At 71.8% G+C, this 223,575-nt stretch carries 201 protein-coding genes and 6 pseudogenes (2 of these 207 cut by a window edge); 107 read left to right on the top strand and 100 right to left on the bottom strand.

Going from position 1 to position 223,575, the window contains the following annotated elements:
- Both ACIA5D_RS08285 and ACIA5D_RS08280 read left to right on the top strand, forming a co-directional pair.
- On the top strand, positions 1 to 722 hold the 3' portion of the coding sequence (locus tag ACIA5D_RS08285) for a PP2C family protein-serine/threonine phosphatase (RefSeq protein ID WP_396029169.1). The gene continues 502 nt to the left of window position 1, outside the view; the window shows 722 of its 1,224 coding nt (coding positions 503-1,224); its start codon lies beyond the left edge, outside the window; the stop codon is at positions 720 to 722.
- 20 nt (positions 723 to 742) lie between these two features.
- The gene (locus ACIA5D_RS08280) at positions 743 to 1,270 is read left to right on the top strand and encodes a DUF6328 family protein (RefSeq protein WP_396029168.1); all 528 of its coding nucleotides are present in this window, start codon (positions 743 to 745) and stop codon (positions 1,268 to 1,270) included.
- A gap of 7 nt (positions 1,271 to 1,277) precedes the next feature.
- On the opposite strand, the pseudogene ACIA5D_RS08275 reads toward ACIA5D_RS08280, so the two are convergent.
- The 9 genes and pseudogenes from ACIA5D_RS08275 to ACIA5D_RS08235 all read right to left on the bottom strand — a co-directional run.
- Positions 1,278 to 2,201, bottom strand: a pseudogene (locus ACIA5D_RS08275) (glycosyltransferase family 9 protein); the annotation flags it as partial.
- The gene (locus ACIA5D_RS08270; protein WP_396029167.1) at positions 2,198 to 2,878 is read right to left on the bottom strand and encodes an SDR family oxidoreductase; all 681 of its coding nucleotides are present in this window, start codon (positions 2,876 to 2,878) and stop codon (positions 2,198 to 2,200) included. The gene ACIA5D_RS08270 and the pseudogene ACIA5D_RS08275, both read right to left, overlap by 4 nt.
- A 6-nt stretch (positions 2,879 to 2,884) precedes the next feature.
- Positions 2,885 to 4,270 (bottom strand): PfkB family carbohydrate kinase, encoded by a 1,386-nt coding sequence (locus ACIA5D_RS08265; protein ID WP_396029498.1) that lies wholly within the window; start codon positions 4,268 to 4,270, stop codon positions 2,885 to 2,887.
- A 12-nt stretch (positions 4,271 to 4,282) separates the two neighbouring features.
- A pseudogene (locus tag ACIA5D_RS08260) lies at positions 4,283 to 4,837 on the bottom strand (SIS domain-containing protein); the annotation flags it as partial.
- Positions 4,837 to 6,042, bottom strand: coding sequence for a glycosyltransferase (locus ACIA5D_RS08255; protein ID WP_396029166.1), 1,206 nt, complete (start codon positions 6,040 to 6,042; stop codon positions 4,837 to 4,839). The gene ACIA5D_RS08255 and the pseudogene ACIA5D_RS08260, both read right to left, overlap by 1 nt.
- Positions 6,027 to 6,953: a glycosyltransferase gene (locus ACIA5D_RS08250; RefSeq protein WP_396029165.1), complete on the bottom strand. Its 927-nt coding sequence runs from the start codon at positions 6,951 to 6,953 to the stop codon at positions 6,027 to 6,029. Before ACIA5D_RS08250 ends, ACIA5D_RS08255 begins: the two co-directional genes overlap by 16 nt.
- On the bottom strand, positions 6,950 to 8,524 hold the full coding sequence (locus ACIA5D_RS08245) for an HAD-IIIA family hydrolase (protein WP_396029164.1): 1,575 nt from the start codon (positions 8,522 to 8,524) through the stop codon (positions 6,950 to 6,952). The genes ACIA5D_RS08250 and ACIA5D_RS08245 overlap by 4 nt, the downstream gene beginning before the upstream one ends.
- Positions 8,521 to 9,582: a glycosyltransferase family 2 protein gene (locus ACIA5D_RS08240; RefSeq protein ID WP_396029163.1), complete on the bottom strand. Its 1,062-nt coding sequence runs from the start codon at positions 9,580 to 9,582 to the stop codon at positions 8,521 to 8,523. The genes ACIA5D_RS08245 and ACIA5D_RS08240 overlap by 4 nt, the downstream gene beginning before the upstream one ends.
- A complete protein-coding gene (locus ACIA5D_RS08235) occupies positions 9,579 to 11,207 on the bottom strand; it encodes a carbamoyltransferase (protein WP_396029162.1) in 1,629 nt (542 codons plus the stop codon). The genes ACIA5D_RS08240 and ACIA5D_RS08235 overlap by 4 nt, the downstream gene beginning before the upstream one ends.
- A gap of 134 nt (positions 11,208 to 11,341) precedes the next feature.
- Between ACIA5D_RS08235 and ACIA5D_RS08230 the strand changes: the two genes are divergently transcribed.
- Positions 11,342 to 12,748: an aldehyde dehydrogenase family protein gene (locus ACIA5D_RS08230; RefSeq protein WP_396029161.1), complete on the top strand. Its 1,407-nt coding sequence runs from the start codon at positions 11,342 to 11,344 to the stop codon at positions 12,746 to 12,748.
- A gap of 15 nt (positions 12,749 to 12,763) precedes the next feature.
- Here ACIA5D_RS08230 and ACIA5D_RS08225 read toward each other — a convergent pair whose 3' ends face one another.
- On the bottom strand, positions 12,764 to 13,981 hold the full coding sequence (locus ACIA5D_RS08225; protein WP_396029160.1) for an MFS transporter: 1,218 nt from the start codon (positions 13,979 to 13,981) through the stop codon (positions 12,764 to 12,766).
- Positions 13,982 to 14,177: 196 nt separating this feature from the next.
- On the opposite strand from ACIA5D_RS08225, the gene ACIA5D_RS08220 reads away from it, so the two are divergent.
- Complete coding sequence (locus ACIA5D_RS08220) at positions 14,178 to 15,293, top strand: SigB/SigF/SigG family RNA polymerase sigma factor (RefSeq protein ID WP_396029159.1); 1,116 nt, start codon at positions 14,178 to 14,180, stop codon at positions 15,291 to 15,293.
- Positions 15,294 to 15,300: 7 nt separating this feature from the next.
- On the opposite strand, the gene ACIA5D_RS08215 is transcribed toward ACIA5D_RS08220, so the two are convergent.
- From ACIA5D_RS08215 to ACIA5D_RS08180, 8 genes are all read right to left on the bottom strand, one after another.
- Entirely contained in the window at positions 15,301 to 16,029 is a 729-nt protein-coding gene (locus tag ACIA5D_RS08215) for an STAS domain-containing protein (RefSeq protein WP_396029158.1), read from the bottom strand.
- Between the two features lie 5 nt (positions 16,030 to 16,034).
- On the bottom strand, positions 16,035 to 17,912 hold the full coding sequence (locus ACIA5D_RS08210) for a CheR family methyltransferase (protein WP_396029157.1): 1,878 nt from the start codon (positions 17,910 to 17,912) through the stop codon (positions 16,035 to 16,037).
- A 42-nt stretch (positions 17,913 to 17,954) separates the two neighbouring features.
- Complete coding sequence (locus ACIA5D_RS08205) at positions 17,955 to 18,944, bottom strand: chemotaxis protein CheB (RefSeq protein WP_396029156.1); 990 nt, start codon at positions 18,942 to 18,944, stop codon at positions 17,955 to 17,957.
- A 116-nt stretch (positions 18,945 to 19,060) separates the two neighbouring features.
- Complete coding sequence (locus ACIA5D_RS08200) at positions 19,061 to 19,315, bottom strand: hypothetical protein (protein ID WP_396029155.1); 255 nt, start codon at positions 19,313 to 19,315, stop codon at positions 19,061 to 19,063.
- A complete protein-coding gene (locus ACIA5D_RS08195; protein WP_396029154.1) occupies positions 19,308 to 19,676 on the bottom strand; it encodes a hypothetical protein in 369 nt (122 codons plus the stop codon). Before ACIA5D_RS08195 ends, ACIA5D_RS08200 begins: the two co-directional genes overlap by 8 nt.
- A gap of 1 nt (position 19,677) precedes the next feature.
- Positions 19,678 to 20,898 carry an NRAMP family divalent metal transporter gene (locus ACIA5D_RS08190; protein WP_396029153.1) on the bottom strand — a complete coding sequence of 407 codons (1,221 nt, stop codon included), beginning with the start codon at positions 20,896 to 20,898 and terminating at the stop codon, positions 19,678 to 19,680.
- Entirely contained in the window at positions 20,895 to 21,347 is a 453-nt protein-coding gene (locus tag ACIA5D_RS08185) for a hypothetical protein (protein WP_396029152.1), read from the bottom strand. The genes ACIA5D_RS08190 and ACIA5D_RS08185 overlap by 4 nt, the downstream gene beginning before the upstream one ends.
- 20 nt (positions 21,348 to 21,367) lie before the next feature.
- Positions 21,368 to 22,384, bottom strand: a complete 1,017-nt coding sequence (locus ACIA5D_RS08180; protein ID WP_396029151.1) for an SDR family oxidoreductase — start codon at positions 22,382 to 22,384, stop codon at positions 21,368 to 21,370.
- A gap of 95 nt (positions 22,385 to 22,479) precedes the next feature.
- Between ACIA5D_RS08180 and ACIA5D_RS08175 the strand changes: the two genes are divergently transcribed.
- On the top strand, positions 22,480 to 23,673 hold the full coding sequence (locus ACIA5D_RS08175) for a globin domain-containing protein (RefSeq protein ID WP_396029150.1): 1,194 nt from the start codon (positions 22,480 to 22,482) through the stop codon (positions 23,671 to 23,673).
- 41 nt (positions 23,674 to 23,714) lie between these two features.
- Here the strand turns inward: ACIA5D_RS08175 and ACIA5D_RS08170 are convergent, their stop codons facing one another.
- On the bottom strand, positions 23,715 to 25,361 hold the full coding sequence (locus tag ACIA5D_RS08170; RefSeq protein ID WP_396029149.1) for a methyl-accepting chemotaxis protein: 1,647 nt from the start codon (positions 25,359 to 25,361) through the stop codon (positions 23,715 to 23,717).
- Between the two features lie 106 nt (positions 25,362 to 25,467).
- On the opposite strand from ACIA5D_RS08170, the gene ACIA5D_RS08165 reads away from it, so the two are divergent.
- The 4 genes from ACIA5D_RS08165 (at position 25,468) to ACIA5D_RS08150 (ending at position 28,407) form a co-directional block, all read left to right on the top strand.
- Complete coding sequence (locus tag ACIA5D_RS08165; RefSeq protein ID WP_396029148.1) at positions 25,468 to 25,788, top strand: hypothetical protein; 321 nt, start codon at positions 25,468 to 25,470, stop codon at positions 25,786 to 25,788.
- An 11-nt stretch (positions 25,789 to 25,799) separates the two neighbouring features.
- Complete coding sequence (locus ACIA5D_RS08160) at positions 25,800 to 26,522, top strand: hypothetical protein (protein WP_396029147.1); 723 nt, start codon at positions 25,800 to 25,802, stop codon at positions 26,520 to 26,522.
- Positions 26,523 to 26,600: 78 nt separating this feature from the next.
- Entirely contained in the window at positions 26,601 to 27,791 is a 1,191-nt protein-coding gene (locus tag ACIA5D_RS08155; RefSeq protein WP_396029146.1) for a hypothetical protein, read from the top strand.
- Entirely contained in the window at positions 27,775 to 28,407 is a 633-nt protein-coding gene (locus ACIA5D_RS08150) for a hypothetical protein (protein ID WP_396029145.1), read from the top strand. Before ACIA5D_RS08155 ends, ACIA5D_RS08150 begins: the two co-directional genes overlap by 17 nt.
- Positions 28,408 to 28,411: 4 nt before the next feature.
- Here the strand turns inward: ACIA5D_RS08150 and ACIA5D_RS08145 are convergent, their stop codons facing one another.
- A complete protein-coding gene (locus tag ACIA5D_RS08145) occupies positions 28,412 to 29,878 on the bottom strand; it encodes an MFS transporter (protein WP_396029144.1) in 1,467 nt (488 codons plus the stop codon).
- Between the two features lie 100 nt (positions 29,879 to 29,978).
- On the opposite strand from ACIA5D_RS08145, the gene ACIA5D_RS08140 reads away from it, so the two are divergent.
- Both ACIA5D_RS08140 and ACIA5D_RS08135 read left to right on the top strand, forming a co-directional pair.
- A complete protein-coding gene (locus ACIA5D_RS08140) occupies positions 29,979 to 30,590 on the top strand; it encodes a TetR/AcrR family transcriptional regulator (protein WP_396029143.1) in 612 nt (203 codons plus the stop codon).
- Positions 30,591 to 30,863 carry a winged helix-turn-helix transcriptional regulator gene (locus tag ACIA5D_RS08135; protein WP_396029497.1) on the top strand — a complete coding sequence of 91 codons (273 nt, stop codon included), beginning with the start codon at positions 30,591 to 30,593 and terminating at the stop codon, positions 30,861 to 30,863. It begins immediately after the preceding gene.
- A gap of 11 nt (positions 30,864 to 30,874) precedes the next feature.
- Here the strand turns inward: ACIA5D_RS08135 and ACIA5D_RS08130 are convergent, their stop codons facing one another.
- Positions 30,875 to 33,256, bottom strand: coding sequence for an acetyl-CoA acetyltransferase (locus ACIA5D_RS08130; RefSeq protein ID WP_396029142.1), 2,382 nt, complete (start codon positions 33,254 to 33,256; stop codon positions 30,875 to 30,877).
- A 94-nt stretch (positions 33,257 to 33,350) separates the two neighbouring features.
- Here ACIA5D_RS08130 and ACIA5D_RS08125 point away from each other — a divergent pair, with 94 nt between their 5' ends.
- Positions 33,351 to 33,950, top strand: a complete 600-nt coding sequence (locus ACIA5D_RS08125; protein ID WP_396029141.1) for a TetR/AcrR family transcriptional regulator — start codon at positions 33,351 to 33,353, stop codon at positions 33,948 to 33,950.
- The gene (locus tag ACIA5D_RS08120) at positions 33,947 to 34,987 is read left to right on the top strand and encodes an MBL fold metallo-hydrolase (RefSeq protein ID WP_396029140.1); all 1,041 of its coding nucleotides are present in this window, start codon (positions 33,947 to 33,949) and stop codon (positions 34,985 to 34,987) included. Before ACIA5D_RS08125 ends, ACIA5D_RS08120 begins: the two co-directional genes overlap by 4 nt.
- An 88-nt stretch (positions 34,988 to 35,075) precedes the next feature.
- On the opposite strand, the gene ACIA5D_RS08115 is transcribed toward ACIA5D_RS08120, so the two are convergent.
- Complete coding sequence (locus ACIA5D_RS08115) at positions 35,076 to 35,990, bottom strand: LysR family transcriptional regulator (RefSeq protein ID WP_396029139.1); 915 nt, start codon at positions 35,988 to 35,990, stop codon at positions 35,076 to 35,078.
- Positions 35,991 to 36,145: 155 nt separating this feature from the next.
- Here ACIA5D_RS08115 and ACIA5D_RS08110 point away from each other — a divergent pair, with 155 nt between their 5' ends.
- A complete protein-coding gene (locus tag ACIA5D_RS08110; protein ID WP_396029138.1) occupies positions 36,146 to 38,455 on the top strand; it encodes a CoA transferase in 2,310 nt (769 codons plus the stop codon).
- Positions 38,456 to 38,475: 20 nt separating this feature from the next.
- On the opposite strand, the gene ACIA5D_RS08105 is transcribed toward ACIA5D_RS08110, so the two are convergent.
- Positions 38,476 to 39,048, bottom strand: a complete 573-nt coding sequence (locus ACIA5D_RS08105; RefSeq protein ID WP_396029137.1) for a TetR/AcrR family transcriptional regulator — start codon at positions 39,046 to 39,048, stop codon at positions 38,476 to 38,478.
- Positions 39,049 to 39,131: 83 nt separating this feature from the next.
- Here ACIA5D_RS08105 and ACIA5D_RS08100 point away from each other — a divergent pair, with 83 nt between their 5' ends.
- Together ACIA5D_RS08100 and ACIA5D_RS08095 are read left to right on the top strand one after the other, a co-directional pair.
- The gene (locus ACIA5D_RS08100) at positions 39,132 to 39,776 is read left to right on the top strand and encodes a DsbA family protein (protein WP_396029136.1); all 645 of its coding nucleotides are present in this window, start codon (positions 39,132 to 39,134) and stop codon (positions 39,774 to 39,776) included.
- The gene (locus tag ACIA5D_RS08095; protein ID WP_396029135.1) at positions 39,763 to 39,936 is read left to right on the top strand and encodes a hypothetical protein; all 174 of its coding nucleotides are present in this window, start codon (positions 39,763 to 39,765) and stop codon (positions 39,934 to 39,936) included. Before ACIA5D_RS08100 ends, ACIA5D_RS08095 begins: the two co-directional genes overlap by 14 nt.
- Positions 39,937 to 39,949: 13 nt before the next feature.
- On the opposite strand, the gene ACIA5D_RS08090 is transcribed toward ACIA5D_RS08095, so the two are convergent.
- From ACIA5D_RS08090 to ACIA5D_RS08080, 3 genes are all read right to left on the bottom strand, one after another.
- Positions 39,950 to 40,423, bottom strand: a complete 474-nt coding sequence (locus tag ACIA5D_RS08090) for a universal stress protein (RefSeq protein ID WP_396029134.1) — start codon at positions 40,421 to 40,423, stop codon at positions 39,950 to 39,952.
- 71 nt (positions 40,424 to 40,494) lie between these two features.
- Entirely contained in the window at positions 40,495 to 41,409 is a 915-nt protein-coding gene (locus tag ACIA5D_RS08085) for an NAD(+)/NADH kinase (protein WP_396029133.1), read from the bottom strand.
- 9 nt (positions 41,410 to 41,418) lie between these two features.
- Positions 41,419 to 42,708, bottom strand: coding sequence for an MFS transporter (locus tag ACIA5D_RS08080; protein ID WP_396029132.1), 1,290 nt, complete (start codon positions 42,706 to 42,708; stop codon positions 41,419 to 41,421).
- 143 nt (positions 42,709 to 42,851) lie between these two features.
- On the opposite strand from ACIA5D_RS08080, the gene ACIA5D_RS08075 reads away from it, so the two are divergent.
- The 4 genes from ACIA5D_RS08075 (at position 42,852) to ACIA5D_RS08060 (ending at position 47,776) form a co-directional block, all read left to right on the top strand.
- Positions 42,852 to 43,853 carry a YbhN family protein gene (locus ACIA5D_RS08075; RefSeq protein WP_396029131.1) on the top strand — a complete coding sequence of 334 codons (1,002 nt, stop codon included), beginning with the start codon at positions 42,852 to 42,854 and terminating at the stop codon, positions 43,851 to 43,853.
- Positions 43,854 to 44,299: 446 nt separating this feature from the next.
- The gene (locus ACIA5D_RS08070; protein WP_396029130.1) at positions 44,300 to 44,755 is read left to right on the top strand and encodes a MarR family winged helix-turn-helix transcriptional regulator; all 456 of its coding nucleotides are present in this window, start codon (positions 44,300 to 44,302) and stop codon (positions 44,753 to 44,755) included.
- Positions 44,752 to 46,380 (top strand): MDR family MFS transporter, encoded by a 1,629-nt coding sequence (locus ACIA5D_RS08065; RefSeq protein WP_396029129.1) that lies wholly within the window; start codon positions 44,752 to 44,754, stop codon positions 46,378 to 46,380. The genes ACIA5D_RS08070 and ACIA5D_RS08065 overlap by 4 nt, the downstream gene beginning before the upstream one ends.
- An 88-nt stretch (positions 46,381 to 46,468) precedes the next feature.
- Positions 46,469 to 47,776 carry a radical SAM protein gene (locus tag ACIA5D_RS08060; RefSeq protein WP_396029128.1) on the top strand — a complete coding sequence of 436 codons (1,308 nt, stop codon included), beginning with the start codon at positions 46,469 to 46,471 and terminating at the stop codon, positions 47,774 to 47,776.
- Positions 47,777 to 47,939: 163 nt separating this feature from the next.
- Here ACIA5D_RS08060 and ACIA5D_RS08055 read toward each other — a convergent pair whose 3' ends face one another.
- Complete coding sequence (locus ACIA5D_RS08055; RefSeq protein ID WP_396029127.1) at positions 47,940 to 49,466, bottom strand: M4 family metallopeptidase; 1,527 nt, start codon at positions 49,464 to 49,466, stop codon at positions 47,940 to 47,942.
- Between the two features lie 233 nt (positions 49,467 to 49,699).
- Here ACIA5D_RS08055 and ACIA5D_RS08050 point away from each other — a divergent pair, with 233 nt between their 5' ends.
- Positions 49,700 to 53,323: a S8 family serine peptidase gene (locus ACIA5D_RS08050; protein WP_396029126.1), complete on the top strand. Its 3,624-nt coding sequence runs from the start codon at positions 49,700 to 49,702 to the stop codon at positions 53,321 to 53,323.
- Between the two features lie 105 nt (positions 53,324 to 53,428).
- Positions 53,429 to 54,553, top strand: a pseudogene (locus ACIA5D_RS08045) (MFS transporter); the annotation flags it as partial.
- A 21-nt stretch (positions 54,554 to 54,574) separates the two neighbouring features.
- Here the strand turns inward: ACIA5D_RS08045 and ACIA5D_RS08040 are convergent.
- On the bottom strand, positions 54,575 to 55,435 hold the full coding sequence (locus tag ACIA5D_RS08040) for an ATP-binding protein (RefSeq protein WP_396029496.1): 861 nt from the start codon (positions 55,433 to 55,435) through the stop codon (positions 54,575 to 54,577).
- Positions 55,436 to 56,113: 678 nt separating this feature from the next.
- On the opposite strand from ACIA5D_RS08040, the gene ACIA5D_RS08035 reads away from it, so the two are divergent.
- Complete coding sequence (locus ACIA5D_RS08035) at positions 56,114 to 57,337, top strand: amidohydrolase (protein WP_396029125.1); 1,224 nt, start codon at positions 56,114 to 56,116, stop codon at positions 57,335 to 57,337.
- Here ACIA5D_RS08035 and ACIA5D_RS08030 read toward each other — a convergent pair.
- Entirely contained in the window at positions 57,334 to 57,522 is a 189-nt protein-coding gene (locus tag ACIA5D_RS08030) for a hypothetical protein (protein WP_396029124.1), read from the bottom strand. The genes ACIA5D_RS08035 and ACIA5D_RS08030 overlap by 4 nt on opposite strands.
- Positions 57,523 to 57,621: 99 nt before the next feature.
- On the opposite strand from ACIA5D_RS08030, the gene ACIA5D_RS08025 reads away from it, so the two are divergent.
- The 4 genes from ACIA5D_RS08025 to ACIA5D_RS08010 all read left to right on the top strand — a co-directional run bounded on the left by ACIA5D_RS08025 (position 57,622) and on the right by ACIA5D_RS08010 (position 61,311).
- Positions 57,622 to 59,415 (top strand): discoidin domain-containing protein, encoded by a 1,794-nt coding sequence (locus tag ACIA5D_RS08025; protein WP_396029123.1) that lies wholly within the window; start codon positions 57,622 to 57,624, stop codon positions 59,413 to 59,415.
- Positions 59,416 to 59,512: 97 nt separating this feature from the next.
- The gene (locus tag ACIA5D_RS08020) at positions 59,513 to 59,890 is read left to right on the top strand and encodes a DUF2255 family protein (protein WP_396029122.1); all 378 of its coding nucleotides are present in this window, start codon (positions 59,513 to 59,515) and stop codon (positions 59,888 to 59,890) included.
- 11 nt (positions 59,891 to 59,901) lie between these two features.
- Entirely contained in the window at positions 59,902 to 60,924 is a 1,023-nt protein-coding gene (locus ACIA5D_RS08015; RefSeq protein ID WP_396029121.1) for an aldo/keto reductase, read from the top strand.
- A gap of 18 nt (positions 60,925 to 60,942) precedes the next feature.
- Entirely contained in the window at positions 60,943 to 61,311 is a 369-nt protein-coding gene (locus ACIA5D_RS08010; protein ID WP_396029120.1) for a cupin domain-containing protein, read from the top strand.
- 177 nt (positions 61,312 to 61,488) lie between these two features.
- On the opposite strand, the gene ACIA5D_RS08005 is transcribed toward ACIA5D_RS08010, so the two are convergent.
- From ACIA5D_RS08005 to ACIA5D_RS07995, 3 genes are all read right to left on the bottom strand, one after another.
- The gene (locus ACIA5D_RS08005; protein ID WP_396029119.1) at positions 61,489 to 66,954 is read right to left on the bottom strand and encodes a carboxyl transferase domain-containing protein; all 5,466 of its coding nucleotides are present in this window, start codon (positions 66,952 to 66,954) and stop codon (positions 61,489 to 61,491) included.
- A 61-nt stretch (positions 66,955 to 67,015) separates the two neighbouring features.
- The gene (locus ACIA5D_RS08000; RefSeq protein WP_396029118.1) at positions 67,016 to 67,459 is read right to left on the bottom strand and encodes a hypothetical protein; all 444 of its coding nucleotides are present in this window, start codon (positions 67,457 to 67,459) and stop codon (positions 67,016 to 67,018) included.
- 44 nt (positions 67,460 to 67,503) lie between these two features.
- The gene (locus ACIA5D_RS07995) at positions 67,504 to 68,868 is read right to left on the bottom strand and encodes a YncE family protein (RefSeq protein WP_396029117.1); all 1,365 of its coding nucleotides are present in this window, start codon (positions 68,866 to 68,868) and stop codon (positions 67,504 to 67,506) included.
- A gap of 166 nt (positions 68,869 to 69,034) precedes the next feature.
- Between ACIA5D_RS07995 and ACIA5D_RS07990 the strand changes: the two genes are divergently transcribed.
- Genes ACIA5D_RS07990 through ACIA5D_RS07980 form a run of 3 tightly spaced genes read left to right on the top strand, consistent with a single transcriptional unit; the run spans position 69,035 to position 70,776 of the window.
- On the top strand, positions 69,035 to 69,880 hold the full coding sequence (locus ACIA5D_RS07990; RefSeq protein WP_396029116.1) for an RNA polymerase sigma factor: 846 nt from the start codon (positions 69,035 to 69,037) through the stop codon (positions 69,878 to 69,880).
- Entirely contained in the window at positions 69,873 to 70,598 is a 726-nt protein-coding gene (locus ACIA5D_RS07985; protein ID WP_396029115.1) for a hypothetical protein, read from the top strand. Before ACIA5D_RS07990 ends, ACIA5D_RS07985 begins: the two co-directional genes overlap by 8 nt.
- A 10-nt stretch (positions 70,599 to 70,608) precedes the next feature.
- A complete protein-coding gene (locus ACIA5D_RS07980; protein ID WP_396029114.1) occupies positions 70,609 to 70,776 on the top strand; it encodes a pentapeptide repeat-containing protein in 168 nt (55 codons plus the stop codon).
- On the opposite strand, the gene ACIA5D_RS07975 is transcribed toward ACIA5D_RS07980, so the two are convergent.
- Together ACIA5D_RS07975 and ACIA5D_RS07970 are read right to left on the bottom strand one after the other, a co-directional pair.
- Positions 70,773 to 72,131 (bottom strand): DUF1996 domain-containing protein, encoded by a 1,359-nt coding sequence (locus tag ACIA5D_RS07975; RefSeq protein ID WP_396029113.1) that lies wholly within the window; start codon positions 72,129 to 72,131, stop codon positions 70,773 to 70,775. The genes ACIA5D_RS07980 and ACIA5D_RS07975 overlap by 4 nt on opposite strands.
- A gap of 350 nt (positions 72,132 to 72,481) precedes the next feature.
- Positions 72,482 to 73,309, bottom strand: coding sequence for a MurR/RpiR family transcriptional regulator (locus ACIA5D_RS07970; RefSeq protein ID WP_396029112.1), 828 nt, complete (start codon positions 73,307 to 73,309; stop codon positions 72,482 to 72,484).
- A gap of 92 nt (positions 73,310 to 73,401) precedes the next feature.
- On the opposite strand from ACIA5D_RS07970, the gene ACIA5D_RS07965 reads away from it, so the two are divergent.
- Together ACIA5D_RS07965 and ACIA5D_RS07960 are read left to right on the top strand one after the other, a co-directional pair.
- Entirely contained in the window at positions 73,402 to 74,424 is a 1,023-nt protein-coding gene (locus tag ACIA5D_RS07965; RefSeq protein WP_396029111.1) for an ornithine cyclodeaminase family protein, read from the top strand.
- On the top strand, positions 74,421 to 76,241 hold the full coding sequence (locus ACIA5D_RS07960) for an aromatic amino acid lyase (protein WP_396029110.1): 1,821 nt from the start codon (positions 74,421 to 74,423) through the stop codon (positions 76,239 to 76,241). The genes ACIA5D_RS07965 and ACIA5D_RS07960 overlap by 4 nt, the downstream gene beginning before the upstream one ends.
- A 136-nt stretch (positions 76,242 to 76,377) precedes the next feature.
- On the opposite strand, the gene ACIA5D_RS07955 is transcribed toward ACIA5D_RS07960, so the two are convergent.
- Positions 76,378 to 77,361 carry a LacI family DNA-binding transcriptional regulator gene (locus ACIA5D_RS07955; RefSeq protein ID WP_396029109.1) on the bottom strand — a complete coding sequence of 328 codons (984 nt, stop codon included), beginning with the start codon at positions 77,359 to 77,361 and terminating at the stop codon, positions 76,378 to 76,380.
- Positions 77,362 to 77,526: 165 nt separating this feature from the next.
- Between ACIA5D_RS07955 and ACIA5D_RS07950 the strand changes: the two genes are divergently transcribed.
- Together ACIA5D_RS07950 and ACIA5D_RS07945 are read left to right on the top strand one after the other, a co-directional pair.
- A complete protein-coding gene (locus tag ACIA5D_RS07950) occupies positions 77,527 to 78,420 on the top strand; it encodes an amidohydrolase family protein (RefSeq protein ID WP_396029108.1) in 894 nt (297 codons plus the stop codon).
- The gene (locus ACIA5D_RS07945) at positions 78,417 to 78,917 is read left to right on the top strand and encodes a cysteine dioxygenase (protein ID WP_396029107.1); all 501 of its coding nucleotides are present in this window, start codon (positions 78,417 to 78,419) and stop codon (positions 78,915 to 78,917) included. The genes ACIA5D_RS07950 and ACIA5D_RS07945 overlap by 4 nt, the downstream gene beginning before the upstream one ends.
- Before the next feature lie 63 nt (positions 78,918 to 78,980).
- Here ACIA5D_RS07945 and ACIA5D_RS07940 read toward each other — a convergent pair whose 3' ends face one another.
- Positions 78,981 to 80,411: an aromatic amino acid ammonia-lyase gene (locus ACIA5D_RS07940; protein ID WP_396029106.1), complete on the bottom strand. Its 1,431-nt coding sequence runs from the start codon at positions 80,409 to 80,411 to the stop codon at positions 78,981 to 78,983.
- A 116-nt stretch (positions 80,412 to 80,527) separates the two neighbouring features.
- On the opposite strand from ACIA5D_RS07940, the gene ACIA5D_RS07935 reads away from it, so the two are divergent.
- From ACIA5D_RS07935 to ACIA5D_RS07920, 4 genes are read left to right on the top strand one after another with little or no spacing between them, the layout of a single operon-like run.
- Complete coding sequence (locus tag ACIA5D_RS07935; RefSeq protein ID WP_396029105.1) at positions 80,528 to 81,541, top strand: ABC transporter ATP-binding protein; 1,014 nt, start codon at positions 80,528 to 80,530, stop codon at positions 81,539 to 81,541.
- Positions 81,538 to 82,188, top strand: coding sequence for an ABC transporter permease (locus tag ACIA5D_RS07930; protein WP_396029104.1), 651 nt, complete (start codon positions 81,538 to 81,540; stop codon positions 82,186 to 82,188). The genes ACIA5D_RS07935 and ACIA5D_RS07930 overlap by 4 nt, the downstream gene beginning before the upstream one ends.
- A complete protein-coding gene (locus tag ACIA5D_RS07925; protein WP_396029103.1) occupies positions 82,185 to 82,841 on the top strand; it encodes an ABC transporter permease in 657 nt (218 codons plus the stop codon). Before ACIA5D_RS07930 ends, ACIA5D_RS07925 begins: the two co-directional genes overlap by 4 nt.
- A 13-nt stretch (positions 82,842 to 82,854) precedes the next feature.
- Positions 82,855 to 83,778: an ABC transporter substrate-binding protein gene (locus tag ACIA5D_RS07920; RefSeq protein ID WP_396029102.1), complete on the top strand. Its 924-nt coding sequence runs from the start codon at positions 82,855 to 82,857 to the stop codon at positions 83,776 to 83,778.
- Here the strand turns inward: ACIA5D_RS07920 and ACIA5D_RS07915 are convergent.
- Complete coding sequence (locus tag ACIA5D_RS07915) at positions 83,773 to 86,019, bottom strand: ATP-binding protein (protein WP_396029101.1); 2,247 nt, start codon at positions 86,017 to 86,019, stop codon at positions 83,773 to 83,775. The genes ACIA5D_RS07920 and ACIA5D_RS07915 overlap by 6 nt on opposite strands.
- Between ACIA5D_RS07915 and ACIA5D_RS07910 the strand changes: the two genes are divergently transcribed.
- Positions 85,994 to 86,215: a response regulator transcription factor gene (locus ACIA5D_RS07910; protein WP_396029100.1), complete on the top strand. Its 222-nt coding sequence runs from the start codon at positions 85,994 to 85,996 to the stop codon at positions 86,213 to 86,215. The two genes, ACIA5D_RS07915 and ACIA5D_RS07910, sit on opposite strands and share 26 nt — an antisense overlap.
- Here ACIA5D_RS07910 and ACIA5D_RS07905 read toward each other — a convergent pair.
- Complete coding sequence (locus ACIA5D_RS07905; RefSeq protein ID WP_396029099.1) at positions 86,181 to 86,828, bottom strand: sensor histidine kinase; 648 nt, start codon at positions 86,826 to 86,828, stop codon at positions 86,181 to 86,183. The two genes, ACIA5D_RS07910 and ACIA5D_RS07905, sit on opposite strands and share 35 nt — an antisense overlap.
- 74 nt (positions 86,829 to 86,902) lie before the next feature.
- Here ACIA5D_RS07905 and ACIA5D_RS07900 point away from each other — a divergent pair, with 74 nt between their 5' ends.
- Positions 86,903 to 88,105: an FAD-dependent monooxygenase gene (locus ACIA5D_RS07900; protein WP_396029098.1), complete on the top strand. Its 1,203-nt coding sequence runs from the start codon at positions 86,903 to 86,905 to the stop codon at positions 88,103 to 88,105.
- A 234-nt stretch (positions 88,106 to 88,339) separates the two neighbouring features.
- Here ACIA5D_RS07900 and ACIA5D_RS07895 read toward each other — a convergent pair whose 3' ends face one another.
- A complete protein-coding gene (locus tag ACIA5D_RS07895; RefSeq protein WP_396029097.1) occupies positions 88,340 to 88,864 on the bottom strand; it encodes a hypothetical protein in 525 nt (174 codons plus the stop codon).
- Between the two features lie 100 nt (positions 88,865 to 88,964).
- Between ACIA5D_RS07895 and ACIA5D_RS07890 the strand changes: the two genes are divergently transcribed.
- Positions 88,965 to 89,546 (top strand): TetR/AcrR family transcriptional regulator, encoded by a 582-nt coding sequence (locus ACIA5D_RS07890; protein ID WP_396029096.1) that lies wholly within the window; start codon positions 88,965 to 88,967, stop codon positions 89,544 to 89,546.
- Here ACIA5D_RS07890 and ACIA5D_RS07885 read toward each other — a convergent pair.
- Positions 89,528 to 90,217, bottom strand: coding sequence for an amino acid permease (locus ACIA5D_RS07885; protein ID WP_396029095.1), 690 nt, complete (start codon positions 90,215 to 90,217; stop codon positions 89,528 to 89,530). The genes ACIA5D_RS07890 and ACIA5D_RS07885 overlap by 19 nt on opposite strands.
- 79 nt (positions 90,218 to 90,296) lie before the next feature.
- Positions 90,297 to 90,671, bottom strand: a pseudogene (locus tag ACIA5D_RS07880) (amino acid permease); the annotation flags it as partial.
- Positions 90,672 to 90,940: 269 nt separating this feature from the next.
- Here ACIA5D_RS07880 and ACIA5D_RS07875 point away from each other — a divergent pair.
- From ACIA5D_RS07875 to ACIA5D_RS07835, 9 genes are read left to right on the top strand one after another with little or no spacing between them, the layout of a single operon-like run.
- The gene (locus ACIA5D_RS07875; protein WP_396029094.1) at positions 90,941 to 92,191 is read left to right on the top strand and encodes a cytochrome P450; all 1,251 of its coding nucleotides are present in this window, start codon (positions 90,941 to 90,943) and stop codon (positions 92,189 to 92,191) included.
- Positions 92,188 to 93,141, top strand: coding sequence for a PDR/VanB family oxidoreductase (locus ACIA5D_RS07870; protein ID WP_396029093.1), 954 nt, complete (start codon positions 92,188 to 92,190; stop codon positions 93,139 to 93,141). Before ACIA5D_RS07875 ends, ACIA5D_RS07870 begins: the two co-directional genes overlap by 4 nt.
- 9 nt (positions 93,142 to 93,150) lie before the next feature.
- Positions 93,151 to 94,143 (top strand): aromatic ring-hydroxylating dioxygenase subunit alpha, encoded by a 993-nt coding sequence (locus ACIA5D_RS07865; RefSeq protein WP_396029092.1) that lies wholly within the window; start codon positions 93,151 to 93,153, stop codon positions 94,141 to 94,143.
- Positions 94,140 to 94,940: an acetoacetate decarboxylase family protein gene (locus tag ACIA5D_RS07860; RefSeq protein ID WP_396029091.1), complete on the top strand. Its 801-nt coding sequence runs from the start codon at positions 94,140 to 94,142 to the stop codon at positions 94,938 to 94,940. Before ACIA5D_RS07865 ends, ACIA5D_RS07860 begins: the two co-directional genes overlap by 4 nt.
- Positions 94,937 to 96,403 (top strand): aldehyde dehydrogenase, encoded by a 1,467-nt coding sequence (locus tag ACIA5D_RS07855; RefSeq protein WP_396029090.1) that lies wholly within the window; start codon positions 94,937 to 94,939, stop codon positions 96,401 to 96,403. The genes ACIA5D_RS07860 and ACIA5D_RS07855 overlap by 4 nt, the downstream gene beginning before the upstream one ends.
- Entirely contained in the window at positions 96,396 to 97,325 is a 930-nt protein-coding gene (locus ACIA5D_RS07850; protein WP_396029089.1) for a 3,4-dihydroxyphenylacetate 2,3-dioxygenase, read from the top strand. The genes ACIA5D_RS07855 and ACIA5D_RS07850 overlap by 8 nt, the downstream gene beginning before the upstream one ends.
- A 14-nt stretch (positions 97,326 to 97,339) precedes the next feature.
- Positions 97,340 to 98,188: a fumarylacetoacetate hydrolase family protein gene (locus tag ACIA5D_RS07845; protein ID WP_396029088.1), complete on the top strand. Its 849-nt coding sequence runs from the start codon at positions 97,340 to 97,342 to the stop codon at positions 98,186 to 98,188.
- The gene (locus tag ACIA5D_RS07840; RefSeq protein WP_396029087.1) at positions 98,188 to 99,717 is read left to right on the top strand and encodes an aldehyde dehydrogenase family protein; all 1,530 of its coding nucleotides are present in this window, start codon (positions 98,188 to 98,190) and stop codon (positions 99,715 to 99,717) included. The genes ACIA5D_RS07845 and ACIA5D_RS07840 overlap by 1 nt, the downstream gene beginning before the upstream one ends.
- On the top strand, positions 99,710 to 100,390 hold the full coding sequence (locus tag ACIA5D_RS07835) for a gamma-glutamyl-gamma-aminobutyrate hydrolase family protein (RefSeq protein WP_396029086.1): 681 nt from the start codon (positions 99,710 to 99,712) through the stop codon (positions 100,388 to 100,390). Before ACIA5D_RS07840 ends, ACIA5D_RS07835 begins: the two co-directional genes overlap by 8 nt.
- Here ACIA5D_RS07835 and ACIA5D_RS07830 read toward each other — a convergent pair.
- Positions 100,356 to 100,865, bottom strand: coding sequence for a MarR family winged helix-turn-helix transcriptional regulator (locus tag ACIA5D_RS07830; protein ID WP_396029085.1), 510 nt, complete (start codon positions 100,863 to 100,865; stop codon positions 100,356 to 100,358). The two genes, ACIA5D_RS07835 and ACIA5D_RS07830, sit on opposite strands and share 35 nt — an antisense overlap.
- A 109-nt stretch (positions 100,866 to 100,974) precedes the next feature.
- Between ACIA5D_RS07830 and ACIA5D_RS07825 the strand changes: the two genes are divergently transcribed.
- Genes ACIA5D_RS07825 through ACIA5D_RS07815 form a run of 3 tightly spaced genes read left to right on the top strand, consistent with a single transcriptional unit; the run spans position 100,975 to position 103,628 of the window.
- Positions 100,975 to 102,327: a glutamine synthetase family protein gene (locus ACIA5D_RS07825; RefSeq protein ID WP_396029084.1), complete on the top strand. Its 1,353-nt coding sequence runs from the start codon at positions 100,975 to 100,977 to the stop codon at positions 102,325 to 102,327.
- Positions 102,305 to 103,030 carry a type 1 glutamine amidotransferase gene (locus tag ACIA5D_RS07820; protein WP_396029083.1) on the top strand — a complete coding sequence of 242 codons (726 nt, stop codon included), beginning with the start codon at positions 102,305 to 102,307 and terminating at the stop codon, positions 103,028 to 103,030. The genes ACIA5D_RS07825 and ACIA5D_RS07820 overlap by 23 nt, the downstream gene beginning before the upstream one ends.
- 31 nt (positions 103,031 to 103,061) lie before the next feature.
- Positions 103,062 to 103,628: a GNAT family N-acetyltransferase gene (locus tag ACIA5D_RS07815; protein ID WP_396029082.1), complete on the top strand. Its 567-nt coding sequence runs from the start codon at positions 103,062 to 103,064 to the stop codon at positions 103,626 to 103,628.
- A gap of 56 nt (positions 103,629 to 103,684) precedes the next feature.
- Here ACIA5D_RS07815 and ACIA5D_RS07810 read toward each other — a convergent pair whose 3' ends face one another.
- A complete protein-coding gene (locus tag ACIA5D_RS07810) occupies positions 103,685 to 104,215 on the bottom strand; it encodes a TetR/AcrR family transcriptional regulator (protein WP_396029081.1) in 531 nt (176 codons plus the stop codon).
- A 105-nt stretch (positions 104,216 to 104,320) separates the two neighbouring features.
- On the opposite strand from ACIA5D_RS07810, the gene ACIA5D_RS07805 reads away from it, so the two are divergent.
- Complete coding sequence (locus ACIA5D_RS07805; RefSeq protein WP_396029080.1) at positions 104,321 to 105,199, top strand: SDR family NAD(P)-dependent oxidoreductase; 879 nt, start codon at positions 104,321 to 104,323, stop codon at positions 105,197 to 105,199.
- A gap of 50 nt (positions 105,200 to 105,249) precedes the next feature.
- Here ACIA5D_RS07805 and ACIA5D_RS07800 read toward each other — a convergent pair whose 3' ends face one another.
- Positions 105,250 to 105,417 carry a hypothetical protein gene (locus ACIA5D_RS07800; protein WP_396029079.1) on the bottom strand — a complete coding sequence of 56 codons (168 nt, stop codon included), beginning with the start codon at positions 105,415 to 105,417 and terminating at the stop codon, positions 105,250 to 105,252.
- A 109-nt stretch (positions 105,418 to 105,526) separates the two neighbouring features.
- Between ACIA5D_RS07800 and ACIA5D_RS07795 the strand changes: the two genes are divergently transcribed.
- Together ACIA5D_RS07795 and ACIA5D_RS07790 are read left to right on the top strand one after the other, a co-directional pair.
- Positions 105,527 to 106,513: an ATP-binding cassette domain-containing protein gene (locus ACIA5D_RS07795; protein WP_396029078.1), complete on the top strand. Its 987-nt coding sequence runs from the start codon at positions 105,527 to 105,529 to the stop codon at positions 106,511 to 106,513.
- The gene (locus ACIA5D_RS07790) at positions 106,510 to 107,337 is read left to right on the top strand and encodes an ABC transporter permease (protein WP_396029077.1); all 828 of its coding nucleotides are present in this window, start codon (positions 106,510 to 106,512) and stop codon (positions 107,335 to 107,337) included. The genes ACIA5D_RS07795 and ACIA5D_RS07790 overlap by 4 nt, the downstream gene beginning before the upstream one ends.
- A 10-nt stretch (positions 107,338 to 107,347) precedes the next feature.
- Here the strand turns inward: ACIA5D_RS07790 and ACIA5D_RS07785 are convergent, their stop codons facing one another.
- A complete protein-coding gene (locus ACIA5D_RS07785; protein ID WP_396029076.1) occupies positions 107,348 to 110,845 on the bottom strand; it encodes an AfsR/SARP family transcriptional regulator in 3,498 nt (1,165 codons plus the stop codon).
- A 160-nt stretch (positions 110,846 to 111,005) separates the two neighbouring features.
- Here ACIA5D_RS07785 and ACIA5D_RS07780 point away from each other — a divergent pair, with 160 nt between their 5' ends.
- On the top strand, positions 111,006 to 112,133 hold the full coding sequence (locus ACIA5D_RS07780) for a hypothetical protein (protein ID WP_396029075.1): 1,128 nt from the start codon (positions 111,006 to 111,008) through the stop codon (positions 112,131 to 112,133).
- Between the two features lie 16 nt (positions 112,134 to 112,149).
- Here ACIA5D_RS07780 and ACIA5D_RS07775 read toward each other — a convergent pair whose 3' ends face one another.
- The 6 genes from ACIA5D_RS07775 to ACIA5D_RS07750 form a co-directional block, all read right to left on the bottom strand.
- Positions 112,150 to 112,866 (bottom strand): TIGR03943 family putative permease subunit, encoded by a 717-nt coding sequence (locus tag ACIA5D_RS07775; RefSeq protein WP_396029074.1) that lies wholly within the window; start codon positions 112,864 to 112,866, stop codon positions 112,150 to 112,152.
- The gene (locus ACIA5D_RS07770; RefSeq protein WP_396029495.1) at positions 112,863 to 113,870 is read right to left on the bottom strand and encodes a permease; all 1,008 of its coding nucleotides are present in this window, start codon (positions 113,868 to 113,870) and stop codon (positions 112,863 to 112,865) included. Before ACIA5D_RS07770 ends, ACIA5D_RS07775 begins: the two co-directional genes overlap by 4 nt.
- A 318-nt stretch (positions 113,871 to 114,188) precedes the next feature.
- On the bottom strand, positions 114,189 to 114,590 hold the full coding sequence (locus tag ACIA5D_RS07765; protein WP_396029073.1) for a YidB family protein: 402 nt from the start codon (positions 114,588 to 114,590) through the stop codon (positions 114,189 to 114,191).
- Entirely contained in the window at positions 114,587 to 115,246 is a 660-nt protein-coding gene (locus tag ACIA5D_RS07760) for a nucleotidyltransferase family protein (RefSeq protein WP_396029072.1), read from the bottom strand. The genes ACIA5D_RS07765 and ACIA5D_RS07760 overlap by 4 nt, the downstream gene beginning before the upstream one ends.
- 18 nt (positions 115,247 to 115,264) lie before the next feature.
- Entirely contained in the window at positions 115,265 to 115,948 is a 684-nt protein-coding gene (locus ACIA5D_RS07755; RefSeq protein ID WP_396029071.1) for a DUF6766 family protein, read from the bottom strand.
- An 83-nt stretch (positions 115,949 to 116,031) separates the two neighbouring features.
- Positions 116,032 to 116,415 carry a hypothetical protein gene (locus ACIA5D_RS07750; RefSeq protein WP_396029070.1) on the bottom strand — a complete coding sequence of 128 codons (384 nt, stop codon included), beginning with the start codon at positions 116,413 to 116,415 and terminating at the stop codon, positions 116,032 to 116,034.
- Between the two features lie 346 nt (positions 116,416 to 116,761).
- Here ACIA5D_RS07750 and ACIA5D_RS07745 point away from each other — a divergent pair, with 346 nt between their 5' ends.
- The 4 genes and pseudogenes from ACIA5D_RS07745 to ACIA5D_RS07730 form a co-directional block, all read left to right on the top strand.
- Entirely contained in the window at positions 116,762 to 117,085 is a 324-nt protein-coding gene (locus tag ACIA5D_RS07745) for a plasmid stabilization protein (protein ID WP_396029069.1), read from the top strand.
- Positions 117,086 to 117,089: 4 nt separating this feature from the next.
- Positions 117,090 to 119,327 carry a molybdopterin oxidoreductase family protein gene (locus ACIA5D_RS07740; protein WP_396029068.1) on the top strand — a complete coding sequence of 746 codons (2,238 nt, stop codon included), beginning with the start codon at positions 117,090 to 117,092 and terminating at the stop codon, positions 119,325 to 119,327.
- Position 119,328: 1 nt separating this feature from the next.
- Positions 119,329 to 119,787 carry a hypothetical protein gene (locus ACIA5D_RS07735; RefSeq protein WP_396029067.1) on the top strand — a complete coding sequence of 153 codons (459 nt, stop codon included), beginning with the start codon at positions 119,329 to 119,331 and terminating at the stop codon, positions 119,785 to 119,787.
- A gap of 151 nt (positions 119,788 to 119,938) precedes the next feature.
- Positions 119,939 to 120,493: pseudogene (locus ACIA5D_RS07730) on the top strand (catalase HPII); the annotation flags it as partial.
- 41 nt (positions 120,494 to 120,534) lie between these two features.
- Here ACIA5D_RS07730 and ACIA5D_RS07725 read toward each other — a convergent pair.
- Both ACIA5D_RS07725 and ACIA5D_RS07720 read right to left on the bottom strand, forming a co-directional pair.
- Complete coding sequence (locus tag ACIA5D_RS07725) at positions 120,535 to 121,098, bottom strand: hemerythrin domain-containing protein (RefSeq protein ID WP_396029066.1); 564 nt, start codon at positions 121,096 to 121,098, stop codon at positions 120,535 to 120,537.
- Between the two features lie 34 nt (positions 121,099 to 121,132).
- On the bottom strand, positions 121,133 to 121,441 hold the full coding sequence (locus tag ACIA5D_RS07720; protein WP_396029065.1) for a hypothetical protein: 309 nt from the start codon (positions 121,439 to 121,441) through the stop codon (positions 121,133 to 121,135).
- A gap of 60 nt (positions 121,442 to 121,501) precedes the next feature.
- Between ACIA5D_RS07720 and ACIA5D_RS07715 the strand changes: the two genes are divergently transcribed.
- Together ACIA5D_RS07715 and ACIA5D_RS07710 are read left to right on the top strand one after the other, a co-directional pair.
- Complete coding sequence (locus ACIA5D_RS07715) at positions 121,502 to 122,437, top strand: TIGR03557 family F420-dependent LLM class oxidoreductase (RefSeq protein WP_396029064.1); 936 nt, start codon at positions 121,502 to 121,504, stop codon at positions 122,435 to 122,437.
- Positions 122,438 to 122,504: 67 nt separating this feature from the next.
- Positions 122,505 to 122,678: a CsbD family protein gene (locus tag ACIA5D_RS07710; RefSeq protein ID WP_396029063.1), complete on the top strand. Its 174-nt coding sequence runs from the start codon at positions 122,505 to 122,507 to the stop codon at positions 122,676 to 122,678.
- Positions 122,679 to 122,736: 58 nt separating this feature from the next.
- On the opposite strand, the gene ACIA5D_RS07705 is transcribed toward ACIA5D_RS07710, so the two are convergent.
- Positions 122,737 to 123,150, bottom strand: a complete 414-nt coding sequence (locus ACIA5D_RS07705; protein ID WP_396029062.1) for a CBS domain-containing protein — start codon at positions 123,148 to 123,150, stop codon at positions 122,737 to 122,739.
- Positions 123,151 to 123,248: 98 nt separating this feature from the next.
- Between ACIA5D_RS07705 and ACIA5D_RS07700 the strand changes: the two genes are divergently transcribed.
- Positions 123,249 to 124,316 (top strand): NAD-dependent epimerase/dehydratase family protein, encoded by a 1,068-nt coding sequence (locus ACIA5D_RS07700; protein WP_396029061.1) that lies wholly within the window; start codon positions 123,249 to 123,251, stop codon positions 124,314 to 124,316.
- Here the strand turns inward: ACIA5D_RS07700 and ACIA5D_RS07695 are convergent.
- Positions 124,290 to 125,588: a sodium:proton exchanger gene (locus tag ACIA5D_RS07695; RefSeq protein ID WP_396029060.1), complete on the bottom strand. Its 1,299-nt coding sequence runs from the start codon at positions 125,586 to 125,588 to the stop codon at positions 124,290 to 124,292. The two genes, ACIA5D_RS07700 and ACIA5D_RS07695, sit on opposite strands and share 27 nt — an antisense overlap.
- Positions 125,589 to 125,705: 117 nt before the next feature.
- Between ACIA5D_RS07695 and ACIA5D_RS07690 the strand changes: the two genes are divergently transcribed.
- Positions 125,706 to 126,896, top strand: coding sequence for a zinc-dependent alcohol dehydrogenase (locus ACIA5D_RS07690; protein ID WP_396029059.1), 1,191 nt, complete (start codon positions 125,706 to 125,708; stop codon positions 126,894 to 126,896).
- 10 nt (positions 126,897 to 126,906) lie between these two features.
- On the opposite strand, the gene ACIA5D_RS07685 is transcribed toward ACIA5D_RS07690, so the two are convergent.
- A complete protein-coding gene (locus ACIA5D_RS07685) occupies positions 126,907 to 127,362 on the bottom strand; it encodes a MarR family winged helix-turn-helix transcriptional regulator (RefSeq protein ID WP_396029058.1) in 456 nt (151 codons plus the stop codon).
- A 76-nt stretch (positions 127,363 to 127,438) separates the two neighbouring features.
- Here ACIA5D_RS07685 and ACIA5D_RS07680 point away from each other — a divergent pair, with 76 nt between their 5' ends.
- Complete coding sequence (locus ACIA5D_RS07680) at positions 127,439 to 127,858, top strand: nitroreductase family deazaflavin-dependent oxidoreductase (protein WP_396029057.1); 420 nt, start codon at positions 127,439 to 127,441, stop codon at positions 127,856 to 127,858.
- Here ACIA5D_RS07680 and ACIA5D_RS07675 read toward each other — a convergent pair.
- Entirely contained in the window at positions 127,845 to 129,038 is a 1,194-nt protein-coding gene (locus tag ACIA5D_RS07675; protein ID WP_396029056.1) for a family 1 glycosylhydrolase, read from the bottom strand. The two genes, ACIA5D_RS07680 and ACIA5D_RS07675, sit on opposite strands and share 14 nt — an antisense overlap.
- Before the next feature lie 55 nt (positions 129,039 to 129,093).
- Here ACIA5D_RS07675 and ACIA5D_RS07670 point away from each other — a divergent pair, with 55 nt between their 5' ends.
- Together ACIA5D_RS07670 and ACIA5D_RS07665 are read left to right on the top strand one after the other, a co-directional pair.
- Positions 129,094 to 129,573: a DNA polymerase ligase N-terminal domain-containing protein gene (locus tag ACIA5D_RS07670; protein ID WP_396029055.1), complete on the top strand. Its 480-nt coding sequence runs from the start codon at positions 129,094 to 129,096 to the stop codon at positions 129,571 to 129,573.
- 14 nt (positions 129,574 to 129,587) lie between these two features.
- Positions 129,588 to 130,427, top strand: coding sequence for a Ku protein (locus tag ACIA5D_RS07665; RefSeq protein ID WP_396029054.1), 840 nt, complete (start codon positions 129,588 to 129,590; stop codon positions 130,425 to 130,427).
- Here the strand turns inward: ACIA5D_RS07665 and ACIA5D_RS07660 are convergent.
- A complete protein-coding gene (locus ACIA5D_RS07660; protein ID WP_396029053.1) occupies positions 130,424 to 130,840 on the bottom strand; it encodes an ROK family protein in 417 nt (138 codons plus the stop codon). The two genes, ACIA5D_RS07665 and ACIA5D_RS07660, sit on opposite strands and share 4 nt — an antisense overlap.
- Before the next feature lie 4 nt (positions 130,841 to 130,844).
- Here ACIA5D_RS07660 and ACIA5D_RS07655 point away from each other — a divergent pair, with 4 nt between their 5' ends.
- The gene (locus tag ACIA5D_RS07655; RefSeq protein WP_396029052.1) at positions 130,845 to 131,051 is read left to right on the top strand and encodes a hypothetical protein; all 207 of its coding nucleotides are present in this window, start codon (positions 130,845 to 130,847) and stop codon (positions 131,049 to 131,051) included.
- Positions 131,052 to 131,191: 140 nt separating this feature from the next.
- On the opposite strand, the gene ACIA5D_RS07650 is transcribed toward ACIA5D_RS07655, so the two are convergent.
- The 3 genes from ACIA5D_RS07650 to ACIA5D_RS07640 form a co-directional block, all read right to left on the bottom strand.
- Positions 131,192 to 131,548, bottom strand: a complete 357-nt coding sequence (locus ACIA5D_RS07650; RefSeq protein ID WP_396029051.1) for a copper resistance protein CopC — start codon at positions 131,546 to 131,548, stop codon at positions 131,192 to 131,194.
- 173 nt (positions 131,549 to 131,721) lie between these two features.
- Positions 131,722 to 132,339, bottom strand: coding sequence for a dihydrofolate reductase family protein (locus tag ACIA5D_RS07645; RefSeq protein WP_396029050.1), 618 nt, complete (start codon positions 132,337 to 132,339; stop codon positions 131,722 to 131,724).
- Between the two features lie 140 nt (positions 132,340 to 132,479).
- Positions 132,480 to 133,289 (bottom strand): IclR family transcriptional regulator C-terminal domain-containing protein, encoded by an 810-nt coding sequence (locus ACIA5D_RS07640; protein ID WP_396029049.1) that lies wholly within the window; start codon positions 133,287 to 133,289, stop codon positions 132,480 to 132,482.
- A 298-nt stretch (positions 133,290 to 133,587) separates the two neighbouring features.
- Between ACIA5D_RS07640 and ACIA5D_RS07635 the strand changes: the two genes are divergently transcribed.
- Genes ACIA5D_RS07635 through ACIA5D_RS07610 form a run of 6 tightly spaced genes read left to right on the top strand, consistent with a single transcriptional unit; the run spans position 133,588 to position 141,149 of the window.
- The gene (locus ACIA5D_RS07635) at positions 133,588 to 135,282 is read left to right on the top strand and encodes an amidohydrolase (protein ID WP_396029048.1); all 1,695 of its coding nucleotides are present in this window, start codon (positions 133,588 to 133,590) and stop codon (positions 135,280 to 135,282) included.
- Between the two features lie 10 nt (positions 135,283 to 135,292).
- Positions 135,293 to 136,528 (top strand): amino acid ABC transporter substrate-binding protein, encoded by a 1,236-nt coding sequence (locus tag ACIA5D_RS07630; RefSeq protein ID WP_396029047.1) that lies wholly within the window; start codon positions 135,293 to 135,295, stop codon positions 136,526 to 136,528.
- 54 nt (positions 136,529 to 136,582) lie between these two features.
- Positions 136,583 to 137,452 (top strand): branched-chain amino acid ABC transporter permease, encoded by an 870-nt coding sequence (locus tag ACIA5D_RS07625; RefSeq protein ID WP_396029046.1) that lies wholly within the window; start codon positions 136,583 to 136,585, stop codon positions 137,450 to 137,452.
- Entirely contained in the window at positions 137,449 to 139,326 is a 1,878-nt protein-coding gene (locus ACIA5D_RS07620; protein WP_396029045.1) for an ATP-binding cassette domain-containing protein, read from the top strand. Before ACIA5D_RS07625 ends, ACIA5D_RS07620 begins: the two co-directional genes overlap by 4 nt.
- Complete coding sequence (locus ACIA5D_RS07615; protein WP_396029044.1) at positions 139,319 to 140,041, top strand: ABC transporter ATP-binding protein; 723 nt, start codon at positions 139,319 to 139,321, stop codon at positions 140,039 to 140,041. The genes ACIA5D_RS07620 and ACIA5D_RS07615 overlap by 8 nt, the downstream gene beginning before the upstream one ends.
- Positions 140,025 to 141,149, top strand: a complete 1,125-nt coding sequence (locus ACIA5D_RS07610; RefSeq protein WP_396029043.1) for a hypothetical protein — start codon at positions 140,025 to 140,027, stop codon at positions 141,147 to 141,149. The genes ACIA5D_RS07615 and ACIA5D_RS07610 overlap by 17 nt, the downstream gene beginning before the upstream one ends.
- 38 nt (positions 141,150 to 141,187) lie before the next feature.
- Here the strand turns inward: ACIA5D_RS07610 and ACIA5D_RS07605 are convergent, their stop codons facing one another.
- The gene (locus tag ACIA5D_RS07605; RefSeq protein WP_396029042.1) at positions 141,188 to 141,625 is read right to left on the bottom strand and encodes a MarR family winged helix-turn-helix transcriptional regulator; all 438 of its coding nucleotides are present in this window, start codon (positions 141,623 to 141,625) and stop codon (positions 141,188 to 141,190) included.
- Between the two features lie 83 nt (positions 141,626 to 141,708).
- Between ACIA5D_RS07605 and ACIA5D_RS07600 the strand changes: the two genes are divergently transcribed.
- The 3 genes from ACIA5D_RS07600 (at position 141,709) to ACIA5D_RS07590 (ending at position 145,511) form a co-directional block, all read left to right on the top strand.
- Positions 141,709 to 142,320: an FMN-dependent NADH-azoreductase gene (locus ACIA5D_RS07600; protein WP_396029041.1), complete on the top strand. Its 612-nt coding sequence runs from the start codon at positions 141,709 to 141,711 to the stop codon at positions 142,318 to 142,320.
- A 54-nt stretch (positions 142,321 to 142,374) separates the two neighbouring features.
- Positions 142,375 to 144,009: a LuxR C-terminal-related transcriptional regulator gene (locus ACIA5D_RS07595; RefSeq protein WP_396029040.1), complete on the top strand. Its 1,635-nt coding sequence runs from the start codon at positions 142,375 to 142,377 to the stop codon at positions 144,007 to 144,009.
- A 119-nt stretch (positions 144,010 to 144,128) separates the two neighbouring features.
- Entirely contained in the window at positions 144,129 to 145,511 is a 1,383-nt protein-coding gene (locus ACIA5D_RS07590; protein ID WP_396029039.1) for an FAD-binding oxidoreductase, read from the top strand.
- 1 nt (position 145,512) lies between these two features.
- Here the strand turns inward: ACIA5D_RS07590 and ACIA5D_RS07585 are convergent, their stop codons facing one another.
- The 8 genes from ACIA5D_RS07585 to ACIA5D_RS07550 form a co-directional block, all read right to left on the bottom strand.
- The gene (locus tag ACIA5D_RS07585; protein ID WP_396029038.1) at positions 145,513 to 146,316 is read right to left on the bottom strand and encodes a GNAT family N-acetyltransferase; all 804 of its coding nucleotides are present in this window, start codon (positions 146,314 to 146,316) and stop codon (positions 145,513 to 145,515) included.
- Positions 146,317 to 146,351: 35 nt separating this feature from the next.
- Positions 146,352 to 146,510: a 2Fe-2S iron-sulfur cluster-binding protein gene (locus tag ACIA5D_RS07580; RefSeq protein ID WP_396029494.1), complete on the bottom strand. Its 159-nt coding sequence runs from the start codon at positions 146,508 to 146,510 to the stop codon at positions 146,352 to 146,354.
- 136 nt (positions 146,511 to 146,646) lie between these two features.
- Positions 146,647 to 147,873 (bottom strand): MFS transporter, encoded by a 1,227-nt coding sequence (locus tag ACIA5D_RS07575; protein ID WP_396029036.1) that lies wholly within the window; start codon positions 147,871 to 147,873, stop codon positions 146,647 to 146,649.
- Positions 147,870 to 148,154 (bottom strand): FCD domain-containing protein, encoded by a 285-nt coding sequence (locus ACIA5D_RS07570; protein WP_396029035.1) that lies wholly within the window; start codon positions 148,152 to 148,154, stop codon positions 147,870 to 147,872. The genes ACIA5D_RS07575 and ACIA5D_RS07570 overlap by 4 nt, the downstream gene beginning before the upstream one ends.
- Positions 148,151 to 148,840, bottom strand: coding sequence for an SGNH/GDSL hydrolase family protein (locus tag ACIA5D_RS07565; RefSeq protein WP_396029034.1), 690 nt, complete (start codon positions 148,838 to 148,840; stop codon positions 148,151 to 148,153). The genes ACIA5D_RS07570 and ACIA5D_RS07565 overlap by 4 nt, the downstream gene beginning before the upstream one ends.
- Positions 148,837 to 149,853 carry an alpha/beta hydrolase gene (locus ACIA5D_RS07560; protein WP_396029033.1) on the bottom strand — a complete coding sequence of 339 codons (1,017 nt, stop codon included), beginning with the start codon at positions 149,851 to 149,853 and terminating at the stop codon, positions 148,837 to 148,839. Before ACIA5D_RS07560 ends, ACIA5D_RS07565 begins: the two co-directional genes overlap by 4 nt.
- On the bottom strand, positions 149,850 to 150,500 hold the full coding sequence (locus tag ACIA5D_RS07555) for a hypothetical protein (protein WP_396029032.1): 651 nt from the start codon (positions 150,498 to 150,500) through the stop codon (positions 149,850 to 149,852). Before ACIA5D_RS07555 ends, ACIA5D_RS07560 begins: the two co-directional genes overlap by 4 nt.
- Positions 150,497 to 152,221, bottom strand: a complete 1,725-nt coding sequence (locus tag ACIA5D_RS07550; protein WP_396029031.1) for a phosphatidylglycerol lysyltransferase domain-containing protein — start codon at positions 152,219 to 152,221, stop codon at positions 150,497 to 150,499. Before ACIA5D_RS07550 ends, ACIA5D_RS07555 begins: the two co-directional genes overlap by 4 nt.
- Positions 152,222 to 152,518: 297 nt before the next feature.
- Here ACIA5D_RS07550 and ACIA5D_RS07545 point away from each other — a divergent pair, with 297 nt between their 5' ends.
- Entirely contained in the window at positions 152,519 to 153,517 is a 999-nt protein-coding gene (locus tag ACIA5D_RS07545; protein WP_396029030.1) for a glycosyltransferase family 2 protein, read from the top strand.
- Positions 153,514 to 155,871 carry a hypothetical protein gene (locus tag ACIA5D_RS07540; RefSeq protein ID WP_396029029.1) on the top strand — a complete coding sequence of 786 codons (2,358 nt, stop codon included), beginning with the start codon at positions 153,514 to 153,516 and terminating at the stop codon, positions 155,869 to 155,871. Before ACIA5D_RS07545 ends, ACIA5D_RS07540 begins: the two co-directional genes overlap by 4 nt.
- A gap of 557 nt (positions 155,872 to 156,428) precedes the next feature.
- Here ACIA5D_RS07540 and ACIA5D_RS07535 read toward each other — a convergent pair.
- Positions 156,429 to 157,016, bottom strand: coding sequence for a hypothetical protein (locus ACIA5D_RS07535; protein WP_396029028.1), 588 nt, complete (start codon positions 157,014 to 157,016; stop codon positions 156,429 to 156,431).
- Between the two features lie 286 nt (positions 157,017 to 157,302).
- The gene (locus tag ACIA5D_RS07530) at positions 157,303 to 158,208 is read right to left on the bottom strand and encodes an NADP-dependent oxidoreductase (protein ID WP_396029027.1); all 906 of its coding nucleotides are present in this window, start codon (positions 158,206 to 158,208) and stop codon (positions 157,303 to 157,305) included.
- A 294-nt stretch (positions 158,209 to 158,502) separates the two neighbouring features.
- Here ACIA5D_RS07530 and ACIA5D_RS07525 point away from each other — a divergent pair, with 294 nt between their 5' ends.
- A complete protein-coding gene (locus ACIA5D_RS07525; RefSeq protein ID WP_396029026.1) occupies positions 158,503 to 159,279 on the top strand; it encodes a BTAD domain-containing putative transcriptional regulator in 777 nt (258 codons plus the stop codon).
- On the opposite strand, the gene ACIA5D_RS07520 is transcribed toward ACIA5D_RS07525, so the two are convergent.
- From ACIA5D_RS07520 to ACIA5D_RS07505, 4 genes and pseudogenes are all read right to left on the bottom strand, one after another.
- The gene (locus tag ACIA5D_RS07520) at positions 159,247 to 160,188 is read right to left on the bottom strand and encodes a pentapeptide repeat-containing protein (protein ID WP_396029025.1); all 942 of its coding nucleotides are present in this window, start codon (positions 160,186 to 160,188) and stop codon (positions 159,247 to 159,249) included. The genes ACIA5D_RS07525 and ACIA5D_RS07520 overlap by 33 nt on opposite strands.
- A 55-nt stretch (positions 160,189 to 160,243) precedes the next feature.
- On the bottom strand, positions 160,244 to 168,499 hold the full coding sequence (locus ACIA5D_RS07515; protein ID WP_396029024.1) for a DNRLRE domain-containing protein: 8,256 nt from the start codon (positions 168,497 to 168,499) through the stop codon (positions 160,244 to 160,246).
- Positions 168,500 to 168,673: 174 nt separating this feature from the next.
- A pseudogene (locus ACIA5D_RS07510) lies at positions 168,674 to 169,462 on the bottom strand (NmrA family NAD(P)-binding protein); the annotation flags it as partial.
- A gap of 87 nt (positions 169,463 to 169,549) precedes the next feature.
- Positions 169,550 to 170,887: an FAD-binding oxidoreductase gene (locus ACIA5D_RS07505; protein ID WP_396029023.1), complete on the bottom strand. Its 1,338-nt coding sequence runs from the start codon at positions 170,885 to 170,887 to the stop codon at positions 169,550 to 169,552.
- A gap of 68 nt (positions 170,888 to 170,955) precedes the next feature.
- Here ACIA5D_RS07505 and ACIA5D_RS07500 point away from each other — a divergent pair, with 68 nt between their 5' ends.
- Complete coding sequence (locus ACIA5D_RS07500) at positions 170,956 to 171,735, top strand: BTAD domain-containing putative transcriptional regulator (RefSeq protein WP_396029493.1); 780 nt, start codon at positions 170,956 to 170,958, stop codon at positions 171,733 to 171,735.
- 40 nt (positions 171,736 to 171,775) lie between these two features.
- On the opposite strand, the gene ACIA5D_RS07495 is transcribed toward ACIA5D_RS07500, so the two are convergent.
- From ACIA5D_RS07495 to ACIA5D_RS07470, 6 genes are read right to left on the bottom strand one after another with little or no spacing between them, the layout of a single operon-like run.
- Positions 171,776 to 173,797 (bottom strand): glycoside hydrolase family 27 protein, encoded by a 2,022-nt coding sequence (locus ACIA5D_RS07495; RefSeq protein WP_396029022.1) that lies wholly within the window; start codon positions 173,795 to 173,797, stop codon positions 171,776 to 171,778.
- A 2-nt stretch (positions 173,798 to 173,799) separates the two neighbouring features.
- Positions 173,800 to 174,396: a bifunctional 4-hydroxy-2-oxoglutarate aldolase/2-dehydro-3-deoxy-phosphogluconate aldolase gene (locus ACIA5D_RS07490; RefSeq protein WP_396029021.1), complete on the bottom strand. Its 597-nt coding sequence runs from the start codon at positions 174,394 to 174,396 to the stop codon at positions 173,800 to 173,802.
- Positions 174,393 to 175,109: a hypothetical protein gene (locus ACIA5D_RS07485; protein WP_396029020.1), complete on the bottom strand. Its 717-nt coding sequence runs from the start codon at positions 175,107 to 175,109 to the stop codon at positions 174,393 to 174,395. Before ACIA5D_RS07485 ends, ACIA5D_RS07490 begins: the two co-directional genes overlap by 4 nt.
- Positions 175,103 to 176,245 (bottom strand): galactonate dehydratase, encoded by a 1,143-nt coding sequence (gene dgoD, locus ACIA5D_RS07480; protein WP_396029019.1) that lies wholly within the window; start codon positions 176,243 to 176,245, stop codon positions 175,103 to 175,105. The genes ACIA5D_RS07485 and dgoD overlap by 7 nt, the downstream gene beginning before the upstream one ends.
- Positions 176,226 to 176,975 carry a FadR/GntR family transcriptional regulator gene (locus ACIA5D_RS07475; protein WP_396029018.1) on the bottom strand — a complete coding sequence of 250 codons (750 nt, stop codon included), beginning with the start codon at positions 176,973 to 176,975 and terminating at the stop codon, positions 176,226 to 176,228. Before ACIA5D_RS07475 ends, dgoD begins: the two co-directional genes overlap by 20 nt.
- Positions 176,972 to 177,688 carry an SDR family NAD(P)-dependent oxidoreductase gene (locus ACIA5D_RS07470; RefSeq protein ID WP_396029017.1) on the bottom strand — a complete coding sequence of 239 codons (717 nt, stop codon included), beginning with the start codon at positions 177,686 to 177,688 and terminating at the stop codon, positions 176,972 to 176,974. The genes ACIA5D_RS07475 and ACIA5D_RS07470 overlap by 4 nt, the downstream gene beginning before the upstream one ends.
- A gap of 134 nt (positions 177,689 to 177,822) precedes the next feature.
- Between ACIA5D_RS07470 and ACIA5D_RS07465 the strand changes: the two genes are divergently transcribed.
- The 5 genes from ACIA5D_RS07465 to ACIA5D_RS07445 are packed head-to-tail and all read left to right on the top strand — an operon-like array spanning position 177,823 to position 184,121.
- Entirely contained in the window at positions 177,823 to 179,100 is a 1,278-nt protein-coding gene (locus ACIA5D_RS07465) for an ABC transporter substrate-binding protein (protein ID WP_396029016.1), read from the top strand.
- Complete coding sequence (locus ACIA5D_RS07460) at positions 179,097 to 180,002, top strand: carbohydrate ABC transporter permease (protein ID WP_396029015.1); 906 nt, start codon at positions 179,097 to 179,099, stop codon at positions 180,000 to 180,002. The genes ACIA5D_RS07465 and ACIA5D_RS07460 overlap by 4 nt, the downstream gene beginning before the upstream one ends.
- On the top strand, positions 179,999 to 180,877 hold the full coding sequence (locus tag ACIA5D_RS07455; protein ID WP_396029014.1) for a carbohydrate ABC transporter permease: 879 nt from the start codon (positions 179,999 to 180,001) through the stop codon (positions 180,875 to 180,877). The genes ACIA5D_RS07460 and ACIA5D_RS07455 overlap by 4 nt, the downstream gene beginning before the upstream one ends.
- The gene (locus ACIA5D_RS07450; RefSeq protein ID WP_396029013.1) at positions 180,874 to 182,103 is read left to right on the top strand and encodes a cellulase-like family protein; all 1,230 of its coding nucleotides are present in this window, start codon (positions 180,874 to 180,876) and stop codon (positions 182,101 to 182,103) included. Before ACIA5D_RS07455 ends, ACIA5D_RS07450 begins: the two co-directional genes overlap by 4 nt.
- Positions 182,104 to 182,105: 2 nt before the next feature.
- Entirely contained in the window at positions 182,106 to 184,121 is a 2,016-nt protein-coding gene (locus ACIA5D_RS07445; protein ID WP_396029012.1) for an alpha-galactosidase, read from the top strand.
- A 243-nt stretch (positions 184,122 to 184,364) separates the two neighbouring features.
- On the opposite strand, the gene ACIA5D_RS07440 is transcribed toward ACIA5D_RS07445, so the two are convergent.
- Complete coding sequence (locus ACIA5D_RS07440) at positions 184,365 to 184,769, bottom strand: iron chaperone (RefSeq protein ID WP_396029011.1); 405 nt, start codon at positions 184,767 to 184,769, stop codon at positions 184,365 to 184,367.
- The gene (locus ACIA5D_RS07435) at positions 184,766 to 185,074 is read right to left on the bottom strand and encodes a carboxymuconolactone decarboxylase family protein (RefSeq protein ID WP_396029010.1); all 309 of its coding nucleotides are present in this window, start codon (positions 185,072 to 185,074) and stop codon (positions 184,766 to 184,768) included. Before ACIA5D_RS07435 ends, ACIA5D_RS07440 begins: the two co-directional genes overlap by 4 nt.
- A 169-nt stretch (positions 185,075 to 185,243) precedes the next feature.
- On the opposite strand from ACIA5D_RS07435, the gene ACIA5D_RS07430 reads away from it, so the two are divergent.
- Entirely contained in the window at positions 185,244 to 187,499 is a 2,256-nt protein-coding gene (locus tag ACIA5D_RS07430) for an ATP-binding protein (RefSeq protein WP_396029009.1), read from the top strand.
- Here the strand turns inward: ACIA5D_RS07430 and ACIA5D_RS07425 are convergent.
- Positions 187,483 to 188,103 (bottom strand): DUF4352 domain-containing protein, encoded by a 621-nt coding sequence (locus ACIA5D_RS07425; RefSeq protein WP_396029008.1) that lies wholly within the window; start codon positions 188,101 to 188,103, stop codon positions 187,483 to 187,485. The two genes, ACIA5D_RS07430 and ACIA5D_RS07425, sit on opposite strands and share 17 nt — an antisense overlap.
- Before the next feature lie 194 nt (positions 188,104 to 188,297).
- Positions 188,298 to 188,717 carry a DUF805 domain-containing protein gene (locus tag ACIA5D_RS07420; protein ID WP_396029007.1) on the bottom strand — a complete coding sequence of 140 codons (420 nt, stop codon included), beginning with the start codon at positions 188,715 to 188,717 and terminating at the stop codon, positions 188,298 to 188,300.
- A gap of 110 nt (positions 188,718 to 188,827) precedes the next feature.
- On the opposite strand from ACIA5D_RS07420, the gene ACIA5D_RS07415 reads away from it, so the two are divergent.
- The 4 genes from ACIA5D_RS07415 (at position 188,828) to ACIA5D_RS07400 (ending at position 191,191) form a co-directional block, all read left to right on the top strand.
- Complete coding sequence (locus ACIA5D_RS07415) at positions 188,828 to 189,496, top strand: cytidylate kinase family protein (RefSeq protein WP_396029006.1); 669 nt, start codon at positions 188,828 to 188,830, stop codon at positions 189,494 to 189,496.
- A gap of 34 nt (positions 189,497 to 189,530) precedes the next feature.
- Positions 189,531 to 189,950: an MmcQ/YjbR family DNA-binding protein gene (locus ACIA5D_RS07410; RefSeq protein WP_396029005.1), complete on the top strand. Its 420-nt coding sequence runs from the start codon at positions 189,531 to 189,533 to the stop codon at positions 189,948 to 189,950.
- A gap of 231 nt (positions 189,951 to 190,181) precedes the next feature.
- A complete protein-coding gene (locus ACIA5D_RS07405; RefSeq protein ID WP_396029004.1) occupies positions 190,182 to 190,940 on the top strand; it encodes an alpha/beta fold hydrolase in 759 nt (252 codons plus the stop codon).
- Positions 190,941 to 190,981: 41 nt separating this feature from the next.
- The gene (locus ACIA5D_RS07400) at positions 190,982 to 191,191 is read left to right on the top strand and encodes a dodecin (RefSeq protein WP_396029003.1); all 210 of its coding nucleotides are present in this window, start codon (positions 190,982 to 190,984) and stop codon (positions 191,189 to 191,191) included.
- Here ACIA5D_RS07400 and ACIA5D_RS07395 read toward each other — a convergent pair.
- A complete protein-coding gene (locus ACIA5D_RS07395; protein WP_396029002.1) occupies positions 191,146 to 191,481 on the bottom strand; it encodes a hypothetical protein in 336 nt (111 codons plus the stop codon). The genes ACIA5D_RS07400 and ACIA5D_RS07395 overlap by 46 nt on opposite strands.
- 245 nt (positions 191,482 to 191,726) lie before the next feature.
- On the opposite strand from ACIA5D_RS07395, the gene ACIA5D_RS07390 reads away from it, so the two are divergent.
- Together ACIA5D_RS07390 and ACIA5D_RS07385 are read left to right on the top strand one after the other, a co-directional pair.
- Positions 191,727 to 192,266, top strand: coding sequence for a hypothetical protein (locus ACIA5D_RS07390; protein ID WP_396029001.1), 540 nt, complete (start codon positions 191,727 to 191,729; stop codon positions 192,264 to 192,266).
- 4 nt (positions 192,267 to 192,270) lie between these two features.
- Positions 192,271 to 196,446, top strand: a complete 4,176-nt coding sequence (locus ACIA5D_RS07385) for a hypothetical protein (RefSeq protein WP_396029000.1) — start codon at positions 192,271 to 192,273, stop codon at positions 196,444 to 196,446.
- A gap of 43 nt (positions 196,447 to 196,489) precedes the next feature.
- On the opposite strand, the gene ppk2 is transcribed toward ACIA5D_RS07385, so the two are convergent.
- Complete coding sequence (gene ppk2, locus ACIA5D_RS07380; protein WP_396028999.1) at positions 196,490 to 197,428, bottom strand: polyphosphate kinase 2; 939 nt, start codon at positions 197,426 to 197,428, stop codon at positions 196,490 to 196,492.
- A gap of 197 nt (positions 197,429 to 197,625) precedes the next feature.
- Between ppk2 and ACIA5D_RS07375 the strand changes: the two genes are divergently transcribed.
- The 4 genes from ACIA5D_RS07375 to ACIA5D_RS07360 all read left to right on the top strand — a co-directional run bounded on the left by ACIA5D_RS07375 (position 197,626) and on the right by ACIA5D_RS07360 (position 202,617).
- On the top strand, positions 197,626 to 198,555 hold the full coding sequence (locus tag ACIA5D_RS07375) for an anti-sigma factor RsbA family regulatory protein (RefSeq protein ID WP_396028998.1): 930 nt from the start codon (positions 197,626 to 197,628) through the stop codon (positions 198,553 to 198,555).
- Between the two features lie 66 nt (positions 198,556 to 198,621).
- A complete protein-coding gene (locus ACIA5D_RS07370; RefSeq protein ID WP_396028997.1) occupies positions 198,622 to 200,067 on the top strand; it encodes an MFS transporter in 1,446 nt (481 codons plus the stop codon).
- A 70-nt stretch (positions 200,068 to 200,137) separates the two neighbouring features.
- Complete coding sequence (locus tag ACIA5D_RS07365) at positions 200,138 to 200,923, top strand: YhjD/YihY/BrkB family envelope integrity protein (RefSeq protein WP_396028996.1); 786 nt, start codon at positions 200,138 to 200,140, stop codon at positions 200,921 to 200,923.
- A 269-nt stretch (positions 200,924 to 201,192) separates the two neighbouring features.
- Positions 201,193 to 202,617 carry a DUF2252 domain-containing protein gene (locus ACIA5D_RS07360; protein WP_396028995.1) on the top strand — a complete coding sequence of 475 codons (1,425 nt, stop codon included), beginning with the start codon at positions 201,193 to 201,195 and terminating at the stop codon, positions 202,615 to 202,617.
- Positions 202,618 to 202,787: 170 nt separating this feature from the next.
- Here the strand turns inward: ACIA5D_RS07360 and ACIA5D_RS07355 are convergent, their stop codons facing one another.
- On the bottom strand, positions 202,788 to 203,678 hold the full coding sequence (locus ACIA5D_RS07355; RefSeq protein WP_396028994.1) for a phosphatidylinositol mannoside acyltransferase: 891 nt from the start codon (positions 203,676 to 203,678) through the stop codon (positions 202,788 to 202,790).
- Between the two features lie 66 nt (positions 203,679 to 203,744).
- Between ACIA5D_RS07355 and msrA the strand changes: the two genes are divergently transcribed.
- Positions 203,745 to 204,260, top strand: a complete 516-nt coding sequence (gene msrA / locus ACIA5D_RS07350) for a peptide-methionine (S)-S-oxide reductase MsrA (protein ID WP_396028993.1) — start codon at positions 203,745 to 203,747, stop codon at positions 204,258 to 204,260.
- A gap of 35 nt (positions 204,261 to 204,295) precedes the next feature.
- Complete coding sequence (locus tag ACIA5D_RS07345) at positions 204,296 to 204,541, top strand: hypothetical protein (RefSeq protein ID WP_396028992.1); 246 nt, start codon at positions 204,296 to 204,298, stop codon at positions 204,539 to 204,541.
- A gap of 1 nt (position 204,542) precedes the next feature.
- Here the strand turns inward: ACIA5D_RS07345 and ACIA5D_RS07340 are convergent, their stop codons facing one another.
- The 3 genes from ACIA5D_RS07340 to ACIA5D_RS07330 all read right to left on the bottom strand — a co-directional run bounded on the left by ACIA5D_RS07340 (position 204,543) and on the right by ACIA5D_RS07330 (position 206,804).
- Positions 204,543 to 206,150: a RecQ family ATP-dependent DNA helicase gene (locus ACIA5D_RS07340; protein WP_396028991.1), complete on the bottom strand. Its 1,608-nt coding sequence runs from the start codon at positions 206,148 to 206,150 to the stop codon at positions 204,543 to 204,545.
- An 11-nt stretch (positions 206,151 to 206,161) separates the two neighbouring features.
- Positions 206,162 to 206,263, bottom strand: a complete 102-nt coding sequence (locus ACIA5D_RS07335; RefSeq protein WP_396028990.1) for a hypothetical protein — start codon at positions 206,261 to 206,263, stop codon at positions 206,162 to 206,164.
- 292 nt (positions 206,264 to 206,555) lie between these two features.
- Complete coding sequence (locus ACIA5D_RS07330; RefSeq protein WP_396028989.1) at positions 206,556 to 206,804, bottom strand: hypothetical protein; 249 nt, start codon at positions 206,802 to 206,804, stop codon at positions 206,556 to 206,558.
- 97 nt (positions 206,805 to 206,901) lie between these two features.
- On the opposite strand from ACIA5D_RS07330, the gene ACIA5D_RS07325 reads away from it, so the two are divergent.
- Positions 206,902 to 209,877, top strand: coding sequence for a tetratricopeptide repeat protein (locus ACIA5D_RS07325; protein WP_396028988.1), 2,976 nt, complete (start codon positions 206,902 to 206,904; stop codon positions 209,875 to 209,877).
- A 36-nt stretch (positions 209,878 to 209,913) separates the two neighbouring features.
- Entirely contained in the window at positions 209,914 to 211,284 is a 1,371-nt protein-coding gene (locus ACIA5D_RS07320; protein WP_396028987.1) for an FAD-binding oxidoreductase, read from the top strand.
- A 58-nt stretch (positions 211,285 to 211,342) separates the two neighbouring features.
- Here the strand turns inward: ACIA5D_RS07320 and ACIA5D_RS07315 are convergent, their stop codons facing one another.
- The 4 genes from ACIA5D_RS07315 to ACIA5D_RS07300 form a co-directional block, all read right to left on the bottom strand.
- A complete protein-coding gene (locus tag ACIA5D_RS07315; RefSeq protein ID WP_396028986.1) occupies positions 211,343 to 211,678 on the bottom strand; it encodes a DUF3618 domain-containing protein in 336 nt (111 codons plus the stop codon).
- A complete protein-coding gene (locus ACIA5D_RS07310) occupies positions 211,675 to 212,103 on the bottom strand; it encodes a phage holin family protein (protein ID WP_396028985.1) in 429 nt (142 codons plus the stop codon). The genes ACIA5D_RS07315 and ACIA5D_RS07310 overlap by 4 nt, the downstream gene beginning before the upstream one ends.
- Before the next feature lie 101 nt (positions 212,104 to 212,204).
- The gene (locus tag ACIA5D_RS07305; RefSeq protein WP_396028984.1) at positions 212,205 to 213,104 is read right to left on the bottom strand and encodes a PfkB family carbohydrate kinase; all 900 of its coding nucleotides are present in this window, start codon (positions 213,102 to 213,104) and stop codon (positions 212,205 to 212,207) included.
- A complete protein-coding gene (locus tag ACIA5D_RS07300; RefSeq protein WP_396028983.1) occupies positions 213,101 to 213,949 on the bottom strand; it encodes a Rieske 2Fe-2S domain-containing protein in 849 nt (282 codons plus the stop codon). Before ACIA5D_RS07300 ends, ACIA5D_RS07305 begins: the two co-directional genes overlap by 4 nt.
- A 136-nt stretch (positions 213,950 to 214,085) precedes the next feature.
- Between ACIA5D_RS07300 and ACIA5D_RS07295 the strand changes: the two genes are divergently transcribed.
- The gene (locus ACIA5D_RS07295) at positions 214,086 to 214,268 is read left to right on the top strand and encodes an antitoxin (RefSeq protein ID WP_396028982.1); all 183 of its coding nucleotides are present in this window, start codon (positions 214,086 to 214,088) and stop codon (positions 214,266 to 214,268) included.
- A 177-nt stretch (positions 214,269 to 214,445) separates the two neighbouring features.
- On the opposite strand, the gene ACIA5D_RS07290 is transcribed toward ACIA5D_RS07295, so the two are convergent.
- From ACIA5D_RS07290 to ACIA5D_RS07280, 3 genes are read right to left on the bottom strand one after another with little or no spacing between them, the layout of a single operon-like run.
- On the bottom strand, positions 214,446 to 215,507 hold the full coding sequence (locus tag ACIA5D_RS07290) for an alpha/beta hydrolase family protein (protein WP_396028981.1): 1,062 nt from the start codon (positions 215,505 to 215,507) through the stop codon (positions 214,446 to 214,448).
- 11 nt (positions 215,508 to 215,518) lie between these two features.
- Positions 215,519 to 216,835 carry a dihydrolipoamide acetyltransferase family protein gene (locus tag ACIA5D_RS07285; protein ID WP_396028980.1) on the bottom strand — a complete coding sequence of 439 codons (1,317 nt, stop codon included), beginning with the start codon at positions 216,833 to 216,835 and terminating at the stop codon, positions 215,519 to 215,521.
- 1 nt (position 216,836) lies between these two features.
- On the bottom strand, positions 216,837 to 219,005 hold the full coding sequence (locus ACIA5D_RS07280) for a thiamine pyrophosphate-dependent enzyme (protein WP_396028979.1): 2,169 nt from the start codon (positions 219,003 to 219,005) through the stop codon (positions 216,837 to 216,839).
- A gap of 120 nt (positions 219,006 to 219,125) precedes the next feature.
- Here ACIA5D_RS07280 and ACIA5D_RS07275 point away from each other — a divergent pair, with 120 nt between their 5' ends.
- Genes ACIA5D_RS07275 through ACIA5D_RS07260 form a run of 4 tightly spaced genes read left to right on the top strand, consistent with a single transcriptional unit; the run spans position 219,126 to position 222,760 of the window.
- On the top strand, positions 219,126 to 219,620 hold the full coding sequence (locus ACIA5D_RS07275; protein ID WP_396028977.1) for a VOC family protein: 495 nt from the start codon (positions 219,126 to 219,128) through the stop codon (positions 219,618 to 219,620).
- Positions 219,617 to 220,261, top strand: coding sequence for a GntR family transcriptional regulator (locus tag ACIA5D_RS07270; protein ID WP_396028976.1), 645 nt, complete (start codon positions 219,617 to 219,619; stop codon positions 220,259 to 220,261). The genes ACIA5D_RS07275 and ACIA5D_RS07270 overlap by 4 nt, the downstream gene beginning before the upstream one ends.
- A complete protein-coding gene (locus tag ACIA5D_RS07265; RefSeq protein WP_396028975.1) occupies positions 220,261 to 220,707 on the top strand; it encodes a (2Fe-2S)-binding protein in 447 nt (148 codons plus the stop codon). Before ACIA5D_RS07270 ends, ACIA5D_RS07265 begins: the two co-directional genes overlap by 1 nt.
- Positions 220,700 to 222,760, top strand: coding sequence for a molybdopterin cofactor-binding domain-containing protein (locus ACIA5D_RS07260; RefSeq protein WP_396028974.1), 2,061 nt, complete (start codon positions 220,700 to 220,702; stop codon positions 222,758 to 222,760). Before ACIA5D_RS07265 ends, ACIA5D_RS07260 begins: the two co-directional genes overlap by 8 nt.
- Before the next feature lie 10 nt (positions 222,761 to 222,770).
- Here ACIA5D_RS07260 and ACIA5D_RS07255 read toward each other — a convergent pair whose 3' ends face one another.
- A protein-coding gene (locus ACIA5D_RS07255; protein WP_396028973.1) for an NAD-dependent succinate-semialdehyde dehydrogenase crosses the window boundary here: on the bottom strand, positions 222,771 to 223,575 show its 3' portion. It continues 623 nt past the right edge of the window; 805 of the gene's 1,428 nt are visible here — the last part of the coding sequence; the start codon falls outside the window, past its right edge; it ends in the stop codon at positions 222,771 to 222,773.

Raw genomic sequence — 223,575 nt, 5'->3', positions numbered from 1 at the left:
AGCTGGAGCAGGCGGCCGCCCTCGCCCTGCAGCGCAGCCTGCTGCCGAGCACGCTGCCCCAGGTGCCCGGCGTCGATCTCGCCGCCCGCTACGTGCCCGGCCACGAGTTCGGCATCGGCGGCGACTGGTACGACGTGTTCACGCTGCCGTCCGGCTGGCTGGGCGTGGTGATCGGCGACGTGTCGGGGCACGGCCTGGCCTCGGCGGTCGTGATGGGCCGGGTGCGCAGCGCGCTGCGGGCGTACACGCTGATCACCGACGATCCGGCCGAGGCCCTCAGCCTGCTCGACCGCAAGGTCCGGCATTTCGAGGCGGGCAGCCTCACCACCGCGCTGTACGCCATGATCTCGCCGGACCGCGGCACGGTCCGGATCTCCACGGCCGGCCACCTGCCGCCGGTGCTGGCCCTGCCCGGCGCGCCGGCCACGGCGGTGCGGCTGCCGGCCGACCCGCCGCTGGGCGTCGACATCCGGCACCGCCCGCGCCGCGCCACCACGATCGAGCTGCCACCGGGGGCGGCGCTCGCGTTCTTCACCGACGGCCTGGTCGAGCGGCGCGGCGAGCTCATCGACATCGGCGTTCAGCGGCTGACCGCGGCGGTGACGGCCGAGCCGGCCGAAACGGCCGAGACGCTGTGCGCCACGATCATGACGATCATGGACCTCGATCGCCCCACCGACGACGTGGCGCTGTTGGTCGTACGGCGTTTCGATGATCATTGAAATGGGCATTCCCGAGCGGCATGACCCCGGAGAAACGCCGCATCCGATATGAGGACGAGAAGCACCGCTGGGACCGCAACTTCGCCGATCTGCTGCAGGAGCTGCGGGTCGCCCAGACCGGCATCCAGATCCTGTTCGCGTTCCTTCTGACCCTGCCGTTCAGCAACGGGTTCCCGCGCACCACCGCGTTCCAGAAGGACGTGTACGTCGTCGCGCTGCTGGCCGCCGCGGCCTCCACCGCGATGATCATCGCGCCGGTCGCGTTCCACCGCGCGCTGTTCCGCCAGGGCCGCAAGCCCGAGCTGGTCCGGTACGCCCACCGGATGGCCAGCGGCGGTCTCGCGTTCCTGCTGATCTCGATGGTCGCCAGCGTCTTCCTCATCGTCGACTTCATGCTCAGCCGGCCGATGGCCCTGCTGCTGGGCGGCGCGACGGCGGTGTTCTTCCTGATCTTCTGGGCCGGCATCCCGTGGTACCGGCACAACTGGATCGACGAGGACGCCGAGGAGGAGGACGAGCAGGCCGAAGGCGAGCCGGCGAGCCGCTGAGACGCCCGGTCCGGGTCGCGCCGGACAGCTCCGCGACCGCGTCGAGCACCTCGTTCTCGCCGACGGCGAGCAGGGCGGGATGCACGCCGGGGCCGGGCCGGTCGCCCGGCTCGCTCCTGGCGCCGTGCCAGATCGGGCGGTGGTACGGGCGGTGCGGCGGTCCCCAGCGCGCCGGCGACATCGGGCCGAACAGGGTGACCGACGGCGTCCCGTACGCGGTCGCCAGGTGCGCGATCCCGGTGTCCCCGCTGATCACGAGGCGGGCGTGGGCGACCAGCGCCGCCAGCTCGGCCAGGCCGGTCGGCGGCAGCGACGACGCGGGCAGGCCGGCGCGCTCCGCCACCCGTACGCGCAGATCCCGCTCGGAAGCGGAACCGGTGATCACCACTCGGTGTCCCGCCTGGCGGAGTTGCCGCGCGACGGCCGCGAAGCGGTCGGCCGGCCAGCGACGCGCCGGAACCTTCGCGCCCGGATGAACGATCGTCACGCCGCGCGGCACGGCGAGACCCGGAACCGCCAGCGACAGGTCGGTCTCGTCGCAGGTCACGCCGTAGTGGCGCAGCAGACGGCACCAGCGGCCGACCTCATGCTCCTCCTCGATCCACTCGGGACCGCCGAGGTGGCCGGCGTCGGCGTTGTCGAAGGCCCACAGCCGGCCGGGGGCCGCGGCGTGCAGCAGGAGGTGCGACTCGGGGCCACGCCCGTGCAGGTTGACCGCCAGCCGCGGCGGCTCGATGTGCCAGCGGCGCGGGACCAGCCCGTCGGTGGGCACGACCCGGCCGACGCCGCCGATCAGGTCGATCAGCGGCGTCAGCCATGCGGGGGCCGCGAGGGCGATCGGCTCGCCGGGGAAGGCGGCCCGCAGGCCGCGCAGGGCGGGCACGCCGGTGAGGAGGTCGCCGACGCCGAGCGCGCGGAGGACGAGGATCACGGGTACGACGTCTCCCGCTCCGACGCGACGACCAGCTCGCGGACCGAGCAGCCGGGTGGCTGGCTCAGCGCGAAGACGACCGCGGCGGCGGTGTCGGCCGGCTCGTTGAGCGACGCGTCCGGGCCGGGCTTGTACTGCTCGTCGCGGTCGTCGAAGAACCTCGTGCGCATCCCGCCGGGGATCAGCAGGGTGACGTTGACCCGGCCGGCCAGCTCGGCGGCGAGCGACCGCGTGAAGCCGACGACGCCGAACTTCGCGGCGCAGTACGCCGTGGCTTCGCCGACCGCCTTGATGCCCAGTGTGGACGCCACGGTGACGACGCTGCCGTGGGTCTGCTCGAGCGTGGGCAGCGCCGCGCGGATGACCGCGGCGGTGGCGAGCAGGTCGACGGTGACGATCCGCTCCCACACCTCGGCCGGGATGTCGGCGAGGGCGCCGGGCACGTCGAAACCGGCCGCGGTGACCACGCCGTCGAGGCGGCCACCGGCCCGCTCGATCGCGCGGCGGGTGGCGTCCTCGGCGGCGCGGGTGTCCGCGAGGTCGCACTCGACCCAGTCCAGGCCGTCGGCGGGCCGCTTCCGGTCGACGACGATCGGCCGGCCGCCCTGTTTGAGAACCGCGTCGGCGACGGCGGCGCCGAGGCCGCTCGAACCGCCGGTGATCAGCACTGCTTCCATGTTCTGTTACCTCCCACTACGGGCCGCGGCGATGGTTCTGGTCGTGGAGCGTCCGTCCAGGTACGGCACGATCACGGTCTGGCCGCCCCAGCGCGCGACGAGCTCGGCCTCGGGCAGCTCGGGGCCGCCGTCGGCGTAGTCGCCGCCCTTGACCCAGACGTCGGGGCGAAGCCAGGACAGCACCGCCTCGGGGGTGGGCTCGTCGAAGATGACGACGGCGTCCACGCAGTCCAGGGCGGCGAGCAGGCGGGCCCGGTCGGCCTGTGCGGTGAGCGGGCGGTCCGGGCCCTTGAGGGCGCGCACCGAGGCGTCGCTGTTGAGGCAGACGACCAGGCAGTCGCCCAGTTGGCGGGCGGCTCGCAGGGTGGCGAGGTGGCCGGTGTGCAGCAGGTCGAAGCAGCCGCCGGTGGCGACCACGACGCCGCCGCGGGCGCGCGTCCCGGCGATCAGGCGGCCGGCGTCCTCCTCGCCGATCCCGCCCGGCACGCCGGCCTGCCCGGACCGCTCGGCCGGCGCGAGGGCGGCCGAGACACCGCCGGCCAGGACGAACGTGGTGGCCGCCTCGACCGCCTGCTGCACGGCCTCGGAGACGAGCGCGCCGTCCGCCAGGGCGAGCGCCGCGGCGGTGGCGAACCGGTCACCGGCGCCGCAGGTGTCACCGGCGGCTTCGGCCGGGGCGGGCACGACCAGCGGGGTCGGGCCGGAATGACAGAGCACCGCGCCGCCGGGGCCGCAGGTGACCGCGACCGCGGCGGCCCGCCAGCGCTGCCGCAGCAGGTGGCCGGCGCGCTGTGCGGTGGTGAGCGTCGAGCCGTCCCCGGCGTCGCCGGCGAGTGTGCACACCTCGGCAAGGTTGGGAGTGACCAGGCGTGAGTCGCGCACCGGGGTGGGGCCGTGGGGATGCGGGTCCCATATCACCGGCGCGGCGGACGCCTCGATCGCGGCCCGCAGAGCCGGATGCCGGGCGACCCCGCGGCCGTAGTCGCTGACCAGGATCGCCTTGGCGTCGCGCAGCGCGTCCAGCGCGGCCTGCGGCGCGTCGCCCGGCGGCGCGGGGGCGCCGCCGCGGTCGAGGCGCAGCAGAACCTGGCCACCGGCACGCAACCGCACCTTCTCGGGCGTCGAGCCGGGCAGCGGCAGCGCGTGCAGCTCGACGCCGGCCAGCATCTCGCTCAGCCGCGCCCCGGCGGCATCCGAGGCGATCGCGGTGATCAGTGTGACCTCGTGCCCGTCGGCGGCCGCCAGCAGCGCGGCCAGACCGGCGCCGCCGGGGCGCTCGTGGACGCTCTCCTCGTCGAGCACCGGTGCCGGAGCGTCCGGCGCGATCCGGCGGACGGCGCCGTCGACATCCCGGTCGAGCAGCGTGTCACCGACAATGACCAGTCTTTTCATCGTCCGTCCTTTCAGGGTCAGGTCGAGGTGCTCGCACATCACATGGACCGCGACGAGGTGCAGCTCCTGCACGACCTGGCTCTCCGGCGACGGGCAGCGCAGAACCTCGTCGCAGGCGTCGCCGACCGGGCTCGGGCCGGCGCCGGTCATCGCCCAGGTGCGCAGGCCGCGCTCGCGGGCGGCCCGCACCGCGGCGACCAGGTTGGGGCTGCGGCCGCTGGTGGAGAGCACGAGCAGCACGTCACCCGGGCGGCCGTGGGCGCGCACCTGGCGGGCGAAGACCTCCTCGTACCCGTAGTCGTTGCTGATCGCGGTCACCGCCGACGAGTCCGGGGTGAGCGCGATCGCCGACAGCGGCATCCGGTCCTCGCGCAGCTTGCCGACCAGCTCGGCGGCCAGGTGCTGCGCCTCGGCCGCGCTGCCGCCGTTGCCGGCGACCAGCAGCCGGCCGCCCGCGCCGAGGTGCCGGGCGAGCTCGGCGCCCCAGCCGGCCAGCCGCGCGCCGACCGTGCGGAACGGGCCGATCGCGGCGGACAGCGCGGTGAGGTGCAGGTCCAGCGGATCCATCAGGCGACCGCCTCCGCGGGCGCGCCGGCCACCGACGAGTAGACGCTCGCCAGGCGCCCCGCGATCCGGGGCCACGAGTACGAGTGGACGGCCCGGTCCTGGGCGGCCGCGCCGTACGAGATGCGGCGGGTCTCGTCGGCGAGCAGGCGGCGCAGCGTGCGGGCGAGCCCGGCCGGGTCGCGGGGCGCCACGAGATCGCCGGTGATGCCGTCGACGACCGTGTCGACCAGGCCGCCGACCGCCGAGGCGACCACCGGCACACCGCAGGCCATCGCCTCGAGGACGGTCAGGCCGAACGGCTCGTACCAGGGGGTGGCGGCCAGCAGGTCGGCCGAGCGGTACCAGGACGGCATCTCGTGGGCCGACACGGCGCCGGCCAGGCGGACCCGATCGGCGACGCCGCATCTGCGGGCGAGGGCGCCCAGCTTGCACGCGTACGGGTCGGCCGTGATGTCGCCGTCAGGGGGCCCGCCCACGACGACCACCTCGGCGTGCGGCACCGTCGGCAGCGCCCGGATCAGATCCTCGATGCCCTTGCGCTCGACCAGCCGGGCCACGGTGAGGATCCGCGCCATGCCGGGCCGGCGCGGCACGGCCGGCCCCTCCGGGCGGAAGCGCCCGGTGTTGACGCCCGACGGCACCAGCGCCATCCGGTCCCGCGGGACGCCGATCCGCACCAGCTCGGCAACCTCGTCCTGGCACTGCACGACCACCCGGTCCACGGCCCGGCCCAGCGCCCGCTCGTAGCCGATGCGCTGCGCCGGGCTGGTGTCCGCGGCACCCTGGTGGCGGCGCTTCACCGAGCCGAGCGCGTGGTACGTCTGGAGCGCCGGCACGCCGAGCTCGCGCGACGCGGTGACCGTGGCGAGCCCGCTCATCCAGAAATGCGCGTGCGCCACGTCCGGCTTCCAGGTGTCGCGCCAGTCCGCGGCCAGCCACCGGGCGAACGCGCCCATGTGCGGCAGCAGCTCGTCTTTCGGCAGCGGCTCGGCCGGCCCGGCCGGCACGTGCACCACTTCGACGCCGGCGCCGATCGGCACCACCTCGGGCAGGTCCGCGTCGCGGCGGGTGTAGACCCGCAGCTCGTGGCCGTCCGCGGCGAGCGCGGCCGACAGCTCGGCGACGTGGGTGTTCTGCCCGCCCGCGTCCACGCCGCCGAGCGTGGCCAGCGGGCTGGCGTGCTCCGAGATCATCGCGATGCGCATGTCGCCTCCTCCAGCAGCCGGTCCCAGTCCGCGAGGAACCGGTCCAGGCCGTAACGGGTCAGGGCCACCTGGCGGGCCCGGTCGCCGATCCGCCGGGCCGCCCCGGGCTCCTCCAGCAGCCACCGGGCGGCCTCGACGAGCACGCCGACGTCGGTGGACAGGACGCCGGCGTCCGGCGGGACCGCCTCGACGGCCTCGGTGGTGGCCAGGCCGATCACCGGCATGCCCATCTGCATGGCCTCGATGAGGCTCAGCCCGAGCGAGGTCCAGCGGCACAGGTGCAGATAGGCGCCGCGGCGCGCGACCTCGGCGTGCATCGCGTGCTGCGGCGGATCGTCGTGGGCCGCGATCCGGTCGCCGGCGAGGCCGGCCACGCCCATCCCGTACACGTCGAGCGGCGCGACCGCCGCGAACCGGCCGAGCAGGTCGGTGCCGGTGACCCGGCCGCGGCGGATCGGCTCGTTGGTGACCACGGCGAGCCGCCGGAGCTCGCCGGTCCAGCGCGGCGCCGGCTCGACGACGCCGTGCTCGATCACCGCGGTGCGGGTGCCGCCGCAATCCCAGAACAGGTCGTTGAAGTGGGTCACGTGGACGACGACCACGCCGTCCCGGTCGGCCATCGGGTGCCGGGTGTCGGGCACGTCGCCCTTCGGGGTGTTGTGCTCGACGTAGACGATCGGGACGCCGGGCGGGATGAGCGCGAGCTCCTCGGGACGTTGCACGATGGCGATGTCGGCGTCGCGGATCGCGGCCAGGGGCTTCTCCTCGACGGACGGCGGCCAGTCGTAGGTCTGTGCCCGGCCGCGGCCCCACGCGTCGCGGGCCTCGTTGACCGGGATCAGGTAACGGTGTTTGCCCTGGACGAAGGCGGTTGTCCAGGCGCCGTGCACATGCCAGAGCATGATGTTCACGCGGCAACCTCGCGCTGTGTGCGGGGCCGGGCGCCGAGCTGGGTGACAGCGGCGAGCACCTCGGCCGGGTCGATGGTGGACAGACAGGGGTGGCCGGGGACCGCGCAGGCGCTGGCGCGGGTGTCGCGGCAGGGCGCGTCCGGGACGCCGAGGCGCACCACCGGGACGCGGTAGGGTCCCCACCGGCCGAAGGGGACGGTCGGGGCGTAGAGGCTGACGATCGGGGCGCCGACCGCGGCGGCGAGGTGCGCCGGGCCGGTGTTGGCGGCGACCAGGCAGGACGCGCCGGCGAGCAGGCCGGCCATGGCCTCGAGCGACGGCGGGGCGACTCGCGCCGCGGCGTCGCCGGCGACCTGCGCGGCGAGCAGGTCCTCCCCCGGACCTGCGCTGACCAGCACCTCGTGACCGGCGGCGGCCAGCGCGTCGACGACGCGGCGGAGGGTCCCGGGCGGGCAGGCGCGGGCCTCGGCGGCCGCTCCGGGATGGACGACCACATAGCCGCCGTCGCCGGTCCATCGTGTGGCGGCGGTCAGGTGCAGGGCGCCGTCGTCGTCCTCCGGCAGGGCGAAACCGGCGGCCGCGGCGAGGCCGCGGGCACGTTCTGGCTCCGGCAGGTCGTCCGGTACGCGATGCCGCACGTCGAGCAGGGAGCCGGGGTAGTCCTCGCTGATCGCGGTGATCCGGCCGATCCCGGCCAGCCGCAGGAGCAGCGCCAGGGGCAGCGCGGACTGGTGGAAGGAGGTGAACACGATCGCTTCGTCCGCCTGCGCCGTGGCGATGCGGGCGGTGAGCGCGGCGATGTCGCCGGGATCGACCGGGCCGGGGTGCGGGTCGATCCACGGGAGCCGCCACTCGATGATCTCGTCGACGCCGGGCAGCAGGCCGGCCGCGGCCCGGCCGCGCGGGCCGCAGAGCAGCACCACCCGGTCGGCGCCGGCCGCGACGGCGCGGATGGCCGGGCCGGTGACCAGCACGTCGCCGGCCGAGTCGGAGCGGGCCACGAGCACGGTCCGGGCCTTCCCGGGGCGCGCCGCGGGGCGAACGAGGTCCTCGCGGCGCAGGATCCGGTCGGCCGCGCCGGCCAGGCTCGTGGCGACGGCGGGCGCGGCGGCGATCTCGGTGGCGCGGGTCACCGCGGTGGGCACGAGGATGCCGGTCGCCCCGGCCGCGAGGGCGGCGCTCATGTCGCGGCCGATGTCGCCGACCAGCACACAGCGGCCCGGCGTGGTGCCCAGGGCCGCGGCGGCCGCAGTGACCAGGCCGGGTGCGGGCTTGCGGCAGGCGCAGCGGCCGCCATCGTCGTGCGGGCAGATCTGCCAGGTGCCGAACGGGCCGAGCAGCTCCTCGACCCGGCGGTTGACGGCGTCCAGCTGGTCGCGGGTGAAGCGGCCGCGGGCGAGCCCGGACTGGTTGGTGACCACGCCGAGGCGCAGGCCGGCCGCGCGGAGACGGTCGAGGGCCGCGCGGGCGCCGGGCATCGGAACGACCCTGCCGGGGTCGCCGTTGTAGGGGACGTCGACGATCAGCGTGCCGTCCCGGTCGAGCAGGACGGCGTCGAAGAGCCGGCTCATCGGCGCGCCCCCGCGCGCCGATACCGCGTCGGTGTCATCGCGGGCGGCGTGAGCTGCTCGCGTTCCGCGGGCGGCGTCAGCGGCGCCGGTCCCGCCGGCGGGATGGGCCTGGCGCCGCGCCAGCGCCACCAGCCGCGTAGCCAGTGTGCGACGGCCACGGGCGGGATGGCGACGCTGGTGGCCAGCATGACAGCCACCTCGCCGGGGTCACGCGGGCCGGGCGCGATGCGGGACGCCGCGAAGTCGGCGGTGCCGGCCGCCCACACCGCCGCGGCGAGCATGGCGGCGCTGGACCAGCCGCGGCGGCCAGTGGCGATGGCGGCTCCACCGCACGCCAGCGCCACTGCCCCGGCCGAGGCGACCGCCGCGTGCCGGCGGCGCCGTCCGGCCGGGATGCCCAGCTGCTCCCGCCACCGACGCCCGTGGAGGCGTCGCAGCAGGGCGTCGTCGGCGTTGCCACGCTGGGCGCGGACGCTCACCCACGCGCTTTCGGGGCGCACCGGATGGGTGACGCGCCGCGCGCCGCGCCGCAGGGACCAGCCCGCCCGGCGTACGCGAAAGGCAAGCTCGGCGTCCTCGCGGAAAGCCCGCGGCAGACGCTCGTCGAAGCCGCCGGAGCGCGCCAGCGCGGCGCGGCGGTAGGCCATGTCCGCGGTGATCCACTCACCGGTGGCCAGGCCCGCCGTGACCCGCTCCCAGTCGGTGCGGCGACGGCCGGACGGCAGCGGCACCCGCAGCTCGCCCTGCACGCCGCCGGCCTCCTCGGGCGCGGCGGCCAGATCCTCGGCCAGCCGGTCGAGCCAGCCGGGCTCGGGCACCACGTCGTCGTCGAGGAAGGCGACCCACTCGGTCTCGGCGGTCTGCCAGCCCAGGTTGCGGGCGGCGGCCGGGCCGCGCGCCGGACCGGGCAGCACGGTGACCCACGCGGGCACGTCCAGCTGCGGTGATTTGTCGCGCCGATCGTCCACCACGAGCACGTCGGCCGGTCGGTCCAGCGCCGCCAGCAGCCGCGTGAGGCTGGGCCGGCCGACCGTCGGGATCACGATGGTGAAGCTCATGCGCCGAACGCCTTCCGGCGGTGCACCGCGAACGGACCCATGGCGAGCAGGTCGACCGGGGCGGAGCCGAAGAGCTCCATCGCTTCGCGCGGGGTGTCCACCATGGGCCGGCCCGCGGTGTTGAGCGAGGTGTTGACCACGACCGGCAGGCCGGTGAGCCGGTCGAACTCGGCCAGCATCTCGGCGACCAGCGGCTCGCTCCCGGGGTGGACGGTCTGCACCCGGGCGGTGCCGTCCACATGGGTGACCGCGGGGATACGGTCGCGCCAGCCGGGCTTGACCCGGTGGACGAACAGCATGTAGGGGCTCGGGCAGACGCCCTCGAAGATCTCGTCGAAGCGCTCGGCACGCACCATCGGCGCGATCGGCCGGAACTGCTCGCGGCCCTTCACGTCGTTCATCCGCCGCTGGGTGTCCTGGTCGCCGGGGTGGGCGAGCAGCGAGCGGTGGCCGAGGGCGCGCGGGCCGTACTCGGAGCGGCCCTGGTACCAGGCGACGATCCCGTTGGCGGCGAGCACCCTCGCGGCCTCGGCGGCGATCGACGCCGGCCGCTCGTAGGGCAGCGCGGCCCGGCGCAGCTCGGCCTCCAGCTCGTCGTCGCTCCACCCGCGACCGAGCGCGGCGGTGGTGAACACGCTGGGGGCGCCGGTGAGGGCGAGGGCGGCGCCGAGCGCGGTGCCGGAGTCGCCGGCCGCGGGCTGGACCCACACCCGCTCGAACGGCCCTTCGGCGGCGATCCGGGCGTTCGCCACGCAGTTGAGCGCGGTCCCGCCGGCCATGGTCAGTGTCTTCGGGCCGCCGGCCGCGTCGTGGGTCCAGCGGACGAGGTCGAGCATGACCTCCTCGAGCCGGGTCTGCACGCTGGACGCCAGGTCGGCGTGCGCCTCGGTGAGCTCGCCGTCCGCCGGGCGGTGCTTGGTCAGGGCCGTCCAGTCGATCCGCTCGACCGTGAAGCCGCCGTCGCCGGTCGCCCGCACCAGCTCGCGGAACAGGTCGAGGAACCGCGGCCGGCCGTAGGAGGCGAGCGCCATCACCTTGTACTCGTCGCTGGAGTGCAGGAAGCCCAGGTGGCGGGTCAGGTCCTCGTAGAGCAGGCCGAGCGAGTGCGGCAGCTCCTGGGCGCGCAGCACGCTCAGCTCGCCGCCACGGTAGACGCCGGCCAGGTGGCTGGCCACCTCGCCGCGGCCGTCCAGCACGAGCACCGCGTTGTCCTCGGCCACCGACAGCCCGGCCGAGGCGGCGTGCGCGACGTGATGCGGCACGAACCGCACCCGATCGGGGTCGAGGCCCGGCAGCGCGGTGGCCAGGAAGTGGGGCGCCCGGCGGGCGTAGTCGACCCGAAGGTGGTCGGACGGGTCGGTCACGCCGAGCTCGTCCAGGTCGCGGGTCAGGCCCGGGTCGAAGGAGTACGCGACCGCGTCGACGTCGCCGGGCCGGAGTCCGGCCTCGCTCAGGCACCACGCCGCCGCCAGCTCGGGCAGCTCCCACGCCGCGAACGGCACCGGCCGCTTGCCGTGCTTGCGCCGGCTGAACCGCTCCTCCTCCGCGGCGGCCACCACGTGCCCGTCGACGACCAGCGCCGCCGCCGGGTCGTGGAAGATCGCATTGATTCCCAGAACACGCATGGGGCGGCGGGTACCCCTCGATCCAGGACCTACTCCGGATGATCAGCGACTTCTCCAAAAAATCTTGAGAAGACCACTGAGCTGCACTGGTGGCGAGCCGGTTTGGTTCGGCCCCGGCGGGGCACCCGGCGGCCATGCTCGAAGTCGAACAACTTGTCGCGGGCGCGCGGTCGCCCGGAAGCGCCGGCCGTGAACTGACGGTCGTCAATCCCAGGGACGACGTGCCGGTCACCCGCGTGCTCTGCTCCGCTCCCGCCGACGTGGCGGCGGCGGTGCGGGCCGCACGCTCATCCGCGCCCGCGTGGGCTCGGGTGCCTGCGGCCGGGCGGGCCGCCGCGCTGCACGCGGCCGCCGCCGCGATCGAGGCTTCCGCCGACGTGCTCGCGGAGACGATGTCCGCCGAGATGGGCAAGCCCGTCGACGAGGCCCGCGACACCGTCATCGCCGGTGTGGGCACGCTGCGGCAGTACGCCGAGCTCGGCCCGGTCCACCGCGGCCGCACCTTGGCCGGCGACCCTTCGGCGATCGACCTGATGGCCTGCGAGCCGCGGGGGGTGGTCGCGGTCATCACGCCGTGGAACGACCCGGTGGCGGTCGCGTGCGGCCTGCTCGGGGCGGCCCTGGTGACCGGCAACGCCGTCGTGCACAAGCCCAGCGAGCGCACTCCCGGAACCGGCTGGCGGCTCGCGCGCCTCCTCGCGCCCCATTTTCCCGACGGGGTGCTCAACCTGGTCAACGGCGACGGCCTGGTGGGGGCCGCGCTGGCGGCCGCGCCGGTCGACGTGGTGGCGCACGTCGGATCGACGGCCACCGGGCGGGCGATCGCCGCGGCCTGCGCCCGGACCGGCGCGAAGGCGCTGCTGGAGAACGGAGGCTGCGACCCGCTGATCATCGACTCCGACGTGGACCCCGGATGGGCGGCGTCGCAGGCGGCGTTGGGGGCTTTTGCGAACTCGGGCCAGATATGCGTGTCGGTCGAGCGGATCTACGCGCATCGCGCGCTGGCTTCGCCCTTCCTGGAGGCGCTGGCGGCCGAGGCGGAGGCATGGCAGCCGCGGCTCGGGCCGCTGGTCGACCGGCGGATGCGCGACGCGGTGGACGAGCAGGTGCAGCGGGCGGTGAAGGCGGGCGCCTCGGCGCTGCGCGGTGGCGCGGCGCCGGCCGGGCCGGGCGCCTGGTATCCCGCGACCGTGCTGGCCGACTGCACGGACGACATGGCGGTGATGCGGGAGGAGACCTTCGGGCCGGTCGCTCCGGTGGCGGTCGCCGACTCCTTCGACGAGGCCCTCGATCGTGCCGCCGACTCCCGGTACGGCCTGGCCGCGACCGTGCTGACCGGGTCGATGAGCCATGCGCAGCGGGCGTGGCGCTTCCTGCCGGCCGGCACCGTGAAGATCAACGCGGTCTTCGGCGGGGCGCCGGGCGGCGCCGCGCATCCGCGTCGCGCGAGCGGGCAGGGATTCGGGTACGGTCCCGAGCTGCTCGACGAGATGACGGCGGCCAAGGTCGTGCACCTCTCCGCCCCGCCGACCGGCTGGTGAGCGGCCTGGAGCCGGTCAGGCGGGCTGCTCGGCCGGGCGGCGCGCGCCGGGCAGCACGACGCCGTTGACGCGGGCCAGGGCGACCGCCCCGCCGACCGCCGCGGCAGTGGTGACGACCCCGCACAGGATCAGGCCGCCGCGCGGACCCAGGGTGTCGGCGAGCCAGCCCACCGTGGGGGCGCCCACGATGCCCGAGAGCGACGAGACGATGCCCATCGTGGCCAGGACGCGGCCACGCATGTCCTCGCGGGTGTCGAGCTGGACGCGGGTGGAGACGACCGTGTCGAAGACGACCGCGCCGGCCGCGATGGGAAGCAGGACGGCGGCGAAGCCGAGGACGGTGGGGGCGAAGCCGGCGGACAGCTGCAGGACGCTGATGGTCACGCCCGCGCCGATCAGGACCTTCAGGGTCGAGCGGCCGCTGCCGGCCAGCAGCAGGCCGCCGGCGACGGCGCCGACGGCGAAGACGGTGGAGAGCAGGCCGTAGGTGCTCGCGCCGCCGTGCAGCGGGCCGGACGCCATCGCCGCCATGCTGACCTGGTAGTTGCGGCCGAGCGAGCCGAGCACGAACGACAGCGCCAGCACGATCAGCACGACCGGGCGGCTCAGCACGTACCGCAGGCCGGCCACGACCCCGCCCTCGCCGGCCGCCGCCCGCGGCAGGGAACGCAGATCGCCGGCGCGCACGGCGGCCAGCGCCGCGATCACGGCGACGTAGGAGACGCCGTTGATCAGGAACAGGACCGCGGGACCGGTGAGGCCGGCCAGCACGCCGCCCAGCGCCATGCCGCCGATCCGGCCGGCCGAGCTGAGCACCGAGCCGAGGGCCAGGGCCGAGCCGAGCGCCTCGCGGGGCACCAGCGCCGAGCCGAAGCGACCGAGCAGCGGGCCCTCGAACGCGCTGATGATCCCGGAGGCCAGCGCGACCCCGAAGATCAGAAGGTGAGCGTCGCCCGCGAGCAGAGCGAACGCGAGGCCCGCTCGCAGCGCCTGGCAGAGGATCAGCGCCGGCCGGGCGGGCAGCCGGTCGGCGAGGGCGCCGCCCCAACTGCCCAGCAGCAGCACCGGCAGCGACTGGGCCATCACGACCGCGCCCATCATCGCGGCCGATCCGGTGGTGGCCAGGATGACCCAGTTCAGGCCCAGCACCTGCATCCAGGTCCCGGCGGTCGACACCAGGTCGGCGCCGGCCCACAGCCGGTAGTTGCGCTCCCGAAGCGGCGCGAGCAGCACGCAGAACCCCCAACAAGCACGAAGCGCCGTCCCTCGGCGCCACGTGCCTGTTCGGGAAGCGCGTCCGGACCGCTTCGCCCGGCGGCGCGCGCACTACCGAATCGCAACTTCCCCTGCCGGATGGTTTGGATTCCGGAGCGCGGGGAAACGGCGAATCGGTGCCATACAGCAACTGATTTGGATCGAGGGAGTTCGCATGTCGATCACTGACGCGCTCGAGCCGCTCGAGGACCTCGACCTCGCGGCGGACGCCCGCACGCGCGCGTGCGCCGGCGCCGACATCCACACCCGCGAGCGGCTGCGTGCCGAGTTCGTGGAGCAGGCGTTGCCGCTCGCCCGGCGGCTGGCCCGGCGCTACCGGGGCCGGGGCGAGCCCATGGAGGATCTGGAGCAGGTGGCGCGGCTGGGGCTGGTGAAGGCCGTCAACCGCTACGATCCGGAGCGCGGCTCGTTCACGGCGTACGCGATCGTCACCATCACCGGCGAGCTCAAACGGCATTTCCGCAACCACGGCTGGGGTATCCACGTCCCCCGGCGCCTGCAGGACCTGAGCCTGGAGGTCGGCCGGGCCCGCGGCGCGCTGACCGCCACGCTGTCCCGCCGCCCCACCGACGAGGACATCGCCGAGCGGCTCGGCATCGACGTTGCCGAGGTGCGCGAGGCGGAGATGTCGGGCGCCGCCTACGCGCCGGAATCACTGAACGCGCAGGCCGACGGGTACGACGGCCTGGAGGTGGGCGACCTGGTGGGCGCCCCGGACCCCGGCCTCGACCTGGTGGACGATCGGGTGACCGTGGAGCGGCTGATCTGCCGGCTCCCGGAGCGCGAGCGCCGGATCCTTGGGCTACGGTTCTACGGCAACCTGAGCCAGGCCGACATCGCCGAGAAGCTGGGCGTCTCGCAGATGCACGTGTCCCGGCTGCTGGCCCGGGCGTTGACCTGGCTACGCCAGGCGATGCTGAGCGACAGCCCGCCGCCGTGGACGGGCGCCGATGACACCGGCCATCGCCTCGCAGTGGCCACCACCTACCAGGGGGAGGTCATCGAGACGCTGGTCACCGGAGAGATCGACCAGGACAACGCCGGGCGCCTGCGCGACGATCTGCTGGCGGCGCTGCGCGATGGCGGGCGGATGCGGCGGATGCGGCTCGACCTGACCGGCGTGCCGCTGCTCGACGCGGCCGGGATCGGCGTGCTGGTCGCTATGCACGAGGCGGCCCGGGTCAGGAACGTCGAGATCCGGGTGGTGGGGCTTCAGCCGTACGTCGAGAAGGTCGTCGCCGCCTCGGGCCTGCGCGACCTGATCGGTTGACGGCCCGTCAGGCGGCGAGCGTGGCCCAGACGACCTTGCCGTCCCGCGAGGGCAGCGCGCCCCAGCGCACGGCGACGCTCGCGACGAGCATCAGCCCCCGCCCCCGGTCGGCGAGAACACCGCGCGTGGCGGCCACCGGCAGCTCGGGCGAGCCGTCGCGCACCGTGACGTGCACATAGCGGTGCCGGCGGGTCACCTTGACGGTCAGCATGGTGCCCGCGTGCTCGACCGCGTTGGCCACCAGCTCGCTCACCACCAGGCTCGCCGGCCCCACCAGCTCCAGCAGATCCCATGCCAGGCAGGCCTCGGTGACCAGATCGCGGGCATGCCGGGCCGCGCCGGCGACCGGAAGCAGCTGGTCGCTGATCGAGGGCACGGGTGCCCGGCCGCCGGCCACCGCGCTGCGGGCGTCCGCCACGCTGGCGAGCACCGGCACGGCGCCGTGCCGGCCGCGCCCGAGCAGCTGGGCGACCGGTGGCGACGGGGAGCAGAGCAGCAGTGGCGTGCCCGGCCACTGGGCGGCCTGCCGGGCCACCGCCGCGAACAGGGAGAGCACGGTCTCCTCGCCGATCTCGAGGGCCGCCAGGTCGATCAGGAGGGCGTCCGGCTGCTCGGCGAGGCACTTCAGCAGCGCCGTGCGCAATCGTGGCGCGCCGCCGAGATCGAGGAGGCCGCGCACCGTGACCACCGCGAGCCTGTCACTCTCGTCGATAGTCCACGCCAGCGCCCCCGCCATCGCGCCTACACCTCCGTTCGGTCCGAGGAATGCCCACAGCCTCCGGAGGTAAACTCCACAGCCTCCATGGCGAGGATCGCCCCGGCGTTCCCGCCCGCGCTCGTCAGTGGGCTGCACGAGACGCGCACGGTCACCGGCCGCCCCCGCCGGTTGACCGCCTCCAGCAGCTGCTCGCCGGTGTCGGGGTCGCCGCCCAGCGCGCTGCGCATCAGCGGGCGCATCTTGTCGACCGGCAACCCGATGTCGAGGTTGAGCAGGTGCTGCCCGACCGCCTCGGCCGAGCGCACGCCCCACAGGTTCTCCGCCTCCTGGTTCCACACGCGCACCCGCAGGTCGGCGTCGACGACCGCGATGCCGGCGCGCAGCCCGGACAGCACGGCGTCGAGGAACGCGTTGACCTCGTCGAGCTCGGTGCCGCTGTCGTGCAGCTGCTCGTTGATGGTCTGCAGCTCGTCGTTGGTGGACTGGAGCTCCTCGTTCATCGTCTCGAGCTCCTCGTTGGTCGACTGGAGCTCCTCGTTGGTGGTCTCCAGCTCCTCGACGGTCGACTGGAGCTCCTCGTTGGTGGTCTCCAGCTCCTCGTTGGTCGACTGGAGCTCCTCGTACGCGGCCTCCAGCTCGCGTTTGGCGTCCTCCAGCTCGGCACGCAGTCGCCGGGCAACCGTCACATCGTCGAAAATCAGCGCGAACCCCAGCAGCTCGGCGTCCGCGTCCACCAGCGGGGCCAACCGGACGTCCAGGTTGAGGACGTCGCCGGGGCCGCGGGCGTACTCGACGTCGCCGATCTGAATCGGAATGCGCTCGGCCTGCGCCTGCTCGAGGTGCTTGCGCAGCTCGATCGGCCGGTACGACACCTCCAGGTCGCGCAAGGGGCGGCCCGCGTCGCGGGCGGTCAGCCCGAACATCTCGCTCGCCTTGCGGTTGGCGAGCGCGACCAGCCCATCGGCGGTGACCACGATCTGCGCCACCGGGTCGGCCAGCATGGCGGCGTCGCGGAGCTGGTCGAGGCCGGTGAGCCGGCTGCGGTCGGGAATCGGCGCGTCGGCGAGGGCCGAACCGATCGGCGCGATCAACCGCGGCACCTTGCGGAAGATGCGCCGCTTGAGGTCGGACGGCTGGAACAGGTGGGGGTGGCTGAGCAGCATCTCGGCCTTGCCGAGGAAGAGCGCGCCGCCACCGAGCAGGGCGAAGTGGAATCGGCCGAGGATCCGCGCCTGCGTCTCGGCGTTGAAGTACATCAGCGTGTTGCGGCAGGTCAGCACGTCGATCCGGGAGATCGGGGCGTCCTGCACGAGGTCGTTGCGCCCGAAGATCAACGAGCGGCGGAGGTCCTTGCGGAACACGTACCGGTCGCCGGCCCGCTCGAAGTAGCGTTCCAGCAGCTCGGGCGGGACGGCGGCGACCGCCTGCTGCCCGTAGCTGCCCTGCCGGGCCTCGGTCAGCTGTTCTTCGTCCACGTCGGTGGCGTAGAGCTTCACCCGGTCGCGGAACGCCTCCGGCCCGAGGATCTCGCAGAGCAGCATGGCGAGGGTGTACGCCTCCTCGCCGGAGGCGCAACCGGCGCTCCACAGCCGGATCGGCGTGCCGGGCGCCTTGGCCGCCACCAGCGGCTCGAGCACCTCGGCGCGCAGGTGCTCCCAGGCCTCGGGGTCGCGGAAGAAGGCGGTGACGTTGATCAGGATGGTGTTGAACAGGGCGGTGAACTCCTCGGGATGGACCTCGAGGTAGTCCTGGTACTCGTGGTAGGACGCGATCGGGATCTGGGCCATCCGCCGGTCGACCCGGCGCGTCAGGCTCGAGCGCTTGTAGCCGGTGAAATCGAAGCCCCGAAGCTCCCGCATGTGCAGCAGCAGCGCCTCGAACTGATTGTCGGCTCCATCCATGGCAACGCCTTCCCGATACCCGGCAGTCACCGTACCTCAGCCCTATTCCTGCTGCGTGGCGGTGGACGTGGCGAGCCGGGCGAGCAGGGCCCGGATCAGCTCGACGGCGCCATCGGCGTCCTCCGCCATGTGGGTGAACCGCGCGCGGTCGAAGCGTTCCCGCTGGGCCAGCCGGCGGCTGAGCGCCGACTTCTCCTCGAGGGCGCGCAGCGCCGTCCACAGGGCGCCCTCGGTCGCCACCGCCTGCTCCTCGATCAGGCTTTCGGGCGACCAGGCGTGCCCGACCCGGCAGCGGTAACGCGGCCCCGGCCGGTTCTCCAGCTCGAACATTCCCCCGCCGCAGCTCGGGCAGCCGTACACCGGCGGGATTTCGACGATCCGATCGATGGTGGGGCCGGCGAACCCGTCGATCGCGATCTCGGCGTCGGTGAGCCGGTCTTCCGCCGTCGCCGGCGGGTCGGGGATCCTCTCGGAGGTCAGCGCGGCCAGCAGCGCGCCCAGGGCGGCGGCGTCGACCACGTGGTCGGGGTCGACGCGGGCCATGACGGCGCGCGGCATCGACGGGTTCAGCGCGTCCTCGGGTCGTTGGACCACCACGACGCCGCCGTTGGCGGCCACGATCTCGGCGCCCACCGCGCCGTCGTCGCGGCTGCCCGAGAGCACGACGCCGATGACGCGCGGGCCGGCCGCGCGGGCGGCCGAGCGGAAAAGCGGGTCGACGGCGGGCCGGTGCCCGTTCTCCGACGGGCCTCGGCTGAGCCGCGCCCGGTGGTCGAGGACGAGCAGGTGATGATCCGGCGACGCGACGTAGACGTGGCCGGGGAGGAGGGGCTCGCCGTCGACCGCGGGGTGGGCCGGCAGCCGGCCGTGCCGGGTCAGGATGCGCGGCAGAGCGCTCGGGGCCTCCCGCGGCACGTGGAGCACGATCAGGACGGCGGCCGGCAGGTCAGCGGGCAGACCGCCGACCAAGGCTCGGAGCGCCTCGACCCCACCGGCCGAGGCGCCCACCACGACGATGTCGCGATGTGCCACGCCCTAAACCTCAGCGCCCCGGCAACCGGTCTGTCAATGGGACCGCTCGGCCGCCGGCGCCCGGGCCACCGCAGTGAGATTGCCGCATTGCTGAGGAATGCCCCCCGATCGCCGCGCTACACCTGCAGATCCTCCCAGGGGACCTCGACGGCGTTGCGGCGCCAGATCCGGCGGGCGAACTGTTCGAGCAACCATGGGCCGGCGGTCTCGTCACGCTCGTAGCCGAGCAGCCGGCCCCAGCGGCCCCGCACCACGATCGCGGCGACGACCCGGTTCCGGTCGTCCGTGATCAGATCGGCGATCCGGCCGTCCCCGACGCGACGGCCGATGAGGTCGCCGGCCCGTCCCCTCTTCGCGGCCGGCTCAGTCATGCCGGGCTCCGGGGATCCGCCCGATGAGATGGTCGCGCAGCCAGGTCTCCAGCGGCGGCTCGGGCAGGAGTTCGCGCGCCACCGAGAGGTGCACGGCGCTGTCGATCCTGGCGACCAGGTCGAAGCCGATCCGGATCGGCGGCTGGCCGGGCGGCTCGGACATGCGGCGGGCGATCGCCGAGATCCACCGGCCGAGGCCGCCGCCGATCCGCTCGCCGAGCGCCTGCTGGCCGAGCAGCAGGCCGGTGACGGCCGGGACGCCGCGCGCGTCGTAGGTGAGCTCGACGTCGTCGACCTTGCCGACGGGCTCGCCGTCGCGGTCGACGATCTGGCGGTCCAGCAGGTCGAAGCCGATGAGCATGTCAGCCGCCTCCCATCCGGGTGATGACCATGAGCGGGATCGCCGCGACGGCCGCGGCGAGCACGATGACGAGGAAGACGACGCCGAGGACGTTGGCCAGCTTTCCGTTGACCCGGTCGCCGAGATAGCCGCGGTCGTTGGCGACGACCAGGATCGGCAGGTACGTCAGCGGGAGCGCGACCGCGCTGAACAGCAGCGTGTACTCGGTGAGCTGAATCGGGTCGATCGTGGTGAACAACACCGCGACGCCGACCAGGATGCCGACGATGACCACGGTGTGGAAGCGGGCGGCCTCCCGCGGCCGGCGCAACTTTCCCCAGTTCCAGCCGAGATACTGCGCGACCGTGTAGCCGGTGGAGAGTCCGGTTTCCATCGCGGCGCCGAAAGTCGCCGCGAAGAAGCCGAGGATCACCACCGCCAGTCCCAGCTTGCCGAACGTCATCGCGGCCGGCAGCGCCACCTGTGACAGCGTGTCCACCGAGGTCTTCAGCGGGTGGAAAACGGCGGCCGAGGTGAGCATGAGCGCGAAAGCCAGCAGGCCACCGAGCGGGAATCCCACGAAGACGTTGACCCGGGAGGTGAGCAGATCCTTGCGGGTCCAGCGCTCCTCGACGGCACCCGACGAGAAGAAGAAGACCTCGTACGGGGTGAGCGCCGACGCGAACAGGGCGACCGCGAAGAACCAGTACGTGCCCCAGTCCTCCCCCTCGGGCGGGCCGGAATGCCACAGCTCGCCGGGATTCACGCCGAGCTTGAAGTAGGCGATGACGAAAACCACCAGGGTCAGACCGGTCAGCCCGAACACGTTCTCCAGGACGCTGAACTTCGCCCGCCACAGCGCCACCCACAGCACGAACGCGACCACCGGCACCCACAGCAGGTAGCTCACGCTGGTCGCGAGCTGCAGCGCCAGGCCGACGCCGCCGATCTCGGCGCCGAGCGTGAGCACCGTGACCAGCAGCGAACCGCCCAGGTTGGCGAGGGCGACGCGCGGGCCGAGCCGTTCCCGCACCAGATCGAAGACCGGACGGCCGCTCACGGCGCTCACCCGGCCGCTCATCTCCGCGTACGCGCATATGCCGATCACACCGACCAGCAGCACCCAGGCATGGGCGATGCCGAACCGCGCGCCCGCCTCGGCGTTCGCCACGATGTCGCCGATGTCGACGAAGCCCCCGATCGCGGTCAGGATCCCGAGGGCGACGGCCAAAAAGCGCTTCATGACGCGTACGCCGTGACGAAGTCGTCCAGTTTCCCGGCGAGCACGTCCAACTTTCGTACGCCATCGCGCAAAGCCCGGTCGTCGCGGGCCTGCGCCGTGTCGCCCAGGGTGAGCACCGCATCGGACAGCAGCGGGCTCAACTGGTCGCGCAGGGCCGCCGAACGGTCGTCGGGCGGGCCCTCGCCGGCGAACTTCTGCTGCGCGCCGGCGAGGGCTTTCGTCGCGTCGTCGTAGGCGGTGATCGCGTAGGCGGCGGTCACGTTTCCGGCCAGCTCCTGCTCGCCGACCAGCCGGCCCGTCTGGGTGGCGTCGTACGCGGCCTCGGCGACCTGGAGCATCGTCCGGCGGTACTGCTTTCCGTCGGCGGGCCGCGACATGTCGTAGGCGAATCCCGCCCACAACAGCACGACGGCCACTGCGGCGATCGCCGCCCTGCCACGCGTCTTCACGAGGCGGTCTTACCCAATGATCACCGGCGCGAAGCGCCGAGCCCGATCGCCCCGAGCCCGACCGCCAGCGCCGTGGCGCCCGCCGCGCCCAGCAGACCGTGGTGCTGTGAGGCCCAGACCTGGAGGCTGCGCTGCTTGGAGCGGTCGTCGAACTCGCCGTGGGCGCCGTAGTCCTCGCCGCTCTCGCCGTCGGCCGGCGTCCACAGGTTGCCGGGGTCGGAGGGGTCGTGCGGCTGGTCGGTCTGCTGCGAGTCGACGCCGGTGCGGGCCAGGTAGCGGTCCAGGATGCCGGGCGCGACGGCGTTCGCGAGCAGCGTGCCCGCCGTGGAGGCGCCCACCCAGTACTCGCGGCGTCCCGGGTGGTCGGCCGCGTAGACGATCGCCCGCGCCGCCACCTCGGGCTGGTAGATCGGCGGGACCGGCTGGGCGTGCCGGCGCAGCCGGGAGCGCAACCACGTGAACTGCGGGGTGTTCACCGCCGGCAACTGCACCATCGTGGTACGCACGCCGCTGCCCTCGTGCAGGAGCTCGCAGCGCAGCGCCTCGTTGAAACCCTGGATCGCGTGCTTGGCGCCGCAGTACGCGGTCTGCAGCGGGATCCCGCGGTACGCGAGGGCCGACCCGACCTGCACGATCGCGCCGCGGTCGCGGGGCTTCATGCGGGTGAGGGCGGCCCGGGTCCCGTACACGTAGCCGAGATAGGAAACCTCGGTGACCCGGCGAAACTCGTCCGGCGCGATGTCGCCGAACGGCGCGAAAACCGACGAGAAAGCGGTGTTGACCCACACGTCGATCGGGCCGAGCTCGCTCTCGACCTTCGCGGCGGCGGCGTCGACCGCTTCGAAATCGGCCACGTCGACCGGCATCGGCGCCGCCCGGCCGCCGGCCCGGGTGATCTCGTCGGCGGCCGCGTCCAGGCCCTTCTCGCCGCGCGCCAGCAGGGCGACCCGGTCGCCGCGCGCGCCGAACCGCCGTGCCACCGCCCGGCCGACGCCACCGCTCGCGCCGGTGACCACCACGACTCGCGGATCGGACATGTTTCCTCCCTCATCGGCTCTTTGTCCTCCGACGTACCCGCCCGCGGTTCGCCGAACACCAGCGCGGGCCCACCGGCCGTCATTACGCTCGGCTCGTGTTGTCAGATCGCGCCCGGCCGATCGTGAAGGCCACGCTGCCCGTGGTGGGGCAGCACATCGAGGAGATCGCCAACCGGTTCTACGCGCACATGTTCGCGGCGCATCCCGAGTTTCACGACGGCATGTTCAACCGGGGGAACCAGGCCGCGGGGTCGCAGCCGAAGGCGCTGGCGGGGTCGGTCGCCGTGTTCGCGTCGGCGATGCTGGCCGACCCGCCCGAGATCCCGGACCGGCTGCTGACCCGCATCGCCCACAAGCACGCCTCGCTGGGCATTCGTCCCGACCAGTACCAGATCGTCGGCGACCACCTGAGGTGGGCGATCGGCGACGCGCTGGGCGACGCGGTCACGCCCGAGGTGGCGGCGGCGTGGGACGAGGTCTACTGGCTGATGGCGTACGCATTGATCCGCCAGGAGCGCGGCCTCTACAGCGCCCGCGGCGTCACCCCGGAACGGGTGTGGCGGCAGTGGCGGGTGGCCGGCAAGGTGCACGAAACCGATGACGTGGTGACTTTCGTGATGCGCCGCATCGACGACCGGCCGGTGAAGACGTCGCTGCCCGGGCAGTACGTCAGCGTGCTGGTGCGGATGCCCGACGGGATGCGGCAACCGCGGCAGTACAGCCTGGTGCGGGCCGACGACGGCGAGCACCGGTATCTCGCGGTCAAGCGGGCGCAGCGCGGCGAGGTCTCGAACTTTCTGCACGACCAGGTGCACGTGGGCGACGAGTTGACGATGAGCGTCCCGTACGGCGACGTGGTCCTGGACGACTCGGGCCGGCCGGTCGTCTTCGCCAGCGCGGGAATAGGCATCGCCCCGATGGCCGGGATGATCTCGCACCTCGTGACGGCCGGCTCGCACCTCGACGTGACGGTGCTGCACGCCGACACCGAGGAGCGCTCTTTCCCGCTGCGCCGGCAGCTGGTCGAGGATCTCGCTCACCTGCCGAAATCCAACCTCTACCTCTGGTACGAGAACGGCGCCGAGACCGATCTGCCGGTGACCGCCGTCTTCGACGGGACGATGAGCCTGGGCCAGGCCGAGCTGCCCGAGGACGCCGTGTACTGCCTGTGCGGGCCGCTCGGTTTCCTGCAGGCGGTGCGCGGCGCGCTGATCGAGCGCGGTGTCGCCCCGGCCGACATCCAGTACGAGATGTTCGGCCCGGATCTCTGGCAGGCGGACAGAGAATGACCGCCGCCCTCGGATAGGACAGCGGTCATCTTCGACGGAGATCAGAGGCGGAAGCGGCCGATCACCTGCTGGAGCTCGGCGCTGATGCCGGCCAGCTCGTTGACCGCGCCGGTCGTCTCGAGCAGCGAGGACGTCGTGGCCTGCGTCGCGTTGGCCACGCCCGAGATGGTGCCGGCGATCGCCGAGCTGCCCTGGGCCGCGTCGGCGACGCTGCGGCTCATCTCGCCGGTGGTCGCGGTCTGCTCCTCGACCGCCGACGCGATGGTCAGCTGGTAGTCGTTGATGCGGGCGATGATGTGCGAGATCTCGCCGATCGCGACGACCGCGCTCTCGGTGTCGTTCTGGATCGCCTCGACCCGGCGGGAGATGTCCTCGGTCGCCTTCGCGGTCTCCTGAGCGAGGTCCTTGACCTCGGAGGCCACCACGGCGAAGCCCTTGCCGGACTCGCCGGCCCGCGCCGCCTCGATGGTGGCGTTGAGGGCGAGCAGGTTGGTCTGCTGGGCGATCGCGGTGATCGCCTTGACCACGTTGCCGATCTCGGCGCTCGAGACGCCCAGCTTGCTGACGGTGGCGTTGGTGCTCTCGGCGACACCGACCGCCTCGGACGCGACCCGGGCCGCCTCGTTCGCGCTCTGCGCGATCTCGCGGATGGAGGCGCCCATCTCCTCGCTGCCGGCCGCGAGCGTCTGCACGTTGGAGGAGACCGCGTTGGCGGCGTCGGCGACCGCGTCGGCCTGCCGCGCGGCCTCGCTCGCCGACCCGCCGATCCGGTCGGTGCTGCCGGTCAGCTGCTGGGTGCTGTGGCCCAGGGCGGCCGAGCTGTCGGTGAGTTTGCCGACGACCTCGCGCAGGCCGTCGCGGGCCTCGTTGACGGCCACCGCCATCGCGCCCAGCTCGTCGCGGGCCCGCACCTCGGCCGGCACCGACAGGTCGCCCTCGGCCACCGCGGCCAGCGAGTCCGAGACGCTGCCCAGCTGGCGCATGATCACCCGGCAGACGAACGTCGCGATGCCGAGCGCCGCGATCAGCGCCACCACCATCACGATGACCAGCTCGGTACGGCCGCCGGTGTACTCGCTCTCGGCTTCGGCGGCCATCTGCGCCGACTCGTTGTCCTCGACCTGCTGGAGGTCGCCGACGGCGGTCTTGAGGTCGGTCTGGGTCTGTCCCCAGACGGCGGCGATCTTGTCGGCCGCCGGGCGTTCGAAGCCGGTCGGCGCGGTCTCGCCGAACAGCACGACGTCGCGCATGGCCTGGTAGTACTGGTACTTCTCGCCGACCGTGGCGGCCGCGGTGGTGCTCGCCGCCGAGCCGGCCGCCAGCGTCTGGTAGTTCTCCAGCGCCGCCAGGAACCGGGCGTCGGCGTCCTCGATCTGCGAGCGGTACTTGGCCTTGCCCTCGGCGGTCGTGTTCATCTTCCAGCCGAACAAGAACTGGAAACCGTCGCCGGAGGCGCCGCGCAGCGTGCTGAGCTGGACGAGCGCGTCGACGTGCCGCGCCTTCATCTGCTTGATCTCGTCGTTGAGGCTGTCCATCCGGGCGATCCCGAGTGCGCCGATGGCCAGTGCGGCCACGGCGACGACCAGCACCGACACGTAAATCTTGGTACCGACGCGGAAGTCGGCAAGCCGACCTGCTATCGGGTTGCGCCTGGCCGTGACCTGCACGGTGCCCAGATCGACCTTCATCCCGCTCGACCCTTCCCGGAGTCCGTTTTCGCCCACATTGATCGGCACCGGGCGAGCTCGGTTGAGGGGTCAGACAAATCGCGGACTTTTGATACTGTCCTCCGCTATGGCCGAGTTCTTCCAGGTCGAGCTGGACACGCTCGCCCAGTACGTGACGACGTTGCAGCAGGCGCAGCAGCAACTCGCCGACCTTCCGAAGCTGCTCTCCGGCAACGACACCCAGCTGGGCAACGGCAAGCTCAACGACACTGCCGAGGATTTCCAGAAGTGCTGGGAGTACGGCGCGAAGCAGCTGGGCGAGCTGGTCACCGAGACCACCGGCGCGGTGCGCGACGTGCAGCAGGCGTACACCGGCACCGACAAGGCGGTCTCCGACGCGGTGACCACCCTCAAGCAGCCCCTCGGCATGATCAACCAGGCTTTCTAGGAGCTTCCGCGATGGCACCCGTCGACATCGTCCGGCCCGGCTCCGCGCTGGCCACCGAGCCCGGCCTGGCCACCGCGCTCGCCGCCGCCATCCCGCCGCTCGAGGCCGCGGCCGCGTCCGGCGGCAAGGCGGAGAAGAGCGCGCTGGCCAACGCGAACGACACGTACTCGCTGCTGGCGGCTCTGCCGTGGCAGCGGGCGAACTACCGGATCGGGCACTGGGCGTCCGAGGCGACCGTCTGGAAGGCGTTGCTCACCTTCGACGCCTGGGAGTCGTACCGATGGCAGCGCAACGAGGAGCGGTTCCAGGTGCTCGACCCCCACGGCGGGCGGCGGCTGGGCGAGCTGTACTCGCAGGCCGAGCTGCGGCGGATGAACGGCAAGCCGTACGCGGCGCCCGAGCTGATCGTGCCGCCGGGCGGGACCCTCGAGTTCGCGGGCGACCCGGCCACCATCGGCGTCTACCGGCCGCCGGGCGGCGGCGCCGACTCGATCCGGTTCAGCTGGAACCCGTACCTCAACAACGAGGTGCTGAGGGACGGCATCGCGGCGCTGCGCGCGGGCACGGCCGACCGCCTGCCGCCGCCGTACCAGTTCGTCGACTGGGACCTGCTCGACAAGTACCGGGTGTGGTTCACCGAGTCGCGCGACAAGCCGGGCGGGAAGGCGCCATGGGCGTCCGAGGCGCGGCTCTACCGTCCGGGCGGCCCGCCGCGATTCGGCAAGTCTCGCTAGAAAGGCGCGGTATTCATGGGGGCCACCACGGCGTACCCAAACCTGGGTTTTGATCCTTGCCCGGGCTCGGTCGAGAGCGTGTCGTCGCTCGAGCAGCGCATCTCCACCGCCGCCGCGTCGATGCGGCAGGCGAACGACCTGATGAGCCGGCTGCGCTCCGACAACTCCTCGGTGTGGCAGGGGCAGGCCGGCGAGGCCTTCCGGCAGCACCTCAACTCGACGCTGATCGAGGACCTGGGCAAGGCCAACCAGTCGCTCAACCAGGCGGTCACCACGCTGCACGGCTGGGGCGTCTCGCTCGGCGGTTTCCGGCAGCGCGCGACCGCCCTCGAGCAGGAGGCGGCGCAGGCCAATCAGGAGGCCGAGGCGGCCCGGTCACGGCATCGGCAGGCCGCCGGCAATCCCGACCTGCAACTCGCCGGGCAGTACTTCAGCACCGACGCCGAGCTGCAGAGCGCGCAACGCCGGCTCGACAACGCCGCGCTCGCGCTGCGCAACGCGACGACGGACCTCAATGCGGCCGAAGACAGACTCGAGGGCGTACGCCGCAAGGCGCGCGACCTCAACGACGAGTGGGACGACGCGTCCAACCGGGCGGCCGGCGAGCTCCAGCACGCCGCCGAGTTCGCGCCGCACAAGCCCGGCCTGCTCAGCCGGCTCGGGCACGGCATCGCGCACGCGGTCGACGCGGTCGGCGACTGGGTGACCGACCACCTCGACGACATCCACGCGGTGCTCAGCACGGTCTCGGCGGTCGCCGGCCTGATCGCGCTCTGCACCCCGCCGCCGATCGACGCGATCGCGCTCGGCGTCTCGCTGGTCGCCGGGGCCGGCGCGCTGGTCACCACGCTCGCCGACCCGAAGGTTCGCGGCGACCTCGGCGAGATCCTGCACGGAAACTTCTCCGGAAACTGGGGCTCGATGCTGCAACTGGGCGGTGACGTGATCGGCCTGGTGCCCGGCGTCGGCGTGGCGACCAAGTCGGTGAAGGCGGGCGGCGAGCTGTTCGCCGAGGGCGCCCGCGGCATGCCGACGATCGTCGACATCGCCAGCAACGTGGCGCACGACCCCGGCATCGTGATGAGACAGGTCGCCAAGATCCCGAAGATCGGCGACGCGCTGGAGGGCATGAAGCTGCTCGAACCGGGCGCCGCATCGATACCGGGGGCGACGGCGGACATGCTCAACTTCGTCAACAAGACCGTCGGCTCGGCCAAGAAGACCATCACCACGACCTGGGACGGAGTGACCGGTGGCGGAGACAACTGAGATCCCGGTCTGGCTGTCGATCCCGACGGGGTACGCCGAGCTGCCGCTGGACGACATCGCGTCCACCGTCGACGTCACCCGGCGCCTGGTGGACGAGCTCGGTACCGACGAGCAGCGCGAGGCGGGCGAGTTCGTGTTCAGCTCGCTGTACTTCTTCCTGTCGGCGCTGGCCGAGCGCAACGCCGTCTACTGCGGGATCGGCCGCCACCTGTCGGCCCTGAACAACCAGCTGATCACGTCGTCGCTGGTCGTCACCGTGATGGACTTCCCGGGCGAGCGCAACCCGCGGCTGGTGCTGCGCGACCTGCTGATCGGCAAGACCCGCGCGCACGAGACCGGCCAGGCCGACATCGTCGACCTGCCGCGCGGGCCGGCCGCGTTCTTCGAGCACACGCTGGCGCTGCCCAATCCGGCGACGGCCGGGGCCGAGGTGCCGGTGTGGCAGCTGGAGGCGTTCGTCCCCTCGCCCGCCGGGGATCGCCTCGTGACGATCGAGCTGTCCACGCCGTTCGCGGAGCACGGGCCGCAGTACCGGACGATGGTGGTCGAGATGGCCAACGGGGTGGCTTTCGAGCCGCCGGCGCCGGCCGACCCGCTCGCGGCGCTGCTCGGCTGAGCTTTCAGCTCGCGGACTTCTTGACGAGCTCGGCCGGGATCTCCAGGCCGGCCGCGCCGAACACCTCTTCCTCCTCGACCTCGCGGACGCTCAGCGCCACCGGGCGGCTGCGCGGCAGCGCCAGCGCCACCAGGATCGCGGCCGCGCCGGCCAGGGCGGCGCCGACGATGAAGATCCAGACGTACTGTGACTCGTGCGGCAGCGGCGCGCCGGGGATCAGGTTGCGGGTGAGCATGGTGACGACGAACGCGGTGCCGATCGACATGCCGACCGAGCGGGCGATCGAGTTCACGCTGTTGGCGATGCCGGTCTCCGCCGGGGTGACGTGCTGGATCAGCAGGGCGGGCAGGGCCGCGTAGCCGAACATGACCGCCGTGTTGACGATCGCGGCGCCGGCGATGACCTCCCAGGTCTCGTCGTGCAGGACGGCCAGCATCGCGAAACCGAGCAGGGCGAGCGCACCGGAGATGACCAGCGCGGCCTTCGCGCCGAAGCGGCCGACCAGGCGGCCGCCGAGCGGGGCCGTGATCACGCCACCGGCGGTGCCGGGCAGCAGGTAGACGACGCCGGCGGCGAGGACGGTCGAGCCGAAGCCGTAGCCGGTCGGGCCGGGCGGGGTCTGCACCAGGTACGACACCGCGAGGAACACCGCGAACATCGAGAAACCGAGGAACAGACCGGCCGCGTTGGCGATCACGATCGGGCGGTGGGTGAGCATCCGGGTGGTGACCAGTGGCTGGCTGATGCGGCGCTCGATGACCACGAAAATCGCGAAGACCACGATCGCGGCGACGAGCGATCCGATCACCCGGGCCGAGCCCCAGCCCCAGTCGTTGCCCTCCTCGAGCGGCAGGATCAGCAGCACGAGCGCCAGGCCCAGCACGGCGGCGCCGACCCCGTCGAGGCGGCCGGTCGCGACGGCTTTCCGCCTCGGAAGGCAGGAGACGCCGGCGATGCCGACGGCGCTGAGCACGGTGGCCAGCCAGAACAGCTGGTGGTAGTCGCCGCCGTTCTGCATCAGCAGACCGGTCACCGTGAGCCCGAGGCCGGCGCCGACCGCGAGCATGCCGCTGACGATGGCCATCGCGCCGGTGAGCTTCGCGGGCGGCAGCTCCTCGCGGAGCACGCCGATCGACAGCGGGAACAGCCCGAAGCTGGTGGCCTGCGCGACGCGGGCGACGATCAGCAGCGGCAGGCTCGTGGTGGCGGCGGCCAGGACCGAGCCGGCCAGCACGACCACCAGCACGCCGAGCATGACCGGGCGGCGGCCGTGCAGGTCACCGAGGCGGCCCAGCATCGGCGTGAACACCGCGGCCGCGAGCAGGTTGGCGGTCACCACCCAGCTCGCGGCGGTGGCCGAGACGCCGAGGTCCGCCTGGATGTTCGCGACGACCGGGACGACCAGCGTCTGCAGGGCGGAGACCAGCAGGACGGCGTACGAGGCGACCGGGAGTGCCAAGCGCTTGGGCATGCGCCGAACCTAGATCCGCTGCCGACGATTCTCAACACCGTGTCGAAAACACAGGATGTGACGTCGATTGCACCCGACAGGGGAAATGTACGATCGTCGCGTGCCTGCCGCCGGAAGCCGCCGCGCCCCCACCAAGGGCGATCAGCGTGAACTCGCCCTGCTCGACGCCGCCCGGTCCGTCTTCCGCGAAAAGTCCATCAGCCAGGTCACCATCGACGAGCTGGCCGGCGCGGCCGGGATCGCCCGGTCCGGCTTCTACTTCTACTTCGAGTCCAAGCAGGCGCTGCTCGCCGCGCTGGTCGATCAGGTCGTCGGGGAGGCCGACGAGGAGATGGCCGAGTGGCTGGCCGCCGACGGGCTCGACCGCGGGGCCCTGCGCCGCGGGTTGCAGCAGGCGCTGGCCCGCTGGATGGTGGACGGGCGGTGGCTGCGCGAGGCGTTCATCGCGCCCGACCCCGGCCCCGACATGCTTCAGGTGCGGGAGCGGCTGTTCACCACCGGCTGCACGCTGTTCCGCGCGCGCATCGAGCGCGACGTGCGGGCGGGGCTGCCGGTGAGCGGCCCGCCCGAGTTGGTCGCGACGATGGTGCTGCACCTGCGCAACATGACTTTCGCCGACGCTTTCGCGAAACCGTCGCAGTACACGCCGGACGAGTTGCTCGACACGCTCACCGACGCGATCTTGCGATTGGTCTACGGCACTACGCCGTAAATACCAGGAAACCCGCGCCACCAGCAGGCCGATGTTGAGGCCGATCAGGCGGGCCTCGCCGCGCGCATGCTGACCCTGACCTTGCGAAACCTGGAACGCGACGGCCTGGTCTCGCGGACGGTCCACGCCGAGGTCCCGCCGCGCGTCGAGTACGAGCTCACGCCGACAGGCCGGAGCCTGCTCCCGCCGGCGCTGGCCCTCGCGGGCTGGGCGATGGAACACGTGCCGCACATCGAGGCCGGCCGCGCGGCGTACGAATCCAGAAAACCCTGAGCGGCGGGGGCTCAGCGGTTGCGCCACCGGGGCTTGCGCTTCTGGGCGAACGCGGTCAGGCCCTCCATCGCGTCCTCGCTGATCATCAGGTCGTCGAGGGCGGGGCTGTGGTGGGTGACCGCGTCGACCACGTCGGGGATGCCGCGGGTCTCCTCCATGACCTGGAGCGAGATGCGCACGCTCGTCGGTGACGACTCGAGGATCTCGGCGGCCAGCTCGCGCGCGCCGTCGAGGGCCCGGCCGGCGCCGGTGACCCGGTTGACCAGGCCGTGGGCGAGACTTTCCGCGGCGGTCAGGCGGCGGCCGGTCAGGATCATCTCGTTGGCGAGCTTCGCCGGCACCGTACGCGGCAGCCGCACCACTCCCCCGGCGCCGGCGATGAGGCCGACCTTCACCTCGCTGAGCGCGAATTTCGCGGTCTCGTCGGCGACGACCAGGTGGCAGGCGAGCGCGATCTCGCAGCCGCCGCCCATGGCGAAGCCGTTGACCGCGGCGATGACCGGCTTGGGCATGCTGCGCCGGCTGGTCAGACCCGCGAAACCGTTCTTCGGCACCCACATCGGCTTGCCGCTCGCCGAATAGATGAGGTCGTTGCCGGCGCTGAAGGCCTTGTCGCCGGCTCCGGTGAGGATCGCCACCCACAGGTCAGGATCGGCGAAGTAGGCGTTGAACGCATGGTCGAGCTCGTCGTTCGCCATCGGGTGCAGGCTGTTGCGCGCCTCCGGCCGGTTGATCGTGACCTCGAGGAGGTGCCCGTCCTTCTTGACCAGGATGTGCTCGTAGCGCTCGCGCAGCACGGCCGGCGGGGCCGGGAACAGCGAGTCCATCGTGGACGGGTCGAGCGTGACCCGATTGCCGAAACCGAACGACCTTGCGTACACGCGCTTGCCGATCGGCTCGTCGGTGGCGAGGAGGTCGAGCGTCGCGGCGTCGCGGTCGTCGGTGCGGGCGACGAACCGCCGCCCGTCGTCGTCGAGGCGGCCGATCACGATGCCGGTGCGCTTCCCGTCGCGGCCGTGCTTGATCGTGTACGTCTTGACGGTCGCCCAGCCGTCCGCCTGCCGGGCCTGTTCGGGCGCGGGCCACGCGTCGATCTCGGCCTGCAGCGCCGCGCTCCGGTCGGCTCGCCACGGCGAGGGCGTGGTCGTGTAGACGCCCACCGAGTACTTGCTCATGCTGCCGCCGTTGGCGCCCACTAACCCGTAGCTGCCTTTTGTTTCCCGCGCGCGCCGGACAGTTTCAGCGATAGCGTGCATAGAGTAGTTGTTGCCGGCGCCGCCGAAGAACGGCAGCCCGCCGGTCAGGGTCAGCCCGCGCGGGTCGTCGGCCGCGAGCCCGAAGGCGTCGGCGACATTGAAGACCGGCGCCGGGAAACAGCTGTACAGGTCGATGGTCGCGATCTCGTCCATGCCGACGCCGGCCACCTCGAGGGCGTGCCGCGCGGCCATCGCCGAGGCCGGCGAGACGGACAGGTCGGCCCGGTCCATCAGGTTGCGTTCGCGCAGGTCGGCGTGGCCGGGCAGGAAGACCCACTTCTCGGCCGGGATGCCCAGCCGGCGTGCCTCGGCGACCGAGGTCAGCAGCACCGCGGCGCCTTGGTTCACTTTTTCGCGGGCGACCACGTAGCGGGTGTACGGGTCGGCGATGGGACGGTTCGCCCCGGTGGGCGTGACCAGTTCCGCCGCGGTGCGCTCGACCGGCGCCGAAGAGTGCGGATTTTCCGCGGCCACGCGCGTGAACGGGGCGAAGAGCGCGCCGATCGCCGCCGCGTACTCGTCGCGCGAAAGCTTGAGCCGCGCACGCCGCGCGTTGTCGAAGAGCGCGTACTGGCTGGGCGCGTCGGTCAGCCCGTGCGCGGCCTGATGCATGCTGACCAGCCCGCGCAGCCCATAGCCTCGGTCTTCCAGGTCGCCGTCGGCGTGCTCGGAGAAGTCGGGCTTGTCGCCGGCATTGGCCAGTTTCTCGATGGTGGAAATCGCCTCGGAGCCGAAAATCAGCACGGTGGTGGAGGCGCCGCCCGCCGCGATCGTCGCGGCGAACTCGTTCACCAGGTGCTGCGGACTCTGCCCGCCCGCGACCTCCAGCACCGCGCGCCGGGGCTCGGCGCCGACGCGGCGAGCGACCGAGCGCGGAAAGTTGTCCGAGCGTCCCAGCGGCGCCCGCGCCATCGGCATCGAGTTCTCGAACTGCCGCGTGCCGGCCACGGTGTCGATCGCGGCGGCCACCTCGGCCGGGTCGGCGCCGGTGTCGGCGATCGCCTCGCGGGCGGCATCTGCGGCCAGTTCCACCGGCGATCGCCGCTGGTAACCGGGATCGTCGAGGCGCTCGGAGGACTGCCCCACACCCACCACGATCGGGGTGCGCGGGTCGAGGTCGTCGAGGTCCGATGTCATGCACGTCTCCAATATTGAACGCTTCCCGTTCACTTATTCCGACTGTATCCTGACGGGAACCGTTCAGCAATGAACAGCCCGAAGGATGGCCACGATGAGCGTCACGCCGTCACAGCCCGGAAGGCCCCGGGACCCGGAGGTCGACCGGCGGATCGGCCAGGCCGCCCTGGACGTCTTCGGCGACGCCGGCTGGGCGGGTTTCGCGATGGAGGCGGTCGCGAAGCGCGCCGGCGTCGGCAAGGCGTCCCTCTACCTGCGCTGGAACAGCAAGGAGGCGGTGCTCACCGACGCGCTGACGCTGGGCCTGCCCAAGGTCGCCGACGTCGACACCGGCACCCTGCACGGCGACCTGGTCGAGCTGGCGACCCAGATGCTCGACCTCTACCTCGGCCCCTGCAGCCGCGCCGCGATGCGCCTGAACCTCGAGGCGGCGAGCATCCCGGGCGTCGCCGAGCACTACGAGGCCATGCGTACGGCGCAGGTCCTGGCCGCCCGCGCGATCGTGCGCCGCGGCATCGACCGGGGCGAACTGCCCGCCGGCACGCCGGTCACGCTGCTGCTCGACACGCTGGTGGGCGGCGCCATGATGCACGTCCTGACCACCCCCACCGGCAAGCGAGCGGCGCTGGCGAACGACACGGCCTCGTACGCCCAGCGCCTGGTCGACTTCCTGCTGCATCCGGTCAGCGCATGATCATCACCGGAACGGACCAGCACGAGGCCTGGCAGCGGCGCGTCCTCCCGCCGGTCGAGCAGGTCCGGCCCGGCGTCTGGTCGATCCCCGTCCCGATCCCCGGCAGCCCGCTGCGATACACGCTGAGCTACGCGTTCCTCGACGACGGCGGCGTCCTGCTGGTCGACCCGGGCTGGGACTCCGCCGAGAGCCGGGCCGCGCTGACCGCCGGCCTCGGCATCGCGGGCGCCTCGGTCGCCGAGGTCACCGGGGTCGTGGCCACCCACGTGCACCCCGACCACCACGGGCTCAGCGGGTGGGTGCGCGAGCGCAGCGGCGCCTGGATCGGCATGCACCCCGCCGAGGCCCGCGCGCTTCCGGGACGCATGTGGCGCGATCTCGATCCGGCAACCGACCGCGCTTGGCTGCTGCGGCACGGCGTACCCGAAAGTGTCGTTCCGGAAATCACCATGGACCCGGCGAAGATGGCGACCGTCCTCGGCATGGCCGAGCCCGACCGCGCCATCGAGGACGGCGACCTGCTGCCGCTGGCCCGCCACGAGGTGCGCGCGGTGTGGACGCCGGGGCACACGCCCGGCCACCTCTGCCTGCACGACGCGGCGGCGGGCGTCCTGCTGACCGGCGACCATCTGCTGCCCCGGATCAGCCCGAACATCGGCGTGCACGACGACGACGGCGACCCGCTCACCGACTACCTCGACTCGCTGGAGCAGGTCGCCAAGTTCGCGGCGGACGAGGCGTTGCCGGCGCACGAGTACCGATTCCGCGAGATCGACGACCGCGCAGCCGCCCTGATCCGCCACCACGACGAGCGCGGCCTCGAGATCGTCCAGGTGATCGGCGACCTCGGCGCGCCGGCCGCGTGGCAGATCGCGGCCGGGCTCACCTGGTCGCGGGGCTGGGACGCGCTGCAGGGCATGCTGCGGCGGATGGCCCTCGCGGAAACCCTCGCCCACCTGCACCATCTGGCCGCGACCGGCGTCGTCCGCGCCTCGGACGACGAGAACGGCGGGCCGGCCCGCTGGCGTACGCGTTAGGCCGGGTTTCGCGCCGCGGCGCCGGTCGCGAAACCCGGACGCGGGTGGCGTGTTTCGCGTCGGCAGCGCCTCGCGGGCCGGCTTGACCTCAGATTTCGAGAACGCCGGACGCCCAGCGCTCCCGGACCGCGCCGACCAGGCCGCCGACCACCCGGTCGGCGGCGCGGGCGGCCAGCCAGACCAGGCCCAGCCGGAACGCCGGCCCGTCGATCAGCGGCACGATCGCGAACGCCGGATCGTCGAAGATGCGCGACGAGCCGCCGGTGTCGGGGTGCAGCGTGAACGTGAGGTCGCCGGTGCGGCGCACGTGGCCGGCGAGCATCGCGGAGTCGGCCCCCGCGAGCAGGCGGAAATGCCGCAGGCCGCGGCTCACCAGATCGTCGCGCAACTGCTGCATCGCCAGCGGCTGAAGGGTGATCGGGAACGTCACGACGATCCGCTCGGTCAGGTCGGCGAGGGACAACTCGTCGTGGACGGCCAGGGGGTCGTCGCGGCGCATGGCGACGAAGAAGCGGTACGACGCCAGCGGCAGCGCCGCCATCGCCGGATCGTCGACCGGCAGGTGCACCACGGCGGCGTCGAGCTCGCCGCGGCTCAGCGCGGGCAGCAGGTCGGAGGAGGGCGCCAGCGTGACGTCGACGCGGCGGCCCGGGTTTCCCTTCTCGGCGCACTCGACCACCGCGTCGAGGACGCCGGGCGGCGAAAGGTGCGAGCCGCCGAGGTGGACCACCCTGCTCTCGCCGGCGGCGACCAGCTGGATCTCGCTGCGCAGGCGGTCGAACTCCGCGAGCAGCGGCGGCACGCGGCGGGCCAGCTCGACGCCGGCCGGGGTGAGCTCGATCTGGTGGTAGCCGCGGACGAAGAGCTCGGCGCCCAGCTCGCGCTCGAGGTCCTTGACAATGCGGCTGACCGGGGAGGCGGTCATGTGCAGCCGCTCGGCCGCCCGGCCGAAATGCAGCTCCTCGGCGACCGCGAGGAAGCAGCGCAGCTGCGGGATGTCCATGGCAGCCAGTCTGACGTTACTGAACGGTGACCGGCAAAGAATTCAGGTGACACGTTGCCGGGAGCGGCACGTAACGTGCGCGAAACAGTTCTTTACGAAAGCCCGGCGTCGCGGCGACCCTGTGACCTACCGCACCACGCCGCTGGGAGGCCGCCATGGACGACAATCTGCCGCTGACCGGGGTCCGGGTCATCGATCGCACCGACGGGCTCGGGGAGACCACCTCGCGGCTGCTGGCCGACCTGGGCGCCGACGTGATCCGGGTCGAGCCGGCCTCGGGCGCCGCATCACGGCGGCGGGAGCCACTGGTCGACAGCGTGAGCCTCTACTACGCCACGCACAACGCCAACAAGCGTGCGGTCGTCGTCGACGACGAAAACTTTCTCCGCCTGATCGACACCGCCGACATTCTCGTCACGAACGCGAAAGACGACATCGCCGCGCTGCGCTCCCGGAAACCCGGCCTGGTCATCGTGGCGATCACCGACTACGGGCTCACCGGGCCGTACCGGGACTGGCAGGCCACCGAGTGGACGCACCTCGCGCTCGGCGGCGTGCTGTCGCGCTCGGGGCTGCCGGGACGGGAGCCGCTGCTGCCGCCCGGATCCATGGCGTACGAGTCGGCATGCGCGCAGGCGGCGTGGGCGGCGCTGGCCGCATACTTCGGCGGGACCGGCGACCTGGTCGACGTGTCGGTCTACGAGGCGACCGCGCAGGTGCTCGACCCCGGCTTCGGCATCGGCGGCAGCGCCACCGGCGGGGTGCCGGCCGCGAACGGGCCGCGCGGGCGGCCCGACGCCCGGCACCTCTACCCGATCTTCCGCTGCGCGGACGGCTGGGTGCGGATCTGCGTTCTCGCGCCGCGCCAGTGGCAGGGCATGTTCACGTGGCTCGGAAAGCCGGACGAGTTCGCCGACCCGGCGCTGGCGAATCTCGGCAGACGTTTCGCGGCGGCCGGAAAGATCTACCCCGCCATCGGAAAACTTTTCGCCGCCCGAACCCGCGACCAGATCGTCGCCGAGGGACAGGACCATGGCGTCCCTACGGCCGCGCTGCTCTCCCCCACCGAGGTGTTGCAGGCCGCGCAGTTCACGGACCGGCGGGCGTTCACCTCGGTTGACGGGGTGCTCATGCCCAACGGGTACGTCGAGGTGGACGGTCGCCGCGCCGGGATCCGCACGCCGGCCCCCGCGCACGGCCAGGACACCGCGGCGGTGCTCGGTTCGCTGACACCCGTCGCTCCCGGCGCCGCTGGGACAGACCGGAAACGGCCGCTGGCGGGGCTGCGCGTTCTCGACCTCGGCGTCATCGTGGTCGGCGCCGAGCTCGGCCGCCTCTTCGCCGACATGGGCGCCGAGGTCATCAAGGTGGAGAACAAGGCCTTCCCGGACGGCAGCCGGCAGACTTTCGACGGCTCGGCGATGAGCCCCTCGTTCGCGTACGGGCACCGCAACAAGCTCGGCATCGGGCTGGATCTCCGCTCACCCGAGGGCATCGCGCTCTTCAAGCGGCTCGTCGCCGAGTCCGATGTGGTGGTCTCCAACTTCAAGCCCGGCACCATGGAGTCGCTGGGCCTCGGGTACGAGGAGCTGGCCGCCATCAATCCCGGGATCGTCGTCGCCGACTCCAGCGCGTTCGGGCCGACCGGGCCGTGGAGCCGGCGGCTCGGGTACGGGCCGCTGGTGCGGGCGTCGACCGGGCTCAGCGGGCTGTGGCGCTACCGGGACGACGAGGACAGCTTCAGCGACGCGTCCACGATCTATCCCGACCACGTCGCCGCGCGGATCGAGGCGGTCACGATTCTGGCGAAACTTGTGGCGCGGCGCCGCACCGGGCGCGGCGGGACGGTCAGCGTGGCCCAGGCCGAGGTCATTCTGGGGCAGCTGTCGCACCAGCTGGCGCTCGAATCGGTACGGCCGGGGTCGCTCGCCGGCGGCGCGGCCGGCGACGCGCCGCAGGGGCTCTATCCGTGCGCGGGCGACGACGAATGGTGCGTGGTGACCGTGCGCGGGGACGACGATTGGCGACGGCTCGCCGCCGTACTGGAAACTGATCTTGATCTGCCGGCCGCGGGTGACCGGATCGCTCACCGCGAGCAGATCGATGCCCTGGTTTCGGCGTGGACGTCGGCGCGGTCGCCGCGCCGGGCGATGGCCGAGTTGCAGGAGGCCGGGGTGCCCGCCGCGATGATGCAGCGGGTACCGGAGCTGCTGGACGACCCGCATCTGGCCGACCGCGGTTTCTTCCGCACGATGCGCCATCCGCGGATCGCCGAGCCGATGCCGGCCGAAAGCGCGCCCGCCGTCTTTCAGCGCGTCGAAAACCCGGAGCTGAAGCCGGCGCCGCTGGCCGGGGAGCACTCCCGCGAGGTCCTCGCGCGGGTGCTCGGCATGGCGGCCGAGGAGATCGACGCGCTGATCGCCGCGGGCGTGGTCGAGCAGCACGCCGACATGGAGCGGATCTGAGGGGCTGGACGACCGAGGTCTCAAGCGTCTCGGGCAAGCCAGGCCGAGTCGAGCGCCCGGTCGATCACTCGGCGCCAGCCGGCCGGGACCGCGGGGTCCCGGCTGGCGGTGCCGGCCAGCCAGAGCAGGCTGAGCAGATCGTCCTCGGTGAAATCCGGCGAGAGCGAACCGTCGCGGTGCGCGTCGCGAACCAGGGAACGGCCCAGCTCGGTCGAGACCGCGCAGATGTCGTGCAACGCCACCGCGTCGGGAAAACGCCGCAGGAGAGCGTCGCTGAGGGCCGGGTCGCCGTGCTGCAGCTCGATCATGCCGCGGACGAAAGTTTCCAGACGGGTGCGCGGCGTGGGCAGCGCGGTCACCTCGGCGGCCAGGTCGCGCAGGCGGGCGCCGACCACGTCGGGGACGACCGCGTCGATGAGGCCCTCGCGGCAGCCGAAGTGGTTGTACAGCGTGCCGATGCTGACCCCGGCCATCCGCGCGATCTCGTAGAGCGACGCGTCGAGGCCTTTCGCCAGGAACTGTTCGAGGGCGGCCAGGCGCAGCCTGGCAGCATTGTCGCGCGCGTCGCGCCGTGGCGCTCTCGTTGCCGGCATGCCCGCCCCTCATGTTGAGTAGGTGCTCAAGTTAGTGCTACTTTTTTCTTGAGCGGTACTCAACTTTACCGGAAGGCGGCCGCATGCTCACCATCGACGTCTGGGCGGATGTTCTCTGCCCGTGGTGCTACCTCGGCGAGGAGCGCCTGAGCAAGGCCGTCGCGCAGTCACCGCACGCCGCCGATATCAGCCTGAAGATCCACACGTTCCAGCTCGACCCGGGGTCTTCCACGGTCGCCACCCCTCTGCTCGACTACCTGTCGAAGAAGATGGGGATGTCCACGGCGCAGGCCCGCTCGATGGAGGAGGGCATGGCGCGGATGGCGGCCGAGGACGGCCTGGCCTACGAGCTCGATCGCCCGGCCGCGAGCACCCTCGACATGCTGCGCCTGGTGCAGCTCGGCAACGAGCACGGCGTCGGCTGGGACTACCTGCGGGCGATGCAGGCCGAGGTCTTCGGCGGAAACTTCGACGCGTACGAGCACGGCACGCTGACGAAACTCGGCGAGCAGCTCGGCATCCCCGCCGACGAGATCCGCGACGTGCTGGCCACCGACCGGTACGCGGACGCCGTACGCGCCGACCACAACGAGGCCATCAGCCTGGGCGCGCGGGGTGTGCCGTTCACGGTGCTGGGCGGGCGGCTCGGCATTCCGGGCGCGGTCGCCACCAAGCAGTACGCCGCGGCGATCAAGCAGGCGTGGGGACAGGTCAATGCGGCCGGATGACGCCCCGCCGCTGCAGCTCATCGTGGTCGAGGGCGGCAGCTGGTGCGACCCGGAGACCGGCGTGTGCGCGCCCGCGGACAAGCAGCTCCTCGACCGGGCGAGCGAGCCGGCCAATGCCCCGGTGGAGGCCGCCGAGGCCGACCCGCGAGCGGAGGCCTAGCGGCCTCCCCGGATCAGGGGACGACCGTCACCGGCCAGCGGCCGGCGCGCACGAGCTTGACGGCGAGCGATCCCATGACCCGGTGCAGCAGCTTGGTCGAGCGGCCCACGATCACCGCGTCGGCGTGGACCTGCTCGGCCACCTCGATCAGCTCGGCATAGGGCTCGCCGGTGCGCACGACCAGCTCGACGTCGAGCGCCAGCAGGGAGACGCGCTGCTCGACGGCCGTGCGCAGTTCCCGCTCGATCTGATCCTGCGCGTCGATCACCGCGACCACGGCGCCGGCCAGCGGCAACGCCGGCGAGGCGAGCTTGCGGACGTAGACGACGACCAGCCGTGAGCCTTGCCGGCGGGCGAGGCCGGCCGCGTACGCGGCGGCGTGCAGCGACGAGTCGGACCCGTCGATGCCCACGACGATGGTGCCGGGCCCATCGGCGCACCGGTCGGGAATGGGCCGGGCCCGTGGCCGCAGCTCGTCGTCGATCATGGCCTTCTCCGCTCGGAGGCGACGATCCACTGTATTACGGACGAAAGGCGTTCAACAACAGCCCCGGCGGGTCAATCGCCGAGACTCGGCGGATGCGGGCGCCGCAGCTCCGGTGGGATCAGCTCCACCAGCTGGTCACGCCGCACCGGCAGGTCGAGCAGGCTCAGCTTGATCCGGCTCCGGCTGGCGTGCTCGCTGGCCGACAGCCGCACCACCTGTGCCGCATTGGCCCGCAAGGCCGCCGTCACCCGCTCGCCGTGCGCCGGCTCCCCCGCCGCGATCCCGTCCACATCAACGGCGATCGGTCCGCTCTCCCTGGCCACCGACAGCGTCACCCGGTCTCCCGCGCCCAGCACCACGGGACGGCCGATCCCCGCCATCGGCGCGACCGGAGTGATCACGAACGACTGCGACGACGGCGACAGCACCGGCCCGCCCGCCGCGTAGTTGTAGGCCGTGGACCCGGTGGGCGTCGACACGATCACGGCGTCGCCGCGGTAGTACCCGTACCGCAGCCCGTTGACGGCCAGGTCGACCGAGACCGCCCCCGAACGGCCCGCCCGGCCCAGGACCAGGTCGTTGAAGCCGTACCGGATGGGCAGCGACCCGACGTCGAGGCAGGCGTGCTGCTCGATGGTGAAATCGCCCTCCTCGAGGCGCGAAAGCGCCGACGGAAGTTGCGCCGGCGCCACCTCGACGAGGAAGCCGAGATTGCCGTGGTTGACCCCGAGCACCGGCACCGGCCGTCCGACCGTCAGCCGCAGCGCGCCGAGCATCGTGCCGTCGCCGCCGAGCGCGATGATCGCCTCGACCTCGGAAGCGAAACTTTCCTCGGTGACCAGCTCGACGCCGGCCGGCACCCGGTCGCGATCGGCCTCGCGCGCCAGCACCCGGAGAGGATGCCGGCGCGCGAAGGCGAGCACCGTGTCCACGGAGGTGTCGACCAGCTTGGTCGGGTGGAGGACGAGGCCGACCGAGCTGACCATGACCTCACCCTAACCGCGCTGGACCTCGTGCTCGTAGTCAATCGCGTCGGGGGCCCCGCCGAACTCGTCCGCGATCTCGCCGGCCACCTCGTCGGCCTCTCCCGCGCCGTGCGGGCCGGCCGCCATCGCGGCGTCCGCCACGGCCAGCGGGCGGTGCCCGGTGGACAGGACCAGGACGCCGAGCAGGACCGCGATCGCGCCGACCACGAACGGCACGTGGATGTTCCAGTGGTCGACCATCTTTCCGGCGGCGTACGGCGCGAGCCCGCCGCCGATGAAGCGCACGAAACCGTACGCGGCGGAGGCGACCGGCCGCTCGACCGGCGAGACCAGCATGACCGCCTGGGTGGTCAGCGTGTTGTTGATGCCGGCCACGATGCCCGAGGCGACCACGCAGACGATCACCGCCCAGCGGTTGTCGGTGAAGACGCCGATCAGCAGGATGAGCACGGCGAACAGCGAAAGCGCGCCGTACAGCGAGGGCGCGGTGCCGAACTTTCGCTGCAGCCAGGGCGCGCCGGTGATGGAGAAGAACGCCAGCAGCAGCCCCCACGCGAAGAACACGAAACCGAGCTGCACGGCGCCGAGCTCCATCGGGTACGGCGCGTAGCCGAGCATCGTGAAGAAGCCCCAGTTGTACAACAGCGCCGTGATGCCCATGGTCAACAGGCTGCGATGCCGCAGCGCCTTGATCGGTGCGGTGATGGACGTCTTCTGCGCGGGTTTCGGGGTCTTGTCGAGCAGGGTGGCGGTAGCGAGCAGGGCGATCGCCATGAGCACCGCGACGCCGAAGAACGGGCCGCGCCAGCTGATGTCGCCGAGCAGGCCGCCGACCAGCGGCCCGGCCGCGATGCCGAGACCGAGCGCCGCCTCGTACATGACGATCGCGCCCGCGAAACCACCCGAGGCCGAGGCCACGATGACCGCGAGGGAGGTGGCGATGAACAGCGCGTTGCCCAGGCCCCAGCCGGCGCGGAAGCCGACGATGCCGTTGATCGAGCCGGACAGGCCGGCCAGCGCGGAGAAGACGACGATCAGCGCGAGGCCGGTGATCAGCGTCCGCTTGGCGCCGATCCGGCTGGAGACCCAGCCGGTGAACAGCATCGCCACGGCCGTGACCAGCAGGTAGCTGGTGAACAGCAGGCTGACCTGGCTGGGCGTGGCGTTCAGCTGCTTGGACAGCGCGGGCAGGATCGGGTCGACCAGGCCGATGCCCATGAAGCTGACGACGCAGGCGAACGCCACCGCGTACACGGCCCGGGGCTGTTTGAAGATCGCATTTCCGGCAGCTGCGCTCACCGGTTCACCTCCACAGGAAAGATTCAGCGTCTCCATGTTAGCTGCATAATGCAGCTATACGACGAGAGTCGTGGATCACACCTGTGATTGCTTTCTCAACGAGAAAACTTGCGCGTTGTGAAAGTTTGACCGACGCTTGACGTGTGCGGGGAAAACTTCGCGCCGTAGCCGTCGGCGCCGTGCTGATCCTGCTCGGCGCCGAGCTGGTGCTGGGCTGGTCGTCGCTGGCCGACGCCCTCCAGCAGCTGCGCACGCCGCACCTGGGATGGCTCGCCCTGGCCGTCGTGGCCGAGCTGATCGCGATGAACGCGTACGGCCGGATGCAGAGTCACCTGCTGCGCTCGGCCGGGGTGCGCGCCCCGCTCGTCGACCACCTGCGGCTGGCGTACGCGGCCCACTCGCTCAACGAAACTTTGCCAGGCGGCCCGGCGTTCTCCATCCGCTTCAACTACCAGCAGATGCGACGTTTCGGCGCCAGCCCCGCGATCGCATCATGGGCCATCGCGCTCAGCGGCATCCTTTCCTCCTGCGCGCTCGGCGCGGTCACCCTGGCCGGCGCGCTGGCCGCGGGCGGAAAGACCGACTGGCAGAATCTCGCCGGGCTGACGCTCGCCGCCGCGGCTTTGATCTTCGGCGTACGGCACATCGCCCGTCACCCCGAAATCTTTCGCCCGCCGCTCGCCGTGCTCAACCGCGTACGCCGCCGCCCCGCCACCGACGGCGAGGACCGCCTCCGCGGATTCGTCGCGCAACTCCATGCCGCGAAACTTTCCCCGGGACACGGCTTCATCGCGGCCGCGCTGGCCGTACTCAATTGGTTTCTCGATGCGGTTTGCCTGTGGCTCTGTTTTCGCGCCGTCGGCGAAACTCCGGCCGGCCTGACTGTCGTGCTGCTCGCCTTCTGCGCCGGTATGGCCGCGGGAACCATCACGATCGTCCCGGGCGGCCTGGGCATCATCGACAGCGCCCTGATCCTCGGCCTGATCGCCGGCGGCGTCGGGACCCCGGTCGCGGTCGCAGTGGTCGTCCTCTACCGCGTCATCACGCTCGGTTTCATTCTCGGCATCGGCTGGCTCTCCTGGCTCGGTCTCCGCGCGCCCACCTCCCTGGAACCCCGCCGCACCGTCGCGGAGGCCCTCAGCTAGCCCGATCTTGATGACCACCCGCGATCGCGAACAGCAACTCTTCAGCCTTGCCCGCACCCGCTCACACCCGCCCGCAACCTTGATGAGTTGGCGCGCGCCACGAACGGCAAGACTTCATCCCCGCCCTCGCCCCAACGCCCCGCCGCGCCCCGCCGCGCCCCGCCGCGCCCCGCCGCGCCCCGCCGCGCCCCGCCGCGCCCCGCCGCGACCTTGATGAACTGCAGCGCAGCGCAACGCGAACAGCAACTCATCAACGCCACCCGCGCTTACAGCGTGCAGCGGCGATCTTGATGAACGGACGCGCGGCGCGAGCGGCAAATCTTCATCGCCGAAAGCGCTGTCGACCCGAGAGTGATTCTCGTTGAGCAAACTTGCGCAGTGAGAAAGATCGGAGGATACTTGGGTTCGGCACCCATCGATCGATCGTTCCGGGAAAGGCATCCGCGGTGGACGACATCGGCTCACGACTTCACGACCTTCTGCGGGTGATCCGCCTGACCAAGCAGCGCCGCTCGGAGGAACGGACCGCGGTGCCCAGCGGTGCCCTCGGGATGCTCGCCCTGATCGACCGGCTCGGCACGGGGTCGCACGCCCGCGAGCTCGCCGCCCAGGCCGCCCTCGACCCGTCCACGGTCAGCCGGGCCGTGGCCGCGCTCGTCGCGGGCGGGCTGGTCGCCCGCAAGCCCGACCCGTACGACGGGCGGGCCACTGTCCTCGCCGTCACCGACGCCGGCCGGGCCGCCCTCGACGACGCCCTCGACTGGTACGAGCGGCTGGTCGCCCGCGCGCTCGCCGACTGGACGCCGGACGAGATCGCGGCATTCGACCGGCAGCTCGGCCGGTTCACCGAAGCCATGGACAACGCGCTGCACAGAACAGAAAACTTGGAGGTCGCGCGATGAGCGCACCCACCATCACCGCGGAGACCGCGGCCGCGGAGCCGATGAACCACCGGCAGACCCTGGAGGCCCTCAGCGGCCTGCTGCTGGTGCTGTTCGTCGCGATGCTGTCGAGCACCGTCGTCTCCACCGCGCTGCCGAAGATCATCGGGTCGCTGAACGGGTCGCAGACCCAGTACACCTGGGTGGTCACGGCCACCCTGCTCGCGGCGACGGCGACCACGCCGATCTGGGGCAAGCTCGCCGACCTGTTCAACAAGAAGCTGCTGATCCAGCTCTCGATCGTGATCTTCGTGATCGGCTCGATGGTGGCCGGCCTCAGCCAGAGTGCCGGCCAGCTCATCGCCGCCCGCGCCTTCCAGGGCATCGGCGTCGGCGGCCTCCAGGCCCTCGTACAGGTCGCGATCGCCGCGATGATCCCGCCCCGCGAGCGCGGCCGCTACAACGGCTACCTCGGCGGCGTCATGGCCCTCGCCACCGTCGGCGGCCCGCTGCTCGGCGGCCTGATCGTCGACACCAGCTGGCTCGGCTGGCGCTGGTGCTTCTACATCGGCGTTCCGGTCGCCGTCATCGCCCTCGTCCTGCTCCAGGCCACCCTGCACCTGCCGACGATCCGCCGGGAGAACGTGAAGATCGACTACCTGGGCGCCACGCTGATCGCCGCCGGGGTGAGCGTGCTGCTCGTCTGGGTCTCGTTCGTCGACAGTTCGTTCGCGTGGCTCTCCTGGCAGACGTACGCCATGGTCGGTGGGTCTTTGATCTTGTTGGCCCTGGCCGTGTGGGTCGAGAGCAGGGCGGCCGAGCCGATCGTGCCGCTGCCGATCGTGCGCCGGCGCAACACCGCCCTCGCCATCCTCGCCAGCCTCGCGGTCGGCATGGCCATGTTCGGCGGCGCCGTCTTCCTCGGCCAGTATTTCCAGATCGGCCGGGGCTATTCCCCCACCGAGGCGGGCCTGCTCACGATCCCGCTGATGGCCGGCGTGCTGGTCACCTCGATCGTCAGCGGCCGCCTGATCACCCAGACCGGCAAGATCAAGCCATACATCATCGCCGGTACGGCCGTACTGGTCGCCGGGTTCGTCGCGCTCAGCTTCATCGATCACGACACCCCGCTCTGGTACGTCGGCGCGGGCATGTTCCTGGTCGGCGCGGGCGTCGGCATGTCGATGCAGAATCTCGTGCTCGCCGTGCAGAACACGGTCGCGCTGAAGGACATCGGCGCGGCCAGCTCCACGGTCGCTTTCTTCCGTTCGCTGGGCGGCACGATCGGCGTCTCGGTGCTCGGCGCGGTGCTGGCCCGCCGGGTCGCCGACCAGGTCACCGAGGGGCTGAGCGCGGCCGGCATCCCCGCGACCGGCGGCGGCGGATCGAGCAGCCTCAACCTGAGCGCGCTGCCCGAGCCGATCGTGCACATCGTGCGGGCCGCCTACGGCGACGCGACCGGGCACATTTTCTTGATTTCCGCGATAATCGCCGTCGTCGGCGTCATCGCGGCTCTCCTGCTGCGTTCGGTCACCCTGCGTGACAGCCTGGACCTGCCGGAGGAGCTCAAGGCGGCTGCCGTCGCGGCGGACGCGGTCGATGGGGCGCCGCCGATCGATCAGGTCGGCGTCACGCGGCGGGGGTAAGGAACGTCTCCATTCCGTGGGGCGAAGACGACGTGTCGATGTGATGACATGGGATACGTCGGTGGAACAGTCAGCATCGGAGAAGCGCATGCAGTCGCGTACGGATCTTGTCGAAGACCTGATGGGCCGCTTCCCGCACGTGCCGCGCGAGGCCGTGATCAAGGAAGACCTGCTGCGGGGCGGGCTGGCCTTCGACGAGTCGGCGCTGACCGACAACGAGAACGGGGACGTCAAGCCCAAGTCGTACTTCATCTTCTCGTTCGACCACCGCACGCTGCCGGAACTGGGCGAGGCGGCCCTGCGTCGCCCGCCCGAGGAGATCGTGCTGCTGGGCGGGCCCTACGACCTGCGCCGCACGGTCGTCTCGGTGCGAATCAACCCCGACTCGCCCTATCGGGTCAAGGCGGGCGAGGACGGGCAGCTCAAACTCTTCCTCGACGACCGGCCGATCGCCGAGGTCGGCCTGCCGCCGATGCCCGACTACTACCGGCACACGCTCACCAACGGCAAGCAGGTGATGGAGGTGGCCCCGACCATCCAGTGGGGCTACCTCGTCTACCTGACGGTGTACCGGGTCTGTCAGTACTTCGGCGCCTCGGAGGAATGCCAGTACTGCGACATCAACCACAACTTTCGCCAGCACAAGGCGGCCGGACGCCCGTACACCGGCGTCAAACCGGTCGAGGAGGTCCTCGAGGCCCTCGAGATCATCGACAAGTACGACGCCGGAAAGACGTCGCAGGCGTACACGCTGACCGGCGGCAGCGTCACGCGGAAAGTCGACGGGCTCGCCGAGGCCGATTTCTACGGCCGTTACGCGCAGGCGATCGAGGAGCGGTTCCCCGGCCGGTGGATCGGCAAGGTGGTCGCGCAGGCGCTGCCCCGGGCCGACGTGCAGCGTTTCCACGACTACGGCATCCGCATCTACCACCCGAACTTCGAGGTGTGGGACAAGCGGCTGTTCGAGCTCTACTGCCCGGGCAAGGAGCGCTACGTGGGTCGCGAGGAGTGGCACCGCCGCATCCTCGAGTCGGCCGAAGTGTTCGGCCCGCGCAACGTCATCCCGAATTTCGTGGCCGGCGTGGAAATGGCGGAGCCGTTCGGTTTCCGCACGGTCGACGAGGCCATCGAGTCGACCACCGAGGGCCTCGAGTACTTCATGTCCCGCGGCATCCTGCCCCGCTTCACCACCTGGTGCCCCGAGCCGACCACTCCCCTGGGCCGCACGAATCCGCACGGCGCGCCGCTGGAATACCACATCCGGCTGCTGGAGGCGTACCGCGCGACGATGGAGTCGAACGGCCTGTCCACCCCGCCCGGCTACGGCCCGGCCGGCGCCGGTCGGGCCGTCTTCTCGGTGAGCTCGTTCATGGACAGTCTTCCCGCCGAGGATTAACTTTCGCGTACGCCTTCGTGAGCGCGACGAAAAAGGGGGCCGGCACCCGCGCCGGCCCCCTTTCGCGTGCTCGTGGCTCCTGGAGTGGGGGGGGGGGGGGGGGGGGGGGGGGGGGGGGGGGGGCCCCCCCGCCCGCCCCCCCCCCCCCCACTCGACGGACGGATCAGCAGGTGGCCTCGCCGGACTGCGCCGGCACGTTCACTGCGCTCCACGCCGCCTTCACGGAGTTGAACTGGGTGCAGCTGCCCGGGAACAGGTTCTTCGCGGCCTGCAGCGTCCACTTCCGGTAGTTCAGGTACGACGAGCTGGAGGTCTTCAGCAGCATCGCGTTGTACATGATCTTGATGGCGTTCTGGATGCCCACGCCGGTCACGGAGCTGCCGTTGCAGGTCGGGCTGGACGGCTGGCCGTTGCCGCTCGAGCCCTGCGCGAGCAGGTAGAACCAGTGGTTGCCGGGGCCGGCCGCGGCGTGCACTTCCTGGTTGGGCGTGCTGCTGGAGTAGCAGTTCGAGTCGCCCAGCGCCGACGGGTTGTACATGTTGCGGATCGGGCCGCTGCCGACGAGGTTGACCTCCTCGCCGACCAGGTAGTCGGGGGCGTCGTTCGGGCTGTTGATGAACCACTCGGTCGCCGCGCCGAACGTGTCGGCCACGAACTCCTGGGTGCCCCGGCGGGAGATGCCGCCCGGGGTGTGGTCGTCGATGCCGTGGCCGAGTTCGTGGCCCACGACGTCGGCCGAGGAGATCCACTGATTGGCGGTGTTGTGGCCGATCTGCACCTGGTTGCCGTCGTAGTACGCGTTCTCGTCGTTCAGGCCGATCCGGATCGGCCAGGCGCCGCCCGAGCCGTTCTGGCCGTTACGGCCCAGCCATGACGAGAGCATCGCGAACTGCTTCTGCGCGACGTAGAACGCGTCGACCCCGCCGGTCTCCCGGTTGGTGCCGTTGCCGTTGCCCCAGACATTGTCCGAGCCGCTGAAGGTGGCGTTGCCCGACGCGTTCTGCGCGCGAACGGTCGTGTGCGACGGGTCCTGCAGCAGGTAGGTCGAGCCGGACTGGGTGGTGGTGATCGAGACGGAGCCGTAGATCCAGCCGTTGCCCGTGCCGGCCGCCTCGGTGACGTGCTCCTCGGTGCTCAGCACCTTGCCGGTGAGGGCGTCCACGTTGACGGTGAGCCGGCTGGCGCCCTCGGCGCTCGTGCCGTTGACGGTGGACTGCCAGGCGAGTTTCGCGGCCTGACCCTCGGCGGCGACCACGACCAGTTTCGTGCCTTCGACGCTGCGCACCGACTTGAGCTGCTTTTTCGCGGTCGCCAGGGCGGCGGAGTCGGAAACTTTCGGCGTGACCGACAGCTCGCCGATCGCGCTCGACTGGGCGACCGACGTGTACTGCGCGACGCCGTTGCGGTCGGTCATGACGACGAAGTCGCCACCGTCGACCTGCAGGCCCTTGTACGTGCGGGTGAAGGGGATGTAGCTGTACCCGCCGGAGGTGACGGCCGCGTGCCGCTGGAAAGTTTCCGCGGCGCTGGCGTGCAGGTAGCTGGGCTTGGCGGCGACCAGGGCGTCGGCGGCCGCGGCCGGCGACACGGCGGAGGGCGCCGAGGGCTGGGCGATGGCCGGCCCGGCGGTCAGCGCCGCGGCTACCGCGGTCGCGGTCCCTACGGCGATGACGAGGGGGATTCGGGACATGGCGTGTGCTCCTTCTCCGCCCGAGGGGTGACGGGCGGTGTCGACTCCGGCGCGGCCGGGTAACCGCAAACCGGCACTAAAGGAAGACGCTATATATCCACATCAATATCCGGAATAGGGAAAACCCTTGCTCGTCCACTTCGCGCCATGTCCGCTTCGCGGCAGGCGCGAAGGCTGCCACCCCAGGTAGATCGACTTCAAAATGCTCTGCAACCCAGCAGAGAGGTCGATGGATGCCACTCTCCCCGCGCATCGCGGTCGTCACCGCCATCACCCTGGCCACCACCGCGGTCGGACCCGTCCCGGCTACCGCCGCTTCGCCCACCCCCGCGAAAAGTCCGGCCTCGGCGCAAGAAATCACGCTGATCACCGGCGACGTCGTCGCGCTCACGCCCGCCGGCGGCGGGAAATTCACCGCGTCCGTGCGACCCGCGGCCGGGCGGGAAGCCGTCGGCTTCCAGACCATCGAGACCGACCATGGCGTACGGGTGATCCCGGCCGACGCGATTCCGTTGTTGGCCGCGGGGCGGGTCGATGCGGCCCTGTTCGACGTGCAACGGCTCCTCCGGGACGGCTACGGCGACGCGGCCGGCCCCACCCTGCCGTTGATCGTCCAGGGTGGTGCGGCCTCGGCCTTGGGTGGTTCGGCCTTGGGTGGTTCGGCCTTGGATGGTTCGGCCGCGGATGGTTCGGCCTTGCGTGGTTCGGCCCTGCGTGGTTCGGCCGCGACGACGCTGGCCAGCATCGGCGCGGTCGCGGTGAAGGCCGGCAAGGGCCAGCTGGCTGATTTCTGGAAGGCGCAAGCGGGCACCGCGGCGACCGGGCGCAGCGCGGCGACCGGGCGGATCTGGCTCGATCGGAGGGTTTCCGCGTCACTTGCGGAGAGCACCGCCCAGATCGGAGCGCCGGCCGCCTGGCAGGCCGGGCTGGACGGCGGCGGGGTCAAGGTCGCCGTGCTCGACACCGGCATCGACGCGTCGCACCCGGATGTCGCCGGGCAGGTGGCCGCTGCGCAGGACTTCAGCGGCAGCGGGGACACGGTCGACCGGTTCGGGCACGGCACGCACGTCGCCGCGACCGTTGCCGGCACCGGCAATGCCTCGGGCGGGCGCGAGAAAGGTGTCGCGCCGGGAGCGAAACTGCTGATCGGCAAGGTGCTCGACGACGCCGGCAACGGATACGAGTCGTCGATCATCGAGGGGATGCAGTGGGCCGTCGACTCCGGCGCCCGCGTCGTCAACATGAGCCTCGGCGGCGAGCCCACCGACGGGACCGACCCGATGGCCGCGGCGGTCGACGCGCTCAGCGCCCGGACGGGCGCGCTCTTCGTGGTCGCGGCCGGCAACGAGGGCGCGACCTCGACGGTCGGCACGCCGGGCAGCGCGCCGGCGGCCCTCACGGTCGGCGCCGTGGACAAGGCGAACAAGCTGACCGGCTTCTCCAGCCGTGGGCCGCGGGTCGGCGACAGCGGGCTCAAGCCGGAGATCACGGCGCCCGGCGTCGACATCGTGGCCGCCCGGGCAGCGGGCACCACGATGGGCGAGCCGGTGGACGCGCGGTACACGGCGGCGTCCGGGACCTCGATGGCCACGCCGCACGTCGCCGGGGCCGCGGCCATCCTCGCCGGGCAGCACCCGGACTGGACCGGGGCCAGGATCAAGGACGCGCTGGTCAGCACGGCCGCGACACAGTCCGATGTGAACGTCTACGGTCAGGGCGCGGGCCGGGTCGACCTGGCCCGTGCGGTTTCGCAGAAAGTTTCCGGCACCGGGGTGGCCGACTTCGGCGAGCACCAGGCGGGATCGTCGCCCTCGGTGGTGACGCGGACCGTCACGTACGCGAACTCCGGCGCCTCGCCGGTCACGCTTTCGTTGGACGAGAATCTCGCCGCGGTTTCCGTTCCCGCGCAGGTGACCGTGCCCGCCGGCGAGACCGCCTCGGTGGCGGTCTCGCTCGACACCGTGGCTGCCGCCCGGGGCCCGCTCAGCGGGTGGCTCACCGCGACCGCCGCCGGCGGCGTGCAGGTCACGACCGCGCTCGGCGCGATGCTCGACGGGCGGCACCACAAGGTCACGTTCACGGCGGTGGACCGGGCGGGCGGGCCGGCGAGCGTGCCGGGGCTGCAACTTTTCGGCGACGACGCGCGCTTCGACGTGCTCAACTTTCTGTTCGTCGGCGAAACCAAGACCTTCGAGCTCCAGGAGGGCGACTACCTGCTCGACGCGACCATCGAGGACGGCGGGTCGCTCGACGAGCAGGTCACCCAGGTGGTCAACCCGGAGCTGCGGGTCGACCGCGACCTGACCGTCGTGCTCGACGCGCGCAAGGGACGGCCGATCCGCATCGAGACGCCGCGGCCCTCGGAGCAGCGGACGGTGCTCAGCTATTACGTGCACCGGGTCACCGGCTCGGGGCGCGGCATCGCCAACGGGTTCATGTTCTTCAGCACGCTCAAGCAGGTGAATGTGACACCGACCGCGCCGCTGCGGGCCGGTTCGTTCGAGTTCTCCTCGCGCTGGCAGTTGGTCGCGCCGATCGCGGTTGCGCAGTTCCCCGCGAAACTCACGCTCGACCTGTTGCCGAGCTCGCCCGTCTACGACGGCACTCGCCGATTCGGCCTCGCGGCCGGGCTGGGCGGTTCGGTACGCGGCAAGGCGGTGGTCCTGGACGAGGAGACCGACGACGACGAGTACGGGCAGGTGCAGGCGGCCGCCGACGCGGGTGCGGCCGCGGTGATTTTCGTGCGCAAGGCCGACCGGTCGGGGTGGAGCCCGTGGTCGCCGGACGGCGAGCGGCTGGCGATCCCGGCCGCGGTGCTCCCCTACGACCAGGGACAGGCGTTGCTGGCGTCCGCCGCCAGGCGCGGAAACATTTCGCTGACCCTGACGCCGAACAGCCCCTACCTGTACGACGTTTTCCAGGTGTCCGCCGGCCGGGTGCCGAGCCAGATCGTCCACAAGGTGACCGCGGCCAACTCGTACCGGATCACCTCGCGGTACGCGGACAACGGCGGCTTCGACTGGGTGCGGGAGCAGCGCTTCGGGTGGCGGCCGTGGCAGGCGTACTCATGGAACGACACCCAGCGTGACGTGCGGACCCCCACCGTACGCGAGGAATGGGTTTCTACCGGCGACACGATCTGGCAGCACCAGGTGCACCACGCCTACCCGTGGAACGATCTCGGGGCCTCGCTCGACGGGGGCATGGCGGACGTCCCGGTCTCCTACCGGCGGCCGGGCGCGTCGTCGGAGACGTGGAACTCGCCGGTCGTGCGGCCCGCGACCCCGGCGGGCTGGACGAACACCCGCACCGGCGACGTGCTGCACCTGCGGATCGCCGACTACGTCGACGCGACCGACCGCCACCACACGGTCGATCAGGCCGACCGGGCGAGCGCCTCGCTGTATCGTGACGGCGCGCTGGTGACCACGACGCCGAACGCCTGGCAGGACGTGACGGTCCCACCCGGGGACGCCCGGTACCGGTTGACGCTGTCGACGGCCCGGGGCGGGGACGACTGGCAATACGGCACCTCGACCAGCACGGAGTGGACGTTCCGGTCCGCGAAGGCCGGACCGCTTCCGCTGCTCCAGGTCGGTTACTCGGCGCCGGTGTCGCTCGACGGGACGGCCACGACCCGGGCCCACGCCGTACGGGTCACGGTGCCGGGTGCGACCAGGATGACGGTGGAGTACTCCGCGAACGAGGGCGCCACGTGGACCCGCGTCCCGGGGTCGTGCATCCCGGGGTCGTGCATCCCGGCCGGTAAGGGCGCGGTCTCACTGCGGGTGACCGCGAGCGACCGCGCCGGCAACACGGTGCGTCAGACCGTGATCCGCGCGTACGGACGATCCTGAAAATCAGTTGACCGCGCCGATATTCTGATCCTCCGTACTTTCGGCGGGTCGTTGCGGCGGCCGTGAGTCGGGAGGGGCCCTGTCCCTCCCGACTCTGGAGCCGTCGTGCGCCTCTCGTTTCTCCTGCTCACCGTCTTTGTCGACATGCTCGGGCTCGGCCTGATCGTGCCGATCGTGCCCGCCCTGCTGGGCGAGGTCACCGGCGGCCCGGCCAGCGCCGTCGTCTGGTCCGGTGTGCTCGGCTCGGTCTTCGGGCTGCTCCAGTTCGCCGGCTCGCCGCTGCTCGGCCGGCTCGCCGACCGGTACGGCCGGCGGCCGGTCCTGCTCGCGTCGCTGGCCTGCCTCGGCGTCGACTGGCTGGCCCACGCGCTGTCGTCCGGCCCGTGGACGCTGGTCGTCTTCCACGCCCTGGCCGGGGCTTTCGCGGGCACGAACACCGTGGTCAACGCGTACATCGCGGACGTCGTCCCGCCGTCGGGCCGGGCTCGCGCGTACGGGCTGGTCGGCTCGGCTTTCGGGCTCGGTTTCGTCGCCGGGCCGACAATCGGCGGCCTGCTCGGCGCCGTCGACGTGCGGTTGCCGTTCTACGCCGCGGCCGCGCTCTCTTTCGCGAATGTCGCCTACGGCTGGCTGGTCCTGCCCGAGTCGCGGCCGGGCGACCGGACGACGCCGCTGACGCTGCGCACGGCCAACCCGGTCGGCGCGGTCGTCGCCGTGCTGCGCCGGCCGGTGCTCGGGCGGCTGGCCCTGGCCCGCCTCTGCGCCGACATCGCCCGCATGACCCAGCAGTCGACCTGGGCGTTCTTCCTCACCCACCAGTTCGCGTGGGGCACCGCGCACGTCGGTTTCGTGATCGCGGCCGGAGCGCTCGCCGGGGCGATCTTCCAGGCGCGGGCCGTCGGTCCGATCGTCCGGCGGCTCGGCGACCGGCGGGCCGCGGTGCTGGGCAGCCTGCTCGGCGCCGCGGTCCTCGGCGGGACGGCATTCGTCGCGGCGCCCTGGATGCTGTACGTGCTCATGGCGATCGGCGTGCTCGGCTCGGTCGGCGGCGCGGCGGCACAGGCGTGGATTTCGCGCTGCGTCGGGGACGAGGAGCAAGGCAGCGTGCAAGGGGCGCTGACCGGGATCGGCGCGGTCGCGGAAACTGTCGTTCCGGTTGCGGCGGGCGCGGCGTTCGGCTGGCTCATCGCGTACGGGATGACGGGCTTGATTTTCGTCGGGGCGTGTCTTTTCGCGGGTCTGTCGACGCTGCTACTGGTTCTCGCCGGCGGCGCTCCGCTCTTCGCGGGCCGCCGGCCGACTCTCGCCGGCCGCGGATTCACTTTCGCCGGGGGCCGGCTGACTTTCGGTAGTCGGCTGACTTTCGGTCGCCGCCCGACTTTCGGTCGCCGCCCGACTTTCGGTCGCCGCCCGACTTTCGGTCGCCGCCCGACTTTCGGTCGCCGCCCGGCTTTCGGTCGCCGGCTGCTCGCTCTCGCTGGAGGCCGGCTGGCTTTCGGCGGCCGCGGGAAAGGTGACCACCATGGCGACGCCGGGGTCGCGGGCCTCGGCGGTCGCGCGGCCGCCGTGGGCCTCGGCGAGCTGGCGCACGATCCAGAGGCCCAGCCCCACGCCCTCGGGGCCGCCGACCGCGAACTGGCTGAACAGGGTCGAGCGAAGGCTCTCGGGGATGCCGTCGCCGTGGTCGCGGACCTCGAGGCGGTCGGTCGGGCCGTCGCGGACGATCGAGACGACCACCGGAGGCCGGCCGTAGCGCAGGGCGTTGCCGACGAGGTTCACGACGATCTGCTCGAAACGTTGACGGTCCACGTCGATGGAAAGTTTCTCGTCGATCGCGACGGTCACGTCGGCGTCGGAGCGCACGTAATGGAGGGCGTCGTCGACCAGCGCGCGGGCCGGGACGTGCTGGCGGTCGAGCTGGAGATGCCCGGAGCTGCTGATCCGGTCGAGGTCGAGCAGTCCCTCGGCCAGGCGGGAGATGCGGGCCGTCTGGCGCAGGGCGGCATCGAGCATGCGGACGGCCGGACCGCCGGCGTCCTCCCGCAGTTCCTCGAGGGTGAAGCGAACGGTGGTCAGCGGCGACCGGACGTCGTGGGCGAGGGTGCTGACCATGGCGGCGCGCCATTGCTCGATGCGGGCCAGGCGCTCGCGGTCGTCGCGCAGGTGCCGGTCCTGCGCCTCGATCAGCAGCGCCACCGTGAGGGCGACCGGCATAAGGACGACCGCGCTGCCCAGGATGATCGGCGGCTGGCCGGTCAGCACCAGCGGGACGACGTAGGCGAGCGTGGCCGGGACGAGGTAGGCGAACAGGATCCACCGCGGGAAATGCAGGGCCGCCCAGGCGTAGACCAGGACCAGGAACGGGCCGGTGCCGGTGGCCACGCCGCCGAACGACCAGGTGGACAGGCCGAGGACGGCGAAACCGGGCAGCCCGAGCGCGGCCGGGGCGTACCGGTGCAGGCGCTCCCACGGGATGAGCAGCGCGACCAGGGCCGTCAGGAAATCGCAGGCGGCGACCACGAGTAGCCGGTGGTAGCCGCCGGGCTGGTCCTGGATGCCGACCAGGGCGAGCGCGCCGGCCAGCGCGAACAGCGCGGTGGCCTGCCGGGCCGCGGCGCGCGGTCCGGTCCCGAGCAGGCGAAGGGGTCCGCTTCGTTCTATTTCCCCACCATATAACGGACATTTCCCTGCCGGTCGGCCGCTGGGCGTGCGGCCGGCGGCTCGTCGTCGTGCACGGATCATTCCGGGAGAGGGATGCAAATCCGGACGCGGGCGACGACGATCGTCCGCATGGATCTGGCTGATTTCTACCGCGACCTGCATCAGCATCCGGAACTGTCGGAGGCGGAAACCCGGACGGCGGGGCTGGTCGCGGAGCGGCTGACCGCGCTCGGCTACGAAACGACACCGGGCGTCGGCGGGACCGGAGTCGTAGGCGTGTTGCGCAACGGCGACGGGCCGACCGCGCTGCTGCGCGCCGACATGGACGCGCTGCCGGTGGCGGAGGAGACCGGGCTTCCGTACGCGAGCACGGCCCGCACCACCGACGCCGAGGGGCAGGAGGTGCCGGTGATGCACGCGTGCGGGCACGACGTGCACGTGGCCTGCCTGGTGGGGGCGGCGGAGGCTCTCGCGGCCGATACCGCCGCGTGGTGCGGGACAGCGATGCTCGTCTTCCAGCCGGCCGAGGAGGTCGGCACGGGAGCGCAAGCGATGGTCGCCGACGGCCTGTTCGAGCAGTTCGGGCGGCCCGACGTGGTGCTCGGCCAGCACGTCGCGCCGCTGCCGGCCGGGCTGATCGGCCTGCACCCGGGGGTCGCGTTCTCCGCCGCGGACGGCATCCGGGTCACGCTGTTCGGCCGCGGCGCGCACGGATCGCGGCCGGAAACCTCGGTCGACCCGGTTGTCATGGCGGCCGCGACCGTTCTGCGCCTGCAGGGCGTCGTCTCCCGCGAAATCGCCGCGAAAGACACGGCCGTCCTGACCGTGGGGGCCATGCGGGCGGGCGTCAAGAGCAACATCATCCCGGCCGATGCGGAGTTGCTGCTCAGCCTGCGCACGTTCGATCCCGCGGTGCGGGAGGCGGCCCTCGCCGCGATCCGGCGGATCGTGGCGGCCGAGGCGGCGGCTTCGGGCGCTCCCAAGGAGCCCGAGATCGTGCTCGAGGAGTCGTTCCCGGCGCTGGTCAACGATGCGGCCGCCAGCGAGCGCACCCGGGCGGCCCTCGAGCGTGCGCTGGGCGCCGGGCGGGTGGTCGATCCGGGCGTGGTGACCGGCAGCGAGGACGTCGGGATATTCGCCACCGCGGCCGGGGCGCCGCTCGTGTACTGGCTGCTCGGGGGCGCCGACCCGGCGCTGTTCGCGGGGGCCGGCTCGGCCTCCGAGCTGGAAAGGATCGCGGGCGGACTGCCGTCGAACCACTCGCCGTTCTTCGCGCCGGTCATCGAGCCGACCCTGCCGATGGGGGTGACCGCGCTGGTCACCGCCGCCCGCGAGTGGATGCCGGCGACCTAGCTGCGCCAGTCGCCCGCGCCGCCGCGCTGCTCGGGCCCCCGCCGCGGCGCCCAGGCCCCGCCGCCGCGCTCGGGCCCCGCCGCCGCGCTCGGGCCGGCCGCCGCGCTCGGGCCGGCCGCCGCGCTCAGGCCCATGCGAGCGCGGCGGTTCCGGAACGCGAATCCCTTGCTTGCGATGACGGGCATCGATGAGACTCCGGGTGAGAGCGCTCTCTGCCGCCCATCCCCAGGCCGGCGAACCGGCCGGGCGGCACCGCGCACCATCCCCACTCCCCGGGAGTCCCCATGTCCCAAGCCACCCGCAGGCGGTGGATCCGGCCGCTCGGCGCCCCGCTGGCCGTCCTGATCGCCGCCTATCTCAGCGTCACGATCGGCACGGCGCACGCCGCCGACACGCTGCTCTCGCAAGGAAAGACCGCGACCGCCTCCAGCACCGAGAACGCCACCACCCCGGCCAGTGCCGCCGTCGACGGGAACACCGGCACGCGGTGGTCGAGCGCGTTCAGCGACCCGCAATGGCTTCAGGTCGACCTCGGCGTGAGCGCCACCATCTCCTCCGTCGCGGTGAACTGGGAGGCGGCGTACGCGAGATCATTCCAAATTCAGACCTCGGCCAACGGCACCGCCTGGACCACCGTCTACAGCACGACCACCGGCGCCGGCGGTAACCAGACGCTCAGCGTGACCGGCGCCGGACGGTACGTCCGGCTCTACGCCACCGCGCGGGCCACCGCCTACGGCTACTCGGTGTGGGAGTTCCAGGTCTACGGGTCGACGGGATCGGCCACCTGCAACGCCGCCGACGCCGCCCAGGGACGCCCGGCGACCGCCTCCAGCAGCGAGAATGCCGCCACCTCGGCGAGCGCCGCCGTGGACGGCAACGCCGCGACCCGCTGGTCGAGCGCGTTCACCGACCCGCAGTGGCTCCAGGTCGACCTCGGCTCGACGCAGACCGTGTGCGGCGTGGCCCTGAGCTGGGAGGCGGCCTACGCCAGCGCGTACCAGATCCAGGTCTCCGCCAACGGCACCGCCTGGACCACCATTTACAGCACCACCACCGCGACCGGCGGGACGCAGAACCTGAACGTCGCCGGCAGCGGGCGCTACATCCGGATGTACGGCACGGCGCGCGCCACCGCCTACGGCTACTCGCTGTGGTCGTTCGTCGTGCACATCACCGGCACGGTCACCACGCCGACCACCACGCCGCCGCCCACCACGCCGCCGACCAGCACCCCGCCCGGCGGCACCACGATGCCCGACTCGTTCTGGGGCGACACCGCGTCGATCCCGGCCGCGCAAAACGTCGTCGAGGTGAAGATTCTCAACCGTACGAACGGAAAGTATCCCGACAGCCAGGTGTACTGGAGCTTCAACGGGCAGACCCACTCGATCGCCGAGCAGCAGTACCTGGACATGCCGGCGAACTCGGCCGGGCGCATGTACTTCTACCTCGGCTCGCCGACCAGCCAGTATTTCGACTTCATCGAGTTCACCGTGGGCGCGAATGTTTTCAACGGCAACACCACGCGGGTGGACGCCTTCGGCCTGAAGATCGCCATGCGGCTGCACGCGAAGGACGGGTACGACGTGCAGGTCGGCGAGGACTACCAGACGTTCACCGAGGACCGGGCCGTCACTTTCCAGAAGTTCTCCGACGAGGTGCCGGCCGAGTTCAAGCACCTGGCCACCGCCACCGCACCGTACCGGATCCTGGCGCCCGGCAGTGACGCCGCGTTCCGCTCCGGCGGGCAGTACCAGACCTACCTGTCGAGCTACGCGGCGCAGAACGGGATCACGGCGGCGACCTCCGACATCTTCGGGTGCGCGGGCGTTCTCGCGGGGCAGCCGCAGCAGTGCGCGGCGCTCAACCGGCACACGATCGACCTGCCGCAGTCGCAGTGGGAGACGGTGTCGAACTACTACCGGGCCGCGCCGGCGAACTACTACGCGAAGTTCTGGCACGACCACGCGCTCGGGCGGCTCGCCTACGGATTCCCGTACGACGACGTGGCCGGGCAGAGCTCGTTCGTCTCGCACGGAAGCCCGCAGTACCTGCTGGTCGCCGTCGGCTGGTGAATCAGGCCGGCACCGTCTCGGTCTTTCGCGGGGCGAGACGGTGCCGGGTAATGCCAGACCCTCCCTGCCGAGGGCCTCGTCTGCCTACGGTCGGATCGTGACCGCTTGGACAGAAGACGACCTGACCCGCATCGGGGACGCCGAGGAGCTTCAGGTCAGCTCCTACCGCCCCGACGGCACGCTCCGCCCGTTCGTGACGATCTGGGTGGTCCGCGCCGGCGACGACATCTACATCCGCAGCGCCTACGGCGCCACCAACGGCTGGTACCGCCGCGCGCGGGCCGGCGGCGCCGGGCGCATCCGCGCCGGGGGCGTCGAACGCGATGTCGTCTTCGCCGATGCGGCCGTGTCCGCGGGCGCCGACATCGACCGCGCCTATCACGGCAAGTACGACCGCTACGGCCCGGCGATAGTCGGCACCGTCACAGGCCCCGACGCGGCCACGGTGACCATCCGCCTGCTCCCCCGCGACTGAGGAGATCGACCATGGAGTTCCGGCCCTTGGGACGCACGGGCGTCCAGGTGAGCAAGCTGTGCCTCGGCACCATGATGTTCGGCGACTGGGGCACGAAGGACCACGACGAGAGCATCAAGATCATCCACCGGGCGCTCGACGCCGGGATCAATTTCGTCGACACCGCCGACGTGTACTCGCAGGGCGAGTCCGAGGTCATCGTCGGCAAGGCGCTCCGCGGGCTGCGCGACGACGTCGTGCTGGCCACGAAGTTCTTCATGCCGTTCGACGACAATCCGAACCATCGCGGCGGCTCCCGGCGCTGGATCATGACGTCGGTCGAGGACTCGCTGCGCCGGCTCGGCACCGACCACCTCGACCTCTACCAGATGCACCGCTACGACCCGGCGGTCGACCTCGACGAGACGCTGGGCGCGCTGACCGATCTCGTACGGGCGGGAAAGGTTCGCTACATCGGCCACTCCACCTTCCCGGCATCCGCGCTCGTCGACGCGCAGCACATCGCGCGGGACCGCGGCCGGGAACGTTTCGTCACCGAGCAGCCGACGTACTCGATGCTCACCCGCGCCATCGAGAACGAGATCCTGCCGCTGACCGAGCGCCACGGCATGGGCGTGCTCTCCTACAGCCCGCTGGCCGGCGGCTGGCTTTCCGGCCGCTACCGCCAGGATTCGCACGAAGGCCCGACGTCGGTGGCGCGGCAACGGCTGGCCAACCGCTTCGACCTTTCGCTGCCGGAGAACCAGCGAAAACTGGAAGCTGCCGAGGCCCTGGCGAGGCTCGCCGACGACGCCGGTGTCACCCTGATCGAGCTGGCCATCGCGTTCGTCCTGCGGCACCCCGGCATCACCTCGGCGATCATCGGGCCGCGCACGATGGACCACCTCGAGTCGCAGCTGCCCGCCGCCGAGGTAGCCCTGGACGAGGACGTCCTGGACCGCATCGACGAGATCGTCGCGCCCGGTGTCACCCTCAATCCCGCCGACAACGGCTGGGTGAATCCCTGGCTGCAGCCCGCCGCCCGCCGCCGCTGACGCCCGAAAGGCCATTCGATGGAGATCCGCAAGAAACAGCCGACCACCAAGGGCCCGGCCGAGATGTTCACCGGCGACGTCTGGTTCGACGTCGTCGCCGCGACCGACCGGCTGCGGGTCAACGCCGTCCGGTTCTCGCCCGGCGCGCACACCGCCTGGCACCGGCACGTCAACGGCCAGACCCTGCACGTCACCGAGGGCCGCGGCCTTGTACAGTCCCGCGGCGGCGAGGTCGTCGAGATCCGCCCGGGCGACACGATCTGGACGCCGCCGGGCGAATGGCACTGGCACGGCGCGGACCCCGACCATTTCATGACCACCTGGCCATCTGGGACGGCCTCGCCGAGGACCAGGAGGGCCCGGAAACCGTGTGGGGCGATCACGTGATCGCCGAATACCCGGGACGCTGACCCGGGGCACCCTCGATGACTTCCGGTTCGCAGCGCGCCGAAAATCATCAAGACCACGGTCGCGGCCGGCTCGGAACGCAAGCGGCGGGCACCCCCGCTGGGGGCGCCCGCCGTTGCGGTGAGCGTTACGACGGCCGCCGTCGCGGTGAGCCGCCTACGAAGGGCGGCGCGCGCCGAAGTCGATCGCCTCGATGATACGCGGCCGCAGCTCGGTGGCCTTGATGACCGCGTCGACCGAGCCGACCTCGACCGCGCGCTGGATGCTGTGCGACCGGTCGAACTCCGCCGCGACCTCGTTGAGCTTCTCAGTGCGCACCGACGCCCGCAGCTCCTCCAGCTCGGCGGCCAGCGCGCCCCGGTCGGTGCCGGTGGCGGACGCGACCCTTTCCTGCAGCGCGAGCACCCGCGGGTCGGAGGCCGTGCGCCGGTTGACGTCGCCGGTGAAGACCACCGCCGCGGCCGGGGCGCCGCCGAGCACCGAGGCGAACGAGCCCTCCAGCGCGAGCACCGTCATGTTCGGGTTGAGCCGCTTCGAGAACACCACGAAAGCGCCGCCGTGGTACCGCGAGATCACGCAGAAGACGATCGGGCCGCGGAAGTTGACGATCGCGCGACCGATCTCGGCGCCGTACTCGAGCTGAAGTTTCCGCATCGATTCCGGGGAACCGTCGAAACCGGAAAGGTTCGCCAGCACGACGAGGGGGCGGTTGCCGCTGGCCGCGTTGATCGCCCGCGCCGCCTTCTTCGACGAGCGGGGGAAGAACGTGCCGGCCGTGTACGCGTCGGGGCCGTCGGTGGGCGGGAAACCGCGCCGGGTCACCGACCGCGACTCGATGCCGAGCAGGCAGACCGGGATGCCGCCGAGGTGCACATCCTGGACGACCGCCGTCTCCGCGTCGGCCATGCCGGCCCACCGCTCCAGCACCGGGTGGTCCTGATCGGCGAGCGCGCGCATCACCGTACGGATGTCGAAGGGTTTCTTGCGGTCGGGGTTGGACGCCGCCGAGAAAATTTCGCCGACCGTGGTGAAGTCGCTGCCGGCCACGTTGTGCGGGAAGTCCGACACGTCCCGGTCGACCGGGTCCACGGTCGAGGCCCGCCGCGGCGATGACTCGCCGGGCACCACGTACGTGTGGTCGTAGTGCGACATCAGCACATCGCGGGCCGCCGGCAGCGACGGCGCCCAGTACTGCGCCTGCCCGTTCGGCCCCATCACCCGGTCGTAGCCGCCGATGCCGAAGTTGTCCTCGGCCGACACGCCGCCGGAGAAGTCGAGCGCCTGCTTGCCGGTGAGCACCATCGCCGATTCCGGCGTCATGACCAGGATGCCCTTGGTGTGCATGAGCATCGTGGCCTCGGCGTTCCAGTACGGCTGAGCGCCGACGTTGATGCCCGCGACCACGATGTTGATCTCGCCGCCGTCCTGGGTGAACTCGACGATCCGCTTGAGCGCCTCGGCCACCCAGTCCATGTTCTCGGTGCCCGAGTCCATCGCGATCTTCGCGCCGGACGACAGCGTGTACCACTCCAGCGGGACACCGAGCCGGTCGGCGAGGTCGAGGCCGGCGATGACCCGGCGGCACTCGGGCTCGGCGAGCGAGCCCAGCGCCTTGGTCGGGTCGCCCAGCAGCACCACCCGCTTGATGCCCTCGGGATAGACCTCGGTGCGCGTGGTGACCACACCGGCCACGATCGCCGCCGCGTTGCGGCCCTTGGGTCGGTCGACCGGCTCGAGCACGCCGTCGGCGGACAGGTCGTGCTCGACGAACTCGCCGAGCATCGCAGTGATCTCGTACGGGTACACCGTGTTGCGGCTCGACGCCCGCAGCACCTTCTGCCGGTAGCCGTCCAGCGGCTCGACCGGCTCGTCGGTGGGCTCCTCGATGATCAGCTGCGCGCCGCCGGCGACGTCGAAGACGATCCGGACCGCCACCTTGACCAGCCGGCCCTCGCTGTTGCGCCGGCGCGCGATGAACAAGATCTCCTCGAGCCCGGCGCCCGCGACCGTCGGCGCGACCCGCCGGGCGATCATCTCCATCTCCTCGCGGGTCAGCGAGACCGGCGGCCAGACGTAGATGACGATCCGGTTGGTGTTGAACCGCTTGTCCGACGGCCGGCTCGACTGCTGCCGGCGGATCGAGTCGAGGCAGGTGGCGATCGTGTCCTCGGTGGTGGGCAGCGCGACCAGGCGCCCGTCGTGCTCACGCAGCTCGGCCAGGTCGCGCACCTGCGCGAACGCCACCAGCCGGTCGTCCGACGGATTTTCGCGGGCCACGCACCGGAAGAGATAGATTTCCTCGTCCGAGGACGGCACGCGGGTCAGGTCGAACTTTCGCAGCCGCTCGAGCTGCATCCGCTCCGAAACTTGCGGGTGCAGGCCGCGGATCAGCCGCTCCTCGGTCATCCCGGTGCTGGAGCGGCGGAACGTGAAGTGGTGGTGCATGACCGCGCCGCCACGGCCGGCGACCGCGACGGTGAGTCGGTGGATCTGCGGCGGCAGCGGGTGCGAGCTGATCACCTCGTACAGCGCGGCGGCCATGTCGTCGGTGTCGGCCGGCTGGCCCTCCCACGAAAGATAGACATCGGCGTCGATCGCCATGTCGCCGGTGGCGAGCGAGGCCAGCCCGTCGAGCGCGCCGCCCAGCTGCGCGTAGTTGACCGCGGCGGTGACCAGGCGGGACCCGGCATGCTCGGCGACCACGAAAGTACAGCCCGCGGCCTCGACCGTGCGCACGTCGGACAGACCCCTGTTGCCGTAGTAGCGGCGGGTCAGGACCTCGAGCATGACCGAGTTGTCGAGGTTGTCGCGAACCAGGCGCTGGCCGAGCACGCGCACCAGCGGCTCGGTGCTTCGCACCATCTCCGTGATGCGCTCGGCGCGATCCGGCGCGTCCGGCCGGGCGTCGAGATAGCGCAAGTTTTTCCGTACGCCGACGTAGACCCGCGCCCGGTTGCGACGCAGGAGGGGCTGGCCGAACCAGGCGAAAACCACTCCTCGGGACAGGTCGGCGATCGCCGGGAACCGCACCTGGGTGGCCGCGATCAGCCGCTCGAGCGCGAGACCCGCCGACTCGTGCAGCGTGTCGTCCGGCGGCGGCTCGCCCAGCCAGGCGCGCAGCAGCGTGGTGATCGCGGTGGCGTCGGCGGCGGCCCGCTGCTGGGCCAGGAAGATGCGGAACACCGCGGCCTCGAGCTCGGGCGTGCGCTCCAGCTCGGTGACGCCGTAGTGGCTGAGCGCCTTGCCGAGCCGGGCCTGGAACCGCTCGGACAGCCCGGCCCGCTCGACGTCGAGGCTCTGCAGGTACGTGTGGAAGTACTCGCGCGGGCTGTGCACGTGGGTGTCCCCGGCGCCGTCCTCGCCGGCCGGCCGGTTGCGGCTCAGCTCGGCCAGGTCGGCGAAGACCTCGAGCAGCTGGATCTCGCCGGCCAGGGTCCGCTGGCCGGCCTCGGCGGCGGCCCGGCGAGCGGCCAGGTAGTCGTTGAGCAGCCGGCGCTCGTCGTGCGGGTCGACGTCAAAGCCGAGCAGCAGGCTGCGCAGGTCCTCCTGGCCCCACGCGGCGCGTTGCCGGGCGGGCACCTCGGCCGGCTCGGCGGGCAGGTCGATCTCGACGTGCCCGGCCGCCTCGACGGCCTCGGCCTCGTCGCCGCCGAGCGGCTCGAGCCGCAGCAGCGCCGCGCCGGCGTCGACCTTGTTGCCGACCACGACCATGCGCTCCTTGACCCGGGCCCGGAACGGCGCGCGCAGCACCGCCTCCATCTTCATGGCCTCGAGCACCAGCACCGGCGCGCCCGCGTCGACCTCGGCGCCCACCTCGAGCGGGGTGGCGACGACCAAGGCCGGCATCGGGGAGCGCAGCACGCCGCCCTCGTCCCGGGTGATCCGGTGGGCGACGCCGTCGACCTCGACCAGATGGATGGCGCCGTGGGCGCCGGTGAGCAGGCGGTGCCGCTCGCCGTTGACGACGATCCAGCCGGTGTGCCGGTCGAAGCGGTGGAACTCGACGTACGCGGTGCGCAGCTCGCCGCCGGCCTCGACGCTCACCCGGAAACGGTGGGCGCCGACCCGGGCCACGCGCAACCGGTAGCCCGCGCCGCGCAGCTTCAGGTCGAGCGGACGCCCGCTTTCGTGGCGCACCTGGGGACGACCGCCGAACGCCGTGGCGAGCAGCCGCTCCTCCTCGACGCGCTCGTCCTCCTCGTACGCCTCGATCGCGGCCGCCGCGAGCGCGACGCCGGAGTGACGCTGCGAGACCAGCCGGCCCTCGCCGCGCACCCGGTCGATCCAGCCGGTGTCGGCCGAGGCGTCGATCACCTCGGGCTGGGACAGCAGATCGAGCACGAAACTTTTGTTGGTGGCACCGCCCGCGATGATGACCGTGGTCTCGGCCATCGCCCGGCGGAGCCGGCCCAGCGCCTCGTCGCGATCCTTCCCGTACGCGATGATTTTCGCGATCATCGAGTCGAAGTCGCCCGGAATGCTGTCGCCCTCGCCGACGCCCGTGTCCACCCGGATGCCGGGGCCGGCCGGGAAGACCAGGCGCGCGATGCGGCCCGGGGAGGGCGCGAAATCGCGGTCGGGGTCTTCCGCGTTGAGCCGCGCCTCGATGGCGTGGCCACGCTCGGCCGGCGGGGCGCCCTCGAGCTTTCCGCCCGAGGCCACGTGCAGTTGCGCGCGCACCAGGTCGAAACCGGTGGTCGACTCGGTGATCGGGTGCTCGACCTGCAGACGCGTGTTGACCTCGAGGAACGCGAGCAGGTCGTCGCCGGGGTGGTAGAGGAACTCGACGGTGGCGGCGCCGCGGTAGCCGACCGCGACCGCGAGCCGCTCGGCCGACGCCTTGAGCTCGGCCGCGCGCTCGGGGCTGAGCACCGGCGAGGCGGATTCCTCGATGACTTTCTGGTTGCGGCGCTGGACCGAGCAGTCGCGCACGCCGAGCGCCCACGCGGTGCCCTGGCCGTCGGCGATGACCTGCACCTCGACGTGCCGGGCGCCGGTGACCAGGCGCTCCAGGAAGACGATGCCGCTGCCGAAGGCGCGCGCCGCCTCCTGGCTGGTGCGCTCGTACGCGTCGATGAGCTGCGCCTCGTCGCGGACCACGCGGATGCCGCGCCCGCCGCCGCCGGCCGTGGCCTTGAGCATCAGCGGGTAGCCGATCCGGGCGGCTTGCGCGATCGCGGCGTCGAGCGTCTCGACCGGGCCGCGGCTCCACGGCGCGACCGGGACGCCGACCTCCTCGGCGATGAGTTTCGCGCCGATCTTGTCGCCGAGTTTCCGCATCGCCTCGGGGCTCGGGCCGATGAAGGTGACGCCGACTTTTTCGCACAGCTCCGCGAAAGCGGGATCCTCCGCCACGAAACCCCAGCCGACCCAGGCGGCGTCGGCGCCGGTGTCGACCAGCGCGCGCTCGAGCGTCTTCAGGTCGAGATACGGCCTGCTGGCCGCCGCTCCGAGGTCGTACGCGATGTCGGCCTCGCGCACGAACATCGCGGCGCGGTCGACGTCGGTGTGCAGGGCGACGGTTTCGATCCGGGCGCCGGTCTCGGCGTTCAGATCGCGGACGGCGTGGATGAGCCGCATGGCGGCCTCGCCGCGGTTGACGATGGCGATTCGCTTGAACACCAGACCCAGCCCTGCCTCACCTCTAGGTAACTCTCAGGGGAGGCTACAGGCCCGCTGGCGATCATGAAGAGTAGGTGAGATCCATCGTATCGGTGTGGCCCCACCACTCGAGCGTCAGCCGCCAGCAGCCGGCCTGAGGCAGATCGATGATCGATGGGCCGGGACCGCCGGTGACCTTCCGTTCGGCCGTTTCATCGGTTCCGTCAAGTTTCGCGTGGATCGTCAGATCACCGGCCGTGGTCGCCGAGACGCGGGTCACCCAGAGGATCTTGTTGCTGCGGTCCTCGGCGGGCGGCGCCTTGAGCGGACTGCCGAAAATGACGCCGAGGATGTCGCCGGACTTTCCGAAAACGTGCGGAATGCCGGCGCCGTCGCCGCTGAAGCCGGTGCGCGCCCATTCCGGCAGCGCGTCCGTCACGACAGTTTCGCCGCATTTCGACGTTTCTTGCGGCTGGGCTTGCTTCGGCTGGGCGGTCCGGTCACCCTCCGTGGTGCAGCCGCCCATGACGAGTACGAGGGTGAGCGCCGTCGCCGCCGTGCGGGGAATCGTCATCGCACGGTCCTCAGTGTGATCAGTCCGTTGACCGTCGCCCGCCCCAGCACCGTTGCCGCGGCGTCGCCATCCTTCGCCGCTTCGCCGGCCTTCGCCACGCCGACCCCCTTCGCGTCGCCCGCCTTCGCGTCGCCCGCCTTCGCGTCGCCCGCCTTCGCGTCGCCCGCCTTCGCGTCGCCCGCCTTCGTGTCGCCCGCCTTCGTGTCGCCCGCCTTCGTGGCGTCGAGCCACAGCACCTCGTTGTCGCCGCCGCAGTAGACGCGTTGGCCGTCCGGGCTCACCGCCAGGCCGCGCACATCCGCCGGCACCGACCAGCTTGCCGTCAGCGTGCCGGTGTGGTCCAGGGCGCTGATCGTGCGTCCGGCGCCGGCCAGCACACGCGTGCCGTCCGGGGTGTAGGCGAGGCTCGCGTTCCCACCCTTCGGTGCGGTGACGACCCCGGCGATGGCGAGGGCGGCCGTCCCGGCGTACGCGATGTTTCCGGAGCTGGCGTCGAAAACCGCAAGTTCCCTGCCGTCCGCGCTCGCCGCGATCGCGTGCGCGGCCGGAGGTCCCTCGCCGAACGGATGCGGCAGGTCGAGGCAGTAGGCCCAGCGCTCGGTCAGGTGCAGGACGTGAACGAAAGCGTGCGCGTTGCCGGGGCGGCCGGAGAGCAGGTCGCGGGTGTGCCGGTGGCCGGGCTGGTGGGTGTAGAGGGTGTAGAGGACCTGCTCGTCCGGGGAGAGGACCGCCTGCCGGCCCTCGCCGCGCATCTCCTCCTCGGCGCCCGGCGGGACGGCGGTCTTGTCCCGGGTCAGCAGGGGTCCGACCTCGCCCGTGGCCAGGTCGAGCAGCCGCACCCGGTAGTGGTCGGGCGCGGTCGCGGGCAGCCACTCGAGCACGAAAAGTCCGGTGTTGTCGGTGGTGAACGCGTCCGGCTCGACGACGCCGGGCAGGTCGTACTGGCGCTTCTCGCCGCCGACGGTCACCAGCAGCGAGGTCGTTTTCCGCGCCGCGGGCTGGACGGCGGCGGGGGTGCGGCTGAGCGCACAGGCGATCCGAGAAACGGTACGGGGTAGCCACCCGCCCCCGAGCGTGGTGCTGCGGGTGGATATCCCGTCCGCGGGGTCGAACCGCATGAGGCTTTCGCCGTCGACCGCGAAAACGACGCGTCCATCGGCGCTGGCGGCGGCCCGCTTGCCGTGCGTGGCGGGACGGGCGCCCCCGAGCACCACGAGGCCTTGCTCGCTGTCGGCGAGCACCACGTCGGGCACTTTCGTGCCCGGTTTCTTGCCGGAGCTCGGCTCCCTCGATGAGCACGCCCCCAGCAGCGCCGCCGTCGCGCCACCGGCGAGCGCCAGAAATCCCCGTCGCGTCGTCATGCCCTGTGGACACCGCGACCGCGAGAAAGGTTCCCGCCGCCTCGTCTCGCCGCGCTGTGCCACCAGACCGGGCGGTCCGCGATGGAGAACGTGCGCCTGCCGGGGATGAGCGCGCCAACGGCGTCCGGGAACCTTTTTTCGTCTCGCGGTGTCGATGATGTGTTCGTTGGGAGGTGTCGAGCTGGAGAAGGCCACCGAGCTGGACGACGCGACCGCCGTAGCGCGGGCGCGGGCCGGCGACCTGGACGCGTACGAGTTCCTGGTCGCGCACTACACCGTGCCCGCACACCGGGCCGCGGTGCTGCTCGGCGCCGGGGCGGAGGCCGACGACGTGGTGCAGGAGGCGCTGGTCAAGGCGTACCGGCAGCTGTCGTCGTACCGCGGGGAGGCGGGTTTCAAGGCGTGGTTGCTGGCCATCGTCGCGAACGAGACCCGAAACCTGCACAGGTCGCGGCAACGGCGGGACGGGCTGGTGCTGCGGGCTTTTCTCCACGAGGAGCCGGCCGTCGCCCCGGATCCGGCCGAGTCAGCCATGGCCCACGAACGGCGGCAGCGGCTGGTCGGGCAGCTGCGGCGGCTCGACGGGCGGGACCGCGAGGTGCTGGTGTGCCGCTATCTGCTCGACCTCTCCGAGGCCGAGACCGCCGTGGCGCTCGGGGTCCGCAAGGGCACGGTCAAATCGCGTACGTCCCGGGCCCTGACCCGGTTGCGTGACCTGCTGTCCACGCCCACGCCCACGCCTGCGCCCGCACCCGCACCTGCGCCCGAGCCCGCACCTGCGCCCGAGCCCGCGCCCGCACCTGCGCCCGAGCCCGCGCCCGCACCTGCGCCCGAGCCCGCGCCCGCACCTGCGCCCGAGCCCGCACCTGCGCCCGAGCCCGCACCTGCGCCCGCACCCGCACCTGCGCCCGCACCCGCACCTGCGCCCGAGCCCGCGCCCGAGCCCGCACCTGCGCCCGCACCCGCGCCTGCGCCCGCACCCGCGCCCGGAGAGGAGGGAACCGATGCCTGATCGCCACGACGACCTGATCGCCGAGTTGCGCGCGCTCGGCGACCACCTCGACGTGCCCGAGGCCGCCGACCAGCGCGCCGCGGTCCGCGCCCGCCTGGCCTCGGCCCGGCCGCCGGCCCGGCGTCACCGCTGGCGGCTCTGGCTGATCTCGGCCCTCGTCGCCGCCGTGGGCGCAACCGGCGCGATCGCCCCGGCCCGGGCCGCCGTGATCGAGCTGCTGCGGGTGGCCGGCATCGAGGTGCGCACCAACCCGAAACCCACCGCTCTGCCCGCCCACCCCAGCCCGCTGCCGTCGCAGCACCTGGCGGCCCTCGACGAGGCCCGCCGCCTGGCCAAGTTCCCGGTGCGCCTGCCGGCCGCGCTGGGCCAGCCGGAGCAGGTCACGATGGCCGACCAGGACAACACCGGTGCGCCGCGAGTGGTCAGCGTTTCCTACCGGGCCGGAAAGGTTCGCTTCGACCAGTTCGACGGCACGCTGTCCATCGCCTTCTTCAAGCAGGCCACGAACGCGCAGTGGGTCGAGGTCGGCGGCCACACCGGCATCTGGGTGCCCGGCCCGCACCCGGTCACCTACGTGGATCGCGGAGGCGTCGAGCACACCGCGACGGCCCGCTTGGCCGGCCCCACCCTGATCTGGCAGGGCGACGCGGTGACCTACCGCCTCGAGGGCCTGCCCACGGTGGACGAGGCACTGGCGGCCGGCCTTTCCGTCGGATGAGGGCCGGCCTGTGGCCGGGGCGCGACATTTCTTCCGGGCGCGCCTCTCCCGGGCGCGCCTCTCCCGGGCGCGCCTCTCCCGGGCGCGCCTCTCCCGGGCGCGCCTCTCCCGGGCGCGCCTCTCCCGGGCGCGCCGCCGCGGTGGGGACCGCGGCGGCGCGTACGGGAAAGTGTTTTAGAAATCGCCGTTGGTGTTGCACTTCGCCTTCTGGACCAGGCAGTTCTTCACGCGCTCGGACTGGGCGCGGTTCTCCCAGGCGAAGAACGCGTCGCCGTGCATCGACGATGCCATGCCGGACGCCAGGCGGAAGCCCGCCGACGAGCCGGGCGTCGGGTACGAAATGAGGAACGAAAGATTCGGGATGGCGACCGGGTAGGCGCCGCGGCAGGTCCCGTCGTAGCTGTAGCTGACGTGCTGCTTGTGGGTGGGGCTGTCGAGGTTCTTGCCGTCCCAGCAGTCCTGGAAAACGAGGTGGAACATGAGGACGGCGGTGGATGCGCAGACCGGCCAGTTTCCGTCGGCGCTGCGACCGATCTCGCCGCCGGGGCCGGCGCAGTAGAACGCGTTGACCGAGCCGGCCGGCGTCGGCGTCTGAAGCTTGGCGTCGCCGGCGATCATGCGGAAGCCCTGGGGGAAGGGCTTGGTGGCCGACGGGTCGGTCAGCCGGGAGCCGTAGTAGACGACCACGTCCTTGGGTTCGATCACGCGATCGCCCTGGTAGAGCGTCGGGATCCAGTAGGCGGAGAGGTCCGGCAGCGGGCGGCAGCTGGTGCCGGCGTTGCCGAGCAGCGTTGCCGTCGTCGTGTACGCGTCGGTTTTCGTGTTGCCGAGGAAACTGTGCATGTGCGACGCGCCGGGCATGCCCGGGAAGACGATTGGGTCGTCGGGGTGGGAGTGGCTGTAGCCGCAGGTCGCGTTGAACTCGGACACGCGCACGGTGCCGGCTGGAACCGGCCGCGGCACGATCGAGTTGAACTCGGCGAGCTGCGCGTTCCACGCGGCCTGGTCGATCGGAACCCAGCCCGGCCCGCTGTCAGCGGGCGAGCCGTCCCCGAACGAGAACCAGTTGATGTTGACGAAGTCTCCGCCGGTTGAGTTTCGCAGCACCGCGAAAACGGTCTGCGCGCCGGTCGGGTGGGTCGCCGTGGTGGCGGTCAGCGTGGACCAGACCTGCCAGCCGCCGGTGGCGGCGATGGAAAATTGCGTGAGCAGCGGGCCGGTGACCGAGCCGGTGCGCAGCTCGACCCGCCCGGTGCCGACCGCGGAGGCTACCCGGGCCTGCACGGTGAGGGTGCCGGCGGCGCCGAGGTTGACGCCGTCGTAGCGCATCCAGTCGCCTTCGGCGAGATAGGCAGCGTTCTGCCCGCCGCCGGAATCGGCGGTCGCCTCGAGCTGGGCTCCGGACTGAGCCGCATAGGACTCGGCCTGAACCGTGATGGTCGCGGCCTCGGCGACGCCGGGCGCCACGACGAGCGTGGTCGCGGCGGCGAGCAGGGCCGCGGACAGGATGCGCATTCGTGGGGATGAATGCATGACGCTCCCTTCGGGGAGAGGGGACGTGAGTGCTCAGGAGTATCCGGGGCGGGGAAGCGCTCTCTCAAGATTGATCGGTTGCGATCCCCACCATGTGCCGAAACGTGCGCGAAATCTCGGGAAGCGCTTCCCGAAACGTGGCGCTGCGGGCTACCGGGTCGCCAAGTTCGGCACGCACGAAGCGGCGCGGGCGGCCACGAAGCGGAAGCCGGCCTCGGTCACGGCGCGGTGGACGGCCTCGGTCACGGCGCGGTGGACGGCCTCGGTCACGGCGCGGTGGACGGCCTCCCGCAGTTGTGGAGAGCGAGGACGCGGGCGTTGCTCGTGATCGCGAAACGGCGGTCGGCCGGTCAGCCGTGGTGGATCCAGCTGTCGATCAGCGCCTCGTGCGCCTCGAGCCGCTGCTGGGTGCGCTGCGGATCGGTCGCGGCGATCGCGTCGAGCAGGCTCACCGCGAGGACCACCACGGCGGCGTGCGAGTCGAAGACCAGGCCGGTCCCGACCGGCGCGACCAGAAGCACGTCGGCGTCCTGGGCGAACGGCACCAGCGCAGTGTCGGCGACCACGACCGTGGCGAGGCCGAGCCGCCGGGCCCGCCGGATCGCGGCGACCGTGGCCGCCGGATAGCGCGGCATCGCGAAAATCAGCAGCGCGGTTGCGCCCTGTTCGCGCACCTCGAGCACGGTGTCGTCGACCGTACTCGCGTCGGTGCACACGCTGACGGCGGGCAGCAGACGGCGGGCGAAATAGCCGAAGTACTCGGCGAGGGCGGCCGAGGCGCGCAGCCCGATCACGCCGAGCGCCGGGGTGCCGGCGAGCAGCGCCACCGCCTCGCTCATCCGGTCGCCGGCGAGCACCCGCTTGAGGCTTTCCAGGTTGGCCGTCTCCTGGTCGACCGCGGGCGTGCTGTGCCGGTCGGGCGCCGGCGAAAGTCCCACCACCACATCGCGCAACGCGGCCCGGAACTCGGGGAAGCCCGCGAAACCGAGCGCGGTGGCGAGCCGGGTCACGGTCGGCTGGCTCACGCCGGTCCGCTCGGCGATCTCGACGGTCGACAGGAAAGCCACATCGGGAAACATTCCGAGCATCCGCTGCACGATCTGCCGCTGGGTCGGCGAAAGCCGGTGTCGCTGCGCGACGGTGAGCAGCCAGTCCTCCGCCCGGCCCGTGTCGACCATCGGCGTGCCTCCCCCATGGTTTCGCGCCACCGATGCGAGCCGAGCCGCGAACGCTGAATAGCTTGAAACGCCCAGGCTATAGGGTGCATTGCATGATTCACGCGAGCCCGGCCCTCTGGCTACGGTTTCTCTCCGGCGCTGACATCGCTGGCCTCGGCATCGCAAACGACGAGGTCATCGCGGCCGTCGAGGCAGTGGTCGGCGCGCACGGCCGGGGCGAGACAGTTTTCGAGCCGCGCACCCACCTCGTCCCCGAAAACGGCGGCGCCGGCCATTTCAACATCTTGCGCGGCCACGTCGGCACGCTCGGCGAGCGCGGCCTCAGCGGGGTGAAGGTCGTCGGCGATTTCGTGACCAACTACGAAAAAGGGCTGCCGAGCGAGCTGGCGCTGATGACCCTTTTCGACCCGACCACCGGCGTCCCCCTCGCGATCATGGACGCCACGCTGATCACCGAGGTCCGCACCGGCGCGATGACCGCCGTCGGCGCGAAATATCTGGCCCGCCCGGATTCGCGAATCCTCGGCCACGTCGGCGCCCGCGGCACCGCGTTCTCCAACGTCACCATGCTCGACAGCCTGTTCCCGCTCGAGGAGATCCGGGTGACCAGCCGCCGCCCCGAGTCGCGCGAGGCCTTCGCCGCCCGGCTGCGCGAGGTCACCGACACCCCGGTGCGCGCCGTCGAAACCGCCGACGAAACATTCGATCGGGCAGACATCCTCGTCGAGGCCTCACGCTTGGAAACACCAACCCCACTTCTGCGTACGGTTGCTGTCAAGCAAGGCGCTTTCGTGGTGCCGTACGGGACCGTCAGCGCAGTGGAGCTGGACCTGCTCGACGTGATGGACAAGGTGGTCGTGGACGACTGGCGCGAGTCCCACTCGGGCCGCTTCGGCGCATTGCGCGCCCACGTGGACACCGGCCGCCTGACCGAGCAGACCCTGTACGCCGAGATCGGCGACATCGTCAGCGGCCGCAAGCCCGGCCGCGAGACCCCCGACGAGCGCATCCTGTTCTGGCATCGCGGCCTGTCCATCCTCGATGTCGCCCTGGCCCACCTGATCCTGACCCGAGCCGAGGCCGCAGACGCCGGCACGATGCTCCGCTACCGATGACAACACCCGGCCTCCCCGACCCGCCCGCCTCGACACCCGAGCCCGCCCTCCCGGCCGCGACCGTCCCGGTGCACGAGATTCGGCGGCCCTCGGACCTGTCCCGAGCGGTGATCGCCTCGCTGGCCCGCTCCCGCTGCCGGATCGTCCTCGCTCCCGGCCTGCTCGACGACCTGGCCGCGAGCCGCCGCGCCGCCCTGGGCGACCTCGCCGGCGACCGGCCCGTCTACGGCGTCAATACCGGCATGGGCGCGATGGCGGGCGTTCGCCTGGACGCCGCCGCCCAGGCCCGCCAGCAGAACACCCTGATGATCGGCCGTGCGGTCGGCTCGGCGCCGTGGCTGCGCCACGACGAGGCCCGCGCCCTCCTCGCCGCCCGGCTCCGCACGCTCTTGCATCCGGCGGCCGGCGTCTCGCCCTCCCTGTGCGAGTTCCTGGTGGCCCTTCTGGATGCCCACGTCGTCCCCGCGATCCCCCTGCGCGGCGGCGCGGCCGGCGAGATCATCCCGCTGGCCCACGCCGGAGCGGTCCTCATCGGCGCCGGCCAGGTACTCACCCCGCCGGGCGCCGTCGTCGACGCGGCCCCGACAGGGACCGACGCGGCACAGGCGCCGGCCGACGCAGCACCAACGCCGGCCAGCCCGGCCTCGACGCCGGCCAATCCGGCCTCGACGCCGGCCAATCCGGCCTCGACGCGGGCCGACGCGGCCTCGACGCCGGCCGATGCGGCATCGACGCTGGCCGCCGCCGGTCTGGCGCCGCGCCCGTTCGAGGCGAAGGAGGGCGTCGCCTTCCTCGAGGGCGTCCCCGGCCTGACCGGCCTGGCGGCGCTGGCGGCGGAGGACACTCGCACGCTGCTCCAGCAGATCCTGGTCGCGTCGGCCGCGTCGCATGCGGTCATCCGCGCCAGCCGTGACCCGCTGCACCCCGATCTCGCCGACAGCGAGGAGCTGCGCACGGTCTTGACCACGATGCGCGACCTCCTTGGGGCCGAGAACGCGCAGCAACTCATCATGGATGACTTGGCGCGAGGCGCGGCGCGCGAAATCGTCGATGAGGAGCTGCCGCAAGCCGCGCGCGAGGACATCGATGGTGAGTTGCCGCGAGCGCATGCCGGTGGCGGGCCGGCTCGGCAATTGCAGGCGCCGGTGTCGTTCCGGGTCACGGCGCCCGCGCTCACCGTCGCGCTGCGTGCGGTCGCCGGGCTGGAGGCGGCGGCCGATCGGGGGCTCGACGCGGTGACCGACTCCCCTGCTCACCTCGACGGGCGGTTCGTGGGGACGTTCGGCTTCGCGGGCACCGACCTGGCCGCGACGGCCGGTGCGCTGACCACCGCGCTCGTGCACCTCGCCGAGCTGGGCGCCGCTCGACTGCACAGGTTGCTCGACTCCGGCATCACCGGGCTGCCGCGGCAGCTCTCCGATGCGCCCGGGCTGCATGCGGGCATGGTGACGGTCCACAAGCGGGCGGTTGGCGTCGTACACCGGCTGCGTCGTTTCGTCACCCCGGCGCTGGTCGGGGCGATGGAGACCTCGCTGGGTCAGGAAGACGTGCAGAGTTTCGGCTTCGAGGCCGCGGAATGCCTCGGCGAGGCGGTGGCGGGCCTGCGCGACGTGCTGGCTTGCGAGCTGCTCGCCGTCCATCAGGCCCGGCTGCTGGGCGGGCCGCCCGAGGGGCTGACGGGACGTGGCACGGCCGCGCTCGACGAGATCGCGGCCGCGCTGCCCGCCGGGACGGCCGACCGCCCGTTCGGGCGCGACCTCGACCGCATCGCCGACCTGTTGGAAAACGGCTGGGCGACCACCGAACGAGCCCGCTGAGCGCGACCTCGACCACATCACCCCAACCGCTGGGGAGAGACTGGGCGAGACCGATGAGATGCGCCGGAACCGCTGGGCGAGCCCGATGAGATGCGACCGGAACCGCCGGGCGACCGCGTGACGAGCCCGATGAGAGTCAGGCGGCCGGGCGGCCGGTCGAGCCGCGCACGATGAGCTCGGGGCGGAACAGCGGCGCCGGGTCGGCCGGGCCCTCCAGCTGTTCCACCGCCGCCGCGATGATGGCGTCCTCGTCCCAGGCCATCGTGGTCAGGCCCGGGTCTACCAGGGCGGCCAGCTGGTGGTCGTCGTAGCCGACCACCGACAGGTCTTCCGGCAGGCGCAGACCCACCTCGCGAGCGGCCCGATAGACCGCGAACGCCAGCGAGTCGCTCAGGCAGAAGACCCCGGTCGGGCGCTCGGGAGCGGCGAGCAGCTCGGCCGCCACCTCGACCGCCTCGGCCGTTGCCGCCGGCGCGGCGATCTCCACCAGGTCGACGCCGAGGCGGGCGGCCACCTCGGCGGCCAGGACCTGGGCGGGCCGGCCGGGCGTGGACGGCAAGGCGGGCGCCAGCAGGCCGATCCGGCGGTGTCCGAGCTCGGCCAGGTGGGCCAGGGCCGCCTGGACGCCGTACCGGTTGTCGAACAGGACGCTGCCGGAGCCGGGGCGGCTGGTCAGGGCATCGCCGATGGCGACCACCGCCACCTCGGGGCCCAGCAGCCGCCAATATTTCGCGGTCGGATCAACCGGGGACACCAGGGCGCCGTCGACGCGCTGGGCCACGAACTGCTCGACGATCAGGCGTTCCTGCTCGGGGTCGGCGTCGGCGTCGGCGATCGTCGCGTAGCTGCCCTGGCTGCGCAGGGCACGGGTCAACAGCACCGAGAGATCTTGCTGCCACAGGTCGCGCAGGGACCCACTGACCCCGATCGATCCCGTACGGCCGCTGGCCAGCGCCCGGGCGATCGGGTCGACCGTGTAGCCGAGCTCGTCGGCCAGTTCCCGCACCCGGCTGATGGTGGCCGGTGAGCCGCGGACGCCGCGCAACGCGTACGACGTCGCTGCCAGCGACAGGCCCGCCGCGTCCGCCAGGTCTTGCAGCGTGCGTCGCTGTCCAGACACCGGCCGAGAGTAACACCGCCCCACCCGGCATGTTTCCGGGTGATTACCTCGCTCAGGTGCTGAGAAGCCCTTGCGCCTGCGGGAGGGAAGCGCTTCACTCAATGCATCGAGTGAAGCGCTTCCCTCTCCGTGATCGACGTCCCGGCAACCGAGGCAGGAGGAGCCATGGTGATCGACTGCCACCAGCACCTGTGGCCGCCGCGCCTGCTCGACGCGCTCCGCCGCCGCCGCGAGTTTCCGTACCTGCGCGGCTGGACGCTGCACCTGCCGGGCGAGCCGCCGTACGAGGTCGACCCGGCCGCCCACGACGTCCCGGCCCGCCGCGACCAGGAAGTTTCCGAGGGCCGCCAGAAAGTTCTGGTCTCGCTTTCCAGCCCGCTCGGCATCGAACACCTCGCCGGGCCGGACGGCGCCGAGCTGATCGACGTCTGGCACGAGAGCGCGCTCGAGCTGCCCGACCCGTTCCGGGTGTGGGCCGCGGCCCCGGTCGCCGAGCCCGACCCCGACGGGCTGGCCAAGGTGCTGCGAGAGGAGCGGGTGGCCGGCCTCCAGCTGCCGGCGACGGCGCTCGGCGACCCGGCCGCGGTGGCCCGGATGGCGCCGCTGCTCGACGAGGCCGAGCACGCCGGCAAACCCGTGCTCGTCCATCCCGGCCCGGCGCCGGTGTGCGACCCCGGCCTGCCCGCATGGTGGCCGGCTCTGGGCCCGTACGTGTCGCAGTTGCATTTGTCGTGGTTGGCGTGGCACATCGCCGGCCGGTCGCGGCACCCGGGCCTGCGCATCGCTTTCGTCGCGCTCGCCGGCCTCGCGCCGCTGCACCACGAGCGACTCGCCGCTCGCGGCGGCACGCTCGGGCCGGTCGACCCGAAAGTCTTCTACGAAACTTCCTCGTACGGCACCCGAGCGATCGACGCGATGATCCGGGTCGTCGGCGTCGACCCGATCGTGCACGGCTCCGACCGGCCGTACGCGGAATCGGCCGACCCCGGTCTGGGCGCGGCCTTCGCGCACGCCATGTTCGCCGCCAACCCTCGTGTCCTGATCGGAGAGCCGCGATGACGATGGTCGACGCCCTGCCCGCGCTGCCCGGCCGGGCCCTCACCCCGCGCGAGCTGAAGTCCTGGGTGACCGAGGTCGCCGACCGGCCCGGCCTGTGGCGGCCGCTCGTGCGGCACGACACCGGCAAGCGGCACTACGCGCATCTCTACCGCGACGGCGACATCGACGTCTGGGTGCTGTGCTGGAACCTCGTGGACGACACCGGCTGGCACGACCACGACATCTCGTCGGGCGCGGTGGCGGTGACCCGCGGCGCGGTCTCCGAGGCCACGCCGCGCATGGGCGGCGAGCCGGTGACGCGGGTGGTCGGCTCGGGGCGGGTCTTCGCGTTCGGCCCCGACCACATCCACCGCATGGCCGGCGCGATCGACGGCTCGGTCTCCATTCATGCGTATTCGCCGCCGTTGTGGCGCATGGGCCAGTACTCGATCAGCGCGGCGGGCGTGCTGCGCCGGCGCGCGGTCAGCTACGCCGACGAGTTGCGGCCGCTCGACTGAAGCTCGACGAAAAGCCCAGCCGAAGCTCGACGCAAGCCCGGCTGCAGCTCGACGAAAGCCCGGCTAAAGCTCGCCAAGCGACGGCAGCAACGACGCCGCCCGCGAAAGGTCGTCGCCCAGCGGCCGATCGTCCATCGAGGCGTCCAGCACTTTCGCCGCCAGCTCGAAAGCCTCACGGGCCGTCCCGCCGACGAGCCGCCCCGGCGCCATTCGCAAGGCCCGCACCGCCGCCACCAGCTCGGCCGCCAGCAGCGTCGGCGCCAGCCGGGTCATCGCTCGCAGCGACCGCGCCCCCTGCGTGGCGAAACTCGCGTGCTCCTCCAGCCCCAGCGAAATCGTCAGCGTCCCGGCCGCGGTCGGCTGCATGCCCACGCGGATCTCGGTGAGCAGGTCCTGGACCACGTACTCGCTGATCATCAGCCCGGAGCTGCCGGGCGGCCCGGCCGCCAGGAACGCCCGCAAGCCGGTCATGTCGGGGCGCATCAGCAGGCCGAGGCGGGCCGCCGACAGGGACAGAACCGGGAGGAAAGCGCCGCGTACAGCGTCCAACTGGGACGCCAGGGTCGCCGTGTGGAACTGGCCGTGGTGGCGGACCCCGTCCGCCGTGACCAGCGGATTCTCGACGGCGGCGTTCAGCTCGCCGATCAGGGCCTCGTGCAGGGACCGGGCCGCGTGCAGGGCCGGCGCGGTCACCTGGGGAAGCACCCGCAGGCCGAACGGGTCCTGGATACGGGCCGGCGCCGCGCACCCGGTCACCAGCGAGCGCAGCGACGACGCGACCTCCGCCTGGCCGGGATGGGCGCGGGCCGCGTGGACCGTCTCGTCGTACGCCTCGGGGTTGCCGCGCAGCGCGAGGAAGGTCAGCGCACCGACCACGACGGAGGCGCGCAGCTGGCTGCGCATCCGGTCGAGGGCCAGGGCCGACGTGGTCACGGTCAGGGCGCTCGACGAGATCATCGGCAGCGCGTCGGTGGCGTCGATCGTGGTGACCGGGCCGCGGCCGGAACGCCACGGGCGCTCGCCGGCCAGGGTCAGGCCCAGCTCGGCCAGCGCGGCCAGGTCGGCGGTGCCGATCGCGCCCCAGGAGTGCATGGTGGGCACCGCGCCGTCGCGCAGGGCGTCGGCCAAGGCCACGGCTATCCGCTGGGAGATGCCGGAGCCGCCGGCCAGGATCTGATTGAGACGGGTGACCATCGTCGCCCGCGCGGTCAGGTCGTCCTCGATCGGGCCCACGCCGGCACAGTGGCTGCGCAGCAACCGCAGGCCGTGCGAGCCGGGGTCCGCCGAGGAGGTGCGCTCGCTCCGGTTCGCCCCCACGCCGGTGTTCGCGCCGTAGACCGCGCCCTGCGCCAGCGCGGCCAGCAGCACCCCGTGCCGCGCGTCGACAAGCGCCAGGGCCGCCGGGTCGACCTCGACGGAAACGCGGCCCGACGCCACGGCGATCAGGTCCTCGATCGTCAAACCCCGCCCGTCAAGCCGGACGTTTGCGCTCATTTCGACACCACCTAGTTTCAGGAGCGTAAAGGCTCCCGCGGGCCGTTGACATTCTATTCACTACCCCTGAAGTATGAATATCCTCATTCACCAACGCGAGCGCCAGCGGGAGCGGCATGATCACATTCGACGATGTCGTCAAGGTGTACGCCGGCGGCAGCGCTGCCGTGGACCATCTCTCGCTCGAGCTCCCGACCGGCAAGACCACGGTCTTCGTCGGACCCTCGGGCTGCGGCAAGACCACGTCGCTCCGCATGATCAACCGGATGATCAGCCCGACCTCGGGCCGGGTCCTGATCGACGGCGAGGACGTCGCCGGCCACGACGAGGCTCTGCTGCGCCGCGGCATGGGCTACGTCATCCAGCACGCGGGGCTCTTCCCGCACCGCACCGTGCTCGACAACGTCGCCACGGTCCCGATGCTGCTCGGCAAGACCCGCCGCCAGGCCCGCACCGACGCGCTGGCGCTGCTCGAGCGGGTCGGTCTCGCCGCCGAGTTCGCGAACCGCTACCCGGCCCAGCTCTCCGGCGGCCAGCAGCAGCGCGTCGGCGTGGCCCGGGCGCTCGCCGCCGACCCACCGATCATGCTGATGGACGAGCCGTTCAGCGCGGTCGACCCGGTCGTGCGCGAGGGGCTGCACCGCGAGTTCCTCCGCCTCCAGAAAGACCTCGGCAAGACCATCGCGATGGTGACGCACGACATCGACGAGGCGATCAAGCTCGGCGACGTCGTCGCGATCTTCCGGCAGGGTGGCGTGCTCGCCCAGGTCGGCACCCCGCGCGAGCTGCTCGAAAGCCCGGCCGACGAGTTCGTGGCCGGGTTCGTGGGGCGCGACCGCGGCCTGCGCAGCCTCTCCTTCGACACCGCGGCCGACCTGCCGGTGCGCCCGATCTCCGACGCGCCCGACCTCGTGCTCGACGAGGCGAAGAGGCCGGTGGGCTGGCGCACCGGCGGCGGCATCCACAAGATCACCACGTTCACCAGCGACGACTCCCTGCGACTGGTCACTGACCTGGCGATCACCTCGCCGACCGGGATCGCCGTGCGCGTCGGCAAGGACGGGAGGGCCGACGGCATCGTGCCCCACCACGACCTGGTCGACCACCTGGCCGGACGGAAGAAGAAGTGACGACCTATCTGAGCAACAACTGGGAGACGGTGCTGACCGCGCTGCGGCAGCACATCTGGCTGGCCCTGGTCCCGGTGGTCATCGGCTTCGTCGTGGCGCTGCCGGTCGGCTATCTCGGCGTCCGCTTCCCCTGGCTGTACCACCCGCTGGTCAACACGTGCGGGGTGCTCTACTCGATCCCGTCGCTGGCGCTGTTCGTGTTCCTGCCGGTCGTCCTCGGCACCAAGATCCTGTCGCCGCTCAACATCGTGGTGGCGCTCACCATCTACACGGTCGCGCTCCTCGCCCGTACGGTCGCCGACGGTCTTAAGTCTGTCGATCCTCTCGTGGTGCAGTCGGCCACCGCGATGGGCTACCGCCGCACCCGCCGCCTGATCGACGTGGAGCTCCCGGTCGCGCTGCCGGTGATCCTGGCCGGTCTGCGGGTCGCCACGGTCGCCAACATCAGTCTGGTCAGCGTCGGCGCGCTGATCGGCGTCGGCGGGCTCGGCCAGCTGTTCACCCGCGGGTTCCAGCTGTTCTACGTGGAGCCGATCCTGGTCGGCATCGTCCTGTCGGTGTTGCTGGCCGGCCTGGCCGACCTGGTCATCGTGCTGCTGGGCCGGTTGGTCACGCCGTGGACCCGGTTCCAGGGAGGCGCGGCGTGAACCTGGACTATCTGCTGGACCCGGCGCACTGGTCGCTGACGACCGACGGCAGCATCCCCCAGCTGATCCTCTACCACGTGTTCTACGTGGCGCTGGCCATGCTGATCGGCACGGTCATCGCGCTGCCGATCGGCCTCTGGATCGGCCACACCGGACGCGGCTCGTTCATCGCCATCAACGCGGGCAACGCCGGCCGGTCGTTGCCCACGCTCGGCCTGCTGATGCTCATGGTCACGCTGCTCGGCCTGGGGCTGCTCCCGGTGCTCATCGCGCTGACGGTGCTGGTCATCCCGCCGGTGCTCACCTCCGCCTACGCGGGGATCCGCGCCATCGACCAGCGGATCGTCGACGCCGCGAAAGGTGTCGGCATGCGTCCCTGGCAGGTGCTGGCCAAGGTGGAACTGCCGATGGCCGTGCCGGTGCTGATGAGCGGCGTCCGCAGCGCCACCCTGCAGGTGGTGGCGACCGCGACGGTGGCCGCCGCGGTGGGCCTCAGCGGCCTGGGCCGCCTGCTGATCGACGGCCTCGCCGTCAACGACTACTCCCGTGTGCTGGCCGGCGCCATCGTCGTCGCGGTGCTGGCGGTCGTGCTCGACCTGGTTCTCGCCCTCGCTCAGCGCTGGGTCGTCTCGCCAGGCCTGTCAAAGAGATAGAAAGGCAAACCCCATGATGCGTACGCGCATTGTCGTCGCTCTTGCCGCAACTTTCGCCCTCGCCGCGTGCGGCGCCAACAATGACCCCCTCAGCAACGACACCGACCAGGGCAGCAGCAACGCGCCCTCCACCGTCACGATCGGCTCGGCCAACTTCGCCGAGAGCGAGCTGCTCGCCGAGATCTACGCCCAGGCCCTGGAGGCCAAGCAGGTGCAGGTGAAGCGCCAGTTCAACATCGGCGCCCGCGAGCTGTACCTCAAGGCGCTGCAGGACGGCTCGATCGACCTGCTGCCGGAATACAACGGCGCGCTGCTCTCGGCGCTGTCCAAGGGCGGCGCGCCCGAGGGCGTCAGCAGCCCCGCGGACGTGCTCGCCGCCCTCAAGAAGGTGCTGCCGGCCGGCACCGAGGTGCTCGAGCAGTCGGCGGCCGAGGACAAGGACACGCTGACCGTCACCCAGGCGACGGCGACCAAGCACAACCTCAAGACCATCGAGGACCTCAAGCCGGTGGCGGGCACGCTGTCGATCGGCGCCGGCCCCGAGTGGCAGGAGCGCTACCAGGGTCTCAAGGGCCTCGACTCGCTGTACGGCGTGAAGTTCAAGACCTTCAAGCCGCTCGACGCGGGTGGCCCGCTGACCGTGAACGCGCTGCTCAAGGGCCAGATCGACGTCGGCAACATCTTCTCCACCGACTCCGCGATCAAGACCAACAACCTGGTCGTCCTGGAGGACCCGAAGAACCTCTACCTGGCCGAGAACGTCCTCCCGCTGATCCGCAGCGAGGCGAACAACCCTACGGTGAGCGGCGCGCTCAACGCGGTCTCGGCCAAGCTGACCACCGAGAACCTCACCACGTACCTGGCCAAGGTGCAGGTCGACAAGCAGGACACCGCGGCGGTCGCCAAGGCGTTCCTGACCGACAACGGCCTGTCATAGCGAAAGTTCGGCGGAAAGCTCTCTCATCACGCTGCACACCGAGCCGGCGTGGGCATGTAGCTCGTGGATGTCGGGCGGGCGCGCCTCGCGCGCCCGCTCCTCCACCTCGGCGCAGCGCGCGGCGAATTGGCCGGCTCCCAGGGTGGCCGACGATCCCTTGAGGGAATGCGCGAGCCGCGCCAGGTTCCGGGCATCGCCGGCCGAGGCGGCACGCTCCATCTTCGAAAGTGTCTCGGGCAGCCGGTCGGCGAAGTTGTGCAGGATCTCGGCGAGCTGTCCGCGATCGCCGCCGACCGAGGCCGCCATCCCGTCCACCCAGTCGCGAATGCTGTCGGCCTCCGACCTCTCGACGATGTCGGTCACGTCCGCGTGGGCCGCCGCGCCCGCCAGCACCGCGTCCAGCTCGGCCTCGCGGATCGGCTTGGCCAGGAACCCGTCCATGCCCGCCCGCTTGCTCGCGGTGCGGTCGTCGACCATCGCGTTCGCCGTCAGTGCCACGATCCGCGGCGCGCCGTGCGACGGCGGATGGGCACGGATCCGCTCGGTCGCCGCCAGCCCGTCCAGCACCGGCATCTGCACGTCCATCAGAACCAGATCGAATTTCGTACGGTGAACGGCCGCGACCGCCTCCCGCCCGTCCGCCGCCAGGTCCACGCGGTGGCCGCGCCCCTCCAGCAGCAGCTGGGCCACCCGCTGGTTGATCGGGTTGTCCTCGGCCACCAGCACGTGCAGCGGCCGCGCCGCGGCGGTCATGGCAGGCGGCAGCTCGGCGAGCTCGCCCGCTTTCACGGCGACGGTGACGGTGAAGGTCGACCCCTGGCCCGGCGTGCTGTCGACGGTGATGCCGCCCGACATCGCCTCGGCCAGCCGCTGACTGATCACCAGGCCCAGCCCGCTGCCGCCGTAGCCGCGCGCCACCGACGCGTCGACCTGGCTGAACGGGAGAAAGAGCCGATCGAGCCGATCGAGCGGGATCCCGATGCCCGTATCGCGGACCGCGAACCGAACCTGATCATCGATGGCGGACACCATCACGGTCACCGCGCCGTGGTCGGTGAACTTGACCGCGTTGCCGATCAAATTGACCAGGATCTGCCGGATCCGGCTCTCGTCGCCGACCACCGCCGGCGGGCAGTCCTCGGCCAGGTGTGCCGACAGATGCAGGCCCTTCGCGTCGGCCGTGAGCTCCACCAGGTTGATCGCCTGCTGGACGCAGGGCTCCAGCGCGAACGGCCGCTCGTCCAGGGTCAGCTCGCCGGCCTCGATCTTCGAGAAGTCCAGGATGTCGTTGATGATCACCAGCAGCGACTCGCCGCTGGCGTGCACGGTGTCGACCAGCTCCCGCTGCCGCGCGTCGAGGTCGGTGTCGAGCAGCAGCCCGGTCATCCCGATCACGGCGTTCATCGGGGTACGGATCTCGTGGCTCATCGTTGCCAGGAACGCCGACTTCGCCGCCGCGGCCGCCACCGCCTCGTCGCGTGCGGCGACCATCGCGGACATCGAGGCGTTGACCGCCTGTGCCATCTGGGCCAGCTCCTGCGGCCCGCTCACCTCGGCCCGCCGGCTCAGGTCGCCCTGGGCCACCCGCTGCGCCGCCGCGGTGACCCGCCGGACCGGCGCGGTGATCCGCCGGGTGATCCACCGCGCGCACAGCGCGACCAGCGCCGCGGTGCCCAGCGAGACCCAGAGGATCAGGCTGCGGGTGCGACGGGCGCTGGCGTCGCTCGCCCGCAGCTGCTCGGCCAGGCGCTGCTCCTCGTGGGTGTGCATCTGGCTGATCAGCGTCTGCGCGTCGGCGAGGTCGCCGCTCGCCTGGGCCGGTCGGCCCTGATCGGCGGCCTGCCGGAAGTGGGTGAGGCGGGCGTCGAGCAGCGGCTCGAGCTGGTCGAGGATCCGCTGGTGGCCGGCGTCGCCGCGGCTGTCCGCCCGGACGTGGCCGAGGTCGTCGTCGACCCCGGCCGAGATGTTGCGCAGCGCCTGCACCCAGGTCGGGCTCCCGGTCTCGCGGTAGGCGCGGGCGGTGCGGTCGAGGGCGTTCACGGCGTCGCCGAGCCGGCCGATCTCGCCGAGCAGCAGGTGCGAGCGCTGCAGCGGCGCCTGGCTCTGCATGAGCGCGCCGATCCGGACGTACGCGCTGGCGCCGACCACGGCCAGGGCCAGCAGCACCGGGCGCGACGGGCTGCGGGCCGCGCACGAGCACCCGCCCGACTGCGCCGTGCTCGACGTGACGATGCCCGACATGACCGGCCTCGAGGTGTGCCGCGCGCTGCGGGACGACGCCGAGACCGCCGACATCCCGATCATCCTGCTGACCGGCCGCGGCCAGTGGCTCGACGTGGCGTCGGGCTTCGACGCGGGCGCCGACGACTACCTGGTCAAGCCGTTCACGGCGCAGGACCTGCTCACCCGGGTGGACGCGCTGACCGGGGCAGGCTGACCACGAGCGAGGCGCTCTCGACGCCGACCGTGCCGCCGTGCCGCCCGACCACCGCCCGCGCGAACATCAGGGCGGTGGCGTTCGCCCCGGTGAACAGGCGGTCGGTGACCAGATCCGGCGGCAGCCGCAGCGCGATCCGCCAGTGATCGCCGTCCGCCGACGCCTCGCCCCGCGAAGGCGGGCCGCCCAGGGCCCCGACGGCGTCGACCAGCCGCCCGAAGACCTGGCCGAGCCGCTCCCGGTCGCCCACGATCGTCCCGGCCCCGGCGGCGACCGCGAAGCCGTGCTCGGCGAGCAGAGCAGCCAGATCGAACTCCCTGCGCTCGATCGGGAGCGTCCCGTTCTCCATCCCGCTGATCGTGGCGATCTGCTCGGTGACCCCGGCGATCCGGCGCACGTTGCGCGCGATCAGCTCGAGGGCCTCGTCGAGCCGCGGGTCGCCGGTGCCCTCGGGCAGCATCTCGACCATCGCGAGGGTCGAGGCCAGCGGCGTGCGCAGCTCGTGCAGCATCGCCGAGACCAGCTCGGTCCTGGTCGCCACGAGCTCGGCGAGGACGCGATTGTGCCGGCGCAGGCTCGCCCGCGCCCGCGCCTCGCTCGTCAGTTCCCGCACCAGTTCCAAGATAGGCACGAAAGGTGGCCAAGGCGTCCTTGTCCATAACATCGGCCCGGGTCGATGCTGGGAACATGCGGGGGCTGACGGTAGGTGTGGCAGGTGGCGGAATCGGCGGGCTGAGCGCGGCATTGTCGCTGCTCGCGGCGGGTTTTGACGTTCATGTGTACGAGCGGGCGCAGGCGCTCGGCGAGGTCGGGGCCGGGGTGCAGATCAGTCCCAACGCGTCCCGGATCCTGCACCGCCTCGGCCTGGCCGGCGAGCTGGCCCGCACCGGGGTGAAGCCGCTCGCGCTGCACCAGCGTCGCTGGGACGACGGGCGCACCCTGTTGCGAACTCCGCTCGGTGAGCCGCTCGAAGCCCGGTTCGGCTTCCCGCACTACCAGGCGCACCGCGCCGACGTGCTGGCCGCGCTGGCGGCGGCGATCCCGGCCGGGCGGATCCACCTGGGGCGCCGGCTGACCGGGTTCACCGACCACGGGGACGGCGTGCGGCTCGACTTCGCCGAGGGCGGGCCCGCCGAGGTGGACGTCCTGGTGGGCGCGGACGGGATCCACTCCGACGTGCGCGAGCTGCTGTTCGGGCCCGAGCGGCCACGGTTCACCGGGTGCGTCGCCTATCGCGGGCTGATCCCGGCCGAGCGGCTGCGCGGCCTCGGCATCGAGGTGACCGCCCAGGTGTTCATGGGTCCCGGCCGCCACTTCGTGAACTACTACGTCAGCGGCGGGCGGCTGATGAACTTCGTCGCGATCGTCGAGCAGGACTCGTGGACCCGCGAGTCGTGGACCGACCACGGCGAGGTGGCCGACGCGCTGAAGGCGTTCGACGGGTGGCACCCGCAGGTGCACGGCATGCTGAACGCGGTCGACGAGACGTTCGTCTGGGCGCTGTTCGATCGGCCGCCGCTCCCCCGGTGGTCGCGCGGGCGGGTGACGCTGCTGGGCGACGCCTGCCACGCGATGCTGCCGTTCATGGCGCAGGGCGCGGCCCAGGCGATCGAGGACGGCGCCACCCTGGCCGCGAGCCTGGCCGCGAATCCGGGCGATCCGGCCGAGGCCCTGGTCGGCTACGAGCGCCTGCGCCTTCCCCGCGCCACGAGGATGCAGGCGCTGTCGTCCGAGAACAAGACCCGTTTCCACCTCCACGACGGGCCGGAGCAGGAGGCCCGCGACGAGGCGATGGCCATGGGAGCGACCGACTGGTCCTACGACGTCGTCGCCTGGATCTACGACCACGACGCGGCCGGCCCCTTGCCGGACGGCGAAACAACTGGCTAACCTCCCCGCCACACCGTCGGCGCGACCATCTCGCTGGGCGTGCTGGACCGGGAGCAGACCACGCCGGGCACCGAGGTGACCGTCCTCTGAGGACTGCCCGGCCCGGCACGACGCAGCGCGAGATCCGGGCGACGGCGACGGCGCTGCCCTTCAAGCCCGACCGCCGCCGGACGGACGTCGCCGCTCGATGCCCTCGGAGCGGGGCCGCACCAGGCACCGCGGTACCGCCCGGGCTCAGCCGGTGATCGCCAGGATGACGGCGGCGATGCCGAGCGGCACGTCGAGCAGCACGCAGAACTCCGCGAGCGACCGGTTCACCACCACGTCGCGCCGGTAGTGGACGACATCCCAGACGGCGTGGGCGCAGAGCGCGACGCCGGCCACCGCCAGCCCGGTCCGCGGCGACAGGGACAGCGCGAGGACGGCGACGGCGCCGTACCCGAGCAGGCCGGCCGTTTCGGCGGTCAGGGCGCGCCGCGGCGAGCGCAGCAGCAGGCCCAGCACGACCAGGGCCAGCGCGACCAGGGCCCCGATCACCCACCAGGTCAGGCCGGCCAGGTCGGCGGCGACCACGATCGCCGGGAAGACGAGGCAACCCGCCCACCCCACCCAGCGCCGGTTCAGCGCTGCGGCGCCGAGGTAGCAGAGCACGGCCACGGCGATGACGGTCGTGACGGTGTCGGTGTCCGGGCCGAGCGCGAGCTGCCCGGCCGCAGCGGCCAGACCGAGAGCGGCCGGCCAGCGGTGCAGAAGTTTCATGCTCCCTCCCCCGTTATTAACGCGAAGGAATTCGCGATAAGGCCGAAAGGTAGCGCCGCAGGAGGCCTTATCGCAAGGAAATTCGCGTTAAGATGCGCGGATGGTGAACTCGCCCCGGCCGATGCGGCGCCCGCACGGCCGATCGGAGCGGCTGCGCGAACAGGTCCACCGGGCGGTGGTCGACCTGCTGGCCGAGCGCGGGCCCGACGAGCTCACGATCCCGCTCGTCGCCGAGCGGTCGGGCGTGCACCAGGCCACCCTCTACCGGCGCTGGGGCAAGATAGCGGCGTTGCTGCAGGACATGGTCCAGGCGGGGCCGGCGCGCACCTCGGCGCTACCCGACACCGGCACCTTGCGGGGCGATCTGGAGGCGTACGCGGTGGGTGTGGCCGGCAGCCTGGCCGGCCCGCTCGGCGTGCTCATGCTGCGGGCCGCGGTCGACGCGATCCCGGCGACGGCCGATCGCGGCCCGTCGACGGTGCTGGCCGAGCGCCGGGTGCAGCTGGGCGAGATGCTCGGCCGGGCCCGCGACCGGGGCGAGTCGCCGCCCGCGGTCGCGGACCTGCTCGAGGTAGTCGTCGCTCCGCTCTACTTTCGTGCCCTGTTCGACCGCCCGGCTTCCGCGCAGGACGCCCGGCAGCTCGTGGACCGCCTACTTGGGGACTATTCGTCTCCGCGGTGACGGCCCATCACCTCGTACAGCTGAGGGCTCTTGCTCTTGAGCACGACGGCCGAAACCAGGCCGACCACCGCGGCCACGACGATCAGGCCCGGGAGGATCCAGCTCAGGGCGCTGCCGGGCTTGCTGATGAGTAGCCCGAACTGGGACGCCGCGTAGACCGCGACCGCGGCCATGGCAACGCCGCCGACGACCGGCGCGACGAACGTGCGCAGGCGGTTGCGGTCGAGATCGGGGTGGCGCAGGAAGAACGCGACCACCGCGAAACTCGCCAGCGCCATCAGCGTGATGATCGCCAGGGTGCCGAGCTGGGTGAGCCAGGTGAACAGGGCCAGCACCGGGTCCTGGTCGGTGATCACGAAGACGGCCACGACGACGACCGCGAGCACCGTCTGGCTGAGCGAGCCGGCGTGCGGGCTGAGGTGCACCTTGTGCGTGCGGCCGAGGCGCGCGGGAACCAGGCCGTCGCGGCCGAGCGCGAAAAGATAACGCGCGACGGCGTTGTGGAAGGCGAGCAGCGCCGCGAAGACGCTGGTGGCGAAGAGCAGCGTCATGATCGTGGTGAGCGTGCTGCCGAGGTAGGTGTCGCTGAGCACGAACAGGAACGCGGTGGGGTCGGGCTTGAGGCCGCCGAGGAAGTCGACGAGGCCGTCGGCACCCTGCGCGTTGACCATCAGCCAGGTGGTGACCGGCGATCGCGACGTCGAGGATCAGCACGAGCAGGAACTCGGCCACGACCAGCACCGACAGCACCTTCACCGACAGGTCGACCTGCCGGTAGCCGAGCACCGCGATGACGGCCATGGCGATCAGGACGCAGACATACCAGGGCACGTCCCAGCCGAACTGGTCGGCGAGAAAGCCGGAGGCCGCGGCCCCGAACAGGCCGTAGAGCCCGATCTGCATGGCCTTGTAGCCGAGCAGCGCGATCCACGCCGCCGCGCCGCCGGCCGGCTGCCGCAGCCCACGCGTGACGTAGCTGTAGAACGCGCCGGTGCTGGTGCGGTGGCGGGCCATCGCGGTGTAGCCCACCGAGAAGATCAAGAGCAGGAGGCTGACGACCACGTACGCCGCGGGGATGCCCGCGCCGTTGCCCAGCAGCATGGCCACCGGCGCGCCGCCGGCCATCGCGGTGAGCGGCGCGGCCGCGGAGATGACGAAGAAGGAGATGGCGAGCACGCCCAGGCTGCCCCGGCGCAGGTGGTGTTTTTCGGTTTCGACGGTGCTCGACTGCTCGGCTTGGCTCATGACGTTCGCCCCTTGGTCATGGGTCGTTCGTGTCCGAACGTTTGAACGCGAACATTAGGGCCGGTGTGTCGCGGGACACAAGACCCTCTTGCATCGCGGCCTGGTCGCACTTATCGTTTGGGTCCGAACGACTTTCTTGGAGGCAGGCGATGGTTTCGCTCGACGCGATCGATCTGGCCGACTACGACCGCTTCCAGCGGAACGAGGCGTGGGAGCAGTTCGACGCGCTGCGGCGCGAGGACCCGGTGCACTGGAACCCCGAGGCGGCGCCCAACCGCGGCTTCTGGTCTGTCACGAAATATCAGGACATCTGGGCCGTCGATCGGGACACTTCGACGTTCACCTCGGAACAGTTCGTCAACCTGGAAGAGGTCGACGACGACCTCATGGACATCCGCCGGTCCATTCTCGAGACCGACGGGCAGCGCCACCTCGTGCTGCGGCAGCTCATCGCCCGCGAGTTCAGCCCGCGCAACCTGATGAAGAACTACGAAACCTTCCTGCGCGAGCTGACGAAAAAGACCGTCGACGAGGCGCTGTCGTCGAACGAGTTCGACTTCGTCCAGAAGATCAGCGCCGACTTCCCCATCCAGGTTCTGGCGCGGCTGCTCGACGTGCCGCTCGCGGACACCGGGCAGCTGATCGCGTGGGGCAACGAGATGGTCGGCAACACCGACCCCGACTACACCGAGCACCAGTTCGACTCGCCCGAGAGCGAGAAGTACAAACACCTGCCCTTCCGATCGCCGACCACGCAGGACGTCTTCGACTACGGCCGGGCGCTGCGCGACGCGCGCAAGGGCGGCGACGGCACCGACCTGATCAGCCAGCTCGCCAACAAGCTGCCGGGCGACGGCGTGCCGATGACCGACAAGGACTTCGACAACTACTTCCTGCTGCTGGTGATCGCCGGCAACGAGACCACCCGGCACGCGATCAGCCAGTCGATGCTCGCGCTCATCGAGCAGCCCGACCAGCTGCGCCTGCTGCAGGAGGACCCGTCGCTGATCGCCTCGGGGCTCGAGGAGCTGCTGCGGTGGGCCTCGCCGGTCTACCACTTCCGGCGCACCGCGACCCGTACCGTGGAGATGGGCGGGAAAACGATCAAGGCAGGCGACAAGGTCGTCATGTGGTTCGCCTCGGGAAACCGCGACGAGTCGGTTTTCGAAAATCCCTACAAGCTCGACGTACGGCGTCCGAACGTCGACCACCTCACGTTCGGCAAGGGCAGTCCCCACCTGTGCATGGGCAACGCGCTCGCGCGGATGGAGGTGCGGCTGATGTTCGAGGAGCTGCTCCCCCGCCTTCAGGACATCTCGCTCAACGGCGAGGTCACCCGGGTCCGGTCCAACTTCGTCAACGGGATCAAGAAGCTCCCGGTCTCGGTCAAGCCGCGATGACCGTGGATCTGGTCGTTCGCGAGTTCGAGGCCGATCTCGTGGTTCGCTCGGTCGCACCGGCCGCGGAGGGCGTCGTCGCCCTGACGTTGTCCCACCCCGACGGCCGGGACCTGCCGGACTGGACGCCGGGCGCGCACATCGACCTGATCCTCGACGACGGCCTCGTCCGGCAGTACTCGCTGTGCGGCCGCACCAGCGACCCGGCGTGCTGGCGGATCGCCGTGCTGGCCGTTCCGGACGGCCGGGGCGGCTCGGCCCGGGTGCACTCGCTTTCGTCCGGCGACACCGTCCGGATTCGCGGGCCGCGCAACCACTTTCCGGTCGTGGCCGCCCGGCGCTACCGGTTTCTCGCCGGCGGCATCGGCATCACGCCGCTGATCCCGATGATCCAGTCGGTGTCGGCGGCCGGCGCCGACTGGGAGTTGTACTACGGCGGCCGTTCGCGCGGGTCGATGGCCTTCGCCGACGAGCTCGCCGGAGACCGGGTCCACCTGGTGCCCGAGGACTCGCACGGCCGGCTCGACCTGTCCGCGATCCTGGGCGATCCCCGGCCGGACACCCTCGTCTACGCCTGCGGTCCCGAGGGCATGCTGGCCGCGGTCGAGGAGCGCTGCGCTTGCTGGCCGCCGGGCAGTCTGCACCTGGAACGGTTCACGGCCCGCGCCCTTCCCGACTGGCCGGAAACCGAGTTCGAGGTGGTGCTGCAGCATTCCGGCAAGACCCTGGCGGTGCCGGCCGGGCAGTCCGTGTTCGAGGCGGTGCGCCAGGCCGGGGTCAGCGTGCTCGGCTCCTGCCTGGAAGGCATCTGCGGCACCTGCGAGACCGAGGTGATCGACGGCGAGGTCGACCACCGGGACTCGGTGCTCGACGACGAGGAACGCGCCTCGAACGAAGTGATGATGATCTGCGTGTCCCGCTGCAAGGGTTCGCGCCTGACGCTCGCGCTCTGAGGACGGGTCATGTATCCCACGCATTGCTGGTACGTCGCCGCGACCAGCGCCGAGGTCACCGGAACCCCGCTCGGCCGGCGCTCGCTCGACCGCGGGCTGGTGCTCTACCGCACCCCGGCCGGCCGGGCCGTTGCGCTGGAGGACCGGGACGCCCACGCGCCGTACCCCCTCTCGCTCGGACAGCTCGAGGGCGACCTGATCGTCTCGTCGTACTCGGGCTTCGCCTACGCCCCGGACGGAAGGTGCGTCCGGGTGCCCACCCAGGCCTCGGTGCCGTACGACGCCCGCGTGCGCGCCTACCCGCTCGTCGAGCAGGACGGCCTGGTCTGGGTGTGGTTCGCCGACGCCGGGCTGGCGGGGTTGCGGCAGCCGCCGCGCGCGCCGTGGCTGGCCGATCCGGCATGGACCACGTTCGGCGACGAGTGGACCACCCACGCCGGGGCGCTGCTGCTGCACGAGAACTTCGCCGACATCACGCATGTCGCCGTCGTGGACCCGATCATCGCGCCGCCGGCGTTGTCGGCCGGGCCGGTACCGCGGCTGGACGTCGAGGTGTCGGAGACGTCGGTGGGTTTCTCGCGGGACTATCCGCCGGCGCCGCTCGCCAAATGGCACGCCCCGCTGGTCGGCGCCGCCGACGACGAGGCGTTCGCGCAGCGCGAGGAGGGGCGCTTCGTCACCCCGGGGCTGTGGGTGGACAGCTGGCACGTGTACGCGGGCGAGGACACGTTCACTTTCCGCTTCACCCACGGTGTGACGCCGATCGACGCCACGACGACCCGGCACGTGTGGCGGGTCAGCCGGAACTTCGCTCCTTCCGCCGACCTGACATCGCTGTTCCACGAGTACTACCGCCGCGTGCGCGAAATCCTCGAGACCATGCAGCGGGTGCTGGATCAGGACGGGCCGCGCCCGCTCGTCCGGGTCGCCACCGACGCCGCCGCCATCCAGGTCCGCAAGATCGTCGGCCGCATGATCGCGGACGAGAAAGAGGGCTCATGAAAGGCTTCTTCTATCCGCGTACGGCGAGCGGCGACTCGTCGCTGATCCCCAGCCCGCCCTGGTTCTACTCGGGTGACCTGCTGACCGTGGAGTACCGGACCGATCCGGCGCGGGTGGCCGAGCTGCTCCCGGCGCCGCTGCAGCTCGCCCCTTCCGATCCCGGCGCCGTCGCGATCATCTGGGCCGATTGGCAGTCGTGCTCCGCCGGTCGCGCCGAGCTCCTGGATCCGGTGCGGTCGCAGTACAAGGAGGCCTTCGTCGTGGTGCGGTGCAGCTTCGAGGGGCAGGTCTACTCGCGCTGCGTCTACATCTGGGTCGACAAGGACTTCGCCATCGCGCGCGGGCTGCACCAGGGGTATCCGAAGAAGCTGGGGTCGATCTGGCAGACCCGGCCGCACCCGTTCGCGCAGGCCGCGCCGCAGATCGGGCCGGGCGGGACGTTCGGGGCGACGCTGGCCGCGGGCGACCGGCGGATCGCGGAGGCGGTGCTGACGCTGCGCTCGCCGGCGGAGACGAACGGGTTCGTCAACGGGCATCCGATGGCGCACCACCGCTACTACCCGGGCATCGAGCGTGGGGCGCCGGACGCGTACGCGGAACTGATCTCTTCGGGGGCGTCGTCCTTCCAAGGAGGCCAGGCCTGGACAGGCGACGTCGAGCTGCGGCTCTTCGATTCGCCGACCGAGGAGCTGGCACGCCTCTCCGTCGACGAGATCATCGGCGGCTATTACCGGCAGGTCGGCGTCGGGTGGGACGGCGGAAAGACGCTCGCTCAGCTTTCCAAGGAGGACGCGTGATTTCGGTAGAGGGGGTCCAGGTCGACCCGCGGCACTGGATCGGCGGGCGGCGGATCTCGGCGGATCGGACATTTCCCGATATCTCGCCGATCGACGAAGTCTTCCTCGGCGATATCGCAGCGGGCGGGGCATCCGAAGTGGACGCCGCCGTTGCCGCCGCCCGCTCCGCCTTTCCCACCTGGGCCGCGCTTTCCGCCGTCGAGCGCGGCGCGATCCTGCGCCGGGTCGCCGACGGCATCGACGAGCGCCGGGAAGACCTGGCCCGGGTGGAGACCCGGGACAACGGCTCGCTGCTGCGCTCGCACCGCCGGGGCGTGATGCCGCGGGTGGCGATGAACTTCCGCTTCTTCGCCGACTACGCCGAGAAACTTTCGCACCCGGACCTGGACGTTCGCGGCCATCGGGAGCGGATCACCTACGACCCGGCCGGCGTCACCGCGATCATCACGCCGTGGAACGCGCCGCTCATGCTGGCCACCTGGCGGATCGGGCCGGCCCTCGCCGCCGGCAACACGGTCGTGCTCAAGCCGCCGGAGTGGGCGCCGCTGACCGCGTCGCTGCTCGCCGACATCGCGCACGAGGCCGGGCTGCCCGCCGGTGTGTTCAACGTCGTGCAGGGCACCGGCGCCGAGGCGGGCGCGCCGCTCACCCGCCACCCGGGGATCAACCGGCTGTCGTTCACCGGCTCGGTCCCGACCGCCGGGGTGATCGCCGCCGCGGCGGCGCCGAACATCGTGCCGCTCTCGTTCGAGCTGGGCGGCAAGTCGCCGCTGCTCGTATTCGGTGACTGCGACCTCGACCTCGCCGTCGACCTGGCCGTCGAGCAGTTCGACAACGCCGGGCAGGTGTGCCTCGGCGCGTTCCGGATGCTCGTGCAGCAGAGCATCGCGGAGGAGTTTCAGGCCCGGGTCGTCGCGCGGGCCCGCGCGCTGGTGCTGGGCGACCCCCGCGACGAGAAGACCGACGTCAGCGCGCTCGTCAGCCGGCCGCATTTCGATCGGGTCAGCGGCTTCGTCGCACGCGCCCTGACGGGCGGTGCACGCGCCGTGCTTGGCGGCGGGCCCAACGCCGAGCTCGGCGGCCTCTACTTCTCGCCGACGATCCTGGTCGACGCGAAGCCCGGCAGTGAGATCCTCACCGAGGAGGTCTTCGGCCCGGTGCTGACCATCCAGACCTTCGCCGACGAGGACGAGGGCGTGCGGATGGCCAACGAGACCCGCTTCGGGCTGGCCGCGACGCTGGTGACCGGATCGTCGTCCCGCGCCGAACGGGTGAGCGCCCGGCTCGACGCCGGCACGGTCTGGGTGAACTGCTTCTTCGTCCGCGACCTCGGCGCTCCCTTCGGCGGCAACGGCAAGTCCGGCATCGGGCGCGAGGGCGGCACGTACTCGTTCGACTTCTACTGCGATGTCAAGAACACGGTGTTCAGCCCCAACGGATGGAAGGAGAGCTCACATGGGTGAGGTTGTCGGGGCCGGGCTGATCGCCCATGTGCCCACGATCGTCCTGCCGGAGGAAACGCGGCGCGAGCTCAACCACGGCGAGGACTCGACGCTGGTCTCCGGCCTGCACCGGCTGCGGAAGGAGGTCTTCGACGTCCTCGACTACGACACCGTCGTGGTCCTCGACTCGCACTGGGCCACCACCGTCGAGTTCGTGGTGACCGCCCAGCAGCGCCGGGCCGGGCTGTTCACCTCGGAGGAGCTGCCGCGCGGCATGTGCCGGCGGCCGTACGACTTCCCGGGCGACCCGGCGCTGGCGCACCTGATCGCCTCGAAGGGCGCCGAGCACTCGACGTGGATCACCGCGATCGACGACGACCACCTGCCGATCTTCTACGCCACCACGAACCTGTGGGAGTTCCTCGGCCAGGGGCTGCCCGAGAAGCGGTGGATCTCGATCGGGGTGTGCCAGACCGCGGACACCGAGGACAACCTGCGGCTCGGCCGCGCCCTCGGCGATGCGATCGCCTCATCCGACCGCAAGGTGCTGCTGATCGCCTCGGGCGCCATGTCGCACACGTTCTGGCCGCTGCGAAAGTTGCGCGACCACGAGGCCGCCGGAGCTTCGCACATCTTCACTCCCGAGGCCTACGCGGCCGACATGGAGCGGCTGTCCTGGTTCGCCAAGGGCGACCACGCCCGCGTGCTCGACACCATGCCGGAGTTCTACAAGTACAAGCCCGAGGCCCGTTTCGGGCACTACCTCATGATGATCGGCGCGCTCGGCGAGGGCGACTGCACCGCCACCGGCCGCCAGTACAGCGAGTACGAGAACTCCGTCGGCACCGGCCAGGTGCACCTCTGGTTCGACCGCCCGTCCGGCGGCTTCCCCCGTCCGCGCCGCACCGCGCCGGACCCCGACTACCTTCGCCAGACGGCGTGAAAGGTTTCCAAGAAATGCGCGAAACCCGCCGCATCCTGCTGGACGGCAACGTCGTGGACGCCGAGCGACGGGGCGACGAACTGGTCGCGTACGACGGCCGCGCCGTCAAGATCGCCGACGCCGTCCACCTGCCCCCGGTCGTTCCCTCGAAGATCATCTGTGTGCACCTGAACTACCGGTCGCGGGTCGACGAGATGATGACTTCACTCCCGGCCGCGCCCACCTATTTCCACAAGCCGGTGTCGGCGCTCAACGCGCACGACTCCGCCGTGGTGCGGCCGGCCGGGTGCAAGTGGCTCAACTACGAGGGCGAGATCGGCATCGTCATCGGCCGCACCGCCCGCAACATCTCCCCCGCCGACGCCGGCGACCACATCCGCGGCTACACCGTCGCCAACGACTACGGCCTGCACGACTTCCGGGACACCGATGCCGGCTCGATGCTGCGGGTCAAGGGGGCGGACACGCTGTGCCCGCTCGGGCCGGGACTGGTCGAGGGCTGGGACTTCCGCGGCAAGCAAATCCGCACGATCGTCAACGGCCAGGTGCGGCAGGACGGCAACACCGACGAGATGAACTGGGACATGCACTACCTGGTCGCCGACATCGCCCGCACCATCACACTGCAGCCGGGCGACGTGCTGCTGTCGGGGACGCCGGCCATCTCGCGCACGGTCTATCCCGGCGACGTGGTCGAGGTGGAGGTCGAGGGGCTCGGCACGCTGCGCAACCACATCGTCGAGGGACCGACCCCCATCCGTACGGATGTCGGCGCGCAACCCACCGAAAGCGAAGAGGTCCTCTCCACCGCTCAGGGCGGGGATTGGGAGTTCCGCGGCATCCGCCCACCGAGGCGCGGCTGATGACCGGCGGCCTTCCCACCAGCAGCCCTCCCAGCGGCGGCCCTCCCAGCGGCGGCCCTCCCAGCGGCGGCCCTCCCAGCGGCGGCCCTCCCAGCGGCGGCCCTCCCAGCGGCGGCGAGGAGCGGGAAGCGGTCGCGGGGATCCGGCGGCCGGTGATCACCCCGCGCGACGGCAGTGTGCTGACCGAGATCGCCTGGGCGGGCGCGGCGGACGCCGACGCCGCCGTCGCCGAGGCCCGGCGCGCGTTCGACCACGGTCCCTGGCCGCGGATGGCCGCCCGCGAGCGCGGGGAAATCCTGCTTCACTTCGCGGACCTCGTCGAGCGGCACCGGGACGAGATCGCCCGTCTGGTCACCCTCGAGATGGGCAAGCCGATCACGTACGCGAACGAGATCGAGCTCCGCGCCCTGGTCCGCTGCCTGCGCTTCTACGGCGGTCTGGCCGACAAGACCGCCGGCGAGACCCCGCCGACCGCCGAAGGCGAGCTGGCCCTGGTCACCCGGGAGCCGGCCGGCGTCGTGGCGGCCGTCGTGCCGTGGAATTTCCCGCTCACCATCGGCGGCTGGAAATTCGCGCCGGCGCTCGCGGTCGGCTGCACGGTCGTCCTCAAGACGGCCGAGCAGTCGCCGCTGTCGATGCAGCGGGTCGCCGCGCTCGGCCTGGCGGCGGGCCTGCCGCCGGGCGTGCTCAACGTGCTCTCCGGCGACGGCGCGACCGTGGGCCGCCGCCTGGGCGAGCACCCGGACGTCGACGTGCTCACCTTCACCGGCTCCACCGCGGTCGGGCGGCACTTTCTGCGCTACGCGGCCGACAGCAACGTCAAGCGCGTGCATCTCGAGCTGGGCGGAAAGTCGCCCAACATCATCTTTCCGGACGCTCCCGACCTGAAGGCCGCCGCCGACACGGCCGCGTGGGCGGTCTTCTTCAACTCCGGTGAGATGTGCACGGCCGGGTCACGTCTTGTCGTCCATCGCGACGTCGCCGACGAGGTGGTCGACCGGATCGTCGAGTCCGCGGCCGCGTGGCAACCGGACGATCCTCTGCTGCCCTCGACCCGGATGGGCCCCCTCGTGGACGAGCGCAGCCTCGACCGCATCCTGGCCCAGCTCGCCCGGGGAATCGAGCAGGGCGCATCCCTGCGGCTCGGCGGCAACCGCACCCGGAACAGCGGCCCGTACCTGGAACCCACGGTCGTCACCGGCGCGGCGCGGGGCAACGTCCTCGTCCGCGAGGAGCTGTTCGGCCCGGTTCTCGCGGTGCAGGTCTTCGACGACGAGGACGAGGCGCTGCGGATCGCCCACGACACCGACTTCGGCCTGGCCGCCGCCGTCTGGACCGCCGACCTCGGCCGGGCGCACCGCATGTCGCGGCGGCTGCGGGCCGGCACCGTCTGGGTCAACTGCTACGAGGAGGGCGACATGACCGTGCCGTTCGGCGGCGTGAAGCTTTCCGGCAGCGGCCGCGACAAGTCCCGCCACGCCCTCGACCAGTACACCGACCTCAAGACCACCTGGATCGCGTATGGCTAGGCGGCCGCTGATCGTGATTCCCGCCCGTTTCTCGGCGAGCGCGTCCGCGCTGCGTTTCCGGGCGGACGTCAACGCGTACAAGTTGATCGAGGCCGTTCATCAAGCCGGCGGCGAGCCGATCACCTTGCACCCCACCCGGCCCGCCGACGACGACGAGGTGCGAACGCGCATTCACTTCGCGGACGGCGTGCTGCTGCCCGGCGGCGGCGATCTGGATGCGCGCTGGTCCGGCCAGCAGGCGCACCACAGCCAATCCGACGTCGACGATGTGCAGGACGCATTCGACCTGGCCCTGGCCCGGGTCGCTCTCGAGGACCGGATCCCGCTGCTGGCCATCTGCCGTGGCCTGCAGGTGGTCAACGTGGCCCGCGGCGGCGACCTGATCCAGGACCTCCCGGCGGCACACCGCCGCGTTCACATCGTGGGCGAGCTGACCGTCTCCTGCTACCACCACCAGGGCATCGGCCGTCCCGGCAAAGGGCTGCGGGCGATCGCGTACGCGGACGACGGCACCATCGAAGAGCTGGCGCTCGACGAGCACGAAGGGTGGTTCCGTGGCGTGCAATGGCATCCGGAGGACACCGCCGACACCGATCCGGGTCAGGCGGCGTTGTTCGAGGGGCTCGTCCGGGCGGCGCTCACCCGGACAGGCCGGTCTCCTCGATCGTGGTGACGATCTCGCGCAGGCTGTGCGTCATGCCCCTGGTGTCGCCGCTGGAGAGCCGCCCGACGACCTTGGTCTCGATGGCGTTGAACTTCGGGTAGAGCTCCTCCATCAGCGCCCGGCCCTCGTCGGTGAGGTGCAGCTCGACCAGGCGCCGGTCATCGGTGCGCCCGACCCGCGAGATCCAGCCGCGCGCCTCGAGGGTCTTGGCCACCCCGGTCAGCGTCGCCTTGGAGATCGCGGCGGCCTCGGCGGCGTGCCGCGTCTCCATCCCGTCGAAGATCCAGACCACCCAGAGGACGACCCACCCGGTCCAGGTCAGGTCGTACGGCCGCAGCAGCTCGTTCCAGATGTACGACCGCACCGCGTTCGCCGCGCGGTAGATGCTCGACACGGCGTGCGCGGCCTCGAAGTCGAGGCCGAGCGATTCGACGTGTTCGCGCATGGCGCGCTCGGTCTCGACGAGACGGGGGAGGTCGGTCATGGAAACGATCGTACGGTCCCGCGCGCGGGAAACTATTGACACAATCGTTTGGGTCCGTACGATCTGCTGTGACGCCCGGCACAATCACCCCTGTTGAGGAGTTGAGCCCATGCTCGCTGTCGACGCGCACGCCATGGAGGCCGCGCAGGCGGAGCTGACCGAGCAGAACATCGACGTGGTCCGGCTGGCCTACAGCGACCTCATCGGCGCCGAGCGCGGACGCGACCTGCTGGTGCGCCATTTCGCGCGCACGGTCGGCGACGGCGTGGCGTTCTGCCGCTCGATCTACGGCACCTCCCCGATGGGCGACGTGGTCGACATCGACGGCGGCCTCTCCGCCGGGCTGCCCGACGTGCTCGCCGTGCCGGACCTCTCGACCCTCCAGCACGTGCCGTGGGAGCCCGGCGTCGCCCATGTCATCGCCGACGTCTTCAACCCCGACGGCACCCCGTCGCAGGAGAGCCCGCGCAACGTGCTGCGCCGCGTCGTCGACCGGTTCGCCACCCTCGACATGAAGCCGATCATCGGCCCCGAGCTCGAGTTCTACGTCATGCAGGAGAGCGCGTCCGCGCCGAACGGCTGGAAGCGCTACGGCGAGGGCACCGGCAACGTCTACACCGCCGGCTACAAGGGCGACCCCGAGAACACGCTGCTCGCGTCGCTGCGCAAGCTCGAGGCGTACGGGCTCGACGTCGTCGCCGCCAACCACGAGTTCGCCTCCGGCCAGTTCGAGATCAACCTCTGGCACTCCGAGGCTCTCGACGCCGCCGACCGGGCGTTCCGTTTCAAGAACGCGATCCAGGAGCTCGCCCGTATGCAGGGCAAGATGGCCACGTTCATGGCCAAGCCCTTCAACGACGAGGGCGGCTCCGGATTCCACCTTCACTTCTCGGCCTGGTCGCCCGACGGGGTGGCGCTCTTCGACGACCCGCAGGGCGAGGACGGCCTGTCCCAGGTCGGGCGCTCGGCGATCGCCGGCATTCTCGCCCACGCGCCCGCCATCACGGCGCTGCTCAACCCGACCGTCAACTCGTACAAGCGCTTCGGCCCCGACACGCTCGCGCCGTGGCTGATCGACTGGGGCCTCGACAACCGCAGCGCCATGGTGCGCATCCCGCCGGAGCGCGGCCGGGCAGCCCGTCTCGAGCTGCGCCTCGGTGACGCGTCGGCCAACCCGTACCTGGCCACCGCCGCGCTGATGGCCGCCGCGTACCTCGGCATCCGCGACAAGCTGGAGCCGCCCGCCAAGCTCGAGGGTTACGGCTACGACGTCACGAAGGCGGCGAAGCTGCCGGCTGACCTGCCGACGGCGATCGCCGCGCTGGAGGCGGACGCCGAGCTGGCCGGCCTGCTCGGCCCGCAGTTCATCGCGACTTTCCTGGCCTACAAGCGCAACGAGCTCGAACGTTTCGCGAGCTGGGTGACCGACTGGGAGTTCCGTGAGTACAGCTACCACCTCTGACCGTCGCGTCCTGGTCGTCCACCACGACCACGCCTCCCCCGCCGGGCCGGTGGCCGACCGCTTCGCCGAGCAGGGCTTCGAGGTGGTCGACCACCTGGTCGTGCCGGCCGAGTCGTTCCACGCTCCCGGGGTGGCGGCGTCCTTTCCGGATTTCCCGGGCTTCGACGCGGTAGTGCTGCTCGGCTCGCCCTGGTCGGCCTACGACGCGCTCGTCGACAGCTGGGTGGCGCCCGAGATCGCCCAGCTGCGGCGAGCCGACGCGGCCGGCGTGCCGGTGCTGGGCATCTGTTTCGGCGGCCAGCTGCTGGCGGCAGCGCACGGCGGTGGCGTGGCCGCGTCGCCGTCGCCGGAGGTTGGCTGGGCCGACATCGAGACCGACGACTCCGCGGTGGTGCCGGCCGGGCCGTGGTTCCAGTGGCACTACGACCGGTGGACGCTGCCGCCGGACGCGACCGAGCTCGCCCGCAACACGGCGGCGTCGCAGGCTTTCGTGCTGCGCCGGAATCTTGCGCTGCAGTTCCACCCCGAGCTGACGGCGCCGTCGCTGGCCGGCTGGCTGGACAACGGCGGCGCGGCCCTGGCCGCGTCGCAGGGCATAGACGCAGCGTCACTCACCGAGCGCACCGACCAAGAAGGACCCGATTCCGTACGGCGTGCGCGCGCCCTCGTCGACGGTTTCCTCAAGTTCGTGGCCGCCCGCTGACAGCGCCGCGCCCATCGGGCACTATGCCGTCGTGACTCAGGCGACGCTGCAAACCGCACGGATCCGGCTCGTGCCGTTGTCCGACGACCATCTCGACGGCGAGGCCGAGCTCGACGCCGATCCCGAAGTCATGCGCTACCTGGGCCCGCCCCGGCAGCGGGCCGAGGTCGAGCAGTACCACCGGCGCCGGCTGGCCGCGGCCGATCAGGTTCCCGGCCTCGGCTTCTGGGCCGGCCTGGTCGACGGGTCGTTCGTCGGCTGGTGGATCCTCGAACCGCCGCAGCGCGCCGATCAGGGACCGGTCGACGGTCAGGCCGAGCTGGGATACCGGCTGCTGCGCCGGCACTGGCGTCAGGGCCTGGGCGGTGAGGGCGCGCGCGAGCTGGTCCGGCACGGCTTCGAGGATCTGGGCCTGCACCGGATCTTCGCCGAGACGATGGCGGTGAACGTGGCGTCGCGGGCCACGATGAGCTCCGTGGGGTTGAGCTACGTGCGCACGTTCCACCTCGAGTTCGACGATCCGCTGCCGGGCACCGAGCAGGGCGAGGTGGAGTACGCGATCACCCGCGACGAGTGGCTCGCGCGCTCAAAGGGCTGAGGGTCACCGGGGGGTGGCGGCCCTCGAACGCCTGCTCCAGCTCGGCGGCAACGGCTCTATCGGGCCCGTACCCCGGCGAGCAGCAGCTCGACCAGCCGGGAGGCCAGCTCCCGCTGACGCTCCTCGGCGGCGATCAGGGTGATGCCGCCCAGGGCCATGAGCAGGTCGTTCGGCTCCAGGCCGGTGCGGATGCCCGGGCCTTCGAGCAGCGCGGCGATCGTCTCGCGCAGGCGGTCGCGGGTCTGCTGGCGGTCGTCCTCGGAGGTCAGCACCGCGCGCAAACTGTCGCCGAGGCCACGCTTGGTGGCCATGAAGTCGACGAAGGTCTCCATCCAGTCGCGCAGTGCGGGCACGCCGGGGCGGCGGCGGGCCAGATCGGCGCCGACCGCGCAGAGATGGTCGACCTCCTGGCGGTAGACGGCTTCGACCAGGGCCTCGCGGGTGGGGAAGCGGCGGTAGACGGTGCCGATGCCGACGCCGGCCTCGCGGGCGATCGCCTTGAGTGAGGCGCCGGTGCCGTCGCGCTCGAAGGCGCGCGCCGCCACCTCGAGGACACGGTCGTGGTTCTCCTGGGCGTCCGCGCGCATGTCGCCTCCATCACCTGCCGCCGGTTGCTAACCGGACCGGGGTCCGGTTAAGCTTCTTGCAAGCGGACCGGGGTCCGTTTACGACTGTAGCAAGGAGTGAAAGCCATGTTCGACGCGACTTCCACCGCCGCCGACGTCCTCGCCGGGGTCGATCTGACCGGCAAGCGCGCGATCGTCACCGGAGCGTCGTCCGGAATCGGGCTCGCCACCGCGCGGGCGCTCTCGGATGCGGGCGCCGAGGTCACGCTCGCCGTCCGGGATGTCGAGGCCGGGCGCCGGGCCGGGTTCGGGCGGGCCGCCGCGCTCGACCTGGCCGACCTCGCCTCGGTGCGGCGCTTCACCGCCGGGTGGGACGGCCCGCTGCACATCCTGGTCAACAACGCCGGCATCATGGCGACGCCGCTCATGCGTACGCGCGAGGGCTGGGAACTGCAGTTCGCGACCAACCACCTGGGGCATTTCGCGCTGGCGCTCGGCCTGCACGACGCCCTGGCTCCCGGCGCGCGCGTCGTGGCGGTCAGCTCGGTCGGCCACGTCAACGGCGAGGTGCTCTTCGACGACCCCAACTTCGAACGGCGCCCCTACGACCCGTGGGCCGCCTACAGCCAGTCGAAGACCGCGAACATCCTCTTCGCCGTCGAGGCCGCGAAGCGCTGGGCGCCCGGCCACATCGCGGTCAACGCCCTCAACCCGGGCCGCATCTGGGGCACCAACCTCGGCCGCCACATGGACGCGCCGCCGGCCTCGTTCGACCCGGCCGGCGCCACCGGGGTGTCGGTGAAGACCGTCGAGCAGGGCGCTGCGACGTCGGTGTTGCTGGCCGCGTCGCCGCTGGTGGAGGGCGTGACCGGGCGCTATTTCGAGGACTGCCGGGAGGCCGTGCCCTACACCCCGGGTGTGCGGCGGGGCGTCGCCGAGTACGCCCTCGACCCGGCGAAGGCCGCCCGGCTCTGGGATCTCTCGCTCGACCTGATCGGCGGCTGAGCTCGCGTATCTGTCCGGCAACCCGGTCCCTCTTAACCGTGGCGCAACCTCTACCGGCGCAGCGACCCGATCGGCGGCGAGATCTTCCAGCGGTACCCGGCGCGGGCGCTCGGACCCACGCCGCCGCACGCCGAGGTGCGCGCGGGCGACAACAACGATGTCGACCGCCAGCTGTTCGACCCCAGCAGTGCGGCGCCGCCGCCGGAAACCTCCCGCACGGCCGTCCGCTGACCGCTGTCAGGGCCGTATCAGCGCCCTGTGCGCCCGATGTCAGCACCCCGCGGCACTCTTCCTCCCGAAAGCCTTCGACGAGGGGGGAGAAACATCATGAGCGATCTCGTGGTACGTGCGGAGGGGCTCCGCAAACGATTCGGGACGACACAGGCGCTCGACGGCGTGGACCTGGCGATGCGCCGCGGCACCGTGCTGGGCGTGCTCGGGCCCAACGGCGCCGGCAAGACCACCGCGGTGCGGGTGCTGGCCACGCTGCTGCGCCCGGACGCGGGGCACGCCGAGGTGGCCGGCATCGACGTGCTGCGCGAGCCGCAGCGGGTCCGCCGCCGGATCGGGCTGACCGGGCAGTACGCGAGCGTCGACGAGGACCTGACCGGCACCCAGAACCTGGTGCTGATCGGCCTGCTGCTCGACCTCACCGCCAAGGACGCGAAGCGGCGGGCGGGCGAGCTGCTCGCCTGGTTCGACCTCACCGAGGCCGCGGGCCGGCCGGCCAAGACGTACTCGGGTGGCATGCGCCGCCGGCTCGACCTGGCCGCGAGCCTGGTCGGCCACCCCGAGGTGATCTTCCTGGACGAGCCGACCACCGGCCTCGACCCGGCCAAGCGCGAGGACATGTGGGGCGTCGTGCGCACCCAGGTCACCCAGGGCGCCAGCGTCCTGCTCACCACGCAGTACCTGGAGGAGGCCGACGCCCTCGCCGACGAGATCGTGGTGATCAACAAGGGGCGGGTGATCGCGCACGACACGCCCGACGGGCTCAAGCGCCGCGTCGGGGGCCTGACCCTTCGCGTACGCCCGGCGGACGCGACCCGGCTCGGCGACACGGTGGCCGTGCTCAACGGCGTGGCGTCCCCGGGCACGCAGGCCAGCGCGGACACGGCCGCGGGCGCCCGGCCGGGCGCGGTCTCGGTGCCGGTCGCCGACGACACCGCCCTCGACTTCGCCGTGCCGGCCCTGCGCCGCGCCGGCATCGAGGTCATCGAGCTGGGTCTCGACCTGCCGAGCCTCGACGAGGTCTTCCACTCCCTGACCGGCGACACCGACACCACCGAGGCCAAGGAGGCCGAGCTCGTATGACCACCCTCGACCTGCCCGTGCGTCCCGTCACCGCCGATATCGACCGGCCTCGGGGCGGCGCGCTCGCCGCGCTGGTCCGGCACAGCGTCGCGCTCGCGCGCCGAAGTTTGATCAAAACGATGCGTACGCCGGAAGCGCTGATCGACGTGACGCTGCAGCCGGTGATCTTCCTGCTGTTGTTCACGTACCTGCTCGGCGGCGCCATCTCGGGCGGCGACCGGGCCGGCTACCTGCAGTTCCTGCTGCCCGGCATGCTCGCGCAGTCGCTGGCGATGGGCGGCATCGCCCTCGGCCAGAACCTCAACGCCGACATCGAGAAGGGCGTCTTCGACCGGTTCCGCTCGCTGCCGGTGGCCCGCTCGGCGCCGCTGGTCGGCGCGGTCGCCGCCGACGTCGTCCGCTACCTGACCGTCTGCCTGGTGATGCTGGGGTTCGGCTACGTGATGGGCTTCCGGGTCGAGACCGGCTTCCTGCCGGCCGTCGCCGCGGTCAGCCTGTCGATCGCGTTCGGCCTATGCTTCTGCTGGATCTCGGTGTGGGTGGGCATGCTGGTGCGCACCTCGGGCGCCGTACAGGGCGTGATGTTCCTGCTGGTCTTCCCGCTGTCGTTCGGCAGCAACGTGTTCGTGGCGACCGACACGCTCCCGGGCTGGCTGCAGGGCTTCGTGCAGGTCAACCCGATCACCCCGCTGGTCGGCACCATCCGCGGCCTGCTCATCGGCGGTCCCGTGGCCAGTCACCTGGTCTGGACCCTGGTCTGGATGGCGGGCTTGCTGGTGGTCTTCGTCCCGCTGGCGCTGAGGGCCTACTCCCGGCGCGCCTGAGGCTCAGCCTTCAGTCCGCTCCAGGGTGGCGGCGGGGTGGTTGGAAGGGCCGGGGATCCGGCGCCGGCAGCGCCTCGCGACGCAGCCGCGCCGGATCGACCTGGGTCAGGGCCGTCTTTCCGTCCAGCTTCCACCCCATGTCGTACGCGTCGGCGAAGCCGTCCTCGCCCAGCGCGCGCCGACCGCGCTCGGCCAGCTCGTGCACCATCGGCTCGGTCATGTCGTGGGTGCCGCGCAACCGGGACGCCGCGCCCAGCATCCGGGCGGCGTCCCGGTGCCGGCCACGCAGGCCGGCCAGCCCGGCCGCGGTCACCGCCACCAGCGAGAGGATCGGCATGTCCCGGCTCTCCACCGCTGCCGCGTACGCCGGGCCGAGGGCCCGCTCGGCGCCGTCCGGGTCGCCCATCTTGACGCAGAGCGCGGCCCGGACACTCCCGACGAGCGCCCGGCCGTGATCGCCGGCGAACGGCATCCCCCTGCTCATGCCCGCCTCGGCGAGCGCGAGCAGCTCCTCCGCGCGGTCCAGGTCGCCGATGCGCAGCCACAGGCCCGCCTCCAGCGCGTCGACCAGGATGATCATCTCGGGCGAGGCGGAGCGCAGCGCCCGCTCCCGGGCCACGGTGATCATCTCGATGGCCTCGGGGGTGTCGCCGCGGCGCAGCTGCAGGTCGATCCAGCGCAGGTCGATGAAGATCTCGTCGCTGAGGCTGAGCGACCCGAACTCGCGGGCGAGCGACCGGGCGCGGCGCAGGTCGGTCAGCGCGCCGTCCAGGTCGCCCTCGTACTGCCGCAGCTGGGCGCGCATCGGCAGCGAGGTGGCCAGCCCCCAGCGGTCGCCCGTCCGTTCGAAGGCCTCCAGCGCGCCGGCCACGTCCTGGCGTACCTGATCGACGTCGCCGTTGTTCTCGGCGAACTGCGCCCGGAACATGCGCGCGAGCCCGGCCAGCCACGGGTCCGGCCCCTCGACGATGCGCTGGATGATCGCCAGCGACGCCTCGGCCTGCTCCAGGAACGCGAGCGTCACCGCCGTCAGCGCGCCGGCCAGCCCCGGCAGCTCGGGGTAGGCGGTCAGCCGCGCCGCGAGCGCCCGCATATCGTCCTGGCGCTTGCGGCCCTCCTCGTCCATCGCCGCGCCGCGGCTCCCGATCTGGTTGAGCAGCAGCACCGCCACCGCGCAGTCCCGGTCGAGCGACGACGCTCCCGCCGGCACTTCGAGGGCCTCGCCCAGCCAGTACGCGGCGTCGGTGTGCCGGCCGAACATCTGCCAGAACCAGGCCAGGCTCAGCGCCAGCGCGACCGCGCCGTCACCGTCGCCGGTGTCGCAGAGGTGGCGCAGGGCGGCGAGCGCGTTGTCGTACTCCCCGCGCAGCACCCGCAACGCGGTGAGCTGCCCCCGCCCGCGCAGCTGGGGGTCGTGGCGGGCCACCAGCGCGGCGAAGTAGCGGGCCGCCAGGGCGCGCACCTCGCCCTCGGTCCCGTTCTCGCCCAGCCGCGCGATGCCGTACTCGCGCAGGGTCTCCAGCATCCGGTAACGCCCGGCGTCCGGCGCCAGCTGCAGCAACGACTTGTCCACCAGCGCGGCGAGCAGGTCGGGAATCCCGGCCGCGGCGACCCCCGGGCACAGCGCGACGGCCGACGCCTCGGTGACCCCGCCCGGCAGCACCGAGATCCGCTCGGCGACCGTACGCTCGTCGTCGCTGAGCAGGTCCCAGCTCCAGGCGATGACCGCCCGCAGCGTGCGGTGCCGCGGGTAGGCCGTGCGGCTGCCGGTCGTGAGCAACCGGAACCGGTCGGAGAGCCCGTCCGCGAGCTCGGCCAGCGACAGCGTCCGCAGCCGGGCCGCGGCCAGCTCGAGCGCGAGGGGCATGCCGTCCAGCCCACGCACGATCCGGACGATGTCGTCCAGCGTGCCGGCCTCGACGTCGAAACCCGGCCGCACCGCCGCCGCCCGCTCGGTGAACAACCGCACGGAGGCCGTCCGCCGCGCCTCCTGCACGGTGTCGTCCGGCTCGGGCAGCGTCAGCGGCCCGAGCGGCACCAGCGCTTCCCCGTCCACCGCGAGCGGCTCCCGGCTGGTGGTCAGCACCCGCAGCTCGGAGCACCGCGGCAGCAGCGCCGCGATCAGGTGCGCGACCGCGTCGATCAGGTGCTCGCAGTTGTCGACCAGCAGCAGGCTCTCGCGGCCGTTGAGCTCGTCGGCCAGAACGTCGATCTCGTCGCCCTCGAGCTTGAGACGGCCCGAGGTCTCGAACAACGCGGCCCCGCGCAGCCCGATCGCGGCCATCAGCGCGGCGCCCACCTTGGCCGCCTCGGTGACCGAGGAGAGGTCGATGAGCCAGGCGCCGTCACGGTACTCGTGGCGACGGCGGCGGGCGGCCTCCAGCGCGAGCCGCGTCTTGCCGGCCCCGCCCGGCCCCACGACGGTGACCAGCCGCCCGGCGGCGAGCGAGCTGTCGATCCGGGCGAGGTCGTCGTCGCGCCCGATGAAGCTGGTCAACGGCGCCGGCAGATTGCTCGGCGGCAGCTTGGCCGGCGGCGGGTTGCTCGCGGCCGGCCGCTCCGGCCCGGGCTCCTCCCGCTCCGGCTTCCCTCGCGCGGGCTCCCCCGGTGCAGGCGCCCCCGGTGCGGGCTCCCCCGGTGCGGGCCCCCTCGGTGCGGGCCCCCTCGGTGCGGGCCCCCTCGGTGCGGGCCCCCTCGGTGCGGGCCCCCTCGGTGCGGGCCCCCTCGGTGCGGGCTCTTGCTGCTCGGGCGCGCGGAGCAGGCGCAGGTGGCGCTCGCGCAGCGCGGTGCCCGGGTCGGCCCCGAGCCGGTCGGCGAGGTCCTCGCGAACCCGCTCGTACAGGGCGAGAGCCCCCGCCTGGCGGCCCTGCGCCGCGAGGGCGTCCATCAGCAGGGCCGCGGCCCGCTCGTCGATCGGGTTCTCGGCGAGCAGGGCGGTCAGCCGGCTGGCCGCGGCGGCGAAATGTCCCAGCGCCAGCTCGGCCTCGGCCAGATCGGCGCGCGCCTCGGTGTTCGCCCGCGCCAGCCGGACGGCGACCCCCGGCGCGACCGCGGCGATCACGGCCGGCTCGGCGCCCGGCTGCCCCGCCCAGCAGGCCACGGCCTCGGCCAGCAGCACGGCCGCGCCCGCCGGGTCGCCGCCGCGCAGCCGCTCGCGCCCGTCGGCGGCCAGCCGCTCGAAGCGCAGCGCGTCGACGTCTGCGGGCGTCACGTCGAGCCGGTAGCCGCCGCCGGTCTGCGTCACGGCCCCGGCCGCGCCGAGCATCTTGCGCAGCCGCGACACCAGTGACTGGAGCGCGTTGGCCGGCTCCCCCGGCCGCTCGTCGGGCCAGAGCGCGTCGACCAGCGTCCCCGGCTCGACGGCGCTGCCACCGGCCAGCGCCAGCCTGACCAGAAGCCCGCGCACCCGCGCTCCGGGGACCGGCACGGCGGTATCGCCCCGGCAGACCGCGAAGGCGCCGAGCAGCGTCACCCGCAGCCGTACACCCACGTCCCCGTCACCGCCCACACGCCGATCCTCTCGCGTGCATGCTCGCGCGCCCAACCCGCCCCGCGCGATCACCCTCTCAGCGTCGTCACAGCTGCCCGCGCCCATGTCGCCGTCCGGGTGGGACGAGCGGCCGATTAGAGTGTCGGTCACCACGGACGCGCGTCCCCGGGAGGTGGCCTTGTCGAGCGGACCGGCCCGCGACGCGCCGCACGAAGAGCCGCCGGCGCCCCGTACGCGAAATCGGTCGTGGGCAAGGACGGCGCTGAGCCTGACCGCCGCTTTGGCGGCCGGCGGGGTGTTGCTGCTGGCGCCGCCCAGCCAGGGAAAATCTTCCTCCGCGCCGCCGTCGGCCGGGCTCGTGTGGCCGCGCGCGCAACGCGGGAGCGTTCCCGCCGATCTGCCGGACGGCGACCCCTACACCCCGGCCTGGTTCATCGATGCCCGCACATCGATCGGCACGGCGCTGAGCCGCGACGGCGCGTGGCTGCGGCTGGTGCTCCGCCCGGCCGACGGGCCGCCGCGGCAACTGCGGCGCCTGCCGGTCCGCGACGACCCGTCGTTCGCCGCGGTCGCGGTCAGTGGCGACGTCGCGGTCTGGGCGGAAGGCCACGGCGACCGCAACCCGCAGCTGTGGACCGTCAACCTTCGCGACGGGCGCCCGCCGCGCCTGCTGACGGCCGACACCGGCGACGCGCGTTTCTACCAGTCCGAGTACGACCTGGTTGTCGCGGACGGCCGGGTGCGCTGGGTGGCCGCCGCCGACCACGACGTGACCGAGGTGCGGTCGGTGGCGCTGACCGGCGGCGCGGTGCAGGTCACGGCCGCGGCGGGCACCTGGCAGCTGTCGGCGTGGCCGTGGCTGGTCGACGGCGTCACGAAGGCTGCCGGCGCGACCAGGCTCAGAAACCTGGTCACCGGGCAGGAGCAGGCGGTGTCGCCGAGCCGCCGGGCGGTGACCAACTGCAGCCCGCGCTGGTGCCGGGTCGTCTCGCTGACCGATGACGGCCCGCGCATCGATCTGATGCGCCCCGACGGCACGGACCGGCACAAGGTCGCCGGCGGCACGGTGGAGACCGTGGTCTCCGACGTGGGCGCGCTGGACCGCTTCGAGGTGTACGCGAGTACCGGCGGCAACGCCGACCTGACCGGCAACGTGCAACTGCTGCTCTACGACATCGCGGGCAAGCGGACGGTCCAGGTCAGTCCCGACGCCGCCAACGTCGTCTACCGCGGCGGGGTGTTGTGGTGGTCGACCGGAACGCAGGATCTGTTCCTGCGGCACAGCCTCGACCTGCGAACCATCTGAGTCCGGTGTCGGCCGGTCAGTCGTACGGCTGCTTCGGCTCGGTGATCTCCTGCCAGGACTTCACCTGGACGTACGCGACGTCGGCCTTGTTCACCGGGTCCTTGCCGATCCGGCTGCTGTAGACGCCGTCGACCTGCACCCAGCTGTCGGGGGCGGCGTCGACCGTGGTGTCGCCGTCGAGACCGACCTTGATCGGGCGGCCGTCGGCGGCGCAGCAGGTCAGCACGATCCGGGCCAGCATCGGACGACCGTCCGGGCCGGTCGTGACGAACCCGCTCATCCGCACCGTACGGCCGGTGAGGCTCTTCCCGCCGTCGAACACCGCCCGGGAGGCGTAGTCGAGCAGGCTGATCGGGGCAGGATCGCCCGGCGGCAGCGGCGGGTAGTCGGAGTCGGCCGGTGCGGCCAGCACGGTGCCGGCCTGCCCGGCCGAGTAGGCGCCGAGCGCCGGTGGGGCGATGAGCAGCAGACCGAGGACGGGCAGGATGAGCAGCCAGCCGACCTTGGGCTCGTGGTGCGCATGCCCGTGCCCGTCGTCGTGCTGATGGGTGGTGGCGGTGCGCAACTCGTACCAGATGGTCATGATCGCCGTGGCGACCAGCAGCGCGCCGGCCACCAGCAGGAACGGCCGCAGGCCTTCCTTGACGTAGCGCAGGAACATGTCGGTGACCGTCGCGCGGATGATCGCGCCGCCGAACAGCAGCATGACGACCGCCTGGCTCAGCCGGCTCACAACAGCACCGCCCCGAACCCGGCGCCGATCAGGACGGCCGCCGCGAAGGTGGCCGGCGCGAACCGGAACGCGAACCGCCGGCCGAACACGCCGGCCTGCATGGAGATCAGTTTCAGGTCGACCATCGGGCCGACGACCAGGAACACCAGCCGCGCGGTGAGCGAGAACTGCGTCAGCGACGCGGCGACGAACGCGTCCGCCTCGCTGCAGATCGACAGCAGCACGGCCAGCACCGCCAGCGCGATCACCGACACCACCGGATTGCCGGCCAGGCTCTGCAACCACTCCCCCGGGACCACCACGTTGATCGTGGCCGCCGCCGCGGCGCCGACCACGAGGAACCCGCCCGCGTGCATCACGTCGTGCCGGCAGGCCGCCCAGAAGGCCCGCGCCCGGGAGGTGTCGTCGAGATCGGGGCGATGCGGCAGCCGGATCCACTCGGTCTTGCCCAGCCGCAGCCAGAGCCAGCCCATCGCGACGGCGACGACCAGGCTCGCCGCGCCGCGGGCCACGGCCATCTCGGGCTTGCCGGGAAAGGCGATCACCGTGGCGGTCAGCACGATCGGGTTGATGGCCGGAGCGGCCAGCAGGAACGCCAGCGCCGCCGCGGGCGTGACCCCGCGCCGGATCAGCGACCCGGCGATCGGCACGCTGCCGCACTCGCAACCGGGCAGGATCACCCCGGCCACCCCGGCGGCGGGAACGGCCAGGGCGGGATGACGGGGCAGCGCTTTCGCCCAGAACGAGCGCGGCACGAACACCGCGATGACCGCCGACAACACGACCCCGAACACCAGGAACGGCGCCGCCTGCACCAGAACCGAGACGAAGACGGTCGTCCAGGTCTGCAGCCGGGCCCCGGAGACCAGACCGCTCAGCGGCCCCCGGAAGACCACCAGCAACACCAGCAGGATCGCCAGGACCTCCAGCGACCCGAGCCTGCGCTCCCGGCCGGGCCGTCGCGCGGGCGGCGGGTCGGAGGCGGCCGGGCCGGGCGGCTCGATGGCCCAGTCGATGTCTTCGGCGTTCACGCTGCGGGAGCCGGCCACGCCGCCGGGTGGGGTCAAAACCGTTCTCCCTTTCGCGATCGTGACAAGAGCCGCTTCAACCTACCGGCTTCCGGCGCTCCGGCAAGGCCGCCGCGGCACTCGATCGGGTCGCATTCATCGAATGAGGTATATGCGCATATGTTCATTCATGCGGCCGGGCTCCCGCCGCACTCACAGTGACCGCGCAGTTCGAGGGCGGCGGGACCTTCCAGCCGCCCGAGAGCCTGCGCTGGCTGCGCGATCTGCTCGGGTAGCGCGCAGGTGGCCGCCGGATCAGTTGGCGAAGAGGCCGGCCTCGCGGTCGTCCTCGAGGGTGGCGTCGTCGATCTCCCGCCGCAGCACGTCGGCCTCGAGGACCGTGCCGCCCGGCGTGAGGGCGTCCACGAGGTCCGGCAGTACCTCGGACAGCTGCCAGGCCACCGCGACCGCGTCGCCGCCGGCGAACACGGCGATGCTGTCGAGAGCGTCGTCCCCGATCGTCAGCCGCACCTGCCCGGCGGTCATGGGCTTGTTGCGCGCCCCGTCGTCGAGCCAGCTGCCGTACTGGTCGGCGGTCGTGGCGCCGGCCAGGTCGAGCACGACGGCCCTGATCTTCTCCGCGCCGCCCAGTCCGAGGATCAGCTCCCGGGCCTCGGGGTTGTCGAGCAGAACGGCCAGCTTGCGGATGTCGGTCATCGCGCTTCTCCCTTCCGTTGCCCGTAAGACCGGACAGCCGCCCGATCCGTGACACCATCCGGGGCGGGCCAGGGCAGGACGGTCAGCTCGGGCCACTGCTCGCGCCAGCGGGCGACCTTGGTCTCGTAGACCGAGCGCGGCGCCAGGACCGGGTTCGGGCGCAGCACGAGGTTGAAGACGTCGGAGAGGCCGTGCGGGGCGTAGACGCGCCAGCGGCCGTCCGGCTCCAGGCGGACTCCCAGGCAGCACGTCGTGGCCGCGAACGAGTCGATGGCCGCCTCCGAGGAGACGTAGGGCGGGCACGCGACGCCGAACTTCTGCTCGTACCAGAGGTGGACCCGGGCCTCGTTGCGGACCTCGACCTCGGCGGGCAGGCCGGCGAACGCGCTCCGGGCCGCCGTGATCACGCGGTCCTCGGCCTCCCAGGACAGGTCGCTGTCGTCGAAATAGAAGACGTCGTAGTCCCTGATTCCGCTGGTGGGAGGCCGGCCGGTGACGACGTTCCAGACGGTCTGGAAGAGGCAGCCGGCGGTCACGTACCAGCCGGGCAGGCGCAACGCGGCGGTGCGGGCAAGCACCTCCAGCAGAACCTCGTTGCGCGAGAGCGCCGAGCGCAGGGCCACGATTTGCTCGTCCAGCGGGAGGCGACCGTTCACACCGGACAGCCAACCATGTCAGCCCTCGACGCCGGTGGCGGTATGGGCGCTGCCCACCGGCTTCGACTGGGAGGAGCCGCGCTGGCGCAGGTAGATGGCGAAGATGGCCATCGACGCGACGGCGAGCAGCTCGGACTGCCAGTTCTGCAGCGTCCGGTTCCAGAAGTCGGGGTTGGTCAGGTAGCCACCCCAGCTGACGGGGTCCTGCAGGTCGGCCAGCTGCCGTTCGTTGTAGGCGATCCGGCCGGTGATCGACTGGCCGAGCCAGGACAGGACGAAGATCAACAGCATGACCAGGCCGAGGGAATTCGAGAACAGCCACAGCCGTACTCCGCGGGTCCGCGCCCACGCGGGCGAGTTTCCGTCGGCGAAGGCGCCGATCTTCTGGTCGCGCTCGGATTCGCGGCCGGCCTTGCCGAGCTCCTTGGACTCCGGCGAGCCCTTCTGGACGAGCCAGACGGTCAGGTAGATGTAGAGGAAGAACTGGAGGTACTCGGACTGCCAGTTCTCCAGCACGTCGACGCCGAAGCTCGCCGACGACACGTACCGCCCGAAGGAGACCGGGGGAAGGCCGTCGGTCAGTTGCTGCTGGTTGTAGTCGGCGTGCCCGGCGAGCGCCTGCGCGACCAGGACGACGACGAACAGCGACCCGAAGACGAGGCCGAGCGAGTTCTCGCGGGCGAAGCGGAGGAGACGCGTCATCGGTGCAGCACCCCCAGCACGGTGAAGTACGCGAGGCCGGCGGCGAGCACCACCACGAGCAACCAGAGCTGGACGCGCACGGCTCAGCCCCCCGACACGGCGCAGTCGTAGGGCCTGTCCCCCTGGGCGGCGCACCCGGCGGCCACCACCCGCCAGCCGCCCGGGAAGACAGCGAGGAAGACCGTGTCGCCGGTGAGCCGGACCTGCGCCCACTGCCCGTACACGTCGGCCTCGACGACCGTGCCCGGCGCCGGCAGGTTCTCGCCGAGGATCGCCGACGGGCAGTCCGACTCCGAAACCTCCGACGCCGTGTCCGGGGCGAGCACCGCGCACGCCCCGGCGCCGTCACCGGCGGCGACCGCGTCGAGCAGCCGCAACGCCGTCGCGGAGGCCGCCTGCTCGCGCCCGCCGACCGCGCCGCACCCGGCGACGAGAAGCAGGGGCACGAGGAAGATCGCCCGTTTCATGCCGCCGGGGTTCCCGGCCGGGGCTCATTTCAATCATCAGAGCTCCCCGCCGAGCGAGTTGAACAGCCCGTCCGGGGTAAGGCCGAGCTTGTAGAGGACATTGGTGTCGGTGGGGTTGTCGGGGTGTACGCCTGGCGTCGCGCACCGGAATCACCGCCTCGGACCAGGTCTGGCCGGTCGAGGCCGCGGCCCGGGGCGAGTCGGCGCTGGTGCCGCCGGCGGGCGCCACTCCCTGCTCGGCCCGGTGCTGACCATCGCCGGCATGGACGACCTGACCACCATCGAGGTTTAGCATTCGCCACTCCGGGGATCCGTTCTCGCAAGGTCCGTAAGAACGGAGGCGATCATGCCGGCAGGTTCGAGCCCCAAGCGGGAACGGCAGTACGAGCACATCAAGGACAGCGTGGAGTCGCGCGGCGGCTCGAAGAAGCGGGCCAAGGAGATCGCCGCCCGCACGGTGAACAAGGAGCGCGCCCGCGCCGGCGAGTCGAAGACCGCGAGCCGCTCGTCGGTCAAGGACGTGTCGTCCGGCCACCGCGGCGGCAAGCGCTCGCACAGCGGCGCGCAGGGTCGCACCAAGGAGCAGCTCTACAACGAGGCCAAGAAGCGGAACATCGCCGGGCGCTCGTCGATGACCAAGGCGGAGCTGGAGAAGGCCCTGGCCCGCTGATCCCATGGACCGCATCGAGGATCCCTGGGGCGCGCGAACGCCGTACGCCCCGGGCTCGCCATGGCCGGAGCGGGCCGACGAGCACACGGTCGAGGAGCCCGACCGGTGGGTGCCGTCGGCGTCGCTGCTGCACTCCAACGGCGACGCCATCGACATCGGCGTCCGCGGCGGGCGGATGGTCGGGGTCCGCGGCCGGGTGACCGACCGCGTCAATCGCGGCCGTCTGGACCCCAAGGACGTGTACGGGTGGCAGGCGAACCTCAGCTCCGACCGGCTCACCAGGCCGCTGGTGCGGCGGGGTGACCGGTTGGCGGAGACCACCTGGGACGAGGCCATGGGCCGCATCGTGGCCCGCGCGAAGGAGCTGAGCGCCAAGCCCGGCGGGTGGGGTCGTTTCGGCTTCTACACCACCGGGCAGCTGTTCGCCGAGGAGTACTACACGCTCGGCGTGATCGGGAAGGCCGGCCTCGGCACCCCGCACATGGACGGCAACACCCGGCTGTGCACCGCCACTTCGGCCTCCGCGCTCAAGGCCAGCTTCGGCACCGATGGGCAGCCCGCCTCATACACCGACGTGGACCACTGCGACGCGATCGCGCTGTGGGGGCACAACGTGGCCGAGACGCAGGCGGTGCTCTGGATGCGCATGCTCGACCGGCGGCGCGGGCCGAACCCGCCGGCCATGCTCGCGGTCGACCCGCGGCCCACCCCGGTCGCGCGCGAGGCCGACGTGCACCTGCCGATCCGCCCGGGCACCAACCTGGCGCTGATGAACGGCCTGCTGCGGCTGATCCTGCGCCGCGGCTGGGCCGACGACGACTACGTCGCCGCGCACACCCTCGGGCGCGAGGAGCTGGAACGGGTCGTCGACGCGTACCCCTTGGACCGGGTCTCGGAGATCTGCGGCCTGGAGCGGGCCGACGTCGAGCGGGCCGCCGAGCTGCTGGGAACCTCGCGGCGGCTGTTGTCGACCGTGCTGCAGGGCTTCTACCAGTCGCATCAGGCCACGGCGGCGGCGGTCGCGGTCAACAACCTGCACCTGCTGCGCGGCATGATCGGCCGGCCGGGCGCCGGGGTGCTGCAGATGAACGGCCAGCCCACCGCGCAGAACACGCGCGAGACCGGCGCCGACGGCGACCTGCCGGGCTTCCGGAACTGGGACAACCAGGAGCACGTGCGCGAGCTGGCCGAGCTCTGGAACGTCGACATGGGCACGATCCCGCACTGGTCGCCGCCGACGCACGCCATGCAGATCTGGCGCTACGCCGAGCAGGGCTCGATCAAGCTGCTCTGGATCAGCGGCACGAACCCGGCGGTGTCCCTGCCCGACCTGGCCCGCATCCGCCGCATCCTGTCGCAACCGGACCTTTTCGTGGTGACGCAGGACATCTTCCGCACCGAGACCACCGAGTTCGCCGACGTGGTGCTGCCCGCCGCGACCTGGGGCGAGAAGACCGGCACCTTCACCAACGCCGACCGGACCGTCCACCTGTCCGGGAAGGCCGTCGATCCGCCCGGCGAGGCGCGTTCCGACCTGGACATCTTCCTCGACTTCGCGCGCCGGATGGACTTCCGCGACCGCGACGGCGGCCCGCTCATCACCTGGACTGACCCCGAGTCCGCGTACGAGGCCTGGCAGCGCTGCTCGGCGGGGCGGCCGTGCGACTACACCGCCATCGGCTACGAGCGGCTGCGCGCCGAGGGCGGCGTCCAGTGGGGCGGGGAGCGGCTGTACACCGACGGGGTCTTCAACACGGATTCGGACTACTGCGAGACGTACGGGCAGGACCTGACCACCGGCGCCGAGCTCACGGCCGAGAGCCACCGGGCCAAGCGGCCGGACGGTCGCGCGTTCCTGCTCGCGGCACACTTCCGGCCGCCGCCGGAGGAGTACCCGCTGCGGCTGGTGACCGGCCGCAGCATCTACCAGTTCCACACCCGCACCAAGACCGGTCGCGTGCCGGAGCTCGACGCCGCCGCCCCGCAGGTGTGGGTGGAGGTGAACCCGGCGGACGCCAAGGCGCACGGGATCGGGGACGGCGAGAAGGTGCGGGTCGAGTCCGAGCGCGGCGCGATCGAGGCGCCGGTGCGGCTCGCGGACATCCGGCCCGGCACGGTGTTCGTGCCGTTCCACTATGCCGATCAGGCCGCCAACGAGCTCACGCTCACCACCTGGGACCCGGTCTCGAAGCAGCCGATGTTCAAGCTGGCCGCGGTGCGCCTGAGCAGAATCGAGCACTGAGATGCACCTCGCCCACTACCTCGGCCTGCTGCACCGGGCGCAGAACACCCTCGCGGACGCGTTCCGCGAGGTCGCCGCCGCGCACAGCGAGGAGGCCGACGTCGTCAGCATCTGCACCCAGCAGGCGCAGCGCTGCGACGAGCGGGCTTCGGCGTTACGGCCGTTCGCTTCCCGGTACGCCGAGGATGCGCCCGACGAGCCGGAGAGGCTGCACTCCACGCTGTTCCGGGGCGCTCGCAGCGGTGGGCTCGGCCTGCTGCGCGACTTGCAGGACCTCTACCTGATGGCCGCCGAATGCGACATCTGCTGGACGCTCGTGCGGCAGGCGGCACAAGGTCTGCGCGACACCGATCTGGTCGCGGTCGTCGACGAGAGCGCGGCGGACACCTCGGTGCAGCTCGCCTGGCTGCGTACGCGGATGAAGGCGGCCGCGCCGCAGGCGTTGGTGGTCGCCGAGTAAATTTCGCCAGTTAGGACCGCGTTCGGCCGGGTATGCGACGAGCTTCCGCAATTCTTCCAGGGAGCTCGATCATGGATCCGATCAAGGACGCCGTGAAGCCGGCGGCGGCGAAGATCGCGGACGCGGGCGAGTCCGCCGTCCCGGCAAGCCCGGCAGCGGCAAGCCGTCGGTCGAGGAGCCGACCACCCCGCGCGACCCCCTGCCGCCGTCGCCCTCGCCGGCCGACGGCCGCCAGATCGGCATCGTCGCGGGCCCCGGCGCGGACCTCGAGGCGGTGGGCTCGGTGCGGGAGGCGGTCTTCGCGGCCGGCATGGTGCCGCTGGTCATCGCCCCGCACGGCGGCAAGCTGGACGGGCTGGACGTGCAGCGCACGTTCGCGACGGCCCGCTCGGTGGAGTTCGACGCGATCCTGCTGGCCACGGCGCCACCGCCGGCGCCCGACGCGACAGCGGCCCGCGACGAGAAGGCCGGGGCGGCCGGCAACGGAGCCGTCGACCCGAGGGTGCGGCTGCTGGTCGAGGAGGCCTGGCGGCACGGCAAGGCGATCGGCGCCTGGGACAGCGGCGAGGCCGTGCTGGCCCAGGCCGGGGTCGCCGGCACCCCCGGCGTCGTCACCGCCGACGGGGGCGCCGAGGCGTTGGCCGGGGTGCAGGAGCTGCTGCCGGCCCACCGGGTGTGGCAGCGCTTCGCCGCAACGGTCTCCTGACCCACCCGGAGCGGTGGCTCGCGCCACCGCTCCGGTCCCCCCTAGCGGGTGGCACGGTGAGTGATCATGTCCTTGAGGCGGTCCACGAGGCCGACGCCCGGCCCGGCGAGCTTGTGGAACAGCTCGCTGTTGGGCGCGCCCGGATGCGGGCGGGTCGGCGCGAGCTTCTTGGCGGTCTCGACCTTGCCGGCCATCTCGACCAGCTCGTCGCGGGGGATCCGCTGCCGCAACTCGGGGAACTGCTCGGCTTCCTCGTCCTGGATGTGATCGGCGAGCATGGTCTCGAGGCGGCGCAAGGTCTCGTCGAACTCCGGGCCGGAGACGTCGAGGCCCTCCAGGTCCTTCATCGCCTGCTCGAGCTCCTTGTGCTCCTCTATGTCGTGCTCGACGGCCTTCTCGCCGTCCGGCAGGTGCTTGCGCATCGCGGGGTAGACGTACATCTCCTCGGCGACGGCGTGCCGGACGAGCTCGCTGATCGCGGTGTCGGCCAGGTCACGGCGCATCATCGGGTCGCGGATCGCCCAGATCTCGCCGATCAGGGCGGTGACGTCGCGGTGGTCGGCGGTGAGGACGTCGACCACGTCGGGGGCGGTGGTGTCGGCCATGGTTGCTCCTTCTCAGACTTCGGGCCGGGCTTGCTCAGACCAGGTCGGCGGCGCGCTGGGCGGTGGCGAAGGCGTCGCGGCAGGTCTGCTCGTCGCGGTAGATCGGGGGTGACTCGGCGAGGACAGCGCCGCCGGGAGCGGCGAAACGCCACCGGTAGTGGCCGTCGTCGGTGCGCACCACGACCAGCTCGCCGTCGCCGTCGCGGAGATGGCGCATCGCGGTCTGCCAGCCGTGGGTGCGGTCGTCGGTACAGATGCGCGCCAGCAGGTCGGCGCTGGCGGTGGTCCGGCTGATCAGTCGCCAATCGGGGTTCTCGCCGGTCCCGTTCAACACGGCAATCATGAGGCTACGGATGCCCATCGCGAGACGCGTTAATCCTCGTGGAACGGGTACCCGCCGGGCATGCGCATCGGATATTTCCTCTCCTGCGAGGAGTACACCCCGGCCCAGCTGATCGAGCAGGCCCGGCTGGCGCAGGACGCCGGCTTCCAGGGCCTGTGGATCTCCGACCACTACCACCCGTGGAACGACGAGCAGGGGCAGAGCCCGTTCGTGTGGTCCATCATCGGGGCGCTCAGCCAGGTCGTACGCATCCCGGTGACGACGGCCGTGACCTGCCCGATCATGCGGATCCACCCGGCCGTCATCGCGCAGGCCGCGGCCACCAGCGCCGCGCTGCACGACGGCCGGTTCGTGCTCGGCGTCGGCACCGGCGAGGCCCTCAACGAGCACATCCTCGGCGACCGCTGGCCGTTCGCCGAGGAGCGCCTCGAGATGCTCGAGGAGGCAGTCGTCGTGCTGCGGCAGCTGTGGCGGGGCGAGTACGTCACTCACCACGGCCGGCACTACACGGTCGACCAGGCGCGCATCTACACGCTGCCGGCCGAGCCGCCCAGGGTGTATGTGTCGGCGTTCGGTCCGAAGGCGATCGACGTGGCGGCCCGCATCGGCGACGGCTACATCTCCACCTCGCCCGACGCCGACCTCGTGGCCGAGTTCCGCCGGCGCGCCGGCGCCAAGCCGGTGCAGGGCGGCTTCAAGGGGTGCTGGGCGCCGACCGAGGACGAGGGAGTCGAGATCGCGCATCGGCTGTGGGCCAACTCGGGCGTGCCCGGGGAGCTGTCCCAGGTGCTGCCCTCGCCGAAGCACTTCGAGCAGGCCGCGCAGCTGGTCACGCCGGAGATGACCCGCAAGGCGGTGGCGTGCGGGCCCGACCCGGCCGGCCACGCCGAGCAGCTGAAGAAGTACGAGGCCGCCGGCTTCGACGAGGTCTATGTGGCGAACATGGGTCCGAACTACCGCGAGTTCATCGAGCTCTACCGAAGGGAGTTTCTCTGAGGCAACGGTTGCACCAGGGCAACGGTGGGTACGTCCAGGGCGTTGGCACGACGATGTGGAGGCTCTGATGGCTTTCGATGACAAGGTCGACAACAAGGCCGAGGAAGTCGGCGGCAAGGTCAAGGAAGGCGCCGGCAAGGCGACCGACGACGAGCAGCTCGAGGCCGAGGGCAAGGCCGACCAGACCAGCTCCAACCTCAAGCAGGCCGGCGAGAAGGTCAAGGACGCGTTCAAGTCCTGACCTCCGGAACGGAGCCGTACGGCGGGCCACGACGTGATCGTCGTGGCCCGCCGGTTTGTCAGGAGCTGATCGCGTCGACCAGGTCGCCGACCGGGCGGTCCGGCAGCGCACGGGCCACGTCGGCGACCGCGACGACGCCGATCAGGTCGTGGCCGTCGATCACCGGCAGACGGCGGACGCGGTGCTGGGCCATGGTGTTCAGCAGCTCGGACGTGTCGTCGTCGGCGCCGATGGTCACCGGCTTGCCCTGGGCCAGCTCGCCGGCGCGCACGTCGGCGGGGTTGCGGCCCTTCGCGATCGCCTTGATGACGATGTCCCGGTCGGTGATCATGCCCTTGAGGCGGTTGTCCTCGCCGCAGATCGGCAGCGAGCCCACGTTCAGCTCGGCCATCTTGCGAGCGGCGTCGACGAGGGTCTCGTTCTCGCCGACGCAGGTCACGTCCGGTGACATGATCTCGCGTGCGGTGGTCATGGGTGCGCACATCCTTTCGTTCGGGGATATCGGTGGGGTGCCCATCGGGAGAGCACCCAAACGGGGTTCGACCCGGGCGGCACGGGTATGGCAGTCGTATGCGCGTAGTGATCGTCGGAGCGACGGGTAACGCCGGGACCGCCCTGCTGCGCCGCCTGCGGGCGGAGCGGGACGTGGAGATCGTGGGGGTCGCGCGGCGGCGGCCGGAGCCGGTGGGCGTCTACCGGGACGTCGAGTGGCATGCCGCCGACGTCTCCGAAGCAGACCTGCAAGATGTGCTTCGCGGGGCCGACGCCGTGGTGAACCTGGCCTGGCAGATCCAGCCGAGCCACGACCCGCGGCGGCTGTTCCGCACCAACGTGCTCGGCGCCCGCGAGGTGGCCCGGGCCGCTGTGGCCGCGGGGGTGGGTGCGCTGGTGCACGCCTCGTCGGTGGGCGTCTACTCCCCCGGGCCCAAGGACGCGTTCGTCACCGAGGAGCATCCGCGGCGCGGGGTGCTGCCGTCGTCGTACAGCCGGCACAAGGCACTCGTGGAGCGGATGCTCGACGAGGTCGAGGACGACCATCCGACGCTACGGGTGGTGCGGGTACGGCCGGGGCTGATCTTCCAGCGGGAGGCCGGCGCCGAGATCGCCCGCTACTTCGCGGGACCGCTGCTGCCCGCGCGGCTCCTGCGACATGGGCGAATTCCATTGATCCCCGCGCATCGACGGCTGCGGCTGCAGGCAGTGCACGCGGATGACGTGGCCGACGCGTACACGAGGATCGTGCTGTCGGACGTACGGGGCGCCTTCAACCTCGCCGCGGATCCGGTGCTCGACCCGTGGCTCGCCGGGGACGTCTTCCACGGCGTACCCGTGCCGGTGCCGTCGGCGGCACTCGCCGGCGCCGCCTCGCTCACCTGGTTGCTGCGCCTGCAGCCGGTCGATCCCGGCTGGATCCACCTGGCCCTGGACGCGCCGCTGATGTCGCCGGCCCGCGCGGAGCGCGAGCTCGGCTGGCGGCCGGAGCACGACGCCGTGGCCGCCCTGCGTGAGCTCGTCGAGGGGATCGCCGGGCATGCGGGGCGCGCGTCGAGCCCGCCGCTCTCCGCCGACCCGGACCTGCCGGGACGGCCCGGCGGGCTGGCGCACGGCAAGCTACCCGGAACTGGTGACCCATACTGACGACAAGCCGTCCTTCGTGACCGTGCGCGCCTGCCGCTGCTGCGCCATGAGGAGCGCCATCGCCGACAGCAGGTAGACGCCGGAGAGAGCGAGTATGACGACCCGGTTGGCGGCGTCGGAGAGCAGGATGCTGGTCGCGAACTGCACCGCGAACAACGTCAGCAGCGCCGCCGCGCCCCACAGGCTCAGCCGCAAATTCGCCAGCAGGCTCACCGCGAACAGCGACTGAGCGGCCGTGAGCAGCAGCTCGTAGCGCTGGTGCTCGGACAGCGGAAGGCCGTGCAGGCTCGCCGAGGACACCGCGAACACGATCGGGATCGTCCCGACCAGCAGCGTCCACTGGTTCACCTTGCTGGACAGCAGCGTGCCCAGGGCGTGCGAGGCGCGCAGCCGCCACGCGTAGAGGCAGGCGACGATCAGCTCGGGCGCCTCGCTGGCCACCGGCGCGGCCCACTGCACCAGCAGGAACCGGTCGATGTTCAGCTGCTCGCCGCTGTGCACCACCGCGTCGGCGAAATGCTCGGCGGTCAGCACGATGACCGCGGCGGCGGCCAGGAACAGCCCGGCCAGCCACAAGCGGCGGACGCGGCGGTCGTGTTCGGCGATCCACGCGGCGGTCCCGTCCAGGTCGGGCTCCTCGACCGGCGCCTTGGTGAGCCGCCAGGCGTAGAGGCCGAAGATGGCGAGCAGCACGGCCGCGTCGACCAGCGTGAGCGAGGTGCGCAGTGGCAGGGTCAGCGAGTAGAGGGTGGCGGCGGCCAGGAACACCACCTCGATGGACATGGGCCGGTCCAGCTTCACGTGGCCGGGCGCGGGGATGCTCGGCTCGTCGCGGGCCTTCGCGGGCTTTCTCCGCGCGACGAACGCGGCCACCAGCACGACCAGCGGCCAGCCGATGCCGACCAGCACGCGGTTGGCGCCGGTCATGTTGGCCAGGGCCAGCTCGCACGGGTTCTCGCCGTTCGCGGGGGCGCAGTTGGTCTGGCCGGCTCGCACGGTGAAGACGAAGTCGACGGCGTACTCGGGCAGCACGGCGAGGAACGCGAGGAACGCGAGCGCGACGCCGGCGCTGACGTCGACCTCGGCGGCCTCCGCGGCCCAGGAGAGCAGGAACGCGGCCCCGACGATGGCCGCACCGAACAGGCCGGCGGCCAGGAACGGCGGCAGCTCGAAGGTGGGCAGCCCGGTGTAGTCGGCGAGGCCGGCGTAGGCGCCGGGCGCCCCGGCCGCGGCGGCGAGCGGTAGCGGCCAGCGCCGTCGCGTCTTCGGCATGGGCCCCGGCTTACCCGTCACGAAGCCGCGAGGAACGTGCCCGGCGGCATCGATTGCGGCATCGGCCGGACGCGGTCGCGTCGGCATGATTCGGCGCGGGGCGGGCATGCGGGGGTCATGAGAGCTTTGACCTGGCAGGGCACCGGCAAGGTGTCGGTGGAGACCGTGGCGGACCCGAAGATGCAGGAGCCGACCGACGCGATCGTGCGGATCACCTCGACCGCGATCTGCGGGTCGGACCTGCACCTGTACGACGTGCTCGGCATGTACATCGACAAGGGCGACGTGCTCGGGCACGAGCCGATGGGCATCGTCGAGGAGGTCGGCCCCGAGGTTACCCACATCAAGCCCGGCGACCGCGTGGTGATCCCCTTCAACATCTCCTGCGGGCGCTGCTGGATGTGCTCGCGCGGGTACTTCGCCCAGTGCGAGACCACCCAGACACGCGAGCACCACAAGGGCGCGGCGCTGTTCGGCTACACCAAGCTCTACGGACAGGTGCCGGGCGGGCAGGCCGAATATCTGCGGGTGCCGCAGGCCCAGTTCGGGCCGATCAAGGTGCCGGACGGGCATCCGGACGAGCGCTACCTGTTCCTCTCGGACGTGCTCACCACGTCGTGGCAGGCCGCCAAGTACGCCGACATCCAGCCCGGTGACACCGTCTTCGTCACCGGGCTCGGGCCGATCGGGCAGATGAGCGCGCGGATCGCCAAGCATCTTGGCGCTGCCCGGGTCATCGCGAGCGACAGCGTGCCGGAGCGGCTGGCCATGGCGACGCGGCACGGCATCGAGGTCATCGACACCGGTGCGGTGGACGACGTCCCAGCCGCGGTGCTCGACATGACCTCCGGGCGCGGGGCCGACGGGGTCATCGAGGCGGTCGGCATGGAGGCGCACGGCGCGCCGCTGCAGGCCGCGGCGGTGAAGGCGGCCGGCATGCTGCCGGACCCGATCGCGCGCAAGGCGATCGACACCTTCGGCATCGATCGGACGGCCGCGCTGACCGACGCTTTCGGCGCGGTGCGCCGGGCCGGCACGGTGTCGATCATCGGGGTGTACGGCGGGCAGGCCGACCCGTTCCCGATGATGGACCTCTTCGACAAAGGGGTGACGCTGCGGATGGGTCAGGCGCACGTGAAGCGCTGGGTGGACGACATCCTGCCGCTGCTCACCGGCGACGACGACCCGCTCGGCGTGGACGACCTGGTCACCCACCGGATGCCACTCGAAGAGGCGCCGCACGCGTACGAGATCTTCAAGAAGAAGGAGGACGGCTGCATCAAGGTGGTGCTGTCACCGGGCCGGTGAGGCGCAACCGTCAACAGGCTCGGCAGGGCCCCCACGCGGCGGAATGCCCGCTCGCGTGGGTGACGGTGATGGCCGCCGCACGGAAGTCGCTCCGGGCGCCGGGCGTCAGCGCGGCGAGGAAGCCGGCCAGCTCGCCCGTGACGTCGTCGTGGAAGGCGCCCGCCGATCGGCGCCCCTCATCGGTGAGAACCACGTGGAACGCGCGGCGGTCGCCCGGCACCGGCGCGCGCTCGACCAGCCCGCGCTGCGCCGCCCGGTCGACGAGGCCGGTGAGATTGGCCTTGCCCACGCCGAAGATGCGGGCCAGCTCGGCCATGCCGCGCGGCTGGTCGCCCAGGACGCAGAGCAGCCGCGCCTGCACCGGCGTCAGGTCGTGCCGGTCGGCGACGCGCGCGAACGTCTCCTGCACCAGCCCGGAGAGCTGGATCAGGGCCGCGGCGTCGTCGTCGGCGTTCGGGCGGGACATGCCGTCAGACTACCGCCCGGAGACAGTTCATAACATGTACTATCCAGGTGGCGAACCAACTCCGAGGGGTGCGGTCATGAGCGACTGGAACGACAAGGTCATCGAAGAGTTCCGGACCAACGGGGGACGGGTCGGCGGTCCGTTCACCGGCGCGCCGATGGTGCTGCTCCACCATCGGGGGCGCAAGAGCGGGCGCGAGCTGGTCGCCCCGACGATGTATCTGGCGCACGAGGCCGACGACGACGTCGTCTACGTCTTCGCCTCCAAGGGCGGCGCGCCGGTCAACCCCGACTGGTACTACAACCTCACGGCGGCCGGCAAGGGCCGCGTCGAGCGCGGCACCGAGACCTATCCCGTCACCGTGCGGGAGATGACCGGCGACGAGCGCGACAAGCTGTACGACGAGCAGGCCCGCCGTTATCCCGGCTTCGCCGACTACGCGAAGAAGACCGCCGGGATCCGGACGATTCCCGTGCTGGAGCTCACCCGCGCGTAGCCTTCGCGACGATCGCGGCGTAGACGGCGGCGCTCGGCTTCGGGGTGCGGGCGAAGGTCTCGCGGTCGACGGTGTGCAGGCCGAGCTTCGGGCCGTACCCGAAGATCCACTCGTAGTTGTCCATCAGCGTCCAGTGGATGTAGCCGAGCACCGGGACGCCGTCGTCGATCGCCGCCGTGAGGCCGGGCAGCGATTGCTCGATGAACTCGGCCCGCCTGGTGTCGTCCTCGGTGTTGATGCCGTGCTCGCTCACCAGGATCGGGACGCCGGCCACCGCGTGGGCGTAGCGGACGCACTCGCCGAGCGAGCGGGCGTCCACTTCGGACGGCACGATCGGGTCGCTGCCGTCGTAGTACTGCCGCTCGTAGTTCTGCACGCCGAGGAAGTCGTCCTCGCGGGCGAGCTCGAGCCAGCGGCCGTACACCTCGGCCCGCTTGCGGTCGCGCACCGACGGGTCGTCGCCGGTCACCTGGTCGTCGACCATCGCCAGCGAGAAACCGACCGGCAGATCGGGGCGGCGCGCCTTGATGGCCTCGCGGGCGGCGCGATGCCCGGCCGTCATCCCGTCGGCCATGGCGTCGAACTCCTCGGGCACCATGACGTTCGCGAGGCGGTAGCGGGGCACGCCGGCCGCCGCGCTCGCGGCTTCGAGCGTGGCGCGCTCCAGGTCGCGTACGAAATCGGGAATCGCCATCCACGCGAGCAGCCGCGGCAGGTTCGGCTCGTTCAGGGTGAGCCCGACGGCGATCCGGTCGCCGAAGGCGGCCATGACCCGGTCGCAGTACCGGGCGAAAAGCCCGGGCGACGAAGGGTCGAGCCACGCTCCCCGCGCCGCGAACCAGTGCGGCGATGTCATGTGGTTGAACGTCACGATCGGCGCCAGCCCTCGCTCGAGGCACCGGTCGGCGACCGCCTCGTAGTGCGCGAGCGCTCCCGCGTCGAACTCCCCCTCGCGCGGCTCGACCCGCGCCCATTCCACCGAGAACCGGTACGCCGTGAGCCCCATTCCGGCGACGAGATCGACGTCCTCGCGCCACCGGGCGTACCCGTCGCAGGCTTTGCCGGAAGGCTCGCGGAACGCGGTGGGCTGCACGTTCTCGGCGAACCAGGTGTCGCTGGCGGCGTTGTCGCCCTCGAACTGGTGACCGGCGGTGGCTACGCCCCAGAGGAAGCTCGTCATCGGCGCATCGCACCAGCAAGGGGATGGCTGGTCAAGAGTGGGGTATATCTGCGTCATGACCCGTCGCTTCGTCGTGCAGCGCCACCGGGCGCGCCGGCTGCACTACGATTTCCGCCTCGAGGTCGACGGCGTCCTGGCGAGCTGGGCGGTGCCGAAGGGCCCGACCCTCGACCCGAAGGTGCGCCGGGCGGCCTTCCACGTCGAGGACCACCAGCTCGACTACGCCGATTTCGAGGGTGTGCACCCGGCCGGGCAGTACGGCGCCGGCGACGTGATCGTCTGGGACAACGGGACCTGGGAGCCAAAGGACACCGGCGATCCGGGCGCGTCGCTCGCTGCCGGCGAGCTTCATTTCGATCTGTACGGCGAGAAACTGCGCGGCCGTTTCGTGCTGATCCGCACCCGTCCCGCCACCGACGAGTGGCTGCTGCTGCACAAGCGCGACGAGTACGCGGTCGACGGCTGGGACCCGGAGGACCATCCGCGCTCGGTCCTCACCGGCCGCACCAACGACGAGGTGAAGGCCTCTCAGTAGTGGAGGAGGGCGTCATGGCACGACCGATCTGGACCGGGGCGATCACGTTCGGGCTGGTGTCGGTGCCGGTCCGGCTGTACTCGGCCACCCACGAGCACGAGGTGTCGTTCCACCAGTTCGAGCGGGACACCACCGACCGGATCCGGTATCGGCGGGTCAACGAGCGGACCGGCAAGGAGGTCGACTACGACGACATCGTGAAGGGCGCCGAGGTCGGCGGCGGGAAGTACGTGATGCTGGAGACCGACGAGCTCGACGCGGTGGCGCCGGGGCGGTCGCGCAGCCTCGAGATCGACCGGTTCGTCGACGTCGACGAGATCGACCCGATCTACTACCAGAAGACGTACTACCTCGGGCCGGGCGGCGAGGAGACGGCCAAGGTGTACGGGCTGCTGCGCGACGCGATGACCGACGCCGGCCGGGCCGCGATCGGGACGCTGGTGATGCGGGGCAAGGAGTACCTGGCGGCGATCCGGGCCGACGGCGACCTGATGGTGCTGCAGACGATGTTCTTCGCCGACGAGGTGCGCGACCCCAAGGACGAGATCGAGGGGCTGCCGCGCAAGGGCGCCGCCAAGAAGAACGAGCTGAGCATGGCGCAGCAGCTCATGGAGTCGATGGCCGGCAAGTGGCGGCCGAAGGACTTCCGGGACACCTACACCGACCGGGTCCAGAAGCTGATCAAGCAGAAGGGCGCGGGCAAGGAGGTCACGGTGGCCGAGCCGGCGCCGGAGCCGACCAACGCCACCGACCTGTTCGAGGTGCTCAAGAAGAGCGTCGAGAACGCGCAGAAGCGTCGCGGGAAGGCAGCGTCCGCGCCCGCGAAGAAGCCGGCGAAGAAGAAGGCGTCCTAGTCGCGGCGGGGTGCCACCAGGGCGCTGAGGCCCACGCTGAACAGCCGCTGGTCGACCTCGTTGAGCGCGAGCCGCAGCGCGCCCAGCGCCACGCTGTCGGCGCCGAGCGTCGAGGCCCGCACCTCGGGCACGCGCAGGCAGAGCTTCTCGAGCTCGCGGCGCAGCGGCTCGAGCACGAGGTCGGCCGAGCGGGAGAAGCCGCCGCCGAAGACCACGACCTGCGGGTCGAGCGCGAGCACGAGCGCAGCCGTGCCGACCGCCAGGTCTTTCACGTAGCGGTTGACGGCCGAGCGGGCGTCGCGGTTGCCGTCGCGGGCGGCGTTGAAGACCCACGCCGCGGCGTCGTCGGGGCTGACCGTGGCGGGCACGCCGGGGCAGTTCTGCAGGTGTGCGGGCGCCGCGAGCCGGCGCACGGCCTTGAGCGCGCCGATTTCGCCGGCCGCTCCCCCCGAAGCCGCGCCGCAGGATGCCGTCGATGATCAGGCCCGCGCCCATGCGCATGCCGGCCAGCAGGAAGACGATGTCGTTGGCGTCGCGCGCCGTCCCCTGCCAGCGCTCGGCCAGCGCGAGGTCGACTTCGCTCCCGCCGTGGCCACCGACGGTCAGCTGTATCCGATCTCGTGATGCTGGCGGCCATCCGGCGCCGTCGCATCCGTCCTCGTCGCGTGCCTGGCCCGGGCTCATCGTGCGCTGGACACCCGGGACCTGGACGCGGTGGAGAACGAGCTACCTCAGGCGCTCGATGTCTGCCGCCGACTGCGCACCTACGCGACCGTGAATCCGTACCAGCCTCGCACGACGTGCCCATCGCGGGAGGCGACCCGGTAGGCGACCGTGTAGGCGCCGCTCGCCAGCTTCCGTGCGATGGTGACGGCGCCGGTCGCGCCCGCGACGGCCGGTGCGCTCGTGGGCACCCGCCGCCGGGCCGCGTCGGCGAGCACGATGACGGTGCCGGCCGGGCTCAGCCGCTGGAGGAACCGCAGCGTCACCTGTTTCGGGGACGCGCTCAGGTGAGCGTTCGCGGCCGGGGACGAGTCGACGAGCGAGTTGTGGGCCCAGGCCGGCGTGCCCGGCAACAGAACGACGAGAGCGGCAGCGGCGGCGGCGAGACTGCGAAGCATGGTTCCCCCTTATGAGGATTTGTCGGACAAGGGGTAGTCGCTCCGCGGGGTGATCTGGTTCCCCGCTGATTCGACATCCGCGGAACTGACCCGGTCGCGCGGGCGACCAACCGCCATGACCGCGATCCCCGAGGTGACATCCCCGCCGGCCACCCCCGCCCGGCGCCCCCGCACTAGGCGTCCTCGGTGGGCACCTTGCCCTTGACCTCGTCGTAGACGACCTTCGTGGGGGTTTCGGCGGGCGCGTAGATCACGCGGATCACGCCCGTCGGGAAGGCCTCGGTGGCGGTCACCGTCAGGTGGTAGGGGGCGTCGCCCTCGTCGAACAACCGGCGGCCCTTGCGCGCCGCCACCGGATGCACCAGCAGCCGCAGCTCGTCGACCAGCCCGGCGGCGAGCAGCTGCTGCACCACCGAGATCGAGCCGGGAATCAGGATCCCCTTGACGCCCGCATCCGCCTTCAGCGCGGCGACCGCCTCGACCAGGTCACCGCTCACCAGCTCGGAGTTCCGCCACGAGAAGGAAAGAGGCTGCCGGGAAACAACAATTTTCCGTACGTCGCCGAGCTGTTTCGCGAAAGTCGCGTCCTCCCCGCCGGCCGCCTCGCGATCGGGCCACGCCCCGGCGAAGCTGTCGTAGGTCACGCGTCCGATGAGCAGCACGTCGGAGGTGTCGTAGTCCTCCCCGACGGCCCGGCCCATGTTGTCGTCGAAGTAGGGAAAGTGCCAGTCGGGGTCGATCTCGGCCACCCCGTCGGCGGAGATGAACAGCGTAGAGATGACCTTCGCCATGATGTCGTCCTTTCGATCCGTTATCGGTGAGGTAGACCGGAGCCACCGCCGAAATTCATCGGTCCCGGCGGCGAGCTCAGCTCTTCAAATATATGAAAGTCGATATGAATTGTGGCGGACAATCGTCCGGGGAACGGACCTCAGAAGGCCGGAATCTCACTTTGTGGACGCGATTGCCAGCGGGCCCAATCCTGCTCGATTGCGGCGGCGGCCTCGAGCAGGTAGGGCAGGTACTCCTCGGTGAGTGTACGGATCTCGGTCTCGCCGGCGTTGACCGTCACGTTCATGGCCGCCCGCACCTCGCCCGAGCCGTCGCGCACCGGCACCGCGATCGACCGCACCCCCGGCGCCAGCTCGTTGTCGGCGATCGCCCAGCCCTGCGCGTGCACCTCGCAGAGCAGGTCGTGCAGCTGCCCGGCGGCCGGCGGCGTGACCCACGGCCGCACCCCGGAACGGCTCGGGACCGCGAGCGTCTCGGCGGCCCGGTCGAGCGGCATCGCGGCCAGCAGAACCTTGCCCTGCGACGTGACGGCGGCCGGGAGTCGGGTGCCGATCTCGACGCGCAACGCGATGATTTTCGGAACCGCGACCCGCGCCGTGTAGAGAATGTCCGAGCCGTCGAGCTCGGTCATCGAGGACGATTCGCCGGTGCGGGCCACCAGGGTCTCCAGATGCGGGCGGGCGAGATCCCACAGGCTCTGTGCGCCGATGTACGCCATGCCGAGGTCGAGCACCCGCGGGGTCAGCTCGAACCCGCCCCCGGCCGGCCGCACGTAGCCGAGCTCGCGCAGGGTCAGCAGGAACCGCCGCGCCGTCGGCCGGGTCAGGCCGCTGGCCGCCGCGACCTGACTCAGTGTCGGGCGCGGGCAGCCGGCGTTGAACACGCGCAGCACGTCGAGGCCCCGCGCCAGGGCCTCGATGAAGTCGGGGCCTTCGCCGCGATCGGGCATGGCTCCCCCATGTGGTCAGTCGAACCGTTCGTCCGTCCAGCGAACATTAGTCCGCCCAGTGAAGCAAATGTTTCCAGTTGAAGTCTTGACGGCTCTCGCGGGTCGGCGCATTGTGAGTTCACTCCGGTCCGCCTAGCGGACGGACGTCCGACTCCCGACCCCACACCATCGGCCCGACGTCGCGGCAACCCCCGCCCGGCGCCGGTCGATGGCGCACGCCCGGATGCGCCCGCCCCCGCCTCCGAGCCGACCACTCCCCCAATTCTCTGCGCTCAAAAAGCAGAAGAGGTGTCGAAACATGACCACCGACAGCACCAACGAGGGCATCTCCCGCCGCACCGTCCTGCGCAGCGGCGCCGTCGCCGGGGCGGCGGCCGCCGCCGCGGCGGTCACCGGGGGCGCGCCCGCCCTCGCTCACCAGGACTTCAAGGACGGCACGCTCAACGCCGACCTGGTCCTGTACAACGGCCGCATCCACACGATGGACCGCCGCAACCGGATCGCCTCGGTCGTGGCGGTCAAGGACGGCCGGATCGTCTACGTCGGCACCGACGAGCGGACCGCCAAGCGGGCCTTCGACGGCAACCCGCGGACGATCAACCTGCGCGGCCGCACCGTGATCCCGGGGCTGATCGACTGCCACAACCACATCGTCCTGATGGGAAACCGGCCCGGCTACCACACGCCGCTGGAGAACGCCTACTCCGTCGGCGACGTGCAGAACACCTTCCGGGACCGGGCGAAGAAGGTGCCGGCCGGCAAGTTCATCACCACCATCGGCGGGTTCCATTTCAACCAGTTCAAGGAAGTCCGGCTGCCCACCCTGGCCGAGCTCGACAACGCGCTGCCGCACCACCCCGCGTACATCAGCATCGGTTTCACCGGCCCCAGCGTGACCAACAGCCTCGGCAAGAAGTTCTTCGAGGCGGCCGAGATCCCGGTGACCGTCGGCGCGGACGGCACGATCGCCGGCGGCGCCGAGACCGGCAAGGCCACCCTCGCGCTGCGCCGCACCCTGACCTTCGACGACCGGGTGCGCAGCACGCTCGACGCGATGGCCTATGCGACCGAGATGGGCATCACCACCCACCTCGACCAGGGCGCCTTCCAGGCCACCAACACCCCCTCGGACGGCGCCGCGCACGAGGACAACTACGCGATGCACCTGCCCTTCCTGAAGGTGTACGACGAGGGCCGCGGCATCGTCCGGCTGCGCATCAACTTCCTGCACCAGGACACCGACACCAACGTCACCACCCTGACCGACCGGATCCAGAACGCCTTCAAGTTCTTCGGCAACGACATGGTGCGCACCGGCGCGATCGGCGAGTTCATCGCGGCCAGCTACTTCGGCGGCCCGGTGTTCCTGGAAGCCGCCCGCAAGACCGCGAAGGCGGGCTGGCGGGTCGAGGTGCACTCCCTCTCCGGCTCCGACTTCCAGACCCAGATCCAGGCGTTCGAGACGGTCCACGCCGAGATCGGCATCGAGGACCTGCGCTGGGTGGTCGCGCACGTCCCGCAGATCACGCCGGAATACGTCAACCGGCTCAAGGCGATCGGCGGCGGCGTCAACCTGACCGGCTGGCAGTACCTGGCCGGGAACGGACCGCAGTCCGGTCCGCCGTTCCGCATGATCGTCGACAACGGGATCCCGGCCGGCATGAGCTCGGACGGCATGCAGATCGCGCCGATGAACCCGTGGATCCACGCCTACTACGCGACCACGGGCAGGAACGCCCGCGGCGTGCAGATCAACCCGAACCAGCAGATCACCCGGCAGGAGCTGCTGACCCTCTACACGCGGGCCAACCAGTGGTTCCTGGGCGGCGAGGACGAGCAGCTGCTCGGCTCGCTCGAGGTCGGCCGGCTCGGCGACCTCGCGGTGCTCAACGACGACTACTTCACCGTCCCGGCCGAGGGCCTCAAGAAGATCCGCTCCGTGCTGACCGTCGTCGGCGGAGCGGTGGTCCACGACTCGGGCGACTGCCGTTAAAGGAGCCTCCATGCGCAGACGATCCTTCACCGCCTTAGCGACCGCTGTCGCCCTGTCCGTCGCTGTCGCCGGCTGCAACCGGGGCGGTGACGAGGCCGGCGACAGCGACCCCATCGTGGTCGGCTCGACCCTCTCGCTGACCGGCGCGTTCGCCGCCACCGGCGCGATCCACAAGATCGCCGGTGAGGAGTTCGTCGACCGGCTCAACGCGGCCGGCGGCCTGCTCGGCCGCAAGGTCGAGTGGAAGGTGGTCGACGACCAGTCCGACCAGTCCAAGGTGAGCCAGCTCTACGAGCGGCTGATCAGCCAGGACAAGGTGGACCTGCTGATGGGCCCGTACGCCACGCCGAACATCCTGTCGGCGATGGCGGTGGCCCAGCGGCACGGCTACGTGCTCCCCCAGCACACCGCCGTGCTCGCGCCGCAGCTCACCTACGAGTGCCAGTTCCCGGCCTGGTCGATCGGCCCGACCCCGAACTCGTTCGTCCCGACCCAGTTGTTCGACGCGCTGGCCACGCTGCCCACGCCACCCAAGAAGATCGCCGTGCTGACCAGCCAGAGCGGCTCGGCGGCCTTCGTCTCGGACGGCTTCGGCGACGACAAGGCCGGCGTGCTGAGCATCGCCAAGGAGCGCGGCCTCGACGTGGCGGTCAACGTGCACTACCCGCCGACCACCACCGACTGGGCGCCGATCGCCACCCAGGTGCGCGACGCCGACCCCGACCTGGTGATCGACAACGGGCTGGGCGTGGACGCGGTCAACATCCTCACGGCGATGAAGCAGCTCAACTACACGCCGAAGAAGATGTTCGCGCTCTTCCCGGCGCCGGGGCCGCTGCTGGCCGTGGGGGCGCCGGCCGAGGGCATGCTCTCGGTGTCGATGTTCGAGCCGAACCCGGCGACGCTGGCCAAACTCCCGCCCGAGGCGACCGAGATCGTCAACGACTTCACCAAGCGGGCCGCCGCGGCCAAGCTGCCGTACACGGTCTTCGAGACGCAGGCCACCGCCTCGTGGAACGCCTGGCAGATCCTCACCGACGGGGTCAAGGCGGCCGGCGGGCTCGACCAGAAGAAGATCTGCGACTCCCTGCACGCCAAGGGCGCCGACACGACCTTCAGCGGTCACCTCGCCTTCGACCCGAAGGACCACAACTTCTGGCCGACCACCCAGACGCTCAAGCAGATCCAGAACGGCGACTGGGTGACCGTCTGGCCGGCGGACAAGGCCGCCGCACCCATCAAGTGAATCCGGGGCGGCCCTCCAAAGGGCCGCCCCATTTCCCTCCAGAGGTGGACCCGCATGAATGTCGTCCAGGCCATCCTCAGCGGCGCGCTGATCGGTGGCCTCTATGCCCTGATGGCCCTCGGCCTCTCCGCGACCTGGGGCGTGCTGCGGATCATCAACCTCGCCCATTTCGGGCTGATCCTCATCGGCGCCTATCTCACCTACCAACTTTCCACGTCGTGGGGAATCGACCCGCTGCTCACGCTGGTCGTCACGGTTCCCGCGCTGTTCGTGGCGGGCGCCTGCCTCCAGTGGCTGTTCGACCGGCTGGCGGTGAGCGAGTTCAACTCGCTGCTGATCAGCTTCGGCCTGCTGATCATCACGATCCAGGTGGCCGCGAACATCTGGAGCGCGGACTTCCGGCGGATGACCGCCGACATCAACCCGTACGCCACCGAATCGGTGACCCTGGGCCGCCTGGTCTTCCCGGTCAGCACCCTGTTCGGTTTCGTGCTCGCCGGGCTGGTCGTGCTCGGCGCGCATCTCGCGCTACGGCGCACGTTCGCGGGCCGGGCGTTGCGGGCCGTCGCCCAGGACAGCGCGGTGGCCGGCGCCTTCGGCATGAACCACCGCCGGCTCAGCCTCGTGCTCGGCGGCCTGTCGGGGGCGACCGCGGCGCTCGCGGGGACGATTTTCGCGCTCGGCAACGCGATGACGCCGGAAACCGCGTACGAATGGTTCGGGATCGTCTTCGCCGTCGTGATCCTCGGGGGCATCGGCGAGGTGGCCGGCACCTTCGCGGCCGGAATTCTGGTCGGCGTGCTCTCCGGGGTGGTGTCGGTGGTGTGGTCCCCGGCGACCGCGCCCTTCGTGCTGTTCACCGCCATCATCCTGGCTCTGCTGCTGCGGCCCCGGGGCCTTTTCGCGTTGGGGGCGGTCCGATGAGGCGTGGCGTTCTCGGGCTCGGCGTGGCCCTGATCGTGCTGCTGGCGCTCGCCTTCAGCGGCATCCCGTCGTTCTATCTCGTGCTGATCGGCACGATCTGCTTCTGGATCGCCCAGACCACCAGTTGGAATCTGCTCTCCGGATACGCCGGCTACTTCAGCTTCGGCCAGGCGGCGTACGTCGGTGTCGGCGCCTACACGACCGCGGTGCTCACCGGCCGGCACGGCGTCAACTTCCTCTGGACGCTGCCGATCGCGGCCGTCCTGTGTGGACTTCTGGCGCTCGGGATCGGGGCGGTGGCGTTCCGGCTCGGCTCGCTGCGTGGCGAGATCTTCGCGCTGCTGACGCTCGCGGTTCCGTTCATCCTTTCCGCGTTCGCCCGCATCAACCGGGACATCGACGGCGGGCAGGGCACCTCGGTGCCGCCGCCGTCCGCCTTCGGCGATTTCCAGCAATTTCAATACCTCTTGGCGGTCCTGGTCGCGGCGGTCGCGGTCTTTTTCGCGTACGGGGTACAGCACAGCCGCGCGGGATCGGCCCTCACCGCCATCCACGACGACGAGGATGTCGCCGAGGTGCTCGGGGTGCCCACCTACCGGTACAAGATGATCGCCATCGTCGCCGGCGGGGTGATCGGCGGGCTCGGCGGCAGCGTGTACGCGCTGCAGATCGGGTTCGTGACGGTGGAGAGCGTGTTCGGGCTGACGATTCCGTTGTTCGTCATCGTGATGGCGGTGCTGGGCGGGCGCACCCACTGGCTCGGCCCGGTCATCGGCGCGGTGCTGATCGTGGTGCTGCAGGACCGGCTCTCCTCCTACGGCCTCGAGGAGTGGAACGCGATCATCCTGGGCGCCGTGCTCGCGGTGCTGGTGGCGATCGCGCCGAACGGCCTGTTCAGCCGGTTGCGGGCGCGGCCCTGGCTCTCGCTGGCCGCCTTCCTCGTCGTCGGCGGCGTCCTCGGCATCATCAACGTCTGGGGCGAGGAGCTGGACTGGATTCTCGCCGGGATGCTGGCGGCCGCGCTGGCCGCGATCATCTTCGGCCGCAAGGCGCCGGCGACCGCACCCGCCGCCCCGCCACCAGATCTGGAAAAGGAGCCGCAAGCTGCGCACGCCACCTCATCGACGCCGCCTCGCGAGCCGGGCGCCGTTCTCGTCGAGTGCCGGGGCGTGGCCAAGCGCTTCGGCGGCGTGCACGCCCTCGACGACGTCACCCTGGACATCCGCGAGGGCGAGCTGATCGGCCTGGTGGGCCCGAACGGCTCGGGCAAGACGACCCTCATCAACCTGCTCTCCGGCACGTACCGGCCCAGCGGCGGCGAGATCCGGATCGGCGGCGCCGGCACCACCAGACTCGCCCCGCACGAGATCGCGCACGTCGGGCTCGCCCGCACGTACCAGATCCCGAAGCCGTTCGCGTCGATGACCGTGCGGGACAACGTGGCCACCGCCATCATGTTCGGCCGCCGGGCGCATTCGCTGCGGGACGCACGCCCGCTCGCCGAGAAGCACCTCGCCACCGTGTCGCTCGGGCACCTCGCGGACGCGTACCCGATGAATCTGACCCTCCATCAACGGCAGCTGCTCGAGATGGCCCGGGCGATCGCGGCCGAGCCCAAGGTGCTGCTGCTCGACGAGGCCCTCGCCGGGCTCAACCCGGCGGAGGTCGACAACGCGGTCCAGGTCGTCCGGCGCATCCACGCCGGCGGCATCACCATCGTCATCGTCGAGCATCTGCTGCGGGTGCTCAACCAGCTCGCCACCCGGATCGTCGTGCTGGACCGGGGCACGGTGCTGGCCGACGGCGAGCCGCGTGCGGTGATGAGCGATCCCGCGGTCGTGAAGGCGTATCTGGGAAGGCAGGCCCATGTCTGACGAGCTCTCGGTTCTCGAGGTGGAGAGCCTGGACGTCCGCTACGGCGACGCGCGCGCCCTGTGGGACGTCGGCCTGCGGGTCGGCGCCGGCGAGACGGTGTCCGTGGTCGGCCCGAACGGCGCCGGCAAGTCCACATTGGTCAACGCCATCGCCGGCATCCACCCCGCCACCGCCGGCCGCATCATTGTCAACGGCACGGAGACCACGGCGCTGCCCGGCCATCGGGTCTGCGCGCACGGGGTGGCGGTCGTCCCCGAGGGCCGGCGCATCTTCCCGCGCATGACGGTCACCGACAACCTGCTGCTCGGGGCGTACCGGCGCGGGGCCCGCGCCTCCTATCGCGGAACGCTCGGCACCGTCCACGAGCTCTTTCCACGGCTGGCCGAACGCTCCGGACAGTTGGCGGGAAACCTCAGCGGCGGCGAGCAGCAGATGCTGGCCATCGGCCGCGCGCTGATGGCGAAACCGGCTCTGCTGCTGCTCGACGAGCCGTCGCTGGGCCTGGCCCCGGTGCGGGTCGACGAGGTCTACGACGCGATCCGCCGCATCGTCGACTCCGGGGTGAGCGTCGTCGTGGTCGAGCAGGACGTGGAGCGGGCTCTCGCCATCGCCGATCGGGCCTATCTGCTCGGTGAGGGGCGGGTGGTGGCCTCCGGCCCGGCCGCGTCGATGCGGGACAGCGAAGAGGTGCGCCGCAGTGTGCTCGGCCTGTGAGCCGCTGCTGATGGCGGGCCGCCGCGTGGTCGTCGACGGCCATCCGATCTGCGCGAGCTGTGGCGCCGCCGCCGTCCCTTGTGGACCGGGACGGTGGCGGCACCTCGCGCCGGGCGAGGCGTACCCGTTCGACTCTCCCTGGCTACGGCCGCCCGGCTGGGACGAGTTCGCCTCCCTGACCACCTTCGCGGCCTACGCCGCGCGATGCCCCGACGTCGTGGTCACCGAGGGCGATTGGCTTGCGGCCCGTGCTCGCTGGTTGGCATACGCCGAGAGCCTGGGCCACCTTCCGATGGCCGACCTGGCCGGGATGCTGGCCGGCGGCACAGCCGGCCCGGGTTCACTGCGGGTGCCCGCCGCGGTGGCCCGGGTGCTCGATCTGGACGCGCGGCGGCGCGAGCTGGCGTCGCTGTATTCCTGGGCGATCCCTTCGCCCGCCGCCCTCGGCCTGATCGGCTCCCACGGCCCGCTGGTCGAGGTGGGCGCGGGCACCGGCTATTGGGCCTCGCTGTTGTCCGCCGCCGGCGCCGATGTCGTGGCCACCGACATCGCCCCGCCCGGCCAGGCAGGCAACGCGTATCACCGGGCCGGCCGGACCTGGTTTCCGGTCGCGCCGATGCCGGCGGTCGAGGCGGTGCGGGCACACCCCGGCCGGACGCTGTTGCTGTGCTGGCCGCCGCCGCTCGACGACTCGGCCGGCTATGCCGCGGTCCGCGCCTATCGGGGCGACACCCTGGTGCTCATCGGCGGGGACGCGGACGGGCCGGCCGGCACCCCGCGCCTGCACCGGGAGCTCGATCTCAATTGGACGGTCACCGAGGAGCTGGCACTACCCTCGTGGCCCGGTATCCCCGACCGCGTCACCGTCTGGCAGCGCAACCGCCGGCGGCGTCCGCTCCGCGTCCGCGACCGGTGCCCGGCATGCGCCCGCTTCGTCCCGACGGGCGCGACGGGGCGTTGCGACCGCTGCGTCGCCACCCGCCCCGCGGCGTTGACGACGTGGCCGGGCGGCCGGCGGGTCGAGTACACCGCGGCGACGCTGGCTGCCATGCCGCCCGCGCTGCGCGAAGCCCTGCGCCGCTCATCGGCCGCAGCCGGGGTCAGCTGAAGACGCGGACGCGCTGGCCCGGGCGAGTTGAGGGCGGCCTATCGGGGCAGGTCGCCCAGGACCTTCTCGAGCGCGGTGGCCACGGTGGCCGACTCCCGCGCTGTCATCCGCGACGTGAAATGCCGCCGGATCGACTCCAGGTAGATCGGAGCGGCGGCGCGTAGCCGCGCGCGGCCCGCCTCGGTGATGGTGGCGTAGGCGGAGCGGCGATCGTCGGCGTTGGCCTCGCGGGCGACCAGGCCCGCCGCGGCGAGTTGGTCGACCACCCGGCTCGCGCGCGTGCGGCTGACGACCGCGACCTCGCCCAGCTCGCCCATGCTCAGCCGCCGGCCCGGCGCCGAGTTCAGCTCGAGCAGCACGTCGTACCAGGTCAGCGGCAGCCCACAGGCGGCCTGAAGCTCGCGGTCGATCAGCGGGACCAGCGCCGCGTGCACACGCAACAGGGCTGCCCAGGACGCCACATCGGTGTCGCTCATCACGCCAGCCTATCCGATTCTTGTGCGTGCGCACGCACTAGGCTGACAATGTGCGTGCGCACGCATTCATATCTGGAGGAACCATGCTGATGCACATCTCCGCCTCGCCGCGCGGCGACCGCTCCGAATCACGCGCGATCGCCGGCACCTTCCTCGACACGTTCCGCGAGGTGTCGCCGAACGTCCCGATCGAGGAGTTCGATCTCTGGGACGGCACGCTGCCCTCGTTCGGCCCGTCCGCGGCCGCCGCCAAGATGGCCGTCTTCGCCGGCGAGGCGCCCGAAGGCCCCGCGTGGCAGGCCGCCGTGGAGACCTTCCACCGCTTCGACGCGGCCGACCGCTACGTCTTCAGCGTCCCGATGTGGAACGCCGGGATCCCGTACATCCTGAAGCAGTTCATCGACGTGGTGAGCCAGCCGGGGCTGGTGTTCGGCTTCGACCCGGTGGCGGGCTACCACGGCCTGCTGCGCGGAAAGCGCGCCGCGGTCATCTACACCAGCGCCGTGTACGGCCCCGGCCGCTCCCCCGCCTTCGGCGCCGACTTCCAGTCGCCGTACTTCGAGGACTGGCTCCGGTGGGCCGGCGTCGACGACATCCGGGCCGTCCACTTCCGCCCCAATCTGGCCACCGCCGACGCCGCCCAGGGCCGCCGCCGCGCCCACGCCGAGGCCCGCGACCTGGCCAAACTCTTCTGAGCGCGAGAGCGGTACGGTAGCCACGTCGAACTCGCCCCCAGGGGAAGCGAGCGGATGACGGCGAACGAGGCACTCGGCAGCGGCAGGCTCGCCTTCCGGCGGCGGGCCTGGGCGGAGGCCTACCGCGAGCTCGCGGCGGCCGACCGGCAGTCGCCGCTGGCCGCCGACGACCTGGAGCTGCTGGCGACCGCGGCGTACCTGCTCGGGCGCGACGACGTCAGCGCGACGCTCTGGGAGCGGGCGCACCGCGAGACGGCCGGCCGGGGCGAGCACGAACGAGCCGCCCGGTGCGCGTTCTGGCTGGCGTTCGGCCTGCTGAACCGGGGACAGCCGGCGCAGACAGCCGGGTGGCTGGCCAAGGCCCGGCGCCAGCTCGACGAGGGCCGCCGCGACTGCGCGGAGCGGGGCTACCTGGCGTTGCCCACCGCGGTCCAGCACATCGAGGCCGGCGACTGTCCCAGCGCGATCGCGGAGGCGCAGGGGGCGGTCGAGGTGGGCGAGCGGTGCGGCGATCCCGACCTGGTCGCCTTCGCCCGCTGCGTGCTGGGCCGGGCACGCCTGCGGCAGGGCGACACCGTCTCGGGCATGGCGCTGCTCGACGAAGTGATGGTGACCGTGCTGGCCGACGAGATCTCCCCCGCGCTCGCCGGGAACCTGTACTGCACGGTCATCGAGGGCTGCCAGGAGGTCTTCGACCTGCGCCGGGCACGTGAGTGGACGGTGGCGCTGACCCGCTGGTGCGAGACCCAGCCCGACCTGGTGCCGTACCGCGGCCAGTGCCTCGTGCACCGCGCGGAGATCATGCTGCTGCACGGCGCCTGGGCCGAGGCCGCCGACGCGGCACGCTCGGCGGTGGAGCACCTCACCCGGCCGCCGGGGCATCCCGCGGCCGGCGCCGCCGTGTACGTGGTGGCCGAGCTGCACCGGCTGCGCGGTGAGTTCACGGCGGCCGAGGCGGCCTACCGCGAGGCGAACGGGTGGGGCCGGGAACCGCAGCCCGGCCTCGCCCGCCTGCGGCTGGCGCAGGGTCGCCGGGAGGCGGCGCGGGCCGCGATCCAGCGGGCCCTCGGCGAGTCGCACGACCAGCCGGCCCGCCCCGCGCTGCTCGCCGCGGCCGTCGACATCCTGCTGGCGGCCGGCGATCCGGAGGGCGCGGCGCGGGCGGCCGCCGAGCTGTCCGAGCTGGCCGCCCGGCTGGACGTGCCGCTGCTGCGGGCCATGGCGGCCGGCGGCGAGGGCACGACCAGCCACGCGGACGCCCGGCCGTCGGACGCGCTGGCGGCCCTGCGCCGTGCCTGGCAGCTGTGGCACGGGCTGGACGCTCCGTACGAGGCGGCCCGCGTACGGGTCCGGCTGGGGCTGGCCTGCCGGGCGGCCGGGGACGCCGACACCGCGCGGCTCGAGCTCGACGCGGCGGGAGCGGTCTTCGCGCGGCTCGGCGCCGCGCCCGACCTGGCCGGGCTCGCGGAGCTGACGGGGCGTACGACGGGCGCGGCCGGCGGCCTCACCCCGCGCGAGGTGGAGGTGCTCCGGCTGGTGGCGGCGGGCAAGAGCAACCGGGGCATCGCCGCCGAGCTGTTCCTCAGCGAGCGCACCGTCGCCCGGCACGTCAGCAACATCCTCGCCAAGCTCGGCCTGCCCTCCCGCTCGGCGGCCACCGCCTACGCCTACGAACATGGGCTCGTCTGACGGCGTACGCATAAATGCCCACACGGCGTACCGCCGCGACGCGCATTTCGCCCGACGCGCCCGCCCGGCCCTGCCTCCTAGCGTCGACGCGTTGGTTCCCGTTCGAACAGGAGAGCGCGATGACGACCACGAGCCTGGCCGGCGCGTTGCGGCCGCAGATGACGGGCACGGTGCTGACCGCTGAGGACGCCGGCTTCGGCCCGGCGACCCAGCTGTGGAACGGCCGGATAGGCCGGCGGCCGGCGCTGGTGGTGGCGCCCGCCGACGCCGCGGACGTGGCGGCGGCCGTCACGTTCGCCCGCGAGCGCGGCCTGGCCGTGTCGGTCCGCGGCGGCGGGCACAACATCGCCGGCACGGCGCTGGCCGACGGCGGGCTGGCCATCGACATGTCCGGCTTCCGGGACGTCTCGGTGGATCCGGTCGAGCGGACGGCCACGGTGGGCGGGGGTTGCCGGCTGGGCGACGTCGATCGCGCGACCCAGGCACACGGCCTGGCCACGCCGCTCGGGTTCATCTCCCGCGTCGGGGTGGCCGGACTCACCCTCGGCGGCGGCCTCGGCGTGCTGACCCGGCGCTTCGGCTGGACAGTCGACAACCTCGTGGCAGCCGAGGTGGTGACGGCCGACGGCGCCGTACGCGAGACCAGCCGCGACGCCGAGCCCGACCTGTTCTGGGCGCTGCGCGGCGCCGGGGCCAACCTCGGGGTGGTCACCCGTTTCACCTATCGCCTGCACCGCGTCGGCCCGGACGTCTACGGCGGGCTGATCGCCTGGCCGTTCGAGCGGGCCGCGGAGGTCATGGACGGCTACCGCGCCTTCACCGCGACGGCCCCCCGCGAGCTGGCGGTGTGGTTCATGCTGCTGACCGCGCCGCCCGAGCCGTTCGTCCCGGCGGAGTGGCACGGCCGCAAGCTGTGCGCCATGGCCGTGTGCTACTCGGGCGACCCGGGCGACGGCGACGAGGTGGTCGCGCCGCTGCGCGCCCTGGGCGAGCCGGCCCTCGACCTGCTGTCGCCCGCGCCGTACACCCAGATCCAGTCCTATCTGGACGACACCGAGCCGGAGGGCATGCACTACGACTGGCGGACCGAGTACGCGGGCGAGCTGACCGGCGACCTGCTGGCCACGATGCGGGACCTGTTCGCCGACTGCCCGGCGCCGATGGCCGACATCGGCCTGCTGCATCTGGCCGGCGCCCTCAACGAGCACGCCGACGACGACGGCGCGGTCGGCAACCGCGACGCGCGCTACGTCATGGGTGTGAAGGGCATGTGGCCACCCGGCGAGCCGCAGGCGGCGCGCTTCCGCGAGTGGGTGGCCGCGGCGGGCGACCGCATCCGGCCGCACGGACTGGGCCGCACCTACATCAACTTCCAAGGCCCCGACGAGGCGGATGACCGGGTACGCGCCTCGTACGGCGCGAACTACCCCCGCCTGCTGGCGATCAAGCGGCGCTACGACCCGGACAACGTGTTCCGCTCGAACCGCAATATCCGGCCCTAGGTCAGCCGGGCTGCGGGCGAACCCGGTCATGGTTCTCGCGCACGACGGTGAACCCGGCCGAGCGATAGAGCGCCACCGCGGCCTCGTTGGCGGCCGGGGTCACGACGGCGACCGCGCTCGCACCCCGCGTGGCGAGAGCCGCGCACGCGCCCAGCACGGCATCGCGGCCGTACCCGTGCCCGCGATGGTCCGGGTGGGCGCCGACCGGCTCGAGCACCCCGCACCGGCCCGCGCCGGCGAACCATCCGGTGGCGGCGGCCGCGGGCTGTCCATCGGGCGTCCGCACGAGCGCCTCCACCGCCAGCCCGCCCGCCGGCGACCGCTTCATCGTGCGCCAGCGCTCGATGGTGAACGTGGATCTTTCGAAGGCGGACCGCTGCACCAGCACCCGGTCGGCCGCATCGGCCTCGCCGACCCGCTGGGCGCGGCTCGATACCGGCCGCGGGGCCCACGACATGACGAGCCAGGGCTCGTTGCGGTCGAGCTCCCACCCCGGAATCGGCAGCCCGTCGCACCAGTCGGTGCCGGGCTCGAGCAGTTGCTCGGCGTCGGCCGCGATCGCCCCGAGGTCGGCGCCGGGCGCGGCGGTCACCCGCAGCACCGGCCCGTCGAGGAGACCGGCCGCCACCGGCGCCGCGTCGTCGGCCCAGAGCAGCACCGCCGCGTCCTCGTGCCGCAGCTGCCAGCCCACGTCCCCGGGATGGAGGCCGCCGCCCGGCGCATCGACCGGCGTCCACTCGCTCAGCGCGCTCAGCGCCGGCCCGGCGCCGGCATGAGACAGGACCCGCCGCGTGACTGAGCTCATGGGCGGCAGAATAGCGAGGTCTCAGGGGGCGATCATCAGGTTTTCCGTGGGCAAGGTCTGGCAGGCGAGCCGCCACCCGGCCGCCAACTCGCCGGCCGAGAACATCCCCCGGGTGTCGGTCTCGTAGCGCCCGAGAGCACCCGCACCCGGCAGGTCCCGCAGGCGCCCTCCCCGCACGACTGCGGCAGGTCCACGCCGGCGGCGTTGGCGGCGGCCGCCGCGCGGATCACGTCGCGCCGTGCCCGGAAGGCTTCGGCCCGCTGTCATTGTCCACGCTGCCCAGCGTGCCGGGCGCCACTGAACAGCGACGGAACGCGTGCCGAAGGCGCCTCAGCCGGGGGCGACGACCCGGTCGCGGCCGGCCAGGTAGCCGAACCCGACGAGCGCCACGTCCATGACGATCACCGTGACCAGCGCCGGCGTCCACGAGCCGGTCGCGTCGTGCAGCGCGCCGACCGCGATCGGGCCCGCCGCGGCCACCAGGTAGCCGATCGACTGCGCCATCCCCGACAGCGCCGCCGCCTGGCCGTGGTGCGCGGTGCGCAGGCCGAAGAACGACAGCGCCAGGACGATGCTGGCGCCGCCGGCGGTGCCCGCCATGCTGCTCCACACCGCGCTGTGCTCCGGCGCCACCAGGATCCCGATCGCCGCGGACATGAACAGCAGCGGGGCGACCACGCCCAGCAGCCGCTGGTCGCGGAAGTGCCCGATCAGCGCCGAGCAGGTGATGCTGCCCGCGATGCCGAAGCCGTTCAGCAGCAGCTGGTGCACGCCGGCGGCGGTCGGGCTGATGCCGGCCGCGCTCTCGATGGACGGCAGCCACGTGATGAAGATGTAGTAGCCGGTCGACTGGAGCGCCATGAACACGGTGATCTGCCAGGCGAGCGCGGAACGCCACGGCGCCCGCGCCGCTCCGGCGCCCGGGGCGGCCGGGGCGGCCGGGGCGGCCGGGGCGGCCGGGGCGGCGGGCACGACGGTGTGCCGGCGCAGCTGCGGGGCCAGGACCGCGAGCCCGATCAGCGCCAGCCCGGCCCACATGCCCAGCGGCAGCCGCCAGCCCACCGAGGTCCAGGCGGCAACCGGGACGGCGGCGCCGGCCGCGAGCGCCGCGAAGCTGGACTGCACGGCCGAGTACGCCCCGGTGACCGGCCCGATCCGGCCCGGGAAGTCGCGTTTGACCAGCGCCGGCAGGACCACGTTGAGCACGGCGATCGCCACGCCCAGCAGCGCCGTCCCGGCCCACAGCAGCGCCTGGCCGGGCAGCGAGCGGACGACCAGGCCGACGGCCAGGACCGCCAGGCCGCCGCCCAGCGCGCGTTCCAGGCCCAGGCGGCGGGCCAGGGCCGGCGCGACCGGCGAGACGACGGCGAACGCGACCAGCGGCAGGCTGATCAGTACGGACGCGGTCAGCGAGGACAGGCCGAGGTCGCGCTGGATCTCTTCGAGCACCGGGCCGACGGTGGTGATGCCGGCGCGCAGGTTGGCGGCCACCAGCAGCAGTCCGGCCAGCACCAGGGCGGGGCGCAGCGCGCCGGCGGGCCGCTCGACCGTGGTCACAGGCCGGCCTGCTCGTGGGCGAGCCGCACGGTGTGCTCGGCCGCGGCCGCCGCGGCTTCGGGATCGCCGGCGATGACGGCATCGACGATGGCGGCGTGCGCGGCGTCGATCTCGGCGAGCCCGGGCACGGTCGCGGGCCAGTCGACGTCGGGCGAGTTCAGGTGCAGCAGCGCCTGCTCGTTGCCGCCGGTGCCGCGGTAGAGCTCGGTGAGCAGCGCGTTGCCGGAGGTCTCCAGCAGCAGCTGATGAAAGGCGATGTCGGCCGCCGCGTACGCAGTCATTCTGAGCGTCCGGACGACAGCGGCGGGAGCAGGGCGGCGATCGCCGCGTGGCCGGCCGCGTTCGGGTGATCGCCGTCGGGCGCGAGCAGGCCGGTGGGGTCGTGGCTGCCGTCGTCACCGTGAAAGGCCGTCGACGTGGAGACGTAGGTGGCGCCCGCCCGGGCGGCGGCGGCTCGCAGGGCCTCGTTGACCGCGGCGGTGGCCGCCGCCGCGTCGCGGACCCCGGAGGGACCGTACTGGGCGGCGCCCACCTGGCCGTCCAGCACGACGTTCCAGTAGCCGAGCACGATCACCGGCATGCGGTGGATCCGCTCGACCGCGGTCACCGCGTCCGCCACATTGGACCGGATCGCCGCGGCGCCCGAGGCGTACCGCGACGGCCGGCCGACCGAGGAGGCCATGTCGTTGGCCCCGGTCATGATGATCACCTCGGTTGCCGACGACAGCACATCCCGGTCGGCGGGAACGGCCGCCCGCACGTCGGCGGACGTCGAGCCGGGAGACGCGAGATTCACCGAGATCGCGTGCTGCGCGTCGGCGTACAGGGAAGGGAATGGCTCGCAGCCGCAGGCCGTGCCGGCCGGGACCGAATCGCCCAGGGTGACCACCGTGCGGGCCGACGTAAGGCTGGCCCGCGGAGCGCAGGCGGCGAGCAGCAGCGCGAGCAGGACGATCAGGCGCCTCACGGCAACGGCCTGGCCAGATGGGCCGAGAGCCAGTCGAAGGCGGGCGGCTCCATCTGGATCCACACCGCGTCGCTGTGCCCGCCGTGCGCGACGACCGCGGTGGTCACCGAAAGCGGCGCTCGGCTTTCCGAGCAAAGGCGGCGGGAATCGCGCGCCGACTGCTTGTCGTCGGCCGCCCAGCCGAGCCACAGCGAAACCGCGGGCTGCGGAAGACGCCGTAAACGCCAGCCGGGATTGTTGGTCGTCCTCTCCGACCCGTCGCCGATGGCGATGCCCGGTGAGGCGTAGCCCGACATCGACGCGGCCGCCGCGTATCGGGTGGGATGCCGCAGCAGGAGGTCGATCGAGCAGAACCCTCCCGCCGAATACCCCGTCAGCCCCCACGCCGCCCCGCCGGCGCGCACCCGGTAGTGCTCGCGAGCGTAGGCGGGCACGTCCACGGTCAGGAAAGTCTCGGCCGGCGGCCCGTTGCGCAGGTTCGTGCATTCGGTGTCGAGCAACCGCCGCGGCGTCTGATAGGGAAACAGGACGATGGTGGGCGCCATCCGCCCGGCCGCGATCTCCTGGTCGAGGTACGACTGCACGTGCAGCCGCCGCAGCCAGGTCTGCGGCGAGCCGGGGTAGCCGTGCAGCGCCTCGATCACCGGGTAACGGCCGGCGCCCGTGCGGTAGGCGGCGGGCAGGTAGACGTACATCTGAAGGGTCAGGCCGCTCGCCTTGCCCGGCACCGAGACGGTGAGCATCCGGCTGCCGGAGGTGGCGGACGGCGGCGGCGGGGCGCTCGCCGGGTACGCCTGGACCAGTTCGTTGACCTGCAAAGCCGCCGCGGTGACGACGCTGAGCACGCAGGCGAGGACCAGGCCCGAGCGCCCGGCCCACCGCAGCCGGCTCGAGTGCGGCCGGCTTGAGTGCGGCCGGCTTGAGCGCGGCCGGCTCCAGAGCGGCCGGCTCCAGCAGGACGCGAGCAGTGCGGCGGTCAGCAGCACGGCCGCCAGCGCGAGATAGACGGTCATGATGCCGGCAACCTCAGCGGGGCGGCCAGGGCCGGCGGCATTTCGTCGGGGGAACGCAAACGCGTCGCGACCCGGTCGGCCACGAACGCGTTGCCCAGCGCGCCACCGCCCACGACATCCCAGCCCGTGGCGGTCACCCGCAGGTCGTGCCGGAGCGCGGTGGGCAGGGTGCGCAGGGCAGGAGCGGTCGTGTGCGAGGTGGGTGCGACGGTCACGGTCACCGCCGAGGGGGTACGCGGCGCGGTCGCACCGAAGACCAGCACGACCGGGAACGTGACGCCGGGCCGGTCCCGATAGCCGGCCGGCAGCCGCACGGTCGGCGGCGCGGCCAGGCGCCAGGCGGCCAGCTCCGGCGGGCGCCACGCGAACGGCCCGGGCGGGAGGTGATCGTCGAGCAGCCCGGCGGGCACCCGCGCGGTCTCCACCTTCGTCCCGGTGTCGCCGCGCAGCGCCTGCCACGACGGATATAACTGCTCCTGCCGGTTGACGGCCAGCCCGGCGGTGACAACGGTGAGCGCCTCGAGCAGCAGCACCCCGGCGAAGCGCCCGCCGACCCGGATGCGCCCCCACCGCCACACCGTGAGGGTGCCGGCGATCGCTGTCGTCAGCGCCGCGAGCACGAGCAGCGGCAGCCCGGTGAGGCTCACGCCGCCACCTCGACCCGATCACCCGGCCGGCGCCGGCGGGGCAGGCGCGGCAGGCGGGGCTCGGGCAGGAACGCCTCGGCCGTCAGCGCCGCCACCGCGATCCGGGGCAGGTCACGCGCGGCCGGGAAGCAGAGGTACCGCGGTCGCCACAAGGGCTGATATTTCGCATTCGAGCGGTACAGCGACTCGATCTGCCACATCCGCGATGCCATCATGAGCAACCGGTGCCAAAGCCGCAGAACGGGCCCGGCCCCCAATTCCTCCGCGCGGGCGAAAACCGATCTCAGAACCGCGAAATTCAACGACACCTTGCGTACGCCGAGAGCCGGCGCCTTCTCCAGCACCGACACGATCATCAGCTCGGTGAGCCCGTTGTCCGCCGTCCGGTCGCCGCGCATCAGGTCGAGCGAGAGCCCGTCGCTCCCCCACGGCACGAACTGGAGCAGCCCTCGCAGCGTCCCGTGCTCGTCGTGGCAGAACACCAGCAGGCAGTCCCCGTCGCCGGGGTCGCCGAGCCGGGAGAGCGCCATCGAGAAGCCGCGCTCCACCGGCCCGTCCCGGAACGTCTCGGCCGCCCGGATCGCGTCGTCCAGGTCGCCCGGCGTGAGGTCACGCTGCCGGGCGATGCGGCAGTGATAGCCGGCGCGCCGCATGCGGTTGACCGCCTGCCGCACGCCCCTCATCGGCCGGCCGCTCAACGAGAACAATGAGGTCTCCACCACGGCTTCGTCGCCGAGCTCGACGACGTCCAGACCCCATTTCCGGTACGCCTTGCCGGCCGCGTTGCCGCAGGCCAGCACCGCCGGCGTCCACCCGTGCCGGTCGGCGTCCGCCAGCCAGGCCCCGATCGCCTCGGGCCAGGCCGACTCGGGCCCGACCGGATCGCCGGCGGCCAGGCTGACGCCGTTGACGACCCGGTACGCCACCGCGGCGGCCTGGTTCGGCGCCCAGATCAGCGACTTGTCGGCGCGAAGCGCGAAATAGCCGAGCGAGTCGGCGCCGCCGTACCGATGAAGGAGCTCACGCAGACGCTCCTCGCCCTCGCCACCGCGCTGCGGCCGGCGTGAGCCCGGCCGCAGGAGAATCACCAGCGCGACGCCGCCGGCCAGCAGCCCGCACGCTCCCGTCGTGTAGGCCACCGCGTCGGCGCCGAGCTCGTAACGGAAGTTGACCGGCCCGTCGAGGCCGATCAGCCCCAGCGCCGCCTCCTTCGCCCAGTCGAGAACGCCCGGCGAGCCGTCCAGCCGATTCGCCCGGATCGCGATCTCGAGGAAGCCGAGGACGAAACCGGCGGCGGCGAATCCCGCCAGCGCGGTGAGCGCCCGCCACCGGCTGCGCGGATCGGCGATCGTGGTGAAGCGGTCGCGCGCGCCGAGCAGCAGAATCAGCATGACCGCTGCGACGCCGGCCGCCGCGACGTCGAACCCCTTCACCATGTGCAACGCGATCGACGCCGCGGTCAGCCCGACCGCGACCTGCCAGGCCTGCCGCTTACCGCGGCGCAGGCCGGCCCCGAGGTAGACGAGAAGCATGCCGGCCACGACGGTGGCGGCATGGGCGGTGAGGACGCCGGCCGCCGGCACGAATTCCGCGACCATGGCCATGCGGCCGTGCCGGTGCGGCGCGATCGCGGTGACGATGTCGAACAGACCGGCCAGCTGAACCAGCCGGGCGATGGCCCGTCGCGAAAGCGGCGGCCGGGCCACCGGGCTTTGCATCATGGGGTCATCTTCTGTGCGCAGGCTGTGGACCGCTCGACAACTTCCTGCCTCTTCGCTGTGTGCTTTCTCCGCGGTGTCGATCGGCACGAACAGGATGGCCGTTTCCGCAACCCGCGCGGGAAGAGTATTCACCCGGAATAGGCCCTTTCGTCACCCGAACATCTCCCTCCCGGCTGCGCCGGAAGCGGCGATTCGGCTACTCTTCCCGCCCGAGGCACAGGTGAACGGCGCTCGGCTGTGGGGCGAACGCCGCTCGCGTGCCGATCTGCTCCGTCGTGTGCCGCGCAGAAGGAAGAGATGACAGTGCCGCAGCCCCTGGTGTCGCCGTTGACCCTCTCGGTGGTGACCCCGATGTACAACGAACGCGAGGCGGTCGACCACTTCGTCGCGCGCCTGCGGCCGGTCCTCGACGGTCTCGCCGTGGCCTACGAGGTCGTCGCCGTCGACGACGGCAGCAGCGACGCGACCGTCGCCCGGCTGCTGCAGCTGCGCGCCGACTGGCCCGAGCTGCGCGTGGTGTCGCTGCGCCGCAATGTCGGCCACCAGACGGCGCTCGCCGCCGGCCTGCGCTCGGCCGGCGGCGACTATGTGGTCAGCATCGACGCCGACCTGCAGGACCCGCCCGAGACGATCGGCGAGATGCTGGCCGCCGCCCGCGAGCAGGGGGTCGACGTCGTCTACGGCGTGCGCAACGACCGCAGCTCCGACACGGTCTTCAAACGGCGCACCGCCGGCATCTACTACTGGACGATGCGGCGCCTGGTCGGCTCGTGGGTGAGCGACCAGGCCGGCGACTTCCGGCTGATGAGCCGGGCCGTGGTCGACGTGCTCAACGACCTGCCCGAGCAGCGGCCCGTCTACCGCCTGGTGGTGCCGTCGCTCGGCTTCTCCTCGGCCGAGGTGACCTATGTCCGGGCCGAGCGGGTCGCCGGCGAGACCAAGTATCCGCTCAGCAAGATGATCAAGCTGACCCTGGACAGCGTCACCAGCTTCTCGGCGACGCCGCTGCGGATCGCCACGTGGCTCGGCATCCTGGCCTTCTTCCTCTGTCTCGCGCTGATTGTCAGCGGCCTGGTGGCGTGGGGCTTCGGCGCCGTCGTCCCCGGCTGGACGTCGCTGTACATCGCCGTGCTGCTGCTCGGCGGCATCCAGCTGATCTGCCTCGGCCTGCTCGGCGAGTACATCGGGCGCATCTACGCGGCCGTCCAGAAGCGGCCGCAGTACCTCGTCGCGATGGACACCGCCGATGAGACCGCCCCATCGGTGGAAGACATCGAGCTGGCCAGCCACCGATGACCATCAGCACGGCTGACCGGCCCGTGGAGGCTCCCGAACAGGCGGCGGCGCCCGGCCGCCGGCACTGGCTCTCGCCCGGCTGGCTGCCGTTCGTGGTGGCGCTGGCCGGCACGGCGGCCAGCCTTCTCTACTACGACGTCCCGGCCGGCGATCTGATCAAGTTCGCCGCCTACACGCTGCTGGCCGGCACTCTGCCCGGGACGCTGATCTGGCGCGCGCTGCGCGGCGGCGCCGGGGTCCTGGCCCTCGACGCCGCGTTCGGCACGGTCGTCGGCTTCGTCGTCGAGCTGCCGGTCTACCTGGTGGCGCGCGCGTGCGGCGTGCCGCTCGCGGTGCTCGCCTGGCCCATCCTCACGCTGGTCCTGTTCGCGGCCGTGCCCTCGCTGCGCCGGCACTGGCGCGGGACCGGCCTGCGCATGCCGGTCGGCGTCTCCTGGACGGTAGCGGCCGGGATGCTCTACTGCATGGGCCGGGCCATGGCGCTCACCTTCCGCAGCACCGCGCCGACCGACCCGCACCGGCTCTCCATGATCCTCGACTTCCCGTTCCAGTTCGCCCTGGTGGGCCTGTTCAAGAACGGCGTGCGGCTGGACATGCCGTTCGTGGACGGCGTCGGGCTCAGCTACCACTGGTACGTCTACCCGCACGGCGCCGCGGCCAGCTGGATCACCGGGATCGAACCCGAGATGCTGATCCTGCGCCTGCTCGTGGTGCCGATGATCGCGGCGTTCCTGCTGCTCCTGGTGGCCCTGGCGCACCGGCTGTCGGGTCGCTGGTGGGCGGGCGCGCTCGCGGTGGTGCTCGCACTCGCGGGCACGGCGATCTCGCCGTACGCGTGGGGCGACCGGCCGATGTACAACGGCGTCATCACCGAGCATTTCTGGCAGAGCCCCACCCAGTCGTACGCGGTGCTGCTCTGCGCCGCCGCCCTGTACGTGCTGGCCGGCCTGCTCGTCCCCGGCCGGAAGGAGCCGAACCGGCTGGTGGCCTGGGGCACGTACGCCGTGCTGACCGGCGCGATGGCCGGGGCCAAGGCGACGTTCCTGCCGGTCCTGCTGTGCGGCCTGGCGCTGGCCGTCGGGGTGCGGTTGTTGCGCACCCGCAAGCTCGGCGCCGAGGCGATCGCGCTGGCGATCACTCTGGTCTGGTTCGCCTTCGCCCAGCTCGTGCTCTACAGCGGCGGGGCGCAGGGCATGGTCGTGGACCCCTTGCAGACGGTCAAGTGGACGATCCTGGGCTGGGCAGTCTTCGGCGGCCCCCGGCCGGTCAACCACGAGGCGGCCCTGTTCGCGCTCGCCGCCACCGCCGTGCTCGCCATGGCGATCAGCTGGGCCGGCCTGGCCGCCCTCGCCCGGCGCACCTTCCGCTGGGACCCGATGGTGCACGTACTGCTCGGTATCGGGCTGTCCGGCACGGTCGCGACCTGGGTCTTCGCGCACCCCGGCCTGAGCCAGGGCTACTTCGCCCGCTCCGCCAGCCCGTTCCTGGCCGTGCTCTCCGCCGTCGGGCTCGCCGCGCTGGTGCCGGCCGGTGGGCGGGCGCCACGCTGGTTCGCCCGGCTGACCGCCGCCGCGGCCGTGCTCGGCGTCGCCGCCCTGCTCGCCGTCCAGTTCACCGCCGGCCGGCCCCGGCCGCCCGGCCCCGCGACCTGGTCGACGCTGCACGCGGTGGGTCCCTACCTGCTGCTGACCGCGGTCCTGGTCGTGCTGGCGGCGGCGCTGGCCGTCATCGGCCGGCAGACCCAGCTCGGCCGGCGGCGCACCGCCGCGGTGATGGTGGTCCCGTTCCTGACCGCCTCCATCGCCACCGGCCTGCTCGGTGCCCGCGAGCTCTGGCCGGACGCGACCGCCGGCCACGCGAACCGCTACCCGGCGACCGCGGCCGTCATGCCGGCCGGGGCGGCTGAGGCCGGGCGCTGGCTGCGTGACCACTCCGCCCCGGGCGACCGCGTGGCCACCAACAGCCACTGCCGGTTCGGCGGCAACGGCTGCGACAGCCGGGACTTCTGGCTGGCCGGCTACTCGGAGCGGCAGGTGCTGCTGGAGGGCTGGAGCTACACCGAGCCCGCCTTCGCCTCCGGCGGGCTCTGGGACTACACCCTCGCCGGCAGCCCGTTCTGGGACCCGGCCCTGCTGGCCGCGAACGACGAGATCTTCTACCACCCCACCACGGCGAACGTGGCCGCCTTCACCCGGTCGCATCACATTCGCTGGCTGGTCGCGGTCGGCACGATGCCCAACCCGGCCCGCGGGGTGAAGAACAATCTGCACGCGAACCCCAGCCTGGCGCAGTTCGCCGAGCCACGCTTCCGAGCCGGCGACATCACCGTCTACGAGGTCCGCGACAACGGCTAATTAGAGACCCATTCGGTGTCCGGGCCCGGCGCCGCGACGTCCCGGCCCGGACACCGCGACACCGCACGTCCCCACCCACAAAGTGAGCTGGCGGGATGGTGCGCCGGGCCGGCCGCGGGCCCCCGAGGGCCAAGGGTCGCCAGGTCCCGGTGGTATTGAGCGCTGATAGTGGTCCCGCTTGAGCGCGAGTTTGGGGCCCAGGCCTTGTTCGCCGGACGCAGCGCCCGTTCCGGTAGGCGGGTCTGGAGTCGGGCGCCACGGTAGCCGCCGATGAGTCCGCCAGCTCCGTGGCGACCGTCGGCCTGGAGTCGTCGCCGGTCGCGGCCGCGCTCGCCGGTCAGCGGGGCCAATGAGGCCCGCTACTTCAGCAACAAGTACGGCCACTGTCTTCACGGTCTAGCCCGCGCGCGACGCCGCGTCGACCATCGACTGGGTGAACCGCATCCTCGAGGCGAAAGGCGGCCTGGCTGGCCACCGGCAGCTTGCGGCCGGGCGAGACCCGGAAAGCGGATCCCGCCCGGCGCCCGCGCGTGGTGATCCTCCACCACCGATCCGGGTCAGTTGATGGTGAGGCTCAAGAACGCGTTGCCGACGTTCTTGCACTGGTCGTTCGTGCCGTCGTCGTGCGAGTAGTAGCCGTTGTCGGTGTAGTTGTCGTCCTCGTACCCGAGGAAGAGCGAGCCTCCGGCGGTGAGCGTATATGTATTGCCAACCAGGAAGCGGAGTTCCGTCAGGCCGCTCGTGACGCCGGGCAGGAACATGGTGCCGTGGTAAAGGCCGTTGCTCGACGACGGGTCGACGTAGCGCTTCCAGGTCTTGCCGCGCCCGCCCGTCTGCACGCAGCCGCCGGCGTTGACCGTCACGCGGTCGCCGGCATTGAACTGGATGTTGTACACCGACGACGGCTCGTTGACGACGGGTTCGTTGACGTTGCAGATGCGTGTCGACCCGGAGAAGAAGCAGCCTTCGACCAGCGACGGCGACGGCGCGGCGGCGGATGCCGCCGTACCGCTCGCCGCGACAAGTGCGGCCGCGAACAGAGCCGCCGCGAACGTCCTGCGTAAAGTGCCGATACCCATACCTGTCTCACCTCGGGGACCGCGGCGCGCCCCGTGCACGCCGATCGCCACCAGCGTGGCCGCCACCGCTGACACGGCGCTGAAGCGACGCTGAAGCCCGCGGCTAGGGTTCGATCATGGCGAAGAGCGGCGGCGAGGGTCTCCGGCCATCGCCGGACACAAACTGGTGCGGATGCGGGTGGCGGCCGCGTAGCACCCGGAAGCCACCCCGCGATCCGGGCAGACTTGCTGAACGACACCGACCCCCTGGGCCCGAAGGAGACGCTCATTCGGGCCCCGTTCTCACGAACGAAGCCATCCCGGTATCGCGTGCGTTCGGGGCGGTTCTTCACCGCGGTCGCCGGCCCTGTGTCTAGGGGATCAGGACGATCTTGCCGCGGAGGTGGCCGGACTCGAAGCGCCGGTGGGCTTCGGCCGCCTCCGCCAGCGGGAAGGTCGCCGCCACCCGGGTGCGCAGCCGGCCCTCGGCCACCGCCTCGATGAGCTGACGCAGCGCGGGGCGGTCGAGGCTCACCAGCACCAGCTCCTGGCGCACCTCGCGGGCCGGGTCGACCGGCGGGATCGGGCGGGTGCTCACCAGCACGCCACCGTCGGCGACCGCCGCCGCGGCCGGCTCGCCCATCGGCACCGCGTCGAGGACGGCCGGCGCCGGGCTCAGGCCGGCCGATCGCGGGATCGCGGCGCCGACGCCCAGGCCGCGCACCCATTCCTCGTCGTCGTACGTGGCCGAGGCCAGCACGGTGTGCCCGGCCTGTGCCGCCAGCTGGGCCGCGAAACCGCCCACGCCGCCGCTCGCCCCCGTCACCAGCACGGTGGCCGGCTCGGCCAGGGCCATGATGTCGAGCGCCCGGCGGGCCGTGAGCGCGTTGAGCGGCACGGTCGCCGCGACTACCGGGTCGAGATCGGCCGGCAACGGCACCAGCCACTCGGCGTCCGCGGCCACGAGCTCGGCGTAGCCACCGACCTTTCCCCGGGTCAGGTACCACGGGATCATCCCCGCGACCCGGTCGCCCACGGCGAGGCCGGCGACGTCGGCGCCGGCCGCGACCACCTCGCCGGCGATGTCCCAGCCGGCCAGGAAAGGCGGCGGCACCGGGCCACCGGGAATCTGCCCCACCCGCGCGGCGACGTCGGCGGGATGCACACAGACCGCGCGGACCCGCACCAGCACTTCGCCCGCGGCGGGCACGGGGTCGGGCAGCTCGACGATCTTGAGGACTTCCGGCCCGCCCAACGCGGTGACCACGGCGGCACGCATAGACGCCTCCCCTGTTACCGACATCGTACGAGCAATGTGGACAGCCGGGGGCCCGTTCAGCGCAGGTGGCTGTCGATCCCGTCGATGAACTCAGTGTCGAACCCGCCCGCGAACCGACGGCCTCTTTCTCAGATGACGGCAACGGAATGCGAAGAGCGCTCCGGGGGGTCGATTTGTTACTGCCGGAGCGGTCTTGAGCGGTTAATATTCCTCACCATCGAAATGCACGGCATTGCGTTGATCCCGCGGAATCGGCCTCCTACCCTTTGTGCCGATCAACGGGGGAGGCGATCGATGTCGATCAGCGTGCGCATTCTGGGGCCGGTGGAGCTCTGGACCGACGGCGCCGAGGTCAATCTGGGACCGGCCAAGCGGCGGGCGCTGCTCGCGGCCCTGGCCCTCGAGCGCAACCGGCCGGTGCCGCTGAGCCGCCTCACCACGCTGCTCTGGGCCGAGACCCCACCGGCCTCGGCCGTGGCGAACATCCGCAACCACATCGTCATGCTGCGCCGGGTGCTCCGGGCGCGGATCGTCTCCCGGCACCAGGCCTATCAGCTCGTCCTCAACGCGGACGAGCTGGACCTGACCGAGTTCCAGGCGCTCGCCGAGAGCGGCCGGCAGGCCATCCGGGCCGGCGACCCCGCCCGCGCCGAGCCCGAGCTGGCCGCGTCGCTGCGGCTGTGGCGCGGGCCGGCGGGAGACGGCGTCGCCCGCGGCACGGAGCTCGAGCAGCGCCTCCAGGGTCTGAATCAGCATCGGCTCCAGGTGGTCGAGGACCTGGCCGAGGTACGGCTGACGCTCGGTCACGCCGGCGATCTCGTATCTCTGCTGCGCGAACATCTCGCGGGGCACCCGCTGCGCGAGCGGGCCTGGGCGCAGCTGATGCTGGCGCTCTACCGGGCGGGCGATCTGGGCGCCGCGCTCGGGGCCTACCGTGAGGCGCACGAGGTTCTGCGCCGGCAGCTCGGGGTGGATCCGGGCGCCGAGCTGATCGCCCTGCACCAGGCGATGCTGGAACGGTCGCCGCGCCTGGGCGGCTCAGGACACCCGGGAGATCACCTCCCGCAGTAGCGTCACGCTGCGCTCGTCCGCGTTCTGGCGAATTTCGTCGTAGTCCAGATAGAGGTCGTCGTCGGCCTCGTGGTGTTTGATCCGGTAGTCGACCCAGAAATTGAGGTATCGGTACTCGGGATTGCCGGCAATCGCGGACCGGATCGCGTCGAGCAGCTTTCCGGCGTGCGGCAGCACCACGACCGACTCCTGCGGCGGCAATAGGACCCCGGCCAGCCGCAGCCCCATGAAGTCGACGTCGGTGAGCCGGCAGTCGCGCAGGTCGAAATTGGTCATCGTCGCCGGTTTCGCGCCGCGCGGCGGGTTGGAGCCGCTGAAGGTGACGTTCACCAGCGAGCCGGTGACCCGGCAGTCCGTGAAGCCGCACCCGTCGAACACCACGCTGGTCATCGCCACGCGCTCGAAGGCGCACCCCTGGAACTCCGCTCCCTCGGCGCTGATGCCGTCGAGCGCCGGGCTCTCGAACGAGCAGTTGCGCCAGGTGGTGCCGGCGCCACGGTGGCGGGCGCTGAGGACGGCGTCGGTGATGTCGGCCCCGGCGAGGTCGCAGTTGTCGAACCAGCACCGCCAGGCGCGCAGGTCGGTGAGGTCGGCCTCGCGCAGCAGGCAGTCCTCGAGGCGGGCGTCGGTCAGCCGGAGGTGCCGCAGCCGCGACCCGGTCAGGTCGACGCCGCGCAGGCGCAGTTTGCGGAATTCGGGCAGCTTCCCGGAGGCGACCTCGACGGTCATGCCGGCCGCCCGCACCGGCGTGAAGTCGGGCTCGGGCAGCGCGAAGCCGCGCAGGTCGAGCCGTCCCCCGACGGTCGGCAGGCCGAGGCCCTCCAGCGACCGCCCCCAGCGCAGCCGCCGCAGCACCTTCGCCGCGGTCCGCTGCCCGTCGGCGGACAGCCAGCGCTCTCGATGTCCCATCAACACTCCTCGGGGTGGGATGCCCGGACGGTCCGAGCATCCCACCCCACCTCGATCAGTTGGTGTTCAGGTGTATCCCGGTGCCGAAGCGGCCGGTGTAGAGCCCGACATGAGCGGCCCACTGGCCGGGGGTCGTCATGTCCCACCAGGTGTTCAGGTGCGGGTTGAAGAAGTCGGGCAGCGGCTCGGGTGGCCAGTTCCGCGCCATGAAGACCCGGGTCCTGAGGTACCGGTCGCGTGCCACCCGTTCCTTGGTGACCCGGTCGATGGCGTTGCCGCGGGCCGCCCTCGGCATCGCGGCCTGCTGGTTACGCTCCCAGCGGTTGAGCGGCACCCGTCCGGCGTCGACGTCGGCGACCGTACGGTTGAAGATCTTCTCGAGCCGGTTGGTGATCTTGGAAACGTAGTAGCGGTTCTCGAGCCGGGTGAGGAACCCGACCCGGCCGTAGGCGAACCCGGCGCCGGCGCCGATCGCCCCGCCGAGGACCGCGCCGGTGGCGGTCGCCGTCGCGAGGCCGGTCCACGAGCACTCGGTGCAGGTCAGACCGTAGTCGGCCGCGCCGCCCGCGGCTCCGGACCCGAGGCCGACGATCGCCTGCGAGGCCCAGCCGGGCAACGCCCGCGGCAGCGCGCCCGCGATGCCCTGCCCGACGCCGGCGGTGAGCCCGCCGACGATGCCGCCGACCACCCCGGCCTGCACGAACGCGCCCGGCGAGCAGGCGCCCTCCTCGCCCTGCGCGCAGCTGATGCCCTGCCCGGCGAGACCGCCGCCGGCGCCGGCGGCGATCCCGCACAGGATCAGGCCCGCGCCCTCGGTGGCGACACCGAGGGCCAGGCAGCCGGCGAAGATGCCCACACCGGCCGCGATGGATCCGAGGGTCGCCAGCCAGTCGTGGCCGGTCATCTCGATGTTGCTGATCGGGTTGCCGCCGGCGAAGCCGTACCGGCCGCCGGCCAGGCCGGAGTCGGCGTCCGCGCCGTTGTAGGCGTCCCGGCTCAGGAACTGGTTGATGTTCGGGTTGTAGGTGCGGAACCCCATGTCGAGGTTGCCGGTGCTGACCGCGATCCGGGCCGAGTTGAACCGGTAGCTGTTGTACGCGAACGTCAGCCCGTCCTTGTCGGCGCCGGTGGTACGGGTCTTGTCGTTGGCGCCGTAGGCGGTGTAGCCGTACGTGGCCGTGGTCGCGCCGGACGCGTTGGTCAGCGCCTCCACGTCCTGGTGCGGGTTGTACGTGTAGTAGCTGGTCTGGTCGGTCGGCGGCGGGGAGGCCATGAAGCTGTCGCGCAGGGCCAGCCGCTCACCGAACGGGCCGTAGTCGTACGTCTTGGTGCCGGTGCCGCCCGAGTTGTAGAGCCGCTTCTCGTTGGCGACCGTGTCGGTGGTGCCCAGGTAGTCGAAGCTCTCCTGGCCGATCTCGGCGCCGCCGATGCTGGTCGTGGTGGTGACCGCCCGGTTGAGCGAGTCGTACGTGGAGGTGTCGGTCTTGGCCTGGCCGTCGCTGGTGGTGCTGGACTGCGACGTGACGTTGTCGAAGCCGTCGTAGCTGTACTTCTGCTCGGCGCCGAGGTTGGTGCCGAGGACCGCCAGGTTGGAGACCGCGATCAGCCGGCCCAGCGTGTCGTACTGGTAGCCGCCCTTCGCCGGCGAGTTCGAGATGCCCAGTGAGGACGAGACCCGGCCGCGGTCGTAGTCGAAGAACACGTCCGCGCCGTCGATGGTCTGCCGGATGATGTCGCCGGCGCTGTCGTACTCGTACGCCTGGTTGTTCTTGCCGTCGGAGTTGGTGACCTTCGTGACCTGGTTGTTCGGGCTGTACTCGCGGTCGACGGTCCGGCCGAGGGCGCTGTGGTCGTCGGCGCTCTGCAGCGAGGTGACGTCCCTGGTGACGTTGTTGTTGGGGTCGTAGGACATCAGGTGCGAGGACACCGTGGCCCCGCCGGACGTCTGCTCGGCCATCGAGGCCAGCGATCCGTCCAGGTTGTACGCGTAGGTGACCTTGTTGCCGTTGCCCTTGGTCTGCGTCTCGCGCTGGCCGGCCGGGGTGTACGTGAACTTGGTCGTGATGCCCGGGTCGGTGCTGCCCTTCTTGTTGACCACCTGGGTGAGCACGTTGCGGCTGTCGTACGCGTAGGTGTTGGTGTCGGTGTCGTTGGCCTGGGTCAGCAGGTTGCTCGCGGCGTCGTAGCCGTAGGTGAGCGTGTGCTTGACCGCGTCGCCGAGCTTCTCCAGCAGCTGGGTCGGCCGGCCGAGTTGGTCGAAGGTGGCCGGGTAGTGGTCGAACTGGGCGTTCGGCGAGGTGTCGTTGACGTCGATGCGGTTGCCGTTGGCGTCGTACGTGTAGGCGGCGGTGGTCGGCAGCGGCTGGCTGTCACCGGCGTTGTCCCGCACCACCCGCACGGCATCGGCCGCGATCGGCGCGCCGTTGGGCTTCAGGACGACGTTCTGCCCGGTGCCCGCCTTGAGCGCCCACAGCCCGTTGTTGGCCGGGTTGGTGACCCGCACCCACGTCCCGGCGTTCTTGGACTGGTCGATGTAGACCGGAGCGCCGCCGTTGACCGAGTACTGGGCGGCCGGGTTCGCCCCGTCCCGCGCCGGGTACCAGACGTAGACCGCGTAGTTGCCGTCCTGCGGGATCGTCAGGTTCCAGGAGAAGTCCCCGCCGCTGCCCGGGTTCGTCCAGTAGGTCGAGCCCTGGAAGCCCGCGCCCCTGGGACCCGCCTCCCAGTTGAGCCCGGCCGACGTGTTGGCCGCGTCGGCGGTGAGGATCTGCGACTGCCAGCCGTTGGGCACCCCGCTGTCGCGATAGGACGCCAGCTTCCCGTCCGGGTAGTAGTCCCAGGACATCTGCCGGGACGCGGTGCCGTCGGCGGCCGTGAGCTTGCGCGAGGTCTGCAGGCCCAGCGGGTTGTAGTCGTAGTCGGTGGCGATGCCGAACGGGTCGGCGGACCGCTTGATCCAGCCGTTGTCGAAGTACGAGTACGTCGAGGTGGTGGCGGTCTGCGGCAGCCCCACGACCCGGGTGATCTGGCTGATCTTCGAAACCCGGCCCGCGGCGTCGTACGTGTAGTCGGTCTCCGGCTTGTTGTCCGAGCCGTACGTGGAGTCGTGGGCGGCGGCCGGGTCGTACGCCCCGAAGAGCTTGGAGCGCCGGTCGTTCGCGTCGTACTCCGCCGTGATGGTGTTCGCGTTCGCGACCCCGGAGGCGACACCCCTGGGCGAGATCACGCTGGTGTTGTTGCCGACCTGGTCGAACTTGTACTGGGTGGTGTTGTAGACGACCGAGGTCCCTTGCCGGATGTGCGGCACCTGGACCTGGGTGACCAGGCCGTTGGCGTCCAGCGAGGTGAACGAGGTGGCCCCGTTCTGGTCGGTGCTGGTGAGCACCAGCCCGTCCGCGTCGTAGGTGACCCCGGTGGTCCGCCCCTGCGCGTCGGTGGTGCTGATCTGCCGGTGGTCGAGGTCGTACCCGGCCTTGGTGACGTTCTTCAGCGGGTCGGTGAAGCTGACCTTGTTGCCGACGTCGTCGTAGCCGGTGACCGTCCTTCCGCCGAGCGCGTCGGTGACGGTGGTCGGCTGGTCGGCCGCGTCGTACCCGACGGTCGAGGTGTACGAGCCGGCGGCCGCGCCGGGCACGTTGCCGTTCGGCTCGGTGGTGCTGAGCCGGTTGCCGACCGCGTCGTAGGCGAAGGTGATGGCCCGGGCCGCCGCCGTGGCGCTGTCGGCCGGCAGCGTGGTGGATCTGGTCCGGTCGGCCGCGTCGTACACCGCGGTGCTGATCGCGCCGTTGGCCGCCGTCGACCGGGTGACGTTGTCGTTGGCGTCGTAGGCCGGCGCCGGCGTGCTGACGTAGACGCCGCCCGCCTGGTCCTTGGGGACCTTGGAGTCCAGCGGGCGCAGGAAAACGTCGTAGTTCTGGCTCGCGGCGCTGCCGAGCGGATCGGTCACCGACACCACCTCGCCGCGCGGCCCGTAGGCCATGCGGGTGATGCTGCCGGACGGGTCGGTGACCGAGCGCGGCTGCCCGCTGGGCTCGTAGACCGTCACCGGGATGGGCAGGTAGTAGCTGTAGTTGGTGGTGTGGTTGTTCGCGTCGGTGACGCCCAGCAGGCTGCCGTACGAGTCGTACGTGTACGTCGTCGTGAAGCCCGCACCCGCGGCCGTGCCGTTCGGGGCCTGGGCGGTGAGCATGTTGCCGTAAGCGTCGTAGGTGTAGTGCCACTTCCGGCCGGCCGCCGACACCTCGTCGACGAGGTCGGCGACGTGCCCGGCGAGGGCGAACCGGTAGGCGTACCGGGCGGTGCCGGCGCCGGCCGCGTCGGTCACGCTGATCGGATATCCGGTGTCCTGGTCGTAGGTCCAGGTCGTCTTCGCGCCGTTGTTCTCGGTCAGCGTGGCGACGTTGTTGTCGCCGTCCCACGTCACCGCTGTCTTCTGGTTCAGCGGGTTGACCTGCTGGATCATGCGACCGGCGCCGTCGATCTGGAACACGTAGGCGTGCCCGTTGGCGTCGGTCACCGTGGTCTGCTGCGTGGCGCCGGTCACCGTTCCCGGCTCCAGGTAGGAGAACTGCGTGGACTTGCCGAGCCGGTCGGTCACCGACTGGGTCAGCCACTTGTACGCCGAGGACGGCGGGTAGTAGGCGATCCGGCTGGTGTTGCCGCGGGGATCGGTGGCCGCGACCAGCTTGACGTTCTTCATGCCCTGGGTCGCGTCGTAGGTGAACTTGAAGGTCTTGGCGGCCGGGTCGCCGGCGCCGTCCACGAGCCGGCCGAGCAGGCCCTGGACGGTGTAGTAGAAGTTCACCGTCCGGCCCGAGATGTCGCTGACCGACTTGACGTGGTCGATGATCTGCGGGTCGGTCAGGTTGGTGGCCGCGACGAGGTTGCCGGCGCCGTCGACGTACGAGTAGGCATCGCCCTTGGCGTAGTAGGTCACCGTCAGCGTCTGCCGCGAGACCGGGTCGGTGATGTAGGTCAGGAACTCGGTCGGCTTGTTCTGCGACTGCCGCGACGAGTACGTGTAGTCCGCCTCGTTGCCGTTGGCGTCGACCTGCGCGGTCGGGTAGCCGTCGCAGTCGTAGAAGTAGACCGTCCGGTCCGGCCGGGTCATCGACCAGGCGCGGGCGTTCTCCGTCTTGGGCTGGCAGTCCACGAGCTGCTGCAGGTACAGGTGGACGCCCGGCGGCGCCTTCCATTGGCTCGAGGTGGCGTCCCAGGTCCACTTGTGCGCGTTGCCCGTCCCGTCGACCATGACCACCTCGGTCGGGTGCGGGTTGGGGTGGAACTCCATCGGCTGCCCGACCCGGATCGGCGCGGACGCCTCCATCGACCAGCCGAAGCCGGTGTTGGTGTCGAAGGTGGACAGTGAGTTGTAGCTCAGCCGCAGCAGCGTGGTGAAGCCGCGGGACGGGTTGGCGAACAGGTCGTAGTTCCAGACCGTGTTGCCGGACGAGATGTTCGTGTAGAGCGCCGCGCCCGATCCGGCCGGCGTCGTCGTGTACTGGTAGAAGTCCTCCAGCCCGAGCTGGTTGTTGCCGGTCGCGTCGACGCTCACCTGCTGCTGCAGCGACCCGGCGCCGGAGGCCACGGTCGAGAGGTACGTCGCCGTGGTGGTGTCGAGCATGTCCCAGGCGAGCGCGTAGCCCTCGGTCTCGTTGCCGCTGGTCGCGGCGGGCGCGGTCACCTGGGCGTTCAGGGTCACGGTGCCGCCGGGTGCGAGGTCGGACGGCAGCGCCGTACGGGCCTGGTTGCCCGATCCGGTGATGTCGGTGCCGTCCGGCAGCGTCCAGTGGTAGGTCAGGACCTCACGGCCGGCCGCCCACGTCGTACCCGTGGTGTTGTTGATCGTCACGGGCGTCGTGACTGTCGTGCCGGCCACGACCCGGGTGGGCGTCGAGGGCGCGTAGTAGGTCGCCTCGGCCGAGCGGTCCAGGTAGCTGACGACCAGCTGCGGGGCCAGCCGCGGCTCGGCGGTCTTCGGCCCGGCGAAGACCGTGCGCTCCTGCGGCGACGAAGCCGTCTCGCCCCGCAGCTTCACCATCAGGCCGTGGTTCGAGCCGGCGGCGCCGAGCCAGCCCTGCACGATGGACGTGGCGTCGAGCGTCTGCCGGTTCGGGTCGTTGGTGAGCCCCGAGACGGTGCCGGCCGCGGCGGCGGAGAAGTCGCCGCCGGCGGTGGTCCAGCCCGTGCCGGTCGCCGCGCTGTTCCAGGTGGCCTGCGTGCCGGTGAACGAGCGGGTCAGGCCGTGCAGCTCGTAGACCGCGCCCGTGCTCGTCGTGGTGGTCTGCTCCTGCCACAGCTTCAGGTGCGCGTCGACGATCCGGGAGCCGGCCGGGACCTGGCCGATCTGGCCGAAGTCGAACACCGACCGGGTGACGCCGTAGGTGGACGAGTTGTCGCCCACCGAGACCCACGGCTGCGCCACGCCGCCGTCGGTCAGGGAGTTCAGCACCGCGGCCGGCTGGCTGGACGACAGCGTGGTCGCGGCCGTCGCCGGGAGCAGAATCGTCGTGCGGCCCGCCTTCGGCAGGCGCACCAGCTGGGTCGGCCCGGCGATGAGCTTGCCGCCCTTGGTCTTGACGACCGTCATGTAGTAGTACGCGTTGCCGTACGGGTCGGTGCTGTCCGCCGGGGTGGGCACCGCGGTGGAGTCGGCGAAGCTCGTGGTCGTCGCCGCGACCGGGGACACCAGCGTGCCGGCGCCGGGGGTGAACGTCTGGAAGACGCTGCGGTGCACCTGGTACTCGGCGATGTCGTTGGCCTGGTCGCCGGTGCCGTTGGCGTACGCGGGCCAGGACAGCTCGGCGCCGGTCGCGTGAATCACCGTCGGCGCGTTCACCGAGACACCGGGAACCCCGTAGTTGACGATCAGCTTGGGGTAGGTGACGACCTCGCCGCCGTACGCGTAGATCGATCCCTCGAATCGGGGACCGCCCTGGTTGAGCGTCGACTCGCTGGTGGCCTTGAGGACGAATCCGTTGTTCGGGCTGCCGTTCACCCAGGACTGCACCGCCGAGGTGACCGGGAAGTCGACCCAGGCGCCCAGCGTGTTGGCCTTCTTGGTGGCGGTTCCGGCCACCGGGCCGCCGATCGCGTTGGCGTTGCTCCAGGTCGCGGTCGCGGGACTCCAGGCGGCGTTGGCCTGTAGCGCCTGCATCGCGACGGCGGTGCTGCCGGTGGTGAACGTCTGGTCGTAGTACAGCTGCAGGTTGGCCGACGAGACGGTGGTCCCGGCCGGGACCGCCGGCAGCGGGAACTTGATGAGGGTGCGCGCCGCGCCGGTGGCGGTCGTGCCCACCGACAGCCGCCAGGAGGTGCTGTAGTTCGTCGTCGGGCCGTCGGCCAGGATCATCGTGTTGGCCGCGGTGGACGGCGTCGGCGCGACCACGATGGTCGGGTCGATGGTCGCCGGGTAGGCCCGCTTCTTGTCGGCCAGCCACGCGGCGTCCGGCGTCACGGTGACGCGTACGGTTCCGGCCGTCGCGTCGAAGGTCATCGCCTGCGTGACCTTCGAGCTGTACACCTTGCCGTAGGGCGAGCTCGCGTCGGCCTTCGTGTCCGACATGTACGGGGCCGGGATGGTGAACACCGGCGCGCCGGACTCCCCGGCCCGGAACTCGATGGCCCCGCCGGACACCTGCTTCGGGGTCAGGCCGCCGCCCACGGTCATCGTGTAGGCGTAGGTCTGTCCCGCCGCCGGCGGCCCGGACAGGACGATCGACTCCTTGACGCCTTCCGGGCCGACCTGGTAGCGCAGGTCGGTGCCCGGATAGGCGTCCGGATAGGAGACGGCCGAACCGGTCGTCCGCGGCGCCTTCGCGCCGGCACCGTCCGCGCTGACCTGCAGGAACGCCGAGCCCTGCTCGATGCGAACGAGCGCTTCCGGCGCGAAGTACGCCCGGAACGAGTTGCCCTCGGCACCGGCCGTGAACCCGCCGTGCGAGACCGGTCGCACGGTGGAGTCGATCGGCTGCCAGGCGCCCTTGGCGTCGCGGTAGTGCACCGGCAGCGCGGAGACCTCCTGCTGCACGCTGCCGTCGGACATCTTGTAGGACGAGGTGGTGGCGGTGCGCCGGTCGGTCAGCTCCCGGACCCGCTTGGCCTTCGGATCACGCTGGAGCAGCGGCGTGCCGCCCTTGGCGGCGGGCTTGCGGTAGTCCGCCGTCGTGGACTTCGGCGCCTTGGCGGGCTTCCATCCGCCGTTGCCGCGCGGCTGGACGTCCACACCGGAGCCCCCGCGCGGCGCGGCGGCCGCCACGTCGGGCTGCGAGAGCACGCCCGCGACCAGCACCGGCGCCAATAAAAGCGACATCCATCGATGTATCCGGGCATGAGGATACCGTCGAGCCATCACGCGACCTCCGTGTCGACAAAGCCCCCGCGTCACACGTGACGCGCCCGCGCCGTAGGGCGGGCAGCACAGACCGTAGAGGGGCGAGATACTCTCGGAGATATCGCGGACATATATTCCGGTCGATGCCGGAGGTCAGGTGCGCAGTGCCGCCGCGGGCATGAAGGCGGCCGCGTGGTCCCGGGCGAAGCCGGCGATGTCGCGCGCCGGGCGGCCGGTGATCTCCCGGACGTCGTCCGTCGCGTGGCCGAAGCCGCCCGCGCGGATGACGCCGAAGACGCCGGCCAGGTGCGCGGCCAGCCAGTCCGGCAGGCCCGCGCTCTCGAACCGCGGCCGGGCCTGTTCGGCGGTCAGGTCGGCGAAGCGGACCGGATGCCCGGTCGCGCTCTCCAGCGCCGTCGCGACCTCCGCGAAGGTGATCGGTGCGGGACCGGTGAGCTCGTACGTCCGGCCGGCGTGCCCGTCGGTCAGGAGCGTGACGGCGGCGACCGCGGCGACGTCACGAATGTCGATCATCGCGACCCGCAGGCCCGAGGTCGGCGCGTGCAGCGTGCCGGTTCGCGCGACGCCCTCGGCCACCATCAGGAGGTTGGTCATGAAGAACGCGGGCCGCAGGATCACCGCCGGCGGACCCGACCGGCGCAGGCGATCCTCGATCTCGCCGTGCCAGCGATAGGCGGGCAGCGCCGACGCCGGATCGGCGTGCATCGCGGAGAGCTTCACGAGCCGTTCGACGCCCCGCTCGGCGGCGGCGTCGATCACCGCGGTCTCGTGAGCGACCTTGCGGGGGCCGTCGGCGGCGCAGAGATACACACGGTCCACGCCGTCGAGGGCGCGCCGCAGCGACCCGGGGTCGTCGAAGTCGCCCGGGGCGAGCTCGACGTCCCCGAGCAGGGTTGCGGCGGCGCCGGGGGCACGGACGAAGGCACGGACCGGTCGCGGCGCGGGCCTGCAGCTCGCGGACGACGTGGACGCCGACGGCGCCCGTGGCGCCGGTGACGAGGACTCGGGTCATGAGGTTGCCTCTCGGTCGGGGGCCGGTGGGATGTTGTGGCCCGTGCGGAAGAAGTTGGCCGGGTCCCAGGCCCGCTTGACCGCGGTCAGGCGGGCGTAGTTCGCGGCCGTGAACGCGCTGCGCGTCCGGGTGTGATCGGTGAGCAGGTTGAGGAAGGAGCCGCCGGTCGCGTACGGGCGCACCCGCGCGACGAGGCGGTCGAGGGTCGTGTCGGCGGCGGTGCGGTCGGGCGAAAGGTAGGCGGCGACGGCCATGACGGAGAACGGCACGTCGCGGTGCCCAGCGGGGCCGGCGTCCGGGCCGGGGCGGGACATCGCGCCGCCCCAGTGCCGCAGCTCGACGAACGCGAGCGGGGAGTCGGCGGCGCCCGCCTCGACGATCGCGTCCAGCACGTCGTCCGGCAGGGCGCGGAACAGCTCGACCTCCTGGCGGTTGGCCATCGGCGGCGCGTCCGGACCGTTGGTGGCGTCGCCCGCGTCCGGGAACGAGCGCATCCCGAACGCGTCGAGCAGCGGCGGCCCGGCCGCCGCCACCAGCGGGGCGAGGACGCGGCGGCCGTCGTCGCCGCGATGGAACGCCCGGATGGCCAGAACCCGCTTGCCCCGTAGCTCCTCGGGGTAGAGCGGCGACGGCGGGAGGCGGATCAGCAGTACCGCCGTGTTCATCGCCTCGGGCTCGCCGGCGGCCCATTCCCGGTAGGCGGAGAGCACGTCGAACGCGCGCTCCACCGGGTACAGCGACATGCCGCCGTACACCCGGTCCACCGGGTAGAGCCGAAACTCCAGCGACGTGACGACGCCGAAGTTCCCGCCGCCGCCGCGCAGCGCCCAGAACAGGTCCGGATGCTCTCGCGCGGTCGCGGTCACCGCGTTCCCGTCCGCCGTGACGACGTCGGCACGGACGACGCTGTCGGCGGCGAAGCCGAAGGTCCGCGACAGCCACGACTGGCCGCCGCCGAGCGTGTAGCCCGTCACCCCGACCGTGCTGCAGCGGCCCGCGAGACCGGCCAGGCCGTGCCGGGCGGCGGCGCGGTTCACGTCGGCCCACACCGCGCCCGGGCCGACCCGGGCGATCCGCCGCCGCGGGTCGATCTCGACGCCGGTCAGCGCGGTCGTCTTGAGCAGCAGGGCGCCGTCGGCCGGCGCCACGAGGCCGTGGCCGGTCGCCTGCACCGCGAGGGGCAGCCCGAGCTCCCGGGCCGTCCGCACCGCGGTCCGGACGTCGGCGGCGGTCGTCGCCGCGGCGACGAGCGCCGGGCGGGAGTCGATGGTCCGGTTCCAGCCGAGCCGGTGCTCGTCGTAGCCCGGCTCGCCGGGCTTCAACAGGGTCGTCATGCCCCAGAAGCTAGGAGGCGCCCGCTGCGTTGTGGATGTGGTTCCGCTGTGGTCCTAGATTGAGCGGTGTGGTCGTGCGGGTGCTCGGGACGGCCGGGGTCGATTCCCCGGCCGGCCCCGCGCCGCGGCTGGAGCGCAAGGCGCGCGAGCTGCTGAGCATCCTGACCGTACGGGCGCCGTCCGCCGTCACCCTCGACGAGCTGGGCCTGCTGCTCTGGGACGATCCGCCGCCCTCGGCGGTCAAGACCGTGCGCGCCCACCTGTCCCGCGTCCGCGCCGCGCTACGGGCCGCCGAGCCCGGCGCCGGCCTCGAGCGGGTCGGCCGCGACGGCTACCGCCTCGCGCTCGAGCCCGAGCGCACCGACATCGGCCTCGTCGCCGCCGCCCGCGCGCGGGCCCGCCGGCTGCCTCCCGACGAGGCCGCCGCCGTGCTGGCCGAGGCTCGCGAGCTGTGGCGAGCCGACCCCGAGCTGCCGGGCACCGTCGCGGCCGAGGCGCTGCGGCAGGGCTGGCACCGCGAGCGGCGGCTCCTCGTGCAGGAGCACCTCGGCTGCCTCGCGGCCGGCAGCGACCCGGGCGCGGCCCTGGCCGAGCTCGAGCAGCTGACCGCCGCCGATCCGCTCGACGAGCCGCTGTGGGTCCTCTACGTGCGCGCCCTGCACCGGGCCGGACGGCAGACCGAGGCGCTGCGGGCCGCGGCCACCGCCCGGGCCGCGCTCGTCGACGTCGGCCTCGACCCGTCCGCCGCGCTGCACGAGGCACAGGCCGAGGTGCTGCGCCCGGCCCCGCCGTCGAGGGCAGCGCCCGCGGTGACCGTCGACTTCCTGCGGCAGCGCCACCCGGAGTGATGCCGGCGCCGGCCCGGGGCCGGCGCCGGCAGTCCTCCGATCAGAGCGACACGCGGTGGATCCGCCCGTCGACGCCGCGCAGCACGACCACCGCCGACCCGTCAGGGCCGGGCTCGGTGCCGAGCGCACCCTGGATCTCGTCGGTGGCGAACTCCCCGCGCTGGAACCATCCGCCCCAGGCGCCGTCGACGAAGTTGCGCTGCCACAGCCGGTTGTCGGCCGCGACCGCGAACATGTAGATCCGCCCCTCGGTGCCGAGGAGCGTCGGACTCCCGCTCAGCGTGCCGCCGAGGTTCTGCCATGACGACCAGGCGCCGCCCGAGAAGACCCGCTCCCAGATCTCGTCGGTGCGGTACCGCACGGTCACGTGGACCGCGCCGGATCCGTCGACGGCCGCGCTGGGCCGGCCCAGGACACCGCGCCCGTTCGGGCCGCCGATGCTGGTCCAGCGGCCATCGGCGCCGCGCGCCTGGACGAGACCGTCGGTGCCCCGGGCGAAGACCCACTCGCCGGCCGCGGTGGGCTCGGACGCCACCTTGCCGCCGAGGTCCGACCAAGCGCCCCAGCGCCCGCCGTCGAAGGCCCGATTCCAGATCCGGTTGTCGGTGCCGCGGGCGAAGACGTCGATCCGGCCGTCCGGGGCCGCAAACGCCGCCGGCTGCCCCAGAATCCGCCGTCCCAGGCTCCGCCACGCGCCGTCCGCGTACTCCCGCAGCGTGCCGTCGTTGCCTCGGGCGAAGACCCGCCCACCGGCCGCCGCCGGCGCGTCCGAAGCCGGACCGAGGTCCGTGCCGGCCACGTCGTCCGTGCCGGTGAGGCCGAGCATCGCCACGCCGTGCGCCGGAACCGTGGCAGTGTAGGAGCCGGTGAAGCTGCCCGCGTCGGCACGGGCCCACAGATCCCTTACCCGGACCGTCCCGCCGAGCGCCACGCTGTCGAACGCCACCGTGATCTGCTGGGCTGTGTCGCCACGATTGAGCAGGGCGACCGCGCGCCGCCCGTACCCATCAAGGGTCTTGCTCCACACCTGGCCGGTCGCCGACGTGTCGGCGACCTTGACGCCCTGCCGAACCAGCGGATCCTGGTCCACCGCAATGATTTCCGGGTTACCCAGCTGGGCGATCATCGACGCCCGCAGCGTGCGTGGGTCGGAGCCGAGCACGAGCGGCGCCGCCATCATCGCCCACATACCCAGCTGGGTCTTCGATTCCTCGAAGGTCAGCTCGGTGCCACCGCCGGGCAGCGGACGCATCGGCAGCAGGTAGTCCGGGTCGCTGAAGTGCCCGGGTTGCGTGGCGGCCGGGTGGTAGGCGTTGACGTCCATGTTGCGCAGCACCCACAGCCATTGCCACTGCGGCTGCGTGTCGAGCACGCCGACGTCGGTGTAACTGCGCCACGACGTGGCAACCTCCGGCGCGTACGTGTAGCTCCAGGTCGACAGCGCCTCCGGCGGGTAGGGCCCGCCGCCCCAGTCGCTGGAGACCGGGTTGCAGATGTTCAGGACCATCGGCCGCGGCGACCTGTCGACCTCGGCCGCGAGCTGCCGGTAGGTGGTCTCCGGGTCGAGCCCCGACACCCGCCCGCAGAGCCAGTCGGCCTTGAGCGCGTCGAAGCCCCAGCGGGCGAACTGCTGCACGTCGTCGCGGAAGTGCCCGTAGCTGCCGAGCCCGCAGTTGCCCTCGAGGTAGGGCCCGGCGTCGGTGTAGATGCCCGCCTGGAACCCGCGGGCGTGCAGGTACCGGGTCAGCGACGCCATTCCGGACGGGAACCGCGCCGGGTCGGCGACCAGTTCGCCGCGCGCGTTGCGGGGCGTGGGCGCGGCCCAGTTCCCGTCGATCCAGATGATCCGGTAACCGGCGTCGCGCAGGCCGTTGCGGGCCATGGTGTCGGCGATCGCCTTGACCTCGGCCTCGGTCGGGTCGCCGCCGAGCCCGTAGTAGGTGTTCCAGCCCATGTACGGGGTTTCCGGCGTTTTCGCGGACGCCACCGCGGGCGCCGCTGCGGGCGCCGCGAGGAGAGGAATGATCAGAAGAGCAAGAGCAGCGGTACGGAGGAAGCGCACAGTCACCTCTCTTGAAGGAGCCTGCTGATCTGTTCGCGCTGGGCCGGGTCGGCCAGCGCCGCGCCGAGCGCGACCACGCGCGCGCCGGCGGAGAGAAAGGCGGGCGCGTCGCCCACGGTGAGCCCACCGGTGGCGACGAACCGCGCGTCGGGGAACGGCCCCAGCATCGCCGAAATCCACTTCGGACCGAGCGCGGACGCCGGGAAGGCCTTGAGCCACCGGCATCCGGCCAGCCAGGCCCGCTGCACCTCGGTCGCGGTTCCCACGCCCGGCAGATGCGGCATCTCCGCGGCCGAGCTCGCCTCGAGCACGCCGAGGTCCAGACCGGGCGCCACGGTGTACTGCGCGCCCGCATCGGCGGCCGCCCGCACCTGTTCCGGGGTGATGACGGTGCCGGCGCCGACCCGCAGGCCGCGCTCCCGAGCGGCGTCCGCGGCGGCCCGCAGCGACGGGAGCTGCTCCGGGTGGCCGATCGGGATCTCCAGCACGGTGACCCCGGCATCCCAGAGCCGCCCGGCCACCGACACCGTTTCGGCCGGCGGCAGCCCGCGCAGGATCGCCATGACGGCCGTTCCGCCGAAGATGTCGTCGAAAGTCATGCGGCACTCACCCTCAATCGCCATTCGCAGACGCCGGACGGCGGCACCACGGCAGCGTCGCCGGGGCCGGCGTCGGCGAGGTCGAAGACCCGGCCGAGCATGGGTTCGACGCCGATGCTGCGGTAGGGGCTTTCCGGAGGCCAGCCGCCCAGGTTTCGCCAGAGCGCCACCGAAACGGGCTGCCCGGGGGCCTCCAGCGAGAAGGTCAGGCGCTCGCCGTCGGCCACGGTGACGGCCGGGCAGTCGACCAGGATCGCGCCGACCGCCGTGCCGTCGTCCGGCCCGAGCTGGGCCAGGGGTGTCGGCCACGCCGCGACCGCGCCGCCGTCGATCCGGGCCGACGTGCCGGCCGGCGCCTTCAGGACGGCCGACGGCGAGAGGTCGAGCAGCGCGTGCGCGGCCCAGACGAACCGGTAGCCCGGCTCGGCCTCGAGACGATAGGTGGCGGTGTCCTCGTCCCACGTGCGGGACAGCCGGAAGTCGCCGCAATCCACGCCCGCCGAAGTCCACGGGCGGGACCAGGCGGCGCCGTGGTCGGGAACGCCGCGCACCGTCGGGATGCACTCCTCGAGGCCGCCGGCGTCCACGAACGGGTCGCCCGGGCGTACGGCGAAGCGATCCGGCGACGGGCGGCGCCACAGCCACTCGCGCCCGCCGGCACGCAGCGAGGTCCATCGGCCGCCGTGGGCCTGGTCGAAAGAGACGGTCACCATTCGGCGAACGATCCGTCGTCGTGCCGCCAGACCGGGTTGCGCCAGGCGTGTTCCGAGGCCCGCCGCACGGCCTGCTCGTCGATGGTGATGCCCAGCCCCGGCGCGTCGTTGCGGGCGATGTGCCCGTCGACGATCCGCAGCGGCGCCGGGTCGGCCACGTAGTCGAGCAGGTCGGCGCTGCCGCGGTGGTAGTGGATGCCCATGCTCTGCTCCTGGATCAGGAAGTTGGGCGTGGCGAACGCGACCTGGAGGCTGGCGGCGAGGGCGATCGGGCCGAGCGGGCAGTGCGGCGCGAACAGCGCCCCGTACGTCTCGGCGAGCGACGCGATCCGGCGCACCTCGGAGATGCCGCCCGCGTGCGAGAGGTCGGGCTGCACCACGGCCACCCCGGCCTGAAGGGCGGGCAGGAAGCCGGCCCGGTCGTAGAGCCGCTCCCCGGTGGCGACCGGGAAGGGGACGCTGCGCACGAGGTCGCCGAGCAGATGGGTCTGCTCGGGCACCAGCGGCTCCTCGACGAGCAGCGGGCGCAGCGGCGCGACGGCCGGCAGGATGATCCGGGCGGCCGGGAGGCTGGCCCGGCCGTGCATGTCGATCGCCACGTCGCGGTGGTCGCCGAGCGCCGCGCGGGCGGCGGCGACCCGCTCGACGATCGCGTCGACCTCGGCGGGGGTGGGCACCGGCGAGAGCCGGCCGCTGGCGTTCATCTTGACCGCGGTCATGCCGGCCTCGACGTGGGCGGTGACCCCGTCGGCGATCTCGGACGGGTCGTCCCCGCCGACCCAGGCGTAGACCCGGGCGCGGTCGCGCAGCGGGCCGCCGAGCAGGGCGTGCACCGGCGCCCCGTACGCCTTCCCGGCGATGTCCCACAGCGCCTGGTCGATGCCGGCGACGGCGCTGGAGAGCACCGGCCCGCCGCGGTAGAAGCCGCCCTTGGTGAGGACCTGCCAGTGGTGCTCGATGCGCAGCGGGTCCTCACCGATCAGGTACTCGGCGAGCACGTCGACCGCGGCCCGCACCACCTCGGCGCGGCCCTCCACGACCGGCTCGCCCCAGCCCACGAGGCCCTCGTCGGTCTGCACGCGGCAGAACAGCCAGCGCGGCGGCACCAGGAAGGTCTCAATTCTTTCGATCTTCACGAAGCGTCCCTTCCAGCCGGGCCACGTCCTCGATGGCCTGGTCGAGCAGCTTGCCCATGGCCCGGGCGGCCTGGGTGGGGTTGCGTCTGCGGATCGCCTCGACCACGGCTTTGTGGCTGGGCACCGGGTCGTTGGGGCCGGCCGCGCCGTGCACCATCCGGTCGCGCTCGGCCAGACCGGTCTCGATCACCACCTCCATGCGCTGGACCAGTTCGTTGTGGGTCGCGGCGAGCAGCGCGCGGTGGAAGGCGAGGTCGGCGGCGACCGCGGCGGCCGCGTCGTCCCCGGCCGCGGTCATGTCGGCGAGCGCGGCGTCGAGCGCGGCGAGGTCGTCGCCGGTGGCGCGGGCGGCGGCGAGGCTGGCCGCGCCGGGCTCGACGATCGTGCGCAGCTCGTGCAGGTCGTCGAAGAGGCCGGGCCGTTGCGAGCGGGCGAACTGCCAGCGCAGCACCTCGGGGTCGAGCAGACTCCACGCCGCTCGCGGGCGCACGAACGTGCCCCGCTTGGGCCGGGCGTCGACCATGCCCTTCGCGGCCAGCACCCGCAGCGCCTCGCGCAGCACGGTGAGGCTCACGTCGAACTCGGTCTGCAGCGCGATCAGGTCGAGGGTATGCCCCTCGGGGAGCTGGCCGGTGAGAATCCGCTGAGCGAGGACCTCCACCGTCTGACCGTGCACGCCACGCGCCGCGAACTGCTGCATCCCGCTCTCTCTTTTCCGTTGCAGGGTCATGCGGACGACTTCACGGCCGTCCAGCCGCCGTCGACGACCAGGCTCGCGCCGGTCACGAAGGCGGCCTCGGGCGAGGCCAGGAACGCCACCGCCGCGGCCACCTCGTCGGGGGTGCCGAAGCGGCCGGCCACGGTCTCGGCGATACTGCGGGCACGGTCCATCTCGGACACCCGATCCCACGCGGCCGTCATGATCGGGCCGGGCAGGACGGTGTTGACCCGCAGCGCCGGACCGTACTCGACGGCGAGCTGGCGGGCCAGGGCCACCAGGCCACCCTTCGCCGCCGCGTAGGCGGGATGCCCGGGCAGCCCGACCAGCGCGTGCACCGAGGAGACCACGACCACGCTGCCCTCGCTCTTTTCCAGATCGGGCAACAGCGCGCGTACGCCGAGGAACGTGCCGGTCAGGTTGACCGCGATCTGCCGCTCCCAGGAGGCCGGCGTCATCTCGCCCGCGGGCGTGACATCCACCGTGTACGCGTTGCTCACCAGCACGCCGACCGGGCCGAACTCTTCACGCGCAGTAGTGGCGACGGTGGCCCAGTCGTCCTCCCGCGAAACGTCCGCGACCACGACCGAAGCGCGCCCGCCGGATGACGCGATCCGAGCGGCCACCGACGACGCGGGCCGCACGTCGGCGAGCACCACCGCGGCGCCCTCGGAGGCCAGTCGCACGGCGGTGGCCGCCCCGATGCCCGAAGCGGCCCCGGTCACGACAGCGGTCCGACCTGCGAAGCGACCAGTCACGCCTCCACCCCTCGTCGCAACTCTTCATTAATTACGAAGATATGTTGACAGGCCTTCAACGGTGATGCAACCTTCTGGAAACACGAAACAGGAGGCTCAGCATGACTACCGCTCCACTCAGTCGCCGCGGGTTCCTCGCCGGGCTCGGCGGTCTCGGTGTGGCCGGGCTCCTCGGCGCGTGTGCTACGGGGAGTGACGACACCTCCGGCACCGCCTCCTCGACCCTGACGTTGCAGTCGTCGCTCTCCGACGCCGACCCCAAGGCCGCCCTCACCAAGGTGGTCGAGGGCTATACCAAGAACAAAGTCACCCTCAACACCATCGCGATCGAGACGTTCCGCGCCCAGCTGCCCACGTACCTGAACTCGGGCAACCCGCCGGACGTGCTGACCTGGTACGCCGGCTCGGTCGCCCGCGACTACGCGAGCAAGGGCTTCCTGCTCGACGTCTCCGACCTGTGGACCGGCAGCGGTCCCTGCGCCGGCTTCTCCCCCGCGCTCAAGGAGCTGTCCACGGCGGACGGCAAGCAGATCTTCGTGCCGACCAACTACTACTGGTGGGGCGTCTTCTACCGGAAGTCCGCGTTCCAGGAGTGGGGCGTGCAGGTGCCGACCACCTGGGACGAGTTCATCCAGGTCTGCAAGACGATCAAGAGCAAGGGCGTGGCGCCGATCAGCATGGGCACCGGCTCCACCCCGTGGGTCGCCTCCGGCTGGTTCGACTATCTCGACCTGCGCATCAACGGCGCCGAGTTCCACCGCGAGCTGCTCGCGGGCAAGCACTCGTTCGACGGACCCGAGGTCAAGGCCGTCATGGACCACTACCGCCAGCTGGTCGAATACATCGACCCCAAGGGCCGGTCCTACTCCTGGCAGGACGCGGTCACCCCGCTGAACTCCAAGAAGGCCGGTATGTACCTGATCGGCGCCTTCATCACCTCGGCCGTGCCCGCGGACGGCGTCGACGACCTCGACTTCTTCCGGGTGCCGATCATCGACCAGAACGTGCCGCTGGCCGAGGAGGCGCCGACCGACGGCTACTTCGCCAGTTCCAAGTCGCGCAACGCGACCGGCGCCAAGGAGCTGCTGACGTACCTGGCCTCGCCGCAGGCCCAGCAGGAGTTCATCCAGCTGTCGAAGTCGTCCAACCTGCCGACCTCGCAGCAGGTGGACACCAGCACGTTCTCGCCGCTGGTGCAGAAGGGCATCAAGCTGCTCAACGACAGCAAGGCGATCACCCAGTTCTTCAACCGGGACTCCAGCGACGAGCTTCAGACGACGGCCGACACGGCGCTGACGAAGTTCCTCGACAAGCCCGGGGACGTCAACAAGATCCTGACCGAGTGGCAGGCGAGCGCGAAGAAGGTATTCGGGCAGTGACAACGGTGACGGCGCTGGGAAGGGCGCCCGGAAAGCGGCGCGCCGTTCCCGGCGTGGTCTGGCTGTTCCTGCTGATCCCGGCGCTGGTCGAGATCGGCATGGTGTTCTGGCCGGCGATCAACAGCTTCTACCTGTCGTTCACCGAGTGGAACGGGCTGGGCGCGGCCAAGCCGGTCGGGCTCGACAACTTCCGCGAGCTGGCGTCCGACGACGTGTTCCGCGGCGCGCTGCAGAACAACGTGATCTGGGCGATCGGCTTCGGCGGGCTGTCCGTGCTGGGCGGGCTGGGGCTCGCGCTGGCGCTCAACAAGCCCCGCCGCGGCGTCGGGCTCTATCGCAGCGCGATCTACCTGCCGATGGTGTTCTCGCTGGCGGTCACCGGGCTGTTCTGGCGGGTGCAGTACCAGCCCGACGGGACGATCAACACGCTGCTCGGCGCGGTCGGGCTGGCCGGCCTCGAGAAGCAGTGGCTCGCCGACCCCGACACCGCGCTCTACGCCGTGCTGATCGCGGCGGTGTGGCGGCAGGTCGGCTACGTGATGGTGCTCTACCTGGCCGGCCTCAAGAGCACCGATCCGACGCTCGACGACGCGTCGGCGGTGGACGGCGCGAGCGCGTGGCAGCGCTTCCGCTACGTCACCTGGCCGCAGTTGCGCGGCGTCAACACCGTCGTCTTCGCGGTCACGGTCATCGACTCGCTGCGCACCTTCGACATCGTCTGGGCGATGACCCAGGGCGGCCCGTACCACTCGTCGGAGCTGCTCAGCACGTACATGTTCCAGCAGGGCTTCACGTTCCTGAACCTCGGCTACGCCTCGGCGATCGCGGTGGTCATCTTCGCGCTGGCCCTGCTCTTCATCATCACCTACCTGGTCCGCACCACCAAGGAGGAGGTGTCATGACCGCGGCGACCCTGACCCGCACGCCTTCGGAAGCCCTTGACGGAGAACCGGCGAACCGCAAGCGCCGCCGCTGGGTGTTCCACGCGGTGATGGCGCCGCTCACCCTGCTCTGGGTGGCGCCGATGGTCTTCGTGCTGGTGCTCGCGTTCCGCTCCTTCGACGACATCGCGCAGAACGGCACCGCGGCCTGGCCGAGCACGTTCACCTTCTCCGGCTTCAAGACCGCGATGGGCGCCGGGGCGATGGGCCGGGCGCTCTGGATCAGCATTCAGGTGACGGTCCCGGCGGTGCTGCTCAGCCTCCTGCTGGCCTCCTGGGCCGCGTACGCGTTGAGCCGCTACGCGATCCCCGGACGGCGCGCGATCCTGCTCACCATGCTGGCCGGCAACCTGTTGCCGCCGCAGATCCTGCTCATCCCGGTGTCGCGGGTGATGGAGTCGCTCGGCATCTACGACACGCTCGTCGCGCTCGTCGCCATCCACGTCGGCTTCGGCCTCGGCTTCTACACGTTCGTGCTGCACGGCTTCATGCGCTCGATCCCGGCCGAGCTGACCGAGGCGGCCCGCATCGACGGCGCCGGCCCGGTGCAGATCTACGCGCGCATCATCATGCCGCTGTGCCGCCCGTCGCTCGCCGCGCTGGGCGCGCTCGCCACCACCTGGATCTTCAACGACCTGATCTGGGCGATCACCGTGCTGCGCACCGAGGCGAAGCTGCCGGTCACCGCCGCGCTGCTCAACCTGCAGGGCGGCTACGTGAGCAACTGGAACGTGGTGGCCGCCGCGTCGGTCGTCGCCGCCATCCCCACCGCCATCGTGTTCTTCGCATTCCAGCGCCACTTCGTGTCGGGACTGCTGATGGGATCCACCAAATGAGCAAGCCGCTCACCATCACCCTCTGGGACTTCACCTGGTACACCCGTACCGGCGAGGGCGAGCCCTTCCACGACCTCGATCTCGCCTTCCGCCAGGCGACCGCTCGCGGATACGACACGGTCCGCGTCTGTGCCATGCCCTTCCTGCTCTTCCGCTCCGATCTGGACACTTCCGCGCTGCGCTTCTCCGGCCTCGGCGGCGAGTACGGCCAGCGCACCCGCTGGTACGACGTCCCGTCCGGCCAGCCGCCGGTCGACGGACGCGCCCGGCTGCTCGAGCTGTTCCGCGCCGCCGACCGCCACGACTGCCGGGTCATCGTGTCGAGCTGGGAGTACCAGCAGAGCCCGTCCTTCTCGGTCGACGACGCCTGGCACCGCGCGCTCCAGGCCGTTCCCCCTACCGACCGTTCGGTAGCTCTCGCCGACGCGCACGCCGACCTGATCGACCTGCTTGTCGCCGAAGGGCTCGCACACACCGTCGCCTTCGTCGAGCTGCACAATGAGGTGCAGTACAGCGGGCTGCACCACGGCGAGGGCATCGTCGGGCTGCGTCCCTCGATGGAGCGCGGCATCGACCGCTTCAAGCAGCGCCATCCCGCCACGCCGGTGACCGTCAACTACGCACGCGTGCCGGTCGGTGAGTTGCGCGGCATGCCGCGCAACGCGGATGTCGCGGTTTTCCATCCGTACGTGTACGGCGTGCTCGACCAACTGGTGACCGAGTTCGCGCTGCGCGACCCGTCCCGCCCCTACCCGCAGGAGCGGGCGTTCGCCGAGCTGCTGCGCGACGACGCGCCCAAGCTCGAGGACTGGTTCCCGCCGGCAAGCTGGAAGACCGAGGCGACCGTGGTGCCGCACCGCGAGATCTACACCCACGATTGGTGCGACCCCGGCAAGTGGGACCGCTGGCTCTACGACCGCTACGGCGAGCACCGCCGGGCGATGCGGCAGACCCTCGACACCTGGCTCGACGTGGCGGCCGACCACGCCGCCGGGCGCGGCATCCCGCTGGTGTTCGGCGAGGGCTGGGTCGGCTACACCCCGCTGCACGCGAGCTTCGAGGAGGGCCCGGTCGGCGCCGAGATCTGCGAGCACGCCGTCCGCCGGTCCCGTTCGCTCGGGGCGTGGGGAACGCTGGTGTGCTCCAACGCGGCGCCGCACCATCCGATGTGGAACGACGTGGCCCTGCAACGCCGGTTGAACGACGAGTTCCGGGAGAACCGCTGAGCATGTGGACCATCACCGGCGCGAGCACCGAGTACACCATCGGCGACCAGCTCACGCTGCACGCCTGGGGACCGCACGGGGTATCGGACGGCCCTTCCCCCTACTCCTTCTCCGGCAAGGTGCAGTATCTCCTCCGCGGCGACGTCGCCGCGGTGGAGTACGCGCCGGACGGCGAGCGCCCGTTCCTCGGCGCCGACCTGGCCGTGGCCGGCGAGGTGCTGACGCTCGCCCTCGGCGAGGTGGCCTTCGACGACGGACTGCGCGCGGATCTGCACGACGAGCGCACCGGACTCTCGCTGACGCTGCGCTGGCGGTTCGCACCCGGGACCGACGTCGTGGAGCGCTGGGCCGTCGTGCACAACGGCGGCGACGCGCCGGTCGCGCTCACCCGGCTCGGCTCGGCCGGCTTCTCGGTGCCGACGCCTTCCGGGGCGACGCTCCACTATCTCTGGGGCCAATGGGCACAAGAATTCACCCCCGCTTCCGTACGGCTGACGCGCGGGTGTTTCGAGATCGGCAGTGCGCAGGGCGTCACCGGGCACCAGTTCTCGCCGTACCTGGCCGTGGAGAACGGCGATGCCGCGTACGGGATCCAGCTGGCCTGGACGGGATCCTGGCAGATCGTGGCCGACGCCGACGTGGCCGGCCTGACCCGGATCCGGGCCGGGCGGCAGCTGTCCGACGGGCCGGTGACTCTCTCCCCCGGCGAGTCGGTGACCACCCCGATCGCCGCTGGGGTCTACAGCGCCGACGGGCTCGACGGGCTCGCCCGGCAATGGCACGCCTACGAGCGCCACCTGGCCGGGGAGCGCCTCGGCCGGACCCGGAAGGTCATCTACAACTCGTGGGAGGCCACCGCCTTCGACGTCACCGCGGCCGGCCAGCTCGCGCTCGCCGACGTCGCCGCGTCGCTCGGCGTGGAGACGTTCGTGGTGGACGACGGCTGGTTCGTCGGCCGGCCCGACGACCACAGCGGGCTCGGCGACTGGACACCCGACCCCGCGAAGTTCCCGGACGGCTTCGGCGCCTTCGTCGACGCGGTGCGGGCCAAGGGCCTCGAGTTCGGGCTCTGGGTCGAGCCGGAGATGGTCAATCCGAAGTCGGCCCTCTACTCCGACCATCCCGACTGGGTCTACCAGGCTTCCGGACGACCACGCACCACCATTCGCAATCAGTACCTGTTGAATCTGGGCCGCGAAGACGTGTACGCCTTCGTCCGCGACACGTTGGACCGTTTGCTCACGACGTACCCGATCTCGTACTTGAAGTGGGATTTCAACCGCCCCCGCACCGAGGCGGACCGGGCCGTCGACGACCTCGACGGCGCCCACGTGCGCAACCTGTACCGGCTCCTCGACCACCTGCGCGCCGCCCATCCGGACGTGACCGTCGAGGGCTGCGCGGCCGGCGGCGCCCGCGTCGACCTCGCGATCGCGGCCCGCGCCGACGTGGTCTGGCCCAGCGACAACACCGCGCCGCTCGACCGGCTGCGCATCCAGGACGGCTTCCTGTCGGCGCACGCGCCGCACCTGATGAGCTCGTGGGTGACCGACTCCGAGGGCATGTTCGACGAGCGGCAGCGGTCCCTGGCGTTCCGCTTCGTGCTCGCCGGCGCCGGCGTGCTGGGGATCGGCGCCGACATCACCCGCTGGTCGGCCGGGACACGGGCTTCGGCGGCCGCGTGGGTCGAGCGCTACAAGGGCGTGCGCGACGTCATCCACCGCGGCGTCGTGCACCGCATCGGCGGTCCGGGACAGCGGCGCTGCGCGGTGCAGTACACCTTGGGCTCCCGGGTCGTGGTGCTGGCCTGGAACGCCGGCGGGCTCGATGGGCTCGATCGGGTTCCGGCCCGCGACATCCGGCTGCCGCTGCGCGGGCTCGACCCGGCGGCCCGCTACCGCCACGGTTCCGTCTCCTATTCGGGCAGCCACCTCATGGCGGCGGGCCTGCCGGTGCGGTGGACGCCGACGCACGACGCCGACCTCATCGAGCTGGAGCGGACGCCGGCCCTCCTCTGATCAGCTTCGGTCCCTGCGGCGGATCAACGGGTGAGAGCCTGGCGCACCACCGGGGGCAGCTCCGGCCGAAGTAGCCGTACCGGCGAGCGGCATCGGCGGCGGCGCGCTGCCAATCGGCGAACGAGCCCGGGTTGCGGGTATCCGAGCAGGCCACGCCGGGTGAGCCCTCGACGTCGTTCGGGTACGTCTCGTCGATGTTCAGCCGCGCTCTGATCGTGGCCAGCCGCTCCCCAGGCCGCCATGTCAGCTGATTGCCTGCTTCACCAGCATCGTGATCCTGGCCTCGACGTCCGCGTCCAACGCGGCCACGGCGTAGTACGCCGGCCACATCGCGCCGTCGTCGAGGTTCGCGGCGTCGCTGAAGCCGAACATGCCGTAGCGGGCCTTGAACTTCGACGCGGGCTGGAAGAAGCAGACCATCTTGCCGTTGCGGTAGTACGCCGGCATCCCGTACCAAAGTTTCGGGACGAGCTCGCCGGCGGCGGCCACGACCACCTCGTGCAGGCGCTCGGCGATCGCCCGGTCGGCGTCGGGCATGGTGGAAATTTTCGCGAGCAGCTCGGCCTCGGTGTCGGCGTTCTTGCCGGACCGGAGCTCCTTGGAGCGGTCCTTGAGGGCGTTGCGCTCGGCGTCGGAGAACTTGGTCATGATCTTCCCTTCGATTGGCGCGTCGCGGTGCTGAGCCGGTCGACGGCATTGGTGAGAACGGCGGAGAGCAGGAGGGCGGCCAGTTCCTTCTGGTCGAAATGCTTGGCGGCCTGATCCCAGATCCGGTCGGGGACGGGGTCGGTCTCGTCGTCGGGGTTGCTGACCGCCTCGGACAATGCGCGGGCGGCGACTTCCCCGTCGGACAAATCCGACAACACGCCTTTTATCGAGCTTTGCAGGGCGTTCAGCGCCTCCTGAGCACCGGGGACAAGATCGACCGGGTGGGGTATCCGTACCGTCCGCATCGTTTCTCTCCTCCCTCGTTGCTTGCTTCGTCCGACGGGATTCATCCGACCACCGCCCGGTGCCGTCGCGCGCCGGCCGTGGGACAGCGTGGGACAGCCGAAACCGCTCTGAACTGCGGGAACATGCCGTCGATCCGTACGCGTGGGCCGGGACGGTAGGTTGTTTCACGTGTCCAATCAGCAGGAGCGACTGGTGGCTCAGCTCGCCCAGATCAAGGAGCTGAGCGGGCTCAGCCTGCGTTCCCTGGCCCGCGCGTCGGGGCTGAGCAGTTCCTCGCTCTCGCGCTATCTGACCGGCCGGTTGGTGCCGCCGTGGGAGGCGGTCGTGGCGCTCTGCCGGGCGGTGAAGAAGGACCCCCGGCCGCTGCGCGCCATCTGGGCGGCGGCCTCGGAAGCCGGGCCGGCCCCGGCCCCCCGCCGCAACGACCTGCCGGGCGATCTGTTCGACTTCACCGGGCGGGAGGCGGAATCCGGCCAGGTCGAGGAGCTGCTGCGCACGGTCGGCGCGGTGGTGATCGACGGGATGGCGGGCGTGGGCAAGACCAGCCTGGCGCTGCACGTCGCCCACCGGCTCGCCCCGGCATATCCGGACGGCGGCCTCTACCTCGATCTCCAGGGCTTCACGCCCGGCCAGGAGCCGCTCGACCCGCAGGTCGCGCTGGGCCGCCTCCTCGACGGGCTGGATGTCACGCATCCCCCGGCGGGCGCGGCCGAGCGGGCGGCGCTGTGGCGGTCGGAGCTGTCCCGGCGGCGGGCCCTGGTAGTCCTCGACAACGCCGCCGATGCCGCGCAGGTGCGGCCGTTGCTGCCCGGCGCCGGCAAGTCGGCGGTCCTCATCACCAGCCGGAACCGCCTGGTCAGCCTGGACGGCGTGCCGCCAGTGTCGCTGGCGCCCTTCGGCGACGCCGACGCGGCCCGCCTCTTCGGCCGCGCGGCCGGCCTCACCCTCGACGCCGAGGGCGCCGTCGACCAGGTGCTGCGCGAGTGCGGCGGCCTCCCCCTCGCCCTGCGGATGGCCGGCGCGCGCCTGCGCCACCGCCCCGGCTGGACCGTTGCCGTCCTCGCCGAGCGGATGCGCGACAACGCCGGGCGTTTCGACGCCGTCTTCGGGATGTCGCTGCAACAGCTCGACCTCGATCAGCGGCGGATGTTCCGCCTGCTCGGCGTGCTTCCGGGGGCTGACTTCGACGACGGGGTGGCGTCCGCGCTGATCTCCGCAGACCCGCTGGAGATTCTCGATGAGCTGGTCGACGCCCACCTGATCCAGGAGATCTCGCCGGGCCGGTATCGCCTGCACGACCTGATCCGCCGCTATGCCGCCGATCTGGCCGCCTCCGAGGAAGCCGACATTTCCGTATATTTACGTCGAGTCTTCGATCACTATCTGGCGCGGGCGATCGCTCAGGACCAGATCCTCCCCTCGCCGCATCGCCCCCGGCCGCAAGCGGGCGATCCGGCCAAGGCCATGGCCTGGTTCGACCTCGAATACGTCAACCTGATCGCCTGCTTCGACGCCGCCGTCCGCCTCGGCGCCGACGAGTTCGTGGCAGCGCTGCCGCCGGCAATGCGCGTCTGGTTCTTCCGGCACCGCGGCACCGACGACCAGACCCGCATGCTGGCCGCGGCCGCCGACGCTGCCGGGCGGCTCGGCCGCGACCGGGAACGTGCGTCGTTGCTGGCCGATCTCGGGTTCGCGCTCGCCGCGGCCGGCCGTCTCACCGAGGCCCTGGATGCCTACGGGGCGGCCGACCCCGCCGACGATCTCGCCGCGACGCTGGCCTTGCGCACCGGTTTCGTCCATCGCGACCTGGGTGATCCCGCGGCCGCGCAGACGGATTTCCGCCGGGCACGGAAACTTTTCGAGCAGCAGGGAAACCGCGCCGGCCAGTCGCAGGCGCTCGCCTTCGACGGCTGGGCGACCCTCCACCTCGGCGCGCGCGACGAGGCGATCTCACTGGCCCGCTCGTCGCTGGAGCTGGTCGAAGGGCCCGCCCGGATTCCCGGCCTGCTCACCCTGGGTGTCGCCGAGGGCGCGACGGGCCCCGTGCGCGAGGCGCTGGCCCTCGCCGAACAGCACCGCCTGCGGCACAACGAAGCCTGGTGCCACAACTGCCTCGGCATCGTGCTGCGCGAGACCGGCGATCCCTTGCGGGCGCTCGATCACCACCGCCGGGCCCTCGAGCTGCTGAAGCCCCTGGCCGAGGTGCAGCTCGAGATCGACTGCCTGCGCGCGTACGCGGAAACGTGCGCGGCGGCCGACCGGCCCGACGAAGCTGTCCCCGCGCTGGATCGCCTCCGTGTGCTGACCCGGGTTGCATCCGATATCCAGGTACCGGCCCGCAGCACCCCGGTCAGCATCGGGAGGGTGAACTCGCCGCCGTCCGCGCCCAGCGCGAGCAGCGTGCCGGTCAGCTACCGAGGGTGACCTTGACGCCGCCGGAGAGCAGCGAGTCGTGCAGCTCGAGGCTGGTCAGCTTCGCCGCCTTCGGCACGTCGAACACCAGCCTGCCGTCGACCCGCCGGCCGGGGTCGACCTTGCGCAGGAACGTCTCGGTGTCGTGATTGGCGTAGACGCCGGCAATCTCGTCGTTGCCGTAGGAGGCGCCGGTCGCGTCGAAGGCCTTCTGCGCGGCGCCCAGGAAGAACTGCGACCCGTCGGCGATGTTGCGCACCGACAGGCTGACCACGCAGTACTTGCCGTTGGCGGTGCGCTTGAAATGCTCGAGGCCGACGCTGGTTTGCGAACAGTCCACCCGGGAGACCACGAACTCGAACTTGCCATCGCGCACGGCGTCCCCGACACCTGGCGGCGGTTTGCTGCCCTGCTTGGCAGGGGCGGTTCTGGCCGGCGGACTGGTGACGGTGGTGGCGGCCGCCTCCGTGCCGCCGTGCCGCTGCGCCAGTACGCCGACCACGAACAGGACGGCCACCGCTCCGCAGGCAAGCAGCGTCGCAAGCAGCGGACGGAGCGGCGCACCACCGCGGGCGCCCGGGTCGGGACGCCGTCGGGGACGAGGATCGTGCGACATCGGGCCACTCCAGGGGCCGGTCTGACTCGCTCCCCCCAACTGTCGGTCACCGAGCCGGGCCAAGCCACCGATTTCGCCTGATCAGCGACGGCCTCCGCCTGATCGGACAAGTCCGACCGGCCGGCATCTCCCGCCCGATATGGGTCCCAGGCTCTGGTTCATCTCGGAACGGGTCTCGCGGGGACGTCGGGAACTCAGTATGGCTGCGGCGAGGGCGGAGGCGTCTGGCCTGCGGCGCCGATGCCCTTGGGGTTCGGCCCGTGCTGGTTGGCCGGGTGGCTGTCCTGCACGAAGAAGACGAGCAGAATGATCCAGCCGACGATCGGAATGAGGCCGATGAGCAGCCACCAGCCAGAGCGGCCGGTGTCGTGCAGGCGTCTCGCGCCGACGGCGAGTGTCGGAACGAGCAGGGCCAGCTGAAGGATGCCTTGGATGGGCCCCGTGCTGCCGTACGGCCCAGTGCGGAAACCGAAGATCGCGTCAAGGATGCCGGCGACAATGCCGACGATCGCGGAGAACAGGATGAAGAACCAATACTCCGAACGGCGCGCACGGCCCTTGAAGTCCGCATACTTCCGCTGGAGGCAGATCCTGACGGCGTCCTGGAACGACATGGGGAACCTTCCCAAAATGTCGACGATTTGATAGATGTCGATCGTATGACCTACGGGGGCGGCCCGGAAGCGCGCCTCAATGCGGCGGGAAGCTCAGGACGGGGCAGGACATGGACCAAGGCACCCGCGACGAGGTGCTCGGCCGCCTGGCTGAGGCAGTCGGATCCGTCGCCGTCGCCCACCCGACGCGGGTTGCCGTCGACGGACCGCCCGCCGCCGGAAAGACCACGCTCGCCGACGAGCTGGCCGTCGTCCTGCGCGCACAGGGCCGCGATGTCATCCGCGCGACGATCGACGATTTCCTCTTCCCCCGGGCCCAGCGCTATCCGCGCGGCGAGTACTCGGCCGAAGCCTGCTATTTCGACTCCCACGACTACCACGCGCTGAACCGGGTTCTGCTCGATCCGCTCGGCCCGGGCGGAGATCGACGCTTCCAGCACGCGGTCTTCGACCGCGCCACGGATACCGCGCTGTCCCCGCCGGTCACGACTGCCCCTGCCGATGCCGTGCTGGTCTTCGACGGCGTCTTCCTCATGCGCCCGGAACTCATAGATCGGTGGGATCTGCGCATCTTCGTGTCGACCGCGTTCGAGAAGACCGTGGATCGAGCCGTGATCCGAGAGCGCCGGGTGTCATCCCGGGCCGAGATCGAACGGCGCTGGCGCGAGCGTTACATCCCCTCCCAACAGCTCTACTTCGCTACCGTCCGCCCGGCCGATCACGCCGACATCATCGTGCACAACGACGAACCCCAGCAGCCGGCCTGGGAGACCAGGTGATACGGAGTTCGCGGACAACCGATATCGTCGGCCTATGTCCGGCCCTGGAGACGTGCCACCGGAGATCCTGAACCGGCTGCGACCGATCTGCCGGCGGCTGCCCGACACGTACGAGGAACCGGCCTGGATCGGCATCCGCTGGCGGATCCGCACGCGAACGGTCGCCCACGTCTACACGCCCGACCCGGAACGCTTCCCGGTCTACGCCCGATATCTGACCGCCGGCGAGGCGCCGACCGTGATGACGTTCCGGGTGCCCCTCGACGACCTGCTCGGCCTGACCGCCCGCGGCTTCCCGTTCTTCCGCGCCCCCTGGGGCCGCAACGTCGCCGCGGCCATCCTCGGTGACCACACCGACTGGACCGAGATCGCCGAACTGATCACCGACAGCTACTGCGAGATGGCCCCGAAGTTCCTCGCCGCCCGGGTCGCCCTTCCCCCGCCGAGCAGCTGATCCGCGGCGCGGCCGAGGGGACGGCAGGAGATCACGTTTGTCTCCTCACGGCAGGCCGTCCGGTCGCGATCAGCCCGAGAACCACGAAAGTCGCGCCGGCCGCGGTGAGCCACATCGGCGTAGCGCGCTCCGGGCAGCAACGCGCCCGTCACGATGTCGGTGTGCGTGTCGATGCTTACCTTGACGTACATTCCGAACCGTTATCAGCCGAACATCTGATAGACAACGTGGATGGCTTCTGAGCGGTCGACGGCCGGCGCTGTCGAGGTCAACGGTGTGCGCCTGGGCTGCCGGCTGTCCGGCGACCCGGCCGGCGTACCGGTCCTGCTGTTGCACGGCAGCGGCAGCAGCGCGACCACCTGGGACCGCTTCACCCCACGCCTGACCGCCGCCGGCTACCGCACCGTCGCCGTCGACCTGCGCGGCCACGCGACCAGCTCCCGGTCCCGCGACTACTCCCTGACCAGCCTCCGCGACGACGTCCTGGCCCTGCACGACACCCTGGAGCTGCGCGACGCCGTCCTGATCGGCCACTCGGTCGGCGGCTACGCCGCCCTCGCCGCCGCGCTCCACTCCCCCGGCCGCATCGCCCGCCTGGTCCTCGAAGACCTCGCCGCGCCCCCGCGACGGCCCGGCTCGACGACGCGCATCAACCCGTTCCAGGCCCTCGCCGCGGTGGCCGGCATCCTCACCAGCGGCCGCGACTACGAGCTGCGCGCCGTGGTCGCCCTGCTCCGCCAGCTCGCCCGCCCCGACGAGGCATGGTGGGCCCGCCTCGGCGAGGTGAGCCATCCGACCCTGATCGTCTCCGGCGGGCCGGCCAGCTGCATCCCACCCGACCGCCTGGCCGACGCGACGGCCGCGATCCCGCACGCTCGACTCGCTACGATCCCGGTGGGCCACCGCGTGCACAGCCTGGCCCCCGACGAGTTCGCCACCGAGGTCATGACGTTCCTGGCGGAGCCGATGGCCGCAACGCAGAGCCGATAGCGCAACGCAGAGCCGATAGCCGCAAACCTGAGGAGGCCGGCATGAGCAATCACGTGTATCGCCTGACCGAGGTCGTGGGCAGCAGCCCGACCAGCGTCGACGACGCGATCCGCACCGCCATCACGAAAGCCGCCCAGACCGTCCGCAATATCGAGTGGTTCGAGACCCAGGAGGTCCGCGGCCAGATCGCGGACGGCGATGTCGCCTACTTCCAGGTCCGGCTGAAGATCGGCTTCCGCGTCGACGACTGAAACTTTCTCATCGGCGTCGCCAGATCGGCCTGCTGCAGAGCCCAGCGCAGATCCTTGATGCCAAATTCACGATCCATCATTTCGTACGTCGTGACGACCTGCTCGATGGCGGCGGTGGACGGCTGCGCGTTCTCGTTGCGCCACCCGGCCTTCGCGACCAGGCGCTGCGACTCGAGCCAGACCGCGTACCCGTTGGCATTGGCCGGCGTCGCGAACGGCGCGGCCCATTCGCCGATGCGCAGCATGTCGTCGCCGAAGAACGGGAACTGATTCTTCAACGCGGTGAGCACGGCCGCGACGGGTGACGTTCGATTCGGGTTGGTCTGCCATGGATTGTCAAGCCTCAGTTCGCGGCCCGGCCCACGCGGACCACCGCTGTCGGGAACCCGACGGGCCGAGCCTTGATCCCCAGCCATGGCCGATTTGGACTATCCGTCGTTCGAGCGATGGCATCGACACCTTTCGGTGATGTGTCGAGCACGGTCCGCTCGTTAGCTTGGGCTTGACCGCACACAGCGGGCGGATGGGGCAGAACATGACGGATGACTTCTCTCCGCCGGGCGACGCGATCGAGCGGCCGCCGAACGCCGAGGTGGCGCGGCCGGACGAGCCCGACGACTTCTATGTGGCCTTGCAGCCTCTGACGCTCGAGCTCATCGCGCATCAACTGACCCGGATGAACCTGGAGTTCAACGAGCAGGGTCGCCGGCTCTTCGCCCGGTTCGCCGACTTCACGCTGCAGATCAGCGTACTGAACGACGACATTCTGAGCATCCGCGCGATGGTCAAGCAACAGTTTCCCGCGCATGCGATGGCGACCCTGGCCGGCCGCTGCAACTGGTGGAACGCGTCGGAGCTCTTCCTCAAGGCGTCGGCCTCGACGATCATGGTCGCATCCGAGTCCGGCGGTTCGCCGTCGCCGGCCGTACGGGTGCAGCTCGACTTGGATCTTCCATGTTCCATGGGCATCGCCCCGGTCCAGCTCCAGGGGCTCCTGAAGGCCGCGCTCGGCAACGTGAACGCGTTCCGGTCACGATCCCGGATCGCCGACCTGTCGGCCTTCGGATGGGGGTGACCGGTTGGGCATTCTGTCCCTTCTGGCCCGGTTGATCAACCTGATCGTCGAGAACTTCAGCCGTAACTCGCTGCGCGAGCTCGACCGCCTTCAGATCCTCTACCGGGGCATGACCGACGAGCAGCTGCGGGTGGAGTTCCGCCGGCAGGTGACCGCCGGCCGTCTGTCGTCGGGCCGGGACGTCCCGGGCCCGCGGTTCCTGATGAAGCAACGCGACACCTCCGGCCTGCACGCGCTGGCGATCGCGTCGTGCATGTTCGACCGGTATCCATGCGATCTGCCGGCCGGCTCCCGGATCTACGACGAGCAGCGCCTGGCCGCGCTGATGCTGCTCGACCAGCTGAACGTCCAGATGGACACCGGCGAGGGCAAGACGTACGCGATCGCGGTCGGCGCGGCGGCGCTGCTGGCCCGCTACCCGCAGGTCGTCATCATCACCGCCAACGCCTACCTGGCGCGGCGCGACCGCAAGCGGGTGAGCACGTTCTTCGAGGCCATGGGCATCGCCTGCAGCGGCGATCTGCCCGACGCCGGTTTCGACGGGGTCGCGTACGCCACGCTCGAAGACCTCTGCTTCGGCTACCTTCAGCGCACCTACTTCGAGGACCGGCGCACCTATCCCACGCGGGCCGCCTTCGTGGTCGACGAGATCGACTCGGTGCTGCTCGACCAGAACCTGCGCCACTCGCTGGTCCGGCACATGCGCAGCCAGGACACCATGTGGGAGGACATCGTCACGCTGGTCGCCGACTGGGGCCCCGACCAGTACACGTACAACCCGGTCCTCGACACCATCACGCTCGGCGGCGAGGCGTGGGAGCAGCTCGCCCGGCTCGGTCACGCGCTGGGCCGGCCCGCGGCCCTGCTGATGGACCTGGCCGCCGGCGTGCTCTGGGCGATGCGGGCCAAGCACGGCTCCGACTACATCGTGGTCGGCCGCGAGATCCGGCTCATCAACCGGGTGACCGGGCAGCCCTTCTCGACCGCCAGCCCCGACTCGGCCGCCCTGGAATACCTCATCCTGGGCGGCAACCCGCGGCTGGCGCTGACCCTCGCCGAGATCAACGCGCTGAGCCTGCTCTCCCGCCACCCGCACGTGGTCGGACTCTCCGGCACGGTACGCGAGGACACGCTCTACTACCTGCAGCAACTGGGCACCCTGACCGGCAACGTCCCGCCGCGGTTCCCCCGGTTCCAGACCGAGATCCGTACGCTGCTCTCCCCGTCACGGGAGAAGACCCTCGAGCACATCCTGATGCGTATCGAGGAGGAGTCGCCGCGGCCCGTGGTGATCGGCACGTGGTCGGCCGCGGAGTGCCGGGCGGTCGCCGACTGGCTGCGCCTGGCCGAGTCGATCGATCCGGCCCGGGTTTCGACGGTGGCGAGCTTCGACTCGGCCACCGACGCGGAGATCATCGAGAACGCCGGGGCGCCCGGCGCCATCACGGTGCTCAGCCAGGGCGGCAGCCGCGGCGTCGACGTCCGTTCGGCCCACCGGCCACTGTTGATCGTCATCGGCCGCGCCGTCGAGCCACGCCTGGACCGGCAGTTCCTCGGCCGCGTCGGCCGCCACGGCGAGGCGTTCGACGCCGAGTTCGTCGTGGACTCCCAATGCCCCATCTGGAACCCCCAGCTGGGCTTCGCCGCGCGCTTCTTCACCGAGGCGATGCCGCTGAACCGTACGGCCGCGCGCGGGCTGCGCTCGGGGCAGCGGGAGACCTGGCTGGGCCAGGTCAGCAAGCGCACCAACGCGAGCGTGCTGTCCCGCGCGGTCGGGCAGGCGGAGATGGAGACGGCGGCCCGGTTCCTGACGCTGCGGCGGATCGGGTCGCCGGTCGAGTTCAGCTCGCACGCCGACGAGCTCGCCGCGGAGCACTCCGGGACGCCGGCGCTGGGCGGCGGCGACGGCCGGGCGGGCCTCGGGACCGGCGACGGCCGGCCTGCCCTGACGAACGGTGGCGGCCCGCCGTCCATGATGAACGGCCAGGTCGCCCTGGGCCCCAGCCTGGTGCGGGCGCTGGAGCGCCGTCGCACGACGGACGACGTCGTCCGCGACTTCGAGGCGGCGGTCCGTGCCGCGACCACCGCGGACGGCGCCGACGGGCGGCCGGAGTACAAGCTGGAGAACATGTTTCTCGGCGACGACGCCGAGTTGCAGGCGCTCACCCGGTGGCTGCGGCGGGGCGCCGAGGGGTTCGGCGACCGTCCCGACACCCCGGCGGCCGCCCTCTTCCGGCGCCAGGCGGCGCTGGCGGCGCAGCAGCACCTGCCGATCGAGACGGTCGCGGGGTGGCGCGACCCGACCCGGATCGAGCGGGAGACGCGGCTGATGGTCAACGCCGCCTACCTCACGCAGGTGACCCACAAGCTCGAGTCGCTGTGGGTGAGCTCCACGCCGGCCACGTACTACCGCCGGGGCGCGTTCGCCGTACGGACCCTGCACGAGCTGGCGGACCTGAAGGCCCGCACCGAGGTGCTGAACAACCTGCTGATGGCCGACACCCCGACCGCGCTGGGCGAGCTGTTCTTCAGCGCCGAGCACAACATCCCCGGCGCCACGACGGACGAGCCGGAGGACGTGGCGACCGTGCCCGCCCCGGCGCCGCCGCCGGGGGCCCAGCTGGCCGACGAGCAGGTCCAGGCGCTCGTGGAGGAGTTCCTGACCGAGCGGTCGAAGGCGCCGGGCGGTCTGCCGCTGCCCCCGGACTACGCGCGCCTGCTGCTGCTGGACGTGCTGCGGCCGCTGCTGGCCCGGCCCGGGACGGTCGGCGGCAACGTCATGCGCCGCCAGGTCGACCTCATGATCGACGCGCTGGCCACCAAGGGAATGTCCTCGTCCGAGCTGCGCGCGCACCGCCGGCTGATCGCCGAGTTCGTGGACAGCCTGCACGCCAAGGGCGTGCTGTCCGAGCGGCTGCCGGCCGAGGGCCGGCTGACCGGCGCGGCGCGCCGGGTGCGCACCTTCGTCAGCACCATCCCGATGTACGGCGTGGCCGCCGTGCTGGCCTACCTCGCGGTGGCCGCGCTCGGGCTGCTGCCGACGGCGACGCCGGCCCGGAACTTCACCCTCGTCGACCGCGCCGCCGACATCTTCGGCTTCGCGACCGTGCTGTCCGACCGCCCGCTGATGGCCTACTTCGCCCTGATCGTCGTCACCCAGCTGGCGGCCCGGGCGGTCGGCATCGCGGATCCGTCCCCGCTGATCACCCGGCTGGCGCCGCTGGGCGCGCTGGTGTTCGCGTTCGTCGTGTACGGGCACGGCTTCGACAACCTCGGGACCACGCTGCTGCTGTGGCTGCTCCTGCTGCTCTGGACCAGCCCGCTGCTGCTCGTACACCGCTTCGTCATGGTCTTCGTCGGCGCCGATCTGACCGTCGTGCTGGCGGGCATCTCGGTCGCGATCTTCGCGGTGCACGCGGTGGTCGAGGGCACGGCGACGACGAACGCGATGATCCTGGTCGGATTGGTCGCCGCGCTCGCCGGCCCGGCCGTGCCCGTGTCGGTCGAGAACCGCGAGTACGTCGCCGGCAGCGTGCGGCACTCCGACGAGCGCACCCGCACCCGGGTGGCCATCGACCCCGCCGACCTCTCCGGGACGACGGCCTTCGTGGTGATCGCCCTGATCGGCCTGAGCGGCGGCTTCGCCCTCGGCGGCTTCGTGGTTCTCCAGCTGCTGGCCGTGCTCGTGATCGTCAACCGGCGACTCTCGGTCGACCGGATCGAGGGGATGATGGGCAAGCTCCGGGTGGGTAGCCCGCTGACCCACGAGCAGCTGCGCGGTCATCTGCTACGCACCCAGATCCGCACGGTCGCCGTCGCCGCCGTGATCCTCGGCCTGGCCCTCTGGCCCGTGGTGGCCGCGGGCGGCGCGTCCACCGTCACCCTCCTGCTCGATCAGTGGGCCGGCGTCGTGCTTGCCACCGGCTTCCTGGCCTGTGGCAACGCGTTCAGCGTCGGCGGCCGGGTCGCGCTGCTGCGGGACACCGGCGAGGACGACTCCGGCGCCCGCCCGTTCCGCAGCCTGATCCAGTCGTGGAAGCGGACACGGCTCAACTGGGTCTGGCGGGTGGCCGTGATCGTCATCGTGCTGATCCGGCCGCTCGAGTGGCTGGCCGAGGCGACCGACCTCATCGACGCGGCCAAGGCGGTGTGGGGGTTCGTGACCGGGATCTTCACCTAGCCGGGATCTTCACCTGGCGCCGGGCCGGATCTCAGGGGGCGCCTCAGCCGGTGAAGCTGCCGCTGCGGGCGCGTTCGGCCTCCATCAGAGCGATCTCCTGTGTTCCGGAGAGCACCACGTCGCTGTCCGGCTCGAAGTCGAGGCCGAGGCCGCGCCCTCCGTAGTCGACCGCGTTGAGCATGACCTTGATCGCGTTGATCCGGGCGCGTTGCTTGTCGCCGGAACGGACGATCACCCACGGGGCGCTGTCGGTGTCCGTTCTCTTGATCATTTCGTACTTGCGGGTGGTGAACTCGTCCCAGCGATCCTGCGCCTGCATGTCGATCTCGCTGAACTTCCACTGCCGCAGCGGATCGTCGAGCCGGCGTGCGAACCGCCGGCGCTGTTCCTCCTTGGTCACGCTGAAGTAGAGCTTGACCAGGATGGTGCCCTGACGCACGAGATCCTTCTCGAACCCGGTGACGCCGAGCATGAAGTGCTGGTACTCCTCCTCGGTGCAGAAGCCGAACACCGGTTCGACCATCGCGCGGTTGTACCAGCTCCGGTCGAACAACACGATCTCCCCGCCGGCCGGCAGTTGCGCGACAAACCGCTGGAAGTACCACTCCGAGCGCTGGTCCTCGGTGGGCTTGCCGAGCGCGACCACCCGGTAGTGCTTCTCGTTCATGTACCGGGTGGCGCGCCGGATGGTTCCGCCCTTGCCGGCCGCGTCGCGTCCCTCGAACAGCACGATCATCCGCATCCGATGGCGCTCGAGGTGCTTCTGCAGCTTGAGGAGCTCCACCTGCCAGGGACGTAGCTGCTTCTCGGCCCGCAGCTTACGACCGACCCTCCGGTGGTCGTGCTTGAGCGCCTCGAGCTCTCGCCGGGCTGCCTGATACGCCTCGACGAGGTCCGGCATCGACGTCGCCGCCGTCACCGGCCGAGGCTCGGGCGCCCGGCCGTTCGTGGCGGCTGGCGACGGAAGTCCTACCAGCGACATGGGCGCCTCCCTCGTTGCTTAGGGCGCTCCGACACCACCCTGCCCGGACGGCGCATCGTCGTCGTCATCCGCTACGGGGGATCCCGGGTGGTTACTCGATCGAGGGATTTGCGGTCTGCCGCGGCCGTCGATGCTCGTCACGCCGTACGATGCCCCGGAAGCATCGAGAGGTCGGGCCCCCCAGCATGATCAGCAAGGTGACCGGCGCAACGCTCGTCCACGAAGCCCTCATCTACGACGACGACGAAGGGTTCGTCTCGGCCGTCACGCCCTTCCTCGCCGAGGGTATTCGCGACGGCGACGCCGTGGTCGCGGCCGTCACCGGGCACAACATCGACCTGCTCCGGCAAGGCCTCGGCGACGACGCAGGCCAGGTCACGTTTGTCGACCGCGACATCTGGTACGTGCGACCCGCATCGACCATCGCCGGATGGGCTGACCTGCTCAGCTCCGCGCGGGCGCAAGGTCACCGGGCGGTCCGCATCGTCGGCGAGGTCGCCTTCGGCACCCCCGCCAGACGCGACAGCTGGATCCGGTACGAGTCGGCGCTCAACGACGTCTTCGCCGCGGCGCCCGCCTGGGTAATCTGCCCGTACGACACCCGCCGCCTGCCCGAGAAGGTCATTTCCAGCGCCCGGCGCACCCATCCGGTCGTGCGCGCCGACGGGCGCGAGCCGTCCCGGATGTACCAGCGACCCCGCCGGCTGCTGCGCGCCATCGCCGAGCCGGTGCCGCCGATCAGGAGGGACCCGCTGGCCGTGGTGAGCCTGGACGTCCCCAGGAGCGCGCGCCGTGCCCGCTATGTGGTCCAGGCGGTGGCCGAGGGCCTCGGCTGGCAAGGGCCGGCGATCGACGATCTGTTGCTGGTGGTCCATGAGATCGCCGTCAACAGCATCGTCCACGGCCGCGGTGATCGAGAGCTCCGGGTCTGGATCGAAGACACCACGATCACCTGCGAGGTCATCGACCACGGTGACGGGTTCAGCGACCCACTCGCCGGATACCGCCCACCGGCGCCGCCCGGACACGACGGCATGGGCCTCTGGATTGCCAAGCAGCTCAGCGACTGGCTCGCCATCGACCACCGCGACGGCACGACCCGGGTGAGGTTCTGCCTCAGCCGCTGACACTCGCAGGTCGCCTCATGCGCGGCGGATGAGGTCGTGCCCGGGATAGAACGGGACGCTGGACCGATGTCCAGCGCCGCTACAGGAAGGCCGTCGAGCGCCCTGCGACGGGTGCTCGTTCCGCTCGCCCTCGCCCAGTTCATCTGCAGCTTCGCCGGCTCGAACATGAACGTGATGATCAACGACATCAGCGAGGACCTGAACACCACGGTCCAGGGCGTACAGGTCGCGATCACGCTCTTCCTGCTCGTCATGGCGGCGCTGATGATCCCCGCCGGCAAGCTGACCGATCGCTACGGCCGCAAGCGATGCCTCAACGTAGGCCTCGCCGTGTACGGCCTCGGAGCGCTGCTGAGCGCGGTCGCTCCCGGCCTGCCGCTGCTCATCATCGGCAACTCGATCCTCGAGGGTGTCGGCACGGCGCTGCTGATCCCGCCCGTCTACATCCTCACGACGATGCTGTTCAGCAACCTCGCCTCACGGGCCCGCGCGTTCGGCACGATCAACGGGATGGGCGGGATCGGCGCGGCCACCGGCCCGCTGATCGGCGGGCTCATCGCCACGGCGATCAGCTGGCGCGCCGCCTTCGGCTTTCAGATATTGGTCATCCTGGTGATCATCGTGCTGAGCCGGCGTTACGTCCGCGACCCGGTCCCGCCGGACCCGGCCCGGCCGTTCGACGCCGTCGGAGCAGTCCTGTCCGCGGTGGGGCTCGTCCTCGTCGTACTCGGCATCCTGGCCGCCGACAACAACATCTGGTTGATGACCGGGCTGCTCGTCGCCGGCATTCTCGTCCTGGCGTGGTTCTTCTCTTGGGTGCGCGCCCGGGAGCGCGCGGGCAAGGAAGCGCTGCTGTCGACGGCGCTGTTTCACAACCGCACCTCCAACCTCGGTCTGATCACGCAGAACGTCCAGTGGCTCGTGCTCATGGGGATCTCGTTCGTCGTCTCGGCCTTCCTGCAGGTTGTGCGCGGCTACAACGCGATACAGACCGGCCTGATCCTCACAGCCTCGACGGTCGGCCTGCTGCTGTCGTCGCTCGCCGCCGAGCGCCTCGCGCGGCGGTACGCGCAGCGCACCCTCATCCTGGCCGGGTTCATCCTCACGATCGTCGGCATCGTCCTGTTCCTCGCCCTGGTCGGCCTCTCGTCGGGCGTGTGGGCCTTCCTGCCCGGGCTCTTCCTGATCGGGCTGGGGATCGGGGCCATGCTCACTCCGTCGGTGAACATCGTGCAGTCCAGCTTCCCCGACCATCTTCAGGGCGAGATCTCGGGTCTGTCCCGCAGCGTGTCCAATCTCGGGTCGTCCCTCGGCGCCGCCATCGCCGGCACCATCCTCGTCGCCGAGCTCACGAGGACGCCGCAACGCTCGTACGCGCTGGCGTTGATCGTCCTGGCGGTGATCGGCGTCGGAGGACTGGTGGCCACGGCGAAACTTCCTGCCGCGCCGGCCCCGCCGGCCGCCCCGAGCCCACCGGGCGGCGTGAGTGCCCCGGATCTTCAGGAGACATAGATCCGGCGAAGTTTGGAGGAGAAGCATCAGAGAACACCTGGCACGGATCGGCAAGGGGCGCGGAGCGGGCTTGCTGTCCCGGGCCGAGTCGTCGCTGCCGGTTCGCAGCCTGCTCCGCTTCCAGGCCGTCAATGGTCGCGACCGCGCTCTGGTGCTGGGCGGGCAGGCCTTCACGACCATCATTCCGCTGCTCATCGTGGTGGCCGCGGCAGCGCCTCGGAGCGACCCGACCGCGCTCGCCGACCTGATGGCCGACCGGTTCCATGTCGGCGGTTCCGCGGCGGAGTCCATCCGGGTCCTGTTCGAGCGGCCGCCCGGCGCCACCGGGGCGTTCACCATCGCGGGCATGGTGGTCCTGCTGTTCTCCCTGCTGAGCCTGACCCGGTCCCTTCAACGAACGTACGAGGCCGCGTGGCAGCTGCCGGCGATGGGAGTGCGGGGCACCCTCAACGGGGCGGCCGCGATCGGCCTGCTGATCACCTCGCTCATCGTGCTGTCGCTGCTGGTCGGTCTCCTCCGGCACGTGCCGGCGGGCGGCGTGTTCGCCTTCGTGATGCGCGTCGTCGTGTCGACCGTGGTCTGGCTCCTGCTGCAGAGCCTCCTGCTCTCCCGCCGTGTCCCGCTCCGGCGACTGCTCGCGGGCGCCGTCGTCGCCGGTGCGGGCAGCGCGGTGTTGAGTGTGTACTCGGCGCTGTGGATGCCGCGTCTGATCGAGAGCAACGCCGGGCGCTACGGCGTCATCGGTATCACGTTCGCCTTGTTGACCTGGTTGATCGTCGTCGGCTTCTGCCTCGTGGTGGTTGCCGTGATCAGCGCCGAGCTCGGCGGCGCCACCAGGCCGAAGCCCGGCAGCTGAGACGGTGGATCACTCGCGTTCCCGAAGCCACGCGGCTCATGCGGTGAGGGTGAGGTGGCTCGCACAGCCTGAGCCATAGCGTGGAGGATCCGCAGCGGCAGATCTTCGCGGTCCAGGTCGCAGTCCGGTGGCCATCGTCCTGGTGATCGCTGTCGGTCTGATCGGCCTGTTCGGGGCCGGTTTCCTCCTGTTCCGGATGCGGCGGCGGCGCGAACGGCTCATGCCCAGCGGGTGATGTGCGGGCCGTCCCGTCGGCGCAGCGTGTTGGGATGACCAGCCCGGAACAGATCACGAAGCCCGGTAGAACCGCGTATCTGAGCCCGGCCGAACGGGCCCGGTCGGGCAAAGAAGCTCGCCGGACCGCGCCCCTGGACTCGCACGCGGAGCTCCCGCTTGCCGGTAAGCGGGATCCGGTCACCGCCATGACGGCCGACGACGCGGCCCGGGTGCCGGAGCTGGTCCCGATCCGCTACGGGCGAATGCTGGTCTCCCCGTTCACGTTCTATCGCGGCGCGGCGGGGGTGATGGCCGCCGATCTTGCGTCGACGCCGGTGTCCGGCTTCCGGGCACAGACCTGCGGGGATGCCCATCTGTCGAACTTCGGTTTCTTCGCGTCGGCCGAGCGGGCGCTGGTGTTCGACATCAACGACTTCGACGAGACGCTTCCGGGCCCATGGGAGTGGGACGTCAAGCGGCTGGCCGCGAGTCTCGCGGTGGCCAGCCGCCAGAACGCGCACACCGTCAAACAGAGCCGCCGCGCGGTGATCTCCGCCGCCGCGACCTATCGCACGGCGATGCGCACCTTCGCGAAACAGACCAACCTCCAGGTCTGGTACGCGCAACTCGACGTGGAGCCCATGCTCGACCGCCTGAGCTCGACGCTGAATCCCGAGCAGATCAAGAGCACGAAAACGATGATCGACAAGGCGCGGACCCGCGACAGCGCGCAGGCCCTGGCCAAGCTCTCCGCCGTCGTCGACGGCGAACGCCGCATCGTCGCCACGCCGCCCATCGTGGTGCCCGTCGAGGATCTGCTGCCGGGCGCGTCCGCGGACCAGCTCTTCGACGCCATGCAGGAACTGCTCGAGGGCTACAGCCGGTCGTTGTCACCCGAACGCCGGCATCTGCTGCGGCAGTACCGACTCGTACACATGGCTCGCAAGGTTGTGGGTGTGGGCAGCGTCGGGACCCGGTCCTGGGTGCTGCTGATGATCGGCCGCGACGACAGCGATCCGCTGTTCCTGCAGGCCAAGGAGGCAGGGGCGTCGGTGTTGGAGGAGTACGTCGGCACGAGCGAGTTCGAGCACCACGGCGAACGGGTGGTCGTCGGGCAGCGCACGATGCAGGCCAGCGGGGACATCTTCCTCGGCACCCGGCAGGTCCACGGCATCGACGGCAAGGACCGCGACTTCTACGTGCGGCAGCTGCGTGACTGGAAGGGATCGGTGGAGATCGAGGGGATCCGGGCGAGCGGCCTGACCGCGTACGCGTCGATCTGCGGCTGGACGCTGGCCCGGGCGCACGCACGGTCGGGGGACCGGATCGCGATCGCGTCCTACCTTGGCTCGAGCGACCGCTTCGACAATGCCGTCGCCGACTTCGCCGAGGCGTACGCGGATCTCAATGAGGAAGACTTCCGGCTGCTGAAGAGGGCCGTCCAGGACGGCCTGATCGAGGTGCAGGAGGGAATCTGACCCCACTCGGGTGGTGCGCGCGGGCGGCCCGGAGGTCGTCGGGCGGATGGCGACCAGGTCAGGTGCGGTATTCGGCTCGAGATGGGACGTCGGCGTTTCCGGCGAGTTCCAGAGCCAGTACCGCGCTGATAGGCATGATCAATGGCGGTAAGCTTGAGAGCCATCCACGCTCAGCCCTGGTGGGCGGGGGCCGGCCAGACCGGTTGCAGCACGTGCCAGTCGTGTGGATGCCGGCGGACGGCGCCCGTGAAGACGTCGGCCAGCTCCTGCGTCATCGCCTCCACCCGGGCCCGGGTGGCGCCGTCACGGCCCGGGACGATCTCCGGGTGGATCCGGATCCGCAGCCGCGGACCGTCGTACCAGAGCGATGCGGGCAGCAGCGCGGCCCCGGTGCGCAGCGCCAGCTGCGCGGGCCCGGCCGGGAACGTCGTCGGCGCGCCGCAGAACCGCACGCCGATGCCGGCCGCGGACGTGTCCCGGTCAGCGACCAGGCACACCACCTCGCCGGCACGCAGCCGCCGGGTTAGCGTGGTGACCGTCCGCCGGGTCTCGTCGGCGGGGAGCACCTCGATGCCGAGCGCCGCACGGTGGCTCACGAACCGCTGGTAGAGCCGCTCCGGGCGCAGGCGTTGCGCGACCGTGGTGAACCGGTGCCCGCTCAGCACCAGCGCGGCTCCGGCCAGGTCCCAGTTGCCGCTGTGCGGCAGCGCCAGCACCACTCCGCGGCCGGCGTCACGGGCGGCGGCCACCCGGTCCAGCGACTCGAAGACCACGGCGTCGCGGATCCGGTCCCGGCTCCATCCGGCGAGCCCGAAGAACTCCCGCCAATAACGCAGATAGGAGTGCACGCCCCGAGCGGCCGCGGCGGTCACGGCGGGACTGTCCGCGGCCTGGCCGAGCACCTGGGCCAGGTTGACCCGCAGCTGGCGCACCCCGCCCACGCCGGACCAGCGCATCACGGCGGCGACAGAGTCGAAGACGAGCTCGGCGACCGGTCCCGGCAACCGCGGCGTGACCCGCCAGGCAAGGCCGTAGAGCCGGCTGGCCAGGTCCTCTCCCACGCCGGGATGGTAACGGTCGCCGGCCGGGTCCGGTGGTGGTGGGTCCATCGAAGGTACCGTTGCGGCATGAGCCAAACCGAGACCGCCATCCTGGCCGGCGGCTGCTTCTGGGGTATGCAGCAACTCATCCGCCGGCGTCCCGGCGTGATCAGCACGCGGGTCGGCTACAGCGGCGGCGACGTGCCGAACGCCACCTACTACAACCACGGCACCCACGCCGAGGCCATCGAGATCGTCTTCGACCCCGCGGTCACCTCGTTCCGCGAGATCCTCGAGTTCTTCTTCCAGATCCACGACCCGACCACGATGAACCGGCAGGGCAACGACGTCGGCCTCAGCTACCGGTCGGCCATCTTCTACACCAGCGACGAGCAGAAACTGGTCGCCGAAGACACCATCGCCGACGTCGAGGCCTCCGGCCTCTGGCCCGGCAAGGTGGTCACCGCGGTCGAGCCGGCCGGCCCGTTCTGGGAGGCCGAGCCCGAGCACCAGGACTACCTGGAACGCCTCCCCGACGGCTACACCTGCCACTTCCCCCGCCCCGGCTGGGTCCTCCCGAAGCGGAACGCCACCCCGGCGTAACCGAGCGCCCCGCGCACGCCCAGACCTGGAACAACATGTCCTCGGCCACCCAGGCGGCGGGCAACCTGGTCCAGTTCACTCGCGACATCGTCCGCGACCTGATCTGCGATCTGGTGGCCCGCGTGATCGTCTGGGCCGCCGAGGCGCTCGCGATCGTGACCATCCCGGTGGTCACGGCGCAGATCATCTCCGCGGTCGCGAAATGGGCGGGCAGGATCTTCGGCTACACCGGCGCGCTGATCAGTAGCCTGGAGAACCTGACGGGGCTGCTCGAGGGCTGACCTACTCCACAGTGAGCAGGCCGTTCGTGAGCGCCGCCGCCGTGAGGTGGCGGTAGCCGACCGAGTCGAACGCCACCACCAGCTCGTGGTCGTCGCGGCTGAGCAGCGTGCCGGGGCCCCACAGCCGGTGCCGCACGCGCTCGCCGGTCCCCTCCCGCGAGCCGGCGGTGGCGGCCGGCGCGTGGTCGTCGTTGTCGCACGACTTGCAGGGTGGGTCGTACTGCTCGCCGAAGTAGCCGAGCAGCTCGGCCCGCCGGCAGTGCACGCTCTCCGCGTACCCCCGGGCCGCCTCGATGCGTGAGCGCAGGATCGCCTGCCTCCGGTTGCCCGCGGCCGTGACCTGCTTGAAAGCGTCGCCCATCGAGGCCGCCAGCACCGCGTCGTTGCCGTCGGGGCGCACCAGGGCCAGCTCGAGCAGCTCGTCGACCACCCGGGCGACCGCGGACCGGCCCACGCCGGTGGTCTCGGCCAGTTCCTTCACGGTGATCCGGCCGGTCGCGGCCTCGATCGCGTCGACGACCTTGTGCACGGCGGCGTCGCCCATCTTCGAGCGGGCCGCGAGCAGGCGCGGGATGCGTACGGTCCGGGGGTCGTAGACCAGCACGGCGGCCGCTGGGGCGCCGTCGCGGCCGGCCCGGCCGATCTCCTGGTAGTACTCGTCGAGGCTGCCCGGCACCCCGGCGTGCACGACCGTGCGCACGTCGGGCTTGTCGATGCCCATGCCGAACGCGCTGGTCGCCACCACCACGTCGAGCTTGCCGGCGAAGAACGCGTCCTGGATCTCGGCGCGGCGGGCGGCCGGCAACCCGGCGTGGTAGGGCTCGGCCTTGTACGCGTCGAGGCGCAGCCGCTTGGCCAGGCTCTCGCAGCGGGCGTGACTCAGCGCGTACACGAGGGCCGGCCCGTCATGGGCGAGCACCACTTCCACCGTACGATCGTCGATCGCTTGATCTTCGGGAAGGTCGTGCCGTGCGCGGCGCACCGAGAGCGAGATGTTCGGACGGTCGAAGTCGGCCACGATGACCTGCGGGTCGCGCATCCGCAGCTGGCGGGTGATGTCGGCCTGCACCGGCGGCGCGGCGGTCGCGGTCAGCGCCAGCACCGGCGGCCGGCCGGCCGTCTCGACCACGTCGGCAAGCCGCAGGTACTCGGGCCGGAAGTCGTGGCCCCACTCGCTGACCAGGTGCGCCTCGTCGACGGCGACCAGCGTGATCGGCCGCGGGCTGCCGGCGATCGCGGCCATCGTCTCGGCGTTGGCCAGCTGTTCCGGCCCGAGCATCACGAAGTCGACCCGGCCGCCGGCCAGCGCGCCGAGAGCCGCCTGCCGGTCGGCGTGGTGCTGCGACGAGTTGAGCATCACCGCCCGCACCTTGCCGTGCGCGGTCATCGACCGGAGCTGGTCGCGCTGCAACGCGATCAGCGGCGACACGACCACGGTCAGGCCGCCGAGCGCGAGCCCGCCGACCTGGTAGATCGCGCTCTTGCCGCTGCCGGTGGGCAGCACGGCGAGGGTGTCGCCGTGGGTGGTGAGCGCGGCGAGCGCGCGGCGCTGCGCCGGCCGCAGGCTGATGCCGAGCACGTCGGCGGCGATTCGCTCCAGCTGATCCATCCCGCCGGATGCTACTCGCGCGCGCCGTCCGGATGCCGGTGACGGCGGCCACCCGCGCGGGACGGCTCGTCAACCACCACGGTGTCGGGCCGGGCGTCGAAGCTGCGCATCATGGCGGTCGAGATGTTGCGCGGGGCCCGACCACATCGCTATCCGCGTCGTCATGCCCACGATGATCACCCAGTCACGAACTCCTTCGCCAGGCCCGCCGTGTCGCCGGCGGTCACCACCGAGGCGGCGGCCGGCCTCGGGTAGAGGCAGCCGCCGGCCGTGCCCAGCGCCCGCAGGCCGTTGAGGTCGCCGGCGCCCCACGCGGCCGTCTTGCGGGTGATGCTCGGTACATGATCTCGGCCGGGTCGTCGACCTTCGGGTGGTCCAGGCCGACGGCGTGGCCGATCTCGTGCATCAGCAGCTGGCGACCGCGCCCTGCACGTCGGCGAGGGCGCCCTTGGTGGAACGGTCCAGGTTGACCCGGTAACGGACGGCCTGGCACGGATTCCAGCGGGCGATCGGCTCGGACGCGTTCGAGGAGCGGCTGAGGAACGCGTACGCCTGGGGATTGCCCTTCGCCGTGGCATTCGCCGGGGTGGCGGCGGGCGCGAGAACGAGGACCGCCGCGAGCACGGACGGCCAGACCCGGGTTTTGATCGCCATGGGAGGCCCTATCGCCCACCGGGGATCGGGCCATGAGACGAGTCGGGGTTGCGATTCGGGAGCGGGCCGCGTGGTGCGGTGCTCCTAGGCTGGCCGGGTGCGGATCCGGCTGCTCGGCGGATTTGGTGTGGACCGGGACGGGACGCCCGTTCAGGCCCGCGAGTGGCGGCTGCGCAAGGCACGGACCCTGGTGAAGCTGCTGGCGCTGGCGCCGGAGCAGCGGATGCACCGGGATGTGCTGCTGGAGACGCTGTGGCCGGACAAGGACGCCTCGTCGGCGGTCAACAATCTGCACCAGGCGCTGCATGTGGCGCGGCGGGTGCTGGCGGGCGACGGCGACCCGGGCGAGCTGCTGAAACTGCGCGACGACGTCGTGGCGCTGCACGCGGGCGCGCTGGTGGACGTCGACGTGCTGCGGTTCGAGCGGCTGGCCGTGACCGATCCGCGGGCGGCGGTGGCGGCGTACACCGGTGATCTGCTGCCGGAGGACCGGTTCGAGGACTGGGCGGCGCGGCGGCGGGAGGAACTGCGCCACACGTACGCCGAGCTGCTTGTCGATCTGGGGGAGATGGAGCGGGCGCTCGCCGTCGACCCCCTGCACGAGCCGGCCGTTCGCGGGCTGATGCGGCAGCTCGCCGCCGACGGCCGGAGATCGTCGGCGCTCGCCCGTTATGAGAAGCTTCGCGATGATTTGGGGTCGGAGTACGGAACGGACCCCGACAACGAGACTCGCGATCTGTTCCGCGAGCTGCTTGCGGGGGACAAACCGGAAAACACCAATCTGAGCGCGCCGCTGACCAGCTTTGTCGGGCGGGAGCGGGAGATCGGGGAGGTGCACCGGCTGCTCGGCCGGGGCGGACTGCTCACGCTGACCGGCGTGGGCGGGGCCGGCAAGACGCGGCTGGCCGAGGAAGCCGCCCGGCGACAGATCTCGAAATATCGCGATGGCGTGTGGTTCGCGGAGCTCGCCCGCGTTGCCGAACCCCGGCTCGTTCCGGACACGGTCGCCGCGGCGCTCGGCCTCGACCCGGCGGTCGGCGAGAATCCGCTGCGGACGCTGGTCAGGCGGCTGCGCGACCGGAGCATGCTGCTCGTGCTCGACAACTGCGAGCACCTGCTCACCGCGTGCGCCGAGCTCACCGTGGCGGTCCGCCGGTCGTGTCCGGGGGTCACCCTGCTCGCCACCAGCCGGGAGCCGCTGCACGTCCCGGGCGAGGTCACGTTCCGCGTGCCGTCGCTGGAGGTGCCCGACGGCTCCGCCCAGCACACGGCGGCGGTGCGGCTCTTCGTCGAGCGTGCTCACGACGTACGCGCGGATTTTGTGGTGAATGCGGCGAATGCCGCCGATGTCGCCGAGATCTGCCGGCGCCTCGACGGCATCCCGCTCGCGCTCGAGCTCGCCGCCGCCCGGATGTCCCACCTGGAGCCCGCCGAGATCGCCGAGCGGCTGACCGGCGCGCTCTCCCTGCTGCGCCGCCAGGGCGCCGAGGTCACCCGGCACGCCACGCTGCGCGCCGCGCTCGAGTGGAGTCACGACCTGTTGAACCCCGACGAGCAGGCCCTGCTGCGGCGGCTGGCCGTCTTCGCCGGCAGCTTCTCGCTCACCGCGGCCGAGCAGATCGGCGCCGACGAGAACGTCCTCGGCCGGCTCGTCGACAAGTCGCTGGTGCAGGTGGAGCGGGCCGGCGACCGCTCCCGCTACCGGCTGCTCGAGACGATCCGGCAGCTCGCGCGGGAACGGCTGGTCGCGGCGGGCGAGACGGCGGAGTTCGAGGCGGCGCACTGCCGGTACTTCACCCGGCTCGCGGTCGACAACGACCCGGATCGCAGCGTCTCCGGCATCGTGGTCGAACGGCCACAACTGCTCGACATCGACCATGACAACCTGCGCGCGGCGCTCGGCTGGGCGGTGCGGCACGACCCCGAGCAGGCGCTGCTGCTCGGGGTGAGCCTGTGGCGGTACTGGCTCGCGCGCGGCCATTTCGTCGAGGGGGCGGCCTGGCTGCAGCGCATCCGCGACGTGGCCGAGACGCCGTCGCCGATGCGGGCGCGCGCCTCGTTCGCCCTCGCGATCCTGGAGGCCCGCAAGGGGCTCGGTGGCCGGATCCGCTCGCTGGCCGATGCCGCCGTCGCCGACGACGCACAGTCGGAGGATGCCCGGCTGATGCGCGGCTTCCTTCTGCTGGGTGTGGCCGACCTCGACGAGGTGGAAGAGGTCACGAGAAATACGGATAATCCGACGGCTCGGTGGCTCGCCGCGCTGACCGCGCTCTTTCGCGAGGACGTGCCGACTGCCCGTCGGCGCTTCGCCGTCGTCCTGCGCGAGCTGGAGACCCTGAATTCGGATAAATCCATATTTTTGCCAGCGGTGACCCTGTGCGTGCCCCTCGTTCCGCTCGGCGCGGGAACGGTACCGGTCTTCGAGGAATCCTGGCTGCTGGGCCGCCGTGTCGGGGCGGTGCAAGGTCACGCGTACGCGCTCTCCGCTCTCGCCTATGCCCACCGCCTGGCGGGAGATCTTCCCGCGGCCCTCGACCACACGGAGCGATCGGTCGAGGAGTTCGCTCGCATCGACGACGCGGCCGGCCTCGCCCACGCGCTCAACCATCTGGGCTGCGTCGAGCGGGACGCCCGCCGGTTCGACGCCGCCGACAAGCACCTGCGCGAGGCCCTGCGCCTGCGCGAACAGCTCGGCGACCGGCGCGCCGAGAACCTCAGCCTCGCCAACCTGGGCCTGCTCGCGGCGGCCGCCGGCGACGCCGCCGAGGGACGACGCCTGGCCCGCCGGGCGCTCGACCGCGGCGAGGCCGTCGACGACGGCCCCGGAACCGGCGGCGCCCTGCTCAACCTGGCCGTGGTCGAGCTGTTCGCCGGCGACCGCGACCGGGCCCGGACCCTCATCGACCAGGCGACCCGGTCCTTCGAGGACCAGGGCTACCTGCGGATGGAGGCGTGGGCGCGGCTGCTCGCCGCCGAGCTCGGCTCTTCCGAGGCGCACGCGGCCAAGGCGCAGGAGATCTTCCGCCGCCTGGGCTGCCGGATCGGCCTCCCCCGCGCCTTAAAAATCCGCTAAGCCGTTGCGAAGGCCGGCTTCGTAGCGTCGGATCACATGAACACGATTGGCGAAGCCACGCTCGGCGAGCTGGCACAATCCCTGCGCGGCGACCTGGTCCGCCCCGGCGACGAGGCCTACGACGAGGCCCGATCCATCTGGAACGGCGCCCACGACAAGCGCCCCGGCCTGATCGTCCGCTGCCACGGCGTGGCCGACGTCCTCAAGACCGTCGAGTTCGCCCGCAGCGAGGGCCTCCCCCTCGCCGTACGCGGCGGCGGCCACAGCATTCCCGGCTTCTCCACCGTCGACAACGGCGTCGTGCTCGACCTGAGCCCGATGAACGGCGTCCGCGTCGACCCCGGCCGGCGCACCGTCACGGCGCAGGCGGGCGCCCTGTGGCGTGACGTCGACGCCGAGACCCAGGCGTTCGGCCTGGCGGTCACCGGCGGCCTGGTCTCCAGCACCGGCATCGCCGGTTTCACCCTGGGCGGCGGCATCGGCTGGCTGGTCCGCCGCTGCGGCCTGACCTGCGACAACCTCATCGCCGCCGACATCGTCACCGCCGACGGCCAGTACCTGCGCGTCAGCGAGGACGAGCGCCCCGAACTGCTCTGGGCGCTGCGCGGCGGCGGCGGCAACTTCGGCGTGGTCACGTCGTTCGAATTCCGCCTGCACGAGGTCGGCCCCACGGTCTTCGCCGGCCTCGTCTTCTATCCCGGCGAGCACGCCGAGCAGATCCTGCGCACTTTCCCGCGGCAGGCGCCCGACGAGCTTTCGGTGGTCATCAACATGACCACCGCCCCGCCGGCGCCCTTCCTGCCCGAGGAGGTCCACGGCAAGCCGATCGTGGCGGTCGTGGGAATGTGGTCCGGTCATCCCGAGGACGGCGACGCCGCGACGCGTCCTTTCCGCACCCTCGCGCCGGTCATCACCGACCTTTTCTCGCCGATGCCCTACACCGCGATGCAGACCCTTCTCGACCCGCTCTATCCGAGGGGAATGTGGAACTATTTCCGCTCCGCCTTCTTCGACAACCTGGACGACGCCGCCGATTCGCTGATCCCGAAGTTCGCGGCCGTCCCGAACCCGGTTTCCGAGCTGCACATCCACCACCTGGGCGGCGCGATGTCCCGGATTCCGGAGGACGCGACCGCTTTCGCCGCACGCAACCGCGATTATCTGCTCAACGTGGTGGCCCGATCCGCCGACGCCGATGGCTATCCCGCGGCGGTCTCCTGGGCGCGTGCGGCCACCGATTCCCTGAACACGGATGCCTCGACCTACGTCAATTTCACCGGCGAGGCCTCCGAGGACCGGGTCCGCGCCTCCTATCCGAAGGCGACCTACGACCGCCTGGTCTCGGTGAAGGAAAGCTACGACCCGTCCAACCTTTTCCAGCTCAACCAGAACATCAAAACCAGTTAGGGGTACGACGAACGCACCGCACCGGGGGGGTGTGGTGCGTTCGCTCTTTGTGGGCGCTTCAGCGCTTTCTGCGGGATGTCGCGACCAGGATGGCTCCGGTCAAGGCCAGCGCGGCCACGCCGACAATTGGCAGGGATTTCCGGACCGCCGGTTCCTGGGCCGCCCTCTTCTTGAGAACGAACACCTGTTCCCGGGCCGGAGCGAGCCGGTCGGCGGCGATGTGCCGCGCGTCGTCCAGCTTCTCCTTCGCCTTTCCAGCCGCGTCCGACGCGGCCCCCTTGGCGCGCGCCTTCACGTCGGTCTTGGCGGCCAGCGCCTCGACGGTCTCTCCCAGATCGGCGCGGGTCTGCTCGATCTCCGCCCGCAACTGCTGCGGATCCTGCGCGGTGCTCATGTGTGCCGTCCTTCCCGTGCCGCGGTCCTGACCGTGCGCACGTCCGCCTCGACACTCTCGATCGCGTTCTCCGGCAGCGGCGGCGACGACTCGCGCAGCTTGATGCGCCCGATCAGCGCGGCCACGCCGGCGGCGGCGAAGATCACCACCATGACGACGAGAACGGCCAGCCACAGTGGCCAGGCCAGGTCCAGAAGGACCACCGCGAGGGTCAGCAGCAGCCCGAGCCCGTAAAGCGCGAGCACCGCGGCCGCGCCGAACAGCCCACCGCCGATTCCGGCGCGCTTGCCCTTCTCGGTGAGCTCCGACTTCGCCAGCGCCAGCTCGTCGCGGACCAGTGTCGAGATCTGCGCGGCCGCCTGATTCACCAGGTCCGCGGTCGACTTCCCGTCGTGCCGATTGCCGGCCGATGCGGTTGTGGTCACCGTGTTCACCTCCTTGCTCCTGCCCTTGTGGTGCCCACCGCCCCGGCGACCAAACGCAACGACGCCTCCACCGCCTCCGCCCGGGCTGATGCGACCGCGTGTCAGCTTTTCGTGCTGAGCCATCTCAGGCTGGGGCGGCCGCCGGGGTGGCCGACCGTCAGGGCCGCGGCGGCGACCGCGTAGCGGGCGGCCTCCGGCGGCGCGGCGCCACGCAGTAGGGCGACCGTCAGCGCGGCGGTCAGCGCGTCGCCGGCCCCGGTCGTGTCGACCACCGGCGCGTCACCCAGCGGCAGGAACAGGTGCCCCTCCCGCCACACGAACAGGTTCCCGCCGGTCATGCCGAGCGCGTGCAGGCCCGGGCCGGCGTTCAGCACCTTCTCGGCCGCCACCCGCACCTGATACTCGTCGTCCGGCGGCACACCGGTCAGCAGGTGGGTCTCCCGCTCGTCGGCGCGCAGCACATCGGCGACCGCCAGCAGGTCCTCGCGATCCTCCTCGGCCGGGACGCCGTCGAGCACCACGAGGGCTTCCGCCTCCCGGGCACGACGCGCAGCGGCGAGCGCGGCCCGCGGCGGCTGCTGGAGCTGAACCAGGACGGCCACCGCGCCGGCGAACAAGGCGTCCGCTTTCTCGATGTCGGCCGGCGTCAGCAGCGTCGAAGGCGGCAGGTGCTGCAGGTAGCGCCAGCCGCCGCCGGCCTCGAGCGCCTCCACGATCAGCCCGGTCGGCTCCCCGCCGCGGCGGGCCACGCCGCTCACGTCGATCCCGTCCCGGGCGGCCTGCGCCACCAGGCGGTCGCCGACATCGTCGCCGCCGGCCACCGCGACCAGCGAGACCGTGGCGCCGAGCTGAGCGAGCGAGACCGCCTGGTTGGCGCCCTTGCCGCCAAGCATCTCCCGGCGCAGCTCGACGTCGGCCGCCTCGCCGGTCGCGGGCATCCGCTCGACCCGCACGACGAGGTCACGGGCCAACTGCCCGACAACCACGACCCGCCCGGTCACGGCTGGGAAACCTCGACGCGGCCGTCGCGGACCCGGGAGCGCAGCGTCGGCTGGGCGCTGGCCGCCGGGCCGTGCTGAACCGCGCCGTCGGTCAGGCGGAAGACGCTGCCGTGCCAGGGGCAGACCACGCACGCGTCGGCGCCCTCGCCGGTGACCTCGCCCTCGCCGAGCGGGCCGGTCTCGTGGCCGCAGCGTTCGATCAGGGCCGAGACCCGGTCACCGTACCGGTAGACGAGGATCGGCACCTCCCCCGCCGAGCGCACCACCGGACGGCCGTCGGGCAGGTCGGCCAGCGACGCCACCTCGGTCCAGTCCTCCGGAACACGGACGATCTCCGGCGCGGCCTGGTTGGCGCCGGCGCTCTGGGCGTACGAAAGATGACCCCCAAGATAGGCGCCTAGACCAGCCACCGTCAGTCCGGCGAAGCCGAAGGCCTTTCCGCGGGCGGTCCGCCCGCGCAGGCGGGCGACCAGCGACGTCGCATAGAGCCCCACCGCGATCGCATTCGTCGTCGCGTGCACCAGGCCCACCCGGCGCCGGTCCTTGGTCAGCTGCGACCAGTCGAGCCAGCCCGCCGCCACCGCAGGCGCCACGCCGGCCACGCCCGCCGCGATCAGGACGGTCGCGGAACGGCTCCGGCCGGGCAGCAGATCGAGGATCGCCGCCGAGACGAACGAGCCGATCGGCAGCTGTACCAGCACCGGATGCAGGGGGTGGCCGAGCCAGGTGCCGTGCAGCACGTCACGCAGCCACTGCGGTTTCGCGATGGCCTGCACCGCCCCCTGCAGCCGGTCGCTCACGGGATCGAGCGCTTGGGCCTCTTCCAGCCGAGTCATCATCTGCATCTACGGCGATTGCCCACCCGTCGCGCGGCCAAACGGCTCAGAAGGTGTGCCGCTGCATCTGAAGCTCGCCTCGCGCGCGTTTGGTTGTTGCCCGGCCGGGCAACCTTCCTGCCTCGGCCTTGTGGAAGGAGCACCGATGGGATTCATGGACGAGGCGAAGGACTTCGCCGACAAGCACGACGATCAGGTCGACCAGGGCCTCGAGAAGGCTGGCGACCAGGTCGACGACCGCACCGGCAACAAATACTCCGACAAGATCGACAAGGGCGTCGACGAAGGGCAGGAGCGCACCGGCGAGGGCGACACGCAGCGCCGTTAGGACCGTCCGGGTCATGGCGCTCGTCGCCGGTCTTCGTCGTGGCCGGCTCGATCACGGTCGGGCCGGCCCCGGTCCGGTTTCCCGCTCGGCGTTGGGGGAAACCAGCCGGTGGCCGCGGCCCGTCACGTCGCCATACCTGCCCAGCGGACCGCCGGAAACCATTGACGATTCACCTCGTCACCTCTTGCCGAGCTGGTCGGCCATCCAGTCGGCGATCATCGGGCGGGCCTTGGACGGAAGGTTGGAAACGCCGTGGTTGCCTTCCGGGAAGCAGACAAAGGTGCCCTTGGGTGTCTCGTCGGCCTGGCGCCGCGTCTGCTGCCAGGGGATGAGCCGGTCGAGGCGACCCGTGACATACAGGGCCGGGACGCTGATCCGCCGGCATTGCTCGGTGAGGTCGAGCGTGAGGGCGAGCCGGCGGCCCTCCTCGTCGTCGCGGGCGCCGGACTTCACGACGAAGGTCTGCCGGGTCATCGGCGGCAGGTCGTCCCACATGTCGCCGAAGCGGAACGGGCCACTGATGCCGGCCACCGCGGCCACCCTCGGTTCGTGGGCTGCGGCCCGCGGCGCGTAGTAGCCGCCGAGGCTCACGCCGGCGAGCCCGATGCGCTCGTGGTCGAGGTCGGCGCGGGCCGCCACGTGGTCGAGCAGTGCGGTGACCGCAACCTCGTAGTCGTGCCGGATCGGCAGCGCGAGCCCGGTCTCGCCCTGCCCCGGCCCGTCGAGGGCGATCGTGGCCATGCCGCGGTCGAGAAACGACTGCTCGAAATAGAAGAATTCCTCCTTCGTCGAGTCGAGCCCCGGGATCAGAACCACGTAGGACGGCAGATCGACGCCCGGCGGCCGGCGCAGGTTGGCGTAGACCATGCCCTCCGCGAACGCCACCTCCAGCCGCTCACCGGACGGGTCGAGACGCTCCAACGCGGCCAGCGTCTCCCGGACCGACACGCGGGTGGCTTCGGCGGCCAGCTCGAGGTCGACCGTCCAGACGAACTTGCCGAAGTGCCTGTTCACCGACGCCCGCCGCCACGCCTGACCGGCGGTGAGAGGATGCCCGGCGACATCGGCCTCCCGGGCGAACTCCGCCTGCTCGTCGGCGGTCCTGTTCCACTGCGGAAGCCAGTCGGCCCACGTCTGGGTGCGGGCAACGGTCGCGGTCATGTCGTTGTAGTCGACCCCGTTCTGAATCAGCCGGGGCGCCCAGTGGGCGAGAGCGGTCTCAATGGCGGCGTCGGGCATGGATACCTCCGTCAGGCCAGGATGCGTAAGGGCGCCTCGAGCAGGCCGAGGAAGTGGGCCATCCACCGGGCGGCGAGGGCACCGTCGACCGGCCGGTGATCGACCGAGAGCGTCACCCGCAGCACCATGGCGACGGCCACCGCCCCGCCGACGACGACGGCCTCTTCCCGGACGGCGCCGACGGCCAGGATCGCCGCCTGCGGCGGATTGATCACCGCGCTGAACTCCTCGACGCCGTACGCCCCGAGGTTGGTCACGGTGAGCGTGCCGCCGTCCAGCTCCTCCTGCCGCAGCCGGCCCTCGCGGGCCCGGGCGACCAGGTCGGCGCTCGTCCGGGCGAGCGCCGTGATCGTGAGCTCGGATGCCCGGCGAATCACCGGCGTCACCAGGCCGTTGTCGGTGGCCACGGCGATGGAGACGTCGACCCGCCGGAACCGGCGGACGGCCTCGTCAGTCCACGCGACGTTCATGCCCGGCACCGCGACGTGGGCACGCGCGGCCGCCGCAACCACCAGGTCGTTCAGGGAGACCCTGCCCTCGGCTCCCGCGTTGAGCTCCTCGCGAAGCGCCAGCAGGGCGCCGGCCTTCACGCTGCCCCGGATCGTGAACACGGGCGTCTCGCGAGCGCTCGCGGACAGGCGCGCGGCGATCGCCCTCCGCATCCGCGAATGTGGAATCACCTCGAACGCAACCTCACCCGTTCCACCCACTGAACCAGCTGCCGACGCCGACAGCGAAAGGGCCGCTGGGCTCACCGCCGGCCCGCAGGGCGTCACCGCCGGCCCGGAGGGCGTCACCGCCGCCGGAACCGCGGCACTCACCTCAGGCTCGGCTGAGGTGGTGCGGGCGCGATCGGACATGGCGCGGTGGACGTCGTCGCGGATGATGCGGCCACCCGGGCCGGTGCCGGTGATGTCCTCGACGCGCAGGGCGTTCTCGCGGGCGAGTCGACGCGCGAGCGGGCTGGCGAACACTCTGACCGCGCCGTTGGCCACCGCTTGCGGTTCCGGCGTGCCATCCGCCGTTGCCGCTTCCGGCGTCGCTCCGAGCAGCTGGGCGACGATGGCCTCCACCTCGCCGACTGCCTCGCCGGGAGCGCCGAGCACGGCCAACGGCGTGCCCACCGCGACCGCCGTGCCAGGTTCGACGAGGGTGCGGATCAGCACGCCGTCGGTCTCGGCCGGGACGTCTACGACGGCCTTGTCGGTCTCGACCGTGGCGATCGGGTCGCCGGCGGCGAAGGCCGTGTTCTCCGCCAGCGGCCACTCGTTGAGCACGGCCTCGACCATGTTGGCGGAGATCGCGGGCATCCTGAGCAGGCTCGCCATCTCAGGCCTCCCCGATCCGGCGCAGGCCGGTGGCGATCTCCTCGCGGCGGGCTATCGCCGCCCGTTCGAGGACCTTGCTGATGCTCGGCGACGCCTCGCCGCCGGTGACGCGCTGGATCGGCGCGTCGAGCCAGTCGAAGAACCGGCGCTGCATCTCGTCGGCCAGCCACCCGCCGTAGGAGGTGCCGACCGGGCCCTGCTCGACGATGAGGATCCGGTTGGTCTTGCGGATGCTGGCGCCCAGGGTTTCCCAGTCGACGCTCGCCCGGTCGAGCCAGCGCAGGTCGACCACCTCGGCGTCGACGCCGGTCTCCCCGGCCGCGGCCAGCGCCTCGGCGACCATCGACAGGTAGGCCACCACCGTGACCGCCGAGCCCGTGCGCCGGATCGCGGCCCGGCCGACCGGGAGGCAGTAGTCGTAGTCGTCGACCGGGCCCGGGCCGGTGCTGTTGTAAAGGTCGACGTGTTCCAGCACGACGACCGGGTCTTCGCAGCGCAGGGCGGCGTTCATCAGGCCGACGTAGTCGAACGGCGTGGACGGCGCGACGATCCGCCAGCCGGGCGCGGTGGCGAACACCCCGGCCGGGTCCATCGAGTGCTGCGAGCCGTACCCGGTGCCGGTCGCCACCTTGCTGCGAACCACCAGCGGGACCGAGCCGTCGCCGCCGAACATGTGCCGGGCCTTGCCGATCTGGTTGAACAGCTGGTCGGCGGCGACCCACATAAAGTCGGCGTACATGAGCTCGACGACCGGCCGGAACCGCCCGTCGAGCGCGATGCCGCCGGCCAGGCCGGTGAAGGCGTTCTCGCTGATGGGGGTGCCCAGCACCCGGTCGGGGAAGGCGTCCTTGAGGCCCTTGGTGGCGCCGTTCGTGCCGCCGTTGAGACGGTGCACGTCCTCGCCGAGCACGACTATCCGGTCGTCGGTCGCCATGCGCCGCCGCATGACCTCGGCGACGGCGTCGATGAACTTGGTGTCGCGCACGGGAATGGTCTCGTCGGCCGGCCGGGCGCCGGCGAACTCGCCGAGGTCACCGCGAACCCCGACGTCGACGAAGGCCGGGTCGGGCCACTCGGCCGGTCTGATCCGCCGCTCGCCGGGCTTCCCGCCGGGGAGCGGCTCGAGCAGGACGTCTGCGGCTGCTGCCACCAGTTCCCTGGCCCCGGCGACGGCGGCGGCGCGCGCCTCGGCGGTGAGCAGCCCGCGCCGGATCAGGTGGCCGGCCACCCGATCGATCGGGTCGCGGCTGCGCCACTCGGCCTCTTCTTCCCGCGAGCGGTACCGGAAGGCACTGCCGGGGAACGAGCCGTTCTGGTGGAAGTAGCGGTAGGTGTCGGCCTCGATGAGCGTGGGACCGTGGCCCGCGCGCATGTGCGCGGTCGCCTCGCTCGTCGCCAGATGGACCGCCAGCGGATCCATGCCGTCGACCCGCCAGCTGGCGATGCCGAAGCCCGGGCCGCGGGCGGACAGGCGCTGCTCCCCCGTCGCCTCCTGCACGCTGGTGGACACCGCGTACTGGTTGTTTTCCAGGAAGAAGCAGACCGGCAAGCGCCAGGCCGCGGCGAGGTTGAAGGTCTCCAGCGTGGAGCCGATGTTCGCGGCGCCGTCGCCGAAATACGTCACCGCGACCGCGTCGGTGCCGGCCTGCCGGGCGGCCCAGGCGTAGCCGCCCGCCAGCGGAACGCCGCCGCCGACGATGGCGTTGGTGCCCATCGCACCGGCCTCGATCCACTGGAGATGCATGGATCCACCGCGGCCGTGGCCGAAGCCGCGGGCGAGGCCGCAGATCTCGGCGAGCGTGCGCAGCAGGACCGTACGGACCTCATCGGGCAGCGCCGCGGTCAGGTCGAAGCCCTTGGGCGCGACGTGGTGCAGCGCCTTGGCGAGGAACTGGTGGTGACCGCGGTGCGAGCCGTTCACCTGATCGCCGGGGGCGAGGGCGAGCACGGAGCCGACGGCCCCGCCTTCCTGCCCGATGCTGGAGTGGGCGGGGCCGTGCACCAGGCCCGCGGTGGCGAGCTCGAGCACCAGCTCTTCGAAGGCGCGGATCAGCGTGAGCTGATGGAACATCGTGGCGAGCAGCTCGGGGTCGGCCGCATCCCAGTCGGCGTCGGTGACGACCAGTTCCGTCCATGCGGCGCCGGGGTGCAAAGCGCGGTGTTCCGCCATCGGGACCTCCTTCGTCCGGACAGCCTCTCACCGATTGGATCCATTTGCCAGCCGAAATTCGTACTTCCCACGCGACATCGCGAGGCGCTAGGGTCGATTGGATCCAAAAGGAGGCGAGCGATGGGGCTCCCAGGACTGCAGCGACTAGACCACATCGGCTTCACCGTGCCCGATCTCGACGAGGCACAGACGTTCCTGGTCGACGTGCTCGGCTGCGAGTACCTCTACTCCCTGGGCCCGTTCGCCGACGAGGGGATGTGGATGGCGGAACACCTCAACGTCCACCCGCGCGCCACGATCCCGGAAAACCGGTTCTTCCGGCTCGGCGGCCAGGCGATCCTCGAGGTGTTCTCGTACACGGCGCCCGGCCGGCGCACCGAGCAGCCCCGCAACAGCGACGTCGGCGGCCACCACATAGCGCTGTACGTCGACGATCTTGACGCCGCCGTCGCCCACCTGAGACGGCACGGCGTCACGGTGCTCGGCGAGCCCACGGCGAGCCGCGGTCCCCATGAGGGCCAGCGCTGGGTCTACTTCCTGGCACCATGGGGCATGCAGTTCGAGCTGGTCTCCTACCCGCACGGCCGGGCTTATTTCCGGGGCGAGAACACATGACCGTGGCCACGCAGCGCGTCGCCGAGCACCTGCGCAGCGCCATCCTCGGCGGACGGATCGCCCCCGGCGAGCGGGTCCGGCAGGAGGACATCGCCCAGCAGCTCGGCGCCAGCCGGCTCCCCGTGCGCGAGGCGCTGCAGATGCTGGCCGCCGAGGGCCTCGTCGAGCACGAGCCCAACAAGGGCGCCCGGGTGCCCTGGCTGTCCATGCACGAGGTCGACGTGATGTACAAGATGCGCGAGCAGCTCGAGCCTCTCGCCCTCGCCGAGAGCCTGCCGATGCTGACGCCCGGCGACTTCCTGCGGCTCGAGGAGATCCAGGACGAGATCGAGGCCGGGGTCGACGTGGAAGGGTTCCTCGCTCTCGACCGCGAGTTCCACCTGCGCACCTACAGCGCCTGCGGCATCGATCAGCTGACCACCACGGTCACCCGGCTGTGGAACTCGACGCAGTACTACCGCCGTCTGTTCATGCAGCTCACCGGCCCGAGCCGGCGCTGGGTCGTGAACGCCGAGCATCGCCTGCTGCTCGACGCCATCGAGCGCCGCGACGAGATCGACTCGGGCCGATTCCTGGCCGGTCACATCCGGCGGACGCGCATCGAGCTCGGCCGGCATCCCGAAGTATTCGGAGAAGACTGATGATCACGCTGACGGTGAACGGCGAGGAGCATCGCGTCGCGGCCGATCCGGACACGCCGCTGCTGTACGTCCTGCGCAACGATCTCGGCCTGGTGGGCGCGCGCTTCGGGTGCGGGCTCGGGCTCTGCGGCGCCTGCTTCGTACACGTCGACGGACATCCGGTGCCGTCGTGCGAGACCCCGATCTGGTCGGTCGCGGGCAAGGCGGTCACGACGGTCGAGGGCATCACACCCCACCCGGTCCAGAGGGCGTTCCTCGACGAGCAGGCGGCGCAGTGCGGCTTCTGCGTCACCGGGATCATCATGTCGGCGGTCGCGCTGCTGGAGCGCGACCCTCATCCCGGCGAACCCGAGGTGGTCGCCGCGCTCGACCGGCATCTGTGCCGGTGCGGGGCGCAACAGCGGATGGTCCGGGCGATCGTACGGGCGGGCGAGGACGATGGCTGAGCTCCCGAAGAACCTCGCCGCCAACCCGATCCTCGCGCGCTGGATCACGGTGCACGCCGACGGCACGATCGACGTGCGGGCCGGAAAGGTCGAGCTCGGTCAGGGCATCCTCACCGCGCTGGCGCAGATCGCCGCCGACGAGCTCGGCGTCGGCATCGCGGCGGTCCGCATGCTGCCGGCCGGGTCCGGCGGGCCCGACGAGGGCGTCACCGCGGGCAGCCTGTCCATCATGGATTCGGGTGCCGCGCTGCGGGTCGCGGCGGCCAACGTCCGGGCGCGCTTCGCCCGTGCGGCGGGTGGCGACCACTTCTCCTATCCCGAGCTGGCGTCCCTGGTCGACCTCGAGGTCCCGGCCGACCCCGACGTGCCGCTGCGGTCGGGGCGCGAGCTGGTCGGGCGGAGCGTAGAGCGGCTCGACCTGCCGGACAAAGTGTTCGGGCGGCCGCGCTACATCCAAGACATGCGCCCGCCCGGCCTGCTGTTCGGCCGGGTCGTGCGTCCGCCGTCGCGTGGGGCACGCCTCGTCGAGGTGGACGCCGCGGTGCCCGAGGGGTTCACGCTCGTACGCGACGGCTCGTTCCTCGGCCTGGTGGGGCCGGACGAGGCGACCGTGGTGCGCGCCGCGGAGGCCCTGCGGCGGGGCACGCGGTGGGCTGAGCATGACTCGCTCCCCAACGAGGAGGAACTCGACAAGTTCCTGCGATCGGGCCCGCACGAGACCATCACGGTCGTCGACGACGACACCGACACGACCGGCGGCCGGGGCGACCACGCCCACGCGAGCGGCGACCGCGTCGTTCGGGCGACCTACAGCCGTCCGTTCGTGGCGCACGCGTCGATGGCGCCCAGCTGCGGTGTGGCGCTCTGGCATGGCGACGGGCGGGTCGACGTGTGGTCGCACAGTCAGGGCGTCCATCCGCTCGGGCGGGCGATCGCTGCCGCGCTCGGTCTCGAGCCGGGCGCCGTGCGGGTCGAGCACGCCGAGAACGCGGGCTGCTACGGGCACAACGCCGCCGACGACGCGGCGTTCGACGCGGTGCTGCTCGCCCGGGCCGTGCCGGGACGGCCGGTTCAGGTGTTGTGGAGCCGGCAGGACGAGCTGTCGTGGGCGCCGTTCGGGTCGGCGATGACGGCCGACGTCGCCGCCACGTTGTCGGCCGACGGGGCGATCTCGTCGTGGCGCTACGACGTCTTCAGCCAGGGACACATGGCCCGGCCCGGGTACGCCGGCGTGCCCGGTCTACTCTCCGCGACCTTCCTCGAGCAGGCGGCCGACTATCCGGCGCCGGTGGATCCTCCGGCCGCGAACGGGTACGGCAGCATGCGCAACGCGCTGCCCGGGTACGACCTGCCGCGCCGTCGGGTGGTTGGGCATCGGTTGCTCCGGTCACCGATCCGCAGCTCCTCGATGCGGGCGCTGGGCGCGTTCCTCAACGTCTTCGCCATCGAGTCGGCCATGGACGAGCTGGCCGAGGCGGCCGGGCGGGATCCGCTGGAGTTCCGGCTGGCTCATCTCAGCGACCCGCGTGGGCGGCGAGTCCTCACTGCGGCGGCCGAGGCGGCCGGCTGGGGCCGGCCGCGAGCCGACGGCACCGGGGTCGGGCTGGGCTACGCCAGGTACAAAGGCACCGGCGCATACTGCGCGGTGGTCGCCGAGGTGGAGGCCGAGGCGGACGTCCGGGTTCGTCGCCTGACCGTGGCGGTCGATGTGGGCCGCGTGGTCAACCCGGATGGCGTGCGCAACCAGATCGAGGGCGGCGCCGTGCAGTCGGCCAGCTGGACCCTCACCGAGCGGGTTCGCTTCGACCGCCGGCAGGTCACCAGCGACACGTGGGAGACCTACCCGATCCTGCGGTTCTCCCGGGTGCCGCGGGTCGACGTCACGCTGGTCGGCGGCGACGAGAACGAGAAGTCGCTCGGCGCGGGCGAGGGCGCGCAGGGCCCGACCGCTGCCGCGATCGGCAATGCGCTGGCGGCGGCGGTCGGCGTCCGCGTGCGTGACCTGCCCCTGACAACCGAGGCGGTGGTGGCGGCGATCGAAAGAGAGAGCTGACTTCGCGGCGCTACCAGGAGACGGCGATGTACTTGGACTCGGTGTAGTCGAGCAGCCCCTCGTGGCCGCCCTCGCGGCCTATCCCGCTCTGCTTCACGCCGCCGAACGGGGCCGCCGGGTCGCTCACCAGGCCTCGGTTCAGGCCGACCATCCCTGCCTCCAGGGCCTCGCTCACCCGCAAGCCGCGGGAGAGGTCTCGCGTGTAGACGTAGGCGACCAGGCCGTACTCGGTGTCGTTGGCCAGGAGGACTGCCTCCTGCTCGGCGGTGAAGGTGACTATGGGGGCCACGGGGCCGAAGATCTCCTCGCGGAGGATGGGGGCGTCGGGCGCGACGTTCGTCAGGACGGTGGGCGGGTAGTAGCAGCCGGGGCCGGAAGGGCGGGAACCGCCGGTGACGGCGACCGCTCCGGCCGCCAGGGCCGCGCGGACCAAGGTGTCGACCTTGGCCACCGCGTCCTCGTTGACCAGCGGGCCGAGCTGAGTGGCGGGGTCGGTGCCGGGGCCCATCGCCAACGACCGCATGCGGTCCGACAGGAGGCGGGAGAACTCTGCCGCGACCGGGGCCTCCACGTAGAAGCGGTTCGCCGCCGTGCAGGCCTCGCCGCCGTTGCGCATCTTGGCGATCATCGCGCCGTCGACCGCGGCGGGGAGGTCGGCGTCGGCGAAGACCAGGAAGGGGGCGTTGCCGCCCAGTTCCATCGACGTGTTCACGACGTTGTCGGCGGCCGCGGCCAGCAACAGGCGGCCCACCTCGGTCGAGCCGGTGAACGAGACCTTGCGGACGCGGGGGTCGTGCAGCATCGCGTCGACGACC

Source organism: Actinoplanes sp. NPDC051513 (assembly GCF_044454685.1).
Classification (GTDB): domain Bacteria; phylum Actinomycetota; class Actinomycetes; order Mycobacteriales; family Micromonosporaceae; genus Actinoplanes.
The sequence above is the reverse complement of the archived record's forward strand: the minus strand, read 5'-3'. Positions and strand labels throughout refer to the sequence as shown.

Coding starts and splice junctions, on each gene's coding strand:
- ACIA5D_RS08280 (WP_396029168.1), top strand. CDS start 743: ATGACCCCGGAGAAACGCCGCATCCGATATGAGGACGAGAAGCACCGC.
- ACIA5D_RS08270 (WP_396029167.1), bottom strand. CDS start 2,878: ATGGAAGCAGTGCTGATCACCGGCGGTTCGAGCGGCCTCGGCGCCGCC.
- ACIA5D_RS08265 (WP_396029498.1), bottom strand. CDS start 4,270: ATGAAAAGACTGGTCATTGTCGGTGACACGCTGCTCGACCGGGATGTC.
- ACIA5D_RS08255 (WP_396029166.1), bottom strand. CDS start 6,042: ATGCGCATCGCGATGATCTCGGAGCACGCCAGCCCGCTGGCCACGCTC.
- ACIA5D_RS08245 (WP_396029164.1), bottom strand. CDS start 8,524: ATGAGCCGGCTCTTCGACGCCGTCCTGCTCGACCGGGACGGCACGCTG.
- ACIA5D_RS08240 (WP_396029163.1), bottom strand. CDS start 9,582: ATGAGCTTCACCATCGTGATCCCGACGGTCGGCCGGCCCAGCCTCACG.
- ACIA5D_RS08235 (WP_396029162.1), bottom strand. CDS start 11,207: ATGCGTGTTCTGGGAATCAATGCGATCTTCCACGACCCGGCGGCGGCG.
- ACIA5D_RS08230 (WP_396029161.1), top strand. CDS start 11,342: ATGCTCGAAGTCGAACAACTTGTCGCGGGCGCGCGGTCGCCCGGAAGC.
- ACIA5D_RS08220 (WP_396029159.1), top strand. CDS start 14,178: ATGTCGATCACTGACGCGCTCGAGCCGCTCGAGGACCTCGACCTCGCG.
- ACIA5D_RS08215 (WP_396029158.1), bottom strand. CDS start 16,029: ATGGCGGGGGCGCTGGCGTGGACTATCGACGAGAGTGACAGGCTCGCG.
- ACIA5D_RS08210 (WP_396029157.1), bottom strand. CDS start 17,912: ATGGATGGAGCCGACAATCAGTTCGAGGCGCTGCTGCTGCACATGCGG.
- ACIA5D_RS08200 (WP_396029155.1), bottom strand. CDS start 19,315: ATGACTGAGCCGGCCGCGAAGAGGGGACGGGCCGGCGACCTCATCGGC.
- ACIA5D_RS08195 (WP_396029154.1), bottom strand. CDS start 19,676: ATGCTCATCGGCTTCGACCTGCTGGACCGCCAGATCGTCGACCGCGAC.
- ACIA5D_RS08190 (WP_396029153.1), bottom strand. CDS start 20,898: ATGAAGCGCTTTTTGGCCGTCGCCCTCGGGATCCTGACCGCGATCGGG.
- ACIA5D_RS08180 (WP_396029151.1), bottom strand. CDS start 22,384: ATGTCCGATCCGCGAGTCGTGGTGGTCACCGGCGCGAGCGGTGGCGTC.
- ACIA5D_RS08170 (WP_396029149.1), bottom strand. CDS start 25,361: ATGAAGGTCGATCTGGGCACCGTGCAGGTCACGGCCAGGCGCAACCCG.
- ACIA5D_RS08165 (WP_396029148.1), top strand. CDS start 25,468: ATGGCCGAGTTCTTCCAGGTCGAGCTGGACACGCTCGCCCAGTACGTG.
- ACIA5D_RS08160 (WP_396029147.1), top strand. CDS start 25,800: ATGGCACCCGTCGACATCGTCCGGCCCGGCTCCGCGCTGGCCACCGAG.
- ACIA5D_RS08145 (WP_396029144.1), bottom strand. CDS start 29,878: ATGCCCAAGCGCTTGGCACTCCCGGTCGCCTCGTACGCCGTCCTGCTG.
- ACIA5D_RS08130 (WP_396029142.1), bottom strand. CDS start 33,256: ATGACATCGGACCTCGACGACCTCGACCCGCGCACCCCGATCGTGGTG.
- ACIA5D_RS08125 (WP_396029141.1), top strand. CDS start 33,351: ATGAGCGTCACGCCGTCACAGCCCGGAAGGCCCCGGGACCCGGAGGTC.
- ACIA5D_RS08120 (WP_396029140.1), top strand. CDS start 33,947: ATGATCATCACCGGAACGGACCAGCACGAGGCCTGGCAGCGGCGCGTC.
- ACIA5D_RS08115 (WP_396029139.1), bottom strand. CDS start 35,990: ATGGACATCCCGCAGCTGCGCTGCTTCCTCGCGGTCGCCGAGGAGCTG.
- ACIA5D_RS08110 (WP_396029138.1), top strand. CDS start 36,146: ATGGACGACAATCTGCCGCTGACCGGGGTCCGGGTCATCGATCGCACC.
- ACIA5D_RS08105 (WP_396029137.1), bottom strand. CDS start 39,048: ATGCCGGCAACGAGAGCGCCACGGCGCGACGCGCGCGACAATGCTGCC.
- ACIA5D_RS08100 (WP_396029136.1), top strand. CDS start 39,132: ATGCTCACCATCGACGTCTGGGCGGATGTTCTCTGCCCGTGGTGCTAC.
- ACIA5D_RS08095 (WP_396029135.1), top strand. CDS start 39,763: ATGCGGCCGGATGACGCCCCGCCGCTGCAGCTCATCGTGGTCGAGGGC.
- ACIA5D_RS08090 (WP_396029134.1), bottom strand. CDS start 40,423: ATGATCGACGACGAGCTGCGGCCACGGGCCCGGCCCATTCCCGACCGG.
- ACIA5D_RS08085 (WP_396029133.1), bottom strand. CDS start 41,409: ATGGTCAGCTCGGTCGGCCTCGTCCTCCACCCGACCAAGCTGGTCGAC.
- ACIA5D_RS08065 (WP_396029129.1), top strand. CDS start 44,752: ATGAGCGCACCCACCATCACCGCGGAGACCGCGGCCGCGGAGCCGATG.
- ACIA5D_RS08060 (WP_396029128.1), top strand. CDS start 46,469: ATGCAGTCGCGTACGGATCTTGTCGAAGACCTGATGGGCCGCTTCCCG.
- ACIA5D_RS08055 (WP_396029127.1), bottom strand. CDS start 49,466: ATGTCCCGAATCCCCCTCGTCATCGCCGTAGGGACCGCGACCGCGGTA.
- ACIA5D_RS08050 (WP_396029126.1), top strand. CDS start 49,700: ATGCCACTCTCCCCGCGCATCGCGGTCGTCACCGCCATCACCCTGGCC.
- ACIA5D_RS08040 (WP_396029496.1), bottom strand. CDS start 55,435: ATGGTCAGCACCCTCGCCCACGACGTCCGGTCGCCGCTGACCACCGTT.
- ACIA5D_RS08035 (WP_396029125.1), top strand. CDS start 56,114: ATGGATCTGGCTGATTTCTACCGCGACCTGCATCAGCATCCGGAACTG.
- ACIA5D_RS08030 (WP_396029124.1), bottom strand. CDS start 57,522: ATGCCCGTCATCGCAAGCAAGGGATTCGCGTTCCGGAACCGCCGCGCT.
- ACIA5D_RS08025 (WP_396029123.1), top strand. CDS start 57,622: ATGTCCCAAGCCACCCGCAGGCGGTGGATCCGGCCGCTCGGCGCCCCG.
- ACIA5D_RS08015 (WP_396029121.1), top strand. CDS start 59,902: ATGGAGTTCCGGCCCTTGGGACGCACGGGCGTCCAGGTGAGCAAGCTG.
- ACIA5D_RS08010 (WP_396029120.1), top strand. CDS start 60,943: ATGGAGATCCGCAAGAAACAGCCGACCACCAAGGGCCCGGCCGAGATG.
- ACIA5D_RS08000 (WP_396029118.1), bottom strand. CDS start 67,459: ATGGGCGGCTGCACCACGGAGGGTGACCGGACCGCCCAGCCGAAGCAA.
- ACIA5D_RS07995 (WP_396029117.1), bottom strand. CDS start 68,868: ATGACGACGCGACGGGGATTTCTGGCGCTCGCCGGTGGCGCGACGGCG.
- ACIA5D_RS07985 (WP_396029115.1), top strand. CDS start 69,873: ATGCCTGATCGCCACGACGACCTGATCGCCGAGTTGCGCGCGCTCGGC.
- ACIA5D_RS07975 (WP_396029113.1), bottom strand. CDS start 72,131: ATGCATTCATCCCCACGAATGCGCATCCTGTCCGCGGCCCTGCTCGCC.
- ACIA5D_RS07970 (WP_396029112.1), bottom strand. CDS start 73,309: ATGGTCGACACGGGCCGGGCGGAGGACTGGCTGCTCACCGTCGCGCAG.
- ACIA5D_RS07965 (WP_396029111.1), top strand. CDS start 73,402: ATGATTCACGCGAGCCCGGCCCTCTGGCTACGGTTTCTCTCCGGCGCT.
- ACIA5D_RS07960 (WP_396029110.1), top strand. CDS start 74,421: ATGACAACACCCGGCCTCCCCGACCCGCCCGCCTCGACACCCGAGCCC.
- ACIA5D_RS07950 (WP_396029108.1), top strand. CDS start 77,527: ATGGTGATCGACTGCCACCAGCACCTGTGGCCGCCGCGCCTGCTCGAC.
- ACIA5D_RS07945 (WP_396029107.1), top strand. CDS start 78,417: ATGACGATGGTCGACGCCCTGCCCGCGCTGCCCGGCCGGGCCCTCACC.
- ACIA5D_RS07940 (WP_396029106.1), bottom strand. CDS start 80,411: ATGAGCGCAAACGTCCGGCTTGACGGGCGGGGTTTGACGATCGAGGAC.
- ACIA5D_RS07935 (WP_396029105.1), top strand. CDS start 80,528: ATGATCACATTCGACGATGTCGTCAAGGTGTACGCCGGCGGCAGCGCT.
- ACIA5D_RS07920 (WP_396029102.1), top strand. CDS start 82,855: ATGATGCGTACGCGCATTGTCGTCGCTCTTGCCGCAACTTTCGCCCTC.
- ACIA5D_RS07915 (WP_396029101.1), bottom strand. CDS start 86,019: ATGTCGGGCATCGTCACGTCGAGCACGGCGCAGTCGGGCGGGTGCTCG.
- ACIA5D_RS07900 (WP_396029098.1), top strand. CDS start 86,903: ATGCGGGGGCTGACGGTAGGTGTGGCAGGTGGCGGAATCGGCGGGCTG.
- ACIA5D_RS07895 (WP_396029097.1), bottom strand. CDS start 88,864: ATGAAACTTCTGCACCGCTGGCCGGCCGCTCTCGGTCTGGCCGCTGCG.
- ACIA5D_RS07890 (WP_396029096.1), top strand. CDS start 88,965: ATGGTGAACTCGCCCCGGCCGATGCGGCGCCCGCACGGCCGATCGGAG.
- ACIA5D_RS07885 (WP_396029095.1), bottom strand. CDS start 90,217: ATGGTCAACGCGCAGGGTGCCGACGGCCTCGTCGACTTCCTCGGCGGC.
- ACIA5D_RS07875 (WP_396029094.1), top strand. CDS start 90,941: ATGGTTTCGCTCGACGCGATCGATCTGGCCGACTACGACCGCTTCCAG.
- ACIA5D_RS07870 (WP_396029093.1), top strand. CDS start 92,188: ATGACCGTGGATCTGGTCGTTCGCGAGTTCGAGGCCGATCTCGTGGTT.
- ACIA5D_RS07865 (WP_396029092.1), top strand. CDS start 93,151: ATGTATCCCACGCATTGCTGGTACGTCGCCGCGACCAGCGCCGAGGTC.
- ACIA5D_RS07860 (WP_396029091.1), top strand. CDS start 94,140: ATGAAAGGCTTCTTCTATCCGCGTACGGCGAGCGGCGACTCGTCGCTG.
- ACIA5D_RS07850 (WP_396029089.1), top strand. CDS start 96,396: ATGGGTGAGGTTGTCGGGGCCGGGCTGATCGCCCATGTGCCCACGATC.
- ACIA5D_RS07845 (WP_396029088.1), top strand. CDS start 97,340: ATGCGCGAAACCCGCCGCATCCTGCTGGACGGCAACGTCGTGGACGCC.
- ACIA5D_RS07840 (WP_396029087.1), top strand. CDS start 98,188: ATGACCGGCGGCCTTCCCACCAGCAGCCCTCCCAGCGGCGGCCCTCCC.
- ACIA5D_RS07835 (WP_396029086.1), top strand. CDS start 99,710: ATGGCTAGGCGGCCGCTGATCGTGATTCCCGCCCGTTTCTCGGCGAGC.
- ACIA5D_RS07830 (WP_396029085.1), bottom strand. CDS start 100,865: ATGACCGACCTCCCCCGTCTCGTCGAGACCGAGCGCGCCATGCGCGAA.
- ACIA5D_RS07825 (WP_396029084.1), top strand. CDS start 100,975: ATGCTCGCTGTCGACGCGCACGCCATGGAGGCCGCGCAGGCGGAGCTG.
- ACIA5D_RS07810 (WP_396029081.1), bottom strand. CDS start 104,215: ATGCGCGCGGACGCCCAGGAGAACCACGACCGTGTCCTCGAGGTGGCG.
- ACIA5D_RS07805 (WP_396029080.1), top strand. CDS start 104,321: ATGTTCGACGCGACTTCCACCGCCGCCGACGTCCTCGCCGGGGTCGAT.
- ACIA5D_RS07795 (WP_396029078.1), top strand. CDS start 105,527: ATGAGCGATCTCGTGGTACGTGCGGAGGGGCTCCGCAAACGATTCGGG.
- ACIA5D_RS07790 (WP_396029077.1), top strand. CDS start 106,510: ATGACCACCCTCGACCTGCCCGTGCGTCCCGTCACCGCCGATATCGAC.
- ACIA5D_RS07765 (WP_396029073.1), bottom strand. CDS start 114,590: ATGACCGACATCCGCAAGCTGGCCGTTCTGCTCGACAACCCCGAGGCC.
- ACIA5D_RS07755 (WP_396029071.1), bottom strand. CDS start 115,948: ATGACGCGTCTCCTCCGCTTCGCCCGCGAGAACTCGCTCGGCCTCGTC.
- ACIA5D_RS07750 (WP_396029070.1), bottom strand. CDS start 116,415: ATGAAACGGGCGATCTTCCTCGTGCCCCTGCTTCTCGTCGCCGGGTGC.
- ACIA5D_RS07745 (WP_396029069.1), top strand. CDS start 116,762: ATGCCGGCAGGTTCGAGCCCCAAGCGGGAACGGCAGTACGAGCACATC.
- ACIA5D_RS07740 (WP_396029068.1), top strand. CDS start 117,090: ATGGACCGCATCGAGGATCCCTGGGGCGCGCGAACGCCGTACGCCCCG.
- ACIA5D_RS07735 (WP_396029067.1), top strand. CDS start 119,329: ATGCACCTCGCCCACTACCTCGGCCTGCTGCACCGGGCGCAGAACACC.
- ACIA5D_RS07725 (WP_396029066.1), bottom strand. CDS start 121,098: ATGGCCGACACCACCGCCCCCGACGTGGTCGACGTCCTCACCGCCGAC.
- ACIA5D_RS07720 (WP_396029065.1), bottom strand. CDS start 121,441: ATGATTGCCGTGTTGAACGGGACCGGCGAGAACCCCGATTGGCGACTG.
- ACIA5D_RS07715 (WP_396029064.1), top strand. CDS start 121,502: ATGCGCATCGGATATTTCCTCTCCTGCGAGGAGTACACCCCGGCCCAG.
- ACIA5D_RS07710 (WP_396029063.1), top strand. CDS start 122,505: ATGGCTTTCGATGACAAGGTCGACAACAAGGCCGAGGAAGTCGGCGGC.
- ACIA5D_RS07705 (WP_396029062.1), bottom strand. CDS start 123,150: ATGACCACCGCACGCGAGATCATGTCACCGGACGTGACCTGCGTCGGC.
- ACIA5D_RS07700 (WP_396029061.1), top strand. CDS start 123,249: ATGCGCGTAGTGATCGTCGGAGCGACGGGTAACGCCGGGACCGCCCTG.
- ACIA5D_RS07695 (WP_396029060.1), bottom strand. CDS start 125,588: ATGCCGAAGACGCGACGGCGCTGGCCGCTACCGCTCGCCGCCGCGGCC.
- ACIA5D_RS07690 (WP_396029059.1), top strand. CDS start 125,706: ATGAGAGCTTTGACCTGGCAGGGCACCGGCAAGGTGTCGGTGGAGACC.
- ACIA5D_RS07685 (WP_396029058.1), bottom strand. CDS start 127,362: ATGTCCCGCCCGAACGCCGACGACGACGCCGCGGCCCTGATCCAGCTC.
- ACIA5D_RS07680 (WP_396029057.1), top strand. CDS start 127,439: ATGAGCGACTGGAACGACAAGGTCATCGAAGAGTTCCGGACCAACGGG.
- ACIA5D_RS07675 (WP_396029056.1), bottom strand. CDS start 129,038: ATGACGAGCTTCCTCTGGGGCGTAGCCACCGCCGGTCACCAGTTCGAG.
- ACIA5D_RS07670 (WP_396029055.1), top strand. CDS start 129,094: ATGACCCGTCGCTTCGTCGTGCAGCGCCACCGGGCGCGCCGGCTGCAC.
- ACIA5D_RS07665 (WP_396029054.1), top strand. CDS start 129,588: ATGGCACGACCGATCTGGACCGGGGCGATCACGTTCGGGCTGGTGTCG.
- ACIA5D_RS07650 (WP_396029051.1), bottom strand. CDS start 131,548: ATGCTTCGCAGTCTCGCCGCCGCCGCTGCCGCTCTCGTCGTTCTGTTG.
- ACIA5D_RS07645 (WP_396029050.1), bottom strand. CDS start 132,339: ATGGCGAAGGTCATCTCTACGCTGTTCATCTCCGCCGACGGGGTGGCC.
- ACIA5D_RS07640 (WP_396029049.1), bottom strand. CDS start 133,289: ATGCCCGATCGCGGCGAAGGCCCCGACTTCATCGAGGCCCTGGCGCGG.
- ACIA5D_RS07635 (WP_396029048.1), top strand. CDS start 133,588: ATGACCACCGACAGCACCAACGAGGGCATCTCCCGCCGCACCGTCCTG.
- ACIA5D_RS07630 (WP_396029047.1), top strand. CDS start 135,293: ATGCGCAGACGATCCTTCACCGCCTTAGCGACCGCTGTCGCCCTGTCC.
- ACIA5D_RS07625 (WP_396029046.1), top strand. CDS start 136,583: ATGAATGTCGTCCAGGCCATCCTCAGCGGCGCGCTGATCGGTGGCCTC.
- ACIA5D_RS07620 (WP_396029045.1), top strand. CDS start 137,449: ATGAGGCGTGGCGTTCTCGGGCTCGGCGTGGCCCTGATCGTGCTGCTG.
- ACIA5D_RS07615 (WP_396029044.1), top strand. CDS start 139,319: ATGTCTGACGAGCTCTCGGTTCTCGAGGTGGAGAGCCTGGACGTCCGC.
- ACIA5D_RS07605 (WP_396029042.1), bottom strand. CDS start 141,625: ATGAGCGACACCGATGTGGCGTCCTGGGCAGCCCTGTTGCGTGTGCAC.
- ACIA5D_RS07600 (WP_396029041.1), top strand. CDS start 141,709: ATGCTGATGCACATCTCCGCCTCGCCGCGCGGCGACCGCTCCGAATCA.
- ACIA5D_RS07595 (WP_396029040.1), top strand. CDS start 142,375: ATGACGGCGAACGAGGCACTCGGCAGCGGCAGGCTCGCCTTCCGGCGG.
- ACIA5D_RS07590 (WP_396029039.1), top strand. CDS start 144,129: ATGACGACCACGAGCCTGGCCGGCGCGTTGCGGCCGCAGATGACGGGC.
- ACIA5D_RS07585 (WP_396029038.1), bottom strand. CDS start 146,316: ATGAGCTCAGTCACGCGGCGGGTCCTGTCTCATGCCGGCGCCGGGCCG.
- ACIA5D_RS07570 (WP_396029035.1), bottom strand. CDS start 148,154: ATGACTGCGTACGCGGCGGCCGACATCGCCTTTCATCAGCTGCTGCTG.
- ACIA5D_RS07560 (WP_396029033.1), bottom strand. CDS start 149,853: ATGACCGTCTATCTCGCGCTGGCGGCCGTGCTGCTGACCGCCGCACTG.
- ACIA5D_RS07550 (WP_396029031.1), bottom strand. CDS start 152,221: ATGATGCAAAGCCCGGTGGCCCGGCCGCCGCTTTCGCGACGGGCCATC.
- ACIA5D_RS07545 (WP_396029030.1), top strand. CDS start 152,519: ATGACAGTGCCGCAGCCCCTGGTGTCGCCGTTGACCCTCTCGGTGGTG.
- ACIA5D_RS07540 (WP_396029029.1), top strand. CDS start 153,514: ATGACCATCAGCACGGCTGACCGGCCCGTGGAGGCTCCCGAACAGGCG.
- ACIA5D_RS07530 (WP_396029027.1), bottom strand. CDS start 158,208: ATGCGTGCCGCCGTGGTCACCGCGTTGGGCGGGCCGGAAGTCCTCAAG.
- ACIA5D_RS07525 (WP_396029026.1), top strand. CDS start 158,503: ATGTCGATCAGCGTGCGCATTCTGGGGCCGGTGGAGCTCTGGACCGAC.
- ACIA5D_RS07520 (WP_396029025.1), bottom strand. CDS start 160,188: ATGGGACATCGAGAGCGCTGGCTGTCCGCCGACGGGCAGCGGACCGCG.
- ACIA5D_RS07515 (WP_396029024.1), bottom strand. CDS start 168,499: ATGTCGCTTTTATTGGCGCCGGTGCTGGTCGCGGGCGTGCTCTCGCAG.
- ACIA5D_RS07505 (WP_396029023.1), bottom strand. CDS start 170,887: ATGACGACCCTGTTGAAGCCCGGCGAGCCGGGCTACGACGAGCACCGG.
- ACIA5D_RS07490 (WP_396029021.1), bottom strand. CDS start 174,396: ATGACTTTCGACGACATCTTCGGCGGAACGGCCGTCATGGCGATCCTG.
- ACIA5D_RS07485 (WP_396029020.1), bottom strand. CDS start 175,109: ATGGTGACCGTCTCTTTCGACCAGGCCCACGGCGGCCGATGGACCTCG.
- ACIA5D_RS07475 (WP_396029018.1), bottom strand. CDS start 176,975: ATGACCCTGCAACGGAAAAGAGAGAGCGGGATGCAGCAGTTCGCGGCG.
- ACIA5D_RS07465 (WP_396029016.1), top strand. CDS start 177,823: ATGACTACCGCTCCACTCAGTCGCCGCGGGTTCCTCGCCGGGCTCGGC.
- ACIA5D_RS07455 (WP_396029014.1), top strand. CDS start 179,999: ATGACCGCGGCGACCCTGACCCGCACGCCTTCGGAAGCCCTTGACGGA.
- ACIA5D_RS07450 (WP_396029013.1), top strand. CDS start 180,874: ATGAGCAAGCCGCTCACCATCACCCTCTGGGACTTCACCTGGTACACC.
- ACIA5D_RS07445 (WP_396029012.1), top strand. CDS start 182,106: ATGTGGACCATCACCGGCGCGAGCACCGAGTACACCATCGGCGACCAG.
- ACIA5D_RS07440 (WP_396029011.1), bottom strand. CDS start 184,769: ATGACCAAGTTCTCCGACGCCGAGCGCAACGCCCTCAAGGACCGCTCC.
- ACIA5D_RS07435 (WP_396029010.1), bottom strand. CDS start 185,074: ATGCGGACGGTACGGATACCCCACCCGGTCGATCTTGTCCCCGGTGCT.
- ACIA5D_RS07425 (WP_396029008.1), bottom strand. CDS start 188,103: ATGTCGCACGATCCTCGTCCCCGACGGCGTCCCGACCCGGGCGCCCGC.
- ACIA5D_RS07420 (WP_396029007.1), bottom strand. CDS start 188,717: ATGTCGTTCCAGGACGCCGTCAGGATCTGCCTCCAGCGGAAGTATGCG.
- ACIA5D_RS07415 (WP_396029006.1), top strand. CDS start 188,828: ATGGACCAAGGCACCCGCGACGAGGTGCTCGGCCGCCTGGCTGAGGCA.
- ACIA5D_RS07410 (WP_396029005.1), top strand. CDS start 189,531: ATGTCCGGCCCTGGAGACGTGCCACCGGAGATCCTGAACCGGCTGCGA.
- ACIA5D_RS07405 (WP_396029004.1), top strand. CDS start 190,182: ATGGCTTCTGAGCGGTCGACGGCCGGCGCTGTCGAGGTCAACGGTGTG.
- ACIA5D_RS07400 (WP_396029003.1), top strand. CDS start 190,982: ATGAGCAATCACGTGTATCGCCTGACCGAGGTCGTGGGCAGCAGCCCG.
- ACIA5D_RS07390 (WP_396029001.1), top strand. CDS start 191,727: ATGACGGATGACTTCTCTCCGCCGGGCGACGCGATCGAGCGGCCGCCG.
- ppk2 (WP_396028999.1), bottom strand. CDS start 197,428: ATGTCGCTGGTAGGACTTCCGTCGCCAGCCGCCACGAACGGCCGGGCG.
- ACIA5D_RS07370 (WP_396028997.1), top strand. CDS start 198,622: ATGTCCAGCGCCGCTACAGGAAGGCCGTCGAGCGCCCTGCGACGGGTG.
- ACIA5D_RS07360 (WP_396028995.1), top strand. CDS start 201,193: ATGACCAGCCCGGAACAGATCACGAAGCCCGGTAGAACCGCGTATCTG.
- msrA (WP_396028993.1), top strand. CDS start 203,745: ATGAGCCAAACCGAGACCGCCATCCTGGCCGGCGGCTGCTTCTGGGGT.
- ACIA5D_RS07345 (WP_396028992.1), top strand. CDS start 204,296: ATGTCCTCGGCCACCCAGGCGGCGGGCAACCTGGTCCAGTTCACTCGC.
- ACIA5D_RS07340 (WP_396028991.1), bottom strand. CDS start 206,150: ATGGATCAGCTGGAGCGAATCGCCGCCGACGTGCTCGGCATCAGCCTG.
- ACIA5D_RS07335 (WP_396028990.1), bottom strand. CDS start 206,263: ATGATGCGCAGCTTCGACGCCCGGCCCGACACCGTGGTGGTTGACGAG.
- ACIA5D_RS07330 (WP_396028989.1), bottom strand. CDS start 206,804: ATGGCGATCAAAACCCGGGTCTGGCCGTCCGTGCTCGCGGCGGTCCTC.
- ACIA5D_RS07320 (WP_396028987.1), top strand. CDS start 209,914: ATGAACACGATTGGCGAAGCCACGCTCGGCGAGCTGGCACAATCCCTG.
- ACIA5D_RS07315 (WP_396028986.1), bottom strand. CDS start 211,678: ATGAGCACCGCGCAGGATCCGCAGCAGTTGCGGGCGGAGATCGAGCAG.
- ACIA5D_RS07300 (WP_396028983.1), bottom strand. CDS start 213,949: ATGCAGATGATGACTCGGCTGGAAGAGGCCCAAGCGCTCGATCCCGTG.
- ACIA5D_RS07295 (WP_396028982.1), top strand. CDS start 214,086: ATGGGATTCATGGACGAGGCGAAGGACTTCGCCGACAAGCACGACGAT.
- ACIA5D_RS07290 (WP_396028981.1), bottom strand. CDS start 215,507: ATGCCCGACGCCGCCATTGAGACCGCTCTCGCCCACTGGGCGCCCCGG.
- ACIA5D_RS07285 (WP_396028980.1), bottom strand. CDS start 216,835: ATGGCGAGCCTGCTCAGGATGCCCGCGATCTCCGCCAACATGGTCGAG.
- ACIA5D_RS07280 (WP_396028979.1), bottom strand. CDS start 219,005: ATGGCGGAACACCGCGCTTTGCACCCCGGCGCCGCATGGACGGAACTG.
- ACIA5D_RS07275 (WP_396028977.1), top strand. CDS start 219,126: ATGGGGCTCCCAGGACTGCAGCGACTAGACCACATCGGCTTCACCGTG.
- ACIA5D_RS07270 (WP_396028976.1), top strand. CDS start 219,617: ATGACCGTGGCCACGCAGCGCGTCGCCGAGCACCTGCGCAGCGCCATC.
- ACIA5D_RS07265 (WP_396028975.1), top strand. CDS start 220,261: ATGATCACGCTGACGGTGAACGGCGAGGAGCATCGCGTCGCGGCCGAT.
- ACIA5D_RS07260 (WP_396028974.1), top strand. CDS start 220,700: ATGGCTGAGCTCCCGAAGAACCTCGCCGCCAACCCGATCCTCGCGCGC.